The sequence below is a fragment of the Streptomyces sp. NPDC102270 genome (genome assembly GCF_044766405.1).
Taxonomy (GTDB): domain Bacteria; phylum Actinomycetota; class Actinomycetes; order Streptomycetales; family Streptomycetaceae; genus Streptomyces.
Map to the genome: position 1 here is coordinate 167,014 of NZ_JBIWLX010000010.1, position 230,686 is coordinate 397,699.

Annotated in this window: 170 protein-coding genes and 28 pseudogenes (2 of these 198 running past the window's edge); 120 read left to right on the top strand and 78 right to left on the bottom strand. The window is 69.3% G+C overall.

The genetic code is table 11. The features are described 5' to 3' along the window. Positions 1–298: the start of a LacI family DNA-binding transcriptional regulator gene (locus ACIRP7_RS22455; RefSeq protein WP_403662229.1), read on the bottom strand. The gene continues 752 nt to the left of window position 1, outside the view; only the first 298 of its 1,050 coding nucleotides appear in the window; it begins with the start codon at positions 296–298; its stop codon lies off the left edge, out of view. 100 nt (positions 299–398) lie between these two features. On the opposite strand from ACIRP7_RS22455, the gene ACIRP7_RS22460 reads away from it, so the two are divergent. The 5 genes from ACIRP7_RS22460 to ACIRP7_RS22480 are packed head-to-tail and all read left to right on the top strand — an operon-like array spanning position 399 to position 7,976. Then, positions 399–1,706: an ABC transporter substrate-binding protein gene (locus ACIRP7_RS22460; RefSeq protein ID WP_403662232.1), complete on the top strand. Its 1,308-nt coding sequence runs from the start codon at positions 399–401 to the stop codon at positions 1,704–1,706. Continuing rightward, positions 1,703–2,647, top strand: a complete 945-nt coding sequence (locus tag ACIRP7_RS22465; RefSeq protein ID WP_403662235.1) for a carbohydrate ABC transporter permease — start codon at positions 1,703–1,705, stop codon at positions 2,645–2,647. The genes ACIRP7_RS22460 and ACIRP7_RS22465 overlap by 4 nt, the downstream gene beginning before the upstream one ends. Before the next feature lie 8 nt (positions 2,648–2,655). Continuing rightward, entirely contained in the window at positions 2,656–3,522 is an 867-nt protein-coding gene (locus ACIRP7_RS22470; RefSeq protein WP_403662238.1) for a carbohydrate ABC transporter permease, read from the top strand. Next, on the top strand, positions 3,522–5,270 hold the full coding sequence (locus ACIRP7_RS22475) for a DUF2264 domain-containing protein (protein ID WP_403662241.1): 1,749 nt from the start codon (positions 3,522–3,524) through the stop codon (positions 5,268–5,270). The genes ACIRP7_RS22470 and ACIRP7_RS22475 overlap by 1 nt, the downstream gene beginning before the upstream one ends. Positions 5,271–5,318: 48 nt before the next feature. Further along, positions 5,319–7,976 (top strand): discoidin domain-containing protein, encoded by a 2,658-nt coding sequence (locus ACIRP7_RS22480; protein WP_403662244.1) that lies wholly within the window; start codon positions 5,319–5,321, stop codon positions 7,974–7,976. A 60-nt stretch (positions 7,977–8,036) separates the two neighbouring features. Here ACIRP7_RS22480 and ACIRP7_RS22485 read toward each other — a convergent pair whose 3' ends face one another. The 4 genes from ACIRP7_RS22485 to ACIRP7_RS22500 all read right to left on the bottom strand — a co-directional run bounded on the left by ACIRP7_RS22485 (position 8,037) and on the right by ACIRP7_RS22500 (position 11,067). Further along, positions 8,037–8,321: a hypothetical protein gene (locus tag ACIRP7_RS22485; RefSeq protein ID WP_403662247.1), complete on the bottom strand. Its 285-nt coding sequence runs from the start codon at positions 8,319–8,321 to the stop codon at positions 8,037–8,039. A gap of 165 nt (positions 8,322–8,486) precedes the next feature. Beyond that, the gene (locus tag ACIRP7_RS22490) at positions 8,487–9,644 is read right to left on the bottom strand and encodes an oxygenase MpaB family protein (RefSeq protein ID WP_403662250.1); all 1,158 of its coding nucleotides are present in this window, start codon (positions 9,642–9,644) and stop codon (positions 8,487–8,489) included. A gap of 93 nt (positions 9,645–9,737) precedes the next feature. Further along, a complete protein-coding gene (locus ACIRP7_RS22495; protein WP_403662253.1) occupies positions 9,738–10,793 on the bottom strand; it encodes a polyprenyl synthetase family protein in 1,056 nt (351 codons plus the stop codon). Further along, complete coding sequence (locus ACIRP7_RS22500; RefSeq protein ID WP_403662256.1) at positions 10,783–11,067, bottom strand: polyprenyl synthetase; 285 nt, start codon at positions 11,065–11,067, stop codon at positions 10,783–10,785. Before ACIRP7_RS22500 ends, ACIRP7_RS22495 begins: the two co-directional genes overlap by 11 nt. A gap of 242 nt (positions 11,068–11,309) precedes the next feature. On the opposite strand from ACIRP7_RS22500, the gene ACIRP7_RS22505 reads away from it, so the two are divergent. Both ACIRP7_RS22505 and ACIRP7_RS22510 read left to right on the top strand, forming a co-directional pair. Further along, positions 11,310–11,549: a hypothetical protein gene (locus tag ACIRP7_RS22505; protein WP_403662259.1), complete on the top strand. Its 240-nt coding sequence runs from the start codon at positions 11,310–11,312 to the stop codon at positions 11,547–11,549. Beyond that, complete coding sequence (locus ACIRP7_RS22510) at positions 11,549–11,926, top strand: toxin Doc (protein WP_403662262.1); 378 nt, start codon at positions 11,549–11,551, stop codon at positions 11,924–11,926. The genes ACIRP7_RS22505 and ACIRP7_RS22510 overlap by 1 nt, the downstream gene beginning before the upstream one ends. A 114-nt stretch (positions 11,927–12,040) precedes the next feature. Here the strand turns inward: ACIRP7_RS22510 and ACIRP7_RS22515 are convergent, their stop codons facing one another. Next, on the bottom strand, positions 12,041–12,949 hold the full coding sequence (locus tag ACIRP7_RS22515) for an alpha/beta fold hydrolase (RefSeq protein ID WP_403662706.1): 909 nt from the start codon (positions 12,947–12,949) through the stop codon (positions 12,041–12,043). A 136-nt stretch (positions 12,950–13,085) separates the two neighbouring features. Further along, a pseudogene (locus ACIRP7_RS22520) lies at positions 13,086–13,743 on the bottom strand (alcohol dehydrogenase catalytic domain-containing protein); the annotation flags it as partial. A gap of 411 nt (positions 13,744–14,154) precedes the next feature. On the opposite strand from ACIRP7_RS22520, the gene ACIRP7_RS22525 reads away from it, so the two are divergent. Continuing rightward, the gene (locus ACIRP7_RS22525; protein WP_403662265.1) at positions 14,155–14,490 is read left to right on the top strand and encodes a hypothetical protein; all 336 of its coding nucleotides are present in this window, start codon (positions 14,155–14,157) and stop codon (positions 14,488–14,490) included. An 87-nt stretch (positions 14,491–14,577) separates the two neighbouring features. Here ACIRP7_RS22525 and ACIRP7_RS22530 read toward each other — a convergent pair whose 3' ends face one another. Continuing rightward, a complete protein-coding gene (locus ACIRP7_RS22530; protein WP_403662268.1) occupies positions 14,578–15,279 on the bottom strand; it encodes a TetR/AcrR family transcriptional regulator in 702 nt (233 codons plus the stop codon). A 149-nt stretch (positions 15,280–15,428) separates the two neighbouring features. Between ACIRP7_RS22530 and ACIRP7_RS22535 the strand changes: the two genes are divergently transcribed. From ACIRP7_RS22535 to ACIRP7_RS22555, 5 genes are all read left to right on the top strand, one after another. Then, complete coding sequence (locus ACIRP7_RS22535) at positions 15,429–16,502, top strand: medium chain dehydrogenase/reductase family protein (protein ID WP_403662271.1); 1,074 nt, start codon at positions 15,429–15,431, stop codon at positions 16,500–16,502. Between the two features lie 115 nt (positions 16,503–16,617). Next, entirely contained in the window at positions 16,618–17,187 is a 570-nt protein-coding gene (locus ACIRP7_RS22540) for a nuclear transport factor 2 family protein (protein ID WP_403662274.1), read from the top strand. A gap of 45 nt (positions 17,188–17,232) precedes the next feature. Beyond that, a complete protein-coding gene (locus tag ACIRP7_RS22545) occupies positions 17,233–17,745 on the top strand; it encodes an alpha/beta fold hydrolase (RefSeq protein WP_403662277.1) in 513 nt (170 codons plus the stop codon). Continuing rightward, positions 17,742–17,885, top strand: coding sequence for a hypothetical protein (locus ACIRP7_RS22550; RefSeq protein WP_403662280.1), 144 nt, complete (start codon positions 17,742–17,744; stop codon positions 17,883–17,885). The genes ACIRP7_RS22545 and ACIRP7_RS22550 overlap by 4 nt, the downstream gene beginning before the upstream one ends. After that, positions 17,882–18,898 (top strand): SMP-30/gluconolactonase/LRE family protein, encoded by a 1,017-nt coding sequence (locus ACIRP7_RS22555; RefSeq protein WP_403662283.1) that lies wholly within the window; start codon positions 17,882–17,884, stop codon positions 18,896–18,898. The genes ACIRP7_RS22550 and ACIRP7_RS22555 overlap by 4 nt, the downstream gene beginning before the upstream one ends. Before the next feature lie 4 nt (positions 18,899–18,902). Here the strand turns inward: ACIRP7_RS22555 and ACIRP7_RS22560 are convergent, their stop codons facing one another. Next, a complete protein-coding gene (locus ACIRP7_RS22560; RefSeq protein ID WP_403662286.1) occupies positions 18,903–19,202 on the bottom strand; it encodes a helix-turn-helix domain-containing protein in 300 nt (99 codons plus the stop codon). 316 nt (positions 19,203–19,518) lie between these two features. Between ACIRP7_RS22560 and ACIRP7_RS22565 the strand changes: the two genes are divergently transcribed. Then, positions 19,519–19,950 (top strand): ATP-binding protein, encoded by a 432-nt coding sequence (locus ACIRP7_RS22565; RefSeq protein ID WP_403662289.1) that lies wholly within the window; start codon positions 19,519–19,521, stop codon positions 19,948–19,950. A gap of 1,112 nt (positions 19,951–21,062) precedes the next feature. On the opposite strand, the gene ACIRP7_RS22570 is transcribed toward ACIRP7_RS22565, so the two are convergent. After that, complete coding sequence (locus ACIRP7_RS22570) at positions 21,063–21,983, bottom strand: helix-turn-helix domain-containing protein (protein ID WP_403662292.1); 921 nt, start codon at positions 21,981–21,983, stop codon at positions 21,063–21,065. Positions 21,984–22,156: 173 nt separating this feature from the next. On the opposite strand from ACIRP7_RS22570, the gene ACIRP7_RS22575 reads away from it, so the two are divergent. Continuing rightward, on the top strand, positions 22,157–23,503 hold the full coding sequence (locus ACIRP7_RS22575) for an aldehyde dehydrogenase family protein (RefSeq protein ID WP_403662295.1): 1,347 nt from the start codon (positions 22,157–22,159) through the stop codon (positions 23,501–23,503). 454 nt (positions 23,504–23,957) lie between these two features. On the opposite strand, the gene ACIRP7_RS22580 is transcribed toward ACIRP7_RS22575, so the two are convergent. Beyond that, positions 23,958–25,076, bottom strand: coding sequence for a fatty acid desaturase family protein (locus ACIRP7_RS22580; protein ID WP_403662298.1), 1,119 nt, complete (start codon positions 25,074–25,076; stop codon positions 23,958–23,960). Between the two features lie 7 nt (positions 25,077–25,083). Next, positions 25,084–26,139: a ferredoxin reductase gene (locus ACIRP7_RS22585; protein WP_403662301.1), complete on the bottom strand. Its 1,056-nt coding sequence runs from the start codon at positions 26,137–26,139 to the stop codon at positions 25,084–25,086. Between the two features lie 87 nt (positions 26,140–26,226). On the opposite strand from ACIRP7_RS22585, the gene ACIRP7_RS22590 reads away from it, so the two are divergent. Next, positions 26,227–27,366, top strand: a complete 1,140-nt coding sequence (locus ACIRP7_RS22590; protein ID WP_403662304.1) for a PucR family transcriptional regulator — start codon at positions 26,227–26,229, stop codon at positions 27,364–27,366. A 140-nt stretch (positions 27,367–27,506) separates the two neighbouring features. Then, positions 27,507–27,845, top strand: coding sequence for a thioredoxin family protein (locus tag ACIRP7_RS22595; RefSeq protein ID WP_403662307.1), 339 nt, complete (start codon positions 27,507–27,509; stop codon positions 27,843–27,845). 61 nt (positions 27,846–27,906) lie between these two features. Here ACIRP7_RS22595 and ACIRP7_RS22600 read toward each other — a convergent pair. Beyond that, positions 27,907–28,158 (bottom strand): annotated as a pseudogene (locus tag ACIRP7_RS22600) (hypothetical protein); the annotation flags it as partial. A gap of 29 nt (positions 28,159–28,187) precedes the next feature. Here ACIRP7_RS22600 and ACIRP7_RS22605 point away from each other — a divergent pair. The 3 genes and pseudogenes from ACIRP7_RS22605 to ACIRP7_RS22615 all read left to right on the top strand — a co-directional run. After that, complete coding sequence (locus tag ACIRP7_RS22605; RefSeq protein WP_403662310.1) at positions 28,188–29,384, top strand: MFS transporter; 1,197 nt, start codon at positions 28,188–28,190, stop codon at positions 29,382–29,384. Between the two features lie 104 nt (positions 29,385–29,488). Continuing rightward, positions 29,489–30,217, top strand: coding sequence for a DUF6193 family natural product biosynthesis protein (locus tag ACIRP7_RS22610; protein WP_403662313.1), 729 nt, complete (start codon positions 29,489–29,491; stop codon positions 30,215–30,217). Between the two features lie 212 nt (positions 30,218–30,429). Next, positions 30,430–30,635, top strand: a pseudogene (locus ACIRP7_RS22615) (transposase); the annotation flags it as partial. Between the two features lie 113 nt (positions 30,636–30,748). Here ACIRP7_RS22615 and ACIRP7_RS22620 read toward each other — a convergent pair. The 4 genes and pseudogenes from ACIRP7_RS22620 to ACIRP7_RS22635 form a co-directional block, all read right to left on the bottom strand. Then, on the bottom strand, positions 30,749–32,776 hold the full coding sequence (locus tag ACIRP7_RS22620) for a S8 family serine peptidase (RefSeq protein WP_403662316.1): 2,028 nt from the start codon (positions 32,774–32,776) through the stop codon (positions 30,749–30,751). Between the two features lie 177 nt (positions 32,777–32,953). Next, complete coding sequence (locus ACIRP7_RS22625) at positions 32,954–34,456, bottom strand: tyrosinase family protein (protein ID WP_403662319.1); 1,503 nt, start codon at positions 34,454–34,456, stop codon at positions 32,954–32,956. Between the two features lie 56 nt (positions 34,457–34,512). Then, complete coding sequence (locus ACIRP7_RS22630) at positions 34,513–35,028, bottom strand: hypothetical protein (RefSeq protein WP_403662322.1); 516 nt, start codon at positions 35,026–35,028, stop codon at positions 34,513–34,515. A gap of 349 nt (positions 35,029–35,377) precedes the next feature. Then, positions 35,378–35,658, bottom strand: a pseudogene (locus ACIRP7_RS22635) (hypothetical protein); the annotation flags it as partial. Here ACIRP7_RS22635 and ACIRP7_RS22640 point away from each other — a divergent pair. From ACIRP7_RS22640 to ACIRP7_RS22650, 3 genes and pseudogenes are all read left to right on the top strand, one after another. Continuing rightward, positions 35,653–35,820 (top strand): annotated as a pseudogene (locus tag ACIRP7_RS22640) (IS5/IS1182 family transposase); the annotation flags it as partial. The pseudogenes ACIRP7_RS22635 and ACIRP7_RS22640 sit on opposite strands and share 6 nt — an antisense overlap. Before the next feature lie 282 nt (positions 35,821–36,102). After that, positions 36,103–36,732 (top strand): DJ-1/PfpI family protein, encoded by a 630-nt coding sequence (locus ACIRP7_RS22645; protein ID WP_403662325.1) that lies wholly within the window; start codon positions 36,103–36,105, stop codon positions 36,730–36,732. A gap of 519 nt (positions 36,733–37,251) precedes the next feature. Next, the gene (locus tag ACIRP7_RS22650) at positions 37,252–37,998 is read left to right on the top strand and encodes a hypothetical protein (RefSeq protein ID WP_403662328.1); all 747 of its coding nucleotides are present in this window, start codon (positions 37,252–37,254) and stop codon (positions 37,996–37,998) included. Positions 37,999–38,057: 59 nt separating this feature from the next. On the opposite strand, the pseudogene ACIRP7_RS22655 reads toward ACIRP7_RS22650, so the two are convergent. From ACIRP7_RS22655 to ACIRP7_RS22670, 4 genes and pseudogenes are all read right to left on the bottom strand, one after another. Next, positions 38,058–38,186, bottom strand: a pseudogene (locus tag ACIRP7_RS22655) (IS630 family transposase); the annotation flags it as partial. A 30-nt stretch (positions 38,187–38,216) separates the two neighbouring features. Then, complete coding sequence (locus ACIRP7_RS22660) at positions 38,217–38,744, bottom strand: hypothetical protein (protein WP_403662331.1); 528 nt, start codon at positions 38,742–38,744, stop codon at positions 38,217–38,219. A gap of 640 nt (positions 38,745–39,384) precedes the next feature. Then, positions 39,385–43,248: a helix-turn-helix domain-containing protein gene (locus tag ACIRP7_RS22665; protein ID WP_403662334.1), complete on the bottom strand. Its 3,864-nt coding sequence runs from the start codon at positions 43,246–43,248 to the stop codon at positions 39,385–39,387. Between the two features lie 164 nt (positions 43,249–43,412). After that, positions 43,413–43,790, bottom strand: a complete 378-nt coding sequence (locus ACIRP7_RS22670) for a hypothetical protein (protein ID WP_403662337.1) — start codon at positions 43,788–43,790, stop codon at positions 43,413–43,415. Between the two features lie 501 nt (positions 43,791–44,291). Here ACIRP7_RS22670 and ACIRP7_RS22675 point away from each other — a divergent pair. Together ACIRP7_RS22675 and ACIRP7_RS22680 are read left to right on the top strand one after the other, a co-directional pair. After that, positions 44,292–44,963 (top strand): class I SAM-dependent methyltransferase, encoded by a 672-nt coding sequence (locus tag ACIRP7_RS22675; RefSeq protein WP_403662340.1) that lies wholly within the window; start codon positions 44,292–44,294, stop codon positions 44,961–44,963. Between the two features lie 403 nt (positions 44,964–45,366). After that, positions 45,367–47,013, top strand: coding sequence for an APC family permease (locus ACIRP7_RS22680; protein ID WP_403662343.1), 1,647 nt, complete (start codon positions 45,367–45,369; stop codon positions 47,011–47,013). A 471-nt stretch (positions 47,014–47,484) separates the two neighbouring features. Here the strand turns inward: ACIRP7_RS22680 and ACIRP7_RS22685 are convergent, their stop codons facing one another. The 3 genes and pseudogenes from ACIRP7_RS22685 to ACIRP7_RS22695 form a co-directional block, all read right to left on the bottom strand. Continuing rightward, positions 47,485–49,257 (bottom strand): phosphatidylglycerol lysyltransferase domain-containing protein, encoded by a 1,773-nt coding sequence (locus tag ACIRP7_RS22685; RefSeq protein ID WP_403662346.1) that lies wholly within the window; start codon positions 49,255–49,257, stop codon positions 47,485–47,487. 109 nt (positions 49,258–49,366) lie between these two features. Further along, entirely contained in the window at positions 49,367–49,498 is a 132-nt protein-coding gene (locus ACIRP7_RS22690) for a hypothetical protein (RefSeq protein ID WP_403662349.1), read from the bottom strand. A 127-nt stretch (positions 49,499–49,625) separates the two neighbouring features. After that, positions 49,626–49,891, bottom strand: a pseudogene (locus ACIRP7_RS22695) (GtrA family protein); the annotation flags it as partial. Positions 49,892–50,480: 589 nt separating this feature from the next. Between ACIRP7_RS22695 and ACIRP7_RS22700 the strand changes: the two are divergent. Both ACIRP7_RS22700 and ACIRP7_RS22705 read left to right on the top strand, forming a co-directional pair. Next, positions 50,481–51,689 (top strand): hypothetical protein, encoded by a 1,209-nt coding sequence (locus ACIRP7_RS22700; protein WP_403662352.1) that lies wholly within the window; start codon positions 50,481–50,483, stop codon positions 51,687–51,689. A 178-nt stretch (positions 51,690–51,867) separates the two neighbouring features. After that, positions 51,868–52,149: an asparaginase domain-containing protein gene (locus tag ACIRP7_RS22705; RefSeq protein WP_403662355.1), complete on the top strand. Its 282-nt coding sequence runs from the start codon at positions 51,868–51,870 to the stop codon at positions 52,147–52,149. A 98-nt stretch (positions 52,150–52,247) separates the two neighbouring features. Here the strand turns inward: ACIRP7_RS22705 and ACIRP7_RS22710 are convergent. Together ACIRP7_RS22710 and ACIRP7_RS22715 are read right to left on the bottom strand one after the other, a co-directional pair. After that, a pseudogene (locus ACIRP7_RS22710) lies at positions 52,248–52,685 on the bottom strand (transposase); the annotation flags it as partial. Between the two features lie 269 nt (positions 52,686–52,954). Beyond that, complete coding sequence (locus ACIRP7_RS22715; protein WP_403662357.1) at positions 52,955–53,092, bottom strand: hypothetical protein; 138 nt, start codon at positions 53,090–53,092, stop codon at positions 52,955–52,957. A 197-nt stretch (positions 53,093–53,289) separates the two neighbouring features. Here ACIRP7_RS22715 and ACIRP7_RS22720 point away from each other — a divergent pair. After that, positions 53,290–53,421: pseudogene (locus tag ACIRP7_RS22720) on the top strand (integrase core domain-containing protein); the annotation flags it as partial. 173 nt (positions 53,422–53,594) lie between these two features. After that, positions 53,595–55,160 (top strand): ISL3 family transposase, encoded by a 1,566-nt coding sequence (locus ACIRP7_RS22725; RefSeq protein WP_403662360.1) that lies wholly within the window; start codon positions 53,595–53,597, stop codon positions 55,158–55,160. Positions 55,161–55,294: 134 nt separating this feature from the next. On the opposite strand, the gene ACIRP7_RS22730 is transcribed toward ACIRP7_RS22725, so the two are convergent. Both ACIRP7_RS22730 and ACIRP7_RS22735 read right to left on the bottom strand, forming a co-directional pair. Next, entirely contained in the window at positions 55,295–56,530 is a 1,236-nt protein-coding gene (locus ACIRP7_RS22730; protein WP_403662709.1) for an Ig-like domain-containing protein, read from the bottom strand. Between the two features lie 299 nt (positions 56,531–56,829). Beyond that, on the bottom strand, positions 56,830–57,771 hold the full coding sequence (locus ACIRP7_RS22735; protein WP_403662363.1) for a LysR family transcriptional regulator: 942 nt from the start codon (positions 57,769–57,771) through the stop codon (positions 56,830–56,832). Positions 57,772–57,943: 172 nt separating this feature from the next. Between ACIRP7_RS22735 and ACIRP7_RS22740 the strand changes: the two genes are divergently transcribed. From ACIRP7_RS22740 to ACIRP7_RS22750, 3 genes are all read left to right on the top strand, one after another. Further along, the gene (locus ACIRP7_RS22740; protein ID WP_403662366.1) at positions 57,944–58,996 is read left to right on the top strand and encodes an ArsR/SmtB family transcription factor; all 1,053 of its coding nucleotides are present in this window, start codon (positions 57,944–57,946) and stop codon (positions 58,994–58,996) included. A 957-nt stretch (positions 58,997–59,953) separates the two neighbouring features. Next, on the top strand, positions 59,954–60,859 hold the full coding sequence (locus tag ACIRP7_RS22745) for a hypothetical protein (RefSeq protein WP_403662369.1): 906 nt from the start codon (positions 59,954–59,956) through the stop codon (positions 60,857–60,859). Positions 60,860–60,932: 73 nt separating this feature from the next. Continuing rightward, the gene (locus ACIRP7_RS22750) at positions 60,933–61,412 is read left to right on the top strand and encodes a hypothetical protein (RefSeq protein WP_403662372.1); all 480 of its coding nucleotides are present in this window, start codon (positions 60,933–60,935) and stop codon (positions 61,410–61,412) included. 589 nt (positions 61,413–62,001) lie between these two features. Here ACIRP7_RS22750 and ACIRP7_RS22755 read toward each other — a convergent pair. Both ACIRP7_RS22755 and ACIRP7_RS22760 read right to left on the bottom strand, forming a co-directional pair. After that, positions 62,002–64,611, bottom strand: a complete 2,610-nt coding sequence (locus ACIRP7_RS22755) for an alpha-L-arabinofuranosidase C-terminal domain-containing protein (protein WP_403662375.1) — start codon at positions 64,609–64,611, stop codon at positions 62,002–62,004. Positions 64,612–64,722: 111 nt separating this feature from the next. Next, entirely contained in the window at positions 64,723–66,219 is a 1,497-nt protein-coding gene (locus tag ACIRP7_RS22760) for an arabinofuranosidase catalytic domain-containing protein (RefSeq protein WP_403662378.1), read from the bottom strand. Between the two features lie 642 nt (positions 66,220–66,861). Here ACIRP7_RS22760 and ACIRP7_RS22765 point away from each other — a divergent pair. From ACIRP7_RS22765 to ACIRP7_RS22780, 4 genes are all read left to right on the top strand, one after another. Then, entirely contained in the window at positions 66,862–67,911 is a 1,050-nt protein-coding gene (locus ACIRP7_RS22765) for a substrate-binding domain-containing protein (protein ID WP_352385648.1), read from the top strand. 397 nt (positions 67,912–68,308) lie between these two features. Further along, complete coding sequence (locus ACIRP7_RS22770) at positions 68,309–69,511, top strand: substrate-binding domain-containing protein (protein WP_403662381.1); 1,203 nt, start codon at positions 68,309–68,311, stop codon at positions 69,509–69,511. 258 nt (positions 69,512–69,769) lie between these two features. Further along, on the top strand, positions 69,770–70,750 hold the full coding sequence (locus tag ACIRP7_RS22775) for a hypothetical protein (RefSeq protein WP_403662384.1): 981 nt from the start codon (positions 69,770–69,772) through the stop codon (positions 70,748–70,750). A 72-nt stretch (positions 70,751–70,822) separates the two neighbouring features. Next, the gene (locus ACIRP7_RS22780; RefSeq protein WP_403662387.1) at positions 70,823–71,314 is read left to right on the top strand and encodes a hypothetical protein; all 492 of its coding nucleotides are present in this window, start codon (positions 70,823–70,825) and stop codon (positions 71,312–71,314) included. Positions 71,315–71,473: 159 nt separating this feature from the next. Here ACIRP7_RS22780 and ACIRP7_RS22785 read toward each other — a convergent pair whose 3' ends face one another. Further along, the gene (locus ACIRP7_RS22785; RefSeq protein WP_403662390.1) at positions 71,474–71,974 is read right to left on the bottom strand and encodes a cupin domain-containing protein; all 501 of its coding nucleotides are present in this window, start codon (positions 71,972–71,974) and stop codon (positions 71,474–71,476) included. A gap of 90 nt (positions 71,975–72,064) precedes the next feature. On the opposite strand from ACIRP7_RS22785, the gene ACIRP7_RS22790 reads away from it, so the two are divergent. Further along, positions 72,065–72,901 (top strand): LysR family transcriptional regulator, encoded by an 837-nt coding sequence (locus ACIRP7_RS22790; RefSeq protein ID WP_403662393.1) that lies wholly within the window; start codon positions 72,065–72,067, stop codon positions 72,899–72,901. Between the two features lie 826 nt (positions 72,902–73,727). Here ACIRP7_RS22790 and ACIRP7_RS22795 read toward each other — a convergent pair. Continuing rightward, a complete protein-coding gene (locus tag ACIRP7_RS22795) occupies positions 73,728–73,898 on the bottom strand; it encodes a hypothetical protein (RefSeq protein ID WP_020131495.1) in 171 nt (56 codons plus the stop codon). Between the two features lie 341 nt (positions 73,899–74,239). Here ACIRP7_RS22795 and ACIRP7_RS22800 point away from each other — a divergent pair, with 341 nt between their 5' ends. The 4 genes from ACIRP7_RS22800 to ACIRP7_RS22815 all read left to right on the top strand — a co-directional run bounded on the left by ACIRP7_RS22800 (position 74,240) and on the right by ACIRP7_RS22815 (position 75,623). Continuing rightward, a complete protein-coding gene (locus ACIRP7_RS22800; RefSeq protein ID WP_403662398.1) occupies positions 74,240–74,401 on the top strand; it encodes a hypothetical protein in 162 nt (53 codons plus the stop codon). 72 nt (positions 74,402–74,473) lie between these two features. Then, positions 74,474–74,893 carry a phage holin family protein gene (locus tag ACIRP7_RS22805; protein WP_403662401.1) on the top strand — a complete coding sequence of 140 codons (420 nt, stop codon included), beginning with the start codon at positions 74,474–74,476 and terminating at the stop codon, positions 74,891–74,893. After that, positions 74,890–75,357: a DUF3618 domain-containing protein gene (locus ACIRP7_RS22810; RefSeq protein WP_403662404.1), complete on the top strand. Its 468-nt coding sequence runs from the start codon at positions 74,890–74,892 to the stop codon at positions 75,355–75,357. Before ACIRP7_RS22805 ends, ACIRP7_RS22810 begins: the two co-directional genes overlap by 4 nt. Then, complete coding sequence (locus ACIRP7_RS22815) at positions 75,357–75,623, top strand: DUF4235 domain-containing protein (RefSeq protein ID WP_352385670.1); 267 nt, start codon at positions 75,357–75,359, stop codon at positions 75,621–75,623. Before ACIRP7_RS22810 ends, ACIRP7_RS22815 begins: the two co-directional genes overlap by 1 nt. Before the next feature lie 562 nt (positions 75,624–76,185). Here the strand turns inward: ACIRP7_RS22815 and ACIRP7_RS22820 are convergent. The 4 genes from ACIRP7_RS22820 to ACIRP7_RS22835 all read right to left on the bottom strand — a co-directional run bounded on the left by ACIRP7_RS22820 (position 76,186) and on the right by ACIRP7_RS22835 (position 81,054). Continuing rightward, positions 76,186–77,175, bottom strand: a complete 990-nt coding sequence (locus tag ACIRP7_RS22820; protein ID WP_403662407.1) for an ornithine cyclodeaminase family protein — start codon at positions 77,173–77,175, stop codon at positions 76,186–76,188. A 464-nt stretch (positions 77,176–77,639) separates the two neighbouring features. Continuing rightward, a complete protein-coding gene (locus ACIRP7_RS22825) occupies positions 77,640–79,046 on the bottom strand; it encodes a DUF692 family multinuclear iron-containing protein (protein ID WP_403662410.1) in 1,407 nt (468 codons plus the stop codon). 6 nt (positions 79,047–79,052) lie between these two features. After that, positions 79,053–79,301, bottom strand: coding sequence for a hypothetical protein (locus ACIRP7_RS22830; protein WP_403662414.1), 249 nt, complete (start codon positions 79,299–79,301; stop codon positions 79,053–79,055). 742 nt (positions 79,302–80,043) lie between these two features. After that, positions 80,044–81,054 (bottom strand): ArsR/SmtB family transcription factor, encoded by a 1,011-nt coding sequence (locus tag ACIRP7_RS22835; RefSeq protein WP_403662417.1) that lies wholly within the window; start codon positions 81,052–81,054, stop codon positions 80,044–80,046. A 225-nt stretch (positions 81,055–81,279) separates the two neighbouring features. Between ACIRP7_RS22835 and ACIRP7_RS22840 the strand changes: the two genes are divergently transcribed. The 3 genes and pseudogenes from ACIRP7_RS22840 to ACIRP7_RS22850 form a co-directional block, all read left to right on the top strand. Continuing rightward, positions 81,280–81,789 (top strand): peptidase inhibitor family I36 protein, encoded by a 510-nt coding sequence (locus tag ACIRP7_RS22840; RefSeq protein ID WP_403662420.1) that lies wholly within the window; start codon positions 81,280–81,282, stop codon positions 81,787–81,789. A gap of 39 nt (positions 81,790–81,828) precedes the next feature. Then, positions 81,829–82,815 carry a hypothetical protein gene (locus tag ACIRP7_RS22845; RefSeq protein WP_403662423.1) on the top strand — a complete coding sequence of 329 codons (987 nt, stop codon included), beginning with the start codon at positions 81,829–81,831 and terminating at the stop codon, positions 82,813–82,815. Further along, positions 82,816–83,232: pseudogene (locus ACIRP7_RS22850) on the top strand (IS5/IS1182 family transposase); the annotation flags it as partial. 151 nt (positions 83,233–83,383) lie between these two features. Here the strand turns inward: ACIRP7_RS22850 and ACIRP7_RS22855 are convergent. After that, the gene (locus ACIRP7_RS22855) at positions 83,384–83,662 is read right to left on the bottom strand and encodes a GlsB/YeaQ/YmgE family stress response membrane protein (protein WP_403662426.1); all 279 of its coding nucleotides are present in this window, start codon (positions 83,660–83,662) and stop codon (positions 83,384–83,386) included. Positions 83,663–83,810: 148 nt separating this feature from the next. On the opposite strand from ACIRP7_RS22855, the pseudogene ACIRP7_RS22860 reads away from it, so the two are divergent. From ACIRP7_RS22860 to ACIRP7_RS22880, 5 genes and pseudogenes are all read left to right on the top strand, one after another. Next, positions 83,811–84,059: pseudogene (locus ACIRP7_RS22860) on the top strand (IS701 family transposase); the annotation flags it as partial. Positions 84,060–84,296: 237 nt separating this feature from the next. Continuing rightward, the gene (locus ACIRP7_RS22865; protein ID WP_403662429.1) at positions 84,297–85,181 is read left to right on the top strand and encodes a nuclease; all 885 of its coding nucleotides are present in this window, start codon (positions 84,297–84,299) and stop codon (positions 85,179–85,181) included. Between the two features lie 54 nt (positions 85,182–85,235). Next, positions 85,236–85,622, top strand: a complete 387-nt coding sequence (locus ACIRP7_RS22870; RefSeq protein ID WP_403662432.1) for a hypothetical protein — start codon at positions 85,236–85,238, stop codon at positions 85,620–85,622. A gap of 22 nt (positions 85,623–85,644) precedes the next feature. After that, positions 85,645–85,829, top strand: a pseudogene (locus ACIRP7_RS22875) (ADP-ribosylglycohydrolase family protein); the annotation flags it as partial. A 78-nt stretch (positions 85,830–85,907) separates the two neighbouring features. Continuing rightward, positions 85,908–87,352: pseudogene (locus ACIRP7_RS22880) on the top strand (transposase); the annotation flags it as partial. Positions 87,353–87,427: 75 nt separating this feature from the next. On the opposite strand, the gene ACIRP7_RS22885 reads toward ACIRP7_RS22880, so the two are convergent. The 3 genes from ACIRP7_RS22885 to ACIRP7_RS22895 form a co-directional block, all read right to left on the bottom strand. Next, a complete protein-coding gene (locus ACIRP7_RS22885) occupies positions 87,428–88,111 on the bottom strand; it encodes an SDR family NAD(P)-dependent oxidoreductase (protein ID WP_403662435.1) in 684 nt (227 codons plus the stop codon). A gap of 133 nt (positions 88,112–88,244) precedes the next feature. Continuing rightward, positions 88,245–88,451 (bottom strand): NAD(P)H-binding protein, encoded by a 207-nt coding sequence (locus ACIRP7_RS22890; RefSeq protein WP_403662712.1) that lies wholly within the window; start codon positions 88,449–88,451, stop codon positions 88,245–88,247. A gap of 8 nt (positions 88,452–88,459) precedes the next feature. Then, a complete protein-coding gene (locus ACIRP7_RS22895; RefSeq protein WP_403662715.1) occupies positions 88,460–88,873 on the bottom strand; it encodes an NAD(P)-dependent oxidoreductase in 414 nt (137 codons plus the stop codon). A 314-nt stretch (positions 88,874–89,187) separates the two neighbouring features. On the opposite strand from ACIRP7_RS22895, the gene ACIRP7_RS22900 reads away from it, so the two are divergent. Together ACIRP7_RS22900 and ACIRP7_RS22905 are read left to right on the top strand one after the other, a co-directional pair. Next, positions 89,188–90,618, top strand: coding sequence for a family 43 glycosylhydrolase (locus ACIRP7_RS22900; protein ID WP_403662718.1), 1,431 nt, complete (start codon positions 89,188–89,190; stop codon positions 90,616–90,618). A gap of 40 nt (positions 90,619–90,658) precedes the next feature. Then, entirely contained in the window at positions 90,659–92,110 is a 1,452-nt protein-coding gene (locus tag ACIRP7_RS22905; protein WP_403662438.1) for a family 43 glycosylhydrolase, read from the top strand. A 572-nt stretch (positions 92,111–92,682) separates the two neighbouring features. Here the strand turns inward: ACIRP7_RS22905 and ACIRP7_RS22910 are convergent. Further along, positions 92,683–93,048, bottom strand: coding sequence for a VOC family protein (locus ACIRP7_RS22910; protein WP_403662441.1), 366 nt, complete (start codon positions 93,046–93,048; stop codon positions 92,683–92,685). A gap of 92 nt (positions 93,049–93,140) precedes the next feature. Here ACIRP7_RS22910 and ACIRP7_RS22915 point away from each other — a divergent pair, with 92 nt between their 5' ends. The 3 genes from ACIRP7_RS22915 to ACIRP7_RS22925 all read left to right on the top strand — a co-directional run bounded on the left by ACIRP7_RS22915 (position 93,141) and on the right by ACIRP7_RS22925 (position 95,347). Continuing rightward, positions 93,141–94,106 carry a helix-turn-helix transcriptional regulator gene (locus ACIRP7_RS22915; protein WP_403662443.1) on the top strand — a complete coding sequence of 322 codons (966 nt, stop codon included), beginning with the start codon at positions 93,141–93,143 and terminating at the stop codon, positions 94,104–94,106. A gap of 205 nt (positions 94,107–94,311) precedes the next feature. After that, positions 94,312–94,689, top strand: a complete 378-nt coding sequence (locus ACIRP7_RS22920; RefSeq protein ID WP_403662446.1) for a hypothetical protein — start codon at positions 94,312–94,314, stop codon at positions 94,687–94,689. Between the two features lie 427 nt (positions 94,690–95,116). Beyond that, positions 95,117–95,347 (top strand): hypothetical protein, encoded by a 231-nt coding sequence (locus ACIRP7_RS22925; RefSeq protein ID WP_403662449.1) that lies wholly within the window; start codon positions 95,117–95,119, stop codon positions 95,345–95,347. A gap of 56 nt (positions 95,348–95,403) precedes the next feature. On the opposite strand, the gene ACIRP7_RS22930 is transcribed toward ACIRP7_RS22925, so the two are convergent. Further along, a complete protein-coding gene (locus ACIRP7_RS22930) occupies positions 95,404–95,733 on the bottom strand; it encodes a hypothetical protein (RefSeq protein WP_403662452.1) in 330 nt (109 codons plus the stop codon). 771 nt (positions 95,734–96,504) lie between these two features. Between ACIRP7_RS22930 and ACIRP7_RS22935 the strand changes: the two genes are divergently transcribed. Both ACIRP7_RS22935 and ACIRP7_RS22940 read left to right on the top strand, forming a co-directional pair. Next, positions 96,505–96,708 carry a hypothetical protein gene (locus ACIRP7_RS22935; RefSeq protein ID WP_403662745.1) on the top strand — a complete coding sequence of 68 codons (204 nt, stop codon included), beginning with the start codon at positions 96,505–96,507 and terminating at the stop codon, positions 96,706–96,708. Positions 96,709–97,836: 1,128 nt separating this feature from the next. Further along, complete coding sequence (locus ACIRP7_RS22940) at positions 97,837–99,474, top strand: serine hydrolase (RefSeq protein WP_403662455.1); 1,638 nt, start codon at positions 97,837–97,839, stop codon at positions 99,472–99,474. A 288-nt stretch (positions 99,475–99,762) separates the two neighbouring features. On the opposite strand, the pseudogene ACIRP7_RS22945 reads toward ACIRP7_RS22940, so the two are convergent. Further along, a pseudogene (locus ACIRP7_RS22945) lies at positions 99,763–99,900 on the bottom strand (GNAT family N-acetyltransferase); the annotation flags it as partial. Between the two features lie 41 nt (positions 99,901–99,941). Between ACIRP7_RS22945 and ACIRP7_RS22950 the strand changes: the two are divergent. Further along, a pseudogene (locus ACIRP7_RS22950) lies at positions 99,942–100,111 on the top strand (GNAT family N-acetyltransferase); the annotation flags it as partial. A 1,103-nt stretch (positions 100,112–101,214) separates the two neighbouring features. Here ACIRP7_RS22950 and ACIRP7_RS22955 read toward each other — a convergent pair. Beyond that, the gene (locus tag ACIRP7_RS22955) at positions 101,215–101,769 is read right to left on the bottom strand and encodes a peptidoglycan-binding protein (RefSeq protein WP_403662458.1); all 555 of its coding nucleotides are present in this window, start codon (positions 101,767–101,769) and stop codon (positions 101,215–101,217) included. Positions 101,770–102,191: 422 nt separating this feature from the next. Here ACIRP7_RS22955 and ACIRP7_RS22960 point away from each other — a divergent pair, with 422 nt between their 5' ends. The 4 genes from ACIRP7_RS22960 to ykgO all read left to right on the top strand — a co-directional run bounded on the left by ACIRP7_RS22960 (position 102,192) and on the right by ykgO (position 106,761). Then, positions 102,192–105,722, top strand: coding sequence for a BTAD domain-containing putative transcriptional regulator (locus ACIRP7_RS22960; protein ID WP_403662460.1), 3,531 nt, complete (start codon positions 102,192–102,194; stop codon positions 105,720–105,722). A 399-nt stretch (positions 105,723–106,121) separates the two neighbouring features. Next, a complete protein-coding gene (gene rpmG / locus ACIRP7_RS22965; protein WP_403662463.1) occupies positions 106,122–106,286 on the top strand; it encodes a 50S ribosomal protein L33 in 165 nt (54 codons plus the stop codon). A 46-nt stretch (positions 106,287–106,332) separates the two neighbouring features. Continuing rightward, positions 106,333–106,593, top strand: a complete 261-nt coding sequence (locus ACIRP7_RS22970) for a type B 50S ribosomal protein L31 (protein ID WP_403662466.1) — start codon at positions 106,333–106,335, stop codon at positions 106,591–106,593. Between the two features lie 45 nt (positions 106,594–106,638). Further along, positions 106,639–106,761 carry a type B 50S ribosomal protein L36 gene (gene ykgO, locus ACIRP7_RS22975; RefSeq protein ID WP_352385688.1) on the top strand — a complete coding sequence of 41 codons (123 nt, stop codon included), beginning with the start codon at positions 106,639–106,641 and terminating at the stop codon, positions 106,759–106,761. A 267-nt stretch (positions 106,762–107,028) separates the two neighbouring features. Here ykgO and ACIRP7_RS22980 read toward each other — a convergent pair. Continuing rightward, a pseudogene (locus tag ACIRP7_RS22980) lies at positions 107,029–107,158 on the bottom strand (carbon monoxide dehydrogenase); the annotation flags it as partial. 135 nt (positions 107,159–107,293) lie between these two features. Here ACIRP7_RS22980 and ACIRP7_RS22985 point away from each other — a divergent pair. The 4 genes from ACIRP7_RS22985 (at position 107,294) to ACIRP7_RS23000 (ending at position 114,146) form a co-directional block, all read left to right on the top strand. Further along, a complete protein-coding gene (locus tag ACIRP7_RS22985) occupies positions 107,294–110,152 on the top strand; it encodes a SpoIIE family protein phosphatase (protein WP_403662469.1) in 2,859 nt (952 codons plus the stop codon). Positions 110,153–110,215: 63 nt separating this feature from the next. Next, positions 110,216–111,781: a sugar ABC transporter ATP-binding protein gene (locus ACIRP7_RS22990; protein WP_403662472.1), complete on the top strand. Its 1,566-nt coding sequence runs from the start codon at positions 110,216–110,218 to the stop codon at positions 111,779–111,781. After that, complete coding sequence (locus ACIRP7_RS22995) at positions 111,778–112,905, top strand: ABC transporter permease (RefSeq protein ID WP_403662475.1); 1,128 nt, start codon at positions 111,778–111,780, stop codon at positions 112,903–112,905. Before ACIRP7_RS22990 ends, ACIRP7_RS22995 begins: the two co-directional genes overlap by 4 nt. A gap of 68 nt (positions 112,906–112,973) precedes the next feature. Next, a complete protein-coding gene (locus tag ACIRP7_RS23000; RefSeq protein WP_403662478.1) occupies positions 112,974–114,146 on the top strand; it encodes a substrate-binding domain-containing protein in 1,173 nt (390 codons plus the stop codon). Positions 114,147–114,186: 40 nt separating this feature from the next. Here the strand turns inward: ACIRP7_RS23000 and ACIRP7_RS23005 are convergent, their stop codons facing one another. The 4 genes from ACIRP7_RS23005 to ACIRP7_RS23020 all read right to left on the bottom strand — a co-directional run bounded on the left by ACIRP7_RS23005 (position 114,187) and on the right by ACIRP7_RS23020 (position 119,510). Then, a complete protein-coding gene (locus ACIRP7_RS23005) occupies positions 114,187–116,763 on the bottom strand; it encodes a SpoIIE family protein phosphatase (protein WP_403662481.1) in 2,577 nt (858 codons plus the stop codon). 21 nt (positions 116,764–116,784) lie between these two features. Then, positions 116,785–117,414: an NAD(P)-dependent oxidoreductase gene (locus ACIRP7_RS23010; protein WP_403662721.1), complete on the bottom strand. Its 630-nt coding sequence runs from the start codon at positions 117,412–117,414 to the stop codon at positions 116,785–116,787. Continuing rightward, positions 117,348–117,809, bottom strand: coding sequence for a hypothetical protein (locus ACIRP7_RS23015; protein ID WP_403662748.1), 462 nt, complete (start codon positions 117,807–117,809; stop codon positions 117,348–117,350). The genes ACIRP7_RS23010 and ACIRP7_RS23015 overlap by 67 nt, the downstream gene beginning before the upstream one ends. 762 nt (positions 117,810–118,571) lie before the next feature. Then, entirely contained in the window at positions 118,572–119,510 is a 939-nt protein-coding gene (locus ACIRP7_RS23020) for an Ig-like domain-containing protein (protein WP_403662723.1), read from the bottom strand. A gap of 1,081 nt (positions 119,511–120,591) precedes the next feature. On the opposite strand from ACIRP7_RS23020, the gene ACIRP7_RS23025 reads away from it, so the two are divergent. The 11 genes and pseudogenes from ACIRP7_RS23025 (at position 120,592) to ACIRP7_RS23075 (ending at position 140,511) form a co-directional block, all read left to right on the top strand. Further along, on the top strand, positions 120,592–122,187 hold the full coding sequence (locus ACIRP7_RS23025; RefSeq protein ID WP_403662484.1) for an arabinofuranosidase catalytic domain-containing protein: 1,596 nt from the start codon (positions 120,592–120,594) through the stop codon (positions 122,185–122,187). A 180-nt stretch (positions 122,188–122,367) separates the two neighbouring features. Further along, on the top strand, positions 122,368–124,815 hold the full coding sequence (locus ACIRP7_RS23030; RefSeq protein WP_403662487.1) for an RICIN domain-containing protein: 2,448 nt from the start codon (positions 122,368–122,370) through the stop codon (positions 124,813–124,815). An 84-nt stretch (positions 124,816–124,899) separates the two neighbouring features. Then, positions 124,900–126,033 (top strand): ricin-type beta-trefoil lectin domain protein, encoded by a 1,134-nt coding sequence (locus tag ACIRP7_RS23035; RefSeq protein ID WP_403662490.1) that lies wholly within the window; start codon positions 124,900–124,902, stop codon positions 126,031–126,033. A 153-nt stretch (positions 126,034–126,186) separates the two neighbouring features. Beyond that, positions 126,187–127,590: pseudogene (locus ACIRP7_RS23040) on the top strand (endo-1,4-beta-xylanase); the annotation flags it as partial. Between the two features lie 457 nt (positions 127,591–128,047). Then, entirely contained in the window at positions 128,048–129,490 is a 1,443-nt protein-coding gene (locus ACIRP7_RS23045; RefSeq protein ID WP_403662493.1) for an arabinofuranosidase catalytic domain-containing protein, read from the top strand. 119 nt (positions 129,491–129,609) lie between these two features. Further along, positions 129,610–131,190 carry a glycoside hydrolase family 27 protein gene (locus tag ACIRP7_RS23050; protein WP_403662496.1) on the top strand — a complete coding sequence of 527 codons (1,581 nt, stop codon included), beginning with the start codon at positions 129,610–129,612 and terminating at the stop codon, positions 131,188–131,190. A 30-nt stretch (positions 131,191–131,220) separates the two neighbouring features. Next, positions 131,221–132,747 carry an arabinofuranosidase catalytic domain-containing protein gene (locus tag ACIRP7_RS23055; RefSeq protein ID WP_403662500.1) on the top strand — a complete coding sequence of 509 codons (1,527 nt, stop codon included), beginning with the start codon at positions 131,221–131,223 and terminating at the stop codon, positions 132,745–132,747. Positions 132,748–132,770: 23 nt separating this feature from the next. Continuing rightward, positions 132,771–134,603 (top strand): RICIN domain-containing protein, encoded by a 1,833-nt coding sequence (locus tag ACIRP7_RS23060; protein WP_403662503.1) that lies wholly within the window; start codon positions 132,771–132,773, stop codon positions 134,601–134,603. Between the two features lie 55 nt (positions 134,604–134,658). Continuing rightward, positions 134,659–137,067 carry a ricin-type beta-trefoil lectin domain protein gene (locus tag ACIRP7_RS23065; protein WP_403662506.1) on the top strand — a complete coding sequence of 803 codons (2,409 nt, stop codon included), beginning with the start codon at positions 134,659–134,661 and terminating at the stop codon, positions 137,065–137,067. 70 nt (positions 137,068–137,137) lie between these two features. Beyond that, positions 137,138–139,120, top strand: coding sequence for an alpha-L-fucosidase (locus ACIRP7_RS23070; protein WP_403662509.1), 1,983 nt, complete (start codon positions 137,138–137,140; stop codon positions 139,118–139,120). Positions 139,121–139,191: 71 nt separating this feature from the next. After that, positions 139,192–140,511, top strand: a complete 1,320-nt coding sequence (locus tag ACIRP7_RS23075) for a ricin-type beta-trefoil lectin domain protein (RefSeq protein WP_403662725.1) — start codon at positions 139,192–139,194, stop codon at positions 140,509–140,511. A gap of 87 nt (positions 140,512–140,598) precedes the next feature. On the opposite strand, the gene ACIRP7_RS23080 is transcribed toward ACIRP7_RS23075, so the two are convergent. From ACIRP7_RS23080 to ACIRP7_RS23100, 5 genes are all read right to left on the bottom strand, one after another. Then, positions 140,599–140,928: a hypothetical protein gene (locus ACIRP7_RS23080; RefSeq protein WP_403662512.1), complete on the bottom strand. Its 330-nt coding sequence runs from the start codon at positions 140,926–140,928 to the stop codon at positions 140,599–140,601. Between the two features lie 114 nt (positions 140,929–141,042). Further along, positions 141,043–143,022, bottom strand: a complete 1,980-nt coding sequence (locus tag ACIRP7_RS23085) for a hypothetical protein (protein ID WP_403662514.1) — start codon at positions 143,020–143,022, stop codon at positions 141,043–141,045. Positions 143,023–143,087: 65 nt separating this feature from the next. Then, positions 143,088–143,996: a carbohydrate ABC transporter permease gene (locus tag ACIRP7_RS23090; RefSeq protein WP_403662517.1), complete on the bottom strand. Its 909-nt coding sequence runs from the start codon at positions 143,994–143,996 to the stop codon at positions 143,088–143,090. A 55-nt stretch (positions 143,997–144,051) separates the two neighbouring features. Continuing rightward, positions 144,052–144,966, bottom strand: coding sequence for a carbohydrate ABC transporter permease (locus tag ACIRP7_RS23095; protein ID WP_403662520.1), 915 nt, complete (start codon positions 144,964–144,966; stop codon positions 144,052–144,054). Continuing rightward, complete coding sequence (locus tag ACIRP7_RS23100) at positions 144,963–146,327, bottom strand: ABC transporter substrate-binding protein (RefSeq protein ID WP_403662523.1); 1,365 nt, start codon at positions 146,325–146,327, stop codon at positions 144,963–144,965. Before ACIRP7_RS23100 ends, ACIRP7_RS23095 begins: the two co-directional genes overlap by 4 nt. 303 nt (positions 146,328–146,630) lie before the next feature. On the opposite strand from ACIRP7_RS23100, the gene ACIRP7_RS23105 reads away from it, so the two are divergent. Then, positions 146,631–147,392, top strand: a complete 762-nt coding sequence (locus tag ACIRP7_RS23105; RefSeq protein ID WP_403662526.1) for a FadR/GntR family transcriptional regulator — start codon at positions 146,631–146,633, stop codon at positions 147,390–147,392. Positions 147,393–147,644: 252 nt separating this feature from the next. Here the strand turns inward: ACIRP7_RS23105 and ACIRP7_RS23110 are convergent, their stop codons facing one another. Continuing rightward, positions 147,645–148,181, bottom strand: coding sequence for a cysteine hydrolase family protein (locus ACIRP7_RS23110; RefSeq protein ID WP_403662529.1), 537 nt, complete (start codon positions 148,179–148,181; stop codon positions 147,645–147,647). Between the two features lie 183 nt (positions 148,182–148,364). Here ACIRP7_RS23110 and ACIRP7_RS23115 point away from each other — a divergent pair. The 3 genes and pseudogenes from ACIRP7_RS23115 to ACIRP7_RS23125 form a co-directional block, all read left to right on the top strand. Beyond that, positions 148,365–148,505, top strand: a pseudogene (locus ACIRP7_RS23115) (proprotein convertase P-domain-containing protein); the annotation flags it as partial. Positions 148,506–149,064: 559 nt separating this feature from the next. Further along, positions 149,065–150,489: a non-reducing end alpha-L-arabinofuranosidase family hydrolase gene (locus tag ACIRP7_RS23120; protein ID WP_403662532.1), complete on the top strand. Its 1,425-nt coding sequence runs from the start codon at positions 149,065–149,067 to the stop codon at positions 150,487–150,489. A 311-nt stretch (positions 150,490–150,800) separates the two neighbouring features. Next, positions 150,801–151,271: a hypothetical protein gene (locus ACIRP7_RS23125; protein WP_403662535.1), complete on the top strand. Its 471-nt coding sequence runs from the start codon at positions 150,801–150,803 to the stop codon at positions 151,269–151,271. A 355-nt stretch (positions 151,272–151,626) separates the two neighbouring features. Here ACIRP7_RS23125 and ACIRP7_RS23130 read toward each other — a convergent pair whose 3' ends face one another. Next, complete coding sequence (locus tag ACIRP7_RS23130; protein WP_403662538.1) at positions 151,627–151,755, bottom strand: hypothetical protein; 129 nt, start codon at positions 151,753–151,755, stop codon at positions 151,627–151,629. 584 nt (positions 151,756–152,339) lie between these two features. On the opposite strand from ACIRP7_RS23130, the gene ACIRP7_RS23135 reads away from it, so the two are divergent. After that, entirely contained in the window at positions 152,340–153,068 is a 729-nt protein-coding gene (locus ACIRP7_RS23135; RefSeq protein ID WP_403662541.1) for a flavodoxin family protein, read from the top strand. 261 nt (positions 153,069–153,329) lie between these two features. Here ACIRP7_RS23135 and ACIRP7_RS23140 read toward each other — a convergent pair. After that, a pseudogene (locus ACIRP7_RS23140) lies at positions 153,330–154,368 on the bottom strand (molybdopterin-dependent oxidoreductase); the annotation flags it as partial. Between the two features lie 207 nt (positions 154,369–154,575). Between ACIRP7_RS23140 and ACIRP7_RS23145 the strand changes: the two are divergent. The 3 genes from ACIRP7_RS23145 (at position 154,576) to ACIRP7_RS23155 (ending at position 157,608) form a co-directional block, all read left to right on the top strand. Further along, positions 154,576–155,835, top strand: coding sequence for a lactonase family protein (locus ACIRP7_RS23145; RefSeq protein ID WP_403662544.1), 1,260 nt, complete (start codon positions 154,576–154,578; stop codon positions 155,833–155,835). Between the two features lie 406 nt (positions 155,836–156,241). Beyond that, positions 156,242–156,430, top strand: coding sequence for a hypothetical protein (locus ACIRP7_RS23150; RefSeq protein WP_403662547.1), 189 nt, complete (start codon positions 156,242–156,244; stop codon positions 156,428–156,430). A 422-nt stretch (positions 156,431–156,852) separates the two neighbouring features. After that, a complete protein-coding gene (locus ACIRP7_RS23155; RefSeq protein ID WP_403662550.1) occupies positions 156,853–157,608 on the top strand; it encodes a beta-glucanase in 756 nt (251 codons plus the stop codon). Positions 157,609–157,843: 235 nt separating this feature from the next. Here the strand turns inward: ACIRP7_RS23155 and ACIRP7_RS23160 are convergent. Then, positions 157,844–158,734, bottom strand: a pseudogene (locus ACIRP7_RS23160) (sigma-70 family RNA polymerase sigma factor); the annotation flags it as partial. A 549-nt stretch (positions 158,735–159,283) separates the two neighbouring features. Between ACIRP7_RS23160 and ACIRP7_RS23165 the strand changes: the two are divergent. Next, complete coding sequence (locus ACIRP7_RS23165; RefSeq protein WP_403662554.1) at positions 159,284–159,658, top strand: peptidoglycan-binding protein; 375 nt, start codon at positions 159,284–159,286, stop codon at positions 159,656–159,658. Between the two features lie 109 nt (positions 159,659–159,767). On the opposite strand, the pseudogene ACIRP7_RS23170 reads toward ACIRP7_RS23165, so the two are convergent. Further along, positions 159,768–159,977 (bottom strand): annotated as a pseudogene (locus ACIRP7_RS23170) (rhomboid family intramembrane serine protease); the annotation flags it as partial. 77 nt (positions 159,978–160,054) lie between these two features. Between ACIRP7_RS23170 and ACIRP7_RS23175 the strand changes: the two are divergent. From ACIRP7_RS23175 to ACIRP7_RS23190, 4 genes and pseudogenes are all read left to right on the top strand, one after another. Then, positions 160,055–160,697, top strand: a pseudogene (locus tag ACIRP7_RS23175) (nucleoside hydrolase); the annotation flags it as partial. Further along, entirely contained in the window at positions 160,694–161,725 is a 1,032-nt protein-coding gene (locus tag ACIRP7_RS23180) for an ArsR/SmtB family transcription factor (RefSeq protein WP_403662557.1), read from the top strand. The pseudogene ACIRP7_RS23175 and the gene ACIRP7_RS23180, both read left to right, overlap by 4 nt. 189 nt (positions 161,726–161,914) lie before the next feature. Further along, positions 161,915–162,406 carry a hypothetical protein gene (locus ACIRP7_RS23185; RefSeq protein ID WP_403662560.1) on the top strand — a complete coding sequence of 164 codons (492 nt, stop codon included), beginning with the start codon at positions 161,915–161,917 and terminating at the stop codon, positions 162,404–162,406. 57 nt (positions 162,407–162,463) lie between these two features. Continuing rightward, positions 162,464–162,646, top strand: a pseudogene (locus tag ACIRP7_RS23190) (alpha-amylase family glycosyl hydrolase); the annotation flags it as partial. Positions 162,647–163,500: 854 nt separating this feature from the next. On the opposite strand, the gene ACIRP7_RS23195 reads toward ACIRP7_RS23190, so the two are convergent. Further along, complete coding sequence (locus tag ACIRP7_RS23195; protein ID WP_403662563.1) at positions 163,501–164,010, bottom strand: hypothetical protein; 510 nt, start codon at positions 164,008–164,010, stop codon at positions 163,501–163,503. Between the two features lie 313 nt (positions 164,011–164,323). Next, positions 164,324–164,527: an FG-GAP repeat domain-containing protein gene (locus ACIRP7_RS23200; RefSeq protein ID WP_403662566.1), complete on the bottom strand. Its 204-nt coding sequence runs from the start codon at positions 164,525–164,527 to the stop codon at positions 164,324–164,326. A gap of 643 nt (positions 164,528–165,170) precedes the next feature. Between ACIRP7_RS23200 and ACIRP7_RS23205 the strand changes: the two genes are divergently transcribed. Beyond that, positions 165,171–166,355, top strand: coding sequence for a type III polyketide synthase (locus tag ACIRP7_RS23205; RefSeq protein WP_403662569.1), 1,185 nt, complete (start codon positions 165,171–165,173; stop codon positions 166,353–166,355). 141 nt (positions 166,356–166,496) lie between these two features. Here the strand turns inward: ACIRP7_RS23205 and ACIRP7_RS23210 are convergent, their stop codons facing one another. Further along, positions 166,497–168,659: a SpoIIE family protein phosphatase gene (locus tag ACIRP7_RS23210; protein WP_403662572.1), complete on the bottom strand. Its 2,163-nt coding sequence runs from the start codon at positions 168,657–168,659 to the stop codon at positions 166,497–166,499. A gap of 1,405 nt (positions 168,660–170,064) precedes the next feature. Here ACIRP7_RS23210 and ACIRP7_RS23215 point away from each other — a divergent pair. From ACIRP7_RS23215 to ACIRP7_RS23255, 9 genes and pseudogenes are all read left to right on the top strand, one after another. After that, complete coding sequence (locus tag ACIRP7_RS23215; RefSeq protein WP_403662575.1) at positions 170,065–170,334, top strand: hypothetical protein; 270 nt, start codon at positions 170,065–170,067, stop codon at positions 170,332–170,334. Between the two features lie 1,610 nt (positions 170,335–171,944). Continuing rightward, a pseudogene (locus ACIRP7_RS23220) lies at positions 171,945–172,094 on the top strand (IS5/IS1182 family transposase); the annotation flags it as partial. Positions 172,095–172,243: 149 nt separating this feature from the next. Further along, a complete protein-coding gene (locus ACIRP7_RS23225) occupies positions 172,244–172,453 on the top strand; it encodes a hypothetical protein (protein WP_403662577.1) in 210 nt (69 codons plus the stop codon). A gap of 326 nt (positions 172,454–172,779) precedes the next feature. Continuing rightward, entirely contained in the window at positions 172,780–173,763 is a 984-nt protein-coding gene (locus ACIRP7_RS23230) for a carbohydrate ABC transporter permease (RefSeq protein ID WP_403662580.1), read from the top strand. 14 nt (positions 173,764–173,777) lie between these two features. Next, positions 173,778–174,611 (top strand): carbohydrate ABC transporter permease, encoded by an 834-nt coding sequence (locus ACIRP7_RS23235; RefSeq protein WP_403662583.1) that lies wholly within the window; start codon positions 173,778–173,780, stop codon positions 174,609–174,611. A gap of 118 nt (positions 174,612–174,729) precedes the next feature. After that, a complete protein-coding gene (locus tag ACIRP7_RS23240) occupies positions 174,730–176,079 on the top strand; it encodes an ABC transporter substrate-binding protein (protein ID WP_403662586.1) in 1,350 nt (449 codons plus the stop codon). A 54-nt stretch (positions 176,080–176,133) separates the two neighbouring features. Beyond that, positions 176,134–177,213 (top strand): LacI family DNA-binding transcriptional regulator, encoded by a 1,080-nt coding sequence (locus ACIRP7_RS23245; protein ID WP_403662589.1) that lies wholly within the window; start codon positions 176,134–176,136, stop codon positions 177,211–177,213. 127 nt (positions 177,214–177,340) lie between these two features. Next, entirely contained in the window at positions 177,341–179,959 is a 2,619-nt protein-coding gene (locus tag ACIRP7_RS23250) for a carbohydrate-binding protein (RefSeq protein ID WP_403662592.1), read from the top strand. A 101-nt stretch (positions 179,960–180,060) separates the two neighbouring features. Beyond that, on the top strand, positions 180,061–182,193 hold the full coding sequence (locus tag ACIRP7_RS23255) for an alpha-galactosidase (protein WP_403662595.1): 2,133 nt from the start codon (positions 180,061–180,063) through the stop codon (positions 182,191–182,193). Positions 182,194–182,380: 187 nt separating this feature from the next. Here ACIRP7_RS23255 and ACIRP7_RS23260 read toward each other — a convergent pair whose 3' ends face one another. From ACIRP7_RS23260 to ACIRP7_RS23275, 4 genes are all read right to left on the bottom strand, one after another. After that, on the bottom strand, positions 182,381–183,247 hold the full coding sequence (locus ACIRP7_RS23260; RefSeq protein WP_403662598.1) for a GDSL-type esterase/lipase family protein: 867 nt from the start codon (positions 183,245–183,247) through the stop codon (positions 182,381–182,383). 36 nt (positions 183,248–183,283) lie between these two features. After that, on the bottom strand, positions 183,284–184,369 hold the full coding sequence (locus tag ACIRP7_RS23265; protein ID WP_403662601.1) for a rhamnogalacturonan acetylesterase: 1,086 nt from the start codon (positions 184,367–184,369) through the stop codon (positions 183,284–183,286). Positions 184,370–184,421: 52 nt separating this feature from the next. Next, a complete protein-coding gene (locus ACIRP7_RS23270) occupies positions 184,422–185,477 on the bottom strand; it encodes a glycosyl hydrolase 53 family protein (protein ID WP_403662604.1) in 1,056 nt (351 codons plus the stop codon). Positions 185,478–185,552: 75 nt separating this feature from the next. Then, a complete protein-coding gene (locus ACIRP7_RS23275; protein ID WP_403662607.1) occupies positions 185,553–186,773 on the bottom strand; it encodes a cellulose binding domain-containing protein in 1,221 nt (406 codons plus the stop codon). 797 nt (positions 186,774–187,570) lie between these two features. On the opposite strand from ACIRP7_RS23275, the gene ACIRP7_RS23280 reads away from it, so the two are divergent. Further along, positions 187,571–189,469 carry a rhamnogalacturonan lyase gene (locus ACIRP7_RS23280; RefSeq protein WP_403662610.1) on the top strand — a complete coding sequence of 633 codons (1,899 nt, stop codon included), beginning with the start codon at positions 187,571–187,573 and terminating at the stop codon, positions 189,467–189,469. 627 nt (positions 189,470–190,096) lie between these two features. Next, positions 190,097–191,536: a ricin-type beta-trefoil lectin domain protein gene (locus ACIRP7_RS23285; RefSeq protein ID WP_403662613.1), complete on the top strand. Its 1,440-nt coding sequence runs from the start codon at positions 190,097–190,099 to the stop codon at positions 191,534–191,536. Positions 191,537–191,640: 104 nt separating this feature from the next. Here the strand turns inward: ACIRP7_RS23285 and ACIRP7_RS23290 are convergent. From ACIRP7_RS23290 to ACIRP7_RS23300, 3 genes and pseudogenes are all read right to left on the bottom strand, one after another. Then, positions 191,641–191,879, bottom strand: a pseudogene (locus ACIRP7_RS23290) (gamma-glutamyl-gamma-aminobutyrate hydrolase family protein); the annotation flags it as partial. A 375-nt stretch (positions 191,880–192,254) separates the two neighbouring features. After that, on the bottom strand, positions 192,255–194,153 hold the full coding sequence (locus ACIRP7_RS23295; RefSeq protein ID WP_403662616.1) for a hypothetical protein: 1,899 nt from the start codon (positions 194,151–194,153) through the stop codon (positions 192,255–192,257). A 671-nt stretch (positions 194,154–194,824) separates the two neighbouring features. Next, on the bottom strand, positions 194,825–195,574 hold the full coding sequence (locus tag ACIRP7_RS23300) for a maleylpyruvate isomerase family mycothiol-dependent enzyme (protein WP_403662619.1): 750 nt from the start codon (positions 195,572–195,574) through the stop codon (positions 194,825–194,827). A 133-nt stretch (positions 195,575–195,707) separates the two neighbouring features. Between ACIRP7_RS23300 and ACIRP7_RS23305 the strand changes: the two genes are divergently transcribed. Then, positions 195,708–195,968: an integrase core domain-containing protein gene (locus ACIRP7_RS23305; protein WP_403662727.1), complete on the top strand. Its 261-nt coding sequence runs from the start codon at positions 195,708–195,710 to the stop codon at positions 195,966–195,968. Positions 195,969–196,216: 248 nt separating this feature from the next. Here ACIRP7_RS23305 and ACIRP7_RS23310 read toward each other — a convergent pair whose 3' ends face one another. After that, complete coding sequence (locus tag ACIRP7_RS23310; RefSeq protein WP_403662622.1) at positions 196,217–197,443, bottom strand: glycosyltransferase 87 family protein; 1,227 nt, start codon at positions 197,441–197,443, stop codon at positions 196,217–196,219. 731 nt (positions 197,444–198,174) lie between these two features. Between ACIRP7_RS23310 and ACIRP7_RS23315 the strand changes: the two genes are divergently transcribed. The 5 genes and pseudogenes from ACIRP7_RS23315 (at position 198,175) to ACIRP7_RS23335 (ending at position 203,216) form a co-directional block, all read left to right on the top strand. Further along, positions 198,175–199,332, top strand: coding sequence for an AI-2E family transporter (locus ACIRP7_RS23315; protein ID WP_403662625.1), 1,158 nt, complete (start codon positions 198,175–198,177; stop codon positions 199,330–199,332). A gap of 314 nt (positions 199,333–199,646) precedes the next feature. Continuing rightward, the gene (locus ACIRP7_RS23320) at positions 199,647–199,835 is read left to right on the top strand and encodes a hypothetical protein (RefSeq protein ID WP_403662628.1); all 189 of its coding nucleotides are present in this window, start codon (positions 199,647–199,649) and stop codon (positions 199,833–199,835) included. Positions 199,836–199,847: 12 nt separating this feature from the next. Further along, positions 199,848–200,120 carry a N,N-dimethylformamidase beta subunit family domain-containing protein gene (locus tag ACIRP7_RS23325; protein ID WP_403662730.1) on the top strand — a complete coding sequence of 91 codons (273 nt, stop codon included), beginning with the start codon at positions 199,848–199,850 and terminating at the stop codon, positions 200,118–200,120. A 350-nt stretch (positions 200,121–200,470) separates the two neighbouring features. Beyond that, a pseudogene (locus tag ACIRP7_RS23330) lies at positions 200,471–200,895 on the top strand (hypothetical protein); the annotation flags it as partial. Positions 200,896–201,332: 437 nt separating this feature from the next. Continuing rightward, on the top strand, positions 201,333–203,216 hold the full coding sequence (locus ACIRP7_RS23335) for a hypothetical protein (protein ID WP_403662631.1): 1,884 nt from the start codon (positions 201,333–201,335) through the stop codon (positions 203,214–203,216). Here ACIRP7_RS23335 and ACIRP7_RS23340 read toward each other — a convergent pair. Continuing rightward, a complete protein-coding gene (locus ACIRP7_RS23340; protein WP_403662634.1) occupies positions 203,196–205,415 on the bottom strand; it encodes a CDP-glycerol glycerophosphotransferase family protein in 2,220 nt (739 codons plus the stop codon). The two genes, ACIRP7_RS23335 and ACIRP7_RS23340, sit on opposite strands and share 21 nt — an antisense overlap. 793 nt (positions 205,416–206,208) lie before the next feature. Here ACIRP7_RS23340 and ACIRP7_RS23345 point away from each other — a divergent pair. Genes ACIRP7_RS23345 through ACIRP7_RS23355 form a run of 3 tightly spaced genes read left to right on the top strand, consistent with a single transcriptional unit; the run spans position 206,209 to position 209,437 of the window. After that, complete coding sequence (locus ACIRP7_RS23345) at positions 206,209–206,862, top strand: response regulator transcription factor (RefSeq protein WP_403662637.1); 654 nt, start codon at positions 206,209–206,211, stop codon at positions 206,860–206,862. Next, a complete protein-coding gene (locus ACIRP7_RS23350) occupies positions 206,853–208,121 on the top strand; it encodes a sensor histidine kinase (RefSeq protein WP_403662641.1) in 1,269 nt (422 codons plus the stop codon). The genes ACIRP7_RS23345 and ACIRP7_RS23350 overlap by 10 nt, the downstream gene beginning before the upstream one ends. 38 nt (positions 208,122–208,159) lie before the next feature. Then, the gene (locus tag ACIRP7_RS23355; protein WP_403662644.1) at positions 208,160–209,437 is read left to right on the top strand and encodes a hypothetical protein; all 1,278 of its coding nucleotides are present in this window, start codon (positions 208,160–208,162) and stop codon (positions 209,435–209,437) included. An 832-nt stretch (positions 209,438–210,269) separates the two neighbouring features. Here ACIRP7_RS23355 and ACIRP7_RS23360 read toward each other — a convergent pair. Continuing rightward, positions 210,270–210,404, bottom strand: a pseudogene (locus ACIRP7_RS23360) (mycothiol maleylpyruvate isomerase); the annotation flags it as partial. Between the two features lie 299 nt (positions 210,405–210,703). On the opposite strand from ACIRP7_RS23360, the gene ACIRP7_RS23365 reads away from it, so the two are divergent. From ACIRP7_RS23365 to ACIRP7_RS23375, 3 genes are all read left to right on the top strand, one after another. Further along, the gene (locus ACIRP7_RS23365) at positions 210,704–212,401 is read left to right on the top strand and encodes a phosphatidylglycerol lysyltransferase domain-containing protein (RefSeq protein ID WP_403662733.1); all 1,698 of its coding nucleotides are present in this window, start codon (positions 210,704–210,706) and stop codon (positions 212,399–212,401) included. A 519-nt stretch (positions 212,402–212,920) separates the two neighbouring features. Beyond that, positions 212,921–214,681, top strand: a complete 1,761-nt coding sequence (locus ACIRP7_RS23370) for a hypothetical protein (protein WP_403662647.1) — start codon at positions 212,921–212,923, stop codon at positions 214,679–214,681. Between the two features lie 480 nt (positions 214,682–215,161). Further along, a complete protein-coding gene (locus ACIRP7_RS23375; RefSeq protein WP_403662650.1) occupies positions 215,162–216,199 on the top strand; it encodes a sodium-dependent transporter in 1,038 nt (345 codons plus the stop codon). A gap of 81 nt (positions 216,200–216,280) precedes the next feature. Here the strand turns inward: ACIRP7_RS23375 and ACIRP7_RS23380 are convergent, their stop codons facing one another. Beyond that, the gene (locus tag ACIRP7_RS23380; protein ID WP_403662653.1) at positions 216,281–216,919 is read right to left on the bottom strand and encodes a hypothetical protein; all 639 of its coding nucleotides are present in this window, start codon (positions 216,917–216,919) and stop codon (positions 216,281–216,283) included. Between the two features lie 112 nt (positions 216,920–217,031). On the opposite strand from ACIRP7_RS23380, the gene ACIRP7_RS23385 reads away from it, so the two are divergent. The 5 genes and pseudogenes from ACIRP7_RS23385 to ACIRP7_RS23405 form a co-directional block, all read left to right on the top strand. Continuing rightward, a complete protein-coding gene (locus ACIRP7_RS23385) occupies positions 217,032–217,748 on the top strand; it encodes a hypothetical protein (protein WP_403662655.1) in 717 nt (238 codons plus the stop codon). A 14-nt stretch (positions 217,749–217,762) separates the two neighbouring features. Further along, positions 217,763–218,476 (top strand): ABC transporter ATP-binding protein, encoded by a 714-nt coding sequence (locus tag ACIRP7_RS23390; protein WP_403662658.1) that lies wholly within the window; start codon positions 217,763–217,765, stop codon positions 218,474–218,476. Beyond that, entirely contained in the window at positions 218,463–219,152 is a 690-nt protein-coding gene (locus tag ACIRP7_RS23395) for an ABC transporter ATP-binding protein (protein ID WP_403662661.1), read from the top strand. Before ACIRP7_RS23390 ends, ACIRP7_RS23395 begins: the two co-directional genes overlap by 14 nt. Beyond that, positions 219,149–221,791: an FtsX-like permease family protein gene (locus ACIRP7_RS23400; protein WP_403662664.1), complete on the top strand. Its 2,643-nt coding sequence runs from the start codon at positions 219,149–219,151 to the stop codon at positions 221,789–221,791. Before ACIRP7_RS23395 ends, ACIRP7_RS23400 begins: the two co-directional genes overlap by 4 nt. 52 nt (positions 221,792–221,843) lie before the next feature. Next, a pseudogene (locus ACIRP7_RS23405) lies at positions 221,844–222,560 on the top strand (response regulator transcription factor); the annotation flags it as partial. A gap of 569 nt (positions 222,561–223,129) precedes the next feature. Here ACIRP7_RS23405 and ACIRP7_RS23410 read toward each other — a convergent pair. From ACIRP7_RS23410 to ACIRP7_RS23425, 4 genes are all read right to left on the bottom strand, one after another. Then, positions 223,130–223,825 carry a response regulator gene (locus tag ACIRP7_RS23410; protein ID WP_403662736.1) on the bottom strand — a complete coding sequence of 232 codons (696 nt, stop codon included), beginning with the start codon at positions 223,823–223,825 and terminating at the stop codon, positions 223,130–223,132. Further along, positions 223,797–224,984 carry a sensor histidine kinase gene (locus ACIRP7_RS23415; protein WP_403662739.1) on the bottom strand — a complete coding sequence of 396 codons (1,188 nt, stop codon included), beginning with the start codon at positions 224,982–224,984 and terminating at the stop codon, positions 223,797–223,799. The genes ACIRP7_RS23410 and ACIRP7_RS23415 overlap by 29 nt, the downstream gene beginning before the upstream one ends. Positions 224,985–225,248: 264 nt before the next feature. Continuing rightward, positions 225,249–227,810, bottom strand: a complete 2,562-nt coding sequence (locus ACIRP7_RS23420) for an ABC transporter permease (RefSeq protein ID WP_403662667.1) — start codon at positions 227,808–227,810, stop codon at positions 225,249–225,251. A 16-nt stretch (positions 227,811–227,826) separates the two neighbouring features. After that, complete coding sequence (locus ACIRP7_RS23425) at positions 227,827–228,582, bottom strand: ABC transporter ATP-binding protein (RefSeq protein WP_403662670.1); 756 nt, start codon at positions 228,580–228,582, stop codon at positions 227,827–227,829. 121 nt (positions 228,583–228,703) lie between these two features. On the opposite strand from ACIRP7_RS23425, the gene ACIRP7_RS23430 reads away from it, so the two are divergent. Both ACIRP7_RS23430 and ACIRP7_RS23435 read left to right on the top strand, forming a co-directional pair. Next, complete coding sequence (locus ACIRP7_RS23430) at positions 228,704–229,852, top strand: sensor histidine kinase (RefSeq protein WP_403662672.1); 1,149 nt, start codon at positions 228,704–228,706, stop codon at positions 229,850–229,852. Continuing rightward, complete coding sequence (locus ACIRP7_RS23435; RefSeq protein ID WP_403662675.1) at positions 229,849–230,502, top strand: response regulator; 654 nt, start codon at positions 229,849–229,851, stop codon at positions 230,500–230,502. Before ACIRP7_RS23430 ends, ACIRP7_RS23435 begins: the two co-directional genes overlap by 4 nt. Here the strand turns inward: ACIRP7_RS23435 and ACIRP7_RS23440 are convergent. Continuing rightward, positions 230,497–230,686, bottom strand: partial view of a hypothetical protein gene (locus ACIRP7_RS23440; RefSeq protein ID WP_403662678.1) — the 3' portion only. 116 nt of this gene lie beyond the right edge of the window; the window shows 190 of its 306 coding nt (coding positions 117–306); its start codon lies off the right edge, out of view; the stop codon is at positions 230,497–230,499. The two genes, ACIRP7_RS23435 and ACIRP7_RS23440, sit on opposite strands and share 6 nt — an antisense overlap.

Genomic DNA, 230,686 nt, shown 5'->3' on the forward strand with positions numbered 1-230,686 from the left:
CGTGCAGGACGTCCTCCGCGCCCCGGATCAACTCGACCGCCCAGGGGCTGTCGAGTTCGTTGATGACGAAGTCGATCAGCCCGCCGGGCGGCGCCGCGGTGGCCGCCGGGCGGTGTTTCGCCAGATAGCCGTGCTGCCCGAGCAGGCGCTGCACCTTGGCCCGCGTCTCCGCCGATACATCGGACCTGTCGTGAAGCACCTTGGACACCGTGGACACCGAAACGCCTGCCTGGTCGGCAATTTCGGCGAGGGTGCGCCGTCTTCCCTCACCGGATCCTGTCCTAACCGTTGACGTCATCGGATGAATCTCCTACGTTGCCGAGGCGATCGAGCTTTGCGAAAACTATCGCAATCCTTGGTCGCGGAGTAAGGCTCCTCGGCGAAAAAGGTGGTCCTCCATGAAGAGATGGCGCGTGGCTTCCCTGGCCGCGACCGCGGCTGCGGCTCTGGTGCTCTCCGGCTGCGGAGGCACCGGTGGCGGCGCCGGCGGCGATTCGGGCGGCGGCAACGGCGAGTTACTGGTCTGGGTGGACAACACCCGGATGCCCGCGGCCCAGCAGTACAAGAAGGCCCACCCCGACCTGAAGCTGCGCATCGTCACCATCCCGCCCGACGCGGGCTACGTACCCACCAAGATCTCGCTCGCCAACCGCACCAAGAGCGGCTGGCCCGACGTCGTCTTCCTGGCCAACCCGGCCGAGGCGGCGACCCTCGCCAGCGCGAAGTTCGGCTACGCGGCCCCGCTCGACGACCTCGTCCCCCAGTCCGTCCGCGACGGCTTCACCCCCGGGGCCCTGGACACCTGCACCTTCGGCGGCAAGACGTACTGCCTGCGCAACGACATCGCTCCCACCGTCCTGTGGTACGATGCGACGCTGATGAAGCGCTACGGCTACCAGGTCCCCAAGACCTGGGCCGAGTACCAGCAGACCGGTCTGAAGGCGGCCGAGGAACACCCCGGCACCATCGTCGGAGCCGTCAACGGCAAGTACGGCGCCGGCATCTACTTCGGCAGCAGTGGCTGCGCCACCCGCGACACGCTCAGCCTCACCGAGGTCCACATCGACCTGGCCCAGGCGAACTGCACCCGGGTCGCCGATCTGCTCCAGCCGCTCGCCCGGAAGAAGGCCGTCACCACCGTCGTACCCATCGACCCGGGCTTCGCCAAGTTCGGCAAGGGCGACAAGATCCTGATGCTGCCGGCCCCGGCCTGGTTCGGCGACTTCATGTTCGCACCCGCCTTCAAGGTGCCCAAGGGACGGATCGCCGCCGCCCCCATGCCCACCTGGACCGGCGAGAACAAGCCCTACGCCGGACAGGTCGGCGGCGGCGCCTTCCTCGTCTCCGCGCACGCCGGCGAACGCACCAAGGACGCCGCGGACCTCGTGCGCTGGATGACCACCGACGTCGGTCTCCAGGCGAAGCAGCCGACCTACCCCGCCTTCACGGCAGCCGCGACGAAGTGGGGCGAGGCCAAGTCGAAAGACCCGTACTACGCCTCCGACCCGATGCCCGCCCTCACCGTGGCCGCGAACGCACTGCGTCCCGGCTTCGGCGCGGTCCGCTTCGAGGCCGACTGGCAGAGCAGCTTCAACGACACGCTCGTCAAGGCGATCGACTCGGGCGGCAACCTCCGCGATGCGCTGGCGAGTTGGCAGGACAAGCTGGAGGCGGCGGCCAAGACCAGCGGGTACACGGTCGGATGAAAACGCTCACGACACCCCGCCCGCCCGCGGCCGCGCCCCCGGTACCGGTGACACCCCGCCACCGGCGCCGCCCCGCCCGCCGAGCCGCCGTATGGATCCTCGTCGGCCCGTACACCGTGTTCCTCGTGGTCTTCGGGCTCGCGCCCGCCGGATACGCCCTGTGGACCTCGTTCGTCGACAACGGCTCCTTCACCGGCGGGCGCGACTGGGTGACCGTGTTCGAGGACTACCGGCTCGGCGACGCGGCCGCCAACGTGGCGACCTATCTGCTGCTCTGGCTGCCAATCCTGTTGCTGACCGTCCTGTCCCTCGCCTTCACCCTGCACGCCCGCCCCGGCCGCACGACGAGCGCGCTCCAACTCGTCTACTATCTGCCCGGCGCGGTCACCGGCTCGGCCGCCGCCCTGCTGTGGCTGTTCATGGTCAGCCCGGACAGCAGCCCCTTCTCACCCCTGCTCAAGCTGCTGGACGTGCAGAGCGCCACGGACGCGCTGTCCGGCGGCAGCGTCATCGCCGTCCTCACCGTGATGGGCGTCGCGGTGCACGCCGGCGGCTGGATCGTGGTCCTGTACGGGGCGCTCAACGCGCTCCCCAAGGACGTCCTGGAGGCCGCGCAGGTCGACGGCGCCTCGGCCTGGCGGACCATGTGGCACGTCAAGCTGCCGATGGTCCGCACGTACGTCGCCTTCGTAGTGATCTCCAGTTTCGCCTCCGGCAGTCAGGTGTTCGTCGAGCCGACCGTGCTGTCCACCGGCGCCCCCGGCCAGATCAGCCCCACCTGGTCCGTCAACCAGCTCGCCTACACCTACGCGACTCAGGACGGCGACTTCGGCAAGGCCGCCGCGCTGTCGCTGGCCATGCTCGCGGTCGGGGTGCTGGCCGCCTGGATCGTGATCACCCGCACCCGTATGTACGCCACCGACTCCTCCGACTCCCGGTGAGTGAGGCGATGACCGCTCTGTCGCGCGGCGCCCGCGCCCTGTTCCTGCTCGGCGCGGCCGTCTTCTTCGGACTGCCCCTGCTCTGGCTGCTCCTCGCACCCACCCGCACGGCCGACGACCTGACCACCGGCTCACCCCTCGGCTTCGGCTCGCTGGGCAACGTGGGCGACGCCTGGTCACACCTGACGTCGTACAACGACGGCCAGATCACCCTGTGGATCGGCAACTCGATCATCTACGCGGCAGCCAGCGTGGCCATCTCGCTGCTGCTGTGCGTCCCCGCGGGCTACGCCCTCGCCAAACACGACTTCGCCGGCCGCCGAGCCCTGCTCACCCTCTCCATCGTGACGATGATCCTGCCCCCGGCCGCGTTGGTGCTCCCGCTGTACCTGGAGATGTCGGCACTCGACCTCACCGGCACGGTCTGGTCGGTGATCCTGCCGCTGTCCTTCTACCCCTTCGGCGTCTACCTCGCCTTCCTGCACTTCCAGGCGAACCTGCCCGACAGCCTGCTGGACGCCGGACGCGTCGACGGGGCGAGCGAGCTGCGGCTGTTCTGGTCGCTCGCGGTGCCGCTGGCCCGCCCCGCCATCGCTCTGATCGCCTTCTTCGGGTTCGTCCGCTGCTGGACCGACTTCTTCCTGCCCTTCGTGATGCTCTCCGACGACCGCACCTTCACCCTCCAGCTCGGCCTCATGTCCCTTCTCCAGTCCACCGGCGCGGTCAACAACTCCAGCGGCTTCGCCGACCTCGACATCCACCAGCCGGAGGCGGCCCTGGCCGGACTCGTGGCCTGCGCGCCGCTGCTGATCGGTTTCGTCCTGGCCCAGCGCTTCCTGCGCACCGGGCTGCTGGCCGGGGCGGAGAAGGGCTGATGGGCGAGGACGCACGCACGGAACTGGCCTCCCAAGTAAGCGACTTGGTGGGCCCCCTGGTGTCCCGCTTCAGCACGGGCCGGGCGCGCGTACGGCTCGGCGTGAACACGGCTATCCACGACGACACGGCCGCCGAACTGGAGGCGTTCGCCCGGCCGTTGTGGGGACTGGCGCCCCTGGGGGCGGGCGGACAGGCCGTGCCGCACGCCGAGTTGTGGGTCCGAGGACTCGCCCACGGCAGCGATCCCGCGCACCCCGAGTACTGGGGCGAGCCCGTCGACCACGACCAGCGCATCGTCGAGATGGCCGCCATCGGCTTCGCGCTCGCCCTCGCCCCCGAGCAGTGGTGGGACCCGCTGAGCGGCCCCGAACGCGACCGGCTCGCCCGCTGGCTGCTCAGCGCGCTGCCCCGGGAGACCACCGACAACAACTGGCTCTTCTTCCCGGTGCTGATCAGCCTCGGCCTCGACCGGGTGGGGGTGCCCTACGACCGCTCACTGATCACCGCGCGCCTCGACCGCCTGGAGAGTTTCTGGCTCGGCGACGGCTGGTACGCGGACGGCCCCACCGAACGCCGCGACTACTACGTCCCATGGGCCATGCACTTCTACGGCCTGCTCCACGACACGCTGACCGGCGGCGACCGCTTCAAGGACCGGGCGGCCCGCTTCGCCGGCGACTTCCGCCACTGGTTCGCCGACGACGGCGCCGCCGTCCCGTACGGCCGCAGCCTCACCTACCGCTGGGCGCAGGCCGCCTTCTGGGGCGCGCTGCCCTTCGCGGGCGTCGACGTACTGCCGTGGGGCGAGGTGAAGGGATACCTGCTACGCCATCTGCGCTGGTGGCAGGGGCGGCCGGTGACCGGACCCGACGGGCTGCTGTCCGTCGGATACGGCTATCCGCAGCCCGCGCTGGCCGAGCAGTACAACGCGCCGGGCTCGCCCTACTGGTCGCTCAAGGCATGTCTGCCGCTCGCGCTGCCCGAACAGCACGCGTTCTGGACCGCGAAGGAGGAACCGGCACCCGCCGCCCTGCCCGCCGTCAGTACCCAGCCGCACGCCGGGGCGGTACTGATGCGCACGCACGGCGACGTCACCCTTCTGGCCGGACGCCAGCACCACCCGTGGGTACGCCATGGCGCCGAGAAGTACGCCAAGTTCGCGTACTCGACCCGCTTCGGCTTCAGCCTGCCGAACGGCACCCTCGGGCTCGAACAGGGCGCGTACGACTCGATGCTGGCGCTGAGCGACGACGGCGGGACCCACTACCGGGTCCGCGAGGAGCCGGCCGCCCACTACGTCACCGCCGACACGGTCCTCAGCACCTGGCATCCATGGCCCGACGTGGAGATCACCACCTGGCTGACGGCCGCCGCGCCCTGGCACGTGCGCGTCCACCGCGTCCGCACCGCTCGCGCCCTGCACACCGCCGAGGGCGGCTTCGCCGTCGACCGGGACGCGGGCACCGACCGCGAGACCGGGCCTGGACACGCACGGGTGTCGGCCCCCGCGGGCGTCACCGGACTGCGAGACCTCGACGGCCGGCGCGAGGGCGAGGTCGTCGACTGCCTGCCCGGCACGAACGTCCTCGCCCGACGCACCGCCCTGCCCGTACTCGTGGGCCGACTCCCGCCCGGTGAGCACTGGTTGAGGTGCGCCGTGCTCGGTGCCCCGGCCGGGCACGAAGCGGACACGGCGTGGCGAGAACCCCCGCCCCTCACACACCCGACGACCTCGCGCACTCCCTGATCCCGCGCATTCCCCAACCACCGCACATTCGACGACTGGAGACGGGACTTGAGACTCAGACATCTGTCCGTACTGGCTGCGGTGACCGCGCTGCTGACCTCCCCGGTGCAGGCGCAGGCGGCGCAGTCCGGCCGCACGTACCATGTCGCCCCCCGGGGCAACGACCATGCCCGCGGCACACAGGCAAGCCCTCTGCGCACCATCGGCGCCTGCCTCGACCGCGTCCGCCCTGGCGACACCTGCCTGATCCACCAAGGCACCTACCGCGAACAGCTCACCCCTCCCTCAGGCACCGAGGGCGCCCCGGTCACGATCGCCGCGTACGGCGACGGCCCGGTGACCGTCGACGGAACGGAAAAGGTGACAGGCTGGAAGGACGCGGGCGGCGGACTGATCGCCGCCGACACCGACCTGCCGCCCGACCCTGACTTCAACGCGGTGTTCCTGGACAACACCCGGGCCGCGGAAGGCCGTTGGCCCAACTCCGGCGCCGATCCGCTGAACGCGACCTGGGCCGAGGCCGACACCACCTCTACCGACCAGCACATCGACGACACCGACCTGCCCGACGCCGACTGGACCGGCGCCACCGTGCACCTGTGGGCGGGCTCCAACCCGTGGGCGCAGCAGACCGGCACGGCCACGGCATCGTCACCCGGCAAGCTGGACTTCAAGGGCGGCAACTACCGCTGCACCCCGCTGTGCATGGGCAACCAGCCCTACCGCAACTACTACCTCGTCGGATCGAAGGCCGCCCTCGACCAGCCGGGGGAGTGGTACTACGACAAGACGGCGCACCGGCTCTACCTGGTCCCCCCGAAGGGCGGCATCTCCGGACACACGGTGACCGCCAAGCACCGGCTGTGGGGCGTCGACCTGAGCGACAGCTCGTACGTCACCGTGCGCGGCCTGGACCTGTGGGGAACCTCCCTGCGCACGGGCAAGTCCAGTACGGGAGTCGTGATCGACCGACTGCACGCCACATACATCTCCGAGTACTCCACCTTGCCCATGCCGCCGGACAGCGACCTCGCGATCGAGCCGGCCGAGGGCCACATCGTCGCCTCCCGCATCCTCGACTCCGGCATCCAGATCCGCGGTACCGGCAACACTCTGAAGAACAGCGAGATCGCGCAGTCGGCCGGTGACGGAGTCCTGGTCCGCGGCACCGGCAACACCATCACCAACAACTACATTCACGACGTGGGCTGGATGGGCAGCTACACCCCCGGCATCGAGATCAACGGCAACGGCCACACGGTCACCCACAACACGATCCGCCGCACCGGACGGGCGGCCATCGACACCGCCTACCAGATCAACGGCACCGAGTACCACGACAACCGCATCGCCTACAACGACATCTCCGAGGCGATGCGCACCTCCCGTGACGGTTCACCCTTCTACGTGTGCTGCTACCTGAACGGCACCGGAAGCTCCATCGACCACAACACCGCACATGACTCCGGCGGCCAGAACGGCTACTACGTCGACAACTACTCCGGCCACTTCCGCCTCCACCACAACGTGGCCTGGAACACGGGGGCCCGGGGCGTGTACTTCAACGGTCACACCGGCCCCAGCATCGCCAACGAGGACCACAACTCCAGCTACGGCGTGGGCATCGGTACCGCCTCGTCCGCCCTCGGCGGCGCGACGGACGCGTCCGGCTCGTACTTCAGCAACATCATCGGTCCCAAGCCGGTCACCGCGACGCAGACCGGCAACCCGCTGCCGATCGTCCGCTCCAACCTGATCAGCCCCACCCCCGGCTACACGGACGCCGTCAACGGCGAGCTGTGGCTGACGCCCGGATCACCCGCCATCGACGCGGGCGAGGTGGTCGACGGCATCACCACCGACACCCTGGGCACGGCTCCGGACCAGGGCGCCTACGAGTACGGCGCCCCCATCTGGTCCACCGGTTGCGACCTGCCCGGCTGCCGGCAGCGGGTACGGCACGGCAACTGGAGCGCCACCGCGAGTGACGGCACCGACGCCTCCGCCACCGTCGACGGCGACATCAACACCCGCTGGACGGGTGCCGCCCCGCAGGCCGCCGGCCAGTCCCTGACCGTCGACCTCGGCGAGAGCAAGACCTTCAACCGGCTCTCCCTCGACGCGGGCCGCGACACCGGCGGCCGTCAGCCGTACGGCTTCACGGTCTCCGCCAGCAGCGACGGCACGCACTGGGGCAAGCCGCTCGCCCGGGTCGCCGGCCGCTCCTTCACCCAGGACGCGCTGTTCCCCGCGCAGACCACCGCCCGCTCCATACGGATCACCCTCACCGCGAGCGGCCCCACGCCCTGGGTCGTCAACGACATCCGGCTGTACGGCGACGGCCCCGACGCCGCCTCGACGCTCCAGGCCGAAAAGGCGACGACTGTACGCGGCGCGGGGCGCGGCACGGCGGCCACCGGGGCCCTCGACTCCGGCGACTGGGTGGCCTTCCGCAAGGCGAACATCAGCGGAAAGCACCTCACTGTACGACTCGACTCCGCCTGCGCCCGGGCCTGCTCGTTCCAGCTGCGCCTGGACGCGCCGGACGGTCCAGTGGCCGCGGTCGTGCCCGTCACGGGTACTGAGGGCTGGCAGGAACTGTCCGTGCCCCTGAAGCGCGAGGTCACCGGCGCGCACGACCTCTACCTCGTGGCGAAGGGCACGGGCCGGGTCGCCGCGCTCGACTGGCTGACGGTCAGGCCCTGACACACGAGCGCCGGACCGGGCCGGGCGACGGGACACGGAACCCCGCCGCCCGGCGGCTCTTCAGCCGTTCTGCTCGGCGTCCAGAAGTGCGAGGGCGTTGCGGATGCCCTGTTCGAGGAGTCGGTCGGCGAGTTGCCGGTCGGTCAGGGCGCGGGAGAGCTGCAGTGTCCCGGCCATCATGCCGAGGAGGCTGAGTGATTTCAGACGGGCCGAGGACGGGTCGTGGGGTGCCAGGCGGGCAGCGAAGCCGTCGATGAGGGTCAGCACGCCGTCGGTGGACGCCTGCCGGGTGGGGCTGATCAGGTTGGAGCGGACGATCGGCAGCGGGTTGTCGGTCGATGGCAAGTGGTCACCTGCTGTGATCCGAGAAAGATCCGGGAGGCGGGGCGCAGTACGACCAGGCCGGTGTCGGCGTGGCGGACGACCATCAGCCGACAGGACCGCCTGCCGGCCTCGCAGCCGTGCGCCCCGGCCCATCCGCCTCACCGGGCCCACCTGGGCGGCGGCGTGTCAGACGGTGCTGGGCGGTGGGGTAAACCGGCGGGTGCGGGGGGCCGTGGCGGTGATGCCGTAGTCCTTCTTGAGCGTTTCGGGGATCGCGTAGTGCATGACGCGTCCACGGGTGAGGGAGGACAGTTCGAAGACCGTGGTGAGGTGGCCGAGGCGGTCCAGGGCCCAGGCGCCGAGCGGCGAGCGGTCCTCGATGGTCTCCAGGACGCCGAGGAGGTGCGGTACGGCCTTGACGGCGGTGTCCCACGAGGTGTGCGGCACACGGAGCCAGTCGGCGCAGGTGTCGCCGATGAGGTGGCGGATGAGGGCGGAGACGACAGGGTCGAAGAAGGTGCCCGGTACCACCTCCTCGTAGAGGTCGATCAACCCGCGGGTCAGCTGGGCGCCCTCCTCGGAGGGCCCCATGTGTCGCACCATGTACAGGTCGAGGAACTGGCGGGCTTCGTCGAGGGTCAGGGGTACGGCGTCCTGGTCGACGCCCAGCATGGCGCCGACGACGCGCCACGCGTAGTAGTACGCCTCCGCGCCCTCGGTCGACATGTGGATCCCGAGGCGGTGCAGGCTGTCCAGGACGAGCAGGGAGAAGAACATCTGCCCGCCGATCATGTCCTCCTGGCAGATCGGCGTTCCGTGGACCGCGGTGTCCCAGTGGTTCTCGCGGGCGAGGTGGTGGCGGATGGAGGCGTGCAGGAGGCGTACCTTCTGGGCGGCGGGGATGAAGCGGCTGCCGGCCTCGAAGGCGTCGGGCTGCATCAGATGGACGGTGAACTGCCCGGTCTCCGCCATCCGTTTGGACGGGTACTTCAGGCCGTGACTGGCCGACAGCAGCTTCGCCACGTGCGGGACGACGTAGCAGGCGGGCATGGCGGCGAAGGACAGCGAGGTGGCGATGTGCACGTTGTTGTCGATGAAGAAGAGCCGTGCTTGCTCCATCTGCGCCCAGTCCACCCAGGACGGCGGGGTGCGGGTGACTTCGAGATACTCGCGTGCGACATCGGGCAGACCGTCCGGCAGGGGAGCGCCGGCGGTGGAGACGTAACGCATCAGGGTGTTGAACGTACCCACCTCCCCGCGTGCGAAGAGCTCGGCGACGGTGGCGTCGGCGAGTTCGTCCCCGGCCCGCCGCAGGGCGTCCAGTGATGCCTCGGTGTAGGCCATGGCAGGTTCCTCGTCTTCCTCTGGAGGGTCCACGACAGCCGGGAGGGTCGGCTGCCCGGGGCGCCACGAGCCCGTGCCGCCCTGATGGCAGGGTCAGGAAAGGCGTACCGCCGCGGAATGGGCCAGCGCGGACAGTCCGTGGGCGGCGGGCGCCGGTAGATCCAGTTCGTGGAGGGCGCCGAGAGCCTCCTCGACCCGTGCCCCGATCATGTGCTCGATGCGGTCGGGCGCCTTGAGCCGGCGCATCACCGCGCGCACCGCGTCCAGCCCCTCCCCGTCCGGGTCGTTGCGGCCCAGCAGCGAGTGCAGCACCGCGCGTTCCGCGCCGTCGGCGAGCCGCCATGTCTCTGCCAGCAGCGCCGTGGGCCGCCGGCCGCGCACATCGTCGGCATTGGCCTTGCCGGTGAGCTCGGGGTCGCCGAACAGCCCGAGCAGGTCGTCCCGGAGCTGGAACGCCTCGCCCAGCGGCAGCCCGTACGCGGAGTAGCCCTCGCGCAGCCGCACGCCCGCGCCGGCCAGCGCACCCCCGATCAGCAGGGGCTGTTCGACGGTGTACTTGGCGGTCTTGTACCGAATCACCTTCAGCGCCGCCTCGGTGTCAGGACCGGCACCGGTGCGCAGGATCTCCAGACACTCACCGGCGATCAGCTCACGGGCCATCACCGCCCACAACGGGCGGGCCCGGACGAGATACGCGGCGGGCACACCGCTGGTGGCGAACAGCTGACCGGCCAGCGCCATCAGCAGGTCTCCCACCAGCATCGCGAGCGACCGGGCGGCGGCATCGGCGTCCGGACGAGCCCCTACGGCCCCGCGCAGGGCGACATGGGTGGTGGGCCGCCCGTGCCGCAGCGGACTGTCGTCGATGAGGTCGTCATGCACGACAGCGGCGGCATGCACCAGCTCCATCGAGGCTGCCGCCCGCACGAGCGCGTCACTGTCCGGCTGCCCGACCGCCCGCCAACCCCAGTAGCAGAACGCCGCCCGCAGCCGTTTGCCGTCCGCGACCGCCGCCTCCAGCCCCTGGGCCACGGCGCCGAGCATCGGGTCGACGGCCGCGAACTCATCGGCCTCCCGGGCCACGAACCCCCGCAGCACCTCGTCCACGCGGGCCTTGAACGCGGTCGGCTCCCACCGCTCATACGCCACCGGCGGCCTTCCGGGTCAGGGCGCGCCGGGCGAGGATCTCCAAGTGGGCCGGGGGCACGGTCGCATACCGGTCCAGCACCAGACGGCCACGCGCCATGAGCTCGTGTTCCGCCTCCGCGGCCAGCTCGGTGGCGTCCGACCGGCGCAACAGCCCCCGTACCGTCCCCAGGGCCGAACCCACGGTGCTCACCGCCAGATCGGCCAGTCCGGCAGCCAGCAACAGTGCCTGCCTGTCGCTGTTCGAGCCTCCGCGCGGTCCCGTTTCTCGCGTCACACCATCCCCCTCATCCCCGTGCCGCCCCTGGGCGCACACCGCCCTTCCGAGCATCCCGGCATGCACGCTGCGACCGCGGAAGAACTCACGATCGAGTGATCCCCCCGCTCGGCAGTACGGATCCGGGGGAGGGCGACGCCGAGCTGCTGGCCGGACCGGACGGAACCGCAGTTCGCCCGGTTTCGCAGGGCGGCTGTGATGGCGGTTCACACACTCGGTACCAACTAGGTACCATCCTGTGTATGCCATCCCTGAACGTGCCGTTCACCGAGGAAGAGCTCGAAGGGGTCCGCGCGGCCGCGGCCGCCGAGGGCAAGAGCCTCAAGCAGTACCTGCACGACCTCGGTGTCCGCGAAATGCAGCGCAAGCAGTTCATCGCGGGCGCGAGCGCCTGGGCCGACCGGCTGCGTGAGGAGTTCGACGACGCCTTCCCGGACGAGGTTCCCCCCGCGGAGCGCCCCGGCGGGGCCGCGGCCGCCTGATGCACCTCCATATCGACGTCTCCTGGCTCCTCGACGTCCAGGAGACCGCCCTCGGCACCGAAGACATGTCGGTCGCCGACTACTCAGCCCTGGTCGCCGCCGTGGCCCGGCACAAGACCAAACTGCCCACCCTCCAGGCAGCCGACCCCGATGCCGCGTGGCGGGCGGCCGCGCTCATGCACACGATCGTGCGCCTGGAGCCGCTCCCGCACCGCAACAGCCTGTACGCCGCGTTCGTCGCGGCCCAGTACATGGACCAGTCGGGCGAGGGCATCGACCCGCCGTACGGCGCACTGTCCGACCTCGTGCGCAAGATGCGCGATGCCCGGCTGCGCGTTCCCGAGGTCGCCGAGCAGCTGCGCTCCTGGAAGATCTGACCAGCGGACCCCGGCCCCCCGAAGAGCTACGCATCGGCATTGCCACCATGGTCATCGCGCAAGGACCGGATCATGCTCTGCAGGATCCGCAACGCCCCCGACAAGGCGGTGCCATCAACTTCCAGCTGCTGGGCGGCATCTGGATCCTGCAGCTTGCTCATGCCGCCCGGCGAAGAAGCCTGCAAGGGAAGACGCGAGCTCCTCTGGAGCCTCTTCGGCCACGTGGTGCCCGGCATCAATGCCATGGCCGCGGACGTCCGGTGCCCACTGCCGCCAGATCTTCACCGGGTCGCCGTACAGGTCCTCGAGGTCGTCTCGGAGTGACCAGAGGATCAGTGCCGGGCACTGGAGCCGTGTCCCTGCGGCGCGGTCGTCCTCCTCGTGCCGCCGGTCGATGGTGAGGCCCGCCCGGTAGTCCTCCAGCATCGCCCGCACCACGTCGGGGTTTCTCGTGGCCGAACGCCACTCGTCGTAATTCTCCTGCCCCATGCTCTGGGGATCTCCGTGGTACCAGCTGTCCGGATCGGCGTTGATGACCCGCTCGGGGATGTCCGGCTGGGCGAAGAAGAACCAGTGCCACCACTGCGTGGCGAACTCGGTCGTGATGCGGGACAGGTGCTCGGTGAGGGGCAGACAGTCGATCAGCGCCGCCCGCGAGACCACGTCGGGATGATCGAGCGCGAGACGCAGCGCGACACTGCCTCCCCGGTCGTGGCCGGCGAGTGCGAACCGGGCATGGCCGAGGGAACGCATCACCTCGACGACGTCACCGGCGACGGCCCGCTTGGAGTATTTCGCGTGGTCTGCGGTAGGCGCCGGTCCAGTGGATCGGCCGTACCCCCGGAGATCGGGGCAGAAGACGGCGAAACCGCGCCGGACCAGGAGCGGAGCGACGCGATGCCAGGTCGCAGATGTCCGGGGGTGGCCGTGCAGCAGCACCACCGGCGGCCCTTCTCCGCCGTAGCGAACGAAAATCGATGCTTCATCCACCTGAACCCGCTTGGTCTCAAAGCCCTCGAACAAGGCCCGAACCTCCCACCCTCGTTGGTGCACCGCCCGCGGCATCTATTTCCTGCCCCCGCGAGTGCCGCGGACACAACTGCCTTGATACGCCCACCGTGTCGATCATCCGCAGGGGCGCTCGCTCGCGTGACTGGTCTCAGATGGTGGCGTTGTCGATCACGAACCGGTACCGCACGTCGTTGGCTTCCATCCGGTGAACGCCTCGTTGATCGCCGGGGATGCCGCCCATCGCCGAACCGGCGGGGATCTTGTTGCCGTGGATGAGCGAGCAGAGGTTCAGCGCGATCGGCTCCTCGGGGACACCGACGTTCGCCGGCACACCGGGCATCTTGAGCAGGCTGAGGCAGGACGGCGGAGACGGTGAGGTCGAAGCTGCCCGCCAGTTCATGGAAGGTGGGCGGGTCGCTGGTGGCGTAGTAGTGGTCGGGCCCAGGGGCAGGCCGTTTTCCTTCTTGTGCAGCGAGGGCGACAGGACGATGACCTCCGCGCCCATAGCGGGCGCGAGTACATGGTGATGCCGGCGCACAGCAGCGGCGCGGACATGTCGAGGGACAGGTCGTCGGGGATGCGCACGACGTAGTTCTCGTCGACGACGACCTTCTGCGAGTAACCGCTGTAGGTGACTTCGCCGTCACGGCCGATCGCGTCGTACGTGGGGGTCATGCCGCCGTTGGTGCACATCTGCTCCAGGCGCGCCTTGCAGTTGTCGCACTCGCGGCAGGAGGCGACCATGCAGCCGACGCCCACGCGGTCACCGCCTTGTCCTTGGTGACGCCGGGGCCGACCTCAAAGACGCCTTCCCCCGAGTTGACCGGTGCTTCCTCGTTCGACGCTCCGGCCGCCGACCCGAGTGACGCGGGGGATCGGCTACGACGCGCCCCCGCTTCCTCCGGCACCGCCTTCAGAGTCTTCCTCTTCCCACGTCGCGTCCGCCGACGCCACATGGGAGATCCCCGGCCACCTCGCACGGACACCGAACGGCTGCCCGGTCGGCAAGCACGGTACCGATGGGTACTCGGCGGATCCCCGCGGATGGGTGTGCGGCGACAGACGTGCTGTGGGGGCGGCTGCAGGGCGCGGGGCGCCGATGCGTCTTGCCACCGGCGCAGCCGCCGGAATGCTCCAGCCCGACGCCGCCGACCCGACCGCCGAAATGCCGTTTCCGCTTACAAAACGTACCGAAGGCTCACAGAAAGGAACTCTCGATGACGAAGAACCGGGAAAACCCGCACTCCGATCAGCAGGCTGAACAAGCCGCCCGGGAAGCCCGTCAGGCAGAAGAGGAACGGGCGGAGTCCCAGCCGTTCAGCTATCCGTACCCGGAACGCCGCGCGAACGTCCGGGCCACCCGCCACATCACGCGGGAAGAAGCCGACGCGGACGTCACTCCGGGAGTCCCGGGCGGTTACGGCAGCACCGGGGGCGGTCAGCCAGGGGGAAGCGCCGGTATCCGCCCCGACCGCGAAGGCACACTGGACCCGTCCGAGTACGCGGACACGATCGGGGCCGGAGATGTCGCCGGCGAGCCCGACAAGGACTGAGTGCTCGGACCGGGCCGGCCGAGTCGCGGGCCTGCCCTGCAACAGCAGGGCAGGTCGTGAACGACGACGAGCGGACCGTGAGCGCCCTCAGGAGCCGTCTGGTTCCAGTGACCGGACGGCGTTCTCGATCTCCGAATCGATCAGCCGCTGGGCCTCCAGGGGACTGTTGTCGAAAACGCCGGTGAGTTCGAGGCTCACGATCCCGTGCACCCGCGACCAGATCAGGAGGGCGGCACGGGCGGCGCGCGGTGACGTGTCCGGCCGCTGCTGGGAACGGGCCCACTGCCGCAACTGCCCGTCGAGCGTGCGGTCGCCGCTGCCGCTGTCGGCCGGCGGGCTTCCCTGCACGGCCGTCAGCAGGTCGATGAGCAGCGCCATCGCCTGGTCCAACGGCGTCTGTTCCGTGACCTCGCCAGGCAGGTCCCCGGCCGGCTCACCGAAAAGCATCCCGTAGCGACGCCGGTAGCGCAGGGCCCAGTCACGGTACGCGCCGACCAGCTGCCGCAGTCGCGCGCGAGGCGCCCGCCTGCTCCCTTCCACCGCCTGGCCGATCGCTGCCACGAGCTGCTCGTAGGAGAGCGTCACCAGGTGTGCCACCAGCGCGTCACGCGACGGAAAGTAGCGGTAGACGGCCGGTGCGGACATCGCCATGCCCCGGGCCAGCGCCGCGATCGACAGAGCATGGATGCCGTCCGCGTCGATGATCGCGAACGACGTGTCCTCGATCTCCTTGAGAGTCTGAGCCCGAAGCCGCTCGCGCCTGCTCATGGTCTGCGGTGGGTTAGTCATAGTCGCATCGTAAGGGACCTTCGAACTCAGGACAGGTCATTGCTTCTGTTACGACCCGTAGCTCATTGCTTGACAAGCCCTGACGGCCAGACACATAGTTACGGTCATTAACAGAGCGACGAACATTCGCAGAGTTTGAGGAGTTGGCCATGGCCGAGTTGAACGCCGCCACCGGGGCCACCACGACCGTCACCGAGGTGGTACTGCCGGGCAAGGTCGCACCGACCGGCCTGCGGCTGGTGCGGCGGGCGCTGCCGGTACCCGCCGCCGGCCAGGCACTGGTGCGGGTCGAGTCGACCGCGGTGTCCTTCGCGGAGAGCGCGATGCGCCGGGGCCGCTACTACGGCCAGCCCGCGTTCCCGTTCGTACCCGGATACGACCTTGTCGGCGTCGTCGAGGCCGTCGGCCCCGGAGTGGACCGCGCCCTGGTCGGCCGCCGGGTCGCCGCGCTGACCAAGACCGGCGGCTGGGCCACGGCCGTACTGCTGGCCGCCGCCGACCTGGTCGAGGTGCCCGACGGAATCGACCCGGACGAGGCGGAGACGCTGATCGTCAACGGTCTGACCGCCTACCAGATGCTCCACGCCAAGGCGAAAGTGCAGGCCGGGCAGACCGTCCTCGTGACGGGCGCCGCCGGGGGAGTGGGCTCGATCCTGGTCCAGCTCGCCCGGAACGCCGGCGCCCACGTGATCGGCACGGCGAGCCCGCGTCATCACGAGGCGCTGCGCGCCCTCGGTGTGGAGCCGGTCGACTACCGCGCTCCCGACCTGGCCGCCCGCGTCCGCGCACTGGCCCCCGACGGTGTGGACGCCGCGTTCGACCACCTCGGCGGCGCGAGCGTCACCCTCTCCTACCGACTGCTCAACCGCACCGGCACGCTGGTCTCCTACAGCATCGCGGCCGCGCTCGACGGTACCCGCCCGATACTGCTCGACTTCCTGCCCCTGCTGGCCAAACTGGCGTTCTGGAATCACCTGCCCACGCGCAGGCACGCGAGCTTCTACGACGTCTGGGCGGGCGCCGGCAAGCCGGACTCGGCCAAGCGCGAGGCGTTCCGGGGCCGGACCCGTACGGACCTCACCCACGTCCTCAACCTGCTGCGCGACGGCGTGCTCACCGCACAGATCGCCGCACGCTTCCCGTTGGCCGAGGCGGCCGCGGCGCTGGAACTGGCCGAATCGTCCACCCGCACGACCCCCGGCAAGGTCGTCCTCAGGCCCTGACGGCGGAGCCGGGACAGCGACTCGAACCAGTGCCTGAAGAGATTGCTTAAATGAGTTATCTTATTGAGCTGTAATCTGTGGTGGTGATGCGCGCCGTACCCGTGAGGAGACGAGCATGGGCCGACTTGGAGCCTGGACGCCGACGACGCTCGAAGAGCGACTCGACCGCATGGAATCGCTGGCCGAGATCCGCCAACTCCCCTACCGGTACGCGCTGGCGCTCGACTCGCGGGACATGGACGCCGTCGCGGACCTGTTCGTGCCCGACGTGCGGGTGGGGCGCGACGAATCCGGCCGCGCGGCACTGCACCGCTGGTACACCGAGGCCATGCGAGCCTCGAGAACCACGATCCACCAGGTGACCAACCACATCGTGGACTTCGACGACGCCGACCGCGCCAGAGGCGTCGTCTACTGCCGGGACCAGCTCGAACGGCCCTCCACCGGCCACTGGGAGGTGGGGGAGTTGCAGTACTGGGACGACTACCTGCGCGTGGACGGCGAGTGGTGCTTCCGGCGGCGGAAGTTCCACCGCTGGTACCTGACCGACGCACTGTCCAGACCCGCACACGGCACCGGCGTGAACGACGGCAGCGACCCGCTGGGTGCCTGCCCGCTGCCCGAGTCCTTCCCGACCTGGGCGCCGTACTGGGACTCCGCCGACAGCCACGCTCCCCAAGCCTGACCGCCCATGCTCCCGCGCGCGGCTGACACCGCTAGCGTTTGAGTCATGACCTTCACCCGGCTCTCCGTACGCAGCGGCCCACTGGATGTCGGTATCGAGACGGCGGGGCCCGAGGACGGTTGGCCCGTCCTCCTCCTGCACGGGTTCCCCTACGACCCACACTCCTTCGAGCCGGTCGCGACCGAGTTCGCGGGCTCGGGAGTTCGCGTACTCGCCCCCTACCTGCGGGGATTCGGAGCAACCCGCTTCGTCTCCGAGTCGACGCCGCGCTCGGGCCACCTGGTGGAGACACTCGAACTCGAGGCGCCGATTCTCGTCGGGTACGACTGGGGTGGCCGCGCGGCGTGCGTCGCGACGGCCCTCCGCCCCGATCTCTTGGGGGGAGTAGTCGCTCTCGGCGGCTACTCCATCCAGGACATCGCCGCATCCTCCCAGCCGACGCCGCCGCTTGATGATGGCCGTGACTGGTACCAGTACTACTTTCATGCCGAGCGCGGACGCGCTTCGGCCTGTTCCGCGTCGCCGTCATCGCCCAGCAGGTCTGCCGGCGGTATGTGAGCCGGCAGACCACGAACAAACAGTTCCGTTTCTTCGGCGTCGCGGTCGTCCTGCTGGAGCTGCGCTGCCGGCGCAGCACCGCCTCGGCCGTACGGATGCCGACCGAATGTGCCGACGCCCAGGTGAGGAACAAGCCATGAACCTGAACCGCCGTCTGATCTCGCCCCGTCGCTGGACGCCACCCCCGGCCCCGGCAGATGCCGGCCGCACACGCGTCACGGCACGCTTCGCCGTCGCCCGCCGGGTCGCGACCGGTGATCACGGCCCGGAGGATGTGATCTTCGACGGGCAGGGTCGTCTGCTCGCCGGTCTCGGGGACGGCAGCGTCGTACGCCTCGACCTCGCCACCGGCGCCCGGACGGTCGTGGGCCGCACCGGAGGCCGCCCGCTGGGGCTCGAACCGTCCGCCGACGGCAGTGTCCTGGTCTGCGACCACGACCGCGGACTGCTGCGCCTGTCCGCCGACGGATCGGTGCAGGTCCTCGTCGACACGGTCGCCGGTCGACCGCTCACCTTCGCCAGCAACGTCGTCGAAGGCCCGGACGGGACCGTCTGGTTCACGGTCTCCACCCGCCGCTGGGACCTGGAGCACTATCTGGGCGACATCATCGAGCACTCCTGCAGCGGCCTGCTCGTCCGCCGCGACCCCGACGGCAACGTCACCGTCCTGCGCGATGACCTGAAGTTCGCCAACGGCCTCGTCCTCGCCCCGGACGCCTCGCACCTGCTCGTGGCCGAGACCGCCGGGTACCGGGTGAGCCGCTACTGGCTCACCGGCCCGAAGGCCGGCACCGTCGAACCCTTCGCCGAGAACCTCCCGGGACTGCCCGACAACATGAGCCTGGGCAGCGACGGCCTCGTGTGGGTCTCCGTCGCCGCGCCCCGCAACACCCTGCTGGACAAGCTGCTGCCGCTGCCGGGGTTCCTGCGCCTCCTGCTCTGGAACCTGCCGGAGGCCGTACGCCCCAAGCCCACCCCGGTCGCCTGGGTGATGGCCTTCGACCTCGACGGCCGCCGCGTCCACGACCTCCGCACCGACGACGGTTCGTACGGCTTCGTGACCAGCGTCGCCGAACACCAGGGCACCGTCGTGGTCGGCAGCCTGCACGAGGACGACATCGCCGTGCTCGCCCTACCCGCGCTGTCCCGCTGACGGCTCAGCGCCCTGCCCGCGTCTCAGGGCGCAGGGCGCTCGAATTCCGGCCCCACCACCGCCGGGCATACCGGGTGAGCACCGCCTGCTCGGCGAAGCCGACGAGGCCGCTGACCTGGGCGAGCGGCCTGTCCGTCGTCGTGAGGTAGAGCCGCGCCCGGGCCCGCCGGACACCGTCGAGGAGGGAGGCGTACGACTGCCCTTCCGCAGCGAGCTGCCGCAGCAGCGTCCGCGGGTGTACGGCCGTCACCCGGGCCACATCGGCGAGTTCGATGGCTCCGGTCCCCAGGGACCGGTCGAGCACCGCGCGCACTCTCGCCGCCGCGCAGGGTGGTCAAGGCCCGCAAGGCGAGGCGCTGCCACGGCCCCTCCCCGTGCTTCGCCCGGCGCTACCCCCACCGATCATGTCAACGACCTGCTCACCGAAGCGCTGCTCGGCCGCGCGCAGTGTCTCCGACACCTCCGCGCGTGCTGGAGGACGTACATCAGGTCGAGCAGCGCGGCGTTGGCGCGTCGATCATCAGAGTGACGACAAACGGCGTCGTCATGCCTGTTGACACGAGGGCCGGGTACACGATGCGTGCACGACGGTTCGTGGGCCTAGGAGAGGAAGTCGGACAGTGGCGGTGAAGGCGATGGGGTGGGCGCACTCGTTCCCCATGTCCGAAGGAGTGCGTGTCGGCCGGGAGTGGACGCGCAGCCGTCTTGAGTCGCTGCCTTGGACCGCTGCCGAACCGGACACGGTGGACGCCATCGTGCTGGCGGTGTCCGAGCTGATCACCAATGCGCACGTCCACGCGCACAGCGACGCTCACCTGGTCCTCACCTGGGACGGTGAGTGTCTGCAGGTGAGCGTTCACGACGAGGACCCTTCGCTGCCGCGGCAGCGCGAACCGGAAGCGGGCGCGGTCTCCGGCCGCGGGGTGTCCATCGTGAGCAAGCTTGCCGATGCGTGGGGGACGAGGTGCCAACGGCACGGCAAGACGGTGACGGCATGCTTCCGCCCCGCCGACCCCGCTGCCGCCACCGGCCTTGAGGACAGCCGCAGTTGAGTTCTGCTCAGGTGAAGCCCGCTTGGAGGACAGGCCCAGGTGGGTTGGGGGCCAGGTGTGGTGTTCGGCCTGTTTCAGCCGGTAGTTGGACAGCTTGCCCGCCGGATGGAGCGGAGAATTTCGGTGTAGGAGACCCGGTCGGCGTCCAGGCCCCGGGTGGCCGCGGTTCTCACCACCAGCTCGCGCAGCGCGTGTGGACCAGCAGGTGGGCCCGGATGTGCCACAGGACGCCGTCGGGCGATCCAGCCGGTGAGCACGACCTGTGCTCGGCGTTGATGGGTCTTGAGCTCGGCGAAGACAGCCTCCGCCTCCCAGCGTTCCCGAGAGAAGGCAGCGCGCTGGATGCGCGAGAGGCAGGATCTTGGCGGCCACCTGCCACAACAGATCGGCCCCGCTGTCGGTGAAGACCCTCCACAGTGGCACGCCAAGGAACTCCCGGCCCGTAAGGCCCGACCGCTGAGCCGGTACGAGCGTGGCAGACGGCTGACCAGGGCGACTTCGCCGGTGCGGCAGCCGGCCAACTCCGCATCCGGCACGAGGTGGGTGCCCGGCTCGATCAGACAGGCCATCCGCACGTGGGGAAGGCCGGCCTCGTCGTGGCCGCGGCTGTTTCCCGGACGGTCGAAGGCGGCCTCACTGGCCGGGCTGTCGGCCACGTCCCAGCAGGTGGCGTCCGCCGCCGGCAGCCGCAGCCCCCGCCAGGAGCAGCCCGCGCCGCCTGAACGGAAGCTGCCTCGCGCCGGGCGAGCTGCTGCTGCATCCGCTCGAACGCCGGCCGACCCCGCTCCCGCAGCACCGCCCACCAGCTCGCCGTTCAGTGCCGTCGCGTCGGGCAGCCGGCTGCTCCCGGATTCGATCTCCGGGAACCAAGCCGCCAGGCTCGTGCCGGCCGTGAGCGCAGCACTACTCGGCCCGTGTCGACGGAGACCAGGGCCCGCCACCCGTCCCACTTCGGCTATGCGCTGTTGAGCTGTCCACGGACTGTCGTCGAGCGTCATGTGATCACCGGTTGGCGCCCGCCGTCCCCGGAGGGATCATCGCCTGAGGCGTCGGGCCTGCGAAAGGACGCTGGGCGTGGCGCGCAGCCAACTACCGATGATCAAGGAAGTTCATCAAGCTGTGCGTGCCGACGACGTGCCCGTTCCCGCCCGGGTTGCATCCGCGCCCCAGCTGGCCAGCAGTCGCAGAGCCTCCGCCGACGGGGAGTTCGGTTCGGCGTGGTAGGTCACCAGCATCTGCTCGTGGGCGTCGGCCTGGTGGAACGACTCGAGGCGGAGATCGAGTTCGCCGACGAGCGGGTGGTGCAGGCGCTGGATACCGTGACACCTCTCCTTGACGTCGTGGGTGGCCCACAGCCGCCTGAACTCCTCGCTCTTCACGGAGAGTTCGCCCACCAGCGCGGACAGCCGGGGGTCGTCCGGATGGGAGCCGGCGTCCATGCGCAGCTGAGAGACGACGTCGCTCGCTTTGTGCTCCCAGTCCACGAACAGGTCGCGGTACTCGGGACGCAGGAACACCAGCCGCGCCCAGTTCTGCTCCCTCGCCGGCAGCTCGGCCCAGTCGCCGAAGACCGCCGCGGCCATCCGGTTCCAGACGAGGATGTCCGAGCGCCGCCCCACGAGGATTGCCGGAACACCGTCCATGGTGTCCAGCAGCGTCCGCAGGGGGCCCCGCACCTGCTGGGCGCGGCCGGCCGGCTTCTTCTTCTGCTTCGGCTTCGCCAGGTGCGTGAGGTGGGCGTGCTCGGCGTCGCTCAACCTGAGCGCGCGGGCGATGGCGTCGAGGACCTCCGCCGACACGTGCCGCCCGTTGCCCTGTTCCAGCCGCGTGTAGTACGCCACCGACACCCCGGCCAGCTGCGCCAGCTCCTCGCGGCGCAGCCCCGGTACCCGCCGGTACCGCCCGTAGTCCGGCAGCCCCACGTCCTCCGGCCTCAGCCGGGCGCGTCGGGTGCGCAGGAACTCACTGAGCTCGGCACGCGGGTCCAGAGCGCCGACGGCGGGCTCGTGCACCGGTTCGGGGTATTCGTCCATGCCTCGAGTATCCACGGTCGCACGCACACCTTCCTGACCCAACCAGTGGTAGGCATTGCGGGCATACGCAGTGCCGTGACCTGGGTGGATGCCGGATCGTCCAGCACGCTGGCCACTGTGCCCGGCTGGAAGACGGCCGGGGCGTGGCCTGGATCAAGAACGGAGTACATCCCATGAGCGCAACACAGGGGATCGAGTCGAGGACGCACCAGAGCGAGACGGTTGCGGAGGTGGTGGGCCGCCTTCGTACGACGTTCAACACCGGTGTCACCCGCCCACTGGACTGGCGCGTCGACCAGCTGCAGCGGCTGCGGGCCCTGCTGGTGGAGAACGAGCAGGAGCTGCTCGACGCCCTCTGGGCGGATCTGAGGAAGAACGCCGCCGAGGCGAAAATGCAGGAGATCGACTTCACCGTCGCCGACATCGACGAGGCACTGGCGAACCTCGAGAGCTGGCTTGAGCCCCGCCCGGTGGAGGTTCCCGCCCACTTCGGCCCCACGACCACGGCCTACACCACGTACGATCCGCTCGGCGTCGTCCTGGTGATCGCCCCGTGGAACTTCCCGCTGCACCTTCTCATCGACCCCATCATCGGCGCCCTGGCCGCCGGCAACACCGTGGTGGCCAAGCCGAGCGAGATGTCCGTGCACACCTCGGCGGTGGCTTCCCGCCTGCTGCGCCAGTACTTCGACGCCGACGTGCTCACCGTGGTCGAGGGCGGCGCCGAGGAGACCACGGCTCTGCTGGCACAGCGTTTCGACCACATCTTCTACACCGGTAACGGCACGGTCGGCCGGATCGTCATGGCCGCGGCAGCCAAGAACCTCACCCCGGTCACCCTCGAACTCGGGGGCAAGTCGCCGGTCTTCGTGGCGCCTGATGCCGACGTCGACGAGACCGCGCAGCGGCTGGTCGGCGCCAAGTTCGGCAACGCGGGCCAGCAGTGCATCGCCCCCGACTACGTGCTGACTGATCCTGCCACCGCCGCCGCACTGGTTCCCGCCCTACGCGCGGCGATCGACGCCCAGTTCGGGACCACTCCGCAGACTTCGGCCGGCTTCGGCCGGATCATCAACGAGCGGCACTTCGACCGGCTCACCCGCCTGCTGGACTCCGGCCAGGTGGCGGTGGGAGGCCGGCACGACCGCGACGACCTGTACATCGCACCGACCGTGCTCACCGATCTCGACCCCGCGTCACCGGTCATGCAGGAGGAGATCTTCGGCCCGATCCTCGCCGTCGTCGAAGTCGAAGACCTCGATGCCGCCATCGCCTTCATCAACGAACGCGACAAGCCCCTCGCGCTGTACGCCTTCACCACGTCGGAGGCCACCAAGTCGCGCCTGGTGAAGGAGACTTCCTCCGGCGGCGTCGCCTGGGGCCAGCCGGTGATGCAGCTGCTCATGCCGGGACTGCCCTTCGGTGGCGTCGGCGAAAGCGGCATGGGCCGCTACCACGGCCGCTACTCCCTGGAGACGTTCAGCCACCTCAAGGCCGTCGCGGACGTGCCGCTCAGCTAGCCTCGCGCTTTCGTGGAGCAGGCTGTCCGAGGGGCGATCGGCCGACGGAAGTGCCTCAGGCCGGTGAGCGTGAGGAGCGCTGAGATCGCTGTTCCCGCCACCGCCGGAAGCCGAATACCGTCCAGCCCGAACGCTGGGAACGGGGGCGTCGCCGATTTTGCGACTTTCTGTTGGCGGGTACCCCCCCCCGGGTACCTGGTGTCGTCGTCGTTGTGTAAAGGCTCCCCAACCGATGCCACTACTGGTCCAGGGCCCTTCACGCCGGAAAGCCCTGAGCCATTCCCGCAGTGGACAACGGACAGACACAGGGGCGGCGAGCATCAATTCCGGCAGTGTCCGGCTGCGCTGCTATGGGACGGGCCCGGCCGCCCACCGTCCGCAAGGCATCTCACCCAACCCGGCAGTACCGTCGGCACGGCTGGTACCGCCGAGAGATCTGAACCGATACCGAGAATCAGGCGGCGACGAGCTCCCGCTCGCGGTCCGGGGTTTCGACCTTGGGCTTCTTGTTCGGCAGCGAGAGCCGGAAGACCTTGTGCCACGCGGAGAACACCTGCTTGGGCAGCGGGCCGGTGACGTAGTCGAGCTCGTACTTCTCGAACAGCGCGCGCACCTTCACCGCGACCTCGGCATACCGGTTGCTCGGCAGGTCCGGGAACAGGTGGTGCTCGATCTGGTGCGACAGGTTGCCGGTCATGAAGTGCATGGCCTTGCTGCCGCTGATGTTCGCCGAGCCCATCATCTGGCGCAGGTACCACTGGCCGCGCGTCTCGCCCTTGATCGACCGGCGCTCGAAGACCTGCACGCCCTCGGGGAAGTGCCCGCACATGATCACCGAGTGGGACCAGATGTTGCGGACCAGGTTCGCCGTGAACGTGGCGGCGAGCGTGGGGAGGAACGACGGGCCCGACAGCAGCGGGTGGATCACGTAGTCCTTGAGCACCTGCTTGCGGATCTTGCGGCCCACGGCCCTGGCCCGCGCGCGGAACTCCGGGTCCTTGCGGCGGCGCTTGTCCAGGTTCTTGCCGAGCTCCAGGTCGTACGCCGCGATGCCGTACTCGAAGAAGCAGGCGTTGAGGAAGTTCCACAGCGGCTGGCCGAGGTGGATCGGGTGCCACTTCTGGTCCTCGTCGACGCGCATGATGCCGTAGCCGAGGTCGTTGTCCTTGCCGATCACGTTGGTGTACGTGTGGTGGAGCTCGTTGTGCGAGTGCTTCCACTGCTCGGCCGGCGAGACGTGATCCCAGTCCCAGGTGGTGGAGTGGATCTTCGGATCCCGCATCCAGTCCCACTGGCCGTGCAGGATGTTGTGGCCGATCTCCATGTTGTCCATGATCTTCGCCACGGACAGCCCGGCGGTGCCGAGCAGCCACGCGGGCGGGAAGATCGAGAACAGCAGTACGCCCCTGCTGACCAGCTCGAGCTTGCGCTGGGCGGAGATGACCTTGCGGATGTAGGCGGCATCCTTCTCGCCGCGGCCGGCGATCACCTCGTCGCGGATCGCGTCCAGTTCCCGGCCCAGCTCCTCGATCTGCTCTGCGGTCAGGTGGGCGGTGGGGTCGATGGCGGTCAAGGTGCTCCTACCGGTCGATGTCGCAAGGGCCCGCCGCGGCGGACACACAGGTCTGGATGAGGACGCCCGGCTCGGCCTCGGTGATCTCGCCGGTGCGCAGGTCTCGGACGGCGCCCGCCTTGAGCGGCGTGACGCAGCCGAAGCAGATGCCCATGCGGCACCCGGACGGCATGAGCACGCCGGCCTCCTCGCCGACGTCCAGCAACGGCGTGGCGCCGTCCGCGTCGACGGTCTTGCCCGTGGTGCTGAACGTGACCTCGCCGCCGTCGCCGGCGACGACGATGCTGGGGCGGAAGCGTTCGATGTGCAGGCGCTCCGGGACGCCGTGCTCGCTCCAGTGCTTCTCGGCGGCGTCGAGCAGGCCCGTGGGCCCGCAGGCCCAGGTCTCGCGCTCGGCCCAGTCGGGCACGAGTTCGGCGAGACGGGCGATGTCGAGCTGGCCGTCTGTGTCGCTGTGCACCTCGGTGAGCCGCAGCTTCTTGTCCGCGACCAGGTCGTGCAGTTCGTTGCGGAAGATCACGTCCTGCGGCTGCGGCGCGCAGTGGACCATGACGACGTCGTCGAACTCGGTGTCACGCAGCATTCCCATCACGGGCGTGATGCCGCTGCCGGCCGTCAGGTAGAGCACCTTGGCGGGCCTGGCCTGCGGCAGCACGAAGTCACCGGTCGCCTGGTCGAGCTGGATCAGCGTGCCCGGTTTCGCTCTACGGACCAGGTGGTTGCTGACCTTGCCGTCCGGGATCGCCTTCACGGTGATCGTGACGCGGCCGTCCGGGCGGTTCGTCGGCGAGGTGATGGAGTAGGCACGCCACAGGCGCACCCCGTCGACGTCGACCCCGATCCGTACGTACTGACCGGCCGTGTGGCCGCGCCAGCCCCGCCCCGGCCTGATCACGACAGTCGCGGCGTCATCGGTCTCGGGGTGCACGGCCTCGATGCGCCCACGCAGGTCAGCGCCCGCGCGCAGCGGGCTGACCAGGTCGAGGTAGTCCGACGGCAATAGCGGCGTCGTGACCATCTCCAGCAGTTTCCAAGCCCTGCTGCGGAGGGCTGTACTCGTCATGACTCCAGCTTGCTGCGCCTCAGGGCGTAAAGTCCTGACCGTAGGACGTAAATCTGGCTGGTTGAATTGTTCGCAGGGAATAGAAACGTGAGCCATGCAATCCAGAGGGCCAGCGAACTGGCCCTGGATGAGACGACGGTCACCGCACTTCGGGCGGCGCTGAAGACCACCGCCGACGAAGTCGTCCAGGCGATCATCGACGAGGTCCCCCCCTACGCCAACGCCCTCTCGGGCAGCATGGGCGGCACCATCCGCCGAGCCGTCCGCACCGCCCTGGGCCACTACCTGGACCTCGCGAGCGGAAAGACCAAAGGCGTGGACGCCGGTGACGCGGCATACGAGCTGGGCCGCGGCGAGGTGCGGGACGGCCGTTCGATGGACGCCCTGCTCAGCGCCTACCGCGTCGGCGCCCGCGTGGCCTGGCGATGCCTGGCGGCGGGCGCCGTACCGGCAGGCCTGCCCGCCGCCGAGGTGGCCAAGTTCGCCGAGCTGACCTTCGCCTACATCGACGAGCTCTCCGCCGCGAGCGCCGCGGGACACGCCGACGAACTGGCCGCCCGCGGCAGGGACCAAGAACGCCACCTGGAACACCTGGCCCGCGATCTCCTCGCCGGCGCGAGCCCGGACGTGCTGCTGGCATCCGCTCAACGGGCCGGGTGGCAGCCTCCGGTTTCGCTGACCGCGGTCCTGCTGCCCGCCGCCCAGGCCCGCCCTGCCTACCGCGCGCTCGACCCGAGCACCCTCGTCCTCGACGATCTGCCGGACGCCACCGGTGTGCTGCTCGTCCCCGATGCCGACCGATCGCATCTCCTGCGGCAGCTGACCGACCGCACCGCCGTGGTCGGCCCGCCCCGGCCATGGACTCGCGCGTCCGCCTCGTACGCCCGAGTCGTACGCGCGCGCTTGCTCTCCTCCGACATTCGCGACACCGAGGACCACCTGCCCGAGCTGGTGCTCAGCGCCGACGGGGACGCGTTCGCAGACCTGCGTGCCCGAGCCCTCGCACCGTTGCGGACCCTGCCTGACGCGACCGCACGGCGGCTGGAGGAGACGTTGCGGGCGTGGCTGCTGCACCAGGGCAGGCGGGACGAGGTGGCGGCGGCGTTGTTCATCCATCCCCAGACAGTCCGGTACCGGATGGCGCAGGTGCGGGAGCTGTTTCCGGATCTCGCATCGCCGCACCGCGTTCTTGAACTGACGCTGGCGGTCGGTCTTCGGGTCAGCTGACGCGTACGCCGACGGTCCACGACCGCGTCCGCGAGCGGCCCAGGGCCTCGGAGCCGTGGGCCTGACACACGGGGCGAGGGATGGTGGGGATGCGGGGGATGATGGGGATGCAATGACGGAACGTGAGGCCAGGAGCTTCCATGGCGATGCGGGTTCACCGACCCCGTGAGGACGCGGAGTTCGATTTCATCCTCGGGATGAGCGCAGTTCCGGTCCTCGCATACTTCACCGGGACATGGCCCAAGGCGATCGAGCCCTGCCGGGTGATGGACCTCGTCGTGGGTGGCATCGCCGACGACTACACGGGCCGCCTGACGGTCGTCCGCACCGACATCACACGTTGTCCGGCCGCAACCGAGCGATACGGGATCACGGGAGCCCCGTCCTTCGTCCTGGTGAAGGAGGGAGAGGCGGTGGCGCACGGCACGGGGCCCATGACCGTCGCCGAGGTACGGAAGTGCCTGGACGGCCACCTCTGAGCGGCCGCCGCGGCACGTGGCCGCGACGCCCGTCGTGTCGCTACACGGTGCCGTTCGGGGATCAGTAGCGGTGGCCGGGCCAGTGGGGGTCCTCCCAGCGGTCGGGGCCGGTGACCTCGAGCAGGCGTATCCGGTGAAGCAGTTCTTCGGACACACCCATGGCACGTAGCCGAGTTGGAGCGTGGCGAACCAGCCAGACAGTCAGCTCGGCGCGCATCTCTTCCCCGTTCTCCCAAGCGTCCCAGGGCAGTTGGTCACCGAGCAGGTCGTACTCCCACTCGGCTGCCGCTTCGGCCAGGTGCTGGGTTGGCGCGTCCCGCCGGGCGGCGAAAGGGATGTGCCGTGCCTTCGGCTTCGGCGAACTATCGCACTCTGCTGCGCACTTCGGGTGCCGCGGCGTTCTTCCTTCCCTCCGTTGTCGGGCGGGTGGGCCTCGCCATGACGGGGATCGGCATCGTCTGGCTCGTGCACGCACGCACCGGGTCGTATGCCGCTGCGGGTCTCGTCACCGGCGGGTTCGCTGTCGCGAACGCCGTCGCCGGGCCGCAGATCGGGCGCCTTGTCGACCGGTTCGGGCAGGCGCAGGTGCTTCCCTGGACGCTGGGCGCACACGCGGGGGCCGTGGCGCTGCTGCTCACCGGCGCCGTTCCGGACCTCGTCGCGGGAGTCCTCGTCGGGGCAACGCTGCCCCAGCTCAGCGCCCTGTCCGCCGCTCGCTGGTCCGCCCTGCTCTCCGGCGAACGGGCTGCCGCACTGCCCACCGCCTTCGCCCTGGAGGCCCTTGCCAACGGCGTGTCCTACCTGACCGGCCCCGCCCTGGTGAGCGTCCTCGGTGCGGCCGGCCGGCCGGGCGCCGGAGTGCTGCTCGCCGCCACGCTCGTCGTCGGCGGCGGGCCGGCCCTCGCCGCCCAGCGCCGCACCACCCCGCCCCTCACCGGTCACGCCGAACGCCGGCACGCCGGACGCGCCCTGTTCCGCTCCGCATTCCTGCGGCAGGTCGCGCTCGGCCTCACGCTCGGGGTGTTCTTCGGCGCGATGCAGGTGTCCGTCACCGCATACGCCGTCGAACGCGGCACACCGGACGCGGCAGCACTGCTCTACTTCGCCTCCAACTGCACCAACCTGGTGGGAGGTTGGACCTACGGAGCACGGCGTCACGGCGGTTCACCCCGACGCCATCAGGCCGCAGCCGCAGCCGGCCTCACCCTCGCGTGCCTCCCACTGACCATCCTCGATGCCCCCCTCGCGATCGGCGCCACCCTCGCCCTGACCGGACTCGCAGTCCCCGTCCTGCTGATCGTCACTACCGTGCTCACCCAGTCGTCGGTCCCGCGCGCCGTACTCACCCAGGCCTTCACCTGGGGCAACTCCGCTGGCGCCGCAGGATCAGCGGGCGCCGCGGCGGTCGCGGGACGGGTTGTGGATGCGGGCGGCGCGCACGGCGGCTTCGCCGTGGCGGCGGGGGCCGCGGTGGCGATGACGGTCCTGGCGCTCGGCGGTCTGCGTGGCTCATCGGCAACCGAGGACGAACGACGTTGACACGGGCGGAGGGCGGCCGCCATCAGGACGCCAAGGAAGGGAGCCGGCCGTTCGTTCGCCGATTGCTGTTCTTTGCCAGAGCGCGGTGGAGCCACAATGTGACCGTGGACTCAGATCTCTATCCCGACCTGGCCGCAGCGGGCAGCCTGGCCGCCGCCTTGGACCAGGTGGCAGCCGACCTTGGTGTGGATCTCGTGACCGTGCCCGGAGACTGGGGACCATTCGTTTCGGCGGGGATCGCGGCCTTGGTTCCTGAGCGTCGGCCGCTGTCCGTTCACATCGGCGCCGAGAGGCGCTTGTTCGGTGTCTCCGGTTGGAGTGAGGGGATCGAACTCATCACCGGAGCAACCTCCGATCTCGCGGAGGTCGTCCGGGCAGGCGTGGCGTGGGGAGAGGGCAAGGGCCTGCTGGAACTCCACGCGCAACTGCCGTTTCTGTACTTCAGCGAGCTCGCCGAGGCTTACGAACGTGGGCCGGCCGCGGCGGTTGACGTGCGCTGGCGTCTGCTGCGGGAACAGGCTGCCGATGCGCCGGACTTCCCGCAGTTCGGCCTGCTCGTGGAAGTCGCCCGGAGCGAACCGCGCCTGCGGCAGCTCTCCCCGATGTCCAGCCACTGGACGCTCGGCTTCAGTGCCTCCACCGGGCACGGATCCCCGGTGGCGGTGGCCATTGTCCCGTCCTACGCCGGTCGCCCCTATCGCGTTCAGCGGTCTCTCCACGAGGGTGTCCTCGGCGAAGCCGGCACAGCCGACGAGGCTGTCGCCTTGGCGGTGGCTCACCTCTCCCCGGGTCTCGGGCCGGCCGTCGCTGGAACGGGCGAGCCAGTTGCGTGATGCCCACATCGGGACCTCTGCCGGCGGTGGTCCCAGATCCAGCCGCCCACGGGAGCCACCGCACAATGCCGGATCGTCGGAATGATCTGTGAACTGGCCGGAGCGGCGAGCGCCTGATCGGATTTTTTATGCGTGCGGTGATCGGCACACCGACGACGCACGACCTGCAGAATCGCCGACGTATGACTCAGCTCTTCAGTTGAACTTACTGGTTGTGGTCGTTGATCGAGCCGTCGCTGCCCGAGCCGTCACCGATGCAAGTCGAGGGACGGCCGCGAGTGCCCGACCGTCAGGCCTTGTGCGGGATCTTGTTCGTCCTGCACACCGGCATCCGGTGGGAGTACCACCCGCAGAGCTGGGATTCGGCTCGGGCATGACGTGCTGGAGGCGCCTCGCGGCCTGGAACGGGGCCGGCGTCACCAGCTGCTGCTGACCAAGCTGCGCTCGAAGAACCACCGGACTGGTCGCGGGCGCATCATCACCGACGGCCAGGTCTCGGCCCGAGGGGCCGAGACAGCGGCCGTAGGCGAGTCAGAGGAAGCGCCAGGCAACGGCATACGGCTGGGCGAACTGGGTGATCCGGAAGGCGCGGATGATGACTTCGACCTCCCCGGCGGGGACCTCCCCCCAGTGCACTTGTTCGACGTTGTTGACGCGGTCGAACCCGGCATCCGTGCCCATGTTGCCGTGGCGTTCCTGACCCCCTGCGCGGACGATCAGGTCGAGGTCGTTTTGCAGGACCGGGCCAGGGGGGTCCGTCCAGACGAGTGTGACCTTCAGGGTGTGGGGCGCGCCCTCGGGGATCGTGATGTTGAACGCCCGCTCTTCTCCCTGGTCGAGCTCCTTGGCGTCGGTGAAGCCCGCCTGGCCGGCGTCGGTCGGGAGGACGACGGCGCGCTGGAGGTTGACGACGCCGAAGCCCGAGCTGTTGTTGGGGGAGGGGCCCGCCTCGGAGGGGATGTATTGGCCCTTGAGCTCATCGGCACCGTTGATCAGCATGGCCTTGATGAGCGCGGCACTGGGTTTCGGCGTGCCGTTCTTCACCAGCGTCTCGCGCAGCACCGCCACACAGCCGGCGACCAGCGGGGTGGCCATACTGGTGCCGCTGTCGAACATGAACGCGGGATCCGTGGAGACGCCGAAGAGACCGTCGTCTGGCGCGATCCGTGAGCGCGTCGAAAGGATCGCCGTGCCGGGTGCGACCACGTCGGGCTTGAGCCGCCCCTCCTGGGTCGGGCCGCGGCTGCTGAAGGCCGCCATCCCAGCGGGGTTGTCCGCCATCCTGTCGCCGCGGATCGGTGGGGCGGGATAGGAGAGCGGCCTCAGGTTGTCATAGGTGTGGGGGATCTGCGGGCGGTCGCCCTCGCTGGCGCCGACGGTGATGATGTTCTTGGCCCCGGTCTCCCCGCTGACGGCCCTCAGGTTGATACGACCATCACCGTCCCTGTCGGTACCGTCGTTGCCCGCGGCGAAGCAGATGACGAAGTCCTTGTTGTCCCAGACGAACTGATCGACCTCGCGTGCGCTCTTGTTGTACGGAAGGCCCGGGGTGATCGGACCCCACGAGTTGGTGTGGATCCGTACTCCGTCCTCCAGGAAGGGCGGCTCGAACAGGTCACGCAGGTGCCGCGGGATGCCTGACAGCGAACCGTCGTCGGCCAGTGTGGACTGAAGGACCAGTCTCGCCTCGGGTGCCGTGCCGGTGATGGCTCCACCCATCGAAGCCGACGTCCCGTCGCCGAGGACGGAGCCCGCCACATGGGTGCCGTGTCCATCGGGGTCGTCCGTCCGCGCGGGGCTCGTGCGACCCAGGGCGACCAGGCGCTTGACACGACCGGTGAAGGCAGGGTGCACATTGGTGCTGGACCCCTTGTCGAAACCGGTGTCGGCGACACACACAATCTGGCCCTCACCCCGGAACTTCGTACCGTTGAGGGACACGTGGGCGTGCAGCAGATTTCCCGCGATGGTGTTGTACAGCACCCTCTCCGGGACTTCCTCGATCTCCCTCACCTCGTCGAGCTCGGCGAGCGCGGGCAGGTCCTGCTCACGGACCGTCACGCGTACCTTGTCACGGTCGGGTTCGACGTCGCCAGGGCTGACACCGGCTGCCGCCGCGAGCCGGTCCCGCAGCCTGTCCGAGCTCGCCTCGACGTCCTGGTGCAGCACGATGTCGATGGTCCGGGTCCGAGGACCCACCGCCTCGATGGGGTCGGCCAGTATGGCGATCCCCGGGCGCAGCCGCTTCGACCGAAGCGACTGGGCGATCTTGAAGCCCTTGAAGTACACATCCGCCCAGGCCACGAAGGGCAGAGCGCGCACAGCATTCAGATCTGTAGGTCGGAAGCCACACAGATAGGTGTCGTCCGGAACGTATTCGTGGATCACCACCCCGAGCGCCGTGAGCTCTTCCTTCTCTTCGGCTGTGGGTGGGTGTGTGGTCTGGACGAGTAGGTAGTTGGACGCGGAGGCGTCCTCGGACACCAGCGATGCGGTGGCCAGGTCATCGGCCTGGGCCTGCGGGTCCACCGTCACGCCGTTGATGGTGATACGGGACATGTCGAACTCCCGGAGGGGGGTGGGAAAGGGGTGCACGGGCAGCCATGGCGCACCGCCACTGCCCATGCCGACCACATCGTCGAAGCCCATCTGGACGGTGGCACGCCGAGCTGCGCGGGCCGCTTCGACTGCCGAATGAGTGAGCTTTCCTACTACGCCTGTATGGCGTCCCGATGGTCATGCCTCCTGCACCAGCAGCCGCGCGTTGATCGTGGGACTGCCTGCCTGTGCGAGCGGGAAGGCCGTACCGATTTCTTCGGAGCGCCCCGGCACGTCGATACGGACGGACAGCGTCCGGTCGACGAGCTGGTCGTGTGCCATCCGGAAGTCGATGTTGACGGTGCCGTGCTGCGCGCACGTCTCACAGCGCCGCGGATCGTCCGGTTGGAAGAAGAACCGTTTGGCGATCGGCTCGCCGTCGGCGAGCAGACTCACGACGAACGAACCCGGAATGTTCAGCCGGTCGATCCCCTTCACCCGCACCGAGACCGGGTTGGCGCTCCGGAACGCGAAGGTGCGGCCGACCTCGATGTTTCCGGTCAGGTTCTCCATCGCGCCCTCCGCAGGGCTGACGACGTCCAGGCGATCGTACGAGACGTCGGTTTGGATCGTCTGGTCGGCGGTCGCGCTGAACGGTGGCAGTGCGCCGTTCAGCGGATCCGTGGGCCAGTCCGGGTCCTGCCCCAGTGTGGTTCGGAACCCCGCGAGCGTGGTCGCGCCGACGCGGGTCTGCCAGCTCAGCCAGAGGCGGTCGAGGTTGGCGTGGAAGAACCAGAACACCGGATCGAAGGACGCGACGAACTGGTTGCCCATCGTCGGCCCGATCGCTCCGTGGCCACCGTCGTGGGCCTGGATCGAGAAGTCCTGGTAGCCACTCACGTCGGACGCCCCCCACAGTGATTGCGTCAACGAGGTGGCAATGTCGTCCAGAATCCCGAAGTCCTGCACGGTCTGGGCGATCTCGTCGGGCAGTGAGCGTTCGGTCGTGTACGGGAAGAATCCGGTCAGGGGCGGCTGCGCGGTGGCGCCGGGATCGGCAGGCAGAACGTACTCGTCGAAGGGCGGCTGCTGCAGCCTGTCCGGCAGCCCGGTCGCGATGTCCCAGTAGGGGAGGGTCACCTCCTCGCAACCTGGGACGGAGCGCAGCGCGTCCTCGAAGATGCGCAGGTACTGGCGGTGCCAGGGGTTGTAGCGGTTTTCGTGGTGCAAGCACCATTTCTCCGGAAGGCCGTGCTGCCCGGCTATGGCGAAGTAGCTGTCCGGAGCCCCCGGGTCGCGGGCCATCACGCCCGTGAACGCCGTCTTCAGCAGCTCGAACTCGGCATCGCTCAACGTCGTGACGTCCTTGCGGATCCGGGTCGGGGGCGTCACGATCGGTGGTGGCTCGTCCGGTGTCACCGTGCCGAGGGGGAACCCGTTGAGTACCCAGTTCCGGAAAGTCTGCGAGCGCTCGGCGCTCCATTTACCCTCCGCATCCGGGGGCATGTGAGAGTTCGGCGGAGAGGTCTGTGCGTAAATCGCGAGCGCGTTTCTCTTCACTCCGTCGTAGGAGCCGAGATCGATTCCCATTGCGGCCATATGTTCCACGTCTTCGGGGCGGAAGAAGAAGCGGATATCTGCCAGGTAAGTTGGTGCTGCAACGACTTGGTCAACGATTGGACTGTTCTCGGTCGTTGTCATGCGCATTCCTCCCGCGGGCTCCGCACAGGTGTTACTTTCGACCACCGCTGCAACTGCTAGCCGAGGTATCCAGTAATTCGTTCACCCACGTGAAGATCCTGGATCTGGATCGGGCAACTGGACGTGGTGGCGACAACCCGGTTCGCTGTCACGAACGCGCTCATTGCCAGCGGCACTCCTTCGGGCAGCCCGTGTATGCCGACATAGTGCGAAAGCCCGTTCAGGAAACCGGAGTTGAGGCGGCCCACTTTCGTCCTCAGTCGCAGGCGAGAGGTTGGGGCTCCGGGGGTTGATTCGTCCCACGACGCGCCGTCGGGAACTCCCCACAGGTAGTTGTCACGCGCCTTGTGATCAACGAAGCGCACCCCGTCCGGACTTTTGATTTCGAGGACGAGCATGATGTCCTCGAAATCTACGGTCCGATACGAATCCGGCGCCAGGATGTCGATGTGCAGCTCCGCCGTGGCCTGAGGCGGTTGGAGCACCGTTTCGGTATAGGGTCGGAGTCCCACCGGCCCGACGAACAGGATCTCGGACCGGCATTCGGGATTGTCCTTGAAGTAGGTGCCCATGGGAAGGTTCCTTCCATCCCGGTGCGCGGCGAAGGGCGGACCGGACAGGGGGGTGAAGTTGGGAAGGCTTGACGCAGAGGGCCCGGCGGTGGCGCCGACGCTCACCGGGCGGGCGGTCGCCCTTCTGGGCTGCAACTCCATGGAAACACTGGTAGAGCTGTGTTGCCACTTGGATAGCCGGCCGTCCACATTTGACGACTCGGCATCCGGCGGAATTCTCAACAGGCCCGTGTGTAGCCCTCTACCGTTACTGCGCGGCCACGACAAATACGTCACCGCAGCCAGCTGCTCGCACCGATCTACCCGTGCAACAAGCCGGGCCATGGCGTCGTCATGCACGACCGCCTGATCAGTGGGCGGGACGGCTGGCCCAACAGTATGCGACTGATCCTCCGAAAGGACCGCCGGGAATGCTCCGATCTCCGTTCCGGCCCATGAGCATGAGGAACAGGCATTTGCTAGCAGCCGGCCCGTGGGCGCGCGGGATCATCGCCTCGTCCGCATGAGCTTACAAGTTGAAGAACCGTGAGGCGGCGCCCGGGGAAGGAGCACCGAGGCCGCGGGGTCCCGCACCGGATCGCCGGCGAACATGGCGTCGAAGTCGATCACGCCCGAGAGCGTCTCTTCGGCCCGAGTTGGCAGACGGTCTACCGAAGAATCGCCCGGTGGAGCCGAGCCAGGGTCTGGGAAAGGCTCCACCGCGCGGTTCTCGACGAACTCGGAGCACGAGGTGGGCCGCAATGGGGGCCACTGGCCGGACTCAATCCGACCGATCGCGGCAAGCTCGGATCGAACGGTCAAGGAAGCGTCAGGCCACCAGCCCCGACGCCCCCAGCCCGTAGCAGGGGAAGTCGGGCCCTTTTGCAGAGATGTGCGGTGACAGCGGCGGCACAACCGGTCCAACCATCCCGGGATGCCCCGATGCCGTGCACCAGGCGACGGCAGCACGGCGGATGGTTGCTCGAGCCGGGCTGAGGCGGCCCGGCACCCATTCTCGTGAACTCGCCGCGCATGCCTGGGCGTGTCCGCAGATGCGTCCTCAGGCAACGCGGATGCCTGCATACGCTCCCCGGCATGGACATCGTGATCCCGCTCTTCAGGCTCTTCGAGCCGCTCGACGCCATTGGCCCGTACGAGCTCCTGGCGCACGTCCCCGACGCCCAGGTGCGCTTCGTCGCGCCCGAACCGGGGCGGATCGCCGATGTGTTGGGTGTCATGCGGGTGGACGTGCGCACCCGGTACACCGAGGTCGAGTCCTGCGACGTGCTGCTCGTCCCGGGCGGTGCGGGGGCGCGACTGATGCTGAACAACACGGAGTTCATCGACTGGGTGCGCCGGATTCACGAGACGACCCGCTTCACCACCTCGGTCTGTACCGGCGCGCTCATCCTCGGGGCGGCGGGACTGCTCCAAGGGCAGACCGCGACCACCCACTGGATGGCGATGGACGACCTGGAGACGTTCGGGGCCACCTACACCGCGGAACGCGTCGTCCGGCACGACAAGATCATCACCTCGGCCGGGGTCTCCGCCGGTATCGACCTGGCCCTGGAGCTGTGCGCGTTGCTGAGCGACGAACTCACCGCCCGGGCCATTCAGCTCTTCACCGAGTACGCCCCCCAGCCGCCGTACGACAGCGGTTCCCTGGCCACGGCGAGGCCCGAGGTCGTGGCCAGGGCCCGGGAGCTCGCCGGCGGCGGCTGAGCCCGCTCAGCCCTCGCGTGCGCGCGGTCCTGCGGCAGGCGGGTACCAAGGAAGAGTTCGAGTTCAAGGAGAATTGCAGCTCTTCGGACAATCGAACCATATTCGTTCATTCATGACAGCACCGGAGTCCTCCAGCACTGAGTCTTTGACCGCAAAGTGATCGTTCAGGTGGTGCGGTGGACTCGAGCTGGAGCAGGACAAGGGCTGCGGCGCGGCGATCTGCGTGACGCGGCTGGGGTCGAGGCTGAACCGCTCCGGGTTCGGTGGAGGCTCCGGACGGTCCCTAAGCGGTTCATCATCGTAGGGTTCTGTCGTTGTGAGGTGGCCCAGCAGGCCGGGCACGCCCTCCTGCTCGAACCGCCGCCGCCTTCCTGTAGCAGCCTGCGTCGGGCGATGCCCGGTGGTAACCCTTCACACCGAGGGCCCACGGAGCGGAGTGAGCATATGCGGCCGGGCGGGAGCTGTGGAAGCGTCACGAGCAACCGATCCCACTTCCCTGCTACTCATGAAGGGCCAACGGTGGTTGCTGCGGTTGCCGAGACGGGGGCTCGATTCGCGCTGCCCTGGGGGGAATTCGGCCTCGGCCAGTACCTGGGGCTGATCCTGATCGCGGTGGGGACGCTCGTCGGCGCGTGGCTCGGCCGCCGGTGGTCGCACCGCTCGACGATGCTGCTCGGCGCCGCGTCCGGGGTGCTGCTGGCGGTGGCCGGCGCCGACATCGTGCCGCATGCCCTGCACGAGGCAGAGGAGCAGGGCCTAGCGGGCTGGATCGTGCCGGTCGTCGTCGCTGCCTTCGCCCTCGCCTCGGCGGGGCACACCCTGCGCAGACGGGGTGAGTCAGGGCGGCTTCTGGGCGCCGGAACGGCCGCCGCCCTCGTGCTGCACCGGCTGGTCGAGGGCATGACGGTGGCTCTGCTGGCCACGGTTGCCGTGGTGGCGGCGCTGACCGTGCACTCCGTCAGCGAGGGACTCGCGTTGACGGCGGTCCTCGACGCGCGCGGCCGAAGGCCCCTGACACCGTGGCTGGTCGCCGTCTGCGTGAGCCCGCTCGTCGGCGGCTGGATCACCCTGGTGGCACCCGTACCGGAGTGGACGCACGTACTCCTACTCGCCGCCGTCGCGGGCGTGCTGCTGCGGAACGCGGGCACCGCCCTGGCTCTGGCCCGGCGCCGGCACCTCACCGGGGAACTGGCGGCAGCGCCCGTGCTGATCGCGCTCGGCTCGGCCGCCGCCGTCACCACGGCGGTCCTGCTGGTCCCGCGCTGACTGCGCCAGTGCCGCGCGCCGTTGAGTTGCGTGTCCCTGACCCGATGCGATGCTGGAAGGTGTTTCGTCTTCGCCCAGCGGCGGATGTCCGCTCCCTTGTGGGCGTACAGGTCGTCCAGGATGACGTAGATCGGTGCGCCGTCGGGCCGGGCCGCGCGGATCGACTTCAGCGACGAGAGGCCTGATCCGTCCAGCGGCCCGGGACAACCTTGCGTAGGTCAGTCAGTGGCGGCTGCTACGGCTTCCGCCGCCGCCCGCTGCAGTGCACGGCTGGTGACCCAGCGGTTTTTTCCGCCGGACAGGTGTGCCACGGCATGGCCAACCCATTCCGGGTCGCCCAGGAGATGCAGCTCGCCCTCGTCGAGGAGGTGCCGCAGCAGATACTCCAGCCGGAGGGTGTCCACGGCCCGGTACGGACGCGCGTGCTGGTCGAAGCGCAGTTGGCAGTCCTCGTACGGATGGCGCAGCGTCATGTGCAGCCAGCCGCCGCCGCGCCCGGCGACGGTGCCCTTCACCGTGTACCTGCCCCTGCTGTTCGGGTTCCAGGAGTGCTTGCCCCAGGTGATCCAGGTGCCAGTCATGATCCTGGACCACGGGATCAGTCGTCCCTCGGAGTCCGGCTCGCGTTGGTAGAGCCCGTCCGGGCGAAACTCCACCCACTGAGTGCCCGCCCGCGTGGCGTCCCCGACTCCCCAATGTCCGTCGTGCAGTTCCAGCGGACCGAGGGATGCACCGTCCTTCATCATGCAGTCATTGAATCACTCGCCTCCGAACTGTTGCGCTATTTGTGCCCGTACCGCCCGCCCGCACAGCGCCCCCGAAATCCGCGCTGTACAGCCCCACTTGGAGTCGATGCAGCCGTACTCCGGGACGTTCACCTCGGCGTCGAAGTGCCGTTTACCGGCCAAGGACGAGTACTGGGTGGCCTCCCTGAGTTCGCGCCCTGTGACGCGTCCAAGGTGACTGTGCCATGCACAGGCTCGGCGCCCGGCCGGGAGTAGTGCTCGGCCCGCTCACCTTCGCCGAGGCAGAGCGGCTGGCGTTCAACGACCGTGAATCAGCCCGCATGGTCCGCTTCGGTGAGTGTGCGAGCTGGTCCCGTGCAGTGGAGCAGGGCTGGCCTTCCAAGGCACGAGCAGGACCACCAGGCACTTGTCGACGCCGTCGGCAGAGGCCAACTGGCCTCCGAGACAGCCTGAAAGGCTTCCGCATCGGCCACGACAGGGGGCGATGCCATGCCAGGTCCGCGGCTGGGGGACGTGGAGACCCCAGGGCTGAGCCCCCCGCAGGTGCACGTTGGCCGCCGGCGCACGCCGTAGGGAACGGCGAGCGTGCCCGGATTGAGGTCGGGCGTCGGGGCCTGTGCCAAGCGGCAGCCGCGCACCCTCAGGGGCGCGTGCACGCGGAGGTGAGGGACACGGGCAGGCCCGGCATCAGTGTCTTGCGCTCCCGCGGGCCGATCGTCCTGCGCAGTCGGCAGATCCGGGTGAGCTGGGCGCCGAGGTCCAGGTTCCACAGACGTACGGTCCCGTCGTTGCTGCTGCTGGCCACGGTCCGCCCGTCCGGGGCGAACGTGACGCCCCACACCACGTTCGTGTGCCCGGTGAGCGTGCCCCAGAGGCGTCGTCCGGGCACGTCCCAGAGCCGCACGGTGCGGTCGCTGCCGCTACTGGCGAGGAGTCGGCCGTCCGGCGAGAAGGCGATGCCGCGCACCGATCCGGTGTGCCCGGTCAGGGAGGCCAAGGGACGGCGGTGGCGGACGTCCCACAGGCGGACCGTGCCATCGTTGCCGCTGCTCGTGAGCGTGCGCCCGTCGGGGCTGAAGGCCACGCCCCGCACGGCACCGGTGTGCCCGGTGAGGGTGGCGAGCAGGCGCTGGCCGGCGGTGTCCCACAGCCGTACGGTCAGGTCGTCGCCCGCGCTGGCCAGGGTGCGGCCGTCCGGGCTGAAGGCGACATCGTTGGCGTAGTCGGTGTGGCCGGCCAGCACGGCGAGCTGACGGTGGGTCGCGATGTCCCACAGCCGGACCGTACGGTCGGCGCCCGCGGAGGCGAGGGTGCGGCCGTCCGGCGAGAAGGCCACCGAGAACACGTCCCCGGTGTGGCCGGTGAGCGTCCCAAGGGCGCGGTGCGCGGGGATGTCCCACAGCCGGACCGTGCCGTCCGAGCCCGCCGACGCGAGCGTGCGGCCGGCCGGTGCGAACGCCACCGAGAACACGCTCTCCCGGTGGCCCCTGAAGGTCGCCACGAGCCGGTGCCGGGCCACGTCCCACAGACGTACGGTGTGGTCCGCGTCGGCGGTGGCCAGGAGTTTCCCGTCGGGGCTGTACGCGGCCTGCGAGACCTCGGTGAACGGCCGCGCCGTCAGCACCGGGCCGTGCAGGTCCCACAGCACCACGGACTGGTCGAACCCTCCGGTGGCCAGCGTCGTCCCGGTCGAGTTCACGGCGACGGACATCACGTAGTCGGTGTGGCCGGCGAGGATCGCGGCCGGTCGGCCGGTGCGCACGTCCCACAGCCTGGTCGTGCCGTCGCCGCCCGCGGTCACGACCATGGTGCCGTCGGGTGTGTAGGCGACCGCGTTGACGTCGTCGCTGTGACCGGTGAGTGTCGCCGTGGGCCGGTGCGCGGCCACATCCCACAGCCGTACGGTCCGGTCGACGCCCCCGGAGGCCACGCTCCGCCCGTCGGGGGCGAACGCCACTCCGAGTACTTCGTCGGTGTGTCCCTTGAGCACGGCCAGTTGGCGGGCCCGGTCGGTGCCCCACAGCCGTACGGTCCGGTCGGAGCCGCCCGAGGCCAAAATCCGCCCGTCCGGGGCGTAGGCGAGTGAGTTGACGCGGCCGGTGTGGCCGAGGAGCCGCACCTCGAAGGAGTGGCCGCCGCCGGTGTCCCACAACTGGACCGATCCGTCGTCGGCGCCGACGGCGAGGGTACGGCCGCGGGGGTCGAAGGCGAGCGCGTGGGCCCCGTTCGTCGCCGCGGGCAGCAGGGTCCGCAGCCGGTGGTCGGCGGTGTCCCAGATCCGTACCGGCCCGTCCGTGGACGTCGCCGCGAGCGTGCGCCCGTCGGGGCTGAAGGCGACGCAGCGGACCCGTCCGGGAACGGTGAGGGTGGCGATGGTCCGGTGGTCGCTGGTCCGGCGCAGTTGTACGGTGCCGTACGAGCCGGCCGTCGCCAGCAGCCGGCCGTCGGGTGCGAAGGCGACCGCGTTGACGGGCCCGTGGTGGCCGACGAGGCGGGCGGAGAACGCCTGGGCCTGGGTGCTCAGCAGGGCCCCGCGTGCCTGGGGGGTGGGATCGGCGCGGTAGGCCTCCTCGGCGAGCAGCATGGATGCCTCGGGCTGGCCGCCGGCCAGAGAGGTGGACTGCACCGCGAGGGCCTGGGAGCGGGCGACGCGTTCCTGGGCGAGGGCGGCGGAGCGCTGCTGGTAGGCGAGGCCGCCGGCGGTCACGGCGAGCACGAGCAGGACGGCGACGACGACGAACAGGGCCTGCCGGAACCATGCCTGACGCCTCGCCAGGAGCCTGCGGCTGTCCTCCTCGACCTGGCTGGCCCGCAGGAAGGCTTCTTCGCGGGGGCCGAGACGGCTGCGGCCGTCGAGTTCGTCGGCCCAGGAGCGGACCGTGTCGAGGCGGGTGCCGCGGTAGAGCGCGGACGGGTCGTGGTGCTCGCGCTCCCATTCGGCGGCGGCGTGGGCGAGTTGCTGGTGGAGGAGGAGTCCGGCCCGGTCCGCGTGGATCCAGTCGCGCAGCCGGGGCCAGGCGTGCAGCAGGGCCTCGTGGGTGATCTCGACGGTGTCCCGGTCCACGGTGATCAACCGGGCCCGCACGAACACGTCGAGCGCGGCCGAGGCGGCGTCCCCGTCACCGAGTTGTTCCACGAGGGCGCCGCGGCCGGTGCGGCGGCGAGTCACGGCGCTTCCGTCGTCGGACACGTGGACGAGGCGGGACAGGATCCGGCGGATCGCCTTCTGCTCGGCCGGGTACAGCTGGGCGAACAGCGTTTCGGCGGTACGGGCGACGGCGCCCTGGATGCCGCCGGTGCGCTCGTAGCCGGCCACTGTGAGGGTGGTGTCCTCGCGTTGCTGCCAGGTGGCGAGGAGGGCATGCGAGATGAGGGGCAGCGCGCCGGACGGGGTGTCGGCGGAGGCAGTGGCACGGCCGGCGCCTACCGGTTCGTGGCGCAGGCCGGCGTCGCGCAGAAGGAGGGGAACCAGGCCGGGTTCCAGGGTGACACCGGCGAGTTCGGCGGGGCGGGTGATGGATGCCCGCAGTTCCGCGACGGACATGGGGAGCAGAACGAACAGTCCTTCGGTGAACAGGGGTGCCAGGCCGGGGAGTTCGAGGCAGTGTCCGGAGAAGTCGGCGCGGACGCCGAGCACGACGACCGCCGGTTCCGGGCCGGTTGACAGCGCGTGCAGGACCCGGACGAAGGTGCGTCTCTCGTCCTCGTCCGAGCAGAGAGTGAACAGTTCCTCGAACTGGTCGACGAGCAGCACGGGCCGCACCGGGGGAGGGCGGCGGCCGTCGGGACCCGGCGGGCCGCCGTCCGAGCGGGCGCGGACGACCTCCAGCAGCGCTTCGGGGCGTTCGGCCAGCCGGGCCGCGGTGAGGTCCATATCGCTGCCGAGAACCTTGGCGGCCCGTTCGAGGAGTTCGTCGAGGGGGTGAGCGGCGGGCGTGAGGGTGATCACGGGCCAGCGGTCGGCGCCGGGCATCGGGAAGCCGCCGGGGCGCCGCAGCGCCGGGACGAGACCGGCGTTCAGCAAGGAGGACTTGCCGGCGCCGGACGGGGCGACCAGCAACAGCGGTCCGCTGCCCACGCGTTGGTAGACCCGCTCGACCAGAGCGGCCGTGGCCCGCTCCCGGCCGAAGAACCAGTCCGCGTCCCGTGGGGTGAACGCCGCCAGTCCGCGGTACGGGCAGGAGGGCGCACCGGCGTCGGCTGCCGGTCCCGCGCCGCGCTGGACCGGGGCGGCCTCCCGTACCAGCCGTAGCAACTCGCCCTCGGCGCGCAGGACGTGGTCACACTGGCGGGCGACGTCCGCGGTTGCCCGCTTGACGCCGGTCTCGATCTTGCTGAGGTAGCCCTTGCTGTAGTGGGTATGGCGTGCGAGGTCGGCCAGCGACAGTCCGCGTTCCCGGCGCAGCCGTCTCAGCTGCGCGGGAAAGGACGGTGTGGCCTGGGCGGGGCTTTCCGGCTGGTCGGTCCGGTCGGCGCCCGCACCTGTGTGCTCCTGGTCCCCCAAGGCGTCCCCCTGGCACTGCCCTGCCGGATCGTGAGACGGCGGATGCCCAGGCTACTGCGGGGGTCGGACGGGGAGCGAAGCTTTCACCCGGTGTGGCGAGAACGGGACCGTCGGGGCCGGTGTGGGCCGGTCCCGACGGTCGCTTGCCCGTGGCGAATGGCGCGCTACGGCCGGTTGAGCCTGATGGAGTTGATGGGGGTGAGGTTCGTGTAGGTCCACTCGTCCTGCGCGAGGTGTTCGACGCAGTTGCTGCCGCCGTAGTTGTTGCACAGGTCCGCGGTGGCGCCGCCGTACTGGTTGTTGAGGACCCAGTGATACCCGAACTGGTTGCTCAGGTTGTGGGCGCCGTAGCTGGCGTACTGGTTGGTCGGGTGCGGGTTTTCCTGCGGCCAGACGTTTTCGGGCCAGATGCACACGTTGCCGGAGAGGCATCCGTACACCGTGCTGTTGCCCGCCGGCGCGGCCTGGGCCGCCCCGCCCATCGCCACCACCGCGGTGGCCGCGGTCGCGAACGCCGCGGCGGCACTGAACATCTTGCGCATGTTTCCCCCTGGTGGGTCTCCTGCGTCGCCGCAGGCCGTCTTCGTGCTGACGGGATCAGCCTGTCCCGAGGGACTTCCGGGGTCGACGGGTTTCCTGTTGCCCGCTTGGGGGCCGGCCGGGAAACCCGGTGCGAGCTGGGGTTTCGCGGGCGGTGGTCAACCGGCGGGTCGGGCGGGGCAACCGGTCGGGGTCAGAGGGGGGAAGGGCGAGTGCTCGGCGAGCAGGAGCCTGCGCAGCGACCAGCGGATGCGAGACAAGCAGGGTTCGGCCGGTGCGGGATCTGCCGGTGTGTTCGCTGTCAGTCCGCCGAATGGTCCCGGACGCCTCACCTGTTCCAGACCGTGCGACGCCGTCGGCGGGGTGTGCCGCCTTCGCTGTTCAGGGACCGCCGATTGCCGGTCCGGCAACTTCGCGTGCCAATCGACGCGGGTACGAGCACCATCGACAACGCGCCCGAGCGGGCGGCGTGGCACAGCATCACGAGCAGCGGGAGGCATCCGGTGTCAGGACACCACGAGCACGGCCGAAGCGGCGAGCCCGACGGGCAGGCGGCCGCCGAGATGTTCGAGCCGGCGGCTTGGGACGAGCGGTACGCGGGACAGGAGCGGTTCTGGAGCGGCGAGCCCAATCCGCAGCTCGTCGTCACCGCCGGTGAGCTCACCCCTGGCACGGCGTTGGACGTTGGCTGCGGCGAGGGGGGTGACGTGGTCTGGCTGGCCGGACAGGGCTGGCGAGTGACCGGCGCCGACTTCTCGGCCGAGGGCCTGGCCCGTGCCGCCCGCCACACCGAGCAGGCCGGTGTGGCCGGTCGGGTCGACTGGTGGCGGGTGGACGCCAGGACCTTCGACGCCGGTGACCGCTCGTACGACCTCGTCACCACCCACTACCTGCACGCCCCGGACGGCGGCATGGTCGACGTGACCCGCCGCCTCGCCGCAGCCGTCGCCCCCGGCGGCTTGCTCCTGGTGGTCGGGCATGCGCCGTCGCCCGAGTTCACCCACCTGTCCGAGAGCCACCGCAAGGCGATGTTCCTGGCCGCGGAACTCCTTCCCGGTCTGCCGGACGACTTCGAGCCCGTTGTCGTGGAGCAGCGCACCCGCACGCTCAAACGGGACACCGGGCCGGTCGAGGCCGAGGACTCGGTCCTGCTGGCCCGCCGCGCGAAGCGCTGAGCACCCACTGCACCGGAGGGGAACAACTCCTCCGACGTGAGCGAGCGGTCCCGGCTGTCTGCGCCCCCTGAAACGGTCGCCGGTGCCGGGGTCCTAACCCCGTCACACGAAGCTCCTCCGCCAGAGAACGATCAGCGACCAAGCCCTCTACGCCGCGTCGCCGCACACGGTCGGAGACTGAGGCTACGTCACAACAGCCGCGTCGACGCCAAATCAACCTGAACAAACGGCAAAAATAGTAAATAGGGTGCAATTCTATGAAAAAGAATAACTCTTGTCCCGAACACGGCCGGGATTCGGTGGCCGGCCTGCTCGGCAGTCGCCCGGCCCAGCGCGCAATTTCCCTTGTCCAGGAGATACTATTTGGGATGTACCTCCACCTTTGGGATGAAGGGTGTGGGCCATGGGTGTATCCGAAGCGACACCGGGCGCGCGCGACGGTAGGCCCGGTTTGCGGCGTGAGGTCGGCTTCATCGGGCTGATATGGGCTTCGGAGGGGTCGATCATCGGATCTGGTTGGCTGTTCGGCGCGCAGAAGGCGCTGGGGGTGGCTGGGCCCGCCGCGATCATTTCCTGGGGGATCGGCAGTGTCGCGATCCTGATCCTGGCGCTGGTGCACGCCGAGCTCGGCGGGATGTACCCGGTCTCCGGAGGTACCGCCCGGTTCCCGCACTATGCATTCGGTGGAGCGGCGGGAGCGTCGTTCGGATGGTTCTCCTGGCTGCAGGCGGCCACGGTGGCACCGATTGAGGTGCTGGCGATGATCACTTATGGCCAGCACTACTCATGGGCGCGAGGCTGGCTGAAGATCAAGGGTGGCCAGGACGTGCTGACCGCCTCCGGGATCGCGGTCGCGGTCGGGTTGATGGCGGTCATCACCGCCATCAACTTCCTCAGCATCCGGCTCCTGGCACGGACCAATAGCGCGGCGACCTGGTGGAAGGTCGGCATCCCGCTGCTGACGATCTTCGTGTTCGCCATCGTCCAGTTCAACGGGAGCAATTTCACCGCCGCCGACGGGTTCAACCCCTACGGCGCGAAGGGCATCCTGGGAGCGGTCTCCACGAGCGGCATCATCTTCGCGTTGCTGGGCTTCGAACAGGCCGACCAGCTCGCCGGGGAGAGTTCGAACCCGAAACGCGACATTCCGCGCGCGGTGATCGGCTCCATTGTGATCGGCGCGATCATCTATCTCCTGCTGCAAGTCGTGTTCCTCGCCGCGCTTCCCGCCTCGATGGTCCACGGCACCTGGACGACCGCCGCGTTCAACACCTTGACCGGGCCGTTCGCCCAGGTCGCCACGCTCCTTAGTCTGGGCTGGCTGGCCACCGTCTTGTATCTCGATGCGGTGGTCTCTCCCGGCGGTACGGGCCTGATCTACATCACGGGGTCCTCGCGGGTCTCCTACGGGCTCAGCCGCAACGGATACGTGCCATCGGTCTTCGAGAAGACCACTCGCAGAGGTGTGCCCTGGCCCGGGCTCATTGCCGCGTTCGTGATGGGCTGCATCTGTTTCCTGCCGTTCCCGAGCTGGCAGTCGCTGGTGGGGCTGATCACCAGCGCGAGTGTGCTGATGTATGCCGGCGCGCCGCTGTCATTCGGAGTCTTCCGCAGCCGCCTGCCGAACACTGAACGTCCGTACCGGTTGCCCGGCGGGACCTGGATGTCGCCGCTGGCCTTTGTCGTCGCCAACTTCCTGATCTTGTGGTCGGGGTGGGCCACCGACTGGAAGCTGGGCGTCGCGATTCTCATCGGCTACGTCATTCTGGTCGCCAACCGGGTCTTCAAGATGAACCCGATAACGCCTCAGCTCGATCTGCGGGCGGCCCAGTGGCTGCCCGTCTACCTGGTCGGCATGGGGCTCATCGTCTATGCCAGTGACTTCGGCCCGCTCAAGCGCCCCTGGTTCCCCCTGTGGTGGGACATGCTTGCCGTCGCGGTGTTCAGCCTCGGCATCTACTACTGGGCGATGGCGGTGGCCCTGCCGACGGAGCAGATCCAGCGGATGGTCGACGAGGTGGTCATCCCTGAGGAAGCTGACATTCACTGATCCCCGTCCGCGGGCCGTACTCCTGGCCGGCCGTTCACCCACCTCCCGGACGGCTACGTCTGCGGATCGGCCGCGCGGATGGCACGCGCAAGTGTGACTGAAGTGCGACCGGTATTCGCACCCCCGGCCGACAAGGCACGTCTGAGCTCAGCATAGTGAACGACGACGGCATTACCGCCAACGGTGCCTCCCTGATCGACGAGATGGTCTGGGAGGGCGCAAGAAGGATGCCGACCGCCGCACCGGAGGCTGCTGCTGTGACAGGCAGCGTTCACCCTCTTTACGACGGCGGGGTCTTTGTCGACGGCATGCTTGGTCCGCCGGCCCCGGACGCGCCGGCCGGAAACGATCTCTGCTCGGCGTGCGGAGAATTTCCGAGTACCCCGTCCGGGCCGATCACGACGCCGATCCGGGCGTACAGGACGCCGTCTCTCCGTACTCAGTCGGCGTAATCGTCCGGGCCGAAACCGGCTACGGCCCGGGGTTCGTACTCCTCATGCGCTTCCGGTTGAGCCATTTCGGCAGCCCCGGTGCTTCGAGGAAACCCTCGGCGCGGGCGCTTGCCAGGGTGATGCGCAGCAGGGCGGCGCCTTTTTCGAAGAGGAGGTAGCGCGGTTCCCAGATGGGCCGGTACTTGGCGTTGGCGCGGTACAGCGACTCGATCTGCCACCAGCGGGAGAAGAATCTGAGCAACGAACGCCACAGGCGCAGCACCGGTCCGGCGCCGATCCGGGAGCCCCGCTCGAAGACGGAGCGGAACATCGCGAAGTTCAGGGAGATCTGACGGATTCCGAACTCCCCGGCGTGCTGGATCAGTTTCAGCACCATGAATTCGAAGAGGCCGTTCTCGGAGTCGCGGTCCCGGCGCATCAGGTCCAGGGACAGCCCTTCGTCGCCCCAGGGCACGAAGCTGAGCATGCCGCGCGGACGTTCCCCGTCGTCACAGAGCACCATCACGCAGCGGCCGTCCTGCGGGTCGCCGAGGCGGCCGAGCGCCATGGAGAAGCCGCGTTCCGTCTCACCGTCGCGCCAGTCGTCCGCGAGCCGGATCAGTTCGGCCATCTCCTGCGGCGGGATGTCCTCGTGACGGCGGACCCGGACGGCGTAACCCGCCCGCTCGATACGGTGGTAGGCCTGGCGCACACCGCGCATGGCGCGGCCTTCAAGGGCGAACTCACCGAGGTCGACAATCGCCTCGTCGCCCAGTTCCAGCGCGTTCATGCCATACCGGGCGTAGACCGTGCCGCCTTCCTCGCTCGCGCCGATCACGGCCGGGGTCCACCCGTGCTCCCGGGCCTGGGCGAGCCAGCAGTCGATCGCCCCCGGCCATGCCTCCGAGTCGCCGATCGGGTCGCCGGACGCCAGTGACACCCCGCTCACCACCCGGTAGGTGACGGCGGACTTGCGCGACGGCGACCAGACGACGCTCTTGTCGCGTCGCAGCGCGAAGTACCCCAGGGAGTCGCGTTCCCCGTGCCGCTCCAGCAGCGCGCGCAGACCTCGCAGGTCTTCCCCGGTCATGGCGTCGACGGCCCGTCGGGAGCGGAACGCCGCGTACAGGACCACTAGGACCAGCACCGTGCTCATGATGTTGATCAGCACATTGGCCCACCTGGGAGTGGTGATGGCCCCGTAGTGAATGTCGTCGTAGGCGAGGGAGACCATGCGAAGCACTCCATAGTGCCATCGCTGCGGGAAGGCTGAGCGCCCGGCGTCCGGGGCGGTGTTGGTCACCGTGACCAGCGCGGCGGCAAGCAGCGAACACGCCAGGAATCCCACCACCGCGACCGAAGCGGCCAGTTTCGGATTGGACCGGTCGCCCTTCGCATGGAACTCGCGCCGCCCGCCGAGCAGGGCGGCGACGAAGAGCGCGGTGAGGAACACCGATATCCAGTTCTGGGCGTGCTGCCGGTAGACCGGCAGTCCCATCGCCAGGGCGCTCAGAGTCAGAGTCAGACCGGCGAGCACGAGATTGAGGATCCACGCGGCGCGCTTGCCACGCCGCATGGTGACGGCCAGGAAGAGCGAGACGGAGCCGGAGAAGAACCCCGCCGTCAGCAGATAGGGCGTGAAGAACTCGTCGTCGTTGTGCCGCCGGATGTCGTTGCCGAACGAGACCCATACCGCGGCCAGGAAGTTGACGAACGTCACGGCCCGCAGATACCAGACCGCGGACAGGTAGCAACGCCGCGACCGACTCCCCCGGTCGCTCCCTGCCTGCCGACCCAGCCGAGCACGCCCCATAGATGTGACGATAGGGCCTGAGAGGGTCGTGAGTCCCTTTTCTATCGGTTCGTGATCACCCTGCGCTGACGGACCTGATCGGCGGCGGCTCCCCCGGGGCCGCCACCGATCACGCTCTCGCGGTGCGCGGGATCAGTGACGCAATGATCGTCGCGCCCACTTCGACCAGGTGCAGCCCGAGCTGCAGCGTGTCACCGACGGGCGTACGGTGCTGGCGTACGCCGAGGACCTTCGACCGCACCGTCATCACCACGGCTGCCGACCTGGGCCGGAGCGTGGAAGTCTCGACGCCGACGCGGCCCCGCTGCCGCACCTGCTCACCGCGGACGAACTCGCCGCCGCCCGCAAGATCAAGCTCGCGTCGAGGGGTTGCTCTGAAGGGCCGATTCCCAGCCGAAGCCGTACGTTGCGACGTACAGCACACCGTTCTCGATGATCAGGCCGGCGACGCTATAAAACAGAAGAGAGCGAACTCCGCGGCACGCCCCTGCGAGTCTCGGTGCCGATAGGCGAAGTACCGGAAACCCAGAGAGGTCACGGCTCGGCTGAGGTTGAACACAGCGAGATACACCCCGACGCCCAGCCCGCCGACGGCACCGAACCCGGCGACCTCCCGGAGCAGTCCTCCGGATATTCGGGGTCGGCACTGTCGTGCTCCGGAGGCGTCGGCTCGGCCGCGGGTAGGTACGCATTCTGCTCGGCCGCCGGGACGCCGTCGAGCAGTGGCAGCGCCGGCGTAGGCGTTGCGCGTCAAGAGCCGGTCCGACCTGAACCGCGGGCCGGTCCGAAGGTCCGGCGGCACCTTGCCTCAATCGGGTCACCGGTCATGGCTGCTGAAACGCCTTGGGGGCACGCGGATCAGCCGGAACTCCATGAGATCCTCCCGGGGCGCGATCTTCCACAGCACCGTATCGCGGACATCTGCGCGAGACGGTGACGTCGCACCCGCGTTCCCGACAGGTGTGGTTCGAGGGGCACCGCCGCCTTCGAGTGCAAGGGTGCGGAGATCGTGGCTTTGGGCAGGCGGAGCGCCTGGCGATGCGGACCGGTGGTGCGTCGTGTTCTCGTTGCGCGCCGTCTGCGATCCGGGGGATTGCAGGGCGACACTTCCTGAATGCGGTACTTACGACGAATGTTCTCAGTTTTCATGAAGTAAGAGATTTCTGTTCAGTGGAACCCGGCCTCCGGCCGCTCCCTCCTGCAGGGCAGAGAAGGAGGTCGAAATGAGCGACAGCCTCATGAAGAAGAGCGACCCGCTCACGCGGCGGTTCGTGCCGAGGCTGGGTCCACCGTCTGAGCAGCGGCGGTGGCGTTCCGAGTTGCGGAAGGCACTGCCGGCACTGGCATTGTTCGCCTCTGTGCGGCTCACCGGTGTGATCTTGGCGACCTTGTGGTCGCTGCACCTGGGCAAGCACCCGCGCACTGTGCTCGGCCTGGAATGGGACGGCCGCTGGTACCGGCACATCGCCCAGTACGGCTACGGCCTGATCGTCCACGCCGAAGCGGGCCACTTCGTGTGGAACGACCTGGCGTTCTTCCCTCTCTTCCCGGGCCTGATCCGCGCAGTGAACACGGTGCTGCCGATCGGCCTGGTCAACGTGGCGCTGCTCATCACCTGGAGTGCCGCCCTGGTGGCGGCCTGGGGTGTGTACGCGGTCGGCGAGCTGCTGCACGGACGACGTGCCGGGATCCTGCTTGTGGCGCTGTGGGCGCTGCTGCCGCACGCGATCATCCTGACGATGGCGTACACCGAACCCCTCATGACGGCCTGCGCCGCCTGGTCGCTCTACGCCGTGCTGACCCGCCGCTGGCTGACCGCGGGAACGCTGGCGGTGCTGGCCGGGCTCTGCCGTCCCAACGGCGTCGCCGTGGCGGCCGCCGTCGTCGCCGGCGCCGTCGCTCATCTCTGGCAGCTGCGCCGCGCCGGTGCGCCGACCCCACCGCGCGCCTGGGCGGCCGCCGCCGTGGCTCCCCTCGGATGGCTCGGCTACATCGGCTGGGTGGGGCTCAGGACTTACAGCCCCCTCGGCTATTTCCACGTGCAGAGCCGGTGGGGCTCGCGGTTCGACTTCGGCCACTACACGGCCCACATCTTCAAGCACCTGATCGTCGGGCACGACACCCTCGTCGTCTATGCGGCCGCCGCGATCGTCCTCGGCTACCTGCTGCTGTTCGTCTTCTGCGTACTGAACAGGATGCCCTTGCCCCTGCTCGCATACTGCGCGGTGCTCATCGTGATGGCCGTCGGCGGCACCCACTTCTTCAGCAGCAAGCCGAGGTTCCTGCTGCCGGCCTTCCCTCTGCTGATCCCACTCGCCCTGCATCTGGCGCGAAGCCGCCTGCGCACGATTGTCGTCCTGCTCACCGCCCTGGCCGGCGTCTCCCTCTTCTACGGCACCTACCTGCTCACCGTCTCCCATAGGGCCATGTGACGGGAGGACCGTCCGGATCAGATGCTTCCGCCGTGCGGCGATGTACGCGTAGATCTGGTTGCCTGAGCTAGCGCCCTCGGTCGCCGGCATCACTTGGCTCCGGGGAAGTGATCGCCGAAGGGCTGCTTGACGCTCTTGCGGACAGGGCCGGCTCGAACAGCACCTCGGGGTCTGACGCATGGGATCGACTCTTGTCGCACTACTCGGCACCGGTGGCACGATCGCCTCCACGTCGGGAGCAGACGGTCAGCTGCTCGCCCGGCGCTCGGTCGCGGAACTCCTCGACGGATGCGACGTGCCGGCAGGTGTCTCGGTCGAACCGGCTCTCGACCTCGACCGGATCAACAGCTGGGACATGGACCCGCGAAGGATGTGGCACGCCAGAGCGGACCAGGTGGAGGCCGAGTTGCGGGACATCAGGGCATCACGTCGGGGGTCTGGTGGAGGGAGTGGCCGGTAACTCAGCGAGGAAGCGCGAGTCTGATCGGCGAAGCCGATTCGGGACTCGGAGTGACAAGACATTCGATCAGCACAGCTGATTCGGATGAAGCATTGAAAGAGGGCTGCGACGAAGGAGTAGGGCCAGCCGGGGATGAACTGGTCCGCGCTGCGGCCCTGCCCGTAGACGTGGCAGAACAGCATCTCCGGGCTGGTGGGGGCATCGGGACGCAGTCAGTTGCTCACATCCACCGCGAGCACGATCCGTCCGTCGGCGGCACGGGACAGCGAGGTGGAGGCCAGCAGCCTGCGCAGGCGGCGCGGCTCCAGCCAGCCGTGGTTGACCGCGTCGTACATCGCCCCGTGCCCCCGACGGTGCTCGGCTGTGAGCGTCAACTCGACCAGCGACGTCACCGGGCCGTCCGAGCACAGCACCGCGTCGGTCAGCTCGAAGAGCGCATCCACCCGGATGTAGAGGCAGTCGTAGAACTCGACACGAAAGTGGGACAGGACACCCAACGCGGCGTCAGCGGACTGTTCACGGGCGAGACTCTTCATCAGCGGCCGTTCCTTCACACGACGTTGCTCGACACCTCGAAGCGTGAAGAACGGTCGCCCTGCTGTCCCGAGAACGAACCAAGATCAGCGGGTCAGGTGAACGGCCAAGGTTAAACATCAAGCTTAGACACAGCTACCCCTGGCTCAAAGGGGCGCTCGGCGAGGCCGCCAACGCCGCCGCCCGCACCGACACCTTCCTCGGCGCCCGCTACCGGCGCATCGTCAAACGCCGCGGCCACGCCAAAGCACTCGTCGCCGTCTCCCGCTCGCTACTCGTCATCGCCTGGCACCTGATCAACGACCTGGATGCCTTCTACCAGGAACTCGGCGCCGACTGGCACCAACGCCACCTCAATCCCGCCCGCAAGACCCGCGACCTCGTCCGCCAGCTCCAGGCCCTCGGCCACCAGGTCACCCTCCAACCCGTATCCGCCTGACCGAGCTCACTCCGACATCCGGTCCGCAAGCGGCCCGGATGCTGCCGCCTGCCCTCCCGAACCTCGATTTTCCGATCAGCGTCAATGCCATGGCCGAGGCGCTGAACGGCACTTTCAAGGCCGAGCTGATCGAGATGCAGGGCCCCTGACAGGACCCTGCCCAGGTCGAGCTGGCGATCTTCCAGTGGGTCACGTGGTACAACGGAGAGCGTCTGCACTCCGCGCTCGACTACGTGCCACCTGCCGAGTACGAACGCGGCTTCTGGCAGCGACAGGAGCAGACCCCGCAGGCCGCCTGAAACAAGATCACCGGACTCTACGAAACTCGGGGCAGCTCACTCTTCGGTGTACCGCTTCGTGTACTTGCTTCCCACCTGGTGCTACTCCCTCTGGAACGGGTCTGTCAATCGAACGGCCCTGTCTCACATTCGGTGGTGACGGAGCGTGGTGATAGGTCGTTGACATTCCTGTGATGGATGTCAACGAGCTTGTGCAGACGGTCCTCTCGGGTCTGTCCCCGCTGGTCATCGAGGATGTGGCCGACGAAGGTGAGCGGATCTTGGTGCGGGCACGGACTTCGCTGGGCACCGCGGTCTGCCCGGTGTGCGGGGCCTCGTCGGAACGCGTGCACGGCTATCACTGGCGGACCGTCGCGGACGTGCCGGTCGATGAACGACGGGTGGTGGTCCGTGTGCGGGTGCGGCGTCTGGTGTGTCCCACCCGCGGCTGTCGCCACACCTTCCGCGAACAGGTACCCGGAGTGCTGGACCGGTACCAGCGGCGTACGACCCGCCTGACTGGGCAGGTCAAGGCCGTGGTCAAGGAGTTAGCGGGCCGGGCCGGGGCACGTCTGCTCGCAATATTGGCGGTGAGCCTGTCGCGTCACACGGCCCTGCGCGCCCTGCTGCGGATCCCGTTGCCCACCGGTCGGGTGCCCCGTGTGATCGGCATCGACGACTTCGCTCTGCGCCGGCGCCACCGCTACGCCACCGTGATCATCGACGCCGAGAGCCATGAGCGGATCGACGTGTTGCCCGGCCGCACGGCCGACACCCTGGAAGCGTGGCTGCACGAACATCCAGGCATCGAGGTCGTGTGCCGTGACGGTTCGGCGACCTATGCCGAGGCCATCCGTCGTGCCCTGCCCGACGCGGTGCAAGTCAGCGATCGCTGGCATTTATGGAAGAACCTGTGCGAAGCCGCCCTGAGCGAGGTGAAGGCACACAGCGCCTGCTGGGCCACCGTACTGAACGCGGCGATCTACGACGGGCCCCGCGCTCAGACCACCCTCGAACGCTGGCACAAGGTCCATGGCCTGCTCGACCAGGGCGTGGGCCTGCTCGAATGCGCCCGCCGCCTGCAACTGGCCCTGAACACCGTCAAACGCTACGCCCGAGCCGACCGGCCCGAGCGCATGCTCCGCGTCCCCAAGTACCGTGCCAGCCTGGTCGATCCCTACCGCGAGCACCTGCGCAAACGCCGAAGTGAAGACCCCGGCGTCCCCGTCCAGCACCTCTTCGAAGAGATCAAGACCCTCGGCTTCACGGGCTGCCTGAACCTTCTGCACAAGTACATCAACCAAGGCCGCGCGGACGCCGACCGCAGCCATATCTCGCCACGTCGACTCGCCCGGATGCTGCTGACCAGGCCCGAAAACCTCAAGGCCGAGCAGCACGAGCTCCTGGCCAAGCTGACCGCCGCCTGCCCCGAGATGACCCAACTGGCCGCAGATATCAGAGACTTCGCCCCGCTCCTGACACCACGCACCGGCAACGCCGATGCGCTCACGCACTGGATCGCCCAAGTCCGAACAGCCGACCTGCCCCATCTGCACGCCTTCACCCGGGGCCTGGACCGGGACATCGACGCCGTGATCGCCGGGCTCACGCTCCCGTACAGCAACGGCCCCACCGAGGGCGTCAACACCAAGACCAAACGGATCGCGCGCCAGATGCACGGACGAGCAGGCTTCACCCTGCTCCGGCACCGCACCGCATCCTCCTCGGATGACAGCACGCTCCGTCACCACCGAATGTGAGACAGGGCCGATCGATTTACAGTCCCTCCGGAACTCAGGTCCCAGTCTCCAGGTGTCCACGATCAAGGGGAAGGTTCAGTCGTCGAGGGCGGCATCGAAGGTGAAGGTCAGCCCTCTGTCCTTGAGCCGCTGCCTCAGTTGCCGCTGCCCGAGACCCACTCGCTCCACGGCATGTTCCAGTCGCTGAGGCCGTTGCCCGCGGACAACGGGGTCTTGTCCTGGGAGTTCTTGACGATCACGACATCACCGATCATCGAGTTGTCGAAGAACCAGGCGGCGGGCATCCTGCCGTCGCCGCCGCCCCTGACGTCCTTCAGGCCGACGCAGCCGTGGCTGGTGTTGACCTTGCCGAAGGACGAGTCGGCACCCCAAAAGTTGCCGTGGATGAACGTGCCCGAGTCAGTCAGGCGCATGGCGTGCGGTACGGCCTTGATGTCGTACGCGGGCTTGCCGTCCTTCTTGGTGAGGCCGACGCTCGCGCCGTTCATACGGATGTGCCGGAACTTCTCGGAGATGACCATCCGGCCGTTGTACGTCGGGTGCTCGTTGCTGCCGGACGAGATCGGAATGGTCCTGATCGTCTTGCCGTCCCGTACGACGGTCATCTGCTTCGTCCTGGCGTCCACGGTGCTGATCTGGCTCCGGCAGATCTTGAACGTGACCGTCCTCTGGACGCCGTGGACTTTCAGCTTCACGGTGACGGTGGAGCCGGGCTTCCAGTAGTTCTCGGGGCGGAAGTCCAGGCGGGTGCCGCCGAACCAGTGGCCGACGACCCGCTGGCCGCTGCTGGAGCTGACCTGGATCTTCGATTCCACGGCGGCCTTGTTGACGATCGCCGTTTCGAAATTGACCGTCACCGGCATGCCCACGCCGACGGTCGAGCCATCCTCGGGGGAGAGGTGCCCGATGAAGCCGTTGGCCGGGGAGACCGTGGTGATCGTCGCCGTTTCGGTCGCGGAGCGGCCGCGGGAATCCTCAGCCTCTGCGGCGACCTGGTACTTGGTGGCCCGCCCCAGCCGGTCGTCCGACTTCCAGGACACGCCGTCGGCGGACAAGGTGCCCGGAATTTCGGCACCGGTCGCGACGGCGGTCATGGTCACCTTGGTGAGTTTGCCGTTGCTGACGGTGACCTTGACGGGGTCGTTGATCGCGACGTTGTGGGCGCCTTGCTGGGGCGTGATCTTTATTCGGGCGCCCGAAGCGCCCTGGGCGACCGTCTGATCCACCGGAGCCTGCGTTTTCGAGGGCGTCCCGGCGTCATTGCCGCCAGTGGCCGCATTGCTGGTCCCGCTGAGGGCCGTAACTGCGAGCGCGCCGCCGAGTACGCTGGCCGCAGCCGCCAGCCTGGTGCGTCGTTTACGCGCCGTGATCAAACGCTTCTCCCTGCCCTTGGTCCCGGAATCTCTGGAGGGTTGCCCCAGGAGTGCAACCACCTTTTGAATCATATATACGCATTCATCCGCCCTAAATGGGCAAAGTGTGGCGAAGGCCACCAGTAGCTTCCCGCCTGCTGCTTGGAGTGCGGACGGCCTGGAGCCGGCGCTGTTCTGGCTCGGCGAGAACGGGCAGCCCCTCGCGGTGTCGACGTGGAAAGCGTTTTCGCCGCTCGCGCGTGTGCCAGTCGGTGGCGGCGAGGCCGCGTAGAGGGCGCGTGATGGCTGGGGGCGGCTCAGGGGGACCGGGTGTGCTCCCATTGGGCCGCGGACATCGCGGCGGTCGCGGCTTCGCGTACGGCCCGCACGGCCGGGCGGTCGCGGTGCTCGGCCGACCAGCCGAGGGCCGACACCGTCGGGGACAGATCCACCACGTCGACGTAGCGCACACCCGGGCGTGGGAAGAGCTTGCGGGCCGCCGCGGGCAGAAAACACATCCCCTGTCCCGTGGCGACCGTGTGCAGCAGCCCCTCCATGTCGGAGACGACGGGGCCGTAGCGGACCCGTCTGCCGTCCGGACGCGGGTCCACTGCCCAGAAGTCCCACCACACACGGGGCACTTCAGGAGGGACGTCCACGAAGACCCGCTCGCCGAGGTCGGCGAGGGACAGGGTGGGTCGTTGAGTCAGAGGGTCGTCGGCGGGCAGGCAGGCGATGCGCGGTTCGGTGGCCAGTTCCAGCAGTTCGACGCCGGCGGGCACCGGGGGCCGGAGGAAGGCGACGTCGATGTCGCCGGAGAGCAACCGGACCAGATGCTCGGCGAAGCTGAGGGTGCGGATCTCCACTGTGAGCGCCGGATGCAGTGTGCGCAGATGCTCGAGGACGGCGTGGGTATAGGGCATGGCGGCCTCAGCGCCGACCGTCCCTACCACCACATGCGCGGAGAGTGTGCGGGCCCACTGGCCGGCGCCGGCCCGCAACCGGCCCATCGCTTCCACCGTCGCCCGCGCCTCATCGGTCAGGGCACGGCCCGCGTCGGTGAGCGTGACACTGCGGCTGTCGCGTGAGAACAGGGGGACACCCAGCCGCTTCTCCAACTCCCGGATCTGGCGGCTCAGCGTCGGCTGGGTTATGTGCAACCGGGCCGCGGCCCTGCCGAAGTGCAACTCCTCGCCCAGCGCCAGAAAGAGCCGCAGTTGATGCAGGCTCGGCTCTGCCGTTCCCTCCGGATCAGGCACCGCGCACGTCCTTAACCTGCGGCCATAGCGACCCCTGCATCGATCGGGCCCATACTCTCATCGCCCGCGCATCGTTGAACGGATCTTCTTCGTGCCACTCTGGAAAACCGCCGTACCGCCGGAACGACCACCGGCACGGTCGGCGGTAGCAATGGGAATCGGGGGATGAACAATGCTGCGCATTCACTTCACAGCCGCGGACCTGGCACGCGTTCACTTGGCGCGGGAGCCGGACCCGGTGTGGGAGACCTTGCTGAGCCTGCACCAGTTGAGTGCATCGCGGCGAGGCCTGCCCGTCTTCGGTCACTGGCGGCGCACCGCGCGGGCAGGGCTGGCCGCGAAGGGACTGGCGGGACCGGCCAGGATGCTTTCCGTCCTCGCCCCGGCTTCGGCGAGTTACTGGCCCGACTTCCTGACACCCGGCGCCTCGGCCGACGGTCTGGAGGCCGCGATCGAAGAACTGCGCGCCACCCCCCGGTCCCGGCTGCGCCGGGAACTGGACCGGATGGCCGGGGCCCACAGGCTGCCGCGCTGGGCGCACGGTCTCGGCGCGGGCGACCGGACGGTGATGGAGGAGGTCGCGACGGCGTTCCGGCTCGTGCATCGCACGATCGTGGCGCCGGACTGGGCCGGGACGGCGAGGACCACCGAGGCCGACCGGGCCCTGCGGACGCGTACTCTGCGCGATCGCGGAGTCCACGGACTCCTGGACTCCTTCCGCCCGTTGATGGTCTGGCGTCCTCCCGTGCTGCACGTGCGCTACCCGGAGGACCGGGATCTGCACCTCGGCGGACGCGGAGTGCGGCTGATCCCCTCGCACTTCTGCTGGAACACGCCCATCGCGCTGGCCGATCCCACCCTGCCGCAGGTCCTCGCCTACCCTGTCGCTCATCCCGCGACCTGGGCGCCGCAGGTCACCCGTGGCCGCCGCGCCGAAGCCCTGGCCACGGCGATCGGCCGGACCCGCGCCCGGGTACTGGCCTGCCTGGACACCACCGCGACCACCGGGGAAATCGCCCGGCGCCTGGGCATCTCCGCCCCGTCGGCGAGCGAACACGTCGCCGCCCTGCGTGAAGTCGACCTCGCGCACAGCCGGCGCGTCGGTGCCCATGTCGTCCACACCCTCACCCCGCTGGGCGCCGCGCTGCTCAACGGCGAACTGCCCGAGCAGCGGCCGGTTGTCCCGGCCGACTTCTCACCACTCCCCGCGGCCGTCCGGCGGTGACCGCTGCTCGCGGCCGTCCGGGAACGGGGGGCGGGAATACGGACCGGTGCTGAACCGGGCGCCCGTCAGCGGCACCAGGGGGACAGCCACGGCCGGACGCGGAAGGCGGCAGCGCCCGCGAGAGACTCGTACGGGTGGCTGCAGGCGCGAGTTGGGCCGAGCAGGTCAGGGATTCCGGTCCGGGTGGAGAGGAGGGGCTTCGGGTTCGACGCCGGTCTCCTGTCGTCGAGGCCGCAGCTCGCCTGAGCGCCAGGCCGGCGAAGACGTCATCGAACCAGACCGCGTACTCCTCCGGCGGGCCCACCGCGCGCGGAGACGGACGGTGGACAGTCATCTGCAGTCCTCAGAAAGGAAGCCGACTCCTACCGCCGCCCTACGGCCGGGCTCAACGAACTACCGGTAGAACCCCGAGCCTGCCCTTTTCGGCCCTCACCGAAAGGTGTTGGTGCACCTCCCTGACAGCGGACAGCCTTGTGAACAGAGCGGCGCCGACGGCACACCGTCTTCGTCACGTCCTATCCCAACAGGAGGTTGTGCTCCATGTCTGCCCGTGTGCACTTCGGCGCTGTACTCGCCGCCGTTCGGGCGACATCGCGGTCCTGCAAGAGGGCCCCTGGTCAGCGCCGGCGGCACGCAGCCGGCGGCTGTCGTCGCCGACCTGGCGACCCGCCTGGTCGACCGCACGGCGCTCACCCCACCGAACCCGGGAGGGCGCGGGAGCACGTGTGAGTCACCGACCCCCGCCCCGGACTACCGCGCCGCCTGGATCCACCTGCTGGACGCGGACCCTCGATGTACAACGCCGTCCGTAGGAGTCCGACACACCCCACGTCGGACCGTCGCAGGCGGCCAGGTCCGTGACGGGAAACCCGTGGGCCGGACGACAACCGCTGCCCGCCGGTGGCGGCCCGGTTCCCGCAGAGTCCCCGTCCCCCTTCGCCCCAACGAGAGGACGCCATGCGCAAGGCTGTGATCGGCCTGTTGCTGGTGTCGGCCGTCCTGACCGGCTGTGCCGACACCGAGCACACCTCGAGCCACACGGTGGGCCTGACGGCCACCGAGGCCGCTCCCCTGACCGATGCCGAACAACTGCGGATCTCGGACGCCCAGCAACGACTGATAGCCACGTGCATGCGACGCCAGGGTTTCGAGTTCTGGGAAGCCGAACGCCTCAGCCTGGCGGAGAGCCGCACGCTCGGCTACGTACTCGACGACATCGGCTGGGCCCGCGGGTACGGCTACGGCAGCCGCCTCCGGGCCGAGGACGCCGCTGCCCGGGCCGCCAACCCCAACCTCGCCTACCGCAAGACCCTCTCCGAGCAACGGCGCCAGGCTTACGACAAGGCGCTGGACGGCGGGCTCGACGTGCCGGTGATCTCCGTCGAGATCCCTGGCGGCGGGACGGTGAGCAAGCAGATGGGCGGCTGTGTGGCCGAGTCCGAGAAAGAGCTCTACGGGGATCCGCGGGCATGGTTCCGTGCGGAGAAGACCTCCGGGCACCTCCGGTCGCTCTACGTACCCAGGGTGCTGGCCGACCAGCGGTTCTCCGCGGCGCAGGACGCCTGGTCGCGCTGCATGAAGAAGGTGGGCTACGACTACAAGGACCCGGGGGCCGCCCGCCAGGCGGCGATCGCGCGGTCCGACCGGGCCGCGGAGCCGAAGGTCTTCGAGGCCGAGCGAAAGCTCGCCGTGGCCGATGCGACCTGCGCGCGGGCCACCGACCTTCGCCGCATCGGCGAGGAGCGTGAGCGGCACTACGTCGCCCAACTGCGCGACCGCTACGGCGACGCCCTCGACACCTACTTCCGGTTGCAGCACCAGGCACTCGACCGCGCCAGGAAGATCGTCGGCCCTCGGGTCTGACCACCCCTCACCTCCACGGCCCGTCCGTGGGGACCAAATGCCTCACTCAGAGGCGGACATGAAGGAGTACGTCATGCGCAGATCAGGCACAACCGCCCTCGTCGTCGCCCTGGCATCCATCGGACTCATGGCACCGGCCACCTCTGCCTCGGCAGGCACACAGGACTGGGTCTGCGGGAGCAAGTGGCCGGGCCGCGACGGCTATGTGCGGGCCTGGGAGGACTACGGCTGTGACGGCGGATTCCTCGGCGAGGACCAGGGAGACGACCGCTTCTGGGGCGACAGCGCCGGCGGGTTCCAGGGACTGTCCCAGATATTGGCGTCCTCTGTGATGAACAGCGGATACATCGGAGGCAGGGACGTCGTCGCCTTCTACGCCGAGAAGGACTACCAGTACCAGAAGGGCTACGTCTGCCTCGCTCCGGGAGAGAGGTGGGCCGACAACCTCACGGACAACTACTTCGCCAACACGGGGCAGGTCGTCAACGACCACATCAGGTCCCACCGATGGGTCACCGCCTCGGAATGCGCTTCGGGCAGCTGGCTCACCTGACCGCAGCGCCGCATCCGTCCGCTGAGCCCACCGCCCACCGGCTGCGGTGGGCTCAGCGGATCAGCCCGGTGGGGACCGGGCGGCCCATCGGCCACAACCTGAACGTCACCGCCGCTATCCACTACGAGTACGACGGCAGGGTTCTCGGCCGCTGGGAGGACGGCATCAACCAGGCCGCGATCGTCACCGCAGGCGTTGCCGTCGGGCAGCGCACGAACGACGACGGCAGGCCGGCGTCGCGGCATCGAGCGTCCCGGACGCGGACGCCGTCAGCCCCGTCATGCAGCCGGACCCGGAACCGACGTACGCCGACATCGACGCCGACAGCTTCTCGATCGACCTGCGCACCACCGCGCGGCACTGCTTCGGATCAGTGGGCTGCAACGTGACCGTGGAACCCGAGCTCACCTACCTGGGCAGCAGCGGGGACCTCGACCCGGACGCCGTCTACGAGATCACCTATGAGATCCACGGCGACGAGTCCGGGCCGGTCATCCAGACCGCCGAGCTGACGGACCAGACCAGCCTCAGCTACAGACCGTCTCTGATCAGCACCGCTTCGGCGAGCAGCACAGCGCTCTCCGTGGTATCAGGCCAAGGTGAGTTCCAGGACCGTGACCGAGAGCGGTGGCAGGGTCGTCGTGAACTTCGGTCCTGCTCCCGTCACTCCCGTGGTCTTGGGGACGAGTGTCGTCGGCTCGGCGAGGGTGTTCGTCGCCGTCGGTGACGGGCCCGTCAGGACCGTGGCCTTGGCGTTCCTCCTGACCCCCTTCGCCAAGCCGTGGAGCTCCACCGGCACATCCACCTTCTCCGTCCCGTAGTTCACCGCCGCGAGGTACAGCCGCTTCCCGGAGCGCGTGGCCACTGTCGCCAGGCCCGGTAGCGCGCGTGCCGTGGCCGGCAGGACCGTGTCTCCCAGGTTGCTCGTCAGCATCTGCTGGGCCCAGTAGCTGGGGGAGACGTAGCTGGTGAGGTTGTCGTACGCGATGAGGTTGGTGGCCCAGACGTTGTTCTTCACGTGGGAGAACAAGGGCGCGTAGCACTCCATCAGGACCTGGTCGGAGTTGCGGATCAGGCCGGCCAGCCAGGACGCGTCGCCCAGGGCCGCGTTGAGGTCGGGGGTGGGGCGGCCCTCCTGCGCGGCCCACTCGCCTACGAACACCTTCGTCGAGGCGCGGTCCCTGTTGTCGTACTTGTGGGTGGCGGCCTGGGCTGCGGACGGGGCCAGGTAGTAGTGCTCGTCTATGAGGTCCGGGGTGCGGCTTGTCACCGTCGTCGTCGCGATCAGCTTCAGGTGCGGGTACTTCGCCTTGATCGCGTCGTAGAAGTCCGCGAATCGGGAGTCGTACGAGCCCGATCCGTCGAACCAGTCCTCGTTGCCTATCTCCACGTACTCCAGGGGGAACGGCTTCGGGTGGCCGTCGGCCGCACGCCGGGCGCCCCACGTGCTGGTGACCGGGCCCGTCACGTACTCGATCTCGTCCAGGGCATCCTGGATGTACGGCTTGAGCGCGTCGCCCGTGACGTGTTCGCCCTGCAGGGTGTAGCCGGCGAAGACGGCCAGGACCGGCTGGGCCTTCATGTCCTCGACCCAGTGCAGGTACTCCATGAGACCCAGTCCGTCCGTGGACCAGTAACCCCACGCGTCGTCCATGTGGCCGGGGCGCTCCCAGACCGGGCCGATGGTGTTCTTCCAGTTGAAGCGGGTCGCGATCGTGTTGCCCTCGAGGAAGTTGCCGCCGGGGAAGCGCAGGAACTTCGGCTTCAGGGCGACCAGTTTCTCCATCAGGTCGACGCGCAGGCCGTTGGGACGGTTGTTGTAGGTGGGCGGGAAGAGGGAGACGTGCTGGAGCCACAGGGTCTCGCCCGCGGCGGTCGGGTCGGCCGTGGTGACGGTCAGCCTCGCGTCGCCCGTCACCGGTGCGCCCGAACCCGTGCGCAGGGTCAGTTCGAAGGGGCGGTCGGGGAAGGCCGTACCGATGTGCGCGATCCTCGCGGAGGCGTACACCGTCGCTCCGTCGGCCGACTCGATGGACACCGTGAGGGGGCCGATCCGGCGTGATGCCTTGGCGAAGAGGCGGGCCGTGTAGGTGGTTCGGGGGCGGACCGGGATGCCCCAGAAGCCGTCGTTCGCCACACCGGCTCGGCTGCCCGCCCCTGTACCGCTCGGCAGTGCCACCTTCAGGGAGCGGTTCAGCGCCTCGTTCAACGGCGTGGCCGTGTCCAGCGTCAGCGTCGTGCCGCCCACAGCGGACCAGTGGACCGGTGATGTGTCGCTGGCCATCATCGAGCGGTTCTGCACCAGTTCGGCGTAGATGCCGCCCTCGCCGGAGTGGTTGATGTCCTCGAACATCAGGCCCGGAAGGATGGGGGAGACCGCGTGGGCCGGATGCGCCACGTCCACGCTCAGCAGCGGTGTCGTCGACTCCACCGGGACGCCGGCCAGCGTCGCCACCTGGTCCGAGGTGAGGGCGGTCGGGAACAGCTGTACGTCGTCGATCAGGCCGTGCCACTGGTCGACCTGTCCGCCGCCGTACAGCGCGCGGCCGATCGCGGTCGCCCCTGTGCCGGCCCAGCCTGCCGTGTAGGCCGTCTCCCCTTCCAGTACGCCGTTGACGTACAGGCGGGTGACGCCGGCCGCGGCGTCGCTGACGCCGACCAGGTGGGTCCAGGTGCCGGCGGTCGGGGCGGAGGCAGCTGCCGCGACGGCAGCTCCCTGGGTGGCGTCGGACGCGAGGCGGGCGAAGGCGAAAGTGCCGGTGTCGTCGCGCAGTCCGAGGTAGAAGGCGCTGACCACCGCGCCGTCGATGCTGACCGCGGTCTGGTAGCCGCCCAGTTGAGCCAGGTTGACCCAGGCGGCCACCGAGAAGGCCTTCGAGGTGTCGACGACCGGTCCGGACGCGGTGGCGTTGCCGCCCGCCGCGAGGTTCAGGCAGTGGGCGCCGACCTTGCCGGTGTCCCAGCCGGCCGCGCCCTGGAGCGTGGCGGTGTGGGCGTTGCCGGACGCGTCGGCGGCGGTGGTGCCGGAGCCTTCGTCGAAGCTCCAGTGCGCGGTCGCGGCGGGGAGGGCGACGGGAGCGGCCCCCGCTGCGGGAGCGGCGACAGCGGGAACAGACCCGGCGAAGGTCCCGGCCAGGGACGTGACACCGATGGCGGTCAGGACGGTCCTGCGGGACGGTCCGACGGCTTCTGAGGGCATGCGCAGTTCCTTCGTGTCAGAGGTGACCAGGTGAACCCGGATGAACCGATGAAGCGCGGGCCCGTCGGCGGGGAGGGGGCGACGGGCCCGCGATGGCCCCGACCGTTCAGGTCAGGGCGCGATGTTCCACTGCTGGCACGCGTTGTCGAGCTGCTGCCACTGGCGGACCGCCGTGCCGTTGGTCGTTGCGCAGTTCGCCACGTCCAACGCCATGCCGGTGTTGACGTTGGTGATCGTGTAGTGGCTGCCGAACTTGGTGACGTCCCATTGCTGGCAGGTGTTGCCGAGCGAGGCCCACAGCTGGACGGCCGTGCCGTTGCTCTGCCCGCAGTTCTTGTCGTCCAGGACCGTGCCGCTGTTGACGTTGCTGATGGTGTAGTGACCGTTGCCCGCGCCGGCGAACTTCCACTGCTGGCAGGTGTTGCCGAGCGAGGCCCAGATGTCGATCGACGTGCCGTTGGCGGTACCGCAGTTGACCGCGTCCAGGACCTTGCCGGAGTTGGCGTTGGTCAGGCGGTAGGCGGTGCCGGCGACCGGGAAGTTCGCGGCCGGGGTGGTGTAGCCGACGGAGGTGATGTTGGCCTGTACGGCGTTGTCGGCGGCGTCGGTCGGGTAGCCCGAGGTCATGACGCCCTCGAAGAACGAGCCGTCCGAGCCGTTGCTGTTGTCACCGCCGGTGCCGAGGACGATGGCGCCCTCCAGGTGCATCGGGGTGTATCCGCCGAGGTTGGGGAGCGCGCCGTTGTACCAGGTGGTCAGTGAGCCCGACTGTGCGTTGCCCCCCTTGATCGCGTAGGTCGTGGTGCCGTTGTTCTTCTCCAACGCGGTGACGAACTCGCTGGAGTTGCCCTTGTTGTTGGAATTCGAGCCGTTCCCTCCGAAGAAGAGCCCGTTCTCCAGGTCCGCCTCGACCCAGGGGCCGGATCCGGCGCCGGAACACGAGAACCAGCACTCCGTACCGAAGTTGATCGCGTCCATGTGACCGTTGCCGGTGTCGTTGCCGGACGTCTCGGCGTTGCCGTAGTCGAAGCAGCACCGGTTGTTCACGTGGTGGCCGCTGGTCACCATGTACGCGCCCTCGGGGGAGCTGCCGGTGGCGATGCCGGTAGTGCTGTTGTCGCGGTAGCCGACGCCGGCGGACACGAAGACGCCGTACGCCGCGTGGCCGCCGACCGTGACCGGAAGGGCGTCGGCGATCGCGCCGACGTCCTGCCCGCCGTTGCCGCCGGGCCCCTCGATGGTCAGGTCGTTGTGGTTGGCGCTCTGGTCGTAGATCTTGGTGATGGTGCAGGTCGTCCCGGAGCAGAAGGAGTCCTGGGCCGCCGCGTTGGCGTAGCCGCCGGCGCTGAGGACGCCGATGTTGGTGGTCGCGCCGTCCGAAGCGCGCTTGACCTGGTAGAGGGAGCCGCCGTAGGAGGCGTAGAGCGCCCGCGTCGTGCTGTGTGCCGCGGCGCACGGTGTGCCCGCGGAGGCGTAGATGTCGCAGGGCAGGGACGTGGCGGCCGCTGCTGAGCCCGCGGTGCCGACGACCCCGGCCAGGATGCCCCCGACGAGTGTGAGGATCGCGCCCAGAGTCAGCAGGAGCCCTCTGCGGCGCGAGCCTCGCACTCGACTTCTCACTCGGCCTGTCACTCGGCTGACTCGACTCGTTCGACCTGTCACGGTGAACCTCTTCCGTCGTGCGTTCTTCTCGTCCGGCGCTGTGTGCTCCGGGAGAGCGGAAATGTGGGCGCTAACATCTCGGGCCCTCGGAGGTCGGCACATGCGAGCCGGACAGGAGGGCGAGGGGAGGGGAGGGGGGAGCCGGACTGGGCGATCCGTGGATCGAGCAGCGTCGTGGGGAGTGTGACTGCTGGTCAGGGCGGCGGATCGGTCCGGAGTGGGTGACTTGTGCGGGTGCCGTTCTCGTGCGGTCGGTGAGTTGGACGGCCGCTCTCGTGGCACCGTCTTTTTACGGCCGGATGAATATGGGGTCAACACGGTCGAACAGTCAAGAGTGCGGAAACAAAAGCTGTGCCGTCTGTTTACCCGGGCACGCGGCGATGCCGGAACGGACGCTGGGCCGATCAATACCTCCAGGTCAAAGGGCTCTTTGCCAGTGCGTCGAAGTCCCGAAAACCGGTGATCGAGGGTCCCGAGTTGCCTTGCCCACGAGGAATGTGTGCGCTAACAATTCGGTCAACGGCGTGCCGCTCCCATCGGAGACGCAACTGATCGACCACGACACGACGGTGTGTGAGGAGGCGGGACATGGACGGCGATCGCGCACCGGTGATGGCGGACGTGGCCCGGATCGCGGGAGTCTCGCACCAGACCGTCTCCCGGGTCCTCAACGACCACCCCAACGTCCGGCCCCGCACCCGGGAACGCGTGCTGGCCGCCGTCCGCGAACTCGGCTACCGGCCCAACGCCGCCGCCCGCACCCTGGCGACCCGCCGCACCCGCACCCTGGGTGTGATCAGCTTCAACACCACGCTGTACGGCCCCGCTTGCATGCTCTACGGCATTGAGCGGGCGGCCAGGGAGCACGACTACTTCGTCACCGTGGCGGCGGTCGGCACCCTCGACCGGCATTCGGTGCTGGACGCCGTGGACCGGCTGCGCGACCAGAACGTGGCGGGGATCGTCGTCATCGCGCCGCAGACCGCCGCGGTGGGCGCACTGGCGAACGTGCCGGCGGACGTGCCCCTGGTCGCGGTCGGCTGTGGCACGCACACCGCGCTGGTCTCGGTCGCCGTGGACAACGAGGCGGGTGCCGAACTGGCCACCTCCTACCTGCTCGACCTCGGCCATCGCACGGTGCACCACCTGGTCGGGCCGCGTTCCTGGCTCGACGCACAGGAACGCGAGTCCGGCTGGCGAGCCGCCCTGGAGAAGCGGGGGGCTCCGGTGCCCGAACCGTCGGCCGGCGCCGACTGGACGGCTCGTACCGGATACGAGCACGGCCGTCGGATCGCCGCCGATCCCGAGGTCACCGCGGTGTTCTGCGCCAACGACCACCTGGCCCTCGGTCTGCTGCGGGCCCTGCAGCAGGCAGGGCGCCGGGTGCCGGAGGACATCAGTGTCGTGGGTTTCGACGACATGCCGGAGACCGAGTACTTCGGCCCGTCGCTGACCACCGTCCGCCAGGACTTCGACGAACTCGGCCGCCGCGCCCTGCGGGCGCTGATCGAGCTCGTCGGCGATCCGGACGCCGGGATCCCGGCATCCGGCGACAGACCCCACATCGTCATCCCACCCAGCCTCGTGGTGCGGACCTCGGCGACCCGTCCGCGACCTCGAACGGAAAGTCCGACATGAACCGTCCCTGTTAGCACTCCGGTGCCAACTCCTGCACCAGCAAACCCTGTTGTGACCTGCGTGCCGTTGGGGCAGCCGCCGCGCCGACCATGAGCGATCGGCCGTGACGACTCCGACGCACGACGGCTCCACGCCGGTCTACCGCCCCGGCGGTCGGTCCCTTCATGATTCTGACGTTTTGTCAGGCCCCCCGCGCCTCGCCGCGCTCACCCCGGTGAGCCCCCCGCGCCCGGCGACTACGGCGCCCTCCGCCACGTACCGCTTCCCAGTGGCCCCCACACCTGCCCCGCCTCCCCGGCACCGGCATGCCCGTGAACAGGTGAGCGTTCCCAGCGATCCAGCGTTTCCACGCATCCCGAGACACCAACCAGACACGCCAAGAAGAGCGCTGATTCCCATGCTCCGCACCAGAAGGTCCCGCACCCTCGCCACCGCGACCGCCGTGCTCCTCTCCCTCGCCGCCGCGGGCTGCTCCAAGAGCGCGGGTGGCTCCGATGCGTCCAGCTCGGCCGGTACGAAGGCTGCCGCCCCGGTCGCGCTGGCCGGCTCGGTCACCTACAACCAGACGAACCTCGCCAAGCTCGACGCGGCGCTGAAGTCCGCGCTGGCCGGCAAGGACCTGTCGAAGGTGGACATCGCGATGGTCGTGAACGTGGCCGCCGACTACTGGAAGGCCGGTCAGGTCGGCTTCCTCAAGGGCTGCTCCGACCTCGGCATCGCGAAGAGCAAGTGCACCTACTTCGCCCCGCCCGGCGGCAAGCTGACCGAGCAGAACTCGGAGCTGGAGACCCTGCGTTCGCAGGGCGTCACCGGCTATTCGATCTCGGCCATCGACCCCACCTCGGCCGCGGGCACCATCCACACCGACGTCCAGAAGGGCATCGGCGTCCTGGCGATCGACTCCCCGCTGCCGGGCACCGACGCCGCCTCGCTCTACCTGGGCACCCCCAACCAAACCGCCGGCTTCCAGGCGGGCACCGCGATGAAGCAGGTGCTCGGCGGCAAGGGCAAGGTGGCGATCCTGGTCGGCTCCCTGACCGCCTCCAACGCCACCCAGCGCATCGCCGGCTTCGAGGCCGCCTTCAAGGGCACCAAGATCACGGTCGCCCAGAAGGTCAACGACAACCTCCAGGCCGGCACGGCGACTTCGGACGCGGAGACCATCCTCGCGAACAACCCGGACGTCAACGGCCTGTACGGCGCCCACTCCTACGACGGTCCCGCGCTGGCCCAGGCGGTCACCTCGGCCGGAAAGACCTCGTCCGTGCACATCGTGTCCGACGATTCCGACGCCCAGACGCTGAAGTTCATCAAGTCCGGCGTGATCTCCGGGACCGTCGTGCAGATGCCGTACCAGCAGGGCTACACCGGGGCGTACATCCTGGCCGCGGAGAAGGTGCTGGGCAAGGACAAGACGATGGCGCTCGGACCCACACATCACGAGGGCTTGGGTGGACGCCGGGATACCGCACCACCGCCACCGACCCCGGCGCCCGCCTCGGCATCGACGCCCACCCCGTCCAACGCCCGCCCGGCGCCCACGGGTTCGGGATCATCCCGAGACGGTGGACCATCGAGCGCAGCATCGGCTGGCTCATAGACCACCGACCCCTGGCCCGCGACTTCGAACGCCACTCCCGCAACAACCCCAGAACACGACGTGCACCGAGTCCGGCAGCCCCGTCGGCTCTCGCGAGGACGCAGCGCCAGGCGTACTGGAAGACGGTGCGCGCGCCGCCGTCGTATGACTCCAGGTGCAAGAAAACAAATCCACGGTCCACGTCATACGGACGTGCCTACCAGGGCGTCAACGGTTCGTAAGAGCAACCCAGTTGGACTTCGCCCGGGGAGGATGCCGATGAAGCGCGCCGACGCCTCACGCTGGACGGTGGTAGCGGGGGGACGCAGCACAGCACACGCGACCACCACGGTGGGTGTGGTCGCCGCACTGGCTTGCCTCGCCCTGACCGGCTGCACGGCAGACACCGACGCGGCCCACCGCACCTCACCGGCCGCACGGGTCAAGGCCGCCACGGCCGGCGAAGACCCCACCCTCGCGCAGGAGCTGCGGATCGCGGATGCCGAGCAGCGCCTGATCAAGCAGTGTCTGAGCCGGCAAGGCTTCACGTACTGGGAGGCGGAGCGGCCGAGTCTGGAGGAGAGCCGGACGCTCGGCTATGTGGCGGACGACGTCGCCTGGGCCCGCAAGCACGGGTACGGCAGCCGGATCGCGGCCAAGGAAGACCGCGCACGGCTCACCAACCCCAACCTCGCCTACCGCAAGGGCCTTTCAGATCAGCGACGCAAGGCGTACGACGACGCTCTGGACGGGGGGATCGACGCGCCGGAGATCACCGCGGAGCTTCCGAACGGTGCCACCATCAGCCGACAGATGGGCGGATGCGTGGCCGAGGCCGAGAAACGGCTGTACGGGGATCCGAAGGTGTGGTTCCGGGCCAACAAGATCGCGTCGAATCTGCAGCCGCTCTACGTCCCCCAGGTGATGCGGGACAAGCAGTTCGTCGCGGCACTGCGCGTCTGGTCGACGTGCATGGAACGCGCGGGCCACCCCTACAAGGACCCTGGAGCGGCACGTCAGGCAGCGAAGGAACGGGCGTTGCGCGGCACGTCCGACAAGACGTTCGCAGCCGAGCGACAACTCGCCGTCGCCGATGCCGTCTGCGCCCGCACCGCATCGCTGGCAGCCATCGGCAAGGAACGCGAGAAGCACTACGTGAACGCCTTGCTCGGCCGGTACGGCCAGGCGCTGGACACAAGCCGCCGTATCGAGCGCGAGGCATACGTCCGGGCGGCGGGCATCGTCGGCCCCCGGACCTGACCCCACAGATTTCCACGCTGGTCCAGCAGAGGACCGGTGCGCCTCGAACGAGGCAGACAAATAGGGAGAACCATGCGAAAGTTTGCTTCGGCCGCCGCAGTCATCGGGCTGGCGGCCCTCGGCCTCGCGGTACCGGCCACCTCCGCTCAGGCCTCGGTCCAGGGAGCCGGTTGCAACGCGAAGTGGCCGGGACGGGACGGGTACGTCCGTGCCTGGGCCGACCCCGACTGCCAGGGCACCCTGCTCGGTGCAACCCAGGGCAACGACGCCGACTGGTCTGACAACATCGGCCCGTTCACCAATGGTGACCAGAACAAGGCCTCGTCCGTCATGAACAGCGGAACGATCGGCGGCAAGGACGTCGTTGCCTTCTACATGTATCCAGGACAGAGCGACGTGAGCGGGTACACCTGCCTCGCACCGGGCGAGAAGTACGCGGACAACCTGAGGGACAACGTCTTCCAGAGGCGCGATGGCAGCTCCGTCGGCCCCGTGGACGACAACATCATGTCCCACGTGTGGGTCACCGCCTCCGCCTGCGCCTCCAACTCCTGGCTCACCTGACCTGACATGTGACTCACGCCCGGGGGCGCCACCGCCCCCGGGCCGCCACCACTCGGCGGACCACGCCGCGCCGCCGGCTTTCCCGGGTCCCGGGGCCAGGGCAGTCGGGAGTCGGACAGGTAGGGGAAGACATAGCCCGGCCGTGTCGTCCCGCCGGCTTCAGGCGAGGTCGGTGGCAGGCTCGGTCGCGTAGCGGCTCATCGCGTCGATGTTGGCCTGGGGCGTCAGCGGCCGGCCGTCGGCGAGCACCTCCTGGAGGTCTCGGAAGTACTGCACGTAGAGGTCGGGGGTGAATGTGCTGAGCATGACGGCGGGGTGATCGGTCAGGTTGGCGAAGGTGTGAGGGCTACCGGGCGGAACCATCACGAGCGTGCCCGCGGTGGCGTCGTATTGCTCGTCCCCGATGGTGAATCGCACGGTGCCGGAGAGGATGTAGAAGCCCTCGTCGTGCTGGGCGTGGCGGTGCTGCGGCGGTCCCTGGGTGTGCGGGGCGAGGACGGACTCGGCGATCGCGAGGCGATGCCCGGTGTGGCTGCCGTCCTCCAGAACGCGCATGTGTGTGGTGCCCAGGACGATTGTCTCGCCCCCGCCGGGACCCACCACCGATACGGCGGTATCAACCTGCGGCTCGCTGGTCTTCGCTTCTTCGGTCATGCTCATGAGTGCACCGCCGGGGCCCCATCAGTGTCCAAGACCCATTCCGCAGCGCCGATACCTCATAGGTATCGTTGCAGCGGGGAAGTACGGACCTTGCGCTATTTCGTGGCGGTCGCCGAGGAACTCCACTTCGGCCGGGCCGCTGCTCGACTGCACATGAGCCAGCCGCCGCTGAGCCGGGCGATCAAGCGGTTGGAGGCCGATGTCGGGGCCTTGCTGTTCGCCCGCTCGCCCACCGGCGTCACGCTCACTCCGGTAGGCAGGGTGCTGCTCGACGAGGCACGGGCCCTGCTCGACCATGCCGACCGCGTTCGTGTACGCGTCAGCGCGGCGGCCGGCGCCGCGACCATCACCGTCGGCATCCTGGGCGACGGCACCGACCCGGGAGTGTCAAGGCTGGCAGCCGCCTACCGCCGAACCCATCCCGGCATGGACATCCGCGTCCGCGACACCGACCTGACCGACCCGACGTGCGGGCTACGCGCCGGACTCGTCGACGTCGCCCTCACCCGGGCGCCGTTCGACGAGACCGCCCTGACGGTGCGTCTGCTGCGCACCGACCCGGTCGGTGCGGTCCTGCGCGCCGACGATCCGCTGGCCCGCCACGACAGCCTGCGGCTGCCCGACCTGATCGACCGCCGCTGGTTCCAGTTCCCGCAAGGCACCGACCCGGTCTGGCAGTCGTACTGGAACGGCGGCAGGCCGCGCGAGGGCCCAGTGGTCCGCGCCGTCCAGGAATGCCTGCAGGCCGTGCTGTGGAACGGCACGGTCGGCCTGGCCCCGCTCGGACACGACCTGCCCGCGGAGTTGGCCGTGGTACCGCTGATCGACATGGCTCCGAGTCGAGTGGTGGCGGTGTGGAACGAAGGTGACACCAACCCGTTGATCCGGTCCTTCATCGAGATCGCGACAGCCGCGTACCGCCACTGAGCACCGGCAACCAGTAGTCGAGATCGAGGTGGTCGAAGGTAGTGCATGCGACCGACGACGGCTCCCGTGCGGGGATTGGTCACCGTCAGATCAGCGGGAAGATCGCCATGGGAAGATCATTGCTGCCTGCTTAGTCTGGGTGCTCCGATTGCAGCGGAAGAAGGGGGGCGGCAGTTGAGCGATCTGGTCCCTGCGAAGATGACCGAATCAGGGATGATCGCTCCGTCACTCGGTGCATCGACGGAGTTGATCATCGGAGTGTTCGCTGTAGCGCTGGCCGTTATTTGCGCGTGTTACTTCACGCGGAGAAAGTGACGGCGGAGCTGACCCGGATTGTCGGCTACGCGCGGCACGGGGATGGACTCAGCGCTGATCGGCATCGGCATGATCGCCTTCGGTGTGGTTCTGACCTGCACGATCATTGGCGGGGTACCTCGTGCCGGTGGTGCTTGGGCGGGATGGGCGGCGCGGACGCTGCCGGGGGATAGGGGCGCGCTCACCGGTTTGGCGCGCCGGGAAGGCCACCGCGCCAGGGCCGCCGACGGGCGGACCCTGCGGCCCGCCCCGGACGACGCGCTGGACCCGGTCGTGCCCGAGACGGCCGACGACCGGCACGGGGAAGGGGCCGGCGACAGGCCGATTCGGGGCCGGGGCCCGGTGCTTTGGAGGCGCAGGTTCCACTGCTTCACCGGGCCCCAGCTATGAGGCCCGGTTCCCGGGAAGGTGGTCGTTACACCGTTTGCCTGGTGAGATGTCCTGATCCGCGACATGCCTGTGGGCTCCGGATCCATCCGGAGCCCACAGGCATGTCGCTGATAGGTGGGGGTTACCAGCGATACCAACGGCCCTTGCGGCCGCCTGTGCCAGCGGAGCGCATCACGAAGCCCAGCAGCCAGACGACCAGGACGATGACGGCGATCCACCACAGTGCCTTCAGCGCGAAGCCCGCGCCGAAGAGGATCAGTGCCAGAAGAAGAACGAGAAGCAGGGGAACCATAGTTATCAACCTCCGTCGCTCCTCGTGCCCGGCCAACGCAGGAACACACGGTCGATTTCCCTGGTTTCTTCACTACTCGTGCGGGCACTGGACTCGGTTTGTCCACGGCCCTCACCTCACCGCCGGGATCGAGCGCAGCCTGGCGGCCTCAGGGCGGGGCACTGGCTGGCTACGACGGGCAGCGCCCGCGATGCAGGAACCGGCCGAACACCAAACTCTGGTGGGCGGCAGCCGCAGCGATGGCCGCCTTCAGCGGGTGGCGGCCATGACGACGGCACAGGTGATGTCCGACTCGGTCGTCAAGCCCCTGTACCAGCGGCGCCGCCCCCCCGGCGGAGTGGATGCCGCAGGAGGATCTTGATGAGCGCCCGGACATGGCGGTGGTGCTGGCCGCGCAGCGCGTGCACAGCGGCGCGCACTACCCCTCCGACCTGGCCGCCGTTGCAGTGCTCGGGCCGGCCGCGGCCGCCCTGGTCCGGGGTGCCCGACATCTGCTGTGGTGACGGGCGGTGATGCGGGGCGGCCGGGGTACTCGGCAGCAGGTCAGACGGTGGGATGAAGGAAGGTGAGCGCTCATGACAGCAGAAGGCTCCCCGCGCCCGGGCAGCAGCGCCCAGGAACCGGTGGGCGAACTGGTCCAGCGTGCCTCGCAACAACTCTCCCAACTGGTCCGCGACGAGATGCGGCTGGCGCAGGCGGAGATGACCGAGAAGGGCAAGCGGTTCGGCAAGGGCGGCGGCCTGTTCGGCGGCGCCGGCCTGATGGGGGTGCTCACCCTCCAGGCCCTGGTGGCCACCGTGATCGCCGCACTCTCGCTCGTTATGGATGTGTGGCTGGCGGCGCTGATCGTCACCGGCGTGCTGGCCGCCGTCACCGCGCTGATGGCGGCGCTCGGCAAGCAGCAGGTCAGCAAGGCATCCCCGCCCATGCCCGAGCAGGCGGTGGACGGCGTCAAGGCCGACGTGGCCGAGATCAAGGAGAGGGCACAGCGATGACCCAGGACAAGTCGCAGCCGGGCGGAGAGGCAGCGCCTTCCCCGGAGGAACTGCGCAAGCAGGTCGAGGCGACCCGTGAGGAACTCGGCGAGACCGTCGAGGCGCTCGCGGCCAAGACCGACGTCAAGACCCGCGCGGCGGAGAAGACCACGGCTGTCAAACAGCAGGTCACGGCGAAGACCACCCAGGTCACGACCCAGCTGAAGGACAAGGCCACGCACGCGGCCCACGCGGTGCAGGACAAGACGCCCGAGCCGGTGCGCGCCAAGGCCGCCGCGGCCACCGAACAGGTACGCCACCAGGCCGCGCACCTCGGCGAGCTGGCCCGGGACAAGGCCCCGCAACCGGTGCGGGAGAAAGCCGACCAGAGTATCCAGGCGGCCCGCGCCCACCAGGCCCCGCTGTTCGCCGCAGCCGGCGCGCTCATCGCCCTGCTGCTCATCCGCCGCGCCCGGAGGCACTGATGAAAGCCTCGAAGATCGCCTACAAGCCGGTCGGCCTGGCCATGGGCGCCCTCAGCGGCGTCCTGGCCGGCGGACTGTTCAAGCAGGTCTGGAAGAAGCTCGGACATGAGGAAGACGCCCCCGACTCCACCGATGAGCACCGCACCTGGCGCGAGGTCGTGTCGGCGGCCGTCCTGCAGGGAGCGATCTTCGCCGGTGTGAAAGCCGTCGTCGACCGTGGCGGAGCCACCGCCACCCGCCGTCTGACCGGAACCTGGCCCGGCTGACGCGCACAACAAGGTGGCAGGGCCGTACCGCACGGACACCGGCCCTGCCATCCCGCTGCCCGTACCCGCACGAAGGACCCCCTCCCCGCATGTCGGACCAGCACGCAGCCGACACAGTGACCGCTGCAGCCATCATCACCATGATCCTTTTCGCCCGGGCGGCAATCATCCACCAGGGCGGCCGACGACACCCCGCCCGCACCTGTCGCCCGCCGCGCCGACGCCCCACCTCCCGCGCCGGCCGGCCCGCGTCTTCCGGGACAGCACCCGGCCACACCACGTCAGGGGACGCGATCGTGCGCGAGGCCGAACACCACGTCCACCGCTGCTGGCAGCAGCTCGGAGCACACAGTGATCCGCCCGAATGACACGCTCACGGCGGCAGATCAGCAGGGGCCCGCTCTATGGAGTCACCCGGCCCAACGACCCTGCGGTCTTCACCTCACCCGCCCGGTGACTGCCGGTGACGTCGCCTCGGGAGTGCGGGCGGCATCGATGACATCGGGCAAGTCAGGCCGTGTGTTGCCGATCCTGCCGCCCTGATCGTGTGCTGGGAGTCGCGTCACCGCAGCGTGATCTCCTCGCCGATCGACTGCTCGCGGGCCGAGGCGAGGACCAGGGCCGTGGCCGCGGCGTCCTGCGCTGCCACGCCGACCGACTTGTAGAGGGTGATCTGGTCCGGCGTGGTGCGCCCCGGTCTGCTGCCGGCGATGAGTTCACCCAGCTCGGCGTGCACGTGATCGGCTGTGATGAGGCCGTCCCGGATCGGCAGGAGCAGGTCATTGCTGCCCGCAGGGAGCGGGGCAAGCACGGCCTGGCGCGATTCGACGCACACCAGCGCCTCGGCGACCGTGGCGTCGTCGATCTCGCGGCCGGCCGGGTTGTAGCCCACGGACGTGATGTGCACGCCGGGTGTCAGCCAGGAACGGCGGATCACGGGTTCGAGGGCATGCGTCGTCGCGGCGGCGATGTCCGCGCCGTCGAGTGCCTCGGCGTAGCTGGACACGGCCCGGACGTCGCCTTCCAGTACGGCGGAGAGTTCCTCGGCCAGGGCAGCGGCTTTCGCCCGGTCCCTGCCGGCGATGCGGATCTGCCGGATCGGGCGGACCCTGCAGATCGCGCGGGCGTGGGACCGGGCCTGCACGCCGGTGCCCAGGACTGCCAGCACCGTCGCGTCCTCGCGGGCCAGCAGTCGTACCGAGAGCGCGGAGCAGGCGCCGGTCCGCGCTGCGGTGATGGCAGTACCGTCCAACAGAGCAGCGGGCTCGCCGGTGTCCGGGTCGAACGCCATGATCAGCGCCTGATGGGTAGGCAGCCGTGCTCCGTCGTTGTGCGGGAAGAGCGACACCAGCTTGGTCATGAGCACCCGGGCCGAAGGCAGGAAGCCCGGCATGGCCGCCAGGAATCCATCGCGTTCGGGCACCAGGGCGGCGACGCGGTCGGGTACCGAGGCGCGGCCGGCACTGAGGTCTGCCATCGCCGGAGCCAGGGCATCGATCAGCGAGTCCACGTCAAGCAGGGCCTCGACCTGCGAGCGGCCCAGAACAAGCATCCGCCTCAACCTCCTGATGCCGGTCATCCGGCCGACGACCGCACAGCCAAAGCGTCAACCGCAGCCCCCCATCGCCCCGCTTGCGACACGCCGTCCTGCCTGGGCAGGTTCATCCGTACGCGCCTGAGCACATCAGCGAGTACGCCGACGCACAGTCCAGCGTTCGGTCCCCGGCCTGTCCCTCACCCCACGTCCCGTCGGACGAGCACGTGCGCGATCGGCTCGCCGCTGCGCGTGCGTCATCCGTTCGCGTATGTCACGCAGGATCCGGGGCGGTATCCAGGCCCGCCGCAGCAGCTCTTGTGGAACCTCACGCCGTAGTTCAGCAGCACCGTGAGTGTGCGCCATGCCGCCGCATCCGTCGGGGCGGGGCGGGGCGAACGCCGACGCTGCGTGGATCAGCGGCTGCTGTCGGCGATCTCCGCCCAGCGGGACACCGTCCGGTCTGGCTCCACCCCGGTAGCTCAGGCCGTGAGCCGGACCACGAATCTGCCCTGCCTCGGGTCATCGGGCAGTCTGCCGGCGCCGAGCGCGCTCAGCAGCTCGTTCGGGTCGGTGTCGAGGTGGACCGTCCGCGGCGCGTTGTTGAGCTGCACTCGAACGAGGCCCAGGTCCAGCTCCAATACGTCGGTCAGCCAGGGGACGCGAGGGCGAGTCCGCCGCAGGTGGGCGGCGAATGCCTCCGCCTCCTCCGTGGGAAACAACTCCGGTGGATGGAAGCGGGTGTAGTCGTCCAGCAGGGTGCACACCCCGGTCTCGCCGAGAGTGAGCAGCAGAAGTCGGACGGTGTTCACGAGTGTGCCGGCCAGCGCGCTCGCCCGGAACTCGGTGACCAGTTCCCGCAACAGCGCGATCGCCGGGTCAGCCGTCAGCTCCTGGGCGAACGGGCTGTCGGCCTCCCGGCCGATCGTCAGTGAGCCCAGCGCGTTCTCCCATTCCTCGGGGTCCGGGCCGGAGTCTGGTCCGTCGACTAAGGGGTAGCTCTGGGGCGTCGGCGCAATCAGGGGCCGCCCGGCCGTCAATGGCGGCCGCCACTGCTCGCGAACGCGGACCAGGAGGTCCCGGACGGCCTGCGGGTCGAGGTCCGGCACGGCCGAGCTCATCACCTCGAACAGGACCGCCCGCAGCGCCGGTAGCCGGGGCAGTACCCGTTCCGCCAAGGCGAGCAACTCCTCGTCGGGCAGTCCGCTGTGCGAGTCCAGCCAGTAGCCGCGGTGCTCGAAGCCGCCGGCCAGGTGGACCTCCCAGACCCGATCCAGCGGGAGCTCGTCGAGTAGTCGGTCGACGGACGCCCGGCCGTTGCGCTGGTTGGCGAGGACGTTGTGCAGGTCGAGCAGCAGCCCGGAGCCTGCCCCCTTGGCCACGCTCGCGACGAACCGGCCGTCCGATAGCTCGTCGGCGCGTGGTCGCAGGTAATTGGCGCCGATCTCGACGGCGAGCGGCATCGGCAGGGCGTCGGCCATGGCCCGCACTGAGGCGATGCTGCGCCGCACGCCCTCGGGGGTCTGCCGCGGCGGAAGCATGAAGCCCGTGCGGAACCCAGCGTTGCCCCGGCCGGTTCGGTTGAACGCCAGGTGTTCGCTGACCCAGGGTGCCTGTAGCCGCTCGGCAAGCTCGCCGACGAGGGCGGTCTGTCGGGGATCGGCAGGTCGGCAGCCACCGACCGGATTGCCGACGCTGTGCAGGAGCCGCGCACCGGGGAGGTCGGCGAGACGGCGCAGTGCCTCTTCATCGCAGCCGGTAGTACCGTCCGGCCGCGACCGCCAGAGCGTCTGTGGTTCGATCTCGACGACCTCCAGCAGGTCAGCGCAAGCCTCAAGGATGGGCTCGGCGCCGGGGACGTGGGTGAGGCCGACGCCGAGTCCGGTCACGTCGGTCTAGCCCATGAACGGCTGGGGGATGGCCGACGCGACGTCACCCTTGGGGGAGACCACGAAGTCCAACGACTGCCGGAACCTCACGTCGAACCCGGAGTGGCACGATGGGTGGCCGAGCTGGGTCATCACGTTCTTGAGTACCTTGTTCATCTCGTTGATGTCGCCCAACACTCCCGCGGGCACGGTGATGTTGACCTCTCGCCCAGTCCACGTGTTCGGGGGTCCCCCCATGAATCCGTCGTTCGACATCGGGCCTCCTCGCTGTATGCCGCGGCCCCGCACCGACGAGTGCCGGCACACCCTGAGCCCAGCCGGGCCCAGCCTTCAGCCCGGCGAGCGCGCCCACAACATACGCGCCCGAACGGTCACCCAGAGTGGCTAGTGGCCGTCGGTAACACTGCTCTGAGTGCATGAAGCCCTCCGGGCTACGTCGGTTGGCGGGTGCCAGTCGCGGGTGTCAGGCCGCCGCTGCCCGCCGCACGGATGTGGGAGCCGTCCACACACGCTCGGGACCAGTCGAGTTCGCCGGCTGCATTCAGCTCGGCGAGCGCAAGGCGGTGCACCGGTCGAAGACCCCGGCCCGCTGCCAGCGATCCAGGCGCCGCCGGCAGGCCTGCCCCGAGCCGAACTCCAGCTCCAAGGGCAGGAGTTGCCAAGCTTTCTCAGGCCGCAGCGGCAGCAACCGCCCAATCATCACACCAGTCACGCTCCACCAGGACGCTTCAACAAGATCGCGTTATGAGCTCTTGGTCAATTTCCGGGCATACCGCGAAGGAATGTCACCGACAGGCTCATGGGGAACACCGGGGAACGCGTCGCCAGGCCACGAGGCAGGGGTTGATGGCGCCGATTTTGCCGGGTCATGGGGAATTCTCGACCGCCTGATCCCGGCGATTTCGCCTCCCAAATAGCCGACAAAGCGACTGACCCCACCTTGTGCGACGGCGGAGCCCTGCCGCGTCCTTCGATTCGACGGAAATGCACACGTCACTTACAGCAATTGTGTGGGGCGCCCTTCATGGCGCCCCCGGCTCGCACGCAGCAGTGACGCGCCCGCCGGGGTGAGCGTGTGCAGGACGTGCACGGCATGGCGGTTGCTGACGAGCAGTCCGGCCTCTCGCAAGACCGCCGCGTGCTTACTGGCCGAGGGCGCGGAGATGCCCACTGCGCGGGCGATCTCGGAGGTGGTGGCGCCCGCTCCCACGGCCGTGACCCATAGGACGGTCGCCCGGGTGCGCCCGAGCAGGGCGCTCAGCGGGGCGGTCGGGGTCGGAGCCGCCGGCTCGTGCAGCATGGGGTAGACCAGGGTCGGCGGCAGTTCCGGGTCGGCGAGGGCGACGGGACTCTGCCAGCAGAAGTGGGACGGAATGAGACGTAGGCCTCGGCCGCTCAGGTAGAGGTCCCGGTCCTCGGCCGGGTAGTGGACCGTCAGGACCGGGGGCTTCCAGAGCATGGTGGGCCCCAGACCGGCGAGCATCCCCTGGACCCCGCCGCCCAGCAGGTCACGGGTGCGTGCCGACCGTTCAGCCTGCGCACGTGTCTGCATCAGATCGGTGACCGGGGCGACGGCGGCGGCGTAATACACGCGAACCGCCTCCACGAACTCTCCGCGCTCCCGCGTTCCGGCCAGTCGCCACGCCCATGGGGGAGCACCCACGATCCGGTCGAGGAGAGCGAGTTCGTCAAGCACCCGCTTACATGGCGTGATCATGACAGCATCGAGTCCGGCTTCGAGGCAGTCGTTTACCCCCGTCTGTGGCGTGAGGAAGTCCGGAAAGTAGGCGGCACGCGGAAAGAGCGGCACCAGGATCTCGCGGACCAGGCGGTCGAGTTGCTGTTGGCCGAGCCGAAGGCGGGTGGCGCGGTACCAGTCCGCGTAGGCCCAGCGGCCGGCCCGCGTCTGGAACCTGTGCAGGCTCATGGCGACTTCCCAGAGGGGGTCGCACCGCGCGGCGACCGTCGTTCTCGCCAGGTCCACGTCGGTGAAGTGAATACGGAGCACCTGGTTCCCCCTCTGTACCTGGGGCTTTTCATCCCGGTGAAACATGATGGCCAACTCGAGCCCCAGTTGGCAATATCGCTCACCGGCGTTGCAATCGCCCACACGCGTTCAGGGAAGTAAATTCCGCCATCTCTCAAAAGGCGCAGTAAGTACACGCAAGGGCGACAGGCTGGCAACGCATAAAGCAAATTCACGTACGAAAAATCCGAGAAAGAGGGAAACCGCATGAGATCCTTCCGCTTAGCAGCGGCACTCGCCGCCACCGCCCTGGCCGCTCTGCTCGGCCTGGCCCTCCCTGGTAACGCCCTCGCCGCCGTCCACACCACCCCCGTCGGCAAGCCGGCCGCCGCCGCTCCGCAAGCGGTACAGGGGACCGCTTCCGCCGCGCTCTCCCCGCAGGCCATCGGGGACTGCCCGAGCACCTACTTCTGTTTCTGGGTCGACTCCGGCTACAGCGGCGGGCCGGGCAAGTTCTCGGGCAGCAACACCAACTGGGGCGCCTACGCCCACTCCGCCTGCGCGAACGGGACATGGAGCGACTGCGCCTCCTCGGGCTACAACCACGGCACGAGCGGCCTGGGCGTCGAGGTGTGGAGCGGCACGGGCTACACCGGGCTGTCCGCCTGCCTGCCCAAGGGCTGGTCCAACAGCAACTTCGCGAACCTCGTCTGGCCGGATACTTCGACCAGCTTCAACGACTCGATCAGCAGCAACTACTGGACCTCGGCCTGCTGACCGGGCACTCTCCGGCCACTGGATGACGGGCGATCACCCATGACAGAACTCTCGCGCCGCTGCGTCGGGCGCACACCGACACGCCTGCCGGCCCTGCTGGTCCTTGCGGTGGGCCTGATCTGCGTCGCCGCGACCGCGTGCACCGGAACGGGAACGGCCGCACCTGCCAAGGCGGCGCCGTCGGCGCGGGAGTTCGGTCAGGCCGCTGCCGTCCTCACGAACGACGCCACCGCCCAGCGCCAACGCTGGCAGCTCTTCGGCGCCTTGCAGATCCTCACTCAGCGCTGCATGCGCGACCGGGGAGTGAGCTACCTGGTCACGAGCGCCGGCCCGCAGCCATCGGCCGGGGCCACCACGGCCGAGTCGATCGGCTCCCGATCCGTGCCCGGCTACGGCATCTCCACAGCGCTGCACCGCATGAACAACGGCCCCACCGCCCAGGACCGGTACGTCCGCTCTCTGTCCGCCGCAGACCAGGCCCGCTACACGGCCGCACTCGACGGCCCCGCCGAACAGGTGGCAGCGCTGACCCTGCCCAGCGGGGCGAGTGGGTCCTACGCCACGGGCGGCTGCGTGGCCCGGGCGCGGGCCCGGCTGTACGGCACCGTGCGGGCCGCGCTCGAGGACACGCTCGTGCCGCAGGACGTCGACCAGCTTTTCGAGCGGTATTTGGCGACCGCTCCCTCGTACCGGACTGCCCTGGGGCGATGGCAGCGCTGCATGGCCGACGCCGGCCGGGCGGCGAAGACGCCCGCCGCGCTGATTCAGGGCCTTCAGGCCGAGGCCGTGAAGGGAGCGAGCGCCTCGAGGCTGGCGCAGGAGCAGCGTGCTGCCGCTGCGGCCGATCAACGCTGCGACGCGGAAAGCCGCTTGCGCCGTATGGGCGTCACGCAACGCGACGCCTTCCTGCGACACCAGCCCGCACAGACGCGGGCTCGCCTGGAAGAGGTCTGGCAGCACCGGCGGCAGGCCCTGGCACGGGCTGCGGCCCTGCTCGGCCAGGACGCAGAAAGCCCACTCGGGTAACTGGCCGACTCTCCCCAATCCTTCGACGCATTGGTCAGGATGCTCGCTTCGCGAGGAGGCGGGTATGTCCCGTCCCGGGCGGCCCTGGTCGCTGCCGCTGGAAGACCGCGTGCTCCTGGTGGTTGCCTACCTCGGATCGTCCGCTGGACTGGTCCGCTGCTCACGCTCAAGCAGCGCCAATGGTTCCGCAGGGGCACCGCTCTGATCGTTGCCCGCTGGCCCAAGAACTACCGCTACTCCACCAATCATCAGATCGTGACGGACGCGGACAGCAGCTTGGTCGTCGCCGTCGGCCGGCTGGTTCCCGGCAACCGCAATGACTGCAGGGCGTGGGAAGAATCCAGCCATGTCCGTGCTCGCGTCGAGCACGCCTTCGCACGGACGAAGACCTGGAAGCCCCTCCGCGACTGCCGACTGCTTGCGCGGCGGGCGGGACGCGGTGGTCCCCAGATGACGGCAACGGGCGGCCGGTCACCGAGTGGCCCGGCCAGACACGCCGACGGCTCCCGTCCTGCGAACAGGAAGGGAGCCGTCCAGGTGTGTCCCGAGGCGTTGTGCCTTCAGCGGGTCATGCGTGGCGGTGCGAATGCCGGTTGCCGGTGACCAGGCGGTAGAGAGCGAGCAGGATGACGGAGCCGGCGATCGCGGCGATCCAGGTGGAGAGGTGGAAGAACCCGTCGATGGAGTCGACGCCGAAGATGACCTTGCCGAGCCAGCCGCCGAGCAGACCGCCGACGATCCCGATGAGCATGGTGATGATGATGCCGCCGGGGTCCTTGCCCGGCATCAGGGCCTTGGCGATGGCGCCGGCGAGCAGGCCGATGAAGATCCACGCGATGATGCCCATGGTGCCTCTCCGCTTCGTCGTATAAAGGCTGTGTCAGATCATCGTCTGCACCGATCGCGCCCGAACAAACGTCTTCTCCGAACCCGACCGCGCCAGCCCTTGATCATGGAGAGGGGGAGAGGGCGGGATGGGCGGCGCGAACGCAGCCGAACGGCCCGAAGCAGCCGACGAGCCCACCGGCTACTGGATGAGCAACCTGCCCGCCACCACCCCCATCGCCGATCTGGTGCACTGGGCGAAGATGTGATGGCGCATCGACCACGACTACCGCGAGCTCAAACACGGCCTGGACCACTTCGAAGGCCGCACCTGGCGCACCTGGCGCGGCTGGCATCATCACGTCACCCTCGTCACCGCCCTGAGGCGCCACGACCCCAAAGCCCACACCACAGCCTGAGCACCTACCAAGTCCTCGACGCGTTACAGCAGCTGCTGCGGTGCTGGAACGGCACCTGAACCACCTGAGGCCACGCCAGTCACACCGGGGCGCAAGATCCGTCCTCGCCTCCCGGGGATTCCCCTGCCTGCGGGCGCTCCGGCGAGCGTGGGGGGCGCGGGGACTGCACGCGACACCAGGCGAAGCACTCTGTGTCATTATCAGATACACAGAGTGATATCCGTTAAGGGAGTCGCCATGCCTATGCTGCTCATCAAGGGCTCGTTCAAGGTGTCGGAGAAGGCCAAGCCGGACGGCGACACCATCTCGTTCATCCCGGACAACGTGGCCGATTGGAAGCTCGTACCCGGGTGCAAACCGATCCTGCCCGCCGCCGACGGCCACGCCAACATCCGGCTCGAAGGCATCGACGCGCTGGAGACCCACTACGGGGGCAACTACGGACCGGACCAGCACCAGCCGATCGGCCTAGCCCACCAGGCCGCGGACGAACTGCTGACGTTCCTCGGCTTCACCAGCATCGTCCGCAGGCCGGACGAGACCGTCACCCTCACCCCCACCAGCGTGCCCGGCTTCATCCTCACCCGAGGCTCCGACACCTACGGCCGTTGCGTGGCCCTGGTCGGCCGCGGAACCCCGCCCGGGTGCAGCGGCTACGAGATCAACGTCAGCGACGCCCTGCTGAAGAAGACCGCAAACCACCACCTGCTCTCGCTCGGCCTGGCCTACCCGACCTTCTACACCGGCTTTCCCGTCTCCCTGCGCACGGTCCTCGCCGCAGCCGCTCAGCAGGCCCGTCAGTCCGCACCGCCGCTGGGCGTGTGGGCCAAGGACGTCACACCGTCCGGAGTGAAGATCACCGGAATGGCCTCGCTCACGGCCGACGACGGAGCGGTCATCCTCCCGAAGCTGTTCCGCCGACTGAAGGAATACCTGGACCTCAACCCCACAAGCCCGTCCCTGGCCTGCCTCCCCTCCTACCTGGGCGGAGGCGCCGACAAGTTCCACATGCCGCCGACCTCCAAGGAGATCACCGGCCTGCAACACGCCATCGAGATCACCAACGGCAACACCGTGAGGATGACGCACCAGCCCGAAGAGATCATCTTCGTCGAAAAGTAGACGGCGAAAAGTGGACGGGAGGAGCCGACCGGCCATGACCTATGCGAAGGTGCCATGACGGATCCACGAACGATCCTGTGGCAGGCGCGCCAAGGTCCCGTGCCACCGGAGTGGCGCGTGTTCACCAAGAGGCGGGGCGCGCTGTCCGGCTTCTTCCGCGGGACGTCGAACGATCCGGACCCGCTGCTGGTGATTACGCTGGACGGCTCCGTCGAATACATCAGCGAACGCAAGCCGCTGACGACCGTCGTCTTCCAGGACCTGGCCGGCATGAAGCTGCAAGTGGCCAGTTCCGATTCGTCGCGTGCCGTCTCCACCTGGGTCGACCTGCGCTACCTCGACGGCAGCAAGTCGAAGTGGCGGTCCGGCTTTGAACTGGAGGCGGTCCAGGGGTTCATCGAAGCTTACGGCGCCCACAAGGCCCTTCGCGGGTACGCGTGAGTCCCGGCGCGCGCCGCCCTCATCGGCACGACGGCGTGGTGACGAGATGTGCGGAGGCGGTGGCTGGGACCCGTCAGGCCACCTACGACGCACAGATGGCCGTCCTGGTCGCGGAGTCACCGCTGGAGCGGGGACTGGGTGTTCCGGCCGAAGGGCATCGGCCTGCAGACCGAAGGCGTCCTGACCAACGGCATGTTCTGGGACCTACTGTAGTAGGGCTTGGTCAGGTCGGTTGTGGTAGTGCGTGTCCTGGCCCGGCAGCTGACGGCCGAACGAGTGGAGGAGGAGGCCGGGCAAGACGCGACGCCGAGCTTCGAGGTGCAACCCAACGGCCGGCTGAAGCCGAACGTGGACCGGCTCGGCACGATCGGCGAACCGAAGTCGCTGCGCTGGCTGGGCAAGACCACCGCGGCGATGCTCCCGAAGACCGACCTGCCGGACCTACTGTTCGAGGTCGACTCCTGGACCGGGTTCCTGGACGCCTTCGTGTACTTCGGCGACGGACGCACACGCATGGAGAACCTGAAGACCTCGCTGGTGGCGCTGCTCGTCGCGGAAGCGTGCAACATTGGCTACACCCCCGTCGTCGACGCGAACGACGAGGCGCTGGCCCGGGCCCGGCTGGTGCACGTCGACCAGTACTACCTCCGGGCGGACACCATCGCGGCGGCGAACGCGCGCCTCATCGAAGCCCAGACCAAGGTGCCGATCGTGGCGCACTGGGGCGAGGGCCTGCTCGCCTCGGTGGACGGACTGCGGTTCGTAGTGCCCAAGCGCACCATCAACGCCGGTCCGTCGCGGAAGTACTACCACTTCGAACGCGGCATCACCTGGCTCAACGCCGTAAATGACCAGGTCGCGGGCATCGGGCAGATGGTGGTGCCCGGCACCCCGCGGGACTCCCTGCACATCCTGGACACCGTGCTGAACCTGGACGCCGGGGTGAAGCCGGAGATGATCGCCACCGACAACGCCTCGTACTCCGACATCGTGTTCGGCCTGTTCAGCATGCTCGGCCACAACTTCTCCCCGCGCTTCCGTGATCTGGCCGACCAGCGGTTCTGGCGCGCGGAGATGCCCGGCGTCACGACCGGCGGCTACGGGCCGCTGGAAGCCCTCGCGCGCAACCGGGTGAACCTGACCAGGGTCATCACGCACTGGCCGGACATGCTGCGAATGGCCGGCTCCCTGGTGACCGGACAGGTGAGGGCATACGACCTGCTGCGGATGTTCGGCCGCGAGGGCCGCCCCACCCCGCTGGGGCAAGCGTTCGCCGAGTACGGGCGGATCGCCAAGACCCTGCACCTGCTGCGCGTGGTCGACCCGGTCGACGACACCTACCGCCGTCGGATGAACCTGCAACTCACCGTCCAGGAGTCCCGCCACAAGCCGGCCCGGGACATCTGCCACGGCAAGCGCGGGCAGATCATGCAGGCATACCGCCAGGGCCAGGAAGACCAGCTCGGCGCACTCGGCCTGGTCCTCAACGCCGCCGCGCTGTGGACGACCCGCTACCTGGACGCCGCCGTCACCGAACTGCGGGCGCTGCCTGCCGACGCGCGCGAACACGACGTCCTGGACGAGGGCGTGGCACGGCTCTCCCCGCTCAAGCACGCGAACCTCAACTGCCTGGGCCGCTTCAGTTTCCGCGCCACCGTCCCGTCGGCGGGGGCCTGCGGCACCTGCAAGACCCGGCCACCGCCGACATCGAGGAGAACGAAGAAGGATGAAGCAGGCGTCGGCCGACCGTTACGGGCGGCCCGGCCGCTCCGTCCGCCGAGGGCGGACGGCTGTACGACGTGTGCTCAGGACGCGGTTTGGTCGCTGGGGAAGAAGACCTTCTCGACCTGGTCGTGTCGGGTGTGCAGCTCCCAGTACAGCGGCGCGATCTCTTCCGGTGCGGTGGCGCCCGGCTGGCGGCCGAGCCACGCGCCGATCGCTATGTGGCCGACCTGTACTCCTCGGGGAGCGGCAGCGGCGTGCAGACCGTGGGCCCAGTTGCGCAGCCACGCCGCGGCCGGGGCGACGTTGGCGAACATGTCGTGACCGAGCTCCGGGCGCACGGACGAGGCGCCGGCGGTGAACGGGATCGTGCCCGAGCCTTGGGCGAGCATCTCCGGAAGCACCTGGTTGACCGCCGCCACGGCGCCGTGCACGTGGAAGTCGAGCTGGATCCGCACGTTGTCGTGGGTCAGCTCGGTGGAGGAAGCCAACGGCAGCGCCGGGTTGGACGGCGAGTACTCAAGGACGTCGATCTGCCCGAATCGCTGCTTGACCGCCGCGAGGCCGGAGACGATCGCTGGCGGGTCGAGTACGTCGGCGGCGAAGGCCGCCGCTTCGATGCCCTGGTCGGTCAGTTCGGCCACGACCGGGTCCAGCTTGGCCGGAGTACGCGACAGCAGCGCGACCTGGTGGCCTTCCTTGCCGAAGGTCTGGGCGATGGCGAGCCCCCTTCCGGGACCGGCACCCCTGATGGCGATGGTAGGCATGACTTCTCCTTCGGTGAGAACAGCGTTATGAACAGCGGGATTCGGTCGGGACCGAGTCCCGCTCGAGTTGGTGGGCGGAAGAGGTGAAGGCGGGGCGCCGCGTACAGCTGCGCGGCGGCGGCGTGCAGGCCGGTCAGTTGCTGATCCGTAGTTCCTGCTGCGCGTATCGCACGTCGTCGGCCTGGGCGAGCATGAACTCCGCGAGGTCGGCCCGGGAAATGCGCGAGCCGACCCGGTCCCCGGATCCGGTCCCGGTGCGCACCTTGACCCTTCCCGATCCGGGCTTGTCGTTGGGCGCGGTGACGACCACGATGGTCCAGCCTCGATCCGAGCCGCGAATGGCCTCGCCTACCTCGGCCGACTCGTTGACAAAGGAACGGGTGGCGGCAGCAGCCTGAACAGGGCGAAGCTCGCGCTGCGGAACGCGCGCAGCAGGGGGTTGCGGGGAATCAAGATGCTCGGCCCCCAGCTGTAGACGAGCCTGCGGACGCCGTGTGCGCGCATCGCGGCCAGGATGTTGCCCGTTCCCGACGCGAGGGGCAGGCCCCTAGGACCGCCGAAGATCTTGGGGCTCAGGGCGGCGAGGACGGCGTCGGCGACGGCCGCCTCGTCGGTCAGATCGCCCTGTGCGACCCGCAGCCGTTCGTGGCGCAGGGTGAGCTTCGCCGGATTTCGCATCAACGCCACCACGTCGTGTCCGGCGGCGAGTGCCTGCTCGGCCAGGTGCGTGCCGGTGCGGCCGCTGGCGCCGAAGATGGTCAGTTTCCGGACCGGCGGCGCCGTCGGTCCCCGCGGGAAGCTCGGCCTGCCACCGGTCGGACGTCACGTCGCGGCTTCCTCCTCGGAGCGCTGACAGGCCGCCTCTCGGTCCGGTTCACGGGATGAAGTCACGCAGGTGAAGTGCATGTGACGGAACTGTTGACGGAATTATTGCCCCCGCTTATCTTCTGACCGAATTCACGAACGACGTTCGAAATTACGGACAGGGATGGTCCCGCATGCCGCAGATGTCAGAGCAGCCCCCCGCCAGACGCCACAGATCCCTGATCCTGTGCGTGCTCGCCGTACTGATCGCCATGGTGTCGGCGACGACCCCGGCCACCGCCGCCGAGGGCCGCCCGTACACCAACCCGATCAAGTCGCAGAAGGGCGCCGACCCCTGGCTCGAGTACTACAACGGCAACTACTACCTGGTCACCACGTCCTTCACCGGTGTGCTGACCATGCGGAAGTCGCCGACCCTGGCCGGACTCTCCACCGCCGCCAGCGTCCAGATCTGGAGCGACACCACCCCCACCCGCAACACCAACATCTGGGCACCCGAGATCCACTTCTTCGACGGCCACTGGTACCTGTACTACTCCGCGGCGCAGAGCGGTGTCGCCTGCTGCGACTCCCAGCGCACCCACGTCCTGGAGAGCGCGGGCACCGACCCCATGGGCCCGTACACCTACAAGAACCAGCTCAGCGGCTCCAACCTCAGCTCCGGCGGCTGGCTCATCGACGCCACCGTCCTGCAGAACAACAACAAGCTGTACCTGATCGGCAGCGGCTACATCAACGGCAGTCCGCAGAGCCTGGTCATCGCGCCGATGAGCAACCCGTACACGCTGGCCAGCAGCACCTTCACCGTCATCTCCAGCCCCACCGCGAGCTGGGAGACCTCGGGGGCCGCGGTCAACGAGGGACCCGAGCCGCTCTACCACAACGGCCGCACCTTCCTCACCTTCTCCGCCAGCTACTGCATGACCCCGGACTACAAGTTGGGCCAGCTGGAACTGACCGGTACCGACCCGCTGAACCCCGCTTCCTGGACGAAGAAGTCCACGCCGGTCTTCCAGCGCAACGACGCGGCGAGTGTCTACGGCCCCGGCCACAACGGCTTCTTCTCCTCGCCGGACGGCACCGAGAACTGGATCGTCTACCACGCCAACAACTCCGCGAGCAGCGGCTGCGGCAACGAACGTACGACGCGGGCGCAGAAGTTCACCTGGAACGCGGACGGCACGCCGAACTTCGGCACCCCGGTCGCGCTCGGCACCACGCTGCCCGGCCCGTCGGGCGAGACGGCGACGACCCCGACCGCGTACACCCTGGTGAACCGCAACAGCGGCAAGTGCCTGGACGTCGAGGGCGGCAGCACCTTGGACGGCGCCAACATCTTCCAGTGGAGCTGCCACGGCGGCGCCAACCAGAAGTGGCGCGTCGAGGACCTCGGCGACGACACCAGCCGGCTGGTCAACGTCGCGACCGGCAAGGTCGCGGACACCGCGAACTGCACCACGACCGACGGCACGGACATCGCGCAGTGGTCCTGGCTGAACAACAACTGCCAGAAGTGGCGTCTGGTCTACACGGATACCGGCGACTACGTGCGGATCGTGAACGAGAACAGCGGCAAGGTCGCCGACGTGGCCAACTGCGGCACCGCCGACGGGACCGACGTACGGCTGTGGACCTGGCTGAACAACAACTGCCAGCAGTGGCGCCTCGTCCCCACGACCTGACCTCCCTGCGCACCCCGCATCCGTACTCTGGAGCAACCCCTTGAGACGCAACGCCGTACGGCTGCTCACGGCCGTCCTCATCGCCCTGGTGGGCTGTCTCGCCGGGCCCGGCACCGCCGCCCACGCGGCCGTGCCCGACTCACCCGCCGTGACCTACACCAACCCGATCGCCGAGAAACGCGCCGACCCGCACATCTTCAAGCACACCGACGGCTACTACTACTTCACCGCGACCGTCCCCGAGTACGACCGCATCGTGCTGCGCCGGGCGACCACCATCCAGGGCCTGTCGACGGCCCCCGAGACCACGATCTGGACCAAGCACGCCAGTGGCGTGATGGGCAACCACATCTGGGCGCCGGAGATCCACTACATCGACGGCAAGTGGTACGTGTACTTCGCCGCCGGCTCCACCAGTGACCAGTGGGCGATCCGCATGTACGTCCTGGAGGGCACCGGCGCCAACCCGCTCACCGCGACCTGGGCCGAGAAGGGCCAGATCAAGACGACGTGGGAGAGCTTCTCCCTCGACGCCACCACCTTCGTCGTGGGCGGCGTCCGCTACCTCGCCTGGGCCCAGCGCAACCCGGCCGAGAACAACAACACCAGCCTGTTCGTCGCGAAGATGGCCAACCCCTGGACCCTCACCGGCACTCCGGCGGAGATCTCCCAGCCCACGCTGTCCTGGGAGACGGTCGGCTACAAGGTCAACGAGGGTCCGGCGGTGATCGAGCACGGCGGCAAGGTCTTCATGACCTACTCGGCCAGCGCGACCGACGCCAACTACTGCCTCGGCATGCTCACCGCCTCCGCGACGGCCGACCTGACCAGCCCGGCGTCCTGGACCAAGGGCTCCCAGCCGGTGTTCAAGACGAGCGAGGCGACCTCGCAGTACGGACCGGGCCACAACTCCTTCACCGTCTCCGAGGACGGCAAGTCCGACATCCTCGTCTACCACGACCGCGGCTACAAGGACATCACCGGCGACCCGCTGAACGACCCCAACCGCCGCACCCGCGTGCAGAAGGTGTACTGGAAGGCCGACGGCACCCCCGACTTCGGCATCCCGGTCGCCGACGGAGTCACCCCGCAGCGCTTCTCGTCGTACAACTTCGCGGACCGCTTCATCCGCCACTTCGACTACCGCGGCCGGATCGACGCCAACGTCAGCCCGCTGGCGGACTCGCAGTTCCGCGTGGTCACCGGCCTGGCCGGCAGCGGCACCGTGTCGCTGGAGTCGGCCAACTTCCCCGGCTACTACCTGCGGAGCAACGCGAGCTTCGAGGTCCGGCTGGAGAAGAACGACGGCACGGCGCAGTTCGCGTCCGACGCCACCTTCTCCAAGCGGGCGGGTCTGTCCGACTCGGCCGGCGTCTCCTACGAGTCCTACGGCTCACCAGGCCGCTACGTCCGCCACTTCAACTACCTGCTGTACGCGCAGACACCGAGTACGGCCACGGACCGGGCGGACGCCACGTTCTACGCCCAGTAACACCTACGGACGGCTCCCACCGGGGCCGCGGACCGGTGTCGAAGGCAGCCTCGATGGGGCGCTCGTCGACCGGGACGCGGCCCAGGGGCGGGCCGTTCGGTACCGTGCGTACGGCGGTCCGGTCGGAGGAGACGAGGATGCCGTCGAGGTCACTCACGGCCACGCACTCCGACGGGGCCGTGCACCCCCGTCCGACCGCCGGAGGATCAGCCCGGGCTCGGGCACCCGGTTGTGGCAGCCGTCGTCGAGAGTGTGTCGACGCGCCCCCGAACGGGTCGAGCAGGTGGGAGCACTCCGCGCGCCACACCGGACTGTTCAGTGACGAACCCGGTGCTGATGCCGTGCAGCCGCAGCAGACCGACCGCCTCACGGGCCCCTGCGATGGGCCGGATGCGTCCGTACCCCGGCGCGGACTCGACGGCCGGGCTTGCAATCCCGTGTCACCGTGTTCCGTCAGCCGCCTACGGCCCTCGATGCTCAGGGGCGCAGCGCGTGGGGCACTCGTCGTCCTCTCAACGTCAGAAGGCGACAGGCGCGACGCCTATCGTGCGCGCCTGCCGCATTGCCGCCTTTCAGCCCTTCGGTGCGACGCGTATACGGTTCCCGTCAGGATCGGCTGCGAGGAAGGTCAGACCGAACCCCGCATCATGAGGCTCGCGCAGGATCGTGACTCCGTTGGACTTCCACTGCTCAAAGATCGCGTTGAGCTCGTCGGGTCCACCGTCGATGGCCAGGCACACCTCACTGGTGCGCGGGACGTCCGGTGACAGATCCTCGAACTGGCCGGACCACAGACCGAGGTCGGCGCCTGGCCCGAGGTCGAAGGTGATGTATCCCGGAGTCTCGAACGAGGGGCTCATATCGAGGAGGTCGCCATAGAAACGAGCTGCGGCGGGAGCGTCGTTCACGTAGACGATGGACACGACGGACGTGGTCATGATTGTTCCTTCTCGCAGGTGGTGGGTACGCATCCACCACCCTGACCGGGATATGCGCCGCATCGTGTCGCAATTCCTGAAAAAATTGGTGTGTGACCCCAGACCGCTTCTTCACCCTGATGCTGCTCATCACATCGAGGGATGCCGTGACCACACAGGAACTCGCCTCAGCGCTCGGCGTGTCCCTTCGCACCATCACCCGAGATCTGAACTGGCTCCGCGACGCCGGTCTGCCGGTGACCGCACACCGGGGCCGCCTCGGAGGCGTGACCATGCTGCCCGGGTCCGGACTCGACCTCACGCGACTCACACCGGGCGAGCGTGAACATCTCTCGCTCACCGGGCTGGATGAGAAGCAACGTGCGGAGCTCAACGCATCGGTCGAAACCCAGCGCGCGCTCTCCAAGATTGCCGCCGCACAGCCACGTCGAGTTCATGAGCTCCTGCCGCTCACCGACGTGGTGCACGTTGACAGCCGTCCCTGGCGTCAGGCACGAGCTTTCGGCACGACTCCGGCTTCGCTGATCGGCGCCGTGCGGCGAGGTCGCCGGCTACGGATCGAGTACGACAGCCCACGCGAGTCATGCCCACGCGACCTGGTCGTGGATCCCTACGGGCTGTTCGCCAAGGCCGGCATCTGGTACCTCGTCGCCGACCGTGCCCGAGTGCCGCGGATGTACCGACTCGAACGGATCACGACGTGGAAAGAAGTCGACCAGCCACGACGGATCCGCGAGAGCGAGACCCTGGCCACCGTCGCTGCAGCGCTCCTTGCTCAGTGGGAACACCACCACGCAATAGAGGTCAGCGCCACCATCGAGCAGACCCAGATCGAGCGAGCGCAACGGATCTTTGGCCTACGACTCGTCTGGGACGACCAGGAAGAATCCGCCACCGGCCGCAAGGTGACAATCCGCTTCCTGCATCTGGAGGACGTGCGAGCACTGCTGCCGTTCGGGAGCGCCATCACTGTGCACGGCCCCACCGAAGCCAAAACTCACCTTCGCGACCTCGCCACCCATCTTGCCCACCACTATGCGCCGTCACCAACGTCCTGACCCGCACCATCTAGCCGCCGAAGAAGCCCATGGTGCCGTCCGACATCAACGAGCTCACCGCCGGCCGACAGCTCACCGGGCTCCGCCAGGTGCTGGACTGCCCCGCCACGGCGACCGTGCTCCGGCAGCGTCCCGCAGCCGCGCCGGGAGAGGCGCCGGGCTGGCTCGCGCTCCTGTACCTCGCCCACTCCGGTGCCCTGCCCGGGTGGCGGGCACCGCAACCGACACCGATGGGCTGCACCTGTCGGTATCGGATCCTTCCTGGATACCGGTCGAGATTCCTGCACCCGTCGCCGTACTGGCCCTCCACCAGGTCGCGATTCGCTGCCACGCCGTCCGTGGCCAGACCGAGTCACCCTGGCTCTTCCCCGGTGGCCAGCCCGGCCGCACGATCCGTGCCTGGGCCTTGGGCGAACGGCTCCGCAAACTCGGCATGCGGCCCGCGGAGACCCGCTCGACCGCGCTGTTCCAGCTCGCCACCGAGCTGCCCGCCGCGGTCCTCGCCCGCACCCTCGGTATCGACATCACCGTCGCCGTCAAGTGGCAGCGGGCCGCCTCCGGACTGGTGCGCCTACCCAGCTGACGTGAGCCGAAGGCTGCCGCGTCAGAACTGACGAGGAGATTGAGGGCATCGCAATGGGCGTTTACGTGTCGATCAGAGGGTGGCTGGAGTGCGACGAGACTCAACTCACCGCTCATCACAACAGCACCTTCAGTGGCTCGTGCTGGATGGTGAGCAGCGGTGCGACAGGCTCCAACGGCAGGCCGGGACGGGTGCACCAATCGGCCGCCGTTGTCCAGAAACCGGTCTCGGGAGGTTCGGGTTCTGTCGACGATCTTGAGGCGTCGGCAAGATCACGGGCTGCGAAGTACGCGTCTGAGGAAGAGAGCGAGATGGGCCCGGCGTCATCGGCGACCTCACCCGGGACCCTGACGGAGCCGCAGCACGCCGCCAGTGGATCAGCGAACTCGGACTTTGGTACGACGAGCCCACAGACTCCGAGGTCTGGATGACAACCGTGGGGCCGACCGCCGCGCTGATCGAGGCCAACTTCAACCAGACGTGCGTCCAACTCGCGCGCGACCTCCACAACGATGGCGTCATCAAGAGTGCCATCGGCAGGCCGGCCTCCGTGATCCTCCACGGACTGGAGTACTACGAGGGGATTGCTCGTCGGACCGAGGCGGCCAACCCGCCCGGCCTCGCTGACGACTTCACGGCGTGGGTCCGCGCTGGCTGAAGGCCGCAATTTCGTGAAAGGCCGGATCAGGACGGTGACTTGGCGCTTGGGGGTTGTCATTCGCGCTCGCGTGCTCTCGCGAGTGTGGCGACCATGACCTGGGCTTCGGTGGGCTGATCCGCGAGCCGCCCTGCTTCGAGGATCGCCTCATCCGTCATCCGCGCGCCAACCTGGTGGGCTCGGTGAACGGCGTCGACGTTCAATTGCGCGGTCAGCACGAGGAGCCAGCGCATGGCCTGCACGGGGTCGGCTTCCGCACCGACGCCGTCCCGGTACCAGTCGGCCGCGACACCCGCCGCGCCGGCGTGGCCGTTCTCGGCTGCCCGCACGTACCAACTCAAGGCTTCCTCGTTGCGTCCGTCGCCCGCCAACCCGTCTCCCAGCACCGCGGCAGCCTGCGTGATGCCCCCGTTGGCGGCCTGGCTCAGCAGCCGGAGGTACTCGTCGCGGTGAGCGCGACAGTTGCCTTTCCCCTGGATGACCGCCGCGTTGAAGGCCCCGTAGGGGTCCCCCTTCGCGGCTGCCGCACGAAACAGCTCCAGGCCTCGTCATGGTCCTCTCGCACTCCCTTGCCTCGCACCAGCATGAAGCCGAAAGTGCGAAGGCCGGCGGGGTGACCAGCGGCGGCCGAAGCCCTGGCGTAGCCGACCGCCATCGGAAGAGCGTCTTCGGTGAAGTAGTCCATCAAGATGCCCGCCATCAGAGCCTGCGCGGCAGGGTCTCCCGCATCAGGGAGAGGTCTGATGTGAGGGGCTGCGAATCTGCTGACGGCGTTCGCGCCGTCGAGGCTGCCCAGCCGGGCAGCCTCGATCCAGGGAAGCCCGGCACCTACCCAGCGTCCGTCCTCAGCCGCCTCCTGCCCAGCGACGAGAAGCTTTTGTATCTGCGCCGACTCAGATTGGGGCTGGACGGACGTCACGGAGGCTCCTGGAAAGAGTGCGGGTGGGAACCGGCTGAATTGAAGCAGAAGCGCCTCTTGCGCACGGCACGCAACTTGACCTCGCATCCGAGATCGGCGCCGACACCGAGTCTCTCAGCCGTCAAGGTCTTTCACACAACTCGGGTCAGAACTATTCGGGCAGTTCCCATACCCGACTCCACCATTACAGGCATCGCTCAAACGCAAACGCGCTACCGCCCGCACCAGCCTGCGGCGCATGATGCGCGCGACCTTCGTGGATCCGTCGCGGTTGAGCCTCAGCGCGCGGCCGATGTCCTGCACGATCTCCACTTGCGAGCCGCGGGTGTCCGCGAAGCACACGGCCTATACGCTCGCCGGTGATGTCGACGCCTTTCTGGCTGCCAGGTCCACCAGTGTGACGGGCAGCGGGCTGGATCTGCCATTCGGTGGTGTCACCTGAAGGACAGAGCTTCGACCTGGGTCGGCGGAATTACCCGGTGAAGTCTCCCAGGCCTGCGGGGCGTTGCTGACACCAGTGCTTGAAGTTGTGGGTTCGGTCGGGTATCCGTCCTCGTGCGTGGGTCGGGCCCAGGCGCAGGAGGCCGGACCCACGCACGAGCTGGGTGTGCCATGTAGCGTCGGCGTGGGTGAACTCCCAGGCCGCGAACCACAGCTGACTCCAGAGTATGCAAGCGTCCAGTTGAGCTCGGGTTGCCTTGACGAAGGCGGCAACCAGTTCCTGTTCTCAGCTCTGATCAAGCTCGATCTTTACGGCACCCGGAAAGAGGTGGCGCCGAAGCGTCCTGTCCGGGTGTACAGGTCGAGCCGATCGGCTGCTGGGTGACCGCTGTAGTGCCCGACGACCGTACTGATCAGGTCCACCACCCTGCCGAGGTTGGACATGCCCGCGCGGTTCGGGGCCCGTGACGACAATGGGCTGACCAGCCAAGTCCAGCCGCAGATCGCCGTACGGCAGGAAGTCATGACACCTGATACTCAATACTCGCAAGGCGGAGCTAACTCGAAATTTCTATCTCCGGGAATTATTTCCATCCCTCAAAATCAGTCATCTACCCGACCGGCCTACAGCTGAATCTCGGACAGCCGGAACTGGGCAGGGCCTGTGAGGCGATCCCCGCCGGCTGCCGACCTGCCACCAGGTGATTCACCCTGACGCCCAGTCGAGTCCGCGTGCTGCCAACTGCTGGAGCCGCTCGGGGGTGAGCGCTGTCTTCCAGCGTCTCTACGTGCCCCCGTGGGACCGTCACGGATCCCTCCCGGGCCTTTTTGTAGTGCGCCAGGGCCGCAACGCCGCGCTCGAAGGCTCCCAGGGGCGTGGTGGTCGGCGTCGCGGGCGCCTCCGGCTCCGGGGCGAGCGGCGTGATGCCGAGCTGCTCCAGGCGCTCGCGCGGCCCGCCCGCCAGGGCCTCCCAGACCTTCGGCGTCCGCTGTGGTGCGGTGAGGCATCCATCACGTGTTTGCGGGCGCCGGCGATTTCACAGTCGGGCGAGCGTGACGGCGCACGCCGGATACCCGAACGGCCTGGCAGGGCGCGACGAGTGCCGCGGGAGAGGTTCCCATGGGAGACATGTCCCGACTCGACACCACATGCCTCCGCTCCCTTCGCTCCGCCGCGGCACTGGGCCTGGTCGCGGCGCTGGCCGTCGGCTGTACCGGCTCCGATGCCGACGTCACCGCCGCGGTCGGCCGGGCGGCCGTCGGGACGTCGCCGCTGCCCACCGTCCCACCCGCCCAGCCACCGTCACAGCTCACCCGGGCCGAGGTCGAGACCGCGGTGGGCCAGCTGGACGACGTCGTGCGGGACGCCATGCGCCGCACCGGTGTGCCCGGAGTCGCCGTGGGCGTGGTGCACAACGATGAGGTGGTGTATCTGAAGGGGTTCGGCCTGCGGAACGCGGGCACGAAGGACCGGGTCGGACCGGACACCGTCTTCCAGCTCGCCTCGGTCTCCAAGCCCCTTGCGTCCACCGTGGTCGCCGCGGCCGTGGGCGAGAAGACCGTCGGCTGGGACGACCCGGTCGTCAAGTACACCCCCGGCTTCGCGCTGAAGGACCCGTGGGTCAGCCGCCATGTCACGCTGGCCGACCTCTTCTCGCACCGCAGCGGACTGCCCGACCACGCCGGCGACCTCCTGGAGGACCTCGGCTACGACCGCTCGTACGTCCTGGACCACCTGCGCTACGAACCGCTGGCCCCCTTCCGTGCCCACTACGCGTACACCAACTTCGGGCTGACCGAAGCCGCGGTCGCCACCGCGCGAGCGGCGGGGACCAGCTGGGAGAAGCTGTCCGCCGACAAGGTGTACCGGCCGCTGGGGATGAACTCCAGCAGCTCTTCGTTCGCCGACTACGAGAAGGCGGGCAACAAGGCCGCCCTGCACGTGAAGACCGGGGGTACCTGGCGCGCCGCGTATGTGCGCGACGCGGACGCCCAGAGCCCTGCGGGCGGGGTCAGCTCGACGGTCCGGGACATGACGAAGTGGCTGCGTCTGCAATTGGGCAACGGAAAGTTCGAGGGGCGCCAGGTCGTCGACGCCGACGCTCTGGAGCAGACCCACGTGCCGCACATGGTCTCCGAGCCGCCGCACTCGCCCGCGGGCAGGACCGGGTTCTACGGGCTCGGCTGGAACGTGAGCTACGACGACCAGGGCAGGCTGAGGCTCGGCCACTCCGGCGGCTTCGCGCTCGGGGCGGCCACCAACGTCGCGTTGTTGCCCTCGGAGAAGCTCGGCATCGTCGTCCTGACCAACGGAGAGCCCATCGGTGTGCCCGAGGCGATCTCCGCCACGTTCCTCGACACCGCGCAGACTGGCGGGCCGACCGTCGACTGGCTGAAGTTCCTCGGGCCGATCTTCCAGCAAACCCTGGAGGGGGAACACTCGAAGGTCGACTACAGCAAGCCTCCGGCCTCGCGCGCACCCGCCAAGGCAGACAGCGCCTACACCGGAACGTACGCCAACGACTACTACGGCCCGTTGACCGTCAGCGCCCAAGGGGGCGAACTCACCATGCAACTCGGGCCCAAGAAGCAACGGTTCGCCTTGCGCCACTACGACGGTGACACCTTCAGCTACAGCACCACCGGCGAAATGGCCGTCGGCCTGTCCGGCGTGACCTTCACCGTCGGGTCCGGCGGACGCGCCGACAAGGTTCGGGTCGAGAACCTCGACACGAGCGGTCTCGGCACGTTCACGAGGAAGGACTAGCCCGCGGGTCGAACGGACGTACGCAGGAGGTCGCGTTACCGGCCCCCGCTCCAGCGGTGTCTGCGGGCTGTCACGCTGCTCTGGCGCGAGCGCCTCTCACCCGGGACGTCACCTGTGCCTCTTGCAGGCGTCGGGGAGAAGACCCACGTATGCGGCCCTGGCCTGTGGACGGATATTGCAACACGGGGACCCCTGGTGAGGGGGCGTATGTACCTTTGTTCCCAGCGTCTGGGTTTGTCCGTGGGAGCTGGCTCTGGCGCAACTTGTGTGGTGGTGGGCTTGAAGGCGTTATAGGGCGATCAGTCCGGCTGCCGTCTCCGCGAAGCCGCACGCATCGAAATGGAACGAGCGCAGGTGCTCCTCAAAGTCGGCGTGAAGCCACTCGCACTTCGCGGCGCGGGCTTGTTCGGCCGCAGTGGCGACGAGCCGCCTCGACTCCACGCGACTTCGACAACGCCGCCCTCAACGTGCCGCATGCCAACGGCTTCGGCCACCCAGTCACTGAGACCGACTGGCGAGCGCGACTTGAGCGCCACAGCCTCGGCTGGGTCTGCGCAGGGGAAGCCGGCTCTCTGATCGGCTTCGTCAACGGTGCCTGGGACGGGGGCGTCACGCCTTCATCGTGGACACGGTGGTCGGCCGGGCATTTCCGGTCAGCCAGTCGTACTTGATCGTCACGTCCCGATGGAATGTCTGTGCCGGCCAAGTTCTGGCCGGATCACGGAGCGAGGAGAACCCGCTTGCGGAGCAGGTGAAGGCAGGCCGGCACGGCCGAACATCTGGCGCTTGACCATTTTGATGCGGTTGACGTGGCCTTCGGCGACGCCGGAGTTCCAAGGGATGGAGAGACCTGCGGTGACCGCTCCGTGATCTGCTTGCCTTCGCGCTGGGTGAGCATCCGGGCAAAGGTGCGGATGCGACCAGCCAGGGCTTCGAGTTCGGGCCAAGTGGCGAGCGCAGCCTTCAACGGCAGCCGATTGTCCTCCCGGAGAGCGTCGGGGTGGATGAGAAGCCACCGGGGGCGGCCGGATGTCCAGGGGGGCAGGTACTCGCGGACGGCGTCGCAGCCGCCGGGGTAACGGCACTCGGTGATCCCCTCCCACAGCTGCCAGGCATTGGTGCAGCCGTCCTCCCGCCGCTGGTGGAGATACGGCTTGAACGCATCGAGCGTGGTCGGCCGGTTCTGCCACTGGCCGCGGATCAGTTCCTCCGGCGCATTCGCTTCCGCGAGTTGCTTGACGGTGCGGTGGGCATATGGAGCTGACGTTGGATCGCACGGCGGCTGTGACCGGCTTCCAGGAGTGCGTGGTCCTGGGCACAGCGGGCCCGGGTCCGGTTGGCGGAGCGATGGCCGGTGGGTCATGGGGACGCAGGGCTCTCCTCAGCCGGCGGCTCCTCCATGGGTTTTGCCGTCGGCCGGGGCCGCGCGCAGACTGACGGTCTGCGGTGAAGTGTCAGCAGAGCAACGTCATCTGAGTGTCAGTGGAGCAGACTCGTCGACCTGGCCGTTCGCACTGACATGTGGTGCTCACCCGGTGCTGTCACGGATCGGGCAGCCGCACCTGCAGCCCCAGCAGGATCGGTCTGAATTCCGGGGGAAGACCGTTACCCGCTGCGAGTGCCACCGTGGGTGGCGGGCCCTTGCATTCCGCGGCGGTCATGTGGGTCGGCGCCTGCACCAGGCGTGCCCGTCCTCCCCCGTGGGACGGGCACGTGCGCTCAGCCCCCGGCGGTGCGGGGTCAGCTGCAGGTGCGGTAGTCGTAGCCGGCGAGTCGCGCGTTGCCGTCGCCGTCGTAGAAGTTGTACCGGCCATTGCTGTCGCGGGTGATGTTGATCGTGTACCTGGAGCCGTCGAAGTGGTCGACGGCCCGGTCGCCGTCCTGGTCCTGCAGCCCCTTGCCCGCCGCCCTGAAGGTGTCGTCGCCGGCCACCCCGATCCCGTCACCGCTGCCGCCGAAGGCACTCTGCCAGTCTGCGGTCGCGGCCTTGGTGTTCGATCCGAAGACGCCGTCGATGTCCGCGGAGTCGAACGTGGTGCCGTCCGACTCGATGGCACCGTCCGCCCACAGGATCTTCTGCCACAGGCAGGTGGCGTTGGAAGACGTGTTGATGCTGGTCGACAGAATGCCCTCGTTGCCCCAGTCGTCGGTGTAGGTGCCGCTGCCGGCGACGTAGGCAAGACCACTGTAGGAACCGATCGCGGAGGCCGGCGAGGCGCTCAGGGCGAGAGTGCCGGCGGTCAGGAGGCCGATCGCGCATGCGGCCAGCTTGGTCCGATTCGTACGTGAGCTCATGGGTGTTCCCTGTCTGTGGGTGTGGGTGACGTGGGCGTGCCGGTCGCAGCGGGATTCCGCGGGGCAGCACGCGTTGATTGCCGGCGCAGTGGGTATGGCGGGCAGTCGGACGGGCCATGGTGCGGCGAAAACACGGGACGTGAAGGGGGTGGTGTGGGCCCTGCAACTGCCGTGCGTCCTCGGGGCATTGCTGCGGTAGGTGGTGCCACTTCCCCCCCCGGGAGGTTGATGACCGCCGCTCATCGGGGCCGTCGTGTCTCGCGCTGCTTCCTGTCCTGGACCACGGTGCGCCGCCGAACGTCGGTGAACCTTGGACAAACGTTGAATGGGCTGGTCGAAGGTGCTATGCCAGGGTAGGAACTGAGACTCGGGGGCGTGCTGTGACGGTTGAGTTCGCTTTGCTCGGCAGTGTCGAGGCGCGTGTGGACGGCAGGATCGTAGATCTGGGTCACGCCCGGCAGCGGTGTGTGCTCGCGGTGCTGCTGGTCGACGCCAACCAGGTGGTCTCGGTGGATGGGCTCGTCGACCGCGTCTGGGCCGACCGTCCTCCGCAGCGGGTCCGAAACACTCTCTACGGTTACCTCTCCCGTCTGCGGCAGGCTTTGGCCGTCGCGGAGGGGGCGGATATCGTCCGGCGATCCGGTGGTTATGTCATCGAGGTCGAGGCGACCGCAGTGGATCTCCACCGCTTCCACGACATCACCGCACAGGCCCGCGCCGCCACCCGGAACGAGCAGGACGAGCAGGCCGCAACCCTGTTCGCGCAGGCACTCGGCCTCTGGCGGGGAAATGCTTTCGCGGGTCTGGACACCCCTTGGTTCAACGCCCTGCGCGACACGGTCGACCAAGAACGGATCGCGGCCGAACTGGACCACACCGACGTTCGGCTCCGCCGCGGTCACCACACCGGACTGTTGGCCGAAGTGTCCGCCCGGGTCGAGACACACCCGTTGGACGAACGGATGGCCGGCCAGTTCATCCTCGCCCTGTACCGCTGTGGTCGCCCGGCCGATGCCCTCAACCACTACCAGCGGATCCGGCTGCTGCTGGCCGAAGAACTCGGCTGTGACCCCGGCCTCCCGCTGCGCCAACTGCACCAGCGGATTCTCACCAACGATCCCGCACTGAACGTCCCGGCCGCCGGGCGCACTCCGAGATCCGCACCCGCTCTCGTGCCGCGCCCGTCACCCATGCCCCCGCTGGTGCGCACCCCACGGTGCGGCGCCGACCTTCCCGGCCCGCCGACACCACAGCGTCCCCGGACGGGTAGCCATCTGGTTGGCCGGGCAGCGGAGTTGACGGCCCTCGACGGCGCGATCGAGGACGCCCTGGCCGGTGCGCCAGGGGTGGTCGAGGTGGTCGGGGAACCGGGTATCGGAAAGACACGGCTGCTCGGCGCATTGGGCGAGCGGGCGAGACAACGCGGTTTCGTGTCCCTGGCAGGCCGCAGCGTGGAGTTCGACCGGGCTCCGTACGGTGCGTTCGTGGACGCTTTGGACGACCACCTCGGCCATGAGGACGTCCTCCGGCTCCGGCACGACGGGTTACCGCCCGGCGCGTTCGCCCTGCTGAGCACGGTCTTCCCCGCGCTCTGTGACCGGCCCCCGACCGGTCCGGAGCCGGTGCAGGTCGAACGGTACTGGTTCCACCGGGCGGTGCGAACGCTGCTGGAGACGCTGAGTGCCGACGGCGGGCTCGTCCTCAGCCTGGACGACCTGCAGTGGACGGATGACGGCACAGCCGAGCTGATCGACCATCTGGTACGGCATCCGCCGAGGACACCGCTGCTGCTCGCCCTCGCCTACCGTCCCCGGCAGGCGCCGCCGCGACTGGCCGCGGCGCTGGCCCGGGCGGGCACGGAGGGAAGAGCGGCCAGGATCGAGCTGGGTCCGCTGTCTGCGGCCGAGGGAGCGGAGCTGTGCGGGGCCAGGACGGACCACTGGCGTTTCCAACGGCTGTACGAGGCCAGCGGAGGCAACCCTTTCTATTTGGAGGCGCTGGCCCGAAGCGCCGGGAACGAAGGCCCCTCGACGGTGCCGGCCGTCTCGGCACCTGTCGCCGGTGATCTGCCGCAGTCGGTGCGGGCGGCGCTGATGGAGGAATTCGGAGGCCTGTCGGCCACTGGGAGGGTCTGTACACAGGCGGCCGCGGTGCTCGGCGACCCATTCGAAGCCGGCATGGTGGCAGTCGTGGCCCAGACCGGTGAGGCACAGGCCCTCGCCGCCCTGGACGAGGCCGCGGAGCGGGACCTCGTACGCCAGGTCGGCTCCACGCGGCAATTCCGGTTCCGCCATCCGCTGGTGCGGGCAGCGGTGTATCAGGGGTCGGGCGCCGGCTGGCGGATAGAGGCGCACACCCGGGCCGCGGACGGCCTGGCCCTGCAAGGGGCACCGCTGACGGCCCAGGCGTCGCACGTTCAGCGTTCGGCGCGCCCAGGAGACGAACGCGCCGTCGACGTACTTGTACAGGCCGCCCGTCAGGTCATGACGATCGCACCGGCCACCGCCGCGTACTGGACACAGGAAGCCCTGCGGTTGCTCGGCGGGCAGAGTCGACTGCGGCCCGAACTGTGGCTGCAGCAGGCCGATGCGCTGGGCATGGCAGGACGACTGCTGGAAAGCCGTGCCGTCCTGCGCACGGCCGCCACCCTCCTGCCTGCTCGGGCCCGGGGCCGACGGGCCCAGGTGACTGCCCTACGAGCCACCATGGAGTGGGCGCTCGGCCGGTACGAAGAGGCCACGGCTCTACTGCTGCGGGAGTTGGCGGACCACAAGGGCCAACCGCGGCCTGAGACCGCCACTTTGGAGTTGGGCCTCGCGGTGGTGGCGCTTCGTAGGAACGACTTCTCCACGGCGGTCGACTGGGGCGAACGCGCGTTGCGGTCGGCGGAACGTATCGGCGACCCGCCGCAGACCACCGCGGTCCGCGCTCTCCTGGCCCTGGCGCACACCTTCGCGGGCGACGCCCGGGCGGCCGACTACCTCGGCCCCGTGGTGGACGTGCTCGACGACACCGACGACCAGGAACTGGCCGGGCAGATGGACACGCTCGTCATGACGGGCTGGACGGAGATGCTCCACGGACGCTACGACCCCGCGCTGCGCCATCTCCGCCGAGGCCTGGAGGTGTCCCGCCACACGGGCCAGAGCCTCGTGCTCGCCGATCTCTTCGCCGCCTCCGCCTACGCCTACCTGTGGCTCGGACGCCTGGACGAGGCGGCGGCCTACGCCGCCGACGCCCTGGAGGCGGCGTCACTCGTCGGCAGCGGCGAGCCGCGGTCGTTGGCCGAGGTGGTGAGTGCGGCGGTCCTGATGTGGCGGGGAGACTTCGTCGGAGCACTGAAGATCTGTGAGGAGTCACTTTCATCGGCCGGCCCCGCACCTGGCGCGCACCGGTCTGCGATGGTCGGGATGCTCGGCCAGACGCTGCTGCTCAACGGCGATCCGGAGGGCTGTGTCAGCAAGGTGCTCGAAGCGGGCGGCGGCCCGGACCTGCTCGGGTTCGAAGCCCCGGTCCGCCCGATGTGGTTCCGGCTGCTGGCTGTCGCGGGACTGGCCCTGGGTGACGTGACAACTGCCGAGATGTGGGCCGACCGAGCAGCCGCCGCCGCGGGGCTCGACCTGTCACCCGGCTGGCGCGGTTTCGCGTCGCTGGCCCGCGCCGAGGTACAACTCGCCCGGGAGAACCCGGCGGCAGGTCCCACCGCGTGTCAGGCCGCTGCCGAGTTTCGCGCGGCCCGGATGCCCCTCAACGAGGCCATGGCCCGGCTGACCGCCGGTACCGCACTGTCCGCCTCCGGCCGCCAAGCCGAAGCACTCGCCGAGTGGGAACAGGTGAAGGTCCTGGCGGACACCTGTGGGACCCCCGCCCTGTCCGAATTGGCTGATCAGGAACACCATCGAATCGCCGTCCGGACCCAGCCTCCGACAGCTGGTACGACACCCGGCACCTGAGGTTCCCGAACAGCGGCCCGAGGGGAGCGCTTCACGAAGCAGCCGCCTCGTATACGACGGCACCGTTCTACGCATGTCCGCGGTCGACGCCCCGGACACCGTGATCGCCCACGCCACACCTGCGGTTCACCATCTCGTCTAACGCGGCCGCCAACGCCCTCCTTGGCAGAGCACCCGAACCAGCACGGCGATCTTGGGACCGTTGCACTTGATCGGCTTGGGAGACCGTCGCCGGCTCCTGGCCCGCGGTCTTCGACAATCTCCGCGGGATGATGCGGGGCTTACAAGCAGTCTCGCTGCGGCAGCCTGATTCGGGGAATGACGCGCTGGACGGCCTTGTTACCACCATTGCATGACATGACCGAGTCAAAGCACTCGGTGGTGGTGGAAGGAGTCCTCATGGCACGCAGCACCACGCGGCCCGTCGTCACGCTCAGGTCGACGGCCGGCACCGGCGTCACCTACGTGACGCGCAAGAACCGTCTGGCCAACCCCGACCGGCTGGTCGTGCGCAAGTACGACCCGGTGGCCGACAAGCACGTCCTGTTCCGTGAGCAACGATGACACCCGCCTCGGTCGGCGACCGAGGTCTCGCAAGGAGGCACCACCCATGAGGTCCGGCATTCACCCCGTTTCCCGCCCCGTTGTCTTCCGCGACCGCGCGACGGGCTTCCAACTGCTCACCCGCTCCACCCTCGACACACAGCGCACGGTGGAGTGGGAGGACGGCACAACGTACCCGGTCGTCGACGTGGACATCTCGTCCGCGAGTCACCCGTTCTACACCGGCACCTCGCGGGTCGTGGACACCGCGGGTCGAGTGGAGCGCTTCGAGCGACGCTACGGCCGTACCGCGCCCGTCCGGCTCTGACGGCCGAGCAGTCCGACCCCTGCAAGGCCCGGCAAGGAGGCCGCTATGAAAGTACGCAAGTCACTGCGCTCGCTGAAGGCCAAACCCGGCGCTCAGGTGGTGCGCCGGCGTGGCGTGACCTTTGTGATCAACAAGAAGGAGCCCCGCTTCAAGGCTCGCCAAGGCTGACGCCACCGCGCAGCGCCTCAACGGCCCGGCACCGCACTCGCGGTGCCGGGCCGCTGCCAAAGTGCACGGCAGGGACTGACGCCCGGCTTCGGACATGCGTATCAGCGCGCCGATGCTCAGGCTGTCGCACCGGTGACCGTGATCTCGCGCAGCGGCAGGGCGCTGATGTCACCCGTGCGTGGGGGCGTTCGACGGTCTCGCGCCGGCGTTGCGGCCCGCGTAGAGGGTTTGCCGGGTGCACGAGGAGGGACGCATGGGGACCGGGCCTCATTTCCCGTGCGCGGTCTGCTCGACCGCCCGCACGATGTTCACGTAGCAGCCGCAGCGTCAGAATGTTGCCGCTCATGAATTCCCGGATCTCCTCGGGCGAGCCGGTGCATCCCTCGTCGGTGCAGCCGAAACGTCCTCCACGAACAACCGCCGAGGTGTGAGGGGCCTTGCGAACCGTGACGGGCGTTCATAATCCCCGTATCCTCGTCAATGCCGGATAATTTCGATATATGGATTATCTAAGGTGTGAGTGAGGCGGAGCGTGGGCCGGTCCGGTGGTGAACCGATACCGACGGGGCGTGCGACAGACGGCACGAGGCCCGCCAGTTTCCGTGTGCGGTTTCTGCAGGGGGAGCAGGTCGAGGGGGGTGTCCGGACGTCGATCCTGAGCTCCTGGCAGCGTTGCCGGTCCCTGGGACTGTCGCCGGACCAGAACGACCTTCCCTTCCGGGAGGATTTCGATCCGGACGGCCGACTCGTCCACGCGTCCGTGCCGGTGCTCGACCGGCTGCAGGTCAAATTCGCCGGCAGCGCCATGAACATCTCCGTCGCCGATGCGAGCGGGACGGTTCTCCTGCGCCGTTTCGGAGGGATGTCGCTGGCCCGAAGCCTCCCTGCGATACAGAGGGTCCCGGGGTTCGTGTTCGCCGAGCACGTCGCCGGTACCAACGGCATCGGTCTCGCCCTGGCGGAGCGGCAACTCATCCGGGTCTACGGTGCCGAGCACTTCGCCGAGCGCTCGCAGGGCAGCGCCTGTCGCGCGCTTCCCGTCCGGGACCCGCTCAGCGGCCGCATCGAGGGTGTCCTGTGCTTCGGTTATCCGCGCAGCGTCGAGGACCCGGCGCTGGACCTGGTGATACGCCGGGCGGCCGGGGCCATCGAGCGGCGGCTGCTGGGGCAGAGTTCCGCGCGTGAGCGCGCACTGCTGCGGGCGTACCAGGACACCGCGGCCGAAGTCGCCGGCCGTTACCGCAGCGTCGGTGTGGATGAACTGGCGTTCGAGCTGCATCCCCGGGACCAGGCGATCATCATGGAGAAGGCCGCCGAGCTGATCTCCCGCGCGCAGCGGGCCGCGGTGGACGTGCCCCTGTCCGACGGCCGGCACCTCAGGCTCGTGAGTCGTCCGATGACCGCTGCCTCCGGTGTGGAGGGCATCGCCATCGAGGCGGTCCTTCCCGCCCCCTTGCAGAGCGAGCCTTTCACCGTGCCGCATCATGTCGACAAGCCGGCGGGCCTCCCCGCCGAGCCTGCCGCCACCTCCGCTGCCCTGGCGTCAGGCGCCGTTCCCGGCCTCGTGGTGCCCGGGCATCTCTCCGTGACGGTACCCGGCCAGGTCGCCACGGTCGGCGAAGGCGTCACGACCGCCGATGCCGACGGCACGACGCCTGGTCACCCTGACTCCCCGCTTCCCGCGCGAGGGCTTGTGATGGTGGGGGAGCCGCACGTGGGGGCGTACGCCCTGGCCGCACGACGACGCCTGGAACTGCTGTCCGAGGCCAGTGCCCGCATAGGCACCAGCCTGGACGTGCGCCGCACCGCCGAAGAACTCGCCGAGACGGCGGTGCCGCGACTGGCCGACTTCGTCACCGTCGATCTGCCCGAGCCCGTACTGCGCGGTGAGGAGTCCGCGTCTGCCCGCCGTGACCTGCGCCGTACCGTCGTCCACGGCATCCGCGCCGACTGTCCCTTCCATCCCGTCGGCCAGCAGATCGACTACGGCCCGACCACGCCACAGTCGCGGTGTCTGACCAGCCGCGAGGCAGTGCTGGAACCGGACCTCAGGGCCGCCGCGGGCTGGCTCCCGCAGGACCCGGAGCGCACCGCCCAGCTGCTGGGCCACGTCCACTCCCTCATCGCGGTACCCCTGGTCGCCCGCGGCGTCGTCCTGGGCGTCGTCACTTTCTACCGTGCGCAGGGCTCCGCTCCCTTCGGGGACGACGACCGCTCGCTGGCCCAGGAACTCGCCACCCGCGCCGCCCTGTCCATCGACAACGCCCGGCGCTACACGCGTGAACGCAGCATGGTCCTGGCTCTGCAGCGCAGCCTGCTCCCGCACGGCCTGCCCGACCAGGACGCCGTGGAGGTCGCGCATCGCTATCTGCCCGCCGAATCCGACGTCGGCGGAGACTGGTACGACGTCATCCCGCTGTCCGGCACCCGCATCGGCCTCTTTGTCGGCGACGTCGTCGGCCACGGCATGCTGTCCGCCGCCACGATGGGCCAGCTTCGTACCGCCGCACGCAGCTTCGCCGAACTCGATTTCCCACCGGACGAAGTCCTCACCCACCTCGACAACCTCGTGGGACGCCTGGACAGGGAGGACCCCGCTTCCGACGGGACCGGCACCATCGGCGCGACGTGTCTGTACGCCGTCTACGACCCGACCTCGCAGCAGTGCACCATGGCCCGCGCCGGTCACCCGCCGCCCGCACTGGTCCACCCCGACGGCCACGCGTGGTTCCCCGACCTGCCCGCCGGGCCGCCCCTGGGCCTCGGGGGCCTGCCCTTCGAAGGCGCCGAGATTCACCTCCCGGAAGGCAGCCAACTGGTCCTCTACACCGACGGACTCATCGAGGACCGGTACCGCGATGCCGATGTAGTCCTCGACCAGCTGCGCGGGGTCCTGGCCCACCAGTCGGAGCGCTCACCCGAGGACACCTGTCAGGCGGTCCTGGACACCGTGGCGCCGGCCCATCCGTACGACGACGTCGCTCTGCTCGTCGCCCGCACCCACGCCCTGGACCCCGGTCGGATCGCCACCTGGGAGCTGGCCGCCGACCCGGCCCTCGTCGGCGAGGTCCGCGGTTCCGCCACCCGGCAGCTGGCCGACTGGGGGCTCGACGAGGCCGTGTTCGCCGTTGAACTGATACTGAGCGAGCTGGTCACCAACGCCATCCGGCACGGTGCCGGACCCATCCGGGTACGGCTGCTCCACGGCCGTACCCTGATCTGCGAGGTCTCCGACACCAGCAACACCGCCCCGCACCTGCGCCGGGCGGCCAGCACCGACGAGGGGGGCCGCGGACTGTTCCTCGTCGCCCAGTTGGCACAGAGCTGGGGTACCCGCTACACCCCGGAAGGCAAGGTCATCTGGGCCGAATGCGGGCTCGACGGCCCGTGAGTTCCGAGCGGGGGGCTGAGCCGTCCGGGATTGAGATGGATCGCAAATGTCCGCTATCTAGACATGTGTCCGGCTAGCATCGCCCATGACAGTCGGGAACAATCGCCAAGCCCATCACCGGAGACGTCCGTGGAACCTCTGGTCCGCGTCCGCGGCCTCGCCAAGCGGTTCGGCGGTACCCTCGCGCTGGCCGGGGTCGATCTGGACGTCCACGCCGGCAGCGTCCTCGCCCTTCTCGGTCCCAACGGAGCCGGAAAGTCGACGCTCATCAAGGTCCTCGCCGGCGTTCACCACGCCGACGCAGGGCGGATCACAGTGGACGGGCACCCGCTCGGGAGCCAGGCCGCCTCTCGCAGCATGTCCTTCATCCACCAGGATCTCGGTCTGGTGGACTGGATGACGGTCGCGGAGAACATCTCCCTGACCGCCGGGTATCCGCGGCGCGCCGGACTGATCTCCTGGCGGCGGAACCGAGAGCGCTGCATCGAAGCCCTGAGCATCGTCGCCGGGTACCTCGACCCCGACGCACCGATCGCCGGGCTCGCCCCGGCCGAGCGTTCACTGGTCGCCGTCGCACGAGCCCTGGCGGCACAGGCGAAGCTCATCGTCCTCGACGAACCGACCGCCCGCCTCCCCGCCGCGGACTGCGCCCGGCTGTTCGGTGTCCTGCACACCCTGCGCGACCGGGGTCACGGCATCCTCTACGTGAGCCACCGCCTTGACGAGGTGTACGAGGTCGCCGACACCTTCGCCGTTCTGCGCGACGGCCGTCTCGTCAGCCAGGGTGCACTCGCGGGCCGGAGCCCTGCCGGCCTGGTGCACGACATCGTCGGTGAGGAGCCGACCGACCACCACCCCGTCAGGGCCCCGGTCCGCGGCCCGGCCGTCCTGAGCCTCGACGGAGTACGGACTGCCGGCGCGGGACCGGTCAGTCTGGAGCTCAGGGCCGGGGAAGCCCTGGGCCTGGTCGGCCTCTCGGGTGCCGGACACACGGACCTTGGCCGAGCCCTCGCGGGTTCCCGGGCCCTCCAGGGGGGACGTGCCCTTCTCGACGGCCGCCCCTACCGCCCCCGTACGGTCGCCGACGCCGTCGCCCTCGGTGTCGCGCTCGTGTCTGACGACAGACAGCAGGAGGGCTGCCTCGCCGACCTGACCGTGCGGGAGAACCTCCTCGCCAACCCCCGTGCGGGAGGCGTGCCCGCGCTGCGCTGGATCAGCCCCCGCCGCGAACGCGCCGAGGCCACGCGCCTGATCGAACGGTTCTCGGTGCGCCCCCGCGACAGCGAGGCCCCCGTCGCCATCCTGTCCGGCGGAAACCAGCAGAAGATCATGATCGGCCGGTCGCTCCGGGCGGGCCTGCGTCTTCTCGTCCTCGAAGAGCCGACCGCGAGCGTGGACATCGGCGCCAAGGCAGCGATTCACCGCCTGCTCGACGAGGCACTGGCCGACGGCCTCGCGGTTCTGCTCATCTCCACCGACTTCGAGGAGGTGGTGGATGTGTGCCGACGTGCCCTGGTCTTCGTCCGCGGGGCCGTGACGGCCGAGCTGAGCGGTCCGGACCTCACCGTCGCCGGGCTCACCCGGGCGGCTTCGTCCATGCCACCGCACGGAAGCGTGCCGAACCCGTGACCGCCTCGCCCCCGCCCGTCCCCACCTCGCCCCGGCCGAAGGGACTCGGCCGACGAGGCAGGCCGAGTCGCCCGGCCCGCCTGCGCGGCACGGGCGGGCACCTCATCGGCGCCTACGGCCTCCTGGCCCTCACCGCCCTGCTCTTCCTGATCTTCTCCCTCACCCTGCCGCGCACCTTCCCCACCCGGGACACCGTCGACTCGATCCTGTCCAACCAGTCGATCCCGGCCCTTCTCGCGCTCGCCGCAATGGTCCCCATCGTGACCGGCGCGTTCGACCTCTCCATCGGCTACGGCCTCGGCCTGGCGCACGTCATGGTGATGCAGCTCGTCGTCAACGCCGGGTGGCCCTGGCCGCTCGCCTGCCTCGCGGTGATCGCCGGAGGGGCGGTCGTGGGCGTCCTCAACGGCGTCATCGTCGAGTTCGGCCGGATCGACTCCTTCATCGCCACTCTCGGGACCGGCAGCATGATGTACGCCGTGACCGGCTGGATCACCGGCGGCGGGCGGATCGTGTCCGGCCCGCAGGGCCTCCCGGCCGCCTTCACCGACATCTACGACTCCAAGTTCCTCGGCCTTCCGGTCCCCGCCTTCTACGTGCTCGCCCTCGCCGTCGGCCTCTGGCTGGTGCTGGAGCGGCTGCCGCTCGGCCGGTACCTGTACGTCGTCGGCTCGAACCCGCGCGCGGCCGACCTCGTCGGCATCCCGACCCGCAGGTACCGCATCTACGCGTTCGCCGCATCGGGGCTGATCGTCGGCTTCGCCGGTGTGCTGCTCGCCGCCCAGCAGCAGATCGGCAACCCGAGCGTCGGACTCGACTACCTGCTGCCCGCCTTCGTCGGCGCCCTGCTCGGCTCCACCGCGATCAAACCCGGCCGCCCCAACGCGATGGGCACCCTCGTCGCCGTCGCCGTCCTCGCCGTGGGTCTGACCGGCATCGCCCAGATGGGCGCCGACTTCTGGACGGTCCCACTGTTCTACGGCGGCACCCTGCTCATCGCCGTCGGCCTGGCCGGCTACTCCGCGCGCCGCCTGCGCAGCGGCACCGTCCGGGCCCGCGACGCGCCCGCCGTACCACCGTCCTCCCCGACGCGGGAAGGCGGTGCGACACACACCTCTCCATGAATGACGTCATGGGCACCACCAGAGTGCTTCCGACCACATCCTCCCGCTCATCCCCGCGAGGAGCTCCCGTGCACCGCAACCGCACCGCCGCCCCCGGCCCGCTCAAGACACGGTCCGTCGCGACCGCCCTGCTGGCTCTGGCTGCGGCAACCGTCCTGGCCGGCTGCGAACGCGGCTCGTCGAGCGGTGACCCCGAAGGTTCCGACACGGGTCCGAGCGGCTGCCCCGCGGTCCACGCAAGAGCCCAGGCCGCCGTCGGACAGGCGCAGAAGACGGCCGTGCCCTGGAACGGACCGACCAGCGGCCCGTCCGCGACGTCCGGGAAGACCATCGTCTACGTTGCTCAGACCATGACCAATCCGGGAGTCGCGGGCGTCGCGGAAAGCGTAAGGGCAGCCGCACGAGTCATCGGCTGGAACGTCCGGGTGATCGACGGTGGCGGTACCCCGGCCGGCATCGAGGCGGCGATGAGCGAGGCCGTGACTCTCAAGCCCTCGGGCATCCTCATCGGAGGCTTCGACCCGGGCTCCACCTCGCAGCAGGCCGCGCGGGCCCACGCGGCAGGCATCCCGCTCGTCGGCTGGCACGCGGTCGCTGCCCCCGGACCCAGTCGGCGGCCCCGGCTCTTCACCAACGTCACCACCGAGGTCGAGGACGTGGCCCGGGTCAGCGGGCAATGGGTCATCGCGAACTCCAACGGCCACGCCGGGGTCGTGGTCTTCACCGACGCCTCGATCCCCTTCGCCAGGAACAAGTCCGAGTTGATCAGGAAGGAGCTCGCCACCTGTCCGGGCGTGAGACTGCTGGCGTACGAGAACATCCCCCTGCCGGACGCGAGCAGCCGCACCCCGCAGGAGATCTCCTCGCTCCTCGCCCGCTTCCAGAGCAGGTGGACCCACTCCGTGGCCATCAACGACCTCTATTTCGCGGATGCCGCCCCGGCGTTCCGCGCGGCCGGCACGAAGGGTTCCGGGCCGCCCTTCAACATCGGCGCGGGGGATGGCGACCCCTCGGCCTTCCAGCGCATCAACGGCGGGCAGTACCAGGCGGCCACGGTGCCCGAGCCGCTGTCCTTGCAGGGCTGGCAGATCGTCGACGAGTTCAACCGCGCCTTCTCCGGCCGTCCCGCCAGCGGATACGTAGCCCCTGTCCACATCGCCACGGCCGACAACAGCCGCGGTGCCACGACATGGGACCCGTCGGGTTACCGGGAGGCGTACCGGAGGATCTGGGGAACGTGACAGCGGCGCCATTGCCGAGTCTTCGCCCAGCTTGCACCGTTCATCGCTGCGGACCGAACCCAGCACCTGTGGACGGTGGTTCCGCGGCCGGCTCCGCCGGCGGGGCGTACTCGGTGAGCAGGAGCGCGATGTCGTCCATCCTGTCGGGGGACCGGCAGGCATCCTGCAGCAGCCCGTCGGCCAGATCCTCCAAACGGTCCCCTCCCCTGCGGGCCAGCGAGATCTGGAGCCTGCCGATGTCGGCCATGATGTCGGAGCCGCGCCTCTCGACGAGCCCGTCGGTGTACAGGACGAGGACCGATCCGGGCACGAGGTGCAGCCGTGCCTCCGGATAGTCGGGCATCGCCTCCACGCCGAGCAGCGGGCCGCCCGGTACGTTCAGGATTTCGGCGTGTCCGTCGGGCAGACGCAGCAGGGGCGGGCAGTGGCCCGCGCGGACGATGCGCACGACGCCCGAACGGGGATCGAGGAGGGCGTAGCAGCAGCTGGCGAGCAGGGCGGGATCGAGATCCAGATGGAGCCGGTTGGTACTTGCGACGACGTCACTCGGCCGATGGCCGGCGGTGACGAAAGCCCGCATCGCGCTGCGCAGCTGACCCATGGCCGCCGCGGCGGCCACGCTGTGTCCCTCGACGTCACCGACGATCAACGCGACCTCGTTGCCGACGGGGATGACGTCGTACCAGTCGCCTCCGATGTCCATCCCCCTGGTGCCAGGGACATAGCGGCCGGTGACACGGAGGCCCCGCAGCGTGGGCAGCCGGTGGGGCAGCAGCGCGTTCTGCAGGCCGCGGGCGAGGGCGAATTCGGCGTCGTAGAGCCTGGCACGTTCGAGGGCCTGGGCGATCAGGCCGCCCAGGGCGGTGAGCACGCCACGCTCCTCGTCGGGGAACCGGTGGACGTCGTCGAAGGCGAGCATGCAGGCGCCGACCGGGCGGTCGGAGGCGATCAACGGCAGGAACGCCCAGGAGTTCGAGCGGCCGACCAGGATCCCGGGATACGACTTGAGGAGCTCCTCCCGGGTCTCGACGAACAGCGGGGCCCCGGCGGTCAGCGCGTCCGTCACGGGCAGTCGGGCATGCAGCGGTGTCCCTTCGAACGCAGCGAGAAAGCGCTTCGAGTAACCGCGCTGCGCGAGCAGATGCAGGCGCCGCTCCTCCACGACGGCCATCGCCAGCTTCTGGCCGCCGAAAGCGGGCAGAAGCTGGTCGGCGACGGCGTCGAACACCTCGTGCGCGGTGACCGCTCCGGTGAGGGCGCTGCTCAGCTGGAGCACACGGTAGAGGGATCCCAGACGGGGAGCGGTGGGCGCGGGCGACAAGGAGACGGCCGGACCCTCCTCCGCCACGAACGTTCCGGGTCCGGCCCCCTCGGGCAGCGGCTGCCGCACGGGTGCCGCCCACCCCGTCATGCCCTGCCCGCCGGGGTGCAGGGAGAAGACGAGCCACTCGTCGGGTGGACGGCGGACCAGGAAGGAGACCGGTTGCTGGGAGACCATGGCTGCCCGGTAGCGGTCCTCGTACACGGGATCGGCCAGCCAGGGCAGCACGTCCCAGGGGCGTTGGCCGAGCAGTTCTTCCTGACGGACCCGGAGCAGACTCTCGAGACTGTGGTTGGCGTAGCTGACACGGCCGTCCGGGGAGAGAGCGAAGAAGCCGTCCGCGAGCCGCTCCAGCGCGGCCATGGCAGCCATGCCGCTTCCGGAGTCGAGCACGGCGCCGACCAGGTGGGACGCCGTCTGCGGTTCGTGCGGGTCCTCGGGCACCCGCCCCCACAGCTCGACGGTGTGAAGCCTCCCGCTGCTGTCCCGGATGCCAACGCAGTGCGCGAGCACATGGCCCTCCTCGACCGCCGCACGCGCGGCGGACCGGAAGCCGGGCAGGTCCGCCGGGTCGATTCTGGCCGCCAGGGTGGCCATTCGCCCGTCGAACTCGCGGGGCGCGATACCGAAGATCGCGCACAGCTCGTCGTCGGCCGTGACGGCTCCGATGTCGAGGTTCCAGTCGAACAGGCCCACCCGTATCAGCGGAGCGGACGGCATCGGGACCACCACCGGAGCCGTCCGTTCGTCCCATTCGCCGAGCAGTCGGCGGGCGCTCAGACCGACGAGTACGGTGCCCAGACGGTCGGCCGCGGAGCGCAGCTGCCGGCGCTGCGCCCTCGACAGCCCCGTCCGGTCGGCCCCCGGCGTCCACAGCACGGCCATCGCCCCGAAGGTCCGCCTGCCCGCTCGCACGGGCACCGAGGCAGAGCCGAACGGGTAGGGCACCGCGACCGAGAGCTGGGGGAAACGCCGCATCGTCTCCTCCGCGTCGGCCAGGTGGACCATACGCCCCGAGCGGTATGCCTCCGCCACCGGAATGCGGCTGTCGACCGGGATCCGACGCCACCCGCCCAGGAGGGAGGGTGGCGTCCCGCATGCCGCGGCCAGCACGAGGGAGCGATGGTCGCCGGAGAGCAGGAACACACTCGCGGCATGCGCGCCGGTCACCTCCGCGGCGCTGACGGCGGCGCCGAGCAGCGCGTCGTCACGCTCGGGCGCTTCGCCGGCACGTGTGGTGCCGAACGGGTACGAGCTCGATGCCTCACCGTCGGCCGACACGTTGCCCTCGATCACCCTGGGAGACTTTGTTCCATTTTAGGCTGGCTTGCGGCTCGCTGTGGCCGGATCACAGCAGGTCCTGCTGCCGCCGGGCGGGCCGACGGTCCGTTCGCGAGCCGCGGGGGTGTGGGTGGCTGTCCGGGCGCGCGCCGCGTGGCGGCCCGGGACCCGGGCGTGGCAATGGTGATGTCCCCCATGAGGAGGCGCGCGGCGAGCACGCGGGGCGCCTGCTACCCCGCCTGCGGGGCCGGCCGGCCGGGCAGGTCGGGTGTTCGGGGGAGGGGGATGGGTGCGGGGCCGCCGTCCAGCACTGCTTCGATGGTGCGTGCGGCGAGGTCCACCACGCACCTGGTGGTGCTGCCCATGTGGGCTCTGCCACCGAGGCGATCCGCGCGGCTCGTTGAGCAGGGGGTCGGACGGGTCCGTGCGCGGCTCGCCGGTCATGACGCCGAGTCCGGCCGAGTGAAGATCCCCGCGGCACAGGGCCGTAAGGAGGGCTTCCTCGTCCACGACCCCTCCGCGGCCTGTGTTGACTAGAGTCGCGGTCGGTTTCATCCGGGCGAGTTCGGCCGTGCCGATCACGCCCTTGGCCTCCTTCGTCAGCGGCGTGTGCACGGACAGCTCGTCGTCTTCTCTTCGGCGGGGGTGGTGGTGCTGGACTCGCATGCCGTAGCCGATCTGTCCGAAGGTGGCGCCGTGCACGTCGAGGCCGAGGAAGGCGTCCATGCGAAACGCGCCGCCCATCTCAGATCCGGCTTGCTGGTGAAGGTGCGGGGAGCGTGAACACAGCTGTTGCCGATCCAGGTGTCGGCCGGAAGCTGCGGCTCGCTCAGCACCGTGACCGTCTTCCACGCGTAGGCGTCCTTGCTGTCCGCGACAAGCAGATGCAGCCCGTCGCTGTCGGCGGCGCTGGTCACGGCCCGGTCGCCGGAGGTCTTCCAGCCCTTCCCCAGGGTGGCGTCCGGGGATTTGACGGCGCCTTTCGAGGCCGTGACCGCCGCCTTGGTGGCTGTGGGAGGGGCTTGGGCGTGGATGTCGCGGTGGCAGTCTGGGCAACTCACCTCCCGCCGAGGCAACCACCAAAGGCCCCGTGCCTGCCGTCCGTTGGCCGGACAGAAGGCCGGGCGGCGCGGAGCGCCGTCGCATCGCTGCGGAAGGCTCCCGCGACGGTGCGGCGCTCGGTCCGGCCGCTTCTGGTTCTCGACTGAGCCGGCGAGGTAGGACGGGGTCAGAAGTGGTCGCCATGACCTCGTCACAGCGGTCAGGGCAGGCACCGGCGGTTGAGAGGACCCTGCGCGGGTCGCACGAGACCGCGAACCGGGTATCGCTGGTCTCGTGCGGCCACTTCGGGCTCAAGGGCGGGCGAGCTGAAGGCCCGCGGGTTCGGGGCGTAGGCCGCCCAGCGTGTGATCAAGCGGGTTGCCGACTCGTACATGACGCTTCGGACCAGCATCAAGGCAGCCACCTCGGCCCCGAGGGACCGAAGCGCCGCTGCAATGCGGAGTCGGTCGGCAAGCTCAGGACGGCTCGCGTCGGCCTGTCCGACACTCGCAGCCGGTACGTCACCGGTCGCCCCCGGTAGCAACCGGCACTCCCGGTCGGCCCCCCGCCTTGCCGGAATGACCGGCCGATGGCCACGACCCCGAGGGGGCGGGCGGGACATCCGGGCTACGCCTGCACCCCCGGCCACAACCTGCGCGAACGCCGGCCCCAACCAGGTGCCGCCCCTGGAACGCGGCCACCCGCCACGCATCGGCGAAGACCGGAGTCCGGAACCCGCCCGTCAGTCGGCAAGTGCTGACCGATGCCGTCACCGCGGTGCATCACAGGGCGGCGGTCGTGCCCTCCCCGGAGGCGCTGCCCGCGAGCCACTGGTCCCATCCCAGGTTGAAGTCGGCGTAGCCGTTGTCGGCCGGGGCCTTGCCGCGGGGTGAGCCGGTGATGGTGATGGGGTCGCCCTGCTTGACCTGACCGTAGAACCACTTGGCGTCCGCCAGGGACAGGTGGACGCAGCCGTGCGAGCCGCGGGCGCTGCCGCTGCCCGGGTTCGGGTCGCCGGTCGAGTAGTGGACGTAGGTGCCGGACTGGGTGAGGTGGATGTCCCAGGGCAGTGTCAGGTCGTAGTAGTTGGGGCTGCCCTTGTCGCAGCTGATACCGACGCTGCAGGAGGTCATATGGACCTTCTCCTGCTTGTCGATGACGGCCATCGTGCCGTCCCACGTCGGATACTCGGCGCTGCCCGCGTTGATCGACAGGGTGCGCACCGGCGCGCCGTTGCGGGTCACCTTCATGGTGTGGCCGGTCACCGAGACATCCGCGCGCACGTCGTCACCGATCTTGAAGGTGTGCGTGTAACCGTGTACGCCGTAGCGTCCGTTGCCGTTGCTGACCCCCTTCATGTCGGCGTCGATCTTCACCGTCGTACCGGAGGGCCAGTACGTCTTCGGGCGCCAGTCGGCGCGCTTGTCACCCATCCAGTGCCAGGCGCCGGCCACCGTCTGGGAGGCGCTCACCTTCATGTGCTTCTCCACTGTGGCCCGCGCCTTGGCCGCGACCGGGTTCGTGAAGATCACCGAGATCGGCATGGCGACGCCGACCGTGGTTCCCGTCTGCGGGGTGATCGTCTCCAGCAGCATCGGCGGGCCCGCGGGTGTCGTCGGTGACGGAGAGGTGCTCGCGCCCGGCTTTCCCGACGCCTTTGCGTCGTCCCCGCTCGCCTTGTCGCTGCCGCCCCCGCCGCAGGCGCTCGCGCCCACCAGCATCACGCCCGTGACGCATGCGATCCATATGCTGCCCTTGCGCCGTCCCACGAACTGCCCCGGTCTTCTCGCTGTTCGGCCCTGACGGGCCCGTCTTCCTGTCAGACAGGGACGGCACGGGTGGCAGTTGCATGTGTCGCGTAAAACGTGTCCCAAGACTCACCGGGGCCCGTGGGATGGGGGCGGAGGCAGCGGCGTGACCTTCCACGCCGCGCCCGGCAACTGCGCCGACCCCACCCACGCCGTCGCGGAGGTCGGACACCGTCGCCGCCCCAGGGCCGTACCACGCCGGTCGGCGGCCCGGCGCGGACGGCGGCAGGTCGTGTACCGGTGCGCTCGTCGGCTGAGTCGCCCGGCAGCGGGGCTACCGTCCGTTCCAGGTGCCGCCCATGGACAGACCCGCCCGTCCTTGCGCCCAGCACCGAAGTGCCTCGCTGTGGCACCGAAGTGACGCAGAACGAACGCTTGAGCACCAGGAGTACGCAGGGAGCGGCGTCGGGCTGCCGGGCCCGACACGCGTTCCGCGTCTCACGCGTTGCGGGAAGGCCGGAATCGAATCGGTTCCGCGCAAGCGCTTCGACGAGATGGTACGACCGGCGCGGGGCGGGGGCAATGGCGCCGCACGCCGAAGAACGCTCCCAAGGACGGGTCGGGGACCGTCTCATCGGCCGGTGCGGTGCGCACTGATCCCTCGTCAACCGCTGTTCGGCGGCCGCGCCCCAGGTCAGTGGCATTGCAGAGGGTGGCTGAGCGATCGCGGCCCGGCCGTCGGTCCGACTCACGCCGACGCGCCGAGCCGCGTCGGCGTGAGGGCGCGCCGCCGCTCGTCCACTGTCATGCCGGATCTGCTCGGGCGGGCCGGTCGACGAGGATCCGGGGAGATCGGCGATCGAACCGATTCGGCACCCAGGCCGGACGGAGGAGGCCGGAACCCTTGACAGCACTGCGGAATCGGGAGCACCGTCTCCCCCCGAAACCTCTCTGCAATCCCACTGAAAGATCGGCACCTTCAAGCGCTTCCGCATGTGTCAGCGCCACCAGCACAGAACCCGACTGGGTTCCGCCGGCAGGGTAGGGAGATCGGATGGGAACGACAGGTACGAGACGCCACGTGCTGTTCGGGCGCGGTGGCGTCCAACGTCTGCTCGCTGCGGTACGGCGCCGCGGAAGGCCGGGAAATGAGTTGGATCAGGCATCTGTCCGATCGTGGGAGCGCTCCCGCACCTCTCGGCCGAAAACATTCGCCCGGGCGGGGGCCGCGGCCGTGCTCGCCGTCGGTGCGCTGGCCGGTGCCACGGCCACGACCGGGACGGCCCGGGCCGCCACCTCCGGACCGTGTGATCTCTACGCGGCCGGCGGGACGCCCTGCGTGGCGGCACACAGCACGACGCGGGCGTTGTACGCCTCGTACAACGGGCCGCTCTACCAGGTCAGGCGCGCCTCGGACAACACCACCCGCGACGTCGGCGTCCTGAGTGCGGGCGGGTACGCCGACGCCGCCGCGCAGGACTCGTTCTGCTCGGGGACGACCTGTCTGATCTCGATCATCTACGACCAGTCCGGTCGCGGGAACAACCTCACCCAGGCGCCCGGCGGCGGTGCCGCGGGTGGTCCCGACAACCTCGCGAACGCTACGGCCGCGCCCACCATGGTGGGCGGTCACAAGGCCTACGGCGTCTTCGTGGCACCCGGTACGGGATACCGCAACAACCACACCAACGGCATCGCGACCGGGGACAACCCCGAGGGCATGTACGCGATCTTCGACGGCACGCACTACAACGGCGGCTGCTGCTTCGACTACGGCAATGCCGAGACGGACAGCAACGACGACGGCAACGGCACCATGGAGGCCATCTACTTCGGCAACATCAAGGTCTGGGGCTACGGTGCGGGCAACGGCCCCTGGATCATGGCCGACCTGGAGAACGGCCTGTTCTCCGGGGTGAACCAGCACTACAACGCGAACGACCCGACCATCAACTACCGGTACACGACCGCCATCGTCAAAGGCGGCCCGAACCACTGGGCGATCCGCGGCGGCAACGCGCAGTCGGGCAGCCTGTCCACGTTCTACGACGGTCCGCGCCCCAATGTCGCGGGCTACAACCCGATGCGGAAGCAGGGCGCCATCATCCTGGGCATCGGCGGCGACAACAGCAAGGGCGCCCAAGGCACCTTCTACGAGGGCGTGATGACCTCCGGCTACCCGTCGGACGCCACCGAGAACGCGGTCCAGGCCAACATCACCGCGGCCGGATACAGCAATGCGACCGGCGGGACCGGCACCGGCGCGCTGCACGCGGTGGGCGCGGGCAAGTGCCTGGACGTGCCGAACTCGTCCACCACGGCCGGCACGCAGCTGCAGATCCGGGACTGCAGCGGTGGCGCCAACCAGAGCTGGACCCGCACCTCCTCCAACCAGCTGACCGTATACAGCGGCAGCAGCCAGATGTGCCTGGACGCCTACAACAACCAGACCACCGCCGGCACCAAGGTGGTGACCTGGCCGTGCAACGGCGGTGCCAACCAGCAGTGGCAGCTGAACTCCGACGGCACCGTCACCGGCATTCAGTCCGGACTCTGCCTCGACGTCACCGGCGCCTCCACGGCCAACGGCGCCCTGGCCGAACTATGGACCTGCAACGGCGGCTCCAACCAGCGATGGAGCCTCGGCTGAGGGGAGTGGCTCGAGCCCGTGACCGGTCTCACCACCGGCCACGGGCCGTGCGGGACCCGGAGCCGGGGCTTCGCCGCTCCGGTGCCCGGCGCCCTGCACTTTCCGAGATCTTCCTACCGTCCGACCGGATCGCCACTGGGCGTCCGCATCCAATGCCACCGCCACCACTGGAGGATGACGATGTCCCGAGCCGGAGCGCTCCGCGGCCTCCGGGCCGCCCCCCTGGCTCTGCTCGCCTTACTGGCCGGGAGTCTGCCCACGGCCGGTGCCGCGTTCGCCGTATCGCCCGAGCGCCAGGCATCGGCCGCCGAGCTGTACGTGGCGCCGGGTGCGCCCGCGGGCGGGAACGGCACCGCCGGGCAGCCGTTCGCGACGATCGACCAGGCGCGGCAGCCCGCGCACCGGCTCTCGGCCGACTCCGACGTCGTGGTCCACCTGGCCGGCGGCACCTACCGGCAGTCCAAGCCGCTGACCTTCGGCTCCGGCGACGGCGGCCAGAACGGCCACACGATCACCTACCAGGCCATGTCCGGGCAGCAGCCGGTCGTGAGCGGCGCCCAGCAGATATCTGGTTGGCAGGTTCATGATCAGAACAGCAACATCTGGTCGGCCCACGTCGGCACCGGCGTGAACACACGTCAGTTGTACGTGAACGGCAAGCAGGCGCCCCGCGCGGCGATCCAGGTGCCCCGCTCAGGCTTCACCTTCACCCAGACCGGACTGACCGTCACCGACTCGTCCCTCGACTACCTGGCCGGCCTCTCGGACCAGAGCCACATGGAAGTCGAGAGCATCAACTCCTTCACCGACCGCTACGCGCCGGTCCAGTCGATCAGCGGCAGGACCATCACCATGCAGCAGCCCGCCTGGAACAACAACTCCTGGGGCTACGACACCGTCAACGCGCCCTTCGCCGGCGGGACCATGTACCTGGAGAACAACTACGCGTTCCTCAAGCAGGCCGGGCAGTGGTACCTCGACTCGTCCACCGGCGACCTCTACTACCGCGCCCAGCCGGGGCAGAACCCGAACAGTCTCGACGTGGAACTGCCCCGGCTGCAGAGCCTGTTGGGCATCAGCGGCAGCTACGGCTCACCCGTGACCGGCCTCGGATTCGCCGGCATACGGTTCACCGGGACCTCCTGGCTCGGCCCGAGCGGACCCGACGGCTACGCGGACCAGCAGAGCGGCGCCCACATCACCGGTGCCTACGCGATGCCGGCCAACTGGCTGAGCACCTGCAAGTCGGGCTGCACACAGTTCGAGGCCACCCGCAACCACTGGGTGCAGATGCCCGCGGCGGTCCAGGTCTCCGCCGCCACCGGCATCACCTTCTCGGGGAACACGTTCTCCGAACTCGGGCAGGCCGGACTGGGCGTGGGAAACGACGGCGTCGCCACGGCCTCCGGCACCGGACTCGGCGCGAACGGTGTCACCGTCACCGGCAACACGTTCACCGACCTCGCGGGCAGCGGCATCCAGGTCGGCGGGATCCAGCCGGACGCACACCACCCCGCCAACCCGCAGATGACCAACCAGAACATCACCATCAGCAACAACAAGGTCAGCGGGGTGGGCACCGACTACAAGGAGACCGCGGGAATCCTGTCCACCTACGTCACCAACGCGACGATCAACCACAACCAGTGCGACCACCTGCCCTACGACGGGATCGACATCGGCTGGGGCTGGGGGATGAACGACCCGGGCGGCAGCCAGGACTACGTCAACCGCGGCACGTACAACTACCAGCCGATCTACAGCACTCCCACGACGCTGAAGAACAACACCGTCTCCCACAACCTCGTCTTCGACACCAAGAACGCGATGTTCGACGGCGGCAGCATCTACAGCCTGTCCGCGGCCCCCGGCTCGGTGATCTCCGACAACTACATGTACGACAACAACCGCACCACCGCGCTGTACCTCGACGAGGGCTCCCGATACCTGAAGGTGTCCGCCAACGTCGTGCAGGACGCGGGCAACTGGGCGCTCACCAACGCCAACGCGAACAACCACACCGACGACAGCACCTTCTCCGGCAACTGGTACAACGGCGGCAACACCTACGTGGCCACCGGCCCTCCGCACAACAACGTCCTCACCGGCAACGTCCTGGTCAGCGGCACCAACTGGCCTCAGGGCGCCAGAGACGTCATCCAGCAGGCGGGCGTCCAGTCCTCGGGCGGCGGCGGTTTCCCCACGGGTTACCACCAGTTGGTGATCGGCAGCAACAGCCTGTGCCTGGACGTGTACGGCAACTCCACCAGCGCGGGCGCCGCGATCGACCAGTGGACCTGCAACGGGCAGGGCAACCAGCAGTTCGAGTTCGTGCCGGTCTCGGGCGGCTACGGGCAACTGCGCGCGCAGAGCTCCGGACAGGTCGTGGCGGTGGCCGGCGGCTCCACGACCGCCGGTACGCCGAACATTGTGCAGCAGGCCGCGGGAGGAGCGTCCGGCGCTCTGTGGCTGCCGGTACAGCAGTCCGACGGCTCGTACTCCTTCAAGAACCAGAACAGCGGTCTGTGCCTGGACGTCTACGGCGGCGGCAGCAACCTGGGCCAGCAACTCGACCAGTGGCAGTGCAAGAACGCACCCGGCACCAACCAGGACTTCACCCCCCGCTGACCTGCTCGCGCCTCCAAAACGCCTGCACGGACCGGCGGTTCGTTCACCCCCCACCCACTGACCCGCACCCAGTGAGGAACGCTGATGAAGAAGTACTGGGCACCTTTGCCCGCGGCGATGGCGGCCACCCTCGGCATGGGCGCCGCGTGGCCCTGCGCGGCCACCGCCGCCGAGGCGCCGCCCTCCAGCACGCGGGCCGCCGCGGCCACGCCCCTGCGGCTGATGCCGTTGGGAGACTCGATCACCTGGGGCGTCGGCAGCCCGTCCGGGAACAGCTACCGGGGCTTCCTCGGGAACAAGCTGACGGCCGAGGGGCACACCCTGGACTTCGTCGGTTCGGGGCGCAACGGCACCATGTCCGACCCGGACAACGAAGGCCACTCCGGCTGGCGGATCGACCAGATCGCCGGCATCGCGGACTCCGTGCTGGCACGCTACCGGCCGAACGTGGTCACCCTGGAGATCGGCACCAACGACCTGAACGGCAACTACCAGATCCCGACCGCTGCCGACCGGCTCCACGCGCTCATCGACCAGATCACCAGAGCCGTACCCGACGCGACCGTCCTCGTCGGCACCGTGATCATCTCCACCAGCGGCACCGAGGAGGCCAACCGGCCCGCGTTCAACGCCAAGTTGCCCGGGATCGTCCAGGCCGAGCAGGCCGCCGGCAAACACGTACGTCTGGTGGACATGAGCGCCCTGACCGCCGCGGACCTGTCCGACTCCCTGCACCCCAACGACAGCGGCTTCGGCAAGATGGCGGACGCCTTCAACGCGGGGATCCAGGCGGCGGACGCGGCGGGCTGGATCAAGCCGCCGGACTCCACGAGCGGGCAGGTGCGTTCCGGGATCGCGGGGAAGTGCCTGGGGGTGAGCGGCGGCAACAGCGCCAACGGGACCGCCGCGGAGATCCGGTCCTGCGACGGCTCCGCCGCGCAAACGTGGTCCGCGCGCTCCGACGGCACCCTGAGGGCGCTCGGGAAGTGCCTCGACGTCACGGGCCGCGGTACCGCCAACGGCACCAAGATCGAGATCTGGGACTGCAACGGCGGCACCAACCAGCAATGGCAGACGTACAACGGCGGTTACCGCAACCCGGTCTCCGGCCGTTGCCTCGACGACCCCAACGCGTCCACCACCGACGGTACGCAACTGGTCCTGTGGGACTGCAACGGCGGAGCCCACCAGCAGTGGACCGCTCTGCCGGTGTCCTGAACTCATGACCCCACTCCACCGCGGCACCGGCCCCTGGCCGGTGTCCGTCCCTCTCACGCACCCGCACAAGGAGGTTGATCCTTCATGTCCTGGCTCAACGACGAGCTTTTGGTCCGCAGGGCCCTGGTCTCGGCCACCGGCCTGTTGGCCGGCATGGCACTGGCCCTGACCGGACCGGCGGCGAGCTTCACCGCTCACGCGGCGTTCGGCACGCTGGGCGCGGCGGCTGCCGACAGCGGCCGCTACTTCGGTACGGCCGTGGCCGCCGGGAAACTCGGCAACTCGACGTATGCCACGATCCTCGACCGGGAATTCAACATGATCACCCCGGAGAACGAGATGAAGTGGGACACCACCGAACCGTCCCGCGGCAACTTCAACTTCGGCCCGGCCGACCAGATCGTCAGCCACGCCACGGCACACGGGCAGCGGATGCGCGGCCACACCCTGGTGTGGCACGGGCAGTTGCCCGGCTGGGTCGGCTCCATCGGTGACGCAGGCACTCTGCGCAGCGTGATGAACAACCACATCACCACCGAGATGAACCACTTCAAGGGCAAGATCTATGCCTGGGACGTGGTCAACGAGGCGTTCGCCGACGGCGGCAGCGGTCAGCACCGCAGCTCGGTCTTCCAGAACGTGCTCGGCAACGGCTTCATCGAGGAGGCCTTCCGCACCGCCCGGGCCGCCGATCCCTCGGCCAAGCTCTGCTACAACGACTACAACATCGAGAACTGGAGCGATGCCAAGACGCAGGGCGTCTACAGCATGGTCAGGGACTTCAGGGCGCGCGGTGTGCCCATCGACTGTGTCGGCCTCCAGAGCCACTTCGGCTCCGGTGGCCCGCCGTCGAGCTTCCAGACGACCCTGTCGAACTTCGCCGCGCTCGGCGTCGACGTCCAGATCACCGAACTCGACATCGCCCAGGCCTCGGCGACCGCGTACGGGAACACGGTCCGGGCGTGCATGAACGTCGCCCGCTGCACCGGCATCACGGTGTGGGGGATCAGGGACAGCGACTCGTGGCGGACGGGGGAGAACCCGCTGCTGTTCGACAACAACGGCAACAAGAAGCCGGCCTACGACGCGTCGCTCTCCGCGCTCGGCGGAGGTACGGGGAATCCGGGCGGTGGCATCGTCTCGGGACAGGTGTACTCGCTGACCGACGTCGCCGCGGGCCGGGTGCTGGACGTGCCGGGCGGCCAGACGGCGAACGGCACGCTCCTGCAGGTCTGGGACTCCAACGGCGGTGCGAACCAGCAGTGGCGGGCGAGTCAGAACAGCGACGGCTCCTACACGTTGACGAACGTCGCCAGCGGGCGGGTGCTGGACGAGCCGGGCGGCCAGACGAGCAACGGCACCCGGATGGAGGTCTGGGACTCCAACGCCGGTGCGAACCAGCACTGGCGGGCGAGCGGTAACAGCGACGGTTCGTACACCCTGGTCAACGTCGCCTCCGGCCGGGCGCTGGAGATCCCCAGCGGACAGACCGGCAATGGCGCCCCGGTCCAGATCTGGGACGCCAACGGCGGCGCCAACCAGCACTGGAACTTCAGGTGAAGTGACCCGGCGCGCAGCGCGCGCTCCCGCCCCAGGATCGCTTCGGGGGGATCGGAACGTACACCCGCGTCCGGCACGGCGGCCCTCGCCGGACGCGGGCTCCGGCATGCCCTCGGAACGTTGTGACCAGGCGCAATACATGGGATGGATCAGAGTTCGATTGGGAGTCCCGAGCGTATTGACTCGGTGACGGACCTGTGGAATCACTAGGACATGGGATGTCTGAGTGGTTCCTGTGAGTGCTCTTGAGTGCCCACGCCGCCATGAGGCGTCCGGATCCCGCGGCCATGCCGGTGGCGGCGACGGTCCACGAACATCCCGTTCGACCAGGCACAGCACCCTCTGTCACCTTCCCCCACATTTCCCGAGGAACAGAATGCGGCCTTCACCCCTTTCCCGTCGGAGTCCTACGGCCCGCAGACGACGCTTACCGGCGTTCGCCGCCACAGGCGTGATGGCGCTGCTTGCCATGATGTCGGCGACTTCACAGACCTGGTCCGCACCCGCACCCGCCCGGGCAGCGACGCCGGCGCCCTTGGTGAGTTCGGCGTCGGGGCGGTGTCTGGACGTCAAGGGCGACGTCGACACGCCGGGAACTGCGCTGGACATCCAGGACTGCGACAACCAGCCCAACCAGGCGTTCGAGTTCACCTCGGCGGGCGAGCTGAGGACGATGAGCGGCACCCGATGCGTGGACGCCTACGACAACCGGACGGCGCCGGGTACTCCGGTGATCATCTGGACGTGCAACGGGCAGTCGAACCAGGCGTGGCGGCAGAACGCCGACGGGTCCGTCACCGGTGTCCAGTCCGGCCTGTGCCTGGACGTCAACGGGGCGGGCACGGCCAACGGCACCGCGGTCATCCTGTGGACCTGCAACGGCCAGAGCAACCAGAAGTGGACCACGTCGACACCTCCGCCCGGGCCGGGCGGGTCCGGCCCGTGCGACATCTACTCCGCGGGCGGTACGCCGTGCGTGGCCGCGCACAGCACCGTGCGGGCGCTCTACGGGTCGTACAGCGGCAGCCTGTACCAGGTCAGGCGTGCCTCGGACAACGCGACCAGGAACATCGGCGTACGGGCGTCCGGCGGCTTCGCCGACGCGGCGGCGCAGGACTCGTTCTGCGGGGGCACCTCCTGTGTGATCACGGTCGTCTACGACCAGTCCGGGCGCGGCAACGACCTGTGGTACCAGGGATCGGCCCAGGTTCCGGGATCGAGTCAGAGCAGTCCCGCGAAGGCGACCTCGGAGTCGCTGACCGCCGGGGGCACCAAGGCGTACTCGCTGTACATCAATCCGGGCAACAGCTACTGGCGGGACGGTCATCTGACGGGTGTTCCGACCGGCAGCGCGCCCGAGGGGGCGTACATGGTGACCAGCGGCACCCATGTCAACAGCGGCTGCTGCTTCGACTACGGCAACAGCGAGACGACGCGGAAGGCCGACGCGGCCGGGGCGATGGACGCGATCAACTTCGGCACCGAGTGCTGGTTCGGCGGTTGCTCGGGAAGCGGTCCCTGGGTCCAGGCCGATCTCGAATGGGGGCTGTACTCCGGGGGCAGCCAGTCCTGGAACACCGGTCAGCGGGCCTTCCCCGTCAAGTTCGTCACCGCGATGCTGAAGAACAACGGGACGTCGAGGTTCGCCCTCAAGGGCGGCAATGCGCAGTCCGGCAGCCTGACGACTCTGTGGGACGGCGCGCTGCCCGGCGGATACAGCCCGATGAAGAAGCAGGGCGCCATCGTTCTGGGCAGCGGCGGTGACTGCTGCAAGCCCGGTGGCGGTGCCAACCTGAGCGCCGGCACCTTCTACGAGGGGGCCATCGTCGCCGGCTACCCCTCCGACGCGACCGACAACGCGGTCCAGGCCAACGTCATCGCGGCCGGATACCGCTGAGTCCTTCTGCCCCACGGCGTGTTCCGCCGCAACCCGGCCCAGGAGTGGATGACATGCACATGATTACCAGGAGGGTCGGACACCTCTTGCCACCGTTCCCGCCACCGTCCCTGCGCAGGATGTTGGCGTTCGCCTTCTCCGTCGCGCTGTTCTGCGTGGGCGTACCCCTCGTCTCCCTCGGTACGGCGCAGCCCGCCGCCGCGCTGGGCAACGGGCTGGCACTGACCCCGCAGATGGGCTTCAACGACTGGAACGCCTACGGCTGCAACGTCTCCGAATCGCTGATCAAGTCCACCGCGCAGGCGATGCACACCAACGGCATGCAGGCGGCGGGCTACTCCTACGTCAACATCGACGACTGCTGGATGACCCACAACCGCGATTCCGGCGGCCGCCTGGTGCCGGACCCCGCCAAGTTCCCCGACGGCATCAAGGGCACCGCCGACTACGTGCACTCCCTGGGGCTGAAGCTGGGGATCTACGAGGACGCGGGAACCGCCACCTGTGCCGGGTATCCGGGCAGCCTGGGGCACGAGAGCACCGACGCCCAGTCGTTCGCGTCGTGGGGCGTGGACTACCTGAAGTACGACAACTGCAACAACAACGGGGTGTCCGCGCAGAGCCGGTACACCGCGATGCGGGACGCCTTGGCGGCCACGGGCCGGCCGATCCTGTACAGCCTGTGCAACTGGGGCCAGGACAACGTGTGGACCTGGGGCGCGGGCGTGGGCAACAGCTGGCGCACCACCGGGGACATCAGCGCCAACTTCGCCAGCATGCTGTCGATCTTCCACAGCAACGTGGGACTGGCCTCCTACGCGGGCCCCGGCCACTGGAACGACCCGGACATGCTGGAGGTCGGCAACGGCTCGATGACGGCCACCGAGAGCCGCAGCGAGTTCAGCCTGTGGGCGGAGATGGCCGCGCCGCTGATCGCGGGCACCAACATCCCCTCGGCCAGTGCGGAGACCCTCTCCACGCTGACCAACTCCCGGGTGATCGCGGTCGACCAGGACCCCCTCGGCAAGCAGGGCACCATGGTCTCCTCCTCGGGAGGCCGGGACGTGCTGGCCAAGCCTTTGGCCAACGGGGACGTGTCGGTGGCGCTGTTCAACGAGACGGGCTCGACAGCGACCATCTCGACCACCGCGGCCGCGATCGGCAAGACCGGGGCGTCCGCCTACACCCTGACCGACCTGTGGTCGGGAGCGTCCTCCACCACCTCGGGCACGATCAGCGCCTCGGTGCCGGCGCACGGCACGGTGATGTACCGGGTCGCGGGCGGCACCGGCGGCGGCACCAGCGTGACCGGGGCGGTGCACGCGGTGGGTGCGGGCAAGTGCCTTGACGTACCCGACTCGACCACGACCGCCGGCACCCAGGTGGAGATCTGGAGCTGCAACGGCGGCGCCAACCAGACATGGACGCACTCCGCGTCCAACCAGTTCACCGTCTACTCCGGCAGCAGCCAGATGTGCCTGGACGCCTACAACAACCAGACCACGCCGGGGACGAAGGCGGAGATCTGGTCGTGCAACGGCCAGAGCAATCAGCAGTGGACGCTGAACACCAACGGCACCATCACCGGCGTCCAGTCGGGCCTGTGCCTGGGCGTCGCCGGAGGGGCCACCGCCGACGGCACCCTCGCCGAACTGCAGACCTGCAACGGCGGCAGCAGCCAGCGGTGGACGTTGGGATGACTCCGCATTCGAACCCCGGAGGAGGTCTCCATGCTCGAACCAGCCGATGATCGCCGACGCAGACGAGGGAAAGCAGTGCTCCTGTCCGCCCTGGCGATGGTCCTGATCGCGTTCGGCGCACCGGCGTTCGCGACATCCACGAGGGCCGATGCACCATCCGTCGTCCATCCGGCGGCCCACCGTGTGGCGGACGTGTCGCTCCCGTGCGACCTGTACGCCGCGGGCGGTACGCCGTGCGTGACGGCGCACTCCACGACCAGGGCGCTCTTCGCGTCGTACAACGGGCCGCTTTACCAGATTCAGCGGGCCTCCGATCACAACTACCGCGACATCGGACTGCTCGGTGCGGGCGGGTACGCGGACGGCGCGTCCCAGGTGTCGTTCTGCTCGGGCACCTCGTGCACGATCACGAAGATCTACGACCAGACCGCCCAGCACAACGACATGCCGATCTCCTGGGGCGGTTACTGGAAGGGGCCGGGGCCGAACGGGTCCGACGTCGGCGCGGACGCCATGGCCCTGCCGGTGACCGCGGCCGGCCACCAGGTCTTCGGCGTCAAGGTCACCCCCGGTGTCGGCTACCGGCTCGACCACGCGAAGGGAGTGCCCACCGGAGCCCAGCCCGAAGGCATCTACATGGTGACCTCGTCGAACTACACGAGCCAGTGGTGCTGCTTCGACTACGGCAGCGGTGAGAACTCCCACACCGACACCGGCAACGCCACCATGAACGCCATCTACTGGGGCACCGCCTGCTGGTTCGGCGGCTGCACCGGCAGCGGCCCGTGGGTCGAGGCCGACCTGGAGAACGGCATGTTCCACACCAACACCGGCTCCAACAAGGACCCGAACAACCCCGGTGTGCACTACCCGTTCGTCAGCGCGTGGCTGAAGAACAACGGCACCAGCAACTTCACTCTCAAATACGGCAACGGCGCGAGCGGCGGCCTGACCACCACCTTCTCCGGCCCCCTGCCGAACGGTTACTCACCGATGAAGGTCGACAGCTCGGTCCTGCTGGGCACCGGGGGCGACAACAGCCCCAACGGCGTGGGCGAGTTCTTCGAGGGCGCGATGACGGCGGGCTACCCTTCCGACGCCACCGAGAACGCCGTGCAGGCCAGTATCACCGCGGCCGGTTACGGCGCCGGGGGCGGCGGTACGTCGACCGCGCTGCACGCGGTGGGCGCGGGCAAGTGCCTGGAGGTGCCGGGCGCGTCCACGACGCCGGGTACGCAGACGCAGATCCGGGACTGCACCGGAGCGGCGAACCAGACCTGGTCCCGGACCGACTCCCGCGAGCTCGCCGTGTACTCCGGCAGCAGCCGGCTGTGCCTGGACGCCTCCAACCAGGGCGCCAGCCCCGGCACCAAGGTCATCACCTGGACCTGCAACGGCCAGGCCAACCAGCAGTGGAACGTCAACGCCAACGGCACCGTCACCAGCGCCCAGTCGGGCCTGTGTCTGGACGTGACCGGCGCCGCCACCGCCAACGGCACCGCCGTGGAGCTGTGGACCTGCAACGGCGGATCCAACCAGCAGTGGTCACTGAGTTGACCCCGGGAACGCAGGAGGACCGAATGAGGACGAGAGCGAGACCCGGCCGTCTGGTATTGGCCGTCGGCATCGTCTTGGCGTTCGTGCTGCAGCTGTCGGCGACCGCCGAGAGCAGGGCCGTCTCGGGCGAGATGCTGAGCGTCAACCTGGCGTCGACGCGGGGCCCGTCGACCGGTGTGGGTGAGGGGTTCCTCTACGGCTTCACGCAGGACGGCAGCCAGCCGGCCGACCAGTTCATCAAGCCGCTGGGGATGAACGCGTTCCGCGGCGGGGGATGGTTCTCCGGCGGCTGGATCCGTGACAACTACCAGTACGGATCGGCCACTCGGGCGGACCTCGACTCGATCGTCGCGCAGGCGAAACGGCTCACCCAGCCGCCGTATCACGCGCAGTACCAGGTACTGGTCAGTGACATCTACGGCGCCAACGGCGGGCAGCCGTCGAACACGAGGTACCCGTGCGACAACGGTGACTGCTCCAACTGGATCGGCTTCATCGACTCAACGGTGGGAGCACTGCAGGCATCGGGGCTGAAGTTTTCCTACGACATCTGGAACGAGCCGGACATCTCCGCCTTCTGGACCCGGGGGGTGAACAGCGCCCAGTACTTCCAGATGTGGGACACCGCCTACCGGGAGATCCGGCGCATCGCCCCCTCGGCGCAGATCGTCGGGCCGTCGCTCGCCTTCACACCGCAGAGCAACCCGGGGGAATGGCGGACCTGGCTGGCGCACGTGAAGGCGGCCGGGACGGTCCCGGACATGATCACCAACCACGACGAGGGTGACGTCGACGACCCGGTCACCGTCTCCCAGTCCCTCAACAGTGCCCTGACCACGGCGGGCATCGGCCCGCTGCCGCTGTCCGCGAACGAGTACCAGCCCGCCGACCGGCAGACCGCCGGGGTGACCGCCTGGTACCTGGCGCGGTTCGCGCAGTCCGGGTACACCAACGCGATGCGCGGCAACTGGGTCTGCTGCGTCACCCCCAACCTGACGGGAGTCCTCACCCAGAGCGGGGGCACCTGGCAGCCGACGGGCAACTGGTGGGCGCTGCGCGACTACGCCGACATGACCGGAACCCTCGTCGACACCTCCGGCCAGGTCGGCTCGACCGCGATCTCGGCCTCCGAGGACCCCACCAACAAGCGCGCGGTGGCCATCATCGGCGACGCCAACGGCAACTCCGGCACCGCGTCCGTGACCTTCAACGGGCTGTCGTCCGTGCCCTGGCTGACGAACGCCGGCAGCGTGCACGTCACCGTGCACCGCATCCCGGACCAGGCACCGCTCGGTGCGCCACTGACCGTCTACGACCAGAACCTGAGCGCCTCGGGCGGCTCGATCACCGTGCCCTTGACGTTCCAGGCCGCGCACGACGCGTTCGCCGTCTATCTGACCCCGGCCTCTTCCGGCGGCGAGGGCTTCCCGGCCGGCGCTCACCAACTCGTCGTCGCCAACAACAACTTGTGTCTGGACGTGTACGGCAACTCGGGCAGCGCGGGCGCCGCGATCGACCAGTGGACCTGCAACGGGCAGAGCAACCAGCAGTTCCAGTTCGTACCGGCCTCGGGCGGTTACGGCGAACTGCGCGCCCAGAGCTCCGGCCAGGACGTGGCGGTCGCCGGCGGATCCACGACGGCAGGCACCCCGGACATCGTCCAACAGCCCCCCGGTACAGCGGCCAACGGCCTCTGGCTGCCGGTGCGCCAGTCCGACGGCTCCTACGCCTTCCAGAACCGCAACAGCGGCCTGTGCCTGGACGTCTACGGCGCCGGCGGCAACTCGGGCCAGCAACTGGACCAGTGGCAGTGCAAGAACGCACCCGGCACCAACCAGGACTTCTTCGTCCGCTGAACCGTCCGCCGACCACACCGGCCGTGGACACCCCCCACCTGCGAAAGGAACCACCGTGTCAGCATTCGGACGGCTGTTACGGCGCCTGCGCGTCCCGACGGCCGTACTCGCGGGCCTCGTCCTGGCCGCCGGCGGCGTCGTGGGCACAGCCGCCGCTCCGGCCCGGGCGGCCACCTCCATCACCCTCAACGGCGCGTCCGGCGGACGGACCTTCGACGGCGTCGGCGCGATCAGCGGGGGAGGCGGCAACAGCAGGCTCCTGATCGACTATCCCGAGCCCCAGCGCGGCCAGGTCCTCGACTACCTCTTCCGGCCCGGCTACGGCGCCTCCCTGCAGATGCTCAAGGCCGAGATCGGCGGGGACACCAACTCCACCTCGGGAGCCGAACCCAGCCACCAGCACACTCGCTCCGACCTGAACTGCGACCGGGGCTACGAATGGTGGCTGATGGAGCAGGCCAAGGCCCGCAACCCGAACATCAAGCTGTACGGGCTCGCCTGGGGCGCCCCGGGCTGGATCGGCAACGGCAACTTCTGGTCCACCGACATGGTCAACTACCTGGTCTCGTGGCTGGGCTGCGCCAAGCAGCACGGGCTGAGCATCGACTACCTCGGCGGATGGAACGAGCGGGGCTACAACGTCTCCTGGTACCAGCAGCTGCGGAGCGCCCTCAACAGCAACGGCTACGGCAGCGTCAAGATCGTCGCGGCCGACTCGGACTGGTCCGTGGCGAACGACGTCAACTCCAACCCTTCGTTCGCCTCCGCGGTGAGCGCCATCGGCACGCACTATCCCTGCGGCTACCGGTCCTCCCAGTCCACCTGCTCGGTGCCGGCGGCCGCCATGTCCTCCGGCAAGCCGTTGTGGGCGAGCGAGAACGGCTCGGACGACTACAACGGGGGAGCGCAGGCCATGGCCCGCGGCATCAACCGCGGATACATCGACGGACGGATGACCGCGTACCTCAACTGGCCGGTGGTCGCCGCCCTCACCCCCAACCTGCCGTACCCCACCATGGGCATGGCCCTGGCCTCGCAGCCGTGGTCCGGCTCGTACTCGATCGGCAAGAACACCTGGGTGATGGCGCACACCAGCCAGTTCACCGCTCCCGGATGGCACTACCTCGACGCCTCCAGCGGCTACATCGGCGGCAACCGCGCCAACGGAAGCTACGTCTCGCTCAAGTCCCCGAACAACTCCGACTACTCCACGGTCATCGAGACCGTGGACGCCGGCAGCGCGCAGACGCTGAACTTCAACGTCACCGGGGGACTGTCCGCCGGAACCGTCCACGTCTGGTCCACGGACGTCGGGTCCGCCAACCCGGCCGACCACTTCGTGCACACCACGGACATCACCCCGTCCGGCGGCGGATTCAGCCTGACCGTCCAGCCCGGCCACCTGTACACCCTGACCACCACGACCGGACAGGGCAAGGGCACCGCCACCGGTCCCGCCCGGAGCGCGCTGAAGCTGCCGTACAGCGACTCCTTCGACGGCTACGCCACCGGCACCGAGGCGAAGTACCTCATGGACTGGCAGGGCGCCTTCGAGGCGGTGGGCTGCGGCGGCGGCCGCAGCGGAAAGTGCGTACGCCAGATGAGCCCGCAGAAGCCGATCACCTGGGACTCGCTGACCGATCCGCACGCCCTGCTCGGTGACGTGAGCTGGGGCAACTACACCCTCACGTCGGACGTGCTGCTGGAACAACCCGGATACGCCGAGCTGATCGGCCGTGCGGGCGGGCACGACTACGACCGAACCGGCGGTCAGAACGCCTACCGCCTGCGGGTGAGCGACACCGGGGCCTGGTCGATCCTCAACTCGAACACCAACGGCACCGTCACCACCCTCGCCCGCGGCACGACCGCGGCACTCGGCACCAACCGGTGGCACACCGTGTCCCTCACCTTCTCCGGCACCACGATCACCGCCGTCATCGACGGCGCCACCGTCGGTTCCGTGAACGACCGCACCTGGGCGGCCGGGCAGATCGGCTACGGGACCAGCCAGGGTGAGACGGCACAGTTCGACAACCTGTCCATCACGCCCGGCAGCGGCGGAAGCGACGGCGGCACGACCGGCGCGATCGTCGGGGTCGGCTCCGGCCGGTGCGTGGACGTACCGAACCAGTCGCAGACGGCCGGAACTCAGGTGGCGCTGTGGGACTGCAACGGCGGCAGCAACCAGCAGTGGACGAACACCGCCGCCGGTGAGCTGCGGGTCTACGGCAGCGACTGCCTGGACGCCGCGGGCCAGGGCACCAGCCCCGGCACGAAGGTGGACATCTGGGACTGCACCGGCGGCGGCAACCAGAAGTGGACGATCCACGCCGACGGCACGATCACCGGTGACCAGTCCGGCCTGTGCCTCGACGCCACCGGCGCCGGAACGGCCAACGGCACCCTGCTGCAGCTGTGGACCTGCAACGGCAGCAGCAACCAGAAGTGGACGCGCGACTGATCCAGGTGCCCGGCTGACCATCAGCGACCGAAGGCACGACGTCCGTCATTTCCCCCTGAGAGGCCCCCACATGTCCTCCTCCTCCCTGCCGCTCAGCCGGCGCCGACTGCTTGCGGCGGCCGGCGCGTCGGCGGCCGCCGGCCTGCTGCGGTTCGCCCCCGAGGCCGCCGCGACCGACGGCCCCGGAAGCTACACCGCGAGCTGGTCCTCCGTGGACCAGCACCCCCCGGCCCCGGCCTGGTTCCAGGACGCCAAGTTCGGCATCTACTACCACTGGGGCGTCTTCAGCGTCCCCGCGTTCGGCAACGAGTGGTACCCGCGCAACATGTACATCGGCGGCTCGGCCGAGAACAACCACCACAAGGCCGTCTACGGAGACCCCTCGGCATGGCCGTACAACAACTTCATCGACGGTGCCCGTGACAAGGCGGGCAACTTCGTACAGTTCGCCCCCAAGCTGGTCTCCCAGGGCGGCAAGTGGGACCCGGACGCCTGGGCCCGGCTGTTCAAGGCCGCGGGCGCCAGGTTCGCCGGCCCGGTCGCCGAGCACCACGACGGCTTCTCCATGTGGAACAGCCGGTCCAACCCGTGGAACTCGGTCCAGCACGGCCCCAGGCTCGACCTCGTGGGACTGCAGTCGCAGTCGATCCGCGGACAGGGCCTGAAGTTCATGGCATCCCTGCACCACGCCTACCACTTCACCGGCTTCTACGACAACGTACCGTCCCAGTCCGACGCCAACCTGCGCATCCTCTACGGCCAGCAGGGCTCGGCCGCGGAGAACAAGCTCTGGTACGACAAGCTGATCGAGGTCATCGACGGCTACCAACCGGACCTGGTCTGGCAGGACTTCAACCTGCACCTGGTGCAGGAGTCCTACCGGCTCCAGTTCCTCGCGCACTACTACAACCAGGCCGTCGCATGGAACAAGGACGTGGTCGCCACCTACAAGGACGGCCTCAACAACAAGGGCGAGGTCTTCGACTTCGAGCGCGGCGGCCCGGCAGGGCTGCTCACCCCCTACTGGCTGACCGACGACAGCATCTCCTCCTCCAGCTGGTGCTACACGGAGGGCATCGGCTACTACTCGACGCAGGCGCTGCTGCACTCGCTGATCGACCGGGTCAGCAAGGGCGGCAGCATGCTGCTCAACATCGCCCCGATGGCAGACGGCACCATCCCCTCCGGGCAGCAGTCCATCCTGCTCGCCATGGGCGACTGGCTCGGCCGCTTCGGAGAGGCGGTCTACTCCACCCGCGCCTGGTCCAGCTACGGCGAGGGCCCCACCAAGATGGGCGGAGGCTCCTTCAGCGGACCGGTGGCCGGCAAACCGCAGGACATCCGGTTCACCCGCAGCCGCGACAACAAGGTCCTGTACGCCACCGCGCTGGGCTGGCAGGGCGGCACCATGACCGTCACGACGCTGAACTCGAACCAGATCAACCTCAGCAGCCTGACCGGCGCCCAACTGCTCAACAACACCGCCGGCACGTACATCGACCTGCCCGCACCGACCCAGGACGCGTCCGGCCTGCACCTCACCATGCCCTCGTCCAACCCGCCGTTCAATGCCCTGGCGTACACGGTCAAGCTCACCTTCTCCGGTGAGATCCCCGTCCTCGGCGCGCCGGGCGGCTCCACGACCTGGGTCAGGATCGCCAACGTGACCAGCGGACTGGTGCTCGACAGCGGGGGCAATGTCGCCTCCGGCTCCAACCTCAAGCAGTGGAACTACGACGGAAGCACCAACCTCCAGTGGCAGCTGATCGACCTCGGCAACGGCTACTACCGCATCATCAACCGCACCAACGGCATGGCCGCCGACAGCTATGGCAACGCCGCCAACGGCGCTCCCGCCCGCCAGGAGACATGGAACGGCGGCAACAACCAGCAGTGGTCACTCAACAGCCTCGGCAACAACCGCTATCAGATCGTCAACCGGGGCACCGGCACCGCTCTTGACGGCAGCGGCAGCACCACAGCCGGCTCCACCACGGTGCTGTGGACCCCGAACTCCAGCACCAACAACGCGTGGACCATCACCGCCGTGTGAACCGGCGCTCCCCGTAGGACACAAGAACTCGACGACGGAAGAAGGAGAGCATGGAACGTAAACCGCTCTTAATGTCCATCGCGGCCGCACTGCTTCTCATCCTGACAACCGCGGGCACCTCGTTCAGCAGCGCCCTCGGCGCACCCGCACCGGCCACGAAGTCCGCCGCGGCGGCGAGCGCCGGCTGCGGCAGGGCGCCGACGCTGACCAGCGGCAACCACACGATTCAGAGCGGCGGCCAGAATCGCAGTTACATCCTGCGGGTGCCGGCCGGCTACGACAGCAACCACCCCTACCGGCTGGTCTTCGGCTTCCACTGGCGGGGCGGCACCGCGAACGACGTCGACTCGGGCGGCACGGACGGGTACAACTGGTCCTACTACGGTCTCAGGCGCCTGGCGGACAACGCGAACAACGGCACGATCTTCGTCGCCCCGCAGGGCAACGGCAACGGCTGGGCCAACCCCGGCGGCCAGGACGTGGCCTTCGTCGACGCCATGGTCAACCAGATCGAATCGGGCCTGTGCGTAGACACCACCCAGTTGTTCTCCGCCGGCTTCAGCTATGGCGGCGCCATGTCGTACGCCCTCGCCTGCTCCCGGGCGACGGTCTTCCGCGCGGTCGCCGTCTACTCCGGCGCCAACCTCAGCGGGTGCAACGGCGGCAACCAGCCCATCGCCTACATGGGACTGCACGGCCTCAGGGACAACGTGCTGCCCATCCAGTCGGGACGAGACCTGCGCGACACTTTCGTCCGGACGAACGGCTGCACCCCGCAGAACCCGCCCGAGCCGGCCAACGGAAGCCTGACGCACACCATCACCACCTACTCGGGATGCAGGTCCGGATACCCCGTCGTCTGGGCCGCGTTCGACGGAGCGGGCCACGACCCCGGTCCCATAGACGGCTCCACCGGTGACGGCTGGCGCACGTGGACGTCGGCGGCGGTGTGGCAGTTCTTCACGCAGTTCGGCTCGAACACGCCGCCGACGCCGCAGCCCTCGGACAACCAGGAGATCGTCGGCCAGCAGTCCGGACGCTGCCTCGACATCAACAACTCGACCACGGCCAACGGCACGCAGGCACAGCTGTGGGACTGCAACGGCGGCTCCAACCAGCGGTGGACCCACACCACCGGAAAGCAGCTGGTCGTCTACGGCAACAAGTGCCTGGGAGTCGGCCAGGGGGCGGGCAACGGCACCCCGGCGGCCATCTGGGACTGCACCGGGCAGCCGGACCAGCAATGGAACGTCAACCCCGACGGCACGATCACAGCAGCGCAGTCGGGGCTCTGCCTGGACGCCAACGGCCAGGCGACTGCCAACGGGACGAAGGTCCAGCTGTGGAGTTGCTCGGGCGGCGCCAACCAGCACTGGCGCCTGCAGAACTGACAGGCCGGGGCCAGGTCCGGCACGGTACGGGCCTGGCCCCCGAGGGCTTCCCCCCACTCGATTGACGACCTGAGTCAACGTCGTCAATCAGGAGGGGGGTGGCTCGTGGTCACACTTGAAGCCGAAGAGGTGTACGCGCTCGCGCCGTACGCCAAGACGCTCGGCGTCGAGTTCGACGAGATGACGGCGGCCGGCGTCCAAGCCAGGCTGGCGCACGATCTCTCCCTGTCCACGGTGGGCGGCGGCCTCCACGGGCATGGCGCCCATGCCGTTGGGGTCGTAGATGCCGGTGAGTGGGCCGGTGAGGAGTTCGAGTTGGATGCCGCCGGCCTGGAGCTCGACTGACAGCGTCCTCAGCTCGGCCGCGTTGCGCGCGAGCCGCTTGAGCTCGTGGACGGTGAAGACGACCGGCGTCATCGACCGACCGCTGGCCCCGGCGGCCGGAGTCGAAGTGCTTCAACGCAGGGCCGAAGAGAACGGTCGGACGGTGGACATCTGGCAGGCGACGGCGACACCGGCAAGGGAACGGGCCTACAAGAATGTCCCGTCGGCGGGAGTGTCGAACGGCGTGCGGTAGCTGGGAGTGCGGGTGCGCAACCGGAACCGCAAGGTGAGCCGGATGCGGGTGGAAGCCGGTAGACGGACCGTCAGAAAAGGTCCTTCGCAAGGGGCTTCGGCCTCGCGGACCGCCGGATCGGTGTGGCCGTAGTCGTACAGGTCGCCGATCCAGCCGTCGTCCGCACAGGTCGTGTACCGGACACCGGTGATGGTGTGTTCGGCGAACGCGCCGGCCTGGACGATCACCGCGTGGCCGGTGTCGGGGGAGAGGTTGATCAGCTCGACGGTGGTGGCCTCCGGGTCGATGGAGGTGACCAGGGCGGCCACGTCCGGTGGCAGGCCGGCACGGCGGGCGTCCGCGTCGTGGTAGCGCAGCCGGGCCTGCTGGAGGCCGCCGTTGTACAGCACCTGGGGCCCGCCCCAGGTCAGCTGCACCAGGGCCTCGGTCACCACTGGGTTGCACTGCTGCCACACATGGATGTCGGCCTCGGGCACGTCCAGGTCGCGGTAGCGGTCGACGCGCCGGAGGCGGTGACGGATCTGGGCCTGGGCGGCCGCGAGGATCCGTTCGGGGTAGCCGGGGTCGTCCCCGGCCAGGAACGCGAACCACGCCTTCTCGTGCCCGGACTCCTCCTTGGCGCGGAACGGCCGCACGGTGCGCCAGTCGATGCCGTCGGCCGCACGCAGCCGCTCCAGCCGGGCGCGGTCGGCCTGCGAGGCGGTGTGGTGCCACAGGGCCACCGGCACGGGCGGTGTGGCCGGGTTGTGGTCGAACCAGCCCGAGTCGTTGTGCCGGAACGGCAGGTGGAGCGTGGGCGTGTGGATGTCCGGGCCCAGTTCGGCCGCCCACTTGGAGGGGAGGCTGGAGTCCGCCTCGGTGTGGGGCATCACCTTGCCGCGGTCGATCAGGGCGTCCAGCGAGGTCGCGACCATGGAGAGGTAGTCGTCGTCACCGGTGACGGTCGCCGCCGCCAGCGCCGCCACACAGGCGGCGCTGCCGACGCTGTGCCACCCGTGCGGCCAGGACCAGCCGTAGTGGCCGCCGTACCAGCGGCCTTCCAGCAGGCTGCCGACGACCCCGTCCGGTCCGACGTTGTCCGGGATCAGGCCGCCCTGCTCCCGGGTGCGCTCCCGCCAGGCGCCCACGTACTCGACGATCCAGTCCCGGTAGCGGTCCTCGCCGGACAGGATCCAGGCATTGAGGACCAGTCCCGCCGCGGCGAGGTTCAGCGCGGTGTCGCCGACGCCCATCCGGTCCCGCATCTGCGCGCCGAGCCGCGGGTCCGCCGAGAGCGGGTAGGGGCCGCCGTCGGCTTCGGGGATCCAGTCGAGCGGGAAGCCGTAGGTCTGCGCCTCCTTCGGCAGCCAGGGGTATACGTCGCCGTCGAACAGGCCCGTGCGGTCGGGGTCGCTGCCGTTGTGCGGGCGGGTGACGACGCGGTGCCGGGGGTCGTAGTTGCCCTTGGCGGGGTCGACGTACAACTCGGCGAAGCGCAGGGCGCGTTCGGCCCAGCGGTCGGGGGCGGCCATGCACAGGAAGTAGAGCAGCAGCAGGCTCTCGCCCTGATGGAACCAGTCGTAGCCGCGCTCGAACTCGTCGTGCAGCATGCCCAGTTCGGTGAGCTGGCGGGTCACGCCCTCCCAGTGCCGCTCACTGGCGGCCAGCAGGTCGTCGGCGCCGCCGAGGAGGTAGAGCTGCGGCCAGTTGAAGAACACCTCGTAGAAGTCGTCCACACCGTCACGGGTGGTCAGCCGGCCGGAGTAGTCGAGCCGTCCGTCCGGGCCGGTGAAGTCGTGTTCGAAGCGGCGCCAGGCGTGGTCGAGCAGATCGAACAGCGCGCGCTGGGACAGGGCCCAGCCGGGTGGTTCGAGCAACGGCACCGTGGCCTGGACCTCGGGTGCGGAGGCCGGGCTGTCCTCTCCTGAGACGTGGTCGTGAGAGCTGAAGGTCATGAGGGAGGTCTCCGTGTGAGGGCGGCGGTGCGGGGGGTGTTCGCGATGCGGGTGGGCCCGGGTGCTCACTCCTTGGTGGCGCCCGCGAGCATTCCGCTGACCAGGAAGCGCTGGGCGAACAGGAAGACGACCAGCACCGGGGTGATGGCCACCAGCGTCGCCAGCGCCAGCTGCGGGCGCTCGATCGCGAGATCGCCGACGGTCGGATTGAACGACGGCACATCGCTGAGCAGACTGCCGACGCCCACCTGGATCGGCATCTGGTCGCTCTCCGGGAGCATCACGTAGGGCAGGAAGTAGTTGGTCCAGTTGGCGACGAAGCTGAAGAACCCGACCAGCGCGACGACGGGGGTTGCCAGCGGCAGGGCCACATGGCGGAAGACGCCGAACTCGGAGCAGCCGTCGATCCGCGCCGCCGCCAGGAGGTCCCTGGGCACGGCGGTGGTGAAGTAGATGTACGTCAGGTACACGCCGAACGGGTAGAAGGCGTACGGCAGGACGATCGACCACATCGTGCCGATCAGGTGCACGGCGTTGATCTCCAGGAACAGCGGCACCACGAGCGTGGCGTTCGGCATGAGCATCACGACCAGGGTCGCGATCAGCAGCGTGCGACGCCCGCGGAACTCGGTCATCGCCAGCGCGTATCCGGCGGGAACGGCCAAGCACAGGGTGATGACGAGTGAGAGCACGGCATAGAGGGCGGAGTTGCGCAGCCACAGCAGAACGGCGTCGTCCTGGAAGGCCGTGAGCGCGTGCCAGTTGGCCGTGAGTGCGTGCCAGGAGCCGAAGGACAGCGGGTTGTCGTGGACGAGTTGCCGGTCGGTCTTGGTCGCCGCGAGCAGAAGCCACAGCACGGGCAGGACGAAGAACACCACGAACACGGCGAGCACGGAGCCGGTCAGCAGCCGGGACGCCGTGTGCCGCGGCTGCCGACGGCGCTGCCGTGGGTGCCGGTGCGGGGTTCGGCTCATGACGCTCGGCTCCCGTTCCGTGCGCGCGCCGGGGACAGGGCGAGTGCGGGGCGTCTCAGTCGGCATCGAAGAACCCCGAGCGTGCGACGAAGACACCGGCGACCGACACGCTGACGACCAGGAGCTCCACCGAGACCGCGGCGGCGCCGTTGATGTCGTTCATCTGGAAGGCGAAGTCGTACGTCAGCTGGTTCAGGGAGTAGTCGCGGCCGGCCACGCCCACGCTGGCGAGGGAGAGCAGTTGCGGCTCGACGAAGAGCTGGGCGCCGCCCGCGAAGGCCAGGATCACCATGTACACGATCCATTTGCGGAGCATGGGGATCTGCACCCGCCAGGCGGTCTGCCAGCCGCTCGCGCCGTCGATGCGCGCGGCTTCCATGACGTCCTTGGGGATGTTGTTGAGCGCGCCGTACAGGACGACGATCCAGCCGCCCGCGCCGGTCCAGAACGCGATGATCGTGAACAGAACCGCGAGATTGCCGGGAGCGATGACCTCGCCGAAGGTGCGGAACCCCAGCGTCTCCAGCAGTGAACTGACCGGGCTCACCGTCGGGTCGAGCATGAACAGCCACACCAGGACGCTCGCGGCGCCGGCGAGCGCGCCGGGGATGTAGTAGAGGAAGCGCAGCGCCTGGCTGAGCGGACCGGAGGCCAGCCGGTGCAGGAGCAGCGCCAGCCCCACCACGAACACCACCAGCGACACCAGCCAGAAGACCAGGTACAGGGCGACATGACCCAGGGAGTCGACGAAGCGGAAGTCCTGTGCGGTGGTGACGAAGTTGGTGAACCCGGTGAACGTCCCTCCGACGTCCGTGAACGCGAAGTAGACGGCGTAACAGGTCGGAAGGACACCGAAGGCGATCAGCAGGAGCACATAACCGGCGACGAACGCCATGCCGGCCCGGCTCTGCCCCGACGTGCCGCGTCGGCGCCGTTGGGCGGAGCCTGCCGAGGAGTGGGTGAGGGTCACTGGGCGACCTTGTATCCGTTGGACTTGGCGTACTTGACGATCGCGTCCTGCCAGGCCGGCAGCAGCGATTCGACGGTCTTGCCCTGGGTGAGGCCCGGCTTGACGGTGGCTGCCCAGATCGCCTCCTGGCTGAACTGACCCGAGCCCCAGCCCGGCCAGACCTGTGAGGAGGCGTCCTTGAGGGCGCTGAGGTCACCGGCGAAGTACCCGGAGGCGGCCTGTGCCTTCAGCCAGTTCTCGGCAGCGGGCGCGTAGGCCGGGAAACCGGGGGCCTTCTCGCCCTGATAGGCGTTGTCGGTGGTGACCCACTCCAGGAACTCGGTGGCCGCCTTGACATGGGTGGAGTGCTGGGACAGCAGCCAGGTGCCGCCGCCGACGTTGCCGGTGGCGGGTGAGGTGTCACCCTTCCACTGGGGGATGGGGGCCACCGCTGTCTGTTTCGCCGGGGTCTTGAGGCCGTCCTTGAACACCGCGCCGCCGTACCACGCCGGACCGGGCATGAGCAGGATCTTGTCGGCCTCGTTCTTGGTGAAGTCGGTGCTGAAGACTCCGCTGATGGACAGGGACTTGTTCTTGATCAGTACGTCCAGCAGCTTGGCCATCTTGGTGCAGGCCTCGCTGGTGGTGTTCACGGACACGGACTTGGGGCCGGTGATGTGGTTGGCGCCGCACTTGCTCGCCCAGAGGTAGATCTCGGGCGTGAAGGAGTCACCCGCGTCGCCCACGAGGTAGCCGGGGTGCTCCTTGGCGACCCTCTCGCCCAGCTGCTGGTACTCCTCCCAGGTCGTCGGCACGGTGTAGCCGAACTCCTTCAGCAACGGCGCGTTGTACCAGAGCACTGTCTGGGAGAGGTCGTTGCGCAGGCAGTAGAGCGTGCCGTTGACGGTGCAGACGTCGTTGGCTCCCTTGGCGAACCCGCCGAGTGTCGCGTCCGGGATCAGGCCCTTGTTGAGCGGCGCCGTGAAACCCGCGTCGACCGCCCAGCTGGCCTCGTTGTTCTGGGAGCTGAAGACGACGTCAGGCCAGCCCTTGCGGGTGCGGTTGAAGAGCTGGACCTTCGTCTGGAGGTAGTTGGACCCGTTGGCGTCGCCGTCGTAGGTGACGATGTCCAACTTCGCGTCCGGGTGGAGCGCCTGGTACTGCTTCGCGGCGGCCAGCCGAGTGGAGTCCACCCAGACGGTCAGCGCGCCGTCCTTCTGCGGAGCCTGGGCGAAGCCGTCCTTGGTGGTTTTGCCTGCCGTGCCGCCGCTGCCGCATGCGGCCACGGTCAGCAGCACGGTGGCGGCACAGCCCACCAGCAACGCCGTACGTCGCCTGCTGGTCCCGGTCTCCTGGTGGGCCGAAGGCTTGTTGACGGGCATGAGCGACTCCACTGGGTTGGCAGACGCGGACGGCTCTGTCGGTGCTGTCGCGGACGAAATTAGTCGCCTTATCGAGGGGTGCGTCAAGAGGTGTGTGCGGCTTTTCTGAGGTGGAGGGCAGGCGACAGGGCAAGGGGAGAGCGGAAAAAATGCCAGCGAATCAGCACTTTGCGCACCAAAAGCACTCAGGCCGACGCGTCAGGTGGGAGCAAATGAGTAGTACTTATCTTGGTCTGCGGTACGATGACCGCGGCTCCAAAGCCGATGGATCGCCGTCGTCGCAGTCACCCGGAGGCAGCACACATGAAGGACACTCCCGCCGTGGCAGCGGTGGCGAACGGCGGGGGCGACCGGCGTGACTACCGGCCCGGATACGAGGTCGTGGCGGAGCGGATCCTGGAGTTCATCGCCGAGGCGCGCCTGGTCCCCGGCGACCGGATGCCCACGGAGAACGACCTGGCCCAGCAGCTGGACACCAGCCGGGCGGTGGTCCGGGAAGCGGTGAAGATCCTCTCCGCGCTCGGCCGGGTCAGGGCACACAAGGGACGCGGACTGTTCGTCGCGGACGACGAGGGCATGCTCGTCTCCGGTCGCTGGGGCGGCTTCTTCCGGCCCGTCGACCTCGACCACGTGCTCATGCTCTTCGAGTTCCGCAGGGTTCAGGAGATGGCCGCGAGCAGGCTCGCCGCCACCCGCGCCACGCCCGCCGAACTGCGCACCATCGAGGTCGCCATGCAGCAGTGCCGCCATGGGTTCGCCCATGGTGAGGTCGATGTGTTCAACCAGGCGGACGACGACTTCCACGCGGCGGTGGCCACGGCCTCGCACAACACCTTCCTCGGCAGTGCGGTGCGCGACGCCCGCCGGCTGCAGCGTCAGTCGAGCGCGATCGGCATCCACGACTCCTTCGGTGAGGGCACCGCGGCCGCGGTCGAGGAGCACGACGCCATCTACCGCGCCATTCGCGACGGCCGACCCGACGAGGCCGCCGAGGCCACGGCGGTACACCTCGACCGGACGCTGGAGGACTACCGGCGGGAGATCCAGCGGCGTCTGTTCGGATGACCTGCCGGTCAGGACGTGTCGTCGGAGCCGTACGGCACCGCGGCACGCCCCCCGACGGATGCGGTCACAGACCGACGACCTGCCACTCCTGGTAGATGCCGTCGCCTACCGGCCGCTGATGACGGCGTCGCGGTCGGCCGTCGACCCGCCCGACTCATCGGCACCGGTCGTTGCCGTTGCGGACGTTGGCGGTGGTGAGCCGGCTGGGTCATGTGGCGTCTGACGTCCCAAGACCACCTGGCGGCACGCGGCTCAGTCCCACAGCTCACGGCTGTCGCACACCCATGCGCCCATGTTGCGCTCCATCATGCGCAGTGCCGCGTCCGCGAGGTCGGAGTGGATGTGGGCGACCGCGTCGCGCGGGACGGCGACCTCGAAGTGGCGGATGTGGGCGTCGAGGGCGGAATAGAGCACACACTGCTCCGTCACCTGACCGCACAGCACCAAGCGCTCGATGTCCTGCTGGCGCAGCAGGTAGGACAGCGGGGTCTCGAAGAACACCGAGTGTCGTGCTTTGAGCACGAAAAGTGATGAGCGGTCCGGTTTCAGCGGTTCCACCAGGTCGGCGTGCGGCCCCGCGAGAGCTTGCTGGAGCAGCTCACCGTGATGAGAACGCCACTCACCGAAGTTGTCGTTGACGTAGATCACCGTGACGTCCCTCGACCGTGCCGTCTTCAGCAGGCCGGAGAGAACCGGAACCACCTGGCGGGCCGAGGGGAGCAGCAGGTCGGCGTCCTGGTGGTCGTACGTGTTGATCATGTCGATGACGATCAGCGCGGTCTTGCTCATGACCCCCGGGTTCCCAGTGCAAGGGGTGTCAACAGGGACTGCGGCACTGTCCTGGACGGCATCACTGGAGCCCGAACTGCTTGGCCCCTCGGTGCCCGGCCCGGCCACGAGGTGGCTGCGGGGGACTGGTGCTCGCTCGATGGCCGAAAACCAGCGCTGCATGTGCCGATTTGCCGGGTGGACGGCATCGTCTACTCCCTGCGCAACCGCAGCGGAGGCTCCGCCGGCGACGTCGACCAGACCTTCACCGTCGACGCCTCCGCACAACCGCTCAACGGCACCTGGAAGTTGCGCGTACAGGACCGGGCGTCCATCGACCCCTGACCTGACAGCATCGCCCACCGCCCGGATCCCTTGGGGATCCGGGCGGTTCGGTTCGGGGCCTGTGGAAGGCCGTTGACCGGGATCGCGGCTGAAAGTCGGCGACGTCCGCGGCCAGTTTCAGTCGACCGGGCGAACTCGTCTCGTCGTCAGCAAGTTCTCGTGGCTTCCCGCCGCAATCGAATGTTTCGAGATCTCCGGCGAATCATGCGAGAAGTATTGACGCCGTTCTGCGGTTCCCTATCATCCAGATTGCTCGATAGTTCGACTGTTGTTCGACATGGCGAACACGAGGGCCGCTCCACTCGCACAACAGGACGTCACCGCACATGTCTGCCGCTTGAGCCGCAAGGGGTATGCCGCACGATGCATCTGTCATGGTCCTGCCAAACCTGCTTTCGCTGTCGTGCGCTGACGGCCGCCACCGGCCCTTCGCCGCCACCCCGGTCCCAAAGGGTCAATCCAGTGCCGCGGACCCGCTACGCACCGCACCACCTCGACCGTCCGGCCGGCCTCCGTGTGGGGCAGCCGGAACCGCTCACTCAAGGACAACGAGGTCCCCATGCGCAGACGTAGTTTCGACCGCGGACGCGTGTCCGTGGTGCTCGCCGCTGCGATCGCGGCCCTGGTCGCGTTGGCGGCGATGCTCGTCGCCAACCCGGCTCAGGCGGCCTCCAGCGGCGCCTTGCGCGGTGTCGCCGCCGGCCGGTGTCTCGATGTGCCGAACTCCAGCCAGACCGACGGCACGTACCTGCAGATCTGGGACTGCTCGGGCGGAACCAACCAGCAGTGGACAGCGACGGACAGCAACCAGCTGACCGTGTTCGGCAACAAGTGCCTTGACGTTCCGGGCCACGCCACCACGGCCGGTACGCGCGTGCAGATCTGGACCTGCAGCGGGGGTGCGAACCAGCAGTGGCGAGTGAACTCCGACGGCACGATCGTCGGCGTGGAGTCCGGACTGTGCCTGGACGTCACGGGCTCCGGTACGGCCAACGGCACGGCGGTGGAGATCTGGACGTGCAACGGCGGCAGCAACCAGAAGTGGACCGGCCTGTCCGGGACGACCCCGCCGGGCGGTGGCAACTGCACTCTGCCGTCCTCGTACCGGTGGACGTCGACGGGAGCGTTGGCGCAGCCGGCGAACGGGTGGGTCTCCCTGAAGGACTTCACCAACGTGGTCTACAACGGCAAGCACCTGGTCTACGCGTCGAACGTGTCGGGATCGTCGTACGGCTCCATGCGGTTCGCGCCCTTCACGAACTGGTCCGACATGGCGTCGGCCGGCCAGACCGGCATGAGCCAGGCTGCGGTGGCGCCGACCCTGTTCTACTTCGCACCCAAGAACATCTGGGTGCTGGCCTACCAGTGGGGTGCCTGGCCCTTCATCTACCGCACGTCGAGCGACCCCACCAACCCCAACGGCTGGTCCGCACCGCAGCCGCTGTTCACCGGCAGCATCTCCGGCGCCGCCCCGATCGACCAGACCCTGATCGCCGACGACCAGAACATGTACCTGTTCTTCGCCGGTGACAACGGCAAGATCTACCGGGCGAGCATGCCGATCGGGAACTTCCCGGGCAACTTCGGCTCGTCGTACACGACGGTCATGAGTGACACGGTGAAGAACCTGTTCGAGGCGCCGGAGGTCTACAAGGTCCAGGGCCAGAACCAGTACCTGATGATCGTCGAGGCTCGGGGTGCGAATGAGCAGCGTTTCTTCCGCTCGTTCACGGCCTCCAGCCTGAGCGGTTCATGGACCCCGCAGGCCGCCACCGAGTCCAACCCCTTCGCGGGCAAGGCCAACAGCGGTGCCACCTGGACCAACGACATCAGCCACGGTGACCTGGTCCGCAGCAACCCCGACCAGACCAAGACCATCGACCCCTGCAACCTGCAGTTCCTCTACCAGGGCAAGTCCCCGAGCGCGAGCGGTCCCTACGACCAGCTGCCGTGGCGGCCGGGCGTTCTCACCCTGCAACGCTGACCGTCGACCGGTACTCATCGCGTCGAGGAGCTCCAGCCGTGCGTCGGCTGGGGCTCCTCCGCACTGGTGGGGGCTCTCCCAGCTTCTCCTCTGGCGCCGGGCCAAGTCGGTGGGCGCCCTGACGTGTCGGTGGGCGACGACGGATCATCAAACACCTGTCTGACACATCTCGACGAAGACTCCTCGCCGCGTTCGCGGCCACCGCCACCGCTCCGCTCACCGGTCTGGCCGCCGCCCCGGCCCGAGCCGTCGCGGCCGCGGACGTGCCGGCCTTCCCGGGACCGGGGGGCCTGTCCACGGCCCGTTCGTGGGTGACCATGGAGCCGCTCGGCGCCGCGCACTTCACCCCGGTGGCCCTGAGCACCCCGCTCACCATGACCGTGCTCTCCGGCGTCCCGGCCCGCACCGAGGTCACCTCCAGCGGCAAGCGTGTCGCGCTGCTCACGCACGGGGCACGCACCGTCGTACTGCCTGCCCGCAGCGGACGTTCGCGGAGAACAAGCGGCCCTTCGTGGACGACTTCCAACGGACCCTGCCACCCGGCGCTGGACGAGGAGGACCGGGTGTACTGGGGCACCTCTCCGGGCGGCGGCAAGTGGGTCACCTCCGAAACCTTCAGGACCGACTACTCGGTGGCGCCGGGCACCGGAATCATCGACCTCGCGACCGCCGGGTACACCGGCACGCCAGCCTGCGCGACGACGAGATCAGCGACGTCGACGTGCGCTGCACGGCCCGGTTCGACAAGGTCCCGACGGGCCAGGCCTGTTCGTTCGCGCTAGCGAAGACGTGTGCCATGACGGCATCCAGCGGGTCGGTGCTCTCGTACGGCACTTCGGCCAGCGGCCGAAGCAGCGTGCCCGGCGTCGGCACCGGGTGGCGCGGGGGACACGTCAGCAGGGCGACCGGCCGCTCGCCGCACAGCAGCCACGAAGTGAACGCACTCTCCCGCCGCAGCACCCAGTGCCGCTCGGGCAGCCGCACCTCCACGGAACTCTTGGACTTGCGCATCTTCTTCTTGAAGCTGAGCTGCGCCGGAACATCGCCGACGGCCAGCTGCAGGCCCTTGGACGGGTCGGCGGCGTCGGGCTGGAAACCGTGCGGCGCCCGGATTCGTACGACGGGTGCGTGTGGTCCTCATACGTCCACGCGTCCCAGACGCCGGTCGAGGGCGACGGTGACCGGCCCGGCGGGCCCCGGCGTGTGCCGCCGCGCGATCCACAGCGGTACCCCCTCGGCCTGGGCGCGGGCTGCCAGGGCGGCCACCTGCTGGGGCCCGCCATCGCGCCCAGCTCGCCGGCGAACTGCGCGGCTTGCCGCACCCGCACCGGCCTGGCGGTCCCGGTGACCCGGGTCACCGGGACGACCCCGGCCCCCTCCGCCAACAACTGCAGCGGCCGTTCGGTCCCGCCGCCCCCGAGCCAGCACCCACGCTGGAAAGCCTCGGCCATGGCACCGAGGTTCAGCTCGCTCGGCGGCATGGTCCAGCTGCCCACCCGCAGCCCGTCCTCGGTCAACTCCACGGTCCGCGCCAGCGGATTCCACGACCGCTCGCTGTACAGCACTTGGCGCATCACAGATCCCCGTACTTCCCCGGCTCAGCCCAGTCCACCGCCGCTGACGTTGCCAGACGGCGCCGCCCCACCCTCACACATCCTCGGCTTCACTTCGTCGCCAAGCGTCTGACCGAGGCCAGACGGCCTCCGCACTGGTCGGGCTCGTCAGCGACCGGCGCTGGCCTCCCGTCGGCGCCAGGGTTTGGCGGGCCGCGCTCGTACGTCATGAGTCCGTAAGACGTGTGGGCCGCGCCGGAGCGGGACAAAACGGAAACGGTGCGGGACGCTGCCCCTATGACAGCACTCTCTGCCACCACCCCGCCCCGCTTCGACGACCTCACAGCTCTTTACATCAACTGCACCCTCAAGCCGTCTCCGCAGCTGAGCCACACTCAGGGTTTGATCGACAAGAGCGCGGAGATCATGAGGACGTGCGGGATCACCGTGTCCGAGATCCGCGCTGTCGACCACGACATCGCCCCCGGCGTCTACCCGGACATGACCGAACACGGCTTCGCCACCGACGAGTGGCCCGCCCTCTACGAGCGTGTGATGGCCGCGGACATCCTGGTCGTCGCCGGTCCGATCTGGCTCGGCGACAACAGCTCGGTGACGAAGAAGGTGATCGAGCGCCTCTACGCCTGCTCCAGCCTCCTCAACTCGCAGGGACAGTACGCCTATTACGGTCGCGTCGGCGGCTGCCTGATCACCGGCAACGAGGACGGTGTGAAGCACTGCGCGATGAACGTCCTCTACAGCCTCCAGCACCTGGGCTACACGATCCCGCCCCAGGCCGACGCCGGCTGGATCGGCCCGGCCGGCCCAGGACCGTCGTACCTCGATGCGGGATCGGGCGGACCGGAGAACGAGTTCACCAACCGCAACACCAGCTTCATGACCTGGAACCTCATGCATCTCGCCGCCCTGCTCAAGCGAGCGGGCGGTGTCCCCGCGTACGGCAACCAGCGCTCGCAGTGGGACGCGGGCTGCCGCCCGGGAGCGGACAACCCGGAACACCGGTGACCGGCGGGGGGTGTGCGGCGATCGAGCGCGGCACAACCCGCCGACCGGAGCACCATCCAACACCCGCCCCACGTCAAGGGGTTCCAGGTGAACGCGGTCGCTCCCGACGCTTCAGCCGTTCCCGCACCGGACGGGAACGCAGACAGGCACCGGCCGTGACGGCCAGGGCGGCCGCACCGTACGTCCACGCCTGGAGGGGGAAGCCGGGCAGGAGTCGGCCGGCGAGGTAGAGGGCGGTGCCGGCGAGGGTGAGGGAGAGCCATCTCCGTTGAGACGCAGCGCGAGCAGGGTCAGCGGGTCGCGGGCGTGCTCACGCCCCAGCTCCGACACCCGGTAGCCACCGCGCAGTTGCAACGACACCACCCGCACTCGCGCGTCCACCGGCGCCCCCGACAGCTCCAGCAGACCCACCACCCGTACGCCCGTCCAGTGCGCCGACCTGCTCCAACCCTCCACACAGGCGATCGGCAGTTCCACCTAGTGCTGCGGCAGGGTGCGCAGCTCGTCCAACGTGAGGGTGTGCGGCCGCGGACCGGCCACCACCAGGCGGTACTGCTCATCGGCGACCCGGCCGACCCCGGCCGCCGCGGCGGTCCGGTTGACGGGCAGGGCCTGCGGGCCGTGGTCGGGATGGCGCGGCGCGGCGCGAGCAGGATGAGGTCCCTCAGCGGGGTGACGGACTGACCCACCGTGGTGAGGGTGACGGCTCCGACGGCCGCGCCCACCGCCGTCAGCAACGACCGCCGGTCGGCGCCGTCCGGGGCCGGCAGGGCGAGCGTCCCGGGGGACCGCCGGCTCCGATGCGCTCGGATCTCCGGGGCCTTGACCGCGATGCGCACCACCAGGGCCCCGGTCACCAGCCACGCCACCGCGTAGTGCACCGGTACGAAGGAGAACGGCCACGGGTACCACTGGATCGTGTTCAGCAGCCCGGTCGCCAGCTCGAACACGGCCCCGGCCACCAGCATGGCGACCGACAGCCGTTCCAGCGCGTACCGCGCCGAACGCAGCGGCGCCACTCGAACAACCGTGAATACACCGTCCACAACTTGGCGAGCAGACGCGGAATCGCGACGATGCCGGAAGCGACGTGCAGACCCTGTGTGACCCGGTAACCCCACGACGGGCGACTCGGGATGTGGTCGACCATCCAGCCCGGCGGATGCTGCAGGAAGTGGCTGACAAGCCCGGTGACGAAGCACAGGGTGAACGCCGGCCGCAGCCAACGGCCGATCGAGGTCGCCATGCGGGCGTCATGCAACCTGCCCTTGAACACCGGCGGAGAGACACGCGGTTTCATGCTTCGATCCCACTCGGTTCCTGCCCGTTCCGGTACGTCCGAGCGCCTTTGTACAGTGACGGCCCCTGATCGCCCGGCGAACTGCTTACGAGAGTCTGACGTGGCCCCCGTTCCCCTCACACCTCCCTGCCACCACCGACCACTCTTGTCCCGTCCACGACCACCACGCGGACGCACGAACCCCACGAGGAATCAAAGGAGCGGGACATGAGTAGGTACGGCGAGCGAAGTGAGCACCGCCCGGGCCGCCAGTGGGACGGAGCACGTCGTGGTCACCGGGCGAAGTCCAGGACGCGGCGCGTCGTGATCGGCGGCAGTGCCCTCGCCACCGTGGCGGCGGCGACCGTGGCCGTGTCCCTGGCCTCGGCGAGCCAGTACGGTGCGTCCGGAGCCGCAGCCGACCATGCCGTGTTCGTGCAGGGCAACGAGCTGAACGGCAACACCATCCACGTCTTCGCACGGGACGGCCAGGGCAAGCTGAAACCCGCCGTCAGCTACGCCACGGGAGGCAAGGGCGGCGACCAGGTCGACGCCCCCACCGACTCCCTCGCCTCCCAGGGCTCCCTCGTCTACGACGACGCCTCCGGGATGCTGCTGGCGGTCAACGCGGGCAGCGGCACGCTGACCTCCTTCCGCGTCGAGGGAACGAAACTGAAGCACCGTCGAGTTGTCGACACCGGCGGCGAGTTCCCGTCCAGCGTCGCGGTGCGCGGCAAGGTCGCGTACGTCATGAACGCCGGCGGCAAGGGCAGCGTCCAGGGCTTCCGGATCACCGGCAAGGGGCTCGTTCCGATGGGAGGGTCCTTCCGATCCCTGGGGTTGGCCAACAAGGACGTACCGCGGTTCGACACCTCGCCCGGCGAGGTCGAGATCACCCCGGACGGCCGCAACGTGGTGGTCACCACCAAGGGGAACAACACCGTCGAGGTCTTCCCGTTGAAGAAGAACGGCCTGCCGGCCGTCGCCGAGCCGGTCGTCAACAAGTCCGCCGGCAACGTGCCGTTCGCGATCAGCTTCGACAGGACCGGCAACCGGATGCTGGTCGCCGAGGCCGAGAAGTCCACGGTGACCGTCTACCAGGTCCACCACAACGGCAGGTTGAAGGTCCTCCAGCAGCCGCTCGCGAACGGCCAGGAGGTTCTGTGCTGGCTGGAGCGCGCGGGAGACTTCTTCTACGGCGGCAACACCGGCAACTCCACCGTCGCCGGGTACCGCATGGACAAGCACGGACGGCTCGCCCTGACCAACGAGGTCGGCCTCGCCACCCCGCCCTCCTCGAAATCGCAGGGTGTGATCGACATCGCCGTGACCAAGGACGCCAAGTTCGTCTACGTCCAGAACGCCACCTCCGGAACGGTCGACGGTTTCCGCGTCGAGAAGAACGGATCCCTCACCAAGGTCACCACCACGGCCGACGGGCTGTCCGCGTTCGCCGAATCCGGCATGGAGGGCATCGCCGCGATGTGAACCCGGTGGTGTCGGCGCCGCGGCCGGCCCCCTAGAACTTCCGGCGTCTCCCACGAGCCCGAAGAATGCACGGCAGGCTCCCGCACTTCGAACGCCGCCCCGCTCATCGGCACGAAGGCGTTCAAGGTCCCGGCCGCTGAGGCCGAGCACCGCCTGACGGCGCCGCCCAGGCGGACGCCAAGGCGTGGACGGGCCGTGACCCGGAAGAGGACCGACACCGGAAGCGCCAGGATCAGCGTCGAGAACCCGGCGAATGGTGGCCAACGGGGTGCGGGCGCCCTGGCGTTCGAAGCCGGCGACGGCAAGGTCGCGTCCCTGCTCGGTATCGCCGCCTCGGACCGGCTACGACAACGTGCTCTTGTCGTCCGAGCTGCCCTTGACCGCCTCGTGAAGGACCTCGCGGACCGTGGCAGACGTGGTATCACGCATGATCCACTGCGCCGGCACGAGCCACCCCGGTCCCAAGGCCCCTCTGCTGCGGGGTGAGACCTGCAACACGTCAGCCGGATCGAGCGGTGGCTCCCACCTGGTGGGCGTCACCACCACCGACGAGGAACTCGCGGGCGGACAGGCCCCCATGCTCTACGCAGCGTGAGGTGCAGCGGGCCGTAGCCGGGTCAGCGCACGGTGGCACGGACCCGGAACCCAGCGGGTCCGGGGCGGCGTTCGCCGCAGAGTCGAGCGGGAGCGCCTTGGGCCATCGTTTTTGTTGTTCACCCCGGCGCGCTTCTTGCGCTCCGGGTCGGCTGATTCGGTGCCGCCCTGCACCTCGGCTCGTGGCGTGCCCGCGTCCAGCTGCCGTTCCGGTGGCCGACACCCCGGTCAGGCGCGGCAGGGCACGCGACAGCTGCGGACGCTGTGACGGGGAACGCCGCGCCGGTTGGGCGCGCAGTGGACGGCGCTGGATCTGGCCCTGGCGTGACCGGCCGCGCCCACAGCGGTTCGTCACCCGGGAGGCTGAATTGCGCGTCGTGTGTGGGCGGATGGCGCATGGCGGGGGGCGGGTCAGGAGATGCAATGGGGGCGGGGTCGTTTCTGACAGCAAGGAGAGCGCATGTGAGTGCTGTCGCGTTCAGCGCCGATTTCTCCTCGGACCGCCAGTGGGTTGCGGGCCGGTCCTGGGCCTATCCGGACGGAGGGCCCACCAACCCCGGCGACAACAAACTCGATCACCTCACGGCGGACTCCGCCTACTCCCGGCTGGGTACGTTCAGGGCCCGGCGCAGGGCGGACGGCCTGTGGGACGCCGGACTACTGACCACCGAGGGAAGCGCCGAGGGGTTCATGGTGCGCACCGGGGACCACCTGGAAACTACGGTACGGCTGCCTACCGAGCTGGGTGCCTGGCCTGCCATCTGGACCTGGCGGGACGGCGGCAACGAGGTCGACGTCTTTGAGTACCACCCCGACAACCCTGACCTTCTGGAGCTGACCAACCATGTGGGGCAGGGCCAGAGTTACATCCGTCACGACGCGGTGCGTCCGGGGGCCGTCCTCGATCTGGGCGTGACCTTCGGACGGCGCAGTGTGGTGTGGACCCTCGACGGCGAGCGGATCTTCGCCGACGGACGGGGCGTGGGCTCTGGCTGGCAGGCCTACCTCATCGTCAACCTGTCGGTGTGCGCGGGCCGTTACCACCCCCCACCCGAACCCGAGACTCTCGAAATGTCCTACGAGGTGCGCCGTCTCGTGGTCACCAGGCCCCTCGGGGGCCGTCTGACGGACGAGCCGTCCGAGGACTGGCCCGTGGACGGCCCTGCGGAGGAAGCCTGACCCGGATCGCGCCCAGGTGAGCACGGGGTGTATGAGGGCTCGACGTTGGTGACGCTCTCGCGGAGGCGTGCTGCCGGCGGCTTTCCGGCGGCAGCACTATGCGGCCGGTGGTAGTCGTAGTGGATGTTCCGCACTGTGATCGCGGCTGACCGGGCGTCCTCACTGGTGAACTCGCGGGCGTAGAGGACTTTGCGGCCATGATGCGCTGGTAGCGCTTCTCCCTCCTGGTCCTGGACGAGGAGTCCTTGCTCGCGTAAGCGAGGCCGGAGACGCTCCCGGTTGCGCCGCCGCCCGTGAAGACGGTGGTGCCGTTCGCCTTGATGACTGGTGAGGAGCCGCCATAGGTCGGCACACCCACTCGTGCCGTCGTTTCCGCTCGGGGAGGTGAGGGTCAGTGTCGCCTGGGAGCCGTCGCGGGTGATGCCCACGCTGATGTCGCTCTTGACGGTCGGTGTCACCGTGTTGATCCGCGTGAACGTACCGGTTTGCGGGACGACGTCGTACGTGGTCCAGCCGGGCTTGGTGGGGCGCACGCCGGCTGCGTACGCGGACATGGCGTACAGCGGGCCGCCGTTCCAGACGTGATTGTCAGTGCCCTGACTTGTTCCATATCTCCCGCAGCGTGTAGCAGGTGGGGTCAGCCACCCGGGCGGCGTAGCGGTTACGCATGCGCTCCTCGGCGACGCCGGCCGCTCCCATCAGGTAGAGCGCTTCCAGGACGTAGAACTCCATGTAGGGGCTGGCGTTGAGGTGGCTGCGCAGCACCTCGGTGATCGCCCGGTAGCGCGACGGGATCGGTTCCTGGGCGTTCTCCTCCAGGGATTCCACAGTGAGCCCAGTGCGCCCTCTGCGCCACCGGTCACGGATCTGCCGCACGATGATGGCGACGAGCCAGGACCGGAACCGATCCGGTTGCTCCAGTCCGGGCAACCCGTCCAGGACCCGCATCATCGTCTCCTGGACCACGTCGTCGACATCGCTGTGCCCGTTCAGCGCCCGCCCGACGATGTTGTAGACCAACGGCAGACAGTCCCGTATCCGCTGTTCCGAAGCCTGCCGGTCCCCGGCCCGCGCCGCCATGACGACGGCGATGTCCGGCGGGTTCCTGCGTGTCCTGCGAGCGCACCCCGCCCCACCTGTTCCGTCGCCTTGCCGATGTCCCGAGGGCGACAGTGTGTCAGGAGTGAATCCGGAGGAACTGCCTGGGCCGCTTCTCAGGTGCCGCCCCACGACCTTCGTACGCTCCGTGTTTTCCGTTGTGCGCGACGCACCGGAGCGTCGCCTGTGCGTACGGCTCCCCGCCTCTCCGACCCATGGTGCCCAGCCCTGAGGCCCGGCGTCCGGGAGAAGTCCGGGCACTTGCCCGTACGGTGCGTCGGGTTGGAGGGCCGCCGCTCTCGCGAGCGGTGTGAACACTGTCCCGTTGCGCCGGCGTTGGCAGGCGAGGTGTCGTTGACCTTCTGAAGCCCCAGAAGGTACGCGCGTGGGTGCTCGGGAGCGTCATGGGCGGGCAGATGCCCGGCGGACGAGCGCGGTGCGACCGGGGCCGAGGAGGAAGGGCAGCAAGGCTCCCAGGGCGGCACCCGGCCCGACAGTGGTTCCAGCCGAGCACCCGCCCGCGGCGCAAGCGGGAGTGCTCCGGTCCCACCGCAGGTATCTCTACAGGGGGAAACAAGTGATCCGTAAGCGAATCGTCTCGCTGATGGTGGCCGCTCTCGCGACTGTGGGTGTCGCCGGCGCGCTGCCGCTGGCCACCGCGGCACCCGCCCAGGCCGCGATCATCCCCGGCTACTGCGAGTACACCTCCAGCGAGCCCCAGCTCTCCTACGCGCCCAGCACCTACAAGGTCGCGGTGAAGCAGACGCAGTGCGAGCTGAACTGGGCCATGAGCGGCGACAACCTCACGGTGGACGGCTATTTCGGCTCGAACACCCGGGCTGCAGTCGTCAGGTTCCAGCGCTGTGTGGGCATCAACGACGACGGGATCATCGGGCCCATCACCTGGGGACAGCTCAACTACTGGGCAGGGACGAACAAATACGCCTGCTGACGCACCGCGCAGCACTCCCCGCCGCCGAGGCGGCGCCGCATCCTTGCCGCCGCCTCGGCGCGTGGCGGCACCCCTGTCCGCGGCCCCACGACGCGCGCCCCACCGAGGCCGCCCGGCGCCGGAAGACGAACGCCGCCGCCACTCCTGCCACCAGGCCCAGCAGGTGGCCCTGCCGGCTGATCCCCGACTACGTGGGCGCCAGGCCCACCAGGATCGACGTGCCCCAGATCGCCGCTATCAGGAGACCGACCAGCACGCCCAGCGGCCTGCGCTCCACGAACCCGGTGATCAGCAGGTGGCCGAACAGGCCGAAGATCACGCGCTCCGGCGACAGCCCCACCCGACCGGCGGGCATACACCGTGAGCGGTCCACCCCCGCGCGTGGGTGATCGTGTCGTGCTGGAGCGGGCCGGAGCCGGGGACATACCCCTCGCCCGGGGCGCCGAGCGGCCGTTGATCGAGGCGGCGCGGTCGACGCGGCATGTGCACGGGACGGACGGAATCCCCCGCCCGGTCACCCTCGTCCCCACCGCCCCGCTCACCAACATCGCCCTGCTGCTGCGCACCCACCCGGAGGTGACCCGGAACATCGAGCGGATCGTGTTGATGGGCGGCGCGGTCGCCACCGGCAACGCGACCCCGGTCGCCGAGTTCAACGTCTGGCACGACCTCGAGGCGGCCGCCGTCCCGCTCACCGCCGCAGTGCAGATCACCATGTACGGCCTGGACGGTCTTCCAGCGGGTCGTGGTGCCGTGGGAGGAGGTACGGCGGCTGCGCGCGAGCGCGGAACCGGGGGCCAGGCTCGCCGGGGAACTGCTCGCGCACCGGCCCGCCGCCCCCGGCCGGGCCGGGGACGACGATGCCGCCGACGGACGTGGCGTTGGACGTGGACGTGGCGCGGTACGTGAAGCTGTACCTGGAAACCGTCGCCTGCGGGCGGCCCCAAGCCAACTGAAAACACCCTTGTCCGCATCCAACGGGACGGGTGACGCTCATGGGGCAATCCCGAACCATCGCCCTCACCACCACCCCCGATGACCGACCACCATCGGAGTGAACTCCCCATGTTGCGCGTGCACTTCACGCCCGACGACATCGCGCGTGTGCGCGTCGCCGCCGGACCGGACCACCTCTGGGAGATCGTCAACAGTTTCCAGGCCCTGTTCGAGGGCGGTGACGCCCTGTCGTTCGGGCCGTGGCGGCAGCTGGTGCGGCCCCGCCTCGGCGGCCCGGCGGACCGGCTGCTGGCCGGACTGCTCCCCGGGCGCGGCTACTTCCCGGACTTCCTCACACCCACCCCGGGCAACGGCCGCGAACTGGCCGCCGCCCTCGACACCGTGCTCGGCACGTCCCACACCGCCCTGCGCCGCGACCTCGCGCTGCTCGCCGCCTCTCCGCACCGGCGTCGCCCGTTACCGGACCTGGCCCGGTCGCTCGCCGACGGCGAACCCGAGGCACTGCGCCGGCTGGGCACCGCCCTGCATGGCCACCACCGGCGGGCCATCGCCCCGTTCTGGCCGCAGATCCGCGCCCAGGTCGACGCAGACCGGGCCGCCCGCGCCCGTGCCGTGCTGGCGGGCGGCACCGACGGGCTGCTGGCGAGCTTCGGTCCCGTGCTGCGCTGGCGTCCGCCGGTGCTGGAGGCCGACTATCCCGTCGACCGCGAAGTCCGCCTGCAGGGGCGGGGGGTGGTGCTGCAACCCTCCTTCTTCTGCACCCGCAGACCCATCACCCTGGCCTTTCCCGCGCCCGACTGGACGCCGGTGCTGGTCTACCCGATCGAGCACACCCCGGACTGGGTGAGAGGCGGCAGCCCGCACGGTACGGAGCTGGGCGCGCTCCTCGGCCGGACCCGGGCCGCGATCCTGGAGGACGTCGTCACCGGCCGGACCACCGGCGAACTCGCCGCGCGGTTCGGCATCTCCGGCGCCGCCGCCAGCCAGCACACCGCCGTACTGCGCCGGGCCGGCCTGCTGCTCAGCGTCCGCCACAGCAAGTACGTCGTCCACACCATTACCCCGGCCGGCATCGCCCTGCTCGAAGCCCGGCCCGGGCCGTCCGTCTAGCGGGGGCCGCCGGAAGCAGGAGTCGTCGCCTCTGGCGGGCAGGGCGGTGTCCTTCACGTGCCGGATCACCGGCAGGAAGGGCGACAGCCAACCCTGAAGCCACGGCTTAAACGTGTGGTGGGGCAACGGCGGACGCGGACAGCCTGGTGTGGCCCAAGTCGCCGTTTTTCACAGGGGGTTGAAGACAGAATGCGCGACAAACGATCCATCATCGGGCTCCTCGGCGCGCTCGCGGTGGCGCTGGCGGCCCTGTTCGTCGCGGGGCCGGCCCAGGCCGCTCCGCAGCAGGCCGAAGCCAAGGGCGGCCACGTGCTGGTGCTGCCCGCGGCACCGGCCGGGGTGACGCCCAGGTCCGCCGCGGCGAACTCGCCGACCACCTCGCCGGCCGCCAGCAGGGTCGTCCACGTGGCCAGCGGCAGCACGGTCAGCTGCACCAGCGGCAGCCTCTGCACCGCAGCGTGGGACCCCACGACAGGTGACTGGAAGGTCTTCTTCCTCTACAACTGCGCCCGGTACTCGCTGGCGTACTGGAACGGCAGCGGCTACTACGTCGACTCGCAGACCGGCGGGGTCACCTCGTACTTCTACGGTCAGAGTGGCAACGTGCTCAAGCAGTTCACGCCCGACAACACCGTGTACAGCTACGACTGGACGCCGGTCTGGTCCATCCGCAACTGCTGACCCACGGGGGGACACGCGTACGCCCCGGCCGTCCACGACGGCCGGGGCGTACGCGTGTCCCCGAAGGACCCGGACTGGGAGCACGAGGAGGTCCGCGCTGACTTCCGCACCACCCTGCGCTTCTGGTCCGACCGGGGTGTGGACGGCTTCCGCGTCGACGTGGCGCCCGCCCTGGTGAAGGGCCTCGCCGAACCGACCGTTGTGTGGCGCGCCCACAGCGCACCACAACGGGCCACGGAGCCTCTCCAATCCGCCACAGCGCGCTCCCTACCCAGGCCACAGCTTCCCGACGTCTCCTACTGGCAGTAAGCAGCTCAGTCGGGACAGGCCCCCCAGTCAGGGCAGGCCACGGACCGCCGATGGCCGTTCCCCCGTACCGATGACCCGAGCGTGCTGGGCGGCAGCCCAGCCGAAGGGAGGGCCCGACTCCGTGAAACCGGGTGCCTTGGACACTGTCGTCTGCGACGTGGGCGGCGTGGTCATCAGAAGAAGTCCAGAGGTGCTGGGGCCCTTGTCGTGCTCCCTCCAACGCGACTGCCCGGCTGCACGACGACCTGGCATTTCACGGACTGGCGGACCTGTCGGATCGGGGGTCTTCTGCTCGGCCGAGATGGGGCTGGTCAAGCCGCATCCACGTTGCTTTCGTGAGGCCGCGCAGCGAGCGGGGTTCGCTCTGGAAGACGGTGGCCCTAACCGCCGTTACCTGCAAAGTCTGTCGCCGCACCGCAGGACGCAGGCGGTCGACGCCTACAGCGGAAAAACCGCAGGACTGGAGGTGCGCCTGCCCACCGGCGCCACCACAGGGCGCAGTACCGACGGCTGCCTGGCGGAGACGGAGGGAAAGCTCTACGGCGGCCTCGGAAAATGGTTGTGGGCCAAGGCGGTAACCAACTCGCTCGCGTCGATCCGCCGGGCCAACGTCTTCGCCGATCCACAGTTCCGCGAATCCACGCGGCAATGGGCAGCGTGCATGCGCCAACACGGTCACCGCTACACGGATCCGAGCCAGGCCCGCGCGGCATTCGCCTCAGACAAGACCAAGGACCAAAAAGAAGAACTGCGTACCGCGGTCGACGAGGCGCCGTCAAGGCACCTCAGTGCGAGGAACGGCAGGTGTTGGGGTGGGCGATGTCGAGGACGAAGCGCTCGGGGCGGTGCAGCTGCTTCGTCGTGTAGGAGGGCTTGCTGTCGAACGCGGCCCCGAAGGTGACGACGCCCTCGAAGTCGCCGGTCAGTGCGAAGCCCTTGAGTTTCGGCAGGCTCAGCTTGATCAGGCGCGGGCCTTTGTAGACGTTCCTGCCCGCGTTGTTGTGGGCTGCGGCTGGGGAGAGCTTGATCTCCAGGAAGTGCTTCCCGGCCAGCGGGACCTTCTTCCCCGAGCTGTCGTAGCGGAGTTCCTTGACACGCGTGACGGTGGTCGGCGGCAGTTTGCCCTTCACATCGATGACGACCCGGTCGAAGGAGCAGTGACCGGCGATCCTGGCGTTGACGGTCAGACTCGTGGACGGTGCCGGGGACGTGGCGGCGGCAGAGGCCGACGCCGCGGTGCCGGCCAGCAGGAGTGCGCTCGCGGTGACGGCCATGAGGCGATGGCGGGTGTACATGACGCCCCCCTATGAGACGTCGGGGACTGGTGGTCACAGTATGAGACATATGTGAGGGTCATACGGTTGCACGCTTTGGTGAATGATTCTCATGTACTGAAGTGCGACCGCCGACCTCGATGATCGCCGGCATAGCCCGCGGTCGGCACAGACCCGGGTGATCTGCGGCTGGGTGAGGCGCAGCCGCCAGAACACGTCGCGGGCAGCGTCGCGGTCCCCCCTCCAGGACGGCGCGCACATCCTGGGGCTCCTGCGGCATCGCCACCAGTACGAGAAAACCGCCACTTCCTACGAAGCGGCGGTCAACCTCGCGTCATTCCTGTTCTGGGAAAGATCCGGTTTTCGAAGACGATCCCTGGAAGAGGCCCTTGTAGCCCTGCCGGCCGGTGGCGATGCGCGTGCGCGCCCCGAACGATCCCTGGCCGTCGCCATTGTTGCGCCAGATGTTGCCCGCGCTGTCCCGCGAGACCAGGTCGGCCTTCCCGTCGCCGGTGATGTCGCCGACGCCGACGATCACGTTGTAGGAGCCGCCCCAGTTGGAGAAGACCTTCGCCCGGGCGCCGAACGTGCCGTTGCCGGGGCCGTAGTACCGGTACAGGTTGTTCGCCGTGTCCTGCGCACCAGGTCGCCGATGCCGGTCGGCAGGTCGCGGGCGGGCTCGCGCAGGTCCGGTTGGGACCGCGACCGCTGTCGGGGCTCTTCCCCGGCCCGTGAATTCGACGTACTTCTCGCCCGCTCCTCGCGTTCCGTACCAGGGGCACCCTGGGTTCGACGAAGTCGTACAACCGCGTTTCAGGACCCGGGACACCGCGCCTATGGGTGTGGGGCTCTACGGATCGGCACCACCGGCTCCTCGTCGTGGAGGACAGCCAGGCCGTGGTGAGCCGCGGTGGCGGTGATGGCGAGGTCCAACGGTGGCATGTCAGGCCGCGCGGCACCGCGTCGGCCCCTCTGCGGCAGTGTGCGCCGTGTCACGCATCGCAGAACCTCCCAAGTTGCCCAGATCACAGCGCAAACGCCCCTCTGGCATCCATGCTCGAAACGGACATGGAGTCCCTAACCGGAGCGCACTGCCATGGACTTGGGTGAATAGCTCACAAGTGATCTATGGCACAGCGTCCGTGACCATTCGTCTTGTTCTCTGTAGAAAGGCGCCAATCATGACCGCTTACCTGTGCCCGCCTGCCGTGATACACGGCAAGCACGCCGTGCGGACCAGTCAGATTGTGGACGAAGTGCGCGGTCGGCACCCGAACGCGACGTGGGCGCCGCGGATCGACGGCATCGCGGCCAGTACGGGCATCGAAACCCGTGGCTGGATGCTGCCGTTGGAGGCCGCCGTCGCGCCCGGCAGCGGAAGCGGCCTGCCGGCCGCCGGCATCGGGTCGGCCCGAGAGGCGCTGGCCGGTGACGGGTTCACCGAACAGGACGTGGATCGCGTGATCGCTGCCCTTGAGGCGATACCCGCGCCGCAGACCGTCCAGGAACGCACTGCGCCGGCCTGGTCGGCGGTGCAGTCCTACGGTGAGCGTGCGGCGCGCGGGGCCCTGCAGATCGCCGGGCTGGACGCCGCGGACGTCGACTGTCTGATCACCAGTCACTCCACCACCCCGGCGCTGCCGGGGCTGGACGTCTCCCTCGCCAACAGACTCCCGCTCCGGCGCGACGTGCTGCTGCTGCCGGCCACGCAGTGGGCGTGCATAGCCGGGACCCGCTCCCTGGCGCTGGCGGCGGATCTCGTGGCCGCGGACCCCGACCGGGTGGTGCTTGTCGTGATCGCGGAGGCACTGAGCACGACCTACCAGCCCATGGACGACACTCTGGAATCCCTGATCGTCCGGTTGCTGTTCGCGGACACTGCGGTCGCCACGGTGGTCACGGGCCGCCCGAGGCCCGAGTCGACGCTGCGGCTGGACACCGCCTGGCACCACACTCTGCCCGGCACCCAGGACCTGCACCGCCTGGAGACACGGGAGGACGGCACCCACTTCGTGATGGACCGGCGCGGGCCGCGCGCCGTGCAGGAGACGGTCACCGCGATGTGGGAGTGGTTGCGCCTCCGATACTCGGACGACCCCGGCTCCTGGCACCCCGACGTTCTGCTCGCCCACCCTGGCGGGACGCGTGTGCTGGAGTACATGGAGCAGACGATGCCCGACGGGTGGCCGTCGGGGCTCCTGCGCTACAGCCGGGACAGCTACACCAGCGGCAACCGCGGAGGGGCCGCCGTGTTCGACATCATGCGGAGGGCATACGACGCCGGGCAGAAGGCGGGCAGCCGTGCCGTCCTGTACGCGGCTGCCCCAGGCCTCACGGCCACCGCCCTGGAAGGGGAGTGGCTGTAGCGCGGACTCGTGCCCCTCGTAACGCCGGTGCCGCCGCCTGGCGAACAGCTCCCGCGCCGCCCGGTCGGCGCCCCGTCACCATCCGGCCGGAGCCTCGCCATCAGCCCGCTGACGCCTCATCACTGCCCAGCCGGCACCCCGTCACCCCTCGACCGAAGCCCACACCACCTTTCCGGTGTCCGTCCACCGCACCCCCCACCGGGTGGTGAGCCCATGCACCACGTGCAGGCCACGGCCGGCGTCGTCGAGGAGCCCGCCCGGACCCAGCCGCGGCCTGCCGTTGCCGGTGTCGCCCACCTCGCACAGCAGCCCGTGACCGGTCCTGATCAGCCGTACCGTGATGGGTCCGCCGGCGAAGCGGACCGCGTTGGCGACCAGCTCGTCGACCACCAGCAGCACGCTGTCCCTGGTGTGCTCTCTGGCGCTCCACGTGCCCAGCAGCTCGGAGACCAGTGTGCGGGCCCGGGCGGCCGCGTCTCCGCGGGCGGGCAGACGCCACGTCGCGGTGTCCTCCTTGCGGTAACCGATCATGCGGGCGATCAGCAGAGTCACGTCGTCGCGCCGACGCGTGGGCGCCACCGCCGAGACGACGCGCCGCGCGGCATGGTCCAGGGCGTCCCACGGGTGCACCGAGGACATGGCGTCCGTCAGCCTGTCGATGCCCTCGTCGATCGACAGGGCGGGATCCTCCACCAGGCCGTCGGTGTAGAGGGCGAGCAGCGAGCCCGGGGGCGCACGGAACGCGTGCACGTCGTACGGCTCCCGCAGCGCGAACTCGGCGCCCAGTCCGGGGTGGGGGCGTATCGCGACCGGGCTGGCAGGTCCGCCCAGGGGTACCAGGACCGGGGGGAGATGGCCGGCGCTGGCCACCGCCACGTGGTGGCTGACGGGGTCGTACACGGCGATGCAGCAGGTCGACCCGAGGGCGCTGTAACCGGCCGCCAGCCCCGAATCCGCGTCGTCCAGCAGCGACACGGTCTCGTCCAAGTGCTCCAGCACCTCGTCGGGCGCCAGCCCCGCTGACAGCAGCGCGCGGGCCTCCATGCTCAGCTGTCCCATGGTCGCCGCGGCGCCCAGCCCGTGCCCGACGACATCTCCGACCACCAGCGCGGTACGGCCGTCCGGCAGCGGAAAGCTGTTCACCCAGTCGCCGCCGACACCCGCACTGTCGGGGGTGGCGGGCTGGTAGACGCTGGCCGTCTGGATGGTGTCGCCGCTGGACCGTGGCAGCAGTCGGCGCTGCAAGGCCAGTACCTGCGTGTGCTCGCGCTGGTGCTGACGGGCCAGATCCACGTGGTGGGAGGTCCTGGCCACCAGTTCCTGCAGGTCGAACAGGTCGCTGTCCGCGAAGGGGCGGTCCGCCCGCCGCCAGACCTCCGCGACACCCAGGACGACGGGCGGCGTGCCGTCCAGGACCAGCGGTATGCACACCACGGCCGACGCCTGGTCGCCGGGCACCAGGGCACGTACCAGCCGAGGACTGTCGAGCACCCGTTCGATCGCTTTGCGGTCGGGTATGACGATGGCCTGCGCGGCATCGTCTCGCCGTATGGCTTGCGACAACAGTCGACTCGCATCGCCGGGAAGATCGTCGCCCGGGGTCACGTAGCCGTCGGGCCACGCCCGGTCCGGCACCAGGGCTGCCCGCCGCAGCCGGAGGCGCCCCTGCGGCTGCTCGGTGACCGCCTCACCCGTCCACACGGCGAAGTCGAGGTCGACGGCGGTCGCGTCACCCCAGGCCAGCAGGGACTCCGCCAGCGACTGCGCGGTCTCGCCGATGTCCAACGAGGTGCCGATCGCGGTCTCGGCGGCGTACAGGTGCAGCCTCCTGGCCATGGCGATCAGGGAGACGGTCAGGCCCTCCTGAGGCGCCGCGGCGGCCAGGATGCTCATCGAGACCACCAGCTCCGACCCGTCGCCGCGTCGCAGGCGCTGGACCCGGGCGACGTGCGGCTCACCGGTCTCGAGGACCTGCCGCAGGCGACGGGTGACCGTCGGTACGTCCCAGGGAGGCAGGAGATCGACGAAAGGGCTCCCGGCCACGGCCTCTACCCCCGCGAAGACCGGGGCGTCCAGATTGGAGCGGGTGATTCTCAGATCCCGGTCCAGATTGACCGCGCCGAGGATTTGCTCCTGACCGGCGGGGGTCGGGTTGTCGGATACGTCTCGGCGGGCGGCGTTGTCCCCCTGTGGGTCGGCGGAACCGGCGGCCGCTGCCGCTCCGTCGACTGGCATGTACTGCCCCAAAGCGCTGCTGACCATGTCGAACGGTGACGCAGACGAGGGGGGTGGGGTGGAGTCCATGCGACTCTCTCAGCTTGCTCGCCGACCCCGGCACCACGTCGGAGCCGTACCAGAACCCGGGCGACAGAGTCCCGGGATTCATGACCGCAAACCTCATTCAATAACACCCGGGGCCGCTACGCCCACACCAGCGGGCCGCACGGTGACACGGTGGCAGTCGACGACCGCTGTTCCTTCGCAGTCGTTCCGTGGTCGTCGCCGCTCTGTACCGGCACGCCGTCGAGGCTGAGTCGCATGGAGGCTGCGCACCCTCGGTGCGGGACAGGCGGACGTCGATCGACAGCGCGACCCCTCGGCAGTGCGGGAGAAGAGCGGATCGCCTCAGGAGGGCGCTGCGGCTGCCACCCTTGACCTCGATCAGCCAGTACAACTCCTCCGTCTCGTGCAGCCCCCACAGGTCGGGCAGTTTCTTCTTCGGATCCTTGAACGTGTCGGACAGGGCGGAGTTCGAGGTGCTAGGTCTGGCCGAGGCCCAGCAGCGATCGGCAGGCCCACTCGGTGGTCGGCGGCATTCCCCACGCCCCGCTCGGTGCCGTGCGCGTAGACCGGGTTCCAGGTCAGGCGCGGGCCCTTGGCACCGGTACGGCATGCCAGGGCTCCACGGGGTGCTCGCCGAGGTTCTGGGACCGCAGTGGGAGTGATCGGCTGCCCTCCGGGACAGGGGTTCGGCGCGGGTGGTCGGCGAGACGATCGCCGCCGCCGCGCGGCACCAAGCCCTGTCGGCTGATCCCGTCGACGGTCGGCCCCCACCGTTCCGAAAGCCCCGACACCACGATCGTCGAGATCGGTGGTCCCGACGCGGACGGGCTCGCCAGGTACCTCCTCAGCCTGATCACACCCCTGCGAGTCCGCTCACCGGACACTGTCCGGCAGGCCCTGCTACGCCGTACCCAGGAACTCATCGAGGACAACGCGAACGGTCAGTCCCGGTAGGCGCAGGGCAGGATCGTCGTTGCAGCCGATTGCGGCCATGGCTTCGTTCGTGAGTGTGCACAGCGCATCGACACCGATTTCGGGAGGTGTCCAGCCTTCGAGACGGGCGCGCGATGTTCGCGCGATGGGACAGCAGCATCAAAAGCAGCTGGGTCGTACGCCGTGCTCTGGCGTACGTTCGGGCCTATGAGGCACGCCCTGAAATGTCGGCCGGTGGCCCAGTGAGCGGCTGATGGACCTAGTTGGAGGAACGGAGCCGCCGAGAGGTCGATGCTGACGTGCTGCGCGATCGCCGACTGGCGGCGGTCAGTTCCGTCTGGAAGGCACTGCGTCCGCTGGGGGTGGGCCTGCACGAGGCCGAGGGAGTGGTGCACGCGCGGTATGAGGCCCTTGGCGATCGAGTGCAGCGCACATGCCGGATCCGATCGACCTCCCCTCACTCGCAGCCTGCGCCGCGGCTCTCCCGGGCCGTGTGACGGCGGTGGAGGCGCTGTGGGATGGCGAGACGGTGCACGACTGGTTCGTGCTCCTGGTAGCGGTCTTGGACGGCCCGGACGGGGAGGGGCACCCGGCCACTGTCTACCACCGCTCGGACGGCGTTCCCGCAGGCGATGCCGCCGCCAAGGCCGGCCGGGCGCTGGCCAGTCACCTTGGTGTGCCGTTCCATTTTGCGTCTCCGGACATCCCTGATGACGGCGCCCCGCGCTGGCGGGCGGTACAGGGGCTGGCGGAAGGGCCGTGACATGGGAGCCATGGGTGGAGCGAGGCGACCTCAAGACGGCGGGGGTTGATTGTCCGCGTACTCGCCCGATCGGTATCGCCAGCTGTACGAGATCGTGCGTCCGTGCCCCGAGCTGGTCCCCTCTCACCGCAGAGGCCCTCCCACCGCGTCCTCGACGCGACGCCCAGGAGATCAGGGAGTTCGCCCAGACGCTGGCCGGCCGCCTTCAGCCACGACGACCTCCCCGAGTTTGAGCAGCTCTGCATGTGCCTGAACGCAAAGTGCTGCACAGGCCAGCCCCCTGTTGCTGTGTGCCTTGCCTGCGCCCGTGGAAGCTCAGTGGTGCATACGGGGGAGATCGGGGTGGAGGTAGCGCCAGTCCAGGGCAATGTTGCGCAGTGCCTCGCTGACCACGGCCTGGAGATCGTCGGCGGCCACACGTTCGGCAGGAAGGGTATGAAGGCGGTGCCTCTTCCGTGAGTGCCGTGTTTTTCGTGGCGCCGTCGGAAAGCCGGAAGCAGCACGCCTCCGCGAGATCGTCACCAACATCGAGCCCTCATACAGCTGCCCCAGAATCGCCTGGCGGCAACATCTCGGCGCCGGTCGCGAGAAGACCTTGGGGGAAGCCGATGGCCTCGCCTGCGCCCACGACGACTTCCGGAAGCATGAGCGCGCCGGCGCCGACCAAGAGAACCCTCTCCGACGCCGCCAGCGACGTCGTTTTCCTCGTGGTGGGTTCCGGCGGAGTCGACGGATCAGGGGTGTGGGGGCGGCGGGCTCACCTCTTTCCGTGCATGACCTCCCGCCGTGCTCAGCGCCAGCCCAGGGCCGGAGCGACGTGGGTCAGGATGACCCCGTGCAGTGAGCGCCCGCCCGGCTCGTTGCGCAAGGTACGCGCCTCCCGAGCGGTCGTCCTGGACTCGTGGCCGTGGGGATGGTCCGGGCGGTGGGTCGGCATCCGGTGGCTCGGGCGATTCGTCGCGGCCGCCGTGGTGGTGGTCGGGGGCTCGTGCCGTACTCGTTCGAGGTGTCCCAGTCCCGCTTCGGCGTCGGTGCCTGTACCCGGGAGCAATGTCGTCGATGCTGCGGGTCACCGCCGTGAGCGGGACTGTCCAATCAACGGTGTGACCAGGCTTGTTGAGGTCAGTGGCGTGCTGCGCTGAGTCGGCTGTTGAAGGTGATGTCGAAGGCAGGGCGGTCTTCCAGCGGCCATCGTGATGCAGCAGCTCATTCCCGCACGGCGTTCGTACGGGTCAAGTGCCTCCTTGGTCGGAGCACAGGATCAGACGGAGGCCGTGTTCACGTCGCGGGAACCCTCGTACGAGCGAGTGCATTCACTTTGCAGTTCGAGGGCAGGCGGAGCTTGCGGGCTGCTCAGCTCGGCCAGGACTCGGTCTCGGCCTGGTGAACCGTTATGCAGCGCACGGTGTGACATACGAGGGTGTGACCATGCCCTTCGAGCCGAGTTCGCATACACCGCGCTTGCCAGGGAACGATTGTCGCCCTGTAAAGCCTTCAGACTTGCGAGGCGACGGGTTCGCGGGTGGCTGCATAAGAGGGCATCTGATCTAGGTAGTTGGTGTTCTGGGATGGTTTTGTGACTGGTGGTGTTGGCGGTCGTTGGATGAGGCGTGAGTGCTCGTCGTCCATACCGCAGTGACGCGTCCGACGCCCGCTGGGCCTTGATCGAACCGGTCTTCAATGCCTGGCGGGCGAGACGAACCGGACCCGGAACGGCAGCTCGCGTTCACGATCTGCGAGAGATCGTGAACGCGATCCTTTAGGTCAACCGCACCGGGATCCCGTGGGAGTACCTGCCGCACGACTTCCCGCCGTACAAGCCCGGCTGCATCGTGCACTCGGACCACGGAACGAAGTGCCCCGCTGACCAACTCCGTCGGGAAGTACGCCGGCTGGGCTGCGGCAGAGCATGGGACGAACCGGCTCGTGCTACGGCAATGCCGCGGCCGAGAGCTTCTTCGCGCTGCTGAAAGCGGAAATCGACACCCACCGCCGGCCCGACCGGACCACTGCCCTCGGCGGGACCGTCGAGGCGGCCCCGCGCCCCGAGATCGGCTGGGTCGACATCGACACCGACGACCCCGCCCTGATACCGCCCGGTCCCTACGCCCCCAGGTGACCATGAGGTCGGAGCGGAGCGCAGTCGACTCGTGGCGGAGTCGTGGCGCCGGGCTTCGGGACGAGCGTGCTCCTTCCCGCCCGCGGGGCGCGGCTTCCTCCGTGGCCCATGCCGGGGTCGGCGGATCCCCACCCGAAGTCCGTCGCGAGGAATCCTCACGACACCTCTTGACGAGTGATGCGTTAGCGCTAACACTTCACTCACATCCAGCAGCGCAGTATCGCGCAGCCGCTCCGTGAGCCCCACCTCCAGCGGCTTCTGCTTCCCCATGCTTTCCCGGCCGGTGTTCCAGCTGCACCGGACGAGCCGCCCGACGGAGCGTAAGTGTGATCGATAACATTCCTGCCACCAAGCCTTTTCCGGGGGGTGACGGCAGCCGCCGTCACCCGACCGAACACCCGCCGTCGTCCGCGGCTGGGCACCGCCGCAGGCGGGGCCGGATCCGCGCCACCCTGGAGGCGTACCTGCTCCTCGCGCCGAGCCTCGCCGGGCTCCTGATGTTCCTCGTGGCGCCCATCGTCGGGGTCGTCGTCATCAGTTTCTTCGACTGGAACCTGATGGGCACCCCGCGCTTCGTAGGGCTGGCGAACTACCGCGAGATGATGGGCGACAGCGAGGTGTGGCGTGCGATGCGCAACACCGTGTACTACGTGCTGCTGAACATCCCCGCGCAGACCGTGCTCGCGCTGCTGCTCGCCCTCGCGATGAACCGGAAGCTCCGGGGCCTCAAGGTGTTCCGGGTGCTGTTCGTCCTGCCGTGGATGGCCATGCCGGTGGCCCTCGGCATCGTCTGGAGCTGGGCGTTCGATCCGCAGCACGGCGTGGTCAACCAGTTCCTGGCCCTGTTCGGCGTGGACGGCCCGGCGTGGCTGTCGTCCACCGGTTGGGCGATGCCGGTGCTGGCCTCGGTCAACATCTGGCAGTACACGGGCTACACCATGCTGTTCCTGCTGGCGGGCCTCCAGTCCATCCCCGAGTCGCTCTACGAGGCGGCCGACCTGGACGGGGCCGGCACCGTGCAGCGCTTCTTCCGGATCACGCTGCCGCTGCTGCGCCCGTCGATGTTCTTCGTGCTGGTGACCAACACGATCGGCTCGTTCCAGATGTTCGACACCGTCTACGTGATGACCCAGGGCGGGCCGGGCGGCTCGACGGACACGATGAACTACCACATCTACCAGCAGGCGTTCCAGCTGTTCCGCACCGGCTACGCCTCGGCACTCGCGATGCTGCTGTTCGCCGTGATCCTGCTGGTGACGGCCGTCCAGCTCCTGTACTTCCGCAAGCGCACCATCTACGACTTCAGCTGAGGACGGCCACGACCATGTCTTCTCTCTCCACCGCCGTCCGCAGAACGACGCTGTACGGGATCCTCGCCGCCGGAGCGCTGCTGTCCGTGGCCCCGTACCTGCTGACGCTGAACGGCGCGTTCAAGCGTCCGGCGGACCTGCTGTCGACCGATGCCTGGACTCCCGCTCATCCGGCCACCTTCGCCAACTTCCAAGCCGTGTGGGGCCAGTACGGGATGTCGTCCTTCCTGCTGCACACCGTGATCGTGGCGGTCGTCGTCACCGCCGGTCAGGTGGTGTTCAGCGCGCTGGCGGCGTACGCGCTCGCCCGGATGGAGTTCCCGGGGCGCGACTGGCTCTTCTGGGGATACCTCGCCACGATGATGGTGCCTCAGATGATCACGCTCGTACCGCTGTTCCTGATGATGCGTGAACTCGGCCTGGTGGACACCTACGCGGGTCTGATCCTGCCCACCGTCTTCGGCACCCCGTACGGCGTCTTCCTGGTGCGCCAGCACTTCCGCACCATTCCGCACGACCTGGAGGCCGCCGCCCGCATCGACGGGGCGAACACGTGGACCATCCTGGTGCGGATCATGCTGCCGCTGAGTCGTCCGATCCTCGCCACCCTCGGGATCATCACGTTCGTCAACACCTGGAACAACCTGATCTGGCCGCTGATCATCACCAACAGCGACCGGACCCGGGTGATCACCGTGGGCATCTCCGCCCTCCAGGGCGAACACGTCTCCGACCTGCCGCACATCGTGCTGGCCGGAGCGGCCCTCGCCCTGCTTCCCCTGATCGCGGTGTTCCTTCTGTTCCAGCGACACATCGTGCGCTCCATCGCGCTGACCGGCCTCAAGTAGGCCGTCCGCCGCCGCGGCCCGAGCGGTCCGCGCCCACCGAAGACGTCACCGCCCATCGGCCCCCCTGATCCCCCCCCGCACCACCTCGCACCGCCCGCACCGAAAGGGACGCCCAACCATGTCCGCTTCCTCCAGAAGAGTCCTGGCCGCCACCGCCACCAGCGCACTCCTGCTCTGCCTCACCACCGCCTGCGGCTCGTCCGGCTCGGACACCTCCTCCTCCGGAGGCACCGTCACCCTGCGGTACGCCATCTGGGACGCCGTCCAGGAGCCGGCGCTGCAGAAGTCGATCGCCGTGTTCGAGAAGCAGCACCCGAAGATCAAGGTCAAGATCGAGCTGAACGCGTGGGCGCAGTACTGGAGCAAGCTGCAGACCCAGATGGCCGGCCGCACCGCGCCCGACGTCTTCTGGGACCACGTGGCGTACTTCCCGCAGTTCTCCCAGCAGAACGTCCTCGCCGACCTCACCCCGTACATCAAGGCCGACAAGCTGGACACGTCGATCTACGACCCCAAGCTCCTGACGGGCTGGCAGCAGGACGGCAAGCAGTACGGCCTGCCGAAGGACTGGGACACCATCGCCCAGATCTACAACAAGACCATGCTCGAGAAGGCGGGGCTGACGCAGGACGAGCTGGACGGCCTGTCCTGGAACACCACCGACGGCGGCAGCTTCGTCAAGGCGCTGCAGAAGCTGACCGTCGACGACAACGGCAAGCACCCGAACGAGCCGGGCTTCGACAGCAAGCACGTCAAGCAGTACGGGCTCGCACTCGGGTCGGCCAACGGCCAGACGGACTGGTGGGACGCGGCGGTCCAGAACGGCTGCAAGCTCCAGGACAAGGCGTGGGGCAAGTGGACCATCGACCAGCCGTCGTGCGTCAAGGCCGTCCAGTTCGTCCAGGACCTGCGGCTGAAGTACCACTTGGCGGTGCCGGCATCCGTCACCAACACCCCCAACGGGGCCTCCCTGCCGCAGGTCATGGCCCGCAAGCAGGCGGCCGTCGTGTGGGACGGCAGCTGGGACCTCAACGCCTACCAGAGCTCGATGAAGGGCAACTTCGGCGTCGCCGAGCTGCCCAGTGGCCCGGCGGGCAAGGGCACGGTGTACAACGGGCTCAGCAACGCCCTGTACGCGGGCAGCAAGCACCCCAAGGAGGCGTGGGAACTGGTGAAGTGGCTCGGGTCGCAGGAGTCCCAGAAGATCATCGTCTCCCAGGGGTCGGTGTGGCCGGGCATCCCCACGCTCAACCAGGACTTCGTGGCCGTGTGGCAGAAGCGGGGTGTGGACGTCAGCGCCTTCTCGAAGGAGGCTGAGGCCACGACCGTCGGCTATCCGCTGACCACGTCCTCGGCGACGTACAACGTCAAGGTGCAGGACGCCTTCAACCAGGTGTGGCTGGGTCAGCAGTCCCCGAAGGCCGCGGCGGACTCGGTCAACGAGGCGTCCAACGCGGCGATCAAGTAGGCAGTCATCGGCAGCAGGTGCCTCGACCCACCATCCACCCAGGAGCGCACGTACATGCGGAATCCCACCCCGGCGAGCCACGACGAGGAGCCGTCCCAGGACGGCGCCGACCGGCAGCGGTCCGTCAGTATCTTCGACGTCGCCAAGGCGGCCGGGGTATCCCATCAGACCGTCTCCCGCGTGATCAACGACCGCCCGAGGGTCGCGAAGGCCACCCGAGCACGCGTACTGGAGGTCATCGACGAACTGGGCTACAAACCCAACCGGCTCGCCCGGGCGTTGGCCGGGGGAGTGGTGCGCTCGGTGACGGTGCTCACCTCGGACACCACCCTGTACGGCGCCTCCCTCGCCCTGCGGGGCATAGAGGAGGCTGCCCGTGCGGCGAACTTCGCCGTGTCGGTCAGTGTCCTGGACGACAACTCCCCGCTGACGGCGGACGACGTCGCCGGTCGGCTCGCCCGTCCCGGGGAACCCGTCCTGGTGATCGCCTTCAACGCGGTCGGCGAACGGGCCTGGCAGGCGCTGCCCGCCGAGTTCCCCGCCGCCGCCGTGGTGGAGCGGCCGCGGGACGCCGGGCGGACCGGCAGACCGGAAGCCTGGCTCGACGACCGGACGGCGGCGGCCCAGGCCACCCGCTACCTGCTCGGCCTCGGCCACCGGACCGTCCACTACATGACGATCCCGTCCACCACGACCCGGGTCGGCCAGCGCGCCGAGGGCTGGCGGGACGCGCTCACCGGCGCCGGCCAACCTGCCCCCGAACCGCTGGAAGGCGGCTGGAGCCCGCGATCCGGATACCTGGCCGCTCGTAGCGTGGTGGCCGACCCGCGGGTCACCGCCGTGCTGTGCGGCAACGACGACCTCGCACTCGGTGTGCTGCGGGCGGCCCGGGAGGCAGGCCGGGACGTGCCGGGCGACCTGAGCGTCATGGGCTTCGACGACGCACCGTACGCGGCGTACACCCACCCCACCCTGACGAGCGTACGGCTGGACTTCGAAGGGCTGGGGCGCGGCGCCTTCGGGATGCTGCACCGGCTGCTCGATCCGGACAACGCCCCGGCGCCACCGCTGTGGGCCGAACCCGACCTGATCGTCCGCGAGAGCACCGGCCCGGCACCGCACCGGACCGCCTGACCGTTTCCGCCGGTTCATCGTGACTCCTACCACTCCGAATCGCTCCGTCTGCGGGGGATGTGAGCGATAACATCCCGTCCTCGACCCGTCCTCCCGCAGCGCCGCGGGAGGGGAAAGCCAGGTCCCCATGTCCCTCGTCACCCGCACTCCGGGCACTGTGCCCGGCCGCAGAAGAGCAGCCCTCACGGGCTCGCTGCTCGCCGTAGCCGCCCTCGTAGGCACCGCCCTCGCCTTGCCCCAGGAGGCGGCGGCCGCCACCCAGACGTTCACCGTCGACCTCGGTACGACCACCGGCACCGTCCTGCGCGGCTCGAACGGCGCGCTGTACGGTCAGAGTGACGACGGCGTCCCCAGTGACAACCTGCTGGCGCCGCTGAAGCTCACCACCGGCTCGCAGAAGCCCCCGAACGGTGCCCAGCACCCCAACGGGGACATCCTGGAGGTGGCCCCGTCGTTCTTCCGCAACGGCGGCGGCACGATGTACACCAACATCCAGGACGAGTACTCGGACTGGCCGTATCAGAACCTCGGCATCACCGACTACCTCACCAAGGTCGACGCCGCGGTCAACGCGATCAAGGCGACCTCGTACGCCGACAAGGTCGTCTTCGTCCCCTTCAACGAGCCCGACGGCATCTGGTACACCGGCGTCAAGAGCGGCGACGCCACCACCTACCAGAACGCCCTGAACAAGTTCGACTCCGACTGGAGCACCGTCTACGCCCGGATCCGGAGCATCATTCCCGGCGCGAAGATAGGCGGGCCCAACACCGCCGCCTTCAACAGCAAGTTCTTCGGTGACTTCCTGACCTACGCCAAGGCCAACAACCAGCTGCCAGACGTGTTCACCTGGCACGAGCTCGGCCCCGGCTCCCTCTCCGCCTACCGCGGCCACTACTCGACGTACCGCTCCCTTGAGAGCGCCCGCGGCATCAGCCCGATCCCCATCAACATCGACGAGTACGCCAACCGGCGTGACCTGTCGGTGCCCGGGCAGATGGTGCAGTGGGCCACGATGTTCGAGGACACCAAGGTCTACGGCCAGCAGCCCTACTGGGACGCGGCCGGCAACATGGACGGCAACACGGCCCGCACCAACAGCCCGAACGGCTCGTGGTGGTTCTGGCACTGGTACGCCGGGATGACCGGGCAGACCGTCAAGGCGACCCCGCCACAGGTCAGCGTCCAGGACACCCTCCAGGGCATGGCCTCACTGGACACCACCCGCAAGCAGGCCCAGGTGGTCCTCGGCGGGTCGGCCACCGACACCAGCGTGGTGATCAACAACATCCCGAGCGCCACGTTCGGCAGCAAGGTGGAGGTCACCGTCCAGGCACTGGACTGGAGCGGCTACGACGGCACGTCGGCGCCGCCGCAGACCATCTCCCGCGCCGCCTTCACCCCCTCCAGCGGCTCCATCACCGTCCCGCTGACCGGCCTGAACGCCATGTCCGCCTACCGCGTCACGGTCACCCCGAACGGCGGCGGCACCGCCGCCACGCCCACCGTGCCGGCGAGCTCCTCGTACGAGGCCGAGAACGGCACCGTCACCAGCGGCACGATCAGCACCCAGGGCACGGGCGCCAACTACAACACGTCGCAGCTCTACGCCGCCTCGGGCACCAAGGACGTCACCGCCCTCAACCAGGCGACCAGCAAGGTCGACTTCGCGGTGAGCGCCCCGTCGTCCGGCACCTACAACCTGACCATCTTCTACGGCAACCAGACCGGCACCCCGGCCCAGCAGGCCCTGCGGATCGACGGCGCCAACCCCAAGTTCGTCACCTACCCGGACACCCTGAACTCCGAGTACCGGGGCACGGTCACCGTCCCGGTGACGCTGAGCGCGGGCAGCCACACCATCTCCCTGGCCAAGTCCGACGCCACCCTGGGCACCGGCGCAGGTGACGTGACCCTCGACAAGATCGACCTGACGGCCGTGCCGGGAACCCCGGAGACCCTGTACGAGGCGACGTTCGCCGACACCAGCGGCACCCCGAGCTGGTCCTACGGCGATGTGGGCGAGGGCGGGACCGGCGCCGTCGTCCTGGATTCCAGTGACAGCACCACGTTCGACACCTACGCGCCCACCGACGGCTACTACACCGTGAAGACCGACTACGCCTCCACGGGCGGAACGGCCGCCCTGGCCCTGAACGGCACCACCGCCGCCACCCTGGCCAACTCCAGCGGCGCCGCGGCCACCGCGAGCAACCGCCTCTACCTGGTGGCCGGCATCAACCGGATCAAGGTCACCCCGAACAGCGGCGCCACGCTCACTCTGAAGGATTTGAAGGTGGCAGGCTCGGGTGACACCAGCGGCGTCACCAAGATCGAGGCCGAGAGCGGCACCCTGGCCGGCGCGGCCAAGGTCCAGTCGAACGTGTGGACCTCCGGCGGCAAGGACGTCGGCTACATCGGCAACGGCAGCGCCAACACGCTGACCTTCGGCAACATCAGCGCCCCGGCCGCCGGCCGGTACGCCCTGGTGATCCACTACGCCAACAACGACCGGGCGGGCACCGCCAGCTACAACACCAACATCGTGTCCCGCACCGCGCAGCTCACGGTGAACGGCGGCACCCCCGCCACGGCGACCTTCCGCAACACCTATGGCTGGAGCGACTTCTGGTCGCTGGGCACCACGGTCAACCTCAACGCCGGAACCAACACCCTGAAGCTCTCCAACTCCTCCTCCTACGCACCCGACATCGACTACATCGAGGTCGCTCCCGTGACCGGCTGATCGTTCTACCTCAGGGACCGCCGCCGATCCAGGCGGCGGTCCCTTCCCTCTGCGTGCCGCCGCACGTTCTCGCCGTCCGACCCCAAGCCCGAGAGGCCGCCATGCCGAACATCGCCCATGACCCCGAGCACCGGCTGTGGGTCCTGTCCGGACCCGGCTCCAGTTACGTGCTGCACCTCGACGACGCCGACCGACTGCGCGGCCTGCACTGGGGCCCCCGCTTCACCCTCGAACAGGCCATCTCCCTGCTCCGCTACCCGGAGCCCGGCCGCCGCTCCTTCGAGGACCCCGCCGACGGCACCCTCGACCTCGACACGGCAGGAGCCATGCGTTACGCCCACGCGGGCGTCCAGGTCCGCTTCCCCGACGGCGTCCGCGACCTCGAACCGGACCCGGCCGGCGAGGAGGTGGTCGAACACGAGGACGGCACGGAACTGGTGCTGCGGTTCACCGACCGGCACTACCCGCTCACCCTCGAGACGCGCTACCGCCTGCGCACCGGCACCGATGTCATCGAACGCCACCTTGTCCTGCGCCACACCGGCAGCGAGACCGACGGCGCGGTCACGGTCGTGCGCGCCGACTCCGCCACCTGGGTGCTGCCGAGGCTGCCCGAGTACCGCCTGAGCCAGGTGCGGGGGCAGTGGAACGCCGAGACTCAGCTGAACCGGACCCCGCTGCCCTACGGCGAGACCGTACTCACCAGCCGCCGCGGCACCACCGGACACCAGAGCAACCCCTGGGCCATGATCGACGACGGCGAAGCCGACGAGGTCCACGGCGGCGTCTGGTCGTGCGCTCTCGCCTGGAGCGGCAGTTGGCGGCTCACCGCCCAGCGGCTGTCCACCGAACGGGTCACCCTGTCCGCGGGCTTCGGCCACGACCCGGTCACCTGGGAGCTGCCGCCGGGCGAGGAGCTGGCCACCCCGGTCTGTGCGGGGGTGTACACCGAAGGCGGCTTCGGAGCCGCGTCCCGTCTGTGGCACCGGCACGTTCTGGACCATGTGCTGCCACACCCGGAGGAGCTGCGGCCGGTGCTCTACAACTCCTGGGAGGCGACCGAGTTCGACATCGACGTCACCGGGCAGATCGCGCTGGCCGAGAAGGCCGCGGCGCTCGGCGCCGAGCTGTTCGTGATGGACGACGGCTGGTTCGGCGCCCGCACCCATGACGCCGCCGGTCTCGGCGACTGGACCCCCAACCCGAGCCGCTTCCCCGACGGCCTCGCCCCACTGATCGACCGGGTGCGCGACCTGGGCATGCAGTTCGGCCTGTGGGTGGAGCCCGAGATGGTCAACCCCGACAGCGACCTGTACCGCGCCCACCCCGACTGGGTGCTCCACCACCCGCACCGCCGCCGCACCGAGCACCGCAACCAACTGGTGCTCAACCTCGCCCGCCCCGATGTGGCCGCCTGGCTGCACGGCAGGCTCGACGAACTGCTGTCGAAGAACGCCGTCGACTTCCTCAAATGGGACATGAACCGCCCCTTCACGGAGGCCGGTTGGCCCGACGCCGACGACGACCCCGACCGGCTGTGGATCGACCACGTACACCACCTCTACACCCTGCTCGACCGGCTGCGCGCCGACCACCCGGACCTGCGCATCGAGACGTGCAGCAGTGGCGGCGGCCGCCTCGACCTCGGCATCCTCGCCCGCACCGACCAGGTGTGGACCTCCGACAACACCGACGCTCTCGACCGCATCGGGATCCAGCACGGCTTCTCCCAGCTCTACCCGGCCCGGGTCATGGGCGCCTGGGTCACCGACAGCCCCAACCCCTACACCGGGCGCAGCGTGCCCCTCGACTTCCGCTTCCACGTCGCCATGAACGGTGTCCTGGGCATCGGCGGCGACCTGAACCGGTGGAGCGAGGCCGAACTGGCCCGCGCGGCCGAACTCGTGGTCCTGTACAAGCGCGTACGGCACCTCGTCCAGCTCGGCGAGCAGCACCGGCTGCGGCCCCCCGGGGACGGGGAACTCAGCGCGCTGCAGTACCTCGCCCCGGACGGCCGGGAAGCCGCAGTGATCGCCCTGCGACGGTCACGGCACTACGGACACCACGACCCGGCCCTGCCCCTGCGTGCACTCGACCCCGGCGCCCGCTACCGCGACACGGCCACCGGCATCGTGCACCACGGCGCCGTCCTGCTCAGCCACGGACTGCCCCTGGACCTCGCCGCGGACGACTACGCCTCCGCACTCGTCCACCTCGTCCGCGAGCCGGCCTGACGACGGCGCGCCACTTGACCGTGTCAGCGATCGAGTTCTGCCCGGACCGCCCACCTGGCCGGGCCGGGCGGGTCCGTCGATCGAACGGCTCTGTCCCGAATCGGCCGGGCAAGCCGCAACCGCCCAGTCTCACCCGTCCACAACCTCCCGGGACAGGTACGGCCTTCGGCGCCGCCGTCCGCCGGCGCTACTTGAGATACATGGCGAGGGGGAGGTTCTGGCGGCGCACCTCACCGGCGACGAGCCCGGCGATCCGCTGCGCGCCGTAGGTTTCGAAGTGGGTGTGGTCGTTGCAGAAGAACGCGCCCACGGGACCTGATCCGTAGTCGCCGTTGTTCGGGCAGAAGCGCAGGCTGTTGTAGAGGGAGACGCTCAGCGTCTGCAGGTCGACGACCGGAGCCCCGGTGGCGGCTCCGGCGGCGAGGGTCTGGGTGACGAAGCCGCGGTTCTTGGTGGCCGTGCTGCCGGAACAGGTGATGGCGGCCACCGGGGTGAGCAGCACCGGGTGTGCGCCCCGGGCCAGGGCGGCCCGCGCCATCGTGGTCATCAGCTGCTGGTACCGGGCCGGTCCGACGTGCCGTGGGCAGGTGGAAGATGAGTCGTTGATGCCGAACTGGATGAACAGGTAGTCGCCGGCCTTCATCCCGGTGGTCCCGTTCAGCATCGCCTGCCAGCGGGACGAGTACGTGTCGGAGGTGAGGCGGCACTCGCCGTCGGAGCCCTTGGTGCCGCTCACGTTCCCCTCGTACAGCCAGGTCTGGATGCTGCGGCCTCCCACCGCCTGGTTCTTGACGGTCACGTCGCTGTTGAACAGGGCGTCGAACTGACTGCCCCAGCCGACGGGGCAGGGGCTGCTGCTCGGGTTGGCCATGGTGGAGTCACCGGCCAGCCACACGGTGACCGGCGCGGCCACGGATCGTAAGGCGGGGTTGGCGGCGCGTGAGGCGCCGCTGCAGTTCGCCGCCGTGCTGTCGGCCGCCGAGGCGGCGCGAACGCCGAGGGCCGCCATGACGATCACCAGTGCGGTCGTGCCGAGTATCCGAAGGATTTTCATCGGGTTCCTTCCGGGCGGAGCGCCGCCGCGCGTCGGTCAGCGCAGGTGCGCGGCCAGGGGCAGGTTCTGTTCCCGGATGTTCTGGAGTACTAGCCCGCCGATCTGTGTCGCGCCGTACTGCGAGAAGTGGGTGTTGTCCGTGACGCCGTCGACGGAGGCACGGAGGAAGAGCTGCGCGGAGGCGGAGGGGCCGAGGGACTCCACCAGTGCCTTGCTCCTGGCGGTCAGGTCGATCACCGGTACGCGCTGGGCCGTTCCGACCGCGCGCATCTCGGCGGGCAGGTTCACGCCGACGCCGTTGACGTGCAGTGCGGTGGGCGTGAGCCGGTTGCCGTCGAAGAGCCGGCGGACCGGTGGCGTCACCAGGACCGGGACGCCGCCCTTGGCGCGGACCTTCGTGATCATGGCGGTGAGGTTGCTCCGGTATGAGGACGCGCTGGTCTGCTTGTCGTTGTGACCGAACTGGATGAAGACGGGGTCGTTCGCCCTGACCTTCGACAGCAGTGCCGGGAAGAGCGCCGAGTTCGACAGGAAGCTGCCAGAACTCTCCCCCGAGTCGGCGTAGTTGGCGATGGCCGCGCCAGGACGCACCGCAGGTGTGATCATCTGGCCCCAGCCGGTGTACGGGCCGGTCGGCTGGTCGCACACCGTCGAGTCACCGGCGAGGTAGGCGACCAGCGGCTGGGTCGCGGCTTTCACCGAGACGGCCGAGACCTGCGGGCTGGAGCCTGTGAACCGGATGTCCAGGCCGGGATTGCCGGTGCCGCCCTGGCCGGTCGGCTGCCCCTCCGGTTGCCGCACGTTGACCGTGAACGAGTACGTGGCGACGGCTCCGGCCGCCGTCCTCGTCGCCGGAAGCATCAGGCGCCTGGCTTCCCCCCACATCTCGGTCTGCCCGGCGGATGCGGCGCCACCGATGGAGACCGTCACGTCGTAGTTGCCCGGCGAGACCGCGTAGTGACAGGTGATCGGCGAGGTGCCGGAACAGCCGGCCGGGAGAGCCCGCGGCGCGGCGGCATCGGCATGCGCCGTACCGGTGCAGACCAGCGCCGCCACGGTGAGGAGGCTCGCTGTTCCCAGCCGGGCACCCTGCCCACCACAGCGCCGAAATGTCATGCCCATTACCCCATCCTTGACTTCGGAGATGTGCGGGTTGAGGTCTACGGCCCGTTGCTCAGGCCTGGGTGAAGCCGTTCATGATGGCGGTGGGCCGCTGGGTGGCGGAGTCCCAGGCGCCCATGTTGTAGCCGGTGAACGGGGACATGCACTCCGGTTCCCAGTAGAAGATGCCCTGTCCTCCGTTGGCCTTCAGCGCCTTGGTGTAGGCGACGAGTGAGGCCTGGGTGGCGGAGGCCCTGTCCACCCGTCCGCCGAACTCGCTCTGCAGGAACGGTTTTCCGTACTGCGTGGAGATCTTCTGCATGTTCGCCACGATGCCGGGGGCGAGGTCCGCGCTGCCGTAGGAGGAGAACACCGACATGTCCCACTTGCCGCCGCCCGCGGCGAACCGGCTGAAGAACGTCGTCATCACGTCGTACTTCTGCGGCTGGGCCAGGTGGATGCACACCGTCGAGTTCGGTGACACCGCTTTGACCTGGGTGTAGGCGGCGTTGAGCAGGCCGGTCATCTGCACCGGGTTGGAGACGCTGCCGACGGGGCGGCAGATCCCGCTGTTGATCTCGTTGCCGATCTGCACCCATGTGGGCAGCACGTCGTTGTTCTTCATGACCGTCATGGACTGGTTCACGTACCTGCTCATCGCGGTGAGCATCTGGCTGTAGCTCATGTTCTTCCAGGCGGCGGGCGGGTTCTGCACGCCGACGGAGTTCCAGGTGTCGCCGAACATGTAGTCGAGCATGATCGACATTCCGGCGGCCTTGATCCGCTTGGCGAAGGCGGCGACCTCGTCGATGCCGCAGTGCCCGTCGGTCGGGCTGCTGGAGGGACTGACGAACGTGCGCAACCGCACGGCGGTGATGCCGTACCCCTTGAGAATCGCCAGCAGGTCCTGCTTCTGCCCGCTCGCGTTCTTCCAGGAGTAGCCGCGCGCCTCCATCTGCGGTGCCCAGCTGATGTCGACGCCCTTGACGAAGCTCGCGGCCGCCTCCACCGGCGGGGCGAGTTCGCCGAGTGCGGTTGCCGCGGCGATCGCCCCGGCGGTCGCGCCGGTGGCTTTGAGCAGGGTCCGGCGGCTGATCCGGCCGGAACCGGGTGCCTGGATCGGGGACATGATCGCTCCTTTCTGTGCGCCGGCCGCACGTGAAATGCGCGGCCGGCGGACAGTGGTCGTGGGGGTGAGCGTCGGTTAGGGGCTTGTGCAGGTGAGTGGGGCGGTGGGCGGTGTCCCGTCGGCGGTGAAGCCGCATGTCGTCGAGGCGGACGCCTGCAGTGAGCCGTTGTGGGAGGCGTTTCGCACCTTTACCGCCGAGCCGCTCGTGCTGGGGGCGCCGTTCCATACCTGGCTGATGGTTTGGCCGTTGGGCAGAGTCAACGCGACGGTCCACCCGTTGATCGCCGCGTTGCCGGCCCGGACCATGACCTCACCCTGGTGGCCGCCGGACCAAGCGTTGACGGTGCGGTAGGTCGCCTCGCACGCACCGCCGGGCGGTGGTGTGGAGGGGGCGGGCAAGGACGGATCGGCGGTCGGTGACGGGGTGGGCCCGCCTGACGGTGCGAACGGGCACGTGCTGCGGTACTTCGAGATGCCGGTGGGGTCGGCCGGAGCGGGGCACAGGAACTTGGTGTACCGGGTGTCGTTGTCCACGAACGTCTTCAGCCAGGGGATGAGGATCCGCATCTCAAGGGTGTTGGGCTTGGTCGGGAAGAGGTGGTTCGCCCCACTGAGCTGCAGATACGCGCTCTCTGTGGTGGCCGGCAGAGTGGCGTGGAGGCTGTCGAGGTAGGACGGAGTGACCGTGGTGTCCCGAGTGCCTCCCATGATCATGGTCGGTACTCGGACGGCGGCCGGATTTCCGGAGGGCTTGAACGGTGCGAGGCCGACGGCGGCCTTCAACGACGACCGCCGCTCGGCCGCGACCAGAGCCCCGCCGCCGCCCATGGAATGGCCCACCACGGACAACCGGGTGGGGTCGACCCGGTCACGGATCGGACTCTTGCGCGTGAGGTAGTCCAGCCCGGCCAGCAGTTGCGCTCCCCGGGCGGTGTCGTAGTCGGTGCGACTGTTGGTCTCGACGCCGATCACGACGAACCCGAACGAGGCCAGCCACGGCCCCATCCACGCCTCTTCGTCGGCGAACCGCGCGGTGTAGCCGGGCACGATCGCGACCGCGCCCCATGTTCCCAGGCTGGTGTCGGTCGGGTAGTACATCATCCCGCCGTTGAACCCGTTCCCCGGCGGCACACTCATCTGCGCGGTGGCGAACGTGCCCCGGGTGGCCGCGACACTGGCCAGGGTCGGGTCCGAGCCCCGCTGGTACGGGTTGCCGGCCGCCGACGCCGGTACCATCGCCACGACGGCCGAGAGCAGCCCGAAGACGACCGCCAGTGCGATGACTAACTGCCGCACCACCCCACCCGGCTGATTGCTGTTCAGTTGATCGGTCCTGCAATCCGCCGGTGCCCGGGATTGGATGTGTCGATCCGGCATGGCGGTGAACCTCCTTCTGCGAGGGCAACGGACGCAGGAGTGCCTTGTGCGGGACATGTACGCAAGGAGGGACCCAGGCGGGCTCCGAAGGGATCACCCCCGTGCGAAGACCAGGCCATGACGCCTTCGCGCCGCGTCCACGACGCTGACCACGCTCGACCGGCTCATGGCGCGGACCCGCTCGAAACCGCACTGGCACGCCGCGGGCCGCACCTCGCCGCTCAAGTGTTGTGAACGTTCACGGAAATGGCTGAATCTGCGAGAAAGCCCTGATGGACCGGCCTCCCGCAGTGCATGGATGCGCTGGGCGGCCCGCTACGAGTGCTTCCGCATGAGCTTGAGGTGCACAACGCAGCTTCCCGACCGGACGCGCACCTGTCAACCGGCTGTGGGAGGTCCGTTGCGTTCCGGAGTCGGCGAGACAGCCCCCGTGACCACGACGCCCCGCCCGCACTCACACGGCGTCGATGCAGGTCACCCGCGCTCGCACGATAGCTCGGGTCGTTGGGGGCCCGCCGAGCCGGAGAGCTGCGTTCCCATCGGGTTCCAACAGTCCCGAACAGTGCTTCCGACGGAATCCTTGACGACGCGTCAGGGCCTTCCTACGCTCGCACCGCATGGGAGCGTTCCCACAACTCTGAGTGTTCTCCTTCCTCGTGCCTCCCGCCCAGACACCGCGTTTCACTCGGTCCCCCACATACAGACCGGAGGTCATCGTGGCCGACGCACGCCGACGTCCATGTACAGCACCGCCTCCCCGGCGCAGTGGCCGCCGACTGCCCGGCCGGGCGATCGGCGCCGCCGCCGTCGCACTGGCTCTCGCCACGGTCACCGGACTGCCGCAGACCGCGCAGGCCGCGACCGCACGGCAGGTGGAACGCCTCGACCGAGGACTGACCAGCACCCATACCAGCAGCGGCAACCTGGTCTCGTGGCGGTGGCTGGCCACTGACCCGAACAGCGTCGCGTTCAACGTCTATCGCGGCGGCGTCAAGATCAACTCCTCGCCCCTCACGACCGCGACCGACTACTTCGACACCGGGGCCCAGGACTCGGCCGAATACACGGTGCGACCGGTGGTGGACGGCACCGAGCAGGCCTCCTCCGAGCGCGCGCTCCAGTTCCGGTCCGGGTACCTGGACGTGCCGATCTCGCAGCCGCCCGGCGGCACGACCCCGGACGGCGTTGCCTACACCTACGAGGCCAACGACGCCTGCGTCGGGGACCTCGACGGCGACGGCAGGCTCGACCTGGTCCTGAAGTGGCAGCCCACCAACGCCAAGGACAACTCCCAGTCCGGCTACACCGGCAACACCATCATCGACGGCGTCAGACTCGACGGCACCCGCCTGTGGCGCATCGACCTCGGGCGCAACATCCGCTCCGGCGCCCACTACACCCAGTTCCAGGTGTACGACTACGACGGCGACGGCAAGGCCGAGGTCGCCATGAAGACGGCCGACGGCACGAGGGACGCCGCCGGCGCGGTGATCGGCAACTCGTCCGCCGACCACCGCAACTCCAGCGGCTACGTCCTGTCCGGCCCCGAGTACCTGACCATGTTCAACGGCCAGACGGGCAAGGCGATGCAGAGCGTCGACTACGTGCCGGGCCGGGGAACGGTGTCGTCGTGGGGCGACTCGTACGGCAACCGGGTCGACCGCTTCCTCGCGGGGACGGCGTACTTGGATGGCTCACGGCCATCATTGATCATGGCGCGGGGCTACTACACGCGCACGGTGATCGCGGCCTGGGACTGGCGGAACGGCGCCTTCACCCGCCGCTGGACCTTCGACACCAGTTCCTCCGCCAACAGCGGCAAGGGGTACGACGGCCAGGGCAACCACAGCCTGTCCATCGCCGACGTCGACGCCGACGGCAAGGACGAGATCGTCTACGGCGCGATGACCGTCGACGACAATGGCGGCGGCCTGTGGACGACCAGGCTCGGCCACGGCGACGCGGCCCACGTCGGGGACCTCAACCCGTCCCGGGCGGCCCTGGAGTACTTCAAGGTGTCCGAGGACTCCTCCAAGCCCGGGTCCTGGATGGCCGACGCGCGCACCGGCCAGATCCTGTGGCAGACAGCGTCGGGCGCCGACAACGGCCGCGGTGTCGCCGCCGACGTCTACGCCGGCAGCGCGGGCGCCGAGGCGTGGTCCGCCTCCGACACCACCCTGCGCTCGGCGACCGGAGCCTCCCTCGGCCGGGAGCCGTCCAGCATGAACTTCCTGTCGTGGTGGGACGGCGACGCCGTCCGCGAACTCTTCGACGGCACCCGCGTCGACAAGTACGGCACCTCTGGCGACACGCGCCTGCTGACCGGCTCCGGCGTCCGCTCCAACAACGGCACCAAGGCCACACCGGCGCTGTCCGGCGACATCCTCGGCGACTGGCGTGAAGAAGTCATCTGGCCCACCACCGACAACCGCGCCCTGCGCATCTACAGCACGGCGTACCAGACCAACACCCGCATCACCACACTGCTCCACGACACCCAGTACCGCACCGCGCTCGCCTGGCAGAACACCGCCTACAACCAGCCCCCGCACCCCAGCTTCTTCATCGGCGCCAACATGCCCACCCCGCCCCGCCCCACCGTCTACACACCCTGAAGCACGGCTGCGCGTGGCAGCCCGCCTACTGGCAACGGCGTTGTTCTGACTGCGGGCTGAAGGGTGCTTTCGCCCGGAGGAGTTCGGCCGCTGTCGCCTCGCTGTCGGCGCCGGCGATCAGTCCAACGCTTCCTGTTTCCGTACCAAGGGCGGGATGCCGGTTGCGGCGGGTGCGCCTGCCATCGACGCCGGCATCAGCGTCTCCGACAACGGCGGTACTGATCACACCTCCAGCCACCGCCCCCAGCGGCCGGCCCGGCATTGGCGCCTTCGAATGCCACGGCGGCAGCGCAGGCAAGTGACCGGACGTAGCCAAGGCCGCCCCGACCGGACTGCCCGGGTCTCGGCCGCTGAAGCACGACGTTCAGCACCGCGAGGCTGTGGCCTGGCGGAACACCGGCTACAACCAGCCCACACCCCCGACTGCCTCGTCGGCAATAACATGCCGCCCCACACCGACCCACCATCCGCACCCCCTGACGGCACAGCCCGTGGCCGCCCGCACCCTGCCCACTCCGGCGGCCACGTCGCAGCGCTTTCCAGCCTCACCGGCTCGCGTCGACGCGGTTTTGCGGCGCGGACCCGTTGCAAAGACCCCCATCACAGTGCGATTGCCATGGAGGTTTGATGAACGGATACTCCTCACCGCCCAGTCGGACATTGCGGTTGCTGGCACCCCTGACAGCGCTGACGCTGGTGCTCACCTCCGCGGTGGCGGTGACGTGGGAGTCCGTGGGGCCGGCGTCGGCGGTGACGTCCACGGCGGTGGTCGGGGCCGGTTCCGGGCGCTGTCTGGATGTGACCGGTGGTTCGGCCACGGCCGGCGCGGGTGTGGAGCTGCGGGACTGCGACGGTCAGGCCGGCCAGCAGTGGGATGCCACCTCTGCCGGTGAACTGCGGGTGTTCAACGGCTCGATGTGCCTGGACGCGTATCAGAAGAAGACCACCCCCGGCACGAAGGCCGACATCTACACCTGCAACGGCGGCGCGAACCAGCACTGGCGCGTCAACGCCGACGGCACGATCACCGGTGTGCAGTCCGGTCTGTGCCTGGAGGCCACCTCGGGCGGCACCGCCAACGGCACCGCCGTCGAACTGCGGACCTGCAACGGCGGTAGCAACCAGAAATGGAGCACCACCGCGGGCGGCACCAGCTCGGCCCACGACGGACAGGTGTCCGACACCAACATCGCCTACGTCGGCCGCTGGGACACCAACTCAGGCATCGCGGCCGTGCCCCACTGGACCGGCGCGTACCTCCAGACGGCCTTCACCGGCACGACAGTGAAGGTCAAAGCGCGCAACGCGGTCACCTTCCACGCAAGCCTCGACGGCGGACCGGACGTCTCGTACACGGGCGTGAGCGGCACGGTGAACCTCACACGGCAGCCGCTGCCCGCGGGCACCCACACCCTGCGCATCGCGTACAGCTCCGGCGACACCGTCTTCCAGGGTCTCGTGCTGGACTCCGGAGCCCACACCGTGACCCCGAACGTCCCCTCGGGTCTCCTGGAGTTCGTCGGCGACTCCATCACGGCCGGGACCAAAACCGGCCGGCCGGCACTGGACTCCTACGGGTGGAAGACCGGCGAGCGGCTGCACATGCGCCACACCCTGATCGCCCGTTCCGGCTACTGTCTGGTCGCCCGGTCCGGCTGCGTGGGTCAAAGCAGCCAGTTCTTCCAGTCCGACAGCACCGGCAGCCGGCCCTGGGACTTCTCCCGTTACCAGCCAGGCGCCGTCATCATCAACCTCGGCACGAACGACCTCGGGCACAGTGTGACCGGCTCACAGTTCCAGTCGGCGTACACCACCTTCCTCCGCGACGTCCGAGCCAAGTACCCGAACGCCGCCTTGTTCGTCATGGAGACGTTCAAGCAGTGGTACGTGGGCGAGACCAAGGCAGCCGTCAGCGCCCGCAACAAGGCCGGCGACGCCAGGGTCTACTACGTGGACACCACCGGATGGCTGACCACCGCCGACTTCGCCGACGGCACCCACCCCACCGCCCAGGGCCACACCATCATCGCCAACCGCCTCGCCCCGATTGTCGCGGCCAGGCTCTGAAGCCACTGAGGTCTTGTGGAGCCTCTTGTTCGGCGGCGAGGACCGGCGCGGTGCCTTGGACGCGCCCGCGTGGCGGAGAGTCGCCGAAGCCCCATCCGGGCTGCTCAGTGGGAACGGGCATGACGAACCAGGGCGCCGAACAGGTGGTGCTGGGCGGGGTCACGGTGCGCGGTGTCCTCCGGATGCCACTGCACCGCCACGAACCACCCTCGTGCGTCGGTAGTTCGAGGGCTTCGACCGTGCCGTCCTCGGCTGTGGCAGCCACGGTCAGGCCGTCGCCGAGGCGGTTGACCCGCTGGTGGTGGTAGCAGGACGCGTCGATCTTGTCGGCGCCCACCGCCTGCGCCGTACGCCTTCACCGTCACCATGACCCGGATGCGTTCGGCGTCCATAGCTCCCCCTCTATGTGCCCCGACCCCAGGATCAGTCCCAGGAAGGCCACAGCGAATGAGCGCCCTGTATCTGTCCACAGGGCGACCAGCCGTCTTATGGGCCCATATCCGGCTTCGGCACGGCCGTGCCGAAGCCATCAGGCGCTAAATAGGTCCCCGAATCACGGGTTGGGGGACCCTTCAGTCGGCTGGCAAAGTACACGTGCTTGCGCGCAGTCGCCCGTGCTCGCGGTCTCCTTCTGCCCTGGCACCGTTGGTCAGGACCCTGGTGAGCACCCGCTGTGCGGCGGGGCCGCCGCACAGCGGGTGCTCACGTATTGCGGCGCTCAGCGGCGGTACATCACGTAAAGCTTGCTGTTGTGGGAGGCCGCTGACGGTTCGTCCATGGGCTTCGCCAGCGCTTGCCGGCTGACAGAATTCAAGACGCCCCAGTGTTGGGATTCTCGGCAGAAGTGCAGTGTGCCCTCAGTGCTGCGGTGGAAGACCCACAGGTCGTCCTGGTGGACGGCGAGGGCAGGGCCGTGCGTGCTGGGCCACGAAGCGATGTTGCCAGCGCTGGTCCAGTGGGGCCGCATCTGATTCCCGTAGAGCTTGTTCGTCCCGGTGGCCGCGTACATGAGCTGGTCAGTCCCGGTGGCCACCCGCCACAGTTGGCCCTTGTACCTGGCCATGGCAGCGGGCCGGGTGACGATCCAGCCGAGATTGTCGTTCCAGCTGCCACCCCAGGAGGTTCCCGTCTTGTGCAGCCAGTGGGTGTTGAGCCGGCCGTCCGGACCGCAGTGGTTCATCCACAGGTACACGTCCAGGTCGCCGACGGCCAGGGCCGGGGCCCTCTCCGCTTTCGAGGGCACCGACGTCACTTCGGTCCAGGATGTGCCGTTGCTGGTGGTCGCCCACCGCAGTACGTCGTCCTTACCGGTCAGGGCGAGGTGGAGCTTGCCGTTGAACTCGCACAGCGCGACTGCGTAGAGGGTCGCCCACCCGTGGATTCGTTGGGGCTCGCTCCAGGTCGTTCCGTCCAGGACCGTCCACATCACCGCCTGGTCGGGCCGGACATACACGCAGTGGAGCTTGCCCTTGAACGACGCCAGCGCGGGCGCGGTCATGCTGTCCCACGGAAGCGTGACCGGTACCGACCAGCCGGCAGTGAGGCCGCTGCCGGTACGCACCGCGTACTCCAGGGCTCCCACGGGGAAGGGCACCATGTCACCGCTGTACTTCACGGTCAGCAGATGGTGGCCATCGCCGTTGAAGTCCCAATTGCGGAGCTTGCCGCGAGCCATCAGCGCCAGATCGTACTGGTCGAGGAGGATGACCCGAGCGCACGAGAGGTCGTCCTCGTTGCGGACATGGTTGACGACCCAGGCGAACATGCCGGCGATTTCCGCCGCCAGACCGACAAGCATCTCCGTGTAGCCGCCGGGTAGCATGCCGGCCAGAGCCCACCCCCAGTGGCTGAAGATCCGATCGCTCATCTCAGTCAGCGCGGTCTGCAGGGCCCGGGCCCAAGCCGGGGGGCTCTGGTCCGCCTCCCAGCAGGACAGGGACAGCACCAGACCTTCGCTGACCTGCCCCTCGAACACGGTCCGGCGCGAGGCGTCGAAGGTGCCGGTCTCATTGACCTTCATCTTGCCGAACTCCTCCGAGATGAAGCCCGCGCCCGACTGCTTGTCACTGCCGGTGGACGAAGCCCAGTAGATCTCGTCCTTGCCGCCGCCTTGGTCGCCCACAGCCCGCTTGCACCGGAAGCTTTCCAGCTCGAGCTTCACCCGGAACGTCGGCGCCGGCGCCCGCTCTGCCTCGGACTGCGACTGCTCCCCGGGGTCGTGAGCTGCGCCGGACACGCGCCGAGGTCGCTGGAAGACGGTGGCGCCGAACCCGTACGAAGGGAGCGCTTGCACGAACGAGGAGCTGTCGACGCTTTGGCCGGCCGCGATCGCCTCCCGGTCCACGATCGAGGTATTGGGCAGCGCCGCGTGCTCCTGACCCACCGCGGGCAGGACGAGTCCCAGATCGGTGAGAGCGAAGCCGGTGCCCACGGGCCGACCGGAAATGGCCGGGGGCACCACGGCCACCCGTTCGCCCAGCGCCTGCACGGCCTCCCGGTACACACGGCCCCAGTCCTTGATCTCCTGCTCGGGCAGCGCCGCTCCCAGCACATCCAACAGCCACCGTTCCAGGTCCGTGACCGCCTTGCCCTGCCGCAACCGGTCCGCAGCATGCAACGAGGCACCGATCAACACGTTCCTGTGCCCCTGCGTCGCAAACCGCTCCGCCCGTGCCCTGGTGGATGTTCCCATCAACGAGTTGCGTAGTCGCTCCAGTCGTTCCGTCGGTGGTGCATCCCCACGTTCGGTCACAGAGGCCCCTTCCATATAAAACGCCCCACACCCCCACAGATCGGGGCAGCAGCCCGAATCTCCCCCACCTGACAGTCACAGAAACTGAACACATCGTAATTGACTGGATACTTAGGGTGCCCGGCAAAGAGTGTGACGCACTCGGCATCGAGCGTGGCGTACAGCGATGGCGTCAACGGTGCAGACATGTCTGACGCGCCCTCCGCCCCGGAGCCGGTGCATATCGAAGCGCCGACACGTCCGATGGCGCAGAGAGTGCTACCGAACAGAAGGCAGCAGCGCGATCCGGCGGAGGCCGCCGAGGTGACCCACCCGTCCTGTCGCAGGCCGTCCAGCGGCAGCACCTTGGGCAGGTGCCTGTGGAGCATGGTCATACTGCTGGTGTGATGGCCGGTGTGGGGCTCACGCCCGCTGATCACATGCGGTGACGACGGCTTGTCAACTAATACTCCAGCTGCGGATCGTGATCTTGCTGGCGGGAGCCACAGGCCAGAGCGTAGGCGCCCCGTTCCGCAGGGGGTTTCTCGGGTGTGAGGTCAACCCAGGTCTGGCCAGTTCAGGAGGTTCTCCAGGGTGGCGCGGTCGCCCTCGCTTCGCAGGTTGTCCAAGGGGAGTCGGCCGTGCAGGGCGAGCAACAGGTTGCTTGCCGATCCGTGGACGTCGGCGTCCGTCTCGTGTTGGCCGTCGATGAGGTGCGAGCCCGACTCCGGCAGGTCGATCAGCCATGACTCGCCTTCGGCTGCGTGCAGGCCGATCCGGGTCGGCTCGTGCGGCCAGGGGCCGGCGGTGCCATGGCTGACGCCGATGAATTCGGCGATGCCGTCAAGTGCGACAACCGCCGGGAGGGGCTGGGGAGTTCCGGTGGCTAGCTGGGCGTCGAAGGCGTGGACAGCGGCCTCCTGAACCTGATGGCGCGCGATGGCACCACTCGTCGTCGGGACGTCGGAGTCGCCCCACCATGTCCAGCAGTCCACCGCGGGACCTGCGGCTTGCAGGGCAGCGATCAGCTCTTGGGCGGCTGCGGCGGAACGGGCCAGTAGGTCGGCAGACAGCGTGTCATCGGCCGGTGCCACGGTGGGGGGCTTCTCGCTGGGACCGGCCGCGACCGCCGCCGCCCAGAACCGGTGCACCTCGATAAGGTGCTCAACGAGGTCGCGGAGCGACCAGTCAGGGCAGCTGGGGACGCGGACATCCAGATCGGGGGAGCCCGCGACGCTGCTGCGCAGGGCGGCAGAGCGGTCCTGGACCAGGGCCAGCAGGTCTTCGAAGACAAGTTTCTGGGTCATCCCAGCTTCCTATCACCCGGCATTGACAGTGGCCCTTCGCCTTTCCACCAACCCGCGAGTATCAACAGCGGTTCGTGGTCGTGCCGTTGGAAGCCTATTCGGGAATGGGTGCGGCCACCGGTGATCATCGGCGATCGGAGCTTCGGCCTCGGTCGGCTCGGTCGCGGACAGCTGTGACAATGCGATGGCCGAGGCCCTGAACGGGACCTTCAAGGCCGAGCCGATCGAGATGCAGGGCCCTTGGCGGGACGTCGACCAGGTCGAGCGGGCGATCTTCCAGCGGGTCGCGTGGTACAACGAGGAACGGCTCCACTCCGCCCTCGACTACGTACCGCCCGCCGAGTACGAACGCGACTGGTGGCGACAACAGCAAGCCACCCCGCAGTCCGCCTGAAACAACATCACCGGACTCTACGAAACTCGGGGCAGCTCAGCCTACGGGCGATCCATTCCTGGCTCGCCCCCGCCGTCACTCTCAATCGATGGTGGCGAGCCTGGACGGACAAGGACCCGCCCTCCGAACTCCAGGCCCTGATCGACGCGGTCACCACCGGACACGGCATAGACCTCTACCGCCGGACTTAACGAACTACCGGTAATCAACGACGGATCTCATGATCAAGGAGATGCGCTGATGGCGGCTCACGTGCCGCGGTATGACGACTGGCGAGGACCTGCGACTGGAACGGGGCCAGTGCTGCGCTCCTTGCGGTGCGCCACGGCGAGCAGCGTGGCAGCACCGCATAGGCAGTAGGTGCTTCCCAGCCATGCCAGGGCGCGTGGGTAGTTGTGGGCCGGTGTCAGCGCGTCCTGCACGGTCGCGAGGTGTGGCACCAGATCAGTGCCTGCTGCCAATGCCCATGCGGCCAGCGCGAGGCGCGCGGCCAGATGCGTGCGGTTGTGGGGCGCGGCAAGCCACATGAGGGCCGGGACACACCACACCCAATGGTGGCTCCATGAGATCGGCAACAGCATAAGACCGGTCAACTGGACGACCAGCAAGAGTCCCAGGCGATCCGAATACCGGGTGGCGCGGTACCCCGCGACCACCGCCGCCCCAAGGACCAGCATCGCGCACGCGCACCACAGCAGGCCCAAACCCGTGTCCTGGCCGGTCAGCCTGGCAAGCACCCCTAGCAGCGATTGGTTGCGCACCGACATCACCCACCCGACCCGGCTGGTGTCCCACAGCAGCCCCAGCCAGAAGCGAACCGATTCCCGTGGCGCCACCAGCCACCCGATCGCAAGGGTCACACCGAACGCCGCCAGCGACCAGAAAGCCGCCTTTCTGCGGCCGACGAGAAGCAGATACGCACCGGTGACCGCAGGAGTGAGCTTCATTCCCGCGGCGATCCCTACACCACCGCCGGCCAATACGGCCCTGCCCGGCGGCAGGGCCGCCGCCGACAGGACGACAGCCGCAAGGACAAGGTTCACCTGCCCAAGGTTGAGAGTGTGGTGGACCGGCTCGCACCACAACACCACCGCCACCCACAGCATCAGGCGACAGCGCTCCATCCGGACACCGTCCAGCAGCACAGCGCTCCTGTCGACGATGACCACCAGAGCGATCACGCTCACCGCCTGCACCACGACCACGGCCACAGGCCACGGCAGCCAGGACAACGGCAGCAGCACAAGGGCGGCGAACGGCGGATAGGTGAACACCAGCGAGTGCGGACCCGACCGAATCTCGTAGAGCTGCCCTGACAACACGCCCGGGGATGCCTCGTAGTAGACCCGGGCATCAGTGAATGCCGGGGTCGACAGTGCCGTCAACAGCACATGAGCCGCTAGCGACGCCCCCAGCAGCCACGCCGCATGCCGTCCCGCCCAGCCTGTCCACGACGCACCGGGCAACCCCGTCACACGAAGCTCCTCCGCCAGAGAACGATCAGCGACCAAGCCCTCTACGCCGCGTCGCCGCACACGGTCGGAGACTGAGGCTACGTCACAACAGCCGCGTCGACGCCAAATCAACCTGAACAAACTGCAAAAAGGGTAAATTGAGTGTAACGCCGTGAAAAAAGGAGTGGCGAGCCCGCAGCCTCTGCGTCGCCATCGGCGCCTGGACGGTTCGTAAGGCCCGCCGCCGTGCCGTCTTCAGGAACGCCCAGAGGTCTCCTGGCGACGAGTAGCCGGAACAGGGAGGGCGACGAGCCGAGCGTCGGCTGCCGGAAGTCCGAGCACCCCGTCCGGACCGATGACGACGCCGATCCGGGCGTACAGGACGCCGCCCGTCTCTACCCAGTCGGCGTGCTTGTCCGGGGCCCGGAACCGGCCGGCCTACGGCCCGGGGCCCGTACCCCTCACTTCCGGCTGAGTCATTTCGAAGCCCCGGTGCTTCGAGGAAACCCTCGGCGCGGGCGCTTGCCAGGGTGATGCGCAGCAGGTCGGCGCCCTTCTCGAAAAGGAGGCAGCGCGGTTCCCAGATGGGCCGGTACTTGGCGTTGGCGCGGTACAGCGTCTCGAATCCGACGCCGACACCGTTCGGAGTGGCGCCGGGCCACGGTCGCGGGTGGGGCGTGGTGTGGCGGTCCGTGTTCGGTTGGTGCCTACTGGCTGAGGAGGCGACCGACAGCCGGCGCGTGGGAGGTGTGGTGGCGAACGGGAGCGGAACGGGGCGGAAGCGGCGCGGGGTGGCTGTGGTGCGGGGCAGCCGGCCGTCGCTGCCCGTACGCCTCCCTCCGCGCGCCCGGCCCCCCGACCGGGTGCCCGCGGCCGAGCGCGTCGTTCCCTGGCTGCGCGCCGCCGCCGCCTACGCCTGGCGTCTGCTCCTCGTCGGCCTCGTCGTCTACGGCGTCTTCACCATCCTCGGCCGCTTCCAACTCGTCGCCGCCGCCCTGTTCCTCGCTCTGGTGATCACTTCGGTCCTGCGACCCGTCGCCGACCTGCTCGGCCGCTGGCTGCCGCGGCCCCTGACCGTCGCACTCTCCCTGGTCGGCAGCCTGCTGCTCCTGCTCGCCGTGTTCGTCCTGGTGGGGGAGGCGGTGGCGGGCGAGTGGGGAAAGCTGACCGGAGAGTCCCGCGGCGGCATCCACCGGGTCGAACAATGGCTCGAAGGCCCGCCGTTCCGACTCCGCCACAAGAGCCTCTCGCACCTGCAGGACCAGATCGGCTCGTACCTCTCGTCCCACCGGGCAGCCCTCTTCAGCAGAGCCGTCAGCGGCCTTGGCCGGGTCGTCGAGCTGGTCACCGGCCTCGCCCTCGCGCTGTTCTTCTCCGTCTTCTTCATCCACTCGGGCGAACGCCTGTGGTCCTGGGTGCGCGACCAGCTCCCACGCGGCGCCCGGCCGGGGTGGGACCGGGCGGGGCGCGCGGCCTGGCGGACCTTCGCCGGGTACACGCGCGGCATCATCATCGTGGCCGCGACAAACGCGGTACTCGTCGGCATCGTCCTGCTGGCACTGCGGGTCCCGCTCGCGCTGCCCCTCACCCTGCTGGAGTTCTTCGCCACCTTCGTGCCACTGGTCGGCTCGCCGGTCGCGCTGGCGGTGGCCACAGTGGTCGCCCTGACCGGGCGCGGTCCGCTCACGGCCGCGGCCGTGCTGCTGCTCATCGTCGTCATCGGACAGATCGAGGGACATCTCCTGCATCCCCTTGTGATGAGCTGGGCCGTCCGGCTGCACCCGCTGGTCGTCGCCGTCTCCGTGATCGCGGGGAGCATCGTCGCGGGCGTGATCGGCGCCGTGGTGGCCGTGCCGTTCGTGTCCGTCGCCTGGGCGGTGCTGCAGGCGGTGCGCCCGCCGCCGCCATGAGGCGCGCGTCCTTTTGTGCCGTGCGACGCTGACTCGCAGGGGTGGTGTACACGCTGGGTCTGTCGCCATGTCCCGCCTGCCCCGGGACGTTCGCAACAGGACCTGGCCGGACGCGCAGGAGGCGATGTGGGGCACGACCGGCGAGGGGCGCCGCGGCACGGGACGGAACACAGACCGGGGCTGCGGCGCAGGACCCTCCTGCAGGGGTGCGCGGGCGCCGGGCTCGTCCCGGCGGCCGCCGCCTGCGCCCCGGCCTTTTCCGCCCAGGACCCTTCCCGTACGGTCGCTCCGCACCGTCCGGAGGCAGAACGGGAGTGCGCCGGGACACCCAACTGGCGTATCCGCTCGCAAGGTCCCGCAACGCCGTCGTCGGCTACACGGACCGGGTGAGCGTGCCCCCGGGCGAGGAGTGCGGTCTGTATGTGTCGACGACCGCGTCGTCCTTCCGGGTCACGGCCTTCCGCGTCGGCTGGTACGGCGGTGACGAGGCCCGGCTGATCTAGTCCTCCGGGCGCATACCGGGCCGCGTCCGAGTGGAACCGCGCCTCGAGTCCGGTACACGCACCATCCGCGCCGACTGGAAGCGCACGCTCGTCTTCAGTACGGCGGGCCGGCCGGAGGGCGCGTATGTGCTGCGGCTGGATTCGGAGGCCGGGCACCAGCGGTACATCCCGCTGATCGTGCGCTCGACACACGACCTGGGTCTTGAGCCGGTCGAACCGCGAGGCCCCCGGTCGACGATCTTGTTGGCCTGCGCACGACGTCGGCCAGGTGCGCGATGTCGCTGACGGTCGCCATCTGCGTGTCCGGCACGGCGCACTGGGTGAGGAAACGCAGGTGGAACGCCCCCTCGGTCGCGGCCGCGGTCCGCTCCGAGCGGTGCCGGGGCGGCCCGGCGCGCGGACGGGGGCCGGGGCGCTCCACCGCCCGAAGGGCGGCCAGAACCGGAGTCTTCAGTTCGCCCGCACTACGACACTCGGGCCGCTCGGGGGGGCCGCATCCGCCATGTCGGTCACCATACAGAGGCGGGGAGTCAGGCTTTCACCATCCTCTAACCCTGTAGTCGTAGGGGTTCGTGCGGCGCTCTACGGGCTGTAGGGGAGTCCATTCCGTTGCGTGCGGACACGACAGGTGCGTGATGGCCGACGGCTCGAACGCCACGACGACCGATGCCCGGCGCATCGGCCCCACTCTGCAGGCTGACCGGGCTTCGCGCGCCTGGGGCGAGCCATGGCTGGCGGCGGTCGCGGCAGCCTTCACGCTCGCCCAGCTCGTCCTCGTCCGGCCGGGAATCGGTCTTGGCTGGGACGAGGCGGTCTACGTCAGCCAGGTCAGCAGCCATGCTCCCGCCGCCTTCTTCAGCGCGCCCCGCGCCCGGGGTATCTCCCGCCTGGTCGCTCCGGTCACGTGGTGGTCCGACTCCACCGCACTCCTCCGGATCTATCTCGCCATCCTTTCGGCCTGGCCCTCTATTTCGCCCTGCGTGTCTGGCGAGCCCAGTGCATGCCGCGCGTCCTGGCTCTGACGGGTGCCCTGTTCGCCTCGTTGTGGGTGACGCTGTTCTGAACATGGTGGGCGCGGCACGTGCCAGGGAGAGGCGCCGCGCCGAGGCCGAGGCCGGGGGCGAGGGGAGGGGAGCGGCGAGGCCGATGCCGGCACCGGGCTCGCCACCGGAATGGCCGCGCTCGAACAGCCGTACGCCGTCGAGGTTCACGGTGATCGGCTCCCTGGCCAGGCGGCCCGCCCTGCTGGAGCGGTTCGGGGTCGGGCCTCGTACAGCCGGGCAGTTGCCGGCCTCGGCAGGGGACAACCCGGAACGGAGTCGGTCCCTGGGGTGCGTTCGCCCACCTGGCCGGTGTCGCGTCGGCATTCTCGCCCCGTGCGGAGGGCTCGGCGTGTACCGGGATTCGGCACAGGTCGGCCGGGAACGACCCTGCCCCGCGCGAACGCCGCTGCTCCGGCACTGGTAGAACCGTCGGATGTCCCTGCGCGCTCGAATCTTGACGAAGCTGCCCCTCGCGGTCGCCGTACTGCCGCTCGCGTTGCTCGGGATGTTCGTGACGGCAGTGGTGCCGAGCGGGTGGGCCTACGCCGTGTGTGCCGCGGCCGGCTACCTCGCCGAGCCCGGCGTGATGAAGCGGGTCACCAGCGGGATGCAGCCGTTGCCTCGCGTGGGCTTGAGCGTTGCGGCGCCTTCCGTGCTGCGCGGTGCCTCGGCGCTGGTGTTGCTGGCGCGGGTCGGGCAGGGCGGGTCCGGCGCGTTCGTCGTTGCCGCGCTGGGGTTCTTGGCGGTGCAGGCGCTGCGGGTGGGATATGCGGGGCTGCTGCTGTATGTGTGGTGGTGTCGGCGGCTGCCCGCCGTCACCCGCAACGTGGATCTCTCGGCGCTGCGCATCCCTGATGCTCCGCCGCGCCGGCTGACGGACCTGTACCGCGGGCCGCTCGCCTTCATCGACCTGCCGCTGGTCGCGGGTGCCGCCGTCGCCGCGGAGGCCGGCGCGCGCTGGGCCGCCGGTGGCGCCGCAGCCGCCGTCCTCGCGGGTCTCGTCGCCGTCGTCCTGCTCGCCGTACCAGCCTGGCGGTCGCGGCATCTCGCCGCCAAGGGGCGCGTACTGGACGCCGTCCGCGCGCAGGTGCGGGCGTACGAGCCGGAGGTCGTCGTCTACTTCTCCGGTGACCTTCAGTCCGCGTACCAGCTCAACGGCTGGCTGCCCGTCCTCGACCGGACGGAACGGCGGGTGGTGATCGTGCTGCGCGAGCGCGAGATGCTGCCCCGGCTCGACCCGACGACCCGGCCGGTGGTCTGCCTGCCGCTCGGCAAGGACCTGGCCGCCTTCGAGTTGCCCAGCGCCCGGGTGGCACTGTTCACCGCCAACGCCGCCAACAACACCCACCTGTTGCGGATGCCGCAGTTCCGTTCCGTCTACATCGGCCATGGCGACAGTGACAAGCCGACCAGCTTCAACCCGTTCACCAAGGTCTACGACGAGGTGTGGGTCGCCGGCCCGGCCGGCCGCGAACGGTACGCCCGCTCGGGCGTCGGGGTCGCGGACACGGACGTCGTCGAGGTGGGGCGGCCCTCGCTGTGGCCCGTCACCACGACGACCGCTGCTGCACCGCAGCCGACCGTGCTGTACGCACCCACCTGGGAAGGCTTTCACGGCGACGAGGGCGCAGCCACCTCGCTGATCACGATGGGCCCGGCGCTCGTCCGAACTCTGTTGGCCCGGCAGCCGCGGATCCGGCTGCTCTACCGGCCGCACCCCCTCACCGGCACCCTCGACCGTCGGGCGAAGGCGGCGCACGCAGAGATCCTCGCGCTGATCGAGGCGGCGAACGGCGCCGCCGCCGAGGACGACGCCCGGCTCGGGCGGCTCGCCGCCCGGCTCGACACAGTGCGGCAGCCCGGCCGCGGCGACGAGGCGCAGACCGCCCGGGACTGTGCCGCACCGGCCGCCGACTGGGAAGCGGTGTTCGCCGAGTGGCAGGACGCGTACTGGGCCGATGGCACTCGCCACCGGGTCACGGCCGGCTCGCGCCCAGGCCTCTACGACTGTTTCAACCACGCCGACGTGCTCATCGCCGACGTGTCGGGCGTGGTCACGGACTTCCTGGCGGCGGACAAGCCGTACGCCGTCGCCAACCCGGCAGGCCTCGACGCCGACGTGTTCCGGGAACGCTACCCGGCAGCGGCGGCGGGCCAGCTCATCGGCCCGGACCTCTCCGGACTCGACGAACTCCTCGACCGTGCGGGCGGCGCGCCCGACCCGCTCGCCCACGAACGGGGGCGCCTGCGCGCCCGCCTCCTCGGCCCCGCGGAGGCCGACCCGCTGGCCCCCTTCGAGCGCGCCCTCGACGCCCTCCTACGCCGCACTGCCGGCTGAGTCCTGACCGAGGAACACCCGCCGGACCACCCGCTCGGCGGCGTGCCCGTCGTCGAAGGCACAGAAGCGGCGGCGGAACTCGGCCCGTGCCCGCTGGGCCGCGCCGTCGTCCGCCCGGCCGGAGCACAGCACCTCGATGAGCTCCTCCTCGGTCGTCGCGACGGCGCCGGGCGGCTGCTCCAGCAGGTCGAAGGTGACGCCCCGGGTGCTTCGGTACGTCTCCCAGTCGGGGGCGTAGATGACGATCGGCCGGTCCAGGTCGGCGTAGTCGAACATGATCGACGAGTAGTCCGTCACCAGCATGTCGGCCGCCAGGCACAGGTCCTCGACGACGGGGTGCTTCGACACGTCCAGCACCCGGCCGCCGTCGGCCTGCGGCTGCTTGCCCTCGGCGTCGTAGTAGTGGGAGCGCAGCATCAGCACGTGGTCGGGCCCGAGCGCGGCCGCCAGCCGGTCCGGGTCCAGGAGCGGGCCGACGTCCGCGTACTCGCGGTGGGTCGGGGCGTAGAGCACAGCGGTCTGCGCCGGGGTGATGCCGAGGCCCTTGCGGATCGTGGCGATGTCGTCGGGGTCGGTGTCGAAATAGCGGTCGTTGCGGGGATAGCCGTACTCCAGCAGCTCGTACGAGCCCGGGTAGACGCGCGGCCAGATGCCCGAGGAGTGCGGGTTGGCGGACAAAAGGTAGTCCCAGCGGGCGGAGTGCTCGCGCAGCCGGGTGAAGTTCATGTCACGGGCGCCGATCGGGTAGCGCTCCTGGTCCAGGCCCATGACCTTGAGAGGGGTGCCGTGCAGGGTCTGGACGTGCACGGAGCCGGGGCGTTTGGCGATGGTGTGCGGGAAGTTGACGTTGTTGACCAGGTACTTGGCGCGGGCGAGCAGGCGCAGGGCGCGGCGCGAGCCCTCGACGGCGTGGTCGACACCCGGGGGCAGGGAGGCGACGGCGTCCTTGCGGACGATCCACACCCCGTGGATGTCCGGGGCGAGTTCTCGGGCGCGCTCGTAGATGGCGCGGGGGTTGCAGGAGTAGCCGCGGTACCAGTACGCGGCGTAGACCGCGAGGTGGTCGTCGAGCGGGAGGCGGCGCTGTAGTTCGTAGTAGAGGAACGAGGGCAGGGCGCGTGCCCGGCGCGCGGTGGTGCGGGCGGTGCGCTTCGTCGTGCCGACGCCCTGACGGGCCTGCAGGCGGAGGCGGTTGACCGGCCCGAGGGCGGCGAAGAGGCGGTAGTCGTCGCGGGCGACGAGGCGGAACTTGGTGCCGCGGGCGCCGGCCGGGAAGGTGTAGTCGGCGGGCCGGTAGCGGGTGAAGTCCGTGGCCATCCGGTGGAAGAAGTCGCGGCGCCGGTTCGGGGGGACGCGGGACGGGTCGTCGATGATGGTGGTGTAGTGCCAGATGGCCCGGTTGAAGAGCGGGGCCCGGAAGGCGTCGAAGGTGTCCTCGTGCCGGTCCAGGAAGTCGAAGATCTTCTCGTACTGGCCGAAGACGTCGAAGTGCCGGTCGCTGACCGTGGTCGTGATCGCGCCTGCCCGGCGCTCGCGGTAGAAGTAGCAGACCTGGTCGAGGAGGGCGATCCGCTCGGCGGCGAGCAGGATGGGGTAGGTGACCGGGAGGTCCTCGTAGAGGCCGCGGCCGAACCGGACGCCGAGGGCGGCGAGGAAGTCGCGGCGGATGACCTTGTTCCAGGCGGTCATCATGAGCTCGAGGACACTGGGGCGGGCGGCGAGGTCGAAGCTGTCCGGGGGAGTCGGCTCGCGCAGGAGGTGTGCGCGTGGGTCGGGCTCGATCGTGCCGGACGGCAGGGCGCGGGCGTAGTCGAGGAAGAGGACGTCGGGGCGGCTCGCCTCGAGACGGGGGGCGATGGCGGCGAGGCTGCCGTCGGCGATCCAGTCGTCGCTGTCGACGAACCACACGTATGTGCCGCGGGCCTGAGCGAACCCGGCGTTACGGGCCTCGCCGAGGCCGCCGTTTGCCGCGAGGTGGAGGACCCGGACGCGGGAGTCCCGGCGGGCGTACTCGTCGAGGATCGCGGGGCAGCCGTCGGGGGAGGCGTCGTCGACGGCGATGACCTCGAAGCGGGTGAAGGACTGGGCGAGGATGGCGTCGAGGCAGGGGCGGAGGAATTCCTCGACGCCGTAGACCGGGAGCACGAGGCTGATGAGCACGTCGGACTCGGTGGTGGCTGCCTCTGTCGCCGCTGTCATGCGTACCTCCTATGGGTGACGACCGTTGACACTAGCTCCGTACTCCGTGGGTGGCCGGTTCGGACGGGCTGCTGGGGTGGTCAGCGTCCCATCCCTGGTTGTGGCTGCGCTGATGGTGTGCCGAAGCCTTCCTGTGCCCCTCGGACACGGACGGTGTGTCCGCGCGGTCGGTTCGCGCGAGGTCATGCCACCCATGGTGATCGATTGGGGCGCGTGGGGCACTCGATGCGGTACGACAGTCAGGATGCGTTCAGGTATTCCAAGGGAGGGTAGGGCCCGATGTCATACGAGGCGTCACAGACCCCGCGCCTTCGTTTGTCGGCAACCAGGCCCTCCGGTCGGGTTCTGCGCTGGAACAAGGTGCCCGAAGTCACCGTCCGCTTCTGGATCATCAAGGTGCCGCGCACCACCGTGGGTGAGGCGGCGGCCGACCGATCCCCTCCGCGTACTGCGTGGGCCCGGCGCCGACGAGCACACGAGCTCGACCTCGTGCCGCATCATCTGTATCCGGCCCACCATCCGTACGCCGGTATGGCTTGAATTGATCTAGGTGCCGCCGCTCGGAATCCGAGCGCCGGACGTCGCCCCTGCCGGTGGCGGGGTGCCAGCGGGCGAACATGTACTGGTTGGCGCTGAGCGGAAGGGCGCGGCGACGGTGTGGAGAGCGAGACGCTCGCCGGGGGGCGAGGACCGTCCAGCCACACCGGAAGGAGAATCCGTTAGGGACCTCGCAGACCCAGGGGTCTGACCAGGGAGAATGGAGAACTCTCGCTGAAATGCCTAGGGTCAGCGGGTGGCTTTTATTGTGGTGTGTGAAGATGACGCAGCGGTCCGCGATGTCCTCAAGCGCGCACTTGAGCACGACGGCCATACGGTCGCAGTCGCTTCTACGGCGGGCAGCCTGCTGCGGCACCTTGAGCCGGTCCCTCATCTGGTCGTCCTGGATCTGGGGCTCCCGGACGCTGATGGCCGTGATGCCTGCTTGGCGTTGCGGGCACGTGGCATTGATGTCCCGGTGCTGATGCTCACGGCTCTGGATGGCATGCATCACAAGGTGGGCGGCTTCGAGGCGGGAGCCGACGACTATATGACGAAACCGTTCGACGTCCCGGAGTTGCTGGTGAGAGTCCGCGCCCTACTGCGCAGAACAACCGCGACGACCCCACCAGGGGGCGTTGTTCTCGATCCGGCGAAACATGTCGTGATCAACGGTTCGGCAAGCGAGAGCCTGACGCCGACCGAGTTCCGGTTGTTGGGCAGGCTTATCGCTTCGCAGGGCGACGCGGTACGCCGCCACGCCCTCGTTGCTGCCGGTTGGCCGCATGGCGCGCAGGTCAGCGACAACACTCTCGACTCCTATGTTCGCCGACTGCGGACCAAACTCGGTGCGCTGGGCGTGTCCGACCGCCTGGCGACGGTCCGGGGGGTGGGCTACCGATGGGAGTGACGGGCTTTCGGGGGAGGGTCGTCGCGCTCGCGGTTCTGATCGCGACAGCGGTGGTCGCAGTGCTGGTGGTGGTCTCGCACGTGTTGCTGAGCCAGGTGACCGACGCGGACGCGAAGGCTCTGGCGCATACGCGTGCCGAGGCGATGGCGGCGAACGTGACCGTACGAAGTGGCCACGTCGTGCTGATCGAGGGCGGCAACGAAGCCCTGGACACGGTCGCGTGGGTGTATTCCGATGGGCGCCTCGTTGACGGGATCGTGCCGGGCAGCCTTCTTGACCGGGTCGAGGTGCTTGCCGGCTCCGGGCAGTCCCGGACCACCACGGTCGGCAGTGACCTTCTCTATGCTCAGCCGATCCGGCTCGAAGGCCACCGCGTCGTGGCGGTCGTGAGGGTGGACCTGACGCCGTACGAGACGTCGGAACAGCGCAGCCTGGCGATGTCGCTCATTTTGGGTGGCCTCTCGATCCTGCTCGCGGGCGTCGTCGCCTACCTCGTGGTGGGCCGTGCGTTGCGGGTGGTTCACGAGATGGCCGCTCTTGCCGACAAGTGGGGTGATCACGAACCCGGGCGCCGATTCGACCTCGGCGTTCCGCATGATGAATTCGGGGAGCTCGGGCGAACTCTCGACCGCCTGCTCGACCGCGTGGACAACGCGCTCGCGGACGAGCGCCGGCTCACCGACGAGATCGCCCACGAGTTGCGGACGCCCTTGACGGTCCTGCGGGGCGAGGCGCAGTTGGCGCAACTCTCCGGTCACCAGGTGGCGCCGGAGTCTGTTCTGACCGAGGTTGACCGCCTGAACAGGGCGATCACGACGATTCTGGGTGCCGCCCGGACGCGGATCGATGGCAGTACCCGCTGCGATCTCAGGGCGGCGGCGCGACAGGCGATCGCCGGTCGCTCCATCGAACTCGCCATCCCGACCAACGTCGATGTCGCCCTGGCAACGGAAGTCGTCGTGGCTGTGTTGTCACCCCTGCTGGAGAACGGCCTGCGCCATGCGAGTTCGCGCGTTTGGGTCACGGCGCGCATCCAGCCCCAGGGGGTCGTGATCGATGTTCTCGACGACGGCCCGGGGTTCGATCCGGCGGAGGTTGATCGGGTCTTCGAAGCGGGTGTGACCAGCGGCGACGGGCACGGGTTGGGGCTGGCCGTGGTGAGGCGTCTCGCCGCGTCCGCCGGGGTGGCAGTCCGTGCGATCGCGGCTGGTCACGGTCGTGTCGAGGTGACCTTTCCCACGCCAGAGGCGATCGCGTAGTCAGGTTGTGTGCAGGTTGGTCGAGCCAACCTTGTCGCATGACAACGACAAGCGAGGCCAGCACGCGCCGCAGAGGGCGGCTGATGCTGAACAAGGTTCCCGAGGTCACCGTCTGGTTCTGGGTGATCAAGATCCTTTGCACGACCGTCGGTGAGAGTTTCGCTGACTGGATCAACATGAAGCTGGGCGTCGGCCTGGTGAACACGGCCTGGATCTTCACCGCCGTGTTCGTGGTGGTTCTGGGCGTCCAGTTGCGGCTGAAGCGGTACGTGCCGTTCCCGTACTGGCTGACCGTGGTGGTTGTCAGTGTCACGGGCACGCTGTACACGGACATCCTGACCGACCAGCTCAACGTGCCGCTATGGATCAGCTCCGCCGTGTTCTCGGTCCTGCTCGCCGTGGTCTTCGGCGTGTGGTGGTTGCGCGAGCGCACCCTCTCGATCCACGCGGTCACGACGCTGCCGCGTGAGTCGTTCTACTGGCTCGCCGTTCTCGTCACCTTCGCGCTCGGCACCGCGACCGGCGACTGGACCCTCGAGCTCACCGGCTGGACCCCGGGTGCCTCGGTCCTGCTGCCGCTCGGCCTCATCGCGGCGATCACGCTGCTGTGGAAGTACGGCGCGAACCCGGTGCTGTCCTTCTGGCTCGCCTACATCCTCACCCGCCCGCTGGGCGCCAACATCGGCGACTGGCTCGCTTCCCCGAAGGTCGCGCAGAACCCGGGCGACCCGACCGGCCTCGCGCTGGGCACCTTCACCACCAGCCTGATCTTCCTCGGTCTGATCCTGGCGACTGTCATCTACCTGACGGTGACACGCTCCGACGTGATCGAGACCTACGAGGCGACGCACGATCCGCAGACCACCGCCGACCTGCGCAGGGAGCGCATCGGGCTGGCGGGCTTCGGCCTCCTCGCCGTTGCCACCACGGGCCTGCTGGTCTGGGCGCACAGCCAGCCGCACGTCGGTCCGGCGCCGGAGACCGACGCCACCTCCACCGTTCAGCTCGCCCCTGGCCAGGCCGTGAAGAAGTTCCCACCGGCCAAGGTCGACGCTCTGAAGGCACTGGCATCGACCGCGCTCAAGGACGCACGGTCGGGAAACGCGACCGGGGCCCACGCCGCCGCCCAGTCGCTGCGTGATCTCTGGGATGCCGACCAGGCCTCGTTGCAGCCGCTGGACAACACCGGCTGGACGTTCATCGACGCCCAGATGGACAGCGTCCTGAAGACCTTCGGCATCGATCACCCGAACCCTCCGATGTCGCAGGCCCGGCAGGAAGCTGAACTCACCACCCTCCTCACCGACATGCGCTGACGGACCTGATCGGTGACGGCTCCCCCGGGGCCGCCACCGGTCACGCTCTCGCGGTGCACGCGATCAGTGACCCAGTGTTTCGCGCCCGCTTCGACCAGGTGCTGAACTGCGGGCCGGTCCGAAGGGCCGGCGGCACCTTGCCTTCATCGGTCACCTGCCATGGCTGCTGAAACGCCTTGGGGCACACGGGATCAGCCGGAACGGTGATGTCGCCCCCGCCGCTACAGGTGCGGTCCGAGGGGCACCCCCGCCTTCGAGTGGAAGGGTGTGGAGATCGTGCCCCGGCGGAGCGCTGGCGATGCCGGCCAGTGGTCCGTCGCTTTCTTGTCGAGAGCCACCTGAGGGCGGAACCTGGTCTCCGCCCTGCGGGGGGAGCGAACGGGAGGCTGGAAGACGGTGATGCCACTTGACCACATCAGTCGGGCACCCGGGCGCGACATCACCGCCTCACACGGGCGGACGCGCTGCCGAGCTGTGAAAATCGCACCGAGACACGTCTGAACGGGACTTGATGCCCAACGAGCCGGGCGGTTCGGTCGAGGCTGGAAATGATCCGAGGCCGATGATCCGCGTACGTACCGGTGTCGGTGGGCTGGGTATCGGGGTGAATCTCGCAGTGTTCAGCCTCAGCCGAGCGGTGACGTCTCTGCCCGTGGTGCGATGCAGCCGTGACCGCGCGTCCGCGAAGCCAGGAGAAGTGGCAACGCGGCGTGAGCCGGAGAGCGAGTTCCTCCGCATGCTGTGGGCCGCCGACAGGGTCCTGGCGCCGGCCGAAGTCCAGGAGGACGTCGGCGGCGGTCTCCCTGTCGACCGGTGCAGGCCCCCTGCGGCGGTCCACCTCGACCCACCGCCGGAACGGCACCCGCGACGCCGAGTCGGTGACTCCGTTGCGCAGCTCCACCGTCCGCGACCAGTCCGCCGGTGCTGCCGCAGCCTCGTCGAAGCGGGCGAGCGAGGCCTGTACCAGTCGTCGCCTACGACCTCGGCGAGTGGGAACCCGTACGATGCGCCGCCGAAGGAACAACCCCGCTCATGCATCGGATCCCTCGTACGCGAACCCGCCGACACGGCCTCTCTTCCGTCCCCGTCCACGCCGGAGATCCCGGCCTCCCTCCGAGGTGAATCCCCACGGTGTCCGCACACCTCTCGCCCCCGAACCTGCGACAGCACAAACCCAAGGACCGCGTTCCCTCCCCGACCGGGCCCCCGCGCCCCGGGACGCGGCTGCGCAGGGGCGCGGCCTCGGCCACGGTCTGGTACCTGCGGATGCTCGCGGTGCTCAACCTTGCCGCGGTTGTCTCACTGTCGTTCCGCGACGAGGTCAAAGAGCACAACGTCGGTGAGTACTTCACCCCCTATCTGGCCACCGCCGGGCTCGTCTCGGCGGCATTGGCACTCTTCCTCGCCATGGTGATGCGGCGCCGCAAACGGGCTGCGTGGATCTTCAACCTGCTGCTGGCCGGCGGGCTGTTCGCGCTCTACACGCTGGCCATGACTCAAGAGGCGTACCGCGAGCACGTCACCAACTGGGGTTCCCTGCTGCTCACCGGCCTGTTCGTGGCCGCGCTGCTCCTCGGGCGCGGGGAGTTCAACGCTGTCGGGGACCGCTCCAACCCGAAGCTGGCCCTCGCCGTGGGAGCGGGCGGTCTCCTCGTCAGCGGCACGATCGGCACGCTGCTGGTCGCCGCCAACAACAAGCTGCCCGGCGCCACGCTGACCGACGAGATCGCCTACACCCTGCTGCGCGGCATCAGCGTCGGCCCGCTCGCCGACCGGGTAGACGCCGTGCACGCGCCGCGCTGGGTCGACGTCCTCATCAACATCCTGATCGCCGCGACCTTCCTGCTCGTCCTGTACGCCTGCTTCCGTGCCCCCCGCGGTCGCGCCCTGCTCGGCGAGGACGAGGAACAGCGGCTGCGCGATCTGCTGGCCCGGCACGGTGAGCGGGACTCCCTGGGCTACTTCGCCCTGCGCCGCGACAAGGCGGCCATCTTCTCCGCCAGTGGCAAGGCGGCTGTCACCTACCGGGTGGTCGGCGGCGTCAGCCTGGCCTCCGGCGACCCCGTCGGCGACCCCGAGGCATGGCCTGGCGCCATCGACGCGTGGCTGGCAGAGGCCCGTCGGCACGCCTGGACCCCGGCGGTGATGGGCGCGAGCGAGGAGGCCGGCACCATCTACGCACGGCATGGGCTGGACGCCCTCGAACTGGGCGACGAGGCCATCGTGGAGATCGCCGACTTCACCCTCGAAGGACGCGCCATGCGGGGCGTACGGCAGGCGCACAACCGGGTGCGCCGGGCCGGATACACGGTGAGCGTCCGACGCCACGAGGACATCGCGGACGACGAGATGGCGCTGCTGATCGACAAGGCCGACCACTGGCGCGACGGACCGACCGAACGCGGCTTCTCCATGGCGCTGGGACGGCTAGGCGACCCCGGTGACGGCCGCTGCGTGATGCTGGAATGCCGCGACCCCGAGGGTGAACTGCGCGCCCTGCTCAGCTTCGTCCCCTGGGGCGAGCACGGCCTCTCCCTGGACCTCATGCGCCGGGAACGCGCCTGCGAGAACGGCCTGATGGAGTTCATGGTCGTTGAACTGCTGCTGTGTGCAGAGGAGTTGGGCATACGGCGGGTGTCGCTGAATTTCGCCATGTTCCGCTCGGTCTTCGAACGCGGCGCGCGCCTCGGCGCGGGCCCGGTACTGCGGCTGTGGCGCTCGATGCTCACCTTCTTCTCCCGCTGGTGGCAGATCGAGTCGCTCTACCGCGCCAACGCCAAGTACCGGCCCGTGTGGGAGCCTCGCTTCCTGCTCTTCGCCAAGAGCGGCGACATTCCTCGCATCGGCCTGGCCAGCGCCCGCGCCGAGGGCTTCCTCACCCCGCCGGCCCTGCCCGCCCTCCGGCGCCGCAGGCGTTCCTCCGCCTCGGACGGAGAACCGGCCCCGGCGATCCACAGCTTGTAAAGGCAGCCCCCGGCGGGCGCTCTCCCGGCGCGGAGCCGAACGGCGCAACGCCCGCGCACTGGAGAACGAGGTCTTGACCATGCCCTGGGCGACCGAACAGGCAGAAGGTCTTCGCGCGGTGTCGCTCACGTTCACGTGCACCCGGCAGAAGACTCGTCCGTGCCAACGAGGCTATGGCGGTCGTCTACGGTCAGTCACGACCGCCGTGGATGCTGTACAAAGCGAGCACCGCCAAGCCGAGAGCCTCTGGGCAGGTCCGTCCAACGTTGCGGGCGTCATGGACGTGGGGCCGGCGGGCTTCACAAGGGTCCTACCCGGTGAGTCTCCCGTGTCTGGTGAGGCCGGCCACGGGTCGCCACTGCTCGGTCAGGAGGGGCCCCCGCCCGCCGTGTACCGGCCGAAGCGACGGGCACCTGAACACCAGATCACCTTCTTATGACCCTTTTGCCTTCCATTGATGAACCCAGCGCGCATATGTCCGCTCTCCATGTTGTAGTGACCAGAATGGAGAAAGTGGACATGAGCTCCCAAACCGTCGACGCCGAAGTGCGGCAGCGCGACGCGCCCCCGTCCGCCATCGCCCGGCCGCAGATGACCGACAGCGACGACACCCCGCAGCAGTGGCACCGGGGCATGACGCTGATCGCCACGATCAGCCTGTTCATCGGGACCCGCGCGGCCTGGACCCAGGCGATGCTCATCCATCCGCCCGTCGCTGGGGTCATCTCCGTCTGCTACGCGGGAATCCTCGTGTGCGCGGTGCTCGCTCTGGCCGTGCGCGGCAGACGGGCGCTGATCCGGGTGGACGCCGCGGTCCTCGTCCTCGCGGTGGCCCTGGTGGTGTGCGGTTACTGGCTGGACCACGGCGGCACCGACGAGGGCGTGTTCACCGCGCAGGCCGCGAGCGAGATCCTGCACGGCCACCCGGTCTACGGACAGCCCTGGCCCTGGCTCTTCGGCACCGCGAAGTCCGGTGTGACCAAGACGATGTCCGGCGGAGCGGACCTGACGTACGGCTATCCGCCGCTGACCGCTCTGCTCGCCGCGCCGGTCCACGCCGTACTGCATTCGACGGCGGCCGCCACCGTGGTCACCACCGGCGCTCTGATCGCCGGCGCGGTCGCGCTGTGGCTGCTGCTCCCGGTGCCCTGGAGGTCGGCGGCCACCGCCGTGTGCCTCGGCTTCGGCATCCTCCCCGGCTACGCCCGCTCCGGCTACCCGGCCATCGTGGCCCTGGCCCTGCTCGTCCCCGTGGTGGTCCGCTGGCCCGCCACCGGCGCGGGCGGGCGCCTCGGGCGAGGCGGGGTGCTGCGGGCGGTGTGCCTGGGCGCCGCCTGCGCCGCCCAGCAACTGGCCTGGTTCCTGCTCCCCTTCCTGCTGATCGGCCTGTACGCCGTGCGGCGCGGCGACCTCGGGGCCCGGCCCGCGACCGCCCTGCTCGCCCGCTTCACCGGCATCGCGGCCCTGACGTGGGCGGCCATCAACGCCTACTTCGCCGCCCAGAGCCTCTCCACCTGGTGGGAGGGCATGTTGCTGCCCCTCACCCAGAAGGCGATCCTGCACGGCCAGGGCCTCATGGGCATCTCCTACTACTTCACCGACGGCAGCAGCCGCCTCGACTACTACTCGTACGCGAGCGTGCTCCTCCTCGCGGGCCTGCTCACAGCCACCCTGCTCTTCGTCCGCCGTCTGGGAGCGGCCCTGACCGTGCTGCCCTGGCTGGCTTTCTACCTCGCCACGCGTTCCCAGGACGGCTACTACCTGATGATGACCCCGCTGTGGCTGGCCGCCGCCGCGACGGTCCCCGCCTCGTCCCTCGCCTCCGCCTGGGAGCCCCGCATCACCCGCATCCGCCGGCTCCGTGGCCGGTCCGCCAGGACCGCCGTCGTCGCGGCACTCCTCTCGCCGGCCCTGCTGTGCGCCGGCATCGCCGCCGCCAGCCCGCCTCCGCTCGACATGAACCTCACCGCCCACCTCACCGGCAGTGCCCACCCCGCGATCACCTCCGTCACGGTTCGCGCGGTCAACACCACCGACACCGCCCTCACCCCCCACTTCGCCAGCCGCCTCGGTCACGGCGCCTCCAACTGGTGGACCGTCACCGCGGGGCCGACCACCATCGCCCCGCACAGCGCGGCCGCGTACGTCGTGCGGCCAAAGGGCGGCCGCCGTGCCCTGCCCACCAGTCCCCACGAGCACATGTACCTCATCGCCGTCACGGGCACCCCCATGACGATCACCACGGCTCCTCTGGGGAACGCCACCGACCCGGGTCGATGACGCTCGCCCTTCGCCCCGGACGCAGGTGATTGGACCTGGTTCGCCAGGTGGGCCCACCCGCCCACAGCGCACCGTCGCCGATCGGCAGCCGTTACAGGCGACCGCCAATGGGGCCGGTAGGCCGTTGTGGCAACAGCGGGCCAGTCACGCGGTTCGGGCCGTCCCGACCGTTCCGCTCTCCCCCCGCCCGGCCACCGTCGCCACCACCACCAGGGCTTCTCCCTGCGCGCCTTCACCCGGGGTCGGGCGCGCCGACGGTATCGCAACAGCCCAGCCGTGAGCCGTCGTTTGTGATGCGGAAGTAGGCGTGGACTTCGGGAATCCTGTTCCGGCGCAGACGGTGGCCGAGCCGTTCGGCCGCAGGTGTCCCCGAGAGTTCGTACATCATGAGGGCCTACCGCGCCGGCGGTTGCCTGAACGCATCCTGACTGCCGCGCGGCGATCCCGGCCCGCCGGGCCCGCCCCGATCACGATGGGACCATGCATTCCCGCGCCGCGTCCTGGCTGCGGCACCGGCTCGGCCGCGCCGTGGTCCTCGCCTACGTACTCGCCCTGCTCCAGCCCGGACCCGGCCTGTGGCTGCGTCATCCCCATCTCTTACCGCTGACGCACCTGACGCTGCACACCGCACCGCTTCTTCTGTCCCTGGTCCTGTTCTCGGCAGGGCTCCAGGTGCCGGTCCGCGCGCTGGGCCGACTGCTGCGCCACCCGAAGGCCCTGCTCGCCGGACTCGTGCTGCACCTGGCGATCCCGCTGGCGGTCCTGCCGCTCGTCGCGTTCCTGCTGCGGCGCACCCCCGACACCGACGGCGGCAGCGGACTGCTCACCGCGATGATCCTCGTCGTGGCGATGCCCGTCGCCGCCGGGGCCACCGTGTGGACCGACAAGGGCGACGGCGACCAGCCGACGATGGTGGGCCTCGTCCTGGCCTCCACCCTCCTCAGCCCGCTCACCACCCCCTTGCTGCTGGCGACGCTGTCGCCGCTGCTCAGCGGAGGTTACGCGGACACCCTCGCCGCCACCGGCCAGTTGGCCGGGGGTGGATTCGCCCTCACCGCCGTGGTCCTTCCCTGTGCGGCCGGCCTGCTCGCCGCGCTCCTCCTGCCCGCCCGCCTGCTCCACCGATTCCAGCTGACGGTGACGCCCTTGGCCCTGACCGGCTCACTGCTGCTGACCTACGTCAACGCCAGCGGCGCCCTCGGCTCCGTCCTGACCCGGCCCCGCCCGCTGCTGTTCGTTGCCGCCCTGGCCGTGGCCGCCCTGGTCTGCCTGCTCTCCTTCGCCCTCGGCCGGGCCGCCGCCCGCGTCCTGCGACTGGAGGCGGGCACCGCCTCGTCGCTCACACTCGCCTGCGGCATGAACAACAGCAGTGCGAGCGCGGTCCTGATCACCGCGTCCCTGCCCGACAAACCGCACCTGCTGCTCCCGGTCCTCGCCTATGGGCTGCTGCAGAAGACCGCCGCGAGCCGCATCGTCACCCGGCTCCGGCGCGATCCAGCTCCCCCGGCAAATCCCTGAACGACGCTCAGCCGCCCGCCGGGCGAGCCTCCTCCTGGCGTACGGGGACGAGCAGAGTGAACGTGGCGGGACGGCGGCCGGTCAGGGAGAGTCTGCGCCCAGAGAGACGGCCAGGTCGCGGGCGAGGGACAGGCCGATGCCGGAGCCCGGTGCCGCGCCGGTGCGGCCGCGGTCGAACAGCCGGCGGCCTCGCCGCCCACGGCACCCTCGTCGGTGACGTCGAAGGCGACGGCTTCGCCGAGGTCGCGGGCCGTGAGGCGTACGGTGCCATGCCCGTGGACCCGGGCGTTGTCCAGCAGGACGCCGAGGATCTCGGTGACGGGGGCGCCCGCCGGGGACCCGGACGTCGTCCGATGCCTCAGGGGTCCCGCACTCCAGGCGTCTGCCGTCGGGGGCGAACAGTCCGTGCCATCGCTCGTCGGTCTCGTGCAGCAGTCGTGGCACGGGGGCGTCCGGTGCGGGCCGGCGCGGCAGGCCGCGGGAGCGGGACAGGCGCAGCACTTCCTCCACCGTGCCGTGCAGGCGGCGTGTGGTGGCCAAAGCCTCCTTCAGGGCGGGCCGTGTCTGCGCGTCGTCCTGGGCGAGCCACGACTCCAGGGTAAGGGTGTCGCGCTGGTCGGCGTACAGGGACGACCTGATCGCCAGGGCCAGCGGGGCGGCGAGGAGGACGACGGCGACCAGGGCGGCGGCGAGGGCGACTCGCACCACGCGCTGTCTCATGCCCCCATCTGCGGGACCCCGACAGGCCCGGAAGCGGTCCGCCACGCGCTTTTGCCGTCGTCTAACCGTCGGTGTGCGGGGCGTTAACCGACGGCTCCGTAGCGTCGGTGGCATGACCGTAAGGCAGTTCCTCGGCAAGTACTCCGGGAGGGCAGTGGGCATGTCGTACGCACGTACTTCCGCCGGCGTCGTCGCAGTGACGGTGGTCGCGGCGGTGATCGCCGGGTGTTCCGGATCCTCGTCCGGGGCCCGGTCCGGGTCGGGTTCCACGGTGGCGTCCGGGACCCGGTCCGGCTCGGGTCCCACGGTGGCGTCCGCGGCGGCGTCACAGCCCGCCCCCGCGCCCACCGAGTCGAACCCGCCCGGGGACATCCCCGACAACCAGGCGTTCGTGGCCTACCGGCCCGCCAGCGGTTTCACCGGGTTCACGGTGAAGGTGCCGGAAGGCTGGGCCCGCACCGAAAAGGGCGGTGCGACCGTGTTCACGGACAAGCTGAACAGCATCACGATGACGACGGCCAACGCCCCCACCGCCCCGAATGTCACCTCGGTCAAGAACACCGTGGTCCCGCAACTGCGCGGCCAAGTGCCGCAGTTCGCGTCCCCCAAGGTGTCGCAGGTGACCCGGAAGGCGGGGCCCGTCGTCCTTCTCACCTATCAGGGCGACTCGGCGAAAGACCCGGTCACCGGCAAGGTGGTGCGGGACGCGTTCGAGCGGTACGCCTTCCACCGGCAGGGCCATGAGGTGGATCTGACACTCTCCGGTCCGGTCAACGCCGACAACGTCGACCCGTGGCGGATCGTCAGCGACTCGTTCGCGTGGCGGTGAGGGCGGTGCCCACCATGACGTCGTTCGACGACGGAGTGCTGGCCGCCCGGGAGCTGTACCGCTTCTACCGGGCCGGCGAAGAGGAGACGCTCGCCCTGCGCGGGGTGTCACTGCGGGTGCGGAGGGGTGAGACCGTCGCCGTCGTCGGCCCCTCGGGGTCGGGCAAGTCGACCCTTCTGGCATGTCTGGCCGGTCTCGACGAGCCGTCGGGCGGCGAGGTCCGGGTGGCGGGCGTGCGGATCAGCCACCGGCCCGAGACCGAACGTGCCCGGCTGCGCGCCCGGCACGTGGGGGTGCTCCTGCAGTCCCGCAACCTGCTGCCGCATCTGACCGCACGCGACAACATCCGGCTCGCCCAGCATGCGGTGCGCGGCCGTCCCGCCGTGAGCGCCGAGGCACTGCTGGAACAGGTAGGGCTCGGACGGCGGGCGGGCGCGCTGCCGCGGCAGTTGTCGGGCGGTGAGCTGGCGCGCGCGGGGCTGGCCGTGGCGCTGGCCAACTCCCCGGCCGTGCTGCTGGCCGACGAGCCGACCGGCGAACTCGACGGCGGGACCGAACAGTTGGTGCTGCGGATGCTGCGGGACCGGGCGTCGGACGGCTGCGCGGTGCTGATCGTGACACACAGCGCGGAGGCGATGCTGGGCGCCGACCGCGTGATCGCACTGGACGACGGGCGGGCTCATGAGGGAACAACCCCTGCGAAGGAGAGCGGCCATGTCCTCCGCTGACCTGCTCGTCTCCTGCCGGGACGTCGCGCTCACCTTCGGCCGGGGCACCAACGCCGTGGTGGCCGTGCACGGCGCCGACCTGGATGTCCGCTCCGGGGACCGGCTGGCGGTCGTGGGACCGTCCGGGTCGGGGAAGTCGTCCCTGCTCCATTTGTTGGCCGGACTCGAACGCCCCACCAGCGGCACGATCACCCGGCCCGGACTCCACGGGCCCCGGGACATCGGCCTGGTCTTCCAGGCCGACAGCCTCATCCCCGCCCTGGACGTCACGGAGAACACCGCGTTGCCGCTCGTCCTCGCCGGGCAGCCGGAGACGGAGACGAGCCGGCCGGTCGCCGAGGCGCTCGGCGTGGTCGGTGCGGCCGAGCTGGCCGACCGGCTGCCCGACGAGATCTCCGGCGGTCAGGCCCAACGAGTGGCCGTGGCCCGCGTTCTGGCACAGGCGCCAAGGCTGATCCTCGCCGACGAGCCCACCGGCCGCCTCGACCACACCACCGGCGCCCGCGTCCTGGACGCCCTCCTCGCTGCGGCCGACCGGACCGGCGCGGCCCTCGTCGTCACCACCCATGACCCGGCCGTCGCCGCCCGTCTCACCGTACGGCGTGCCATGCGCGACGGTCGGCTGCTCGCACCCGCAGCAGCGGACGCGCCCGACCCACGAGGGAGCCTGTCATGATCACCGCCTGGGCGGGCGGACTGGCCCGCCACCGCATCGGACGGCTCCTCGCCGCCGTCGCCGGGATCGCCCTGGCCGTCGCCCTGGTCGCCGCGCTCGGTTCCTTCCTCACCGCGTCCAAGGCGACGATGACCCAGCGTGCGGTCCGCTCCGTCGCCGTGGACTGGCAGGTCGAGGTACAGCCGGGCGCCGACCCGAACGCCGTCCGGTCGCTGGTGCGGGCCGCTCCCGGCACCCGGGCAGCCCTGCCCGTCGGCTTCGCCCGCACCACCGGCTTCACCGCCACCGTGGGGGGCAGCACCCAGACCACCGGCCCAGGTCTCGCGCTCGGCCTGCCACCGGACTACCGCAGCCACTTCCCCGACGAGTTGCGCACGCTCTCAGGCTCCGGCACCGGAGTCCTCCTCGCCCAGCAGACCGCCTCCAACCTGCACGCCGCCCCCGGCGACACCATCGGCCTGCGGCTGCCCGGCGTCGGGCTTCGGCAGGTGCGGGTGGACGGCGTGGTCGACCTGCCCCAGGCCGACTCGCTGTTCCAGAAGGTCGGCGCGCCCGCCCAGTCCCAGCCCACGGCTCCCCCGGACAACGTCGTCCTCCTGCCCACCGCCCGGTTCACGTCCCTCACCCGGGGAGCCACCTTCGTCACCACGCAGATCCATGTGGCCCGTGACGCGAAGCTGCCGGCCGACCCGGCCGCCGCCTTCACCTCGGTGACCGGCGCCGCACACAATCTGGAGGCCAAGTCGGCCGGCACCGCCCTCGTCGGGAACAACCTCGGAGCCGCCCTCGACTCCGCCCGCCAGGACGCCCTCTACGCCCAGATCCTCTTTCTCTTCCTCGGCGTCCCCGGTGCCGTCCTGGCCGCCGCGTTGACCGTGGCGGTCGCCTCGGCCGGCGGTGAACGGCGCCGCCGGGAGCAGGGCCTGCTGCGGCTGCGTGGTCTGCGGCCCCGTCAGATCACCGCGCTCGCGGGCCTGGAGGCCGTGCTGGTCGGGGGCGCCGGCGGCCTCGCGGGTCTCGGGCTCGCCGCGCTGACCGGCCGCCTGGCCTTCGGCGCCAGCTCCTTCGGGGCGAGCGCGGGGACCTGGGTTCTCTGGTACGCCATCGCTTTCGTCCTCGGCGTGGCCGTGGCCGCCGGCGCCGTGCTCGTGCCCGCCCTGCGGGATCTGCGCACGGTGACCGTCGCGGACACCAGGAGGGAACCGGGCGTGTCCCGTTCGCCCTGGTGGCTGCGGTACGGCCTGGACTTCGTGCTGCTGGCCGGCTCATGGCTGGTCTTCCGCGCCTCTTCCGGCAATCAGTACGCCCTCGTCCTCGCTCCGGAGGGTGTGCCCAGCGTCTCCGTCTCCTACTGGGCGTTCCTCGGCCCGGCCCTGCTGTGGCTGGGCGCGGCCCTGCTGCTGTGGCGGCTGACCCTGCTGGCTCTCGCCCGCGGACGCCCGGCGCTGGCCCGCCTCGCCCGTCCGCTGACCACGAGCCTCGCCACGACCACGGCGGCCGTGCTCTCCCGCCGTCGGCGTCCGCTGGCCCGCTCGGTGGTACTGCTCGCCCTCGCCGTGTCATTCGCGATCTCCACGGCGGTCTTCAACTCCACCTACCGGCAGCAGTCGGAGGTCGACGCCCGCCTCACCAACGGCGCGGACGTCACCGTCACCGAACCACCCGGCGCACACGTGCCGCCGAGCGGGGCGGGCAATCTGAAGGTCTCCGGTGTCCGGCACGTCGAGCCCCTCCAGCACCGCTACGCCTACGTCGGCTCCGACCTCCAGGACCTCTACGGTGTCCGGCCCGCCACCGTCACCAAGGCGACCTCGCTCCAGGACGCCTACTTCTCGGGCGGCACGGCCGGGCAGCTGATGCGGCGGCTCACCCAGCGCCCCGACAGCCTGCTGGTCAGCGAGGAGACTGTGCACGACTTCCAGCTCTCTCCTGGCGACACGGTCAACCTCCGGATCCAGGACGCCCGTACGAAGGCCCTGCGGACAGTGCCGTTCCACTACGCCGGGATCGCCAAGGAGTTCCCGACCGCCCCGAAGGACAGCTTCTTCGTCGCCAACGCCGCCTACGTGGCCAAGGCGACCGGCAGTGACGCGGTCGGCGCCTTCCTGCTCGACACCGGTGGCTCCCACCAGAAGCAGATCGCCGACAACCTGCGCCACCGACTGGGCACCGGCGCCACCGTCACCGACCTGACGCAGACTCGCGGCACCGTCGGCACCAGCCTCACCTCCGTCGACCTGGCCGGCCTCACCCGCGTCGAACTCGCCTTCGCCGTCCTGCTGGCCGCCGGAGCCGGCGGTCTCGTTCTCGCCCTCGGACTCGCCGAACGCCGCCGCTCCTTCGCCATCGCCACCGTCCTCGGTGCGAAGAGCGGCCAGTTGCGCGGCATGGTCCTCACCGAGGCCCTGCTGCTGGCCGCCGGCGGGCTGGCCGGAGGCGCGCTCATCGGGTGGGCCCTGTCCGAGATGCTCGTGAAGGTCCTGACGGGGGTCTTCGATCCGCCGCCCGCGAGCCTGTCGGTGCCGGGCGGTTACCTGGCCCTGACCGCGGGCGCGGCCGTCGTCGCCGTACTCGCCGCCGCGCTGAACGGCATCCGCAGCGCCGGCCGGCCCGCCGTGGAGGAACTGCGTGACCTGTGAGCAGCCGGGAGCGGGCGGGCCGAATGCCCCGCCCGCTCCTACGCTGTCCAGCATGCGCACGCACGCGACCGCCGACAGTAGCCGCCACCGCGTCCTCGTCGTCGAGGACGACGACACCATCGGCCGCCATCTGGAGACCGGCCTGCGCGGCAACGGCTACACACCCACCTGGAGCCGGACGGGTTCCGCCGCGCTGGCCGAGGCCGCGCGCACCCCGTACGACGTGCTGCTGCTCGACCTGGGGCTGCCCGACATAGACGGTCTGGACGTCGCGCGCGCCGCGCGCGCCCGGCACCCGGACCTGCTGATCGTCATCCTGACGGCCCGCACGGACGACATCGACGTCATCGCCGGGCTGGACGCGGGGGCCGATGACTACCTCGTCAAGCCGTTCAGCCTGACCGTGCTGCTCGCCAGACTCCGCGCCCATCTGCGCCGCCGGGTCGTCGCCGCGCCGCCGCAGGAACCCGTCCGGCTGGCAGACCTCGTCCTCGACGTCGCGGCCCGCCGCTGTACGCTCCACGACCAGGGCATCGAGCTGCGTCCCAAGGAGTTCGACCTGCTCGCGGTCCTGGCCCGGCACGTGGGGGAGGCCATCTCCCGGGAGACCCTGATGGCCGAGGTCTGGGACGAGAACTGGTTCGGCTCCACGAAGACTCTGGACGTCACCATGGCCGGCCTGCGCCGCCGCCTCTCGCAGGCCGCCGCCGCCTCGGTCCACCCCGGCAGCCTGCCCCGCCGGGCAGAACACCGCCGGGAGTCGTTCCGTCGGGCCGTGCTCCCGGAGCGCGTCGGCGACAGCCGGGCGGCGCGGTCTGCTCACCTGGTGCACGACGCGGTCCTGCTGACCCATTGGGACAGCGTGATCTGCATGGTCACGGCCGAACGGTATGGCCTGGGCCGAGGAGGCGAGGCGTGGCGGCATTCGTCCCGGGTGGCCGCGCACGCCTGTGTGTGTCGGTTTTCGCCGCATGCCAGGGCGTCGCGCAGGAGGGAGAGGTGCGCGGGTACCGAAGTGCGGCTGTCGTGTCTGTCCTGGCAGGTGTCGCTGGTTGCCGGGTGAGCCCGCATGGTGCTCGCCTCCTCGGGTGCGAGGGTCTTGAGCGCGTGTCCGGCCAGTGGTTCACAGACCGTGCGGCATTCCTCGATGGCCGTCTTCTCGCCGGACTTCTCGATCAGGCAGTGGGCTTCGATCATGGCGAAACCTCCGTTCCAGGTCTCACCTTCGCCCAGGAACAGCCACCCGCGCGTCGTCCTGGTGCAGCGATTTCCGGCTACCACGGTCGCGGTATATGTACCGCCGGCCTACTGCCGGGGCGGACAGCGGCAGCACCGCACTTACGCGGGCCCGTGCGGGTGCCTTGGTTCGGACGCCGGGCTGACCAGCCCGCACTGGTAGGCGATGACCACGAGCTGGGCGCGGTCACGCACTGCCAGCTTGGTCATGGCCCGGTTGACGTGAGTTTTGGCGGTCAGCGGGCTGACGAACAGGCGATGGGCGATCTCGTCGTTGGTCAGGCCCAGTGCCACCAGGGTCGTGACGTCGCGTTCCCGCGGTGTCAAGCACTCCAGGCGGTCATGTACGGCCGCTGGGCAAGGCTCCGGCTGGGCCAGGAATCGAGTGATCAACGCCCGCGTCGCCGACGGGGACAGCAGCGCCTCGCCGTCTGCGACCGTGCGGACGGCATCGAGAAGCTCCTGGGGCCGCGCCCCCTTGCCGAGAAAGCCGCTCGCACCGGCACGCAGGGCCTCGGCGACGTTCTCGTCATCCTCGAAGGTGGTCAGGACGAGCACCCTCACGCCTGCGAGGTCCTCGGATTCACTGATGAGGCGTGTCGCCTCGATGCCGTCCATCTCCGGCATGCGGATGTCCATCAGGACCACGTCCGGGCGCTGGGCGGCGGCCAGTTCGACTGCCTCGCGCCCGGTGGACGCCTCGGCCACGGTCTCCATGTCATCCGTGGCGTCGAACAACATGCTGAAGGTGCCCCGCAACAGGGCCTGGTCATCGGCAAGCAGCACGCGAATCGTCATGCCCATTTCTCCGATCCCGCTCCGGGCTGGAGCAGCCGGCGTGCAGCGGCAGTTCGGCGGTCACGATGAAACCGCCCTCGGCGCGCGGCCCCGCATACAGCCTGCCTCCGATCGTGGCGGCCCGCTCCCGCATCCCGATCAGCCCGTGCCCGGCCCCCGGGGACGGTTGATGCGGTCCGGCGGACCCGTCATCCTCCACGGTGATGGTCAGCCGTTCCCGCTGGTAGTGCAGGAACAACCGGGCATGGTCAGCTCCGGCGTGCTTGCGCACATTGGTCAGGGACTCCTGCACGATGCGGTATGCAGCCAGGTCGACCGCCGGCTCCAGAGGTTCGGCGGTGCCGCGCAGGGCGTGGCTCACGGCCAGCCCGGCGCGTTCGAACGACGCCAGCAGGGCCGGTACCTGCGCAAGGCCCGGCATCGGGTCACGAGGCGCGACCGGGTCGTCGGACTGCCGCAGCAGGCCCACGGTCACCCGCAGTTCGTCCAGTGCGGTGCGGCTGGTGTCCCGGATCTTCTCCAGAGCGGTGAGGATCTGATCCGGGCGCTGCTCCACCAGATGGGCGGCGACGCCTGCCTGAGCGTTGATCAAGGCGATGTGGTGCGCGACGACGTCGTGCAGGTCACGTGCGATGCGGACCCGTTCGGCCGCCACACGCCGCTGTGCTTCCTTCTCACGGGTGCGCTCCGCGCGCTCAGCCCGTTCCTCCACGGCCGCCACATAGGAGCGGCGTGAGCGCACTCCGTCCCCGACGGCGGCCGGCAGAGAGGTCCAAGCCAGCATCGCGGCCTTGTCGGGCTCCAGCCATGACGCCGGCGCGCACACCACGGCGGCGCTGACCAGGACGGCAGCCGAGACGGCTGCCACGGTCCAGGCGGTGCGCCGGTTGGTCCGTACGGCCACGTTGTAGACAGACACCAGAACGGGGCTTGTCACCAACGGGCTGTCTCGAACCCCGAGCAGCTGGATGACCACCCCGCAGCCAAGGGTGAGAGCCAGTACGCCGAACGGGTGGCGGCGCCGCCACACCAACGCGGAGCAGCCGACGGCTGCCATCGCCACGACGGGCCACCGCAACAAGAACTGGTGCTGGTGCGGTTGGATTGAGGCGGCCACGACCGACAGCACGAACAGCACAGCTGAGCCCAACGCATCCACCGTGCGGATCCGGGCTCGCCCTCCCCGTCCCCAACCGTTGATCACCGCCATATCACCACCGTAGGTTCGACGGCCGGATCAGGCATCGCCAAGTAGGACTCCGCAAGGTTGTTCTGGCTCTTGGGTCCGGGCTGGTGGTGTGGGCGGGGGCGGTGGCTGGTGGTGCTGGTGCCGGTCCAGCAGTTCAGCGGGTCGTGGATGGCGTCGAGGGTATGTAGAGGGGGTTGGCTGTATCGGCCTTTGGGGCCAGGCCGCCCTTGTGCGTCAGTCCGTTCTGATGCTGTCCAGCACGTTCAGCCTCGCGGCCCGTCGGGCCGGCCACAGCGCCGCCAGCAGACCCACCAGGGCCGCACCGGCAACGTACGCGGCGAGCTGCGCGTACGGGAAGACGGTCGTGAGTCCGGTCATCGCACTGCTCAGCAGCCGGACGCCGGCCCCGGCCAGGAAGCTGCCGATGGCGATGCCCAGTGCCGCGCCGAAGGACGCGATCAGGACAGACTCCAGGCGGACCATGCGCCTCACCGCACTGCGGGGCAGTCCGACCGCTCTGAGCGTGCCTATCTCGCGCTTGCGCTCCAGTACGGCCATGGCGAGGGTGTTGACGACGCCCAGGGCCGCGATGATCACGGACATGGCGAGCAGTGCGTACATGGCGTCCAGCAGCAGGTTGATCTGCGCACTGAAGTGGTCCCGCATCTGCTGTCTGGTGCGGACGTTGATGAGCGGGTTGTCGCCGGTGGAATCCTTGAGCGCCTGCTGCAGTGACGCTGTGGCCCCGGTGACCCCTTTGACCAGGACCGTGCTGTAGAACGGCGCGGTGGTGTGCGGGCTCAGCACCGACCGGCTCATCAGCACCGACCCCAGTACCTCGCTGTTCTGGTACACCCCGCCGACCGTCAGCCGGCCGCCGCTGCCGTCCGGATAGGTCACCGGGACCGTACTGCCCACGCTCCAGCCGTCGTTGACCACGTGGTTCTGGTCGACCAGGATCTGCCCCCGCCGCAGGGCCGTGGTGGAACCGCTGACCATGTCCGGGACGATCAACTGGTCGAAGCTCTTCGCGTCGACGCCGGTGACGGGAAGGTCCTTGCCGCCGGTACGCAGGCGCTGGTCGTCCAGCGCGCTGTACGCGGCCACGCCCGGGGTCCTGGCGATCGCGGGCAGCAGCGTCGGAGCGACCGGCAGACTGAGCAGGGCGCTGACCGCGTAGTCGGCCCTCATGTTCCGGGTGACCTGCCTGTCGATGGCGTGGGTGACGGAGGCGCCGAGGACCGTCAACGCGCTGATCAAGGTGATACCTACGGTGAGTGCCGAGGCGGTCGCGGCGGTACGCCGCGGGTTGCGCACCGCGTTCTGCCGAGCCAGTGTGCCGGAGACCCCGAACAGCCAGGTGCAGAGCGGGCCCGCCAGTGCGATCGCCGGCCGGGCCAGCGCGGGGGTGAGAACGAACACTCCGACCAGCGTGCTCACCGCACCGCCCGCGACCAGCAGGTTACCGGCCGAGCCGCCCTTGACGGCCCCCCAGAGGACCAGTGTCAGGCCGGCCCCCGTCAGGGCGACGCCGATGGTGTTGCGAACGACGAGGCTTTTGTGGGTGGCCGGGGTGTCGTTGCTGCGCATCGCGGCGACCGGAGCCACCCGCGAGGCACGCCAAGCGGGCAGCAGCGTCGCGAGACCGGTGGCCATGGTCCCGGTGAGCAGCGTGAGGAGAACGGTGGTGGGCGAGACGACCAGCGTGCTGGTGGAGACATGGCTGCCCATGGAGCCCATGAAGCCCTGGAGTGCGGCACCGATCCCGATGCCCGTGACCAGGCCGGCCACCGAGGCGCCGACACCTACGAGCAGGGCTTCCAGCAGCACCGAGTTGGTGATCTGGCGGCGGCTGGCTCCGATGGCCCGCAGCAGAGCCACCTCGCGGGTGCGCTGTGCGATCAGCATGGTGAAGGTGTTGGCGATGAGGAAGACGCCGACGAACAGGGCGATCCCGGCGAAGGCCAGCAGTACGTTCCTCATCCCGGACATGCCGCTCCGCGCCTGTGCGGCCATGTCCGCGTTGAGCTGGGCGCCGGTCTTCACCGTGATGTTCCCGCTGTGCGGGACGACCGGCAGGATTTCACCGCGCAGCTCGTCCTGGCTGGTGCCGGGCGTCGCGACGACCTGGATGCTGTCGTACTGGCCCGGTTCGAGGTAGAGGCGCTGCGCGGTGGCGGTGTCGAACAGAACGAGTGAGCCGCCTGCCCTGACCTGCGGATCGTCGGTGGTGAAGATGCCGGTGACCGTCATTTTGAGCACGGGCCCGTTGACGGCCGCCCGCACGGTGTCGCCGACCTTGAAGTCGTTGTCGCTCGCGGTCCTGCGGTCGATGGCGATCATGCCTGCCGAGGTCGGTCCGGTGCCCTGTGCCATCGGGTACTCGGGGTCCTGTCCGTCGGCGGAGGGAACCCAGTTGGCGCCCTGGGTGTTGCCGCGGCTGCCGATGAGGTTGCCGTGCGGGTCGGAGAGCCCGGCGAAGCCGGTGACGGTGCCGCGTGCCGAGCGCGTTCCCGGCAGAGCGGCGATCCTGCGCACCGTGGACTCGGTCAACGGGCTCCGGGCGCCGGCGTGCTGTCGGGCCCCCGAGTCCGTGTCCGGGTTCACGGCGGTGTCGGTGACCTGGGCCGAGATCCGTGAGTGGCTGTCGGTGAGGCTGTCCTTGACGGACTGTCCGATGGAATCGGAGAAGATCAGGGTTCCGGCGACGAAGGCGGTGCCGAGGAGCACAGCCAGCATCGTCATCAGCAGACGGCCTTTGTGGGCGCGCACATTGCGCAGTGCGGTGCGATACATGGTGGTCGGCCCTTCTTCAGTTGGTGGGGGCCACGGCGTCAAGACGACGCATGCGGTCCAGGACGCTGTCCGCGGTCGGGGCCCGCAGGTCGTCGACGATGCGGCCGTCCGAGAGGAACACCACGCGGTCCGCGTACGAGGCGGCGATCGGGTCGTGGGTGACCATCACCACGGTCTGTCCGAGGTCGCGCACGCAGTCGCGGAGGAAGGCGAGGATCTGCGCGCCGGATCGCGAGTCCAGGTTGCCGGTGGGCTCGTCAGCGAAAATGATCTCCGGTTTGGAGGCCAGAGCACGGGCACATGCCACCCGCTGCTGCTGGCCGCCCGAGAGCTGGGACGGTCGGTGGCCGAGTCGGTCGGCCAGGCCGACGGCCGCCACCACCCGGTCCAGCCACTCCTGGTCGGGCTTTCGTCCGGCGATGGCCATGGGCAGAGTGATGTTCTCCAGCGCGGTGAGCGTCGCCAGCAGGTTGAACGACTGGAAGACGAAACCGATCCGGTCCCGGCGCATCGCGGTGAGCCGCTTGTCGTCCAGGCCGCCCAGTTCGGTGTCGCCGATCCGGGCAGAGCCCGCGGTGACCGGTTCCAGGCCGGCCATGCAGTGCATCAGTGTCGACTTGCCGGAGCCGGACGGACCCATGATGGCGGTGAACTGCGCCCGCAGGAATGCGACTCCGAGGTTGTCCAGGGCGGTGACGCGGGTCCCGCCCTCGCCGTAGATCTTGCTGAGGCCGACAGCAGACGCCGCTGCCGTGAGGGAATCGTTGGTCACAAGTCTTCTCCGGTCGTCAGGGGCTCTCAAGGTGACGGGCAGGCGGTGCCCGGCGCATCTGCCTGGAGGCATACGCCGCAGGGCCGATGCCCCGCCCTCCCCGCGCCTCTACGCTCGGGCCATGCGTCCTGATCCGAGCCCCCCGCTGCCGGCACGGCTACGGCCCAGGCACCGGCTCGCGCTGGAGCTCACGGCTTCCATCGCGTACGGCCTGGCGGCCTGGGCTCTGCCCGCCCACGGCACCGGCCTTCGGCTCGTGGCGGCAGCCGCCGCGGCCGTACTGCTCACCGCGGCATGGGCAGTCGGCCGGCACTGTCCGCTCGCCGCCTTCGGCGCGGCACTTACGGCCCTGTGGCTGACCCCGCCGGCCGAAGTCCCGCCGGGCGGGACGCTCGGATTCCTGGCGTTGGGGCCGATGGCATGGGCGCTGTACCTCGTGGCCACCCGTTACCGCATCCGTACGGCGGCAATCGTGCTCGTGCTCTCCCTCTCCGGTGCGGTGGCCACCGCGCTGCCGGACTTCACGCACCGCGGCGGGATCGTCCCCTTCGGTCTGGTCTTCGTCACCGCTTGGACGACCGGCTACGCGGTGCGGCAACGGCGCGGGTACGCGCGGGAACTGCTCGCCCAGACCATCGCCCAGGAGCGGTTGCGGATCGCCCGGGAGCTGCACGATGTGGTGGCCCACGGCATGAGCGTGATCACCGTCCAGGCGAGCTACGGCCACCTGGTGATCGACGACAGGCCCGACCGGGCCCGCGCCGCGCTCGACGTCATCGAGACCACAGGCCGCGAGACAACCACCGAGATACGACGGCTGCTCGGCGTGCTGCGTACGGAGGACACCGCTCCCGCGCTCGCCCCGGCCCCCGGGCTGGCCGACCTGGACCGGTTGCTGGCGTCGACGGCCGAAGCGGGCGTACAGGTCGAGCTGGTGATCACCGGCAGCCGGCGCGCCCTGCCCGCCGGAATCGACACATCGGCGTACCGAATCGTCCAGGAGGCCCTCACCAACGCGGTGAAGCACGCCGACACCTCCCGCGCAGGCGTCCGCATCGGCTACGGGCCGGACGAACTGCTCATCGAGATCACCGACCAGGGGCAGGGCCACCCGAGCCACATGGGACCAGGACATGGCCTCATCGGCATGCGGGAACGGGCCGCCATGTGCGGGGGCGACTTCCGGGCCGGGCCGCTGCCCGGGGGCGGTTTCCAGGTATGCGTCCACCTGCCGCTCACCGCCCGGGACTCCACGGGAAGCCGCGCATGACGGTCCGCGTCGTCGTGGCGGACGACCAGGCCCTGATACGCGCCGGCTTGTGCGGCATCATCGGCACCGCACCGGACCTGGCAGTGGTCGGCGAGGCGGCCACCGGGACCGAAGCCGTCGCCCTCGCCCTCGACACACACCCCGACGTCGTCCTCATGGACGTCCGGATGCCCGACATGGACGGCATCGAGGCCAGCCGGCTCATCACCGGCGCGGGTACGGGCACCGTACGGGTGCTCATGCTCACCACCTTCGACCTGGACGAATATGTCTACGGTGCGCTGCGCGCCGGAGCCAGCGGCTTCCTGCTCAAGGACGCCCCGCCGGCGGATCTGCTCGCCGCCATCCGCGTGGTCGCCGCCGGGGACGCACTGCTCGCCCCAGGCATCACCAGGCGGCTGATCAAGGAGTTCGCCGCCCGGTCCGCCCCCGCGCCCACGATGCCGACAGGCATCACCAAACGTGAACGCGAAGTCCTTGTCCTGGTCGCCAAGGGCCTGTCCAACTCCGAGATCGCCCAGCACCTGCACATCACCCATGGAACGGCCAAGACCCACGTGGGACACCTCCTGACCAAACTCGGGGCCCGCGACCGTGTGCAACTGGTGGTCCTCGCCCACCGCACCGGCCTCGCCGACGGGAGCTCATAGGGCTGCCATGGAGAGACGCCGCCAGCAGGTCATCCCCGAGCCGAAGCCCGGCTGTTGCCCCACGTCGAGCTTGATCCTGCGGGCGGCGGCCAGTTCGTCCCCGGCAAGCAGGTGCGGCAGAGACCGCGTCGGCGTCGACGAGGCTTCCACGCTCCGGCCCAGGTCGGCAGCCGTGGTGATGATG

What these genes read in the sequence shown, in the direction of transcription:
- ACIRP7_RS22460 (WP_403662232.1), top strand. Translation starts at nt 399, where the DNA reads ATGAAGAGATGGCGCGTGGCTTCCCTGGCCGCGACCGCGGCTGCGGCT.
- ACIRP7_RS22465 (WP_403662235.1), top strand. Translation starts at nt 1,703, where the DNA reads ATGAAAACGCTCACGACACCCCGCCCGCCCGCGGCCGCGCCCCCGGTA.
- ACIRP7_RS22470 (WP_403662238.1), top strand. Translation starts at nt 2,656, where the DNA reads ATGACCGCTCTGTCGCGCGGCGCCCGCGCCCTGTTCCTGCTCGGCGCG.
- ACIRP7_RS22475 (WP_403662241.1), top strand. Translation starts at nt 3,522, where the DNA reads ATGGGCGAGGACGCACGCACGGAACTGGCCTCCCAAGTAAGCGACTTG.
- ACIRP7_RS22490 (WP_403662250.1), bottom strand. Translation starts at nt 9,644, where the DNA reads ATGGCCTACACCGAGGCATCACTGGACGCCCTGCGGCGGGCCGGGGAC.
- ACIRP7_RS22505 (WP_403662259.1), top strand. Translation starts at nt 11,310, where the DNA reads ATGCCATCCCTGAACGTGCCGTTCACCGAGGAAGAGCTCGAAGGGGTC.
- ACIRP7_RS22510 (WP_403662262.1), top strand. Translation starts at nt 11,549, where the DNA reads ATGCACCTCCATATCGACGTCTCCTGGCTCCTCGACGTCCAGGAGACC.
- ACIRP7_RS22525 (WP_403662265.1), top strand. Translation starts at nt 14,155, where the DNA reads ATGACGAAGAACCGGGAAAACCCGCACTCCGATCAGCAGGCTGAACAA.
- ACIRP7_RS22530 (WP_403662268.1), bottom strand. Translation starts at nt 15,279, where the DNA reads ATGACTAACCCACCGCAGACCATGAGCAGGCGCGAGCGGCTTCGGGCT.
- ACIRP7_RS22535 (WP_403662271.1), top strand. Translation starts at nt 15,429, where the DNA reads ATGGCCGAGTTGAACGCCGCCACCGGGGCCACCACGACCGTCACCGAG.
- ACIRP7_RS22540 (WP_403662274.1), top strand. Translation starts at nt 16,618, where the DNA reads ATGGGCCGACTTGGAGCCTGGACGCCGACGACGCTCGAAGAGCGACTC.
- ACIRP7_RS22545 (WP_403662277.1), top strand. Translation starts at nt 17,233, where the DNA reads ATGACCTTCACCCGGCTCTCCGTACGCAGCGGCCCACTGGATGTCGGT.
- ACIRP7_RS22555 (WP_403662283.1), top strand. Translation starts at nt 17,882, where the DNA reads ATGAACCTGAACCGCCGTCTGATCTCGCCCCGTCGCTGGACGCCACCC.
- ACIRP7_RS22570 (WP_403662292.1), bottom strand. Translation starts at nt 21,983, where the DNA reads ATGGACGAATACCCCGAACCGGTGCACGAGCCCGCCGTCGGCGCTCTG.
- ACIRP7_RS22575 (WP_403662295.1), top strand. Translation starts at nt 22,157, where the DNA reads ATGAGCGCAACACAGGGGATCGAGTCGAGGACGCACCAGAGCGAGACG.
- ACIRP7_RS22585 (WP_403662301.1), bottom strand. Translation starts at nt 26,139, where the DNA reads ATGACGAGTACAGCCCTCCGCAGCAGGGCTTGGAAACTGCTGGAGATG.
- ACIRP7_RS22595 (WP_403662307.1), top strand. Translation starts at nt 27,507, where the DNA reads ATGGCGATGCGGGTTCACCGACCCCGTGAGGACGCGGAGTTCGATTTC.
- ACIRP7_RS22620 (WP_403662316.1), bottom strand. Translation starts at nt 32,776, where the DNA reads ATGTCCCGTATCACCATCAACGGCGTGACGGTGGACCCGCAGGCCCAG.
- ACIRP7_RS22625 (WP_403662319.1), bottom strand. Translation starts at nt 34,456, where the DNA reads ATGACAACGACCGAGAACAGTCCAATCGTTGACCAAGTCGTTGCAGCA.
- ACIRP7_RS22630 (WP_403662322.1), bottom strand. Translation starts at nt 35,028, where the DNA reads ATGGGCACCTACTTCAAGGACAATCCCGAATGCCGGTCCGAGATCCTG.
- ACIRP7_RS22645 (WP_403662325.1), top strand. Translation starts at nt 36,103, where the DNA reads ATGGACATCGTGATCCCGCTCTTCAGGCTCTTCGAGCCGCTCGACGCC.
- ACIRP7_RS22660 (WP_403662331.1), bottom strand. Translation starts at nt 38,744, where the DNA reads ATGATGAAGGACGGTGCATCCCTCGGTCCGCTGGAACTGCACGACGGA.
- ACIRP7_RS22670 (WP_403662337.1), bottom strand. Translation starts at nt 43,790, where the DNA reads ATGCGCAAGATGTTCAGTGCCGCCGCGGCGTTCGCGACCGCGGCCACC.
- ACIRP7_RS22680 (WP_403662343.1), top strand. Translation starts at nt 45,367, where the DNA reads ATGGGTGTATCCGAAGCGACACCGGGCGCGCGCGACGGTAGGCCCGGT.
- ACIRP7_RS22685 (WP_403662346.1), bottom strand. Translation starts at nt 49,257, where the DNA reads ATGGGGCGTGCTCGGCTGGGTCGGCAGGCAGGGAGCGACCGGGGGAGT.
- ACIRP7_RS22700 (WP_403662352.1), top strand. Translation starts at nt 50,481, where the DNA reads ATGAGCGACAGCCTCATGAAGAAGAGCGACCCGCTCACGCGGCGGTTC.
- ACIRP7_RS22705 (WP_403662355.1), top strand. Translation starts at nt 51,868, where the DNA reads ATGGGATCGACTCTTGTCGCACTACTCGGCACCGGTGGCACGATCGCC.
- ACIRP7_RS22725 (WP_403662360.1), top strand. Translation starts at nt 53,595, where the DNA reads ATGGATGTCAACGAGCTTGTGCAGACGGTCCTCTCGGGTCTGTCCCCG.
- ACIRP7_RS22740 (WP_403662366.1), top strand. Translation starts at nt 57,944, where the DNA reads ATGCTGCGCATTCACTTCACAGCCGCGGACCTGGCACGCGTTCACTTG.
- ACIRP7_RS22745 (WP_403662369.1), top strand. Translation starts at nt 59,954, where the DNA reads ATGCGCAAGGCTGTGATCGGCCTGTTGCTGGTGTCGGCCGTCCTGACC.
- ACIRP7_RS22750 (WP_403662372.1), top strand. Translation starts at nt 60,933, where the DNA reads ATGCGCAGATCAGGCACAACCGCCCTCGTCGTCGCCCTGGCATCCATC.
- ACIRP7_RS22755 (WP_403662375.1), bottom strand. Translation starts at nt 64,611, where the DNA reads ATGCCCTCAGAAGCCGTCGGACCGTCCCGCAGGACCGTCCTGACCGCC.
- ACIRP7_RS22765 (WP_352385648.1), top strand. Translation starts at nt 66,862, where the DNA reads ATGGACGGCGATCGCGCACCGGTGATGGCGGACGTGGCCCGGATCGCG.
- ACIRP7_RS22770 (WP_403662381.1), top strand. Translation starts at nt 68,309, where the DNA reads ATGCTCCGCACCAGAAGGTCCCGCACCCTCGCCACCGCGACCGCCGTG.
- ACIRP7_RS22775 (WP_403662384.1), top strand. Translation starts at nt 69,770, where the DNA reads ATGAAGCGCGCCGACGCCTCACGCTGGACGGTGGTAGCGGGGGGACGC.
- ACIRP7_RS22780 (WP_403662387.1), top strand. Translation starts at nt 70,823, where the DNA reads ATGCGAAAGTTTGCTTCGGCCGCCGCAGTCATCGGGCTGGCGGCCCTC.
- ACIRP7_RS22785 (WP_403662390.1), bottom strand. Translation starts at nt 71,974, where the DNA reads ATGAGCATGACCGAAGAAGCGAAGACCAGCGAGCCGCAGGTTGATACC.
- ACIRP7_RS22795 (WP_020131495.1), bottom strand. Translation starts at nt 73,898, where the DNA reads ATGGTTCCCCTGCTTCTCGTTCTTCTTCTGGCACTGATCCTCTTCGGC.
- ACIRP7_RS22800 (WP_403662398.1), top strand. Translation starts at nt 74,240, where the DNA reads ATGCCGCAGGAGGATCTTGATGAGCGCCCGGACATGGCGGTGGTGCTG.
- ACIRP7_RS22805 (WP_403662401.1), top strand. Translation starts at nt 74,474, where the DNA reads ATGACAGCAGAAGGCTCCCCGCGCCCGGGCAGCAGCGCCCAGGAACCG.
- ACIRP7_RS22810 (WP_403662404.1), top strand. Translation starts at nt 74,890, where the DNA reads ATGACCCAGGACAAGTCGCAGCCGGGCGGAGAGGCAGCGCCTTCCCCG.
- ACIRP7_RS22815 (WP_352385670.1), top strand. Translation starts at nt 75,357, where the DNA reads ATGAAAGCCTCGAAGATCGCCTACAAGCCGGTCGGCCTGGCCATGGGC.
- ACIRP7_RS22820 (WP_403662407.1), bottom strand. Translation starts at nt 77,175, where the DNA reads ATGCTTGTTCTGGGCCGCTCGCAGGTCGAGGCCCTGCTTGACGTGGAC.
- ACIRP7_RS22830 (WP_403662414.1), bottom strand. Translation starts at nt 79,301, where the DNA reads ATGTCGAACGACGGATTCATGGGGGGACCCCCGAACACGTGGACTGGG.
- ACIRP7_RS22840 (WP_403662420.1), top strand. Translation starts at nt 81,280, where the DNA reads ATGAGATCCTTCCGCTTAGCAGCGGCACTCGCCGCCACCGCCCTGGCC.
- ACIRP7_RS22845 (WP_403662423.1), top strand. Translation starts at nt 81,829, where the DNA reads ATGACAGAACTCTCGCGCCGCTGCGTCGGGCGCACACCGACACGCCTG.
- ACIRP7_RS22855 (WP_403662426.1), bottom strand. Translation starts at nt 83,662, where the DNA reads ATGGGCATCATCGCGTGGATCTTCATCGGCCTGCTCGCCGGCGCCATC.
- ACIRP7_RS22865 (WP_403662429.1), top strand. Translation starts at nt 84,297, where the DNA reads ATGCCTATGCTGCTCATCAAGGGCTCGTTCAAGGTGTCGGAGAAGGCC.
- ACIRP7_RS22870 (WP_403662432.1), top strand. Translation starts at nt 85,236, where the DNA reads ATGACGGATCCACGAACGATCCTGTGGCAGGCGCGCCAAGGTCCCGTG.
- ACIRP7_RS22885 (WP_403662435.1), bottom strand. Translation starts at nt 88,111, where the DNA reads ATGCCTACCATCGCCATCAGGGGTGCCGGTCCCGGAAGGGGGCTCGCC.
- ACIRP7_RS22900 (WP_403662718.1), top strand. Translation starts at nt 89,188, where the DNA reads ATGGTGTCGGCGACGACCCCGGCCACCGCCGCCGAGGGCCGCCCGTAC.
- ACIRP7_RS22910 (WP_403662441.1), bottom strand. Translation starts at nt 93,048, where the DNA reads ATGACCACGTCCGTCGTGTCCATCGTCTACGTGAACGACGCTCCCGCC.
- ACIRP7_RS22925 (WP_403662449.1), top strand. Translation starts at nt 95,117, where the DNA reads ATGACAACCGTGGGGCCGACCGCCGCGCTGATCGAGGCCAACTTCAAC.
- ACIRP7_RS22935 (WP_403662745.1), top strand. Translation starts at nt 96,505, where the DNA reads ATGATGCGCGCGACCTTCGTGGATCCGTCGCGGTTGAGCCTCAGCGCG.
- ACIRP7_RS22940 (WP_403662455.1), top strand. Translation starts at nt 97,837, where the DNA reads ATGTCCCGACTCGACACCACATGCCTCCGCTCCCTTCGCTCCGCCGCG.
- ACIRP7_RS22955 (WP_403662458.1), bottom strand. Translation starts at nt 101,769, where the DNA reads ATGAGCTCACGTACGAATCGGACCAAGCTGGCCGCATGCGCGATCGGC.
- rpmG (WP_403662463.1), top strand. Translation starts at nt 106,122, where the DNA reads ATGGCACGCAGCACCACGCGGCCCGTCGTCACGCTCAGGTCGACGGCC.
- ACIRP7_RS22970 (WP_403662466.1), top strand. Translation starts at nt 106,333, where the DNA reads ATGAGGTCCGGCATTCACCCCGTTTCCCGCCCCGTTGTCTTCCGCGAC.
- ykgO (WP_352385688.1), top strand. Translation starts at nt 106,639, where the DNA reads ATGAAAGTACGCAAGTCACTGCGCTCGCTGAAGGCCAAACCCGGCGCT.
- ACIRP7_RS22990 (WP_403662472.1), top strand. Translation starts at nt 110,216, where the DNA reads ATGTGTCCGGCTAGCATCGCCCATGACAGTCGGGAACAATCGCCAAGC.
- ACIRP7_RS23010 (WP_403662721.1), bottom strand. Translation starts at nt 117,414, where the DNA reads ATGCGAGTCCAGCACCACCACCCCCGCCGAAGAGAAGACGACGAGCTG.
- ACIRP7_RS23020 (WP_403662723.1), bottom strand. Translation starts at nt 119,510, where the DNA reads ATGCTGGTGGGCGCGAGCGCCTGCGGCGGGGGCGGCAGCGACAAGGCG.
- ACIRP7_RS23025 (WP_403662484.1), top strand. Translation starts at nt 120,592, where the DNA reads ATGGGAACGACAGGTACGAGACGCCACGTGCTGTTCGGGCGCGGTGGC.
- ACIRP7_RS23030 (WP_403662487.1), top strand. Translation starts at nt 122,368, where the DNA reads ATGTCCCGAGCCGGAGCGCTCCGCGGCCTCCGGGCCGCCCCCCTGGCT.
- ACIRP7_RS23035 (WP_403662490.1), top strand. Translation starts at nt 124,900, where the DNA reads ATGAAGAAGTACTGGGCACCTTTGCCCGCGGCGATGGCGGCCACCCTC.
- ACIRP7_RS23045 (WP_403662493.1), top strand. Translation starts at nt 128,048, where the DNA reads ATGGCGCTGCTTGCCATGATGTCGGCGACTTCACAGACCTGGTCCGCA.
- ACIRP7_RS23050 (WP_403662496.1), top strand. Translation starts at nt 129,610, where the DNA reads ATGTTGGCGTTCGCCTTCTCCGTCGCGCTGTTCTGCGTGGGCGTACCC.
- ACIRP7_RS23055 (WP_403662500.1), top strand. Translation starts at nt 131,221, where the DNA reads ATGCTCGAACCAGCCGATGATCGCCGACGCAGACGAGGGAAAGCAGTG.
- ACIRP7_RS23060 (WP_403662503.1), top strand. Translation starts at nt 132,771, where the DNA reads ATGAGGACGAGAGCGAGACCCGGCCGTCTGGTATTGGCCGTCGGCATC.
- ACIRP7_RS23070 (WP_403662509.1), top strand. Translation starts at nt 137,138, where the DNA reads ATGTCCTCCTCCTCCCTGCCGCTCAGCCGGCGCCGACTGCTTGCGGCG.
- ACIRP7_RS23075 (WP_403662725.1), top strand. Translation starts at nt 139,192, where the DNA reads ATGTCCATCGCGGCCGCACTGCTTCTCATCCTGACAACCGCGGGCACC.
- ACIRP7_RS23080 (WP_403662512.1), bottom strand. Translation starts at nt 140,928, where the DNA reads ATGACGCCGGTCGTCTTCACCGTCCACGAGCTCAAGCGGCTCGCGCGC.
- ACIRP7_RS23085 (WP_403662514.1), bottom strand. Translation starts at nt 143,022, where the DNA reads ATGACCTTCAGCTCTCACGACCACGTCTCAGGAGAGGACAGCCCGGCC.
- ACIRP7_RS23090 (WP_403662517.1), bottom strand. Translation starts at nt 143,996, where the DNA reads ATGAGCCGAACCCCGCACCGGCACCCACGGCAGCGCCGTCGGCAGCCG.
- ACIRP7_RS23100 (WP_403662523.1), bottom strand. Translation starts at nt 146,327, where the DNA reads ATGCCCGTCAACAAGCCTTCGGCCCACCAGGAGACCGGGACCAGCAGG.
- ACIRP7_RS23105 (WP_403662526.1), top strand. Translation starts at nt 146,631, where the DNA reads ATGAAGGACACTCCCGCCGTGGCAGCGGTGGCGAACGGCGGGGGCGAC.
- ACIRP7_RS23110 (WP_403662529.1), bottom strand. Translation starts at nt 148,181, where the DNA reads ATGAGCAAGACCGCGCTGATCGTCATCGACATGATCAACACGTACGAC.
- ACIRP7_RS23120 (WP_403662532.1), top strand. Translation starts at nt 149,065, where the DNA reads ATGCGCAGACGTAGTTTCGACCGCGGACGCGTGTCCGTGGTGCTCGCC.
- ACIRP7_RS23135 (WP_403662541.1), top strand. Translation starts at nt 152,340, where the DNA reads ATGACAGCACTCTCTGCCACCACCCCGCCCCGCTTCGACGACCTCACA.
- ACIRP7_RS23145 (WP_403662544.1), top strand. Translation starts at nt 154,576, where the DNA reads ATGAGTAGGTACGGCGAGCGAAGTGAGCACCGCCCGGGCCGCCAGTGG.
- ACIRP7_RS23155 (WP_403662550.1), top strand. Translation starts at nt 156,853, where the DNA reads ATGGGGGCGGGGTCGTTTCTGACAGCAAGGAGAGCGCATGTGAGTGCT.
- ACIRP7_RS23180 (WP_403662557.1), top strand. Translation starts at nt 160,694, where the DNA reads ATGACCGACCACCATCGGAGTGAACTCCCCATGTTGCGCGTGCACTTC.
- ACIRP7_RS23185 (WP_403662560.1), top strand. Translation starts at nt 161,915, where the DNA reads ATGCGCGACAAACGATCCATCATCGGGCTCCTCGGCGCGCTCGCGGTG.
- ACIRP7_RS23195 (WP_403662563.1), bottom strand. Translation starts at nt 164,010, where the DNA reads ATGTACACCCGCCATCGCCTCATGGCCGTCACCGCGAGCGCACTCCTG.
- ACIRP7_RS23205 (WP_403662569.1), top strand. Translation starts at nt 165,171, where the DNA reads ATGACCGCTTACCTGTGCCCGCCTGCCGTGATACACGGCAAGCACGCC.
- ACIRP7_RS23210 (WP_403662572.1), bottom strand. Translation starts at nt 168,659, where the DNA reads ATGGACTCCACCCCACCCCCCTCGTCTGCGTCACCGTTCGACATGGTC.
- ACIRP7_RS23225 (WP_403662577.1), top strand. Translation starts at nt 172,244, where the DNA reads ATGGGACGAACCGGCTCGTGCTACGGCAATGCCGCGGCCGAGAGCTTC.
- ACIRP7_RS23235 (WP_403662583.1), top strand. Translation starts at nt 173,778, where the DNA reads ATGTCTTCTCTCTCCACCGCCGTCCGCAGAACGACGCTGTACGGGATC.
- ACIRP7_RS23240 (WP_403662586.1), top strand. Translation starts at nt 174,730, where the DNA reads ATGTCCGCTTCCTCCAGAAGAGTCCTGGCCGCCACCGCCACCAGCGCA.
- ACIRP7_RS23245 (WP_403662589.1), top strand. Translation starts at nt 176,134, where the DNA reads ATGCGGAATCCCACCCCGGCGAGCCACGACGAGGAGCCGTCCCAGGAC.
- ACIRP7_RS23250 (WP_403662592.1), top strand. Translation starts at nt 177,341, where the DNA reads ATGTCCCTCGTCACCCGCACTCCGGGCACTGTGCCCGGCCGCAGAAGA.
- ACIRP7_RS23255 (WP_403662595.1), top strand. Translation starts at nt 180,061, where the DNA reads ATGCCGAACATCGCCCATGACCCCGAGCACCGGCTGTGGGTCCTGTCC.
- ACIRP7_RS23260 (WP_403662598.1), bottom strand. Translation starts at nt 183,247, where the DNA reads ATGAAAATCCTTCGGATACTCGGCACGACCGCACTGGTGATCGTCATG.
- ACIRP7_RS23265 (WP_403662601.1), bottom strand. Translation starts at nt 184,369, where the DNA reads ATGGGCATGACATTTCGGCGCTGTGGTGGGCAGGGTGCCCGGCTGGGA.
- ACIRP7_RS23270 (WP_403662604.1), bottom strand. Translation starts at nt 185,477, where the DNA reads ATGTCCCCGATCCAGGCACCCGGTTCCGGCCGGATCAGCCGCCGGACC.
- ACIRP7_RS23285 (WP_403662613.1), top strand. Translation starts at nt 190,097, where the DNA reads ATGAACGGATACTCCTCACCGCCCAGTCGGACATTGCGGTTGCTGGCA.
- ACIRP7_RS23300 (WP_403662619.1), bottom strand. Translation starts at nt 195,574, where the DNA reads ATGACCCAGAAACTTGTCTTCGAAGACCTGCTGGCCCTGGTCCAGGAC.
- ACIRP7_RS23340 (WP_403662634.1), bottom strand. Translation starts at nt 205,415, where the DNA reads ATGACAGCGGCGACAGAGGCAGCCACCACCGAGTCCGACGTGCTCATC.
- ACIRP7_RS23350 (WP_403662641.1), top strand. Translation starts at nt 206,853, where the DNA reads ATGGGAGTGACGGGCTTTCGGGGGAGGGTCGTCGCGCTCGCGGTTCTG.
- ACIRP7_RS23355 (WP_403662644.1), top strand. Translation starts at nt 208,160, where the DNA reads ATGACAACGACAAGCGAGGCCAGCACGCGCCGCAGAGGGCGGCTGATG.
- ACIRP7_RS23365 (WP_403662733.1), top strand. Translation starts at nt 210,704, where the DNA reads ATGCTCGCGGTGCTCAACCTTGCCGCGGTTGTCTCACTGTCGTTCCGC.
- ACIRP7_RS23370 (WP_403662647.1), top strand. Translation starts at nt 212,921, where the DNA reads ATGAGCTCCCAAACCGTCGACGCCGAAGTGCGGCAGCGCGACGCGCCC.
- ACIRP7_RS23375 (WP_403662650.1), top strand. Translation starts at nt 215,162, where the DNA reads ATGCATTCCCGCGCCGCGTCCTGGCTGCGGCACCGGCTCGGCCGCGCC.
- ACIRP7_RS23380 (WP_403662653.1), bottom strand. Translation starts at nt 216,919, where the DNA reads ATGAGACAGCGCGTGGTGCGAGTCGCCCTCGCCGCCGCCCTGGTCGCC.
- ACIRP7_RS23385 (WP_403662655.1), top strand. Translation starts at nt 217,032, where the DNA reads ATGACCGTAAGGCAGTTCCTCGGCAAGTACTCCGGGAGGGCAGTGGGC.
- ACIRP7_RS23390 (WP_403662658.1), top strand. Translation starts at nt 217,763, where the DNA reads ATGACGTCGTTCGACGACGGAGTGCTGGCCGCCCGGGAGCTGTACCGC.
- ACIRP7_RS23395 (WP_403662661.1), top strand. Translation starts at nt 218,463, where the DNA reads ATGTCCTCCGCTGACCTGCTCGTCTCCTGCCGGGACGTCGCGCTCACC.
- ACIRP7_RS23400 (WP_403662664.1), top strand. Translation starts at nt 219,149, where the DNA reads ATGATCACCGCCTGGGCGGGCGGACTGGCCCGCCACCGCATCGGACGG.
- ACIRP7_RS23410 (WP_403662736.1), bottom strand. Translation starts at nt 223,825, where the DNA reads ATGACGATTCGCGTGCTGCTTGCCGATGACCAGGCCCTGTTGCGGGGC.
- ACIRP7_RS23420 (WP_403662667.1), bottom strand. Translation starts at nt 227,810, where the DNA reads ATGTATCGCACCGCACTGCGCAATGTGCGCGCCCACAAAGGCCGTCTG.
- ACIRP7_RS23430 (WP_403662672.1), top strand. Translation starts at nt 228,704, where the DNA reads ATGCGTCCTGATCCGAGCCCCCCGCTGCCGGCACGGCTACGGCCCAGG.
- ACIRP7_RS23435 (WP_403662675.1), top strand. Translation starts at nt 229,849, where the DNA reads ATGACGGTCCGCGTCGTCGTGGCGGACGACCAGGCCCTGATACGCGCC.